The following is a 230,686-nucleotide window of genomic DNA, read 5'->3' on the forward strand; positions in this document are numbered from 1 at the left end:
TCCTGTTTACAGGTCGTGCCCTTTGTCTTTCTGCAATTCCTGATTTTCATAACCAGAAGTGGCCATGAACGAAATCACCGCTCCCGAGCAATACGATCTGCAAACCGCTGCCCTGAAGGTGCCTCCGCATTCCATCGAGGCCGAACAGGCCGTGCTCGGTGGCCTGATGCTGGACAACAACGCCTGGGAGCGTGTGCTCGATCAAGTCTCCGACGGCGATTTCTACCGGCATGACCACCGTCTGATTTTCCGTGCGATCGCCCGTCTGGCCGATCAGAACATGCCGATCGACGTCGTGACCCTGGCCGAGCAATTGGACAAGGAAGGGCAGACGTCTCAGGTCGGCGGCCTCGGTTACCTGGGTGAACTGGCGAAAAACACGCCGTCGGTCGCCAACATCAAGGCCTATGCCCAGATCGTGCGCGAGCGGGCGACCTTGCGCCAATTGATCGGCATCAGCACCGAAATCGCCGACAGCGCCTTCAACCCGGAAGGCCGCACCGCCGCCGAGATCCTTGACGAAGCCGAACGGCAGATCTTCCAGATCGCCGAGGCCCGCCCGAAAACCGGCGGCCCGGTCAGCGTCAACGACCTGCTGACCAAGGCCATCGATCGCATCGACACCTTGTTCAACACCGACAACGCCATCACCGGCCTGTCCACCGGTTACACCGACCTCGACGAGAAGACCAGCGGCCTGCAACCGTCCGACCTGGTCATCGTCGCCGGCCGTCCGTCCATGGGTAAGACCACCTTTGCGATGAACCTGGTGGAAAACGCCGTGCTGCGCAGCGACAAGGCGGTCCTGGTGTACTCCCTCGAGATGCCAGGCGAATCGCTGATCATGCGTATGCTTTCGTCCCTGGGGCGTATCGACCAGACCAAGGTCCGTTCCGGCCAGCTGGAAGACGACGACTGGCCGCGCCTGACGTCGGCGGTCAACCTGCTCAACGACCGCAAGCTGTTCATCGACGATACGGCCGGTATCAGCCCGTCGGAAATGCGCGCCCGGACCCGTCGCCTGGTGCGTGAGCACGGTGACATCGCGCTGATCATGATCGACTACCTGCAGTTGATGCAGATCCCTGGTTCCAGCGGCGACAACCGGACCAACGAGATTTCCGAAATCTCCCGTTCCCTCAAGGCCCTGGCCAAGGAATTCAACTGCCCGGTGGTGGCACTTTCCCAGTTGAACCGTTCCCTGGAACAGCGCCCCAACAAGCGCCCCGTGAACTCCGACTTGCGGGAATCCGGAGCGATCGAGCAGGACGCCGACGTCATCATGTTCGTGTACCGCGACGAGGTGTATCACCCCGAGACGGAGCACAAGGGCATCGCCGAAATCATCATCGGCAAGCAGCGGAACGGCCCGATCGGCTTCATCCGCCTGGCGTTCATCGGTAAATACACTCGGTTCGAGAACCTGGCGCCGGGTAGCTACAATTTTGACGACGATGAGTAAGCTCTTCATCGTCTGATCCGGCCTCATCGTCGGAACGCCGCCCGGAGCAGGCTCGCTCCCACCTTGGAATACATTCCTCTGTGGGAGCGAGCCTGCTCGCGAAAGGTGCGCCACCAATTTCCGACCATAGCCGTCGGAATTGGTTATTTTTTGTGCTATATTCCGCGCCCGCGATTTTTCATCTTTTATACCGGTTATCGACATGCAAGCAGCCAAGCCGTTATTTGACTATCCCAAGTACTGGGCCGAATGTTTCGGTCCGGCGCCATTCCTGCCCATGAGCAGGGAGGAGATGGATCAGCTCGGCTGGGATTCGTGCGACATCATCATCGTGACCGGTGATGCCTACGTCGATCACCCGTCGTTCGGCATGGCGATCATTGGCCGTTTGCTGGAAGCCCAGGGCTTTCGCGTCGGGATCATTGCCCAGCCGAACTGGCAGTCCAAAGACGACTTCATGAAGCTTGGCGAGCCCAACCTGTTTTTCGGTGTCGCGGCCGGCAACATGGATTCGATGATCAACCGCTACACCGCCGACAAGAAAATCCGCTCCGATGACGCCTACACCCCGGGCGGCATGGCGGGCAAACGGCCGGACCGTGCGAGCCTGGTCTACAGCCAGCGCTGCAAGGAAGCCTACAAGCATGTGCCGATCGTGCTGGGTGGTATCGAAGCGTCGCTGCGCCGTATCGCTCACTACGATTACTGGCAGGACCGGGTGCGCAACTCGATCCTGATCGACGCCTGCGCCGACATCCTGCTCTACGGCAACGCCGAGCGGGCGATTGTCGAAGTCGCCCAGCGCCTGTCCTACGGCCACAAGATCGAAGACATCACCGACGTGCGCGGCACGGCCTTCATCCGTCGTGACACGCCGCAAGGCTGGTACGAAGTCGACTCCACGCGCATCGACCGTCCGGGCAAGATCGACAAGATCATCAACCCGTACGTCAACACCCAGGACACTCAAGCTTGTGCCATCGAGCAGGAGAAGGGGCCGGTCGAGGACCCGAGCGAAGCCAAGGTCGTACAGATCCTGGCGAGCCCGAAAATGACCCGCGACAAGACCGTGATCCGTCTGCCATCGGTGGAAAAGGTTCGTGGCGACGCGGTGCTCTACGCTCACGCCAACCGCGTGCTTCACCTGGAAACCAACCCAGGCAATGCCCGCGCCCTGGTGCAGAAGCACGGCGAAGTCGATGTCTGGTTCAACCCGCCGCCCATTCCGATGACCACCGAAGAAATGGACTACGTGTTTGGCATGCCTTACGCACGTGTTCCCCATCCGGCGTACGGCAAGGAGAAGATCCCGGCCTACGAGATGATCCGTTTCTCGGTGAACATCATGCGTGGCTGCTTTGGCGGCTGCACGTTCTGCTCGATCACCGAGCACGAAGGCCGGATCATCCAGAACCGCTCCGAAGAGTCGATCATTCGCGAGATCGAAGAGATCCGCGACAAGGTCCCGGGTTTCACCGGGGTCATTTCCGACCTCGGCGGCCCGACCGCGAACATGTACCGCATCGCCTGCAAGAGCCCGGAAATCGAATCCGCGTGCCGCAAGCCGTCGTGCGTGTTCCCCGGCATCTGCCCGAACCTGAACACTGACCATTCTTCGCTGATCCAGCTGTACCGCAGCGCCCGGGCCTTGCCTGGCGTGAAGAAGATCCTGATTGCCTCCGGCCTGCGTTACGACCTGGCGGTCGAGTCGCCGGAATACGTCAAGGAACTGGTGACCCACCACGTCGGCGGTTACCTGAAGATCGCTCCGGAGCACACCGAGGAAGGCCCGCTCAACCAGATGATGAAGCCGGGCATCGGCAGCTATGACAAATTCAAGCGGATGTTCGAGAAGTACACCAAGGAAGCCGGAAAAGAGCAGTACCTGATTCCGTACTTCATCGCCGCCCACCCGGGCACCACCGACGAAGACATGATGAACCTGGCGCTCTGGCTCAAGGGCAATGGTTTCCGGGCCGACCAGGTGCAGGCGTTCTATCCGTCGCCGATGGCCACGGCCACGGCCATGTACCACTCGGGCAAGAACCCGCTGCGCAAGGTCACCTACAAGAGCGACGCGGTGACCATCGTCAAGAGCGAGGAACAGCGCCGCCTGCACAAGGCCTTCCTGCGCTATCACGACCCCAAGGGCTGGCCGATGCTGCGCGAAGCGCTGACCCGCATGGGCCGCGCCGACCTGATCGGGCCGGGCAAGAACCAACTGATTCCGTTGCACCAGCCGGCCACCGACAGCTACCAGAGCGCCCGTCGCAAGAACTCGACGCCAGCCGGCAGCCACAAGGTGGGCAAGGAAACCACCAAGATCCTGACCCAGCACACCGGCCTGCCACCGCGCGCCAGCGACGGCGGCAACCCGTGGGACAAGCGCGAGCAGGCCAAGGCCGCGGCATTCGCCCGCAACCAGCAGGCCGCCAAGGAACGCAAGGACGCCGCCAAGGGCAAAGGACCGAAACCGGCGCGCAAGCCTGTCGTGCCGCGCTGATCGCCTAGCCACCTCGTAAAACGCCAGCCTAAGTGCTGGCGTTTTGCTTTCTAGCGAGGGTGCTGGCCGTTTGTTATCGTGGCGCCCGCCTTACGGCACGATGGCGGATGCATAGCCTTTGTGGCGAGGGGATAAATCCCCTCGCCACAAGGTTCAGTGTGGACAAAGATTCACCCTCCGATTCTCAAGGACGATTCATATGAGCAGCGCTTCAACGGGCATCGGCATGGACCTGAGTTTCTCCCAGTTCATGGCCCGCAAACGCATCGAAAGCCAGATCAACCTGCCACGCCTGTTTGCTGCCATCGACGCCGATCCTGGCATCGCCGGTGCGGGTGTGGTGTATATCGATTCCGAATACAACGTCGTGACCCTGCGCGAATTCAAGCCGATTTGCAGCATCGCGCCCAAGCGCATCATTCTGCGCGAGGCGAAAAAATACATCGCACCGCAGCAATTCATCGATCAGGTAAAAAGCAGCCCGCGCGAGTCCAAGCTTGGGCTTGAAGCAACCAATGCCGGCTTGTCCTGTGTCGCCGCTGTGATTGGTTGGGTGGTGGTGTTCAGTGGAAGCGTCGCCGTGCCCTTTACGGCGGGGGCAAGTGCCTTTGTCGTTGCCCTGGGCGCCGCTGCCGCGACGGCCAGCACCGCGCAATGCGTCATTGGTGGGATGCGGGTGGCCAATGAGCTGACCAATCCGACCGGCAACGATGAGATGAATGACGCTGACTGGTACAACATCGTGTCGCCGATCCTTGACGGGGTTTCCCTGGTGGGTGTTGGTGGCTCGGCGCTGACGACTGTCCGGCTACTCAAGGCCAACAAAGCGGCCGGCACTGGAAAGAGTTGGTATCAGTTGCTCAAGGGCCTGAATCGGCAAGAGCGAAGCAAGCTGACCAAGGAACTGTTGACGCTCAAGGACCCGAGCCTGACGGCGAAGTTACTCAAGTTGCAGCAACGCGCGGGGGCCATGCCCAAACGTTATTCTTCAGCTGAAATCAGGCACGCGACGCTGACTCAGATAAAGGACTCCCTCGGAGGCGCGCTGGGGATCATTGGCAGTTATACCGGCGAGGGCGCCGTGAAAACGGTTGCCGTCGGCTTGTACGAGGAGTTCACGGAATGATCGGTGGCGGATCGCTGAAGCCATTCCTCGCCCGCTATTTTCCGGTTTTCATGGGGACGATCCTGCTGGGCTGCTTTTCCGGGTCCACGCTGCTTGTGTTGGCCGGGACCACTTATTGGCGTGCCCTGGAGCCGTCAGCCAGGACCGACTATGTCGGGCTCGGTACTTTGGCCCTGGTGATCGTTCTGGTCTCGGGCAACCTCTTGATCGCTCGCGGGCGCGCCTGGGCGGTCTGGTGGGTGGCGGGGTATTTCCTGGCCTGTCTGGCGGCGGTGCTGCCGACGTTCGCTTATCGACCGCATCAGGGCGTGTACCTATTCGCGGTGTTGTTGCCACTGCTGGGGCTCTTGCTGCTCAACAGCAAGCGCCATCGGGAGATGCGCAGCAAACTCGTCGACATCCGCCGCCAACGCGCGCTGATCATCCAGGCCGCCAAGGCATCACGCCCGCGTCGCTGAGTCGATTTGCGCTGCCGGCGCCGCATTTATGTGCATTGCTTTGCAGATGAATTCGGGCAGCGCGCGTTTTTAGTGCTCTACTGCCTTGAGTAGACAAAGAAAGTGTCCGGCCTGCCTGCATGGCATAAGTCTTGCGCCGCTTTCGATAACGCCCAGGCTCGCAGGAGGCACGTCGTGTCGATTCATGTCGCATTGCATCACGTCACGCATTACCGCTACGACCGCGCCGTCGAGCTCGGCCCGCAGATCGTTCGCCTGCGCCCGGCGGCCCACAGCCGCACGCGGATTCTTTCCTATTCGCTGAAGGTTTCCCCCGAGCAGCATTTCATCAACTGGCAGCAGGACCCCCAGGGCAACTACCTGGCGCGGCTGGTGTTTCCCGAGAAAACCCGGGAGATGCGCATCGAAGTCGATCTGCTGGCGGAAATGGCGGTGTTCAATCCGTTTGACTTCTTTCTCGAGCCCTACGCCGAAAAGATTCCGTTCGCCTACGCGGCCGACGAGCGCAAGGAGTTGGCGCCTTACCTGGAAACCCTGCCGCTGACGCCGAAATTCCAGGCCTATCTGGACGGCATCGACCGCACGCCGTTGCCTGCGGTGGATTTTTTGGTGGCGCTCAACCAGCGCCTGAGCGAAGACATCAACTACCTGATTCGCATGGAGCCGGGCGTGCAGACCCCGGAGCACACCCTTGAGCACGCATCCGGCTCTTGCCGCGACTCGGCCTGGCTGTTGGTGCAGCTGTTGCGCAACCTTGGCTTGGCCGCGCGTTTCGTTTCCGGTTACCTGATCCAGTTGACTGCCGATGTGAAAAGCCTTGATGGCCCGTCCGGCACCGACGTGGACTTCACCGACCTGCATGCCTGGTGCGAGGTCTACCTGCCCGGTGCTGGCTGGATCGGCCTGGATGCGACATCCGGGTTGTTCGCCGGTGAAGGCCACATCCCGTTGGCCTGTAGTCCCGATCCGTCCTCGGCGGCCCCGATCAGTGGCTTGGTGGAGCCTTGCGAGTGTGAGTTCAGCCACGAAATGTCCGTCGAGCGGGTCTGGGAAGCACCGCGGGTGACCAAGCCTTACACCGACGCACAGTGGCTGGCGATCCAGGCACTGGGGCGCCAGATTGATGCCGACCTGTTGGAAGGCGACGTGCGCCTGACCATGGGGGGCGAACCGACCTTTGTCTCCATCGATGACCCGGATGGCGCCGAGTGGAACACCGCGGCACTCGGGCCGGACAAGCGCCGGCTCTCCGCCGAGCTGTTCCAGCGCATGCGCAAGCACTATGCGCCCAAGGGGCTGGTGCATTTCGGCCAGGGCAAGTGGTACCCCGGCGAGCAATTGCCGCGCTGGTCGCTCAATTGCTATTGGCGGCGCGACGGGGTGCCGATCTGGCACAACAGCGCGTTGATCGCCGATGAGCAGGAGGACTACGGCGCCGATGGCGAACTGGCCGGACGTTTCCTGGCGAGCGTTGCCGAGCGTTTGAAAATTCCTGCGCGGTTCGTGTTTCCGGCCTACGAAGACAACTTCTATTACCTCTGGCGCGAAGGTGCATTGCCTTCGAATGTCACGGCCGAGGACCCACGCCTGGAGGACGCCCTGGAGCGTGCACGGTTGCGCAAGGTCTTCAACCAAGGGCTGGACAAGGTCATCGGCCAGGTCCTGCCGCTGGCCCGCACCGCCAAGGGCGATCAATGGCAAAGCGGTCGCTGGTACCTGCGTGACAGTCACTGCCGCCTGGTGCCGGGGGATTCGCCCCTGGGCTATCGCTTGCCACTGGCGTCCCAGCCTTGGGTGACGGCGGCCGAGTACCCGTTCATCCACCCCACCGACCCGAACCAGGACTTGCCCGAGCTGCCCGGCACCGAGCAACTGGCGCGTCACGGCGAGCCGGCGACCGAGCAGGAGCGTGTCCCGGAGATCGACAAATCCGCCGACTGGCTGACCCGCACGGCTTTCTGTGCCGAGGCCCGCGAAGGTCGGCTGTACCTGTTCATGCCGCCACTGGAGCGGGTCGAGGATTACCTGGAACTGGTCAGCGCCATCGAGGCGACGGCTGAGGAGCTGCACTGTCCGGTGCTGTTGGAGGGCTACGAGCCGCCGAGCGACCCGCGCCTGGGCAATTTCCGCATCACCCCCGACCCCGGTGTGATCGAGGTCAACGTGCAGCCTTCGGCGACCTGGGATGAGTTGGTCGAGCGCACTGAATTTTTATACGAAGAAGCGCGACAGACCCGACTGACCACCGAGAAATTCATGATTGATGGCCGGCACACAGGCACCGGCGGCGGTAACCATTTCGTACTGGGTGGCGCGACACCGGCTGACTCTCCGTTTCTGCGGCGTCCCGACCTGCTGCGCAGCCTGATCAGTTACTGGCATAACCATCCGTCGTTGTCCTACCTGTTTTCCGGATTGTTCATCGGCCCGACCTCCCAGGCACCTCGCGTGGACGAGGCGCGCAACGACGCGTTGTACGAGCTGGAAATCGCTTTCGCGCAAATGCCACAGCCCGGCGAGGAATGCCCGCCGTGGTTGGTCGATCGCCTGTTGCGCAACCTGTTGATCGACGTGACCGGCAATACCCACCGTGCCGAATTCTGCATCGACAAGCTCTATTCGCCGGACGGCGCCACCGGGCGTCTCGGCCTGTTGGAGTTGCGTGCTTTCGAGATGCCACCCCACGCCCGCATGAGCCTGGCCCAGCAATTACTGCTGCGGGCGCTGGTGGCGCGGTTCTGGCGCGAGCCTTATGCGCCGGCGAAACTGGCGCGCTGGGGCACCGAGCTGCATGACCGGTTCCTGTTGCCGCACTTTATCGAGCAGGATTTTGCCGACGTCATCCATGAGCTGAACGCCGCCGGCTACCCGCTGCGGGCCGAGTGGTTCGCTGCGCACCTGGAGTTCCGCTTCCCCAAGGTGGGCGATTACGCGGTCAGCGGTATCGAGCTGCAATTGCGCCAGGCCCTCGAACCTTGGCATGTGCTGGGGGAAGAGGGCGCGGTGGGCGGTACCGTGCGTTATGTGGATTCCTCCCTGGAGCGCTTGCAGGTCAAGCTCAGCGGCCTGGCGCCGCAACGCTACCTGCTGACCTGCAATGGTGTGCCGGTGCCGTTGCAACCCACCGGCCGGGTCGGCGAGTTCGTCGCCGGGGTGCGTTTCCGCGCCTGGCAACCGGCCAACTGCCTGCAACCGACCATCCCGGTGCATGCGCCACTGGTCTTCGATTTGCTCGACACTTGGATGCAACGTTCCGTGGGCGGCTGCCAGTATCACGTGGCCCATCCGGGCGGGCGTAACTACGACAGCCTGCCGGTGAATGCCAACGAGGCCGAAAGCCGGCGGATGGCGCGTTTCTTCCGTATCGGACACACGCCAGGGAAACTTCCGATACCCAGCCTGGCCATGGATGACGAGTTTCCGCTCACACTCGATCTGCGACGCTTTCCAGGGGCTTCAATGTAGGAGCTGTGTAGGAGCTGTCGAGTGCAACGAGGCTGCGATCTTTCCCCAGACACTTGAGTCCCAAGCGAAAGATCAAAAGATCGCAGCCTCCGGCAGCTCCTACAGGGCACGACCCAGCGTCTGGTCACACTCTTCCACCTATCCGGGCGTCATGCGCTTGCGCTAGTCTCACCTTTTATTGCCGTCTGCCGAGCTTTCCATGCCTGACCTGCTTGACCGTTACCCGCTGACGACGGGCACCTATCACGAACTGTTGGACGACAACGGTGCGGTGCGTCCGCACTGGCGGCGGTTGTTCGATCAGTTGCAGCGCAGCACGCCGGCTCACCTGATCCAGCGTCAGGCGCTGCTGGCTCGGCAGATCCAGGAAAACGGTGTCACCTATAACGTCTACGCCGATCCGAAGGGCGCCGACCGGCCGTGGGAGCTGGACCTGCTGCCCCACGTGATCGACCCGCAGGAATGGAAACATCTGTCGGCCGGGATCGCCCAGCGTGCGCGGCTGCTCAATGCGGTTCTGGCCGACCTGTATGGGCCACAGCGGCTGATCAGCGAAGGGCTGCTGCCGGCAGAGCTGGTATTCGGGCACAACAATTTCCTTTGGCCCTGCCAGGGCATTACCCCACCGGATGGCAGCTTCCTGCACTTGTATGCGGTGGATCTGGCGCGCACGCCCGATGGCCGATGGTGGGTCACGGCGGATCGGACCCAGGCGCCTTCGGGGGCCGGTTATGCGCTGGAAAATCGCATGATCGTTTCCCGCGCGTTCCCCGAGCTGTATCGCGACCTGAGGGTGCGCCACCTGTCCGGGTTCTTCCGCACCTTGCAGGAAACCCTGGCACGACAGGCACCCAGCGACGGTGAGTCGCCACTGGTGGTGCTGTTGACGCCGGGGCGGTTCAACGAAAGTTATTTCGAGCATCTTTATCTGGCACGCCAGCTTGGCTATCCGCTGGTGGAGGGGGGCGACCTGACCGTGCGGGACGCCACGGTCTACCTCAAGACCCTCAGTGGCCTGCGCCGGGTCCACGCCATCATGCGCCGGCTCGACGACGATTTCTGCGACCCCCTGGAGCTGCGTACCGATTCAGCCCTCGGCGTGCCGGGACTGCTGGAAGCGGTGCGCCAGGGCCGTGTGCTGGTGGCCAATGCCCTGGGCAGCGGCGTGCTGGAGTCACCGGGCCTGTTGGGGTTCCTGCCGAAGATCAACCAGTATCTGTTCGGCGAGGAATTGATACTGCCGTCCATCGCCACCTGGTGGTGCGGTGAGCCGCCGGTGCTGGCCCAGGCCCTGGAAAAGCTGCCGCAACTGTTGATCAAGCCGGCGTTTCCTTCCCAAAGCTTCACCCCGGTGTTCGGCCGGGACCTGAACGAGGCGCAGCGCGGCCAACTGGCGGCGCGCATGCAGGCTCGGCCCTATGCCTATGTCGCCCAGGAGCTGGCGCAACTGTCCCAGGCCCCGGTCTGGCAGGCCGAAGACGGGCACATCCAGCCTCGGGCCATTGGCATGCGCGTGTATGCCGTGTCCGGGAAGGATGATTATCGGGTGCTGTCGGGGGGCCTGACCCGCGTGGCCGCCGAGGCCGACGCCGAAGTGGTGTCGATGCAGCGCGGCGGCGCCAGCAAGGATACTTGGGTGTTGGGCGAGCAGGCCCCCGGTGGTGAACAATGGACGGCCCAGCGAACCGTAGGCGTCCACGACCTGGTTCGACGCGATCCGTACCTGCCGTCGCGGGTGGTGGAAAACCTGTTCTGGTTCGGCCGTTACTGCGAACGCTGCGACGACAGCGCGCGGCTGCTGCGGATCATGTTGGGGCGTTACGTCGATGGCGACGACCCGCAGGCCCTGCAGTCGGCGGTGTCCCTGGGCGAAAGCCTGATGCTGCTGCCTGAGGAGGGCGAGCTGCACGAGCGTTTGCTGGCGGCGCTGTTGGGAGACGATTGGTCGTTCAGCCTGCGCTCCAACCTGCAGCGCTTGCAGTGGGCGGCCTCGCAGGTTCGCGGCAAGCTGTCCCGGGAGAACTGGCAGGCGCTGGTGGAGTTGCAGCGCGAAGCGATGGAGCTGGAAACCGAGGAGCCGGATTTCGGTGAGTTGCTGGATTTCCTCAATCGGCTAGTGATGTCCCTGGCGGCGTTGTCCGGATTTGCCTTGGACGACATGACCCGCGACGAGGGCTGGCGCTTCTTGATGATTGGCCGGCGCCTGGAACGCTTGCAGTTCCTCAGCAGCAGCCTGGCGGCGTTTTTGCGCAGCGATGCAGTGTTCGACCAGGCTGGGCTTGAGTGGCTGCTGGAACTGGGCAACAGCAGCATCACCTACCGTTCGCGCTACCTGGCTGTGGCGCAACTGATCCCGGTGCTGGACCTGTTGTTGCTGGACGAACAGAACCCCCACGCGGTGCTTTTCCAGTTAAAGCTGGTGGCCCGCACGCTCAAACGCCTGAACGACGATTTTGGCGCACCGAAGGAAACGGCCTTGCCAGAGTTGGTGACGCGTCTTTCTCGCTTTGACTTGCGTTGCCTGGAAAACCCCCTGTTTGGTGAGGCCAGCCTGCGCGCAGCACTTGATGGGCTGGCCGACCTGTTGCAGGAAGTGGCCGATGTCGGTGGCCAGGTATCCGATCGCCTGGCCTTGCGTCATTTCGCCCACGTCGATGACGTCAGCCAACGTACGGTGTCCGTCTGATGAGCGCTCGTTACCAGATACTCCACGACACCCATTACCACTACGACAGCCCGGTGTCCCTGGCCCAGCAGCTTGCCCATCTGTGGCCGCGCGCCTGTGACTGGCAGCGTTGCACCGAACAGCAGTTGCTGATCAGCCCGGAGCCGACGACCCGTCGCGATGAGCAGGATGTGTTCGGCAATCCGCTGACGCGCCTGGCCTTCGAACGCCCCCACGACGAGCTGCTGGTCAATGCTCGCCTGGGCGTCGAGGTGCTGTCTCGCCCCGCGCTGGACTTCAACCTGTCCCCGGCCTGGGAGTCGACCTGCAACGCGCTGACTTACAGCGGCCGGCCACTGGCGGCGCCATTGCTGGAGGCGTGCCGTTTTCGTTTCGAGTCACCGTATGTGCACCTCAAGCGCAGCTTCGTCGAGTTTTCCGAAAGTTGCTTCCCGCCGGGGCGACCGTTGATGGTTGGCGTGCGGGCGCTGATGGAAAAGATTTTCGATGAGTTCACCTTCGATGCCGAAGCCACCCAGGTGGCCACGCCGCTGGTGGAGGTGCTGGAGCGGCGGCGGGGCGTGTGCCAGGACTTCGCCCACTTGATGCTGGCCTGCGTACGTTCTCGCGGGCTGGCGGCGCGTTACGTCAGTGGCTACCTGCTGACCCAGCCGCCACCCGGCCAACCAAGGCTGATTGGCGCCGATGCGTCCCATGCCTGGGTCTCGGTGTATTGCCCGGTATTGGGTTGGGTGGACTTCGACCCGACCAACAACGTCCAGCCGGCCTTGGAACACATCACCCTGGCCTGGGGCCGGGATTTTTCCGATGTGTCGCCGTTGCGGGGAGTGATCCTGGGCGGCGGCAATCATGACCCCGAGGTACGGGTGACGGTGATGCCGCTGGAGTCATGATCGCTGTGTGGAAAATGTGGGAGCAAGCTCGGCTCCCACAGGGTTAGGCTCCCACAGGTTGTGTGTCCTGTGGATGATGAGGTTTCACCATGTTCCCGGTTTCCATCAAAGGCGTGCTGCAATCTCCCGAAGGCCTGGTCGTGCTGATGCTCAACGAACGGGACGAATGGGAGCTGCCCGGTGGACGGATCGAGCTGGGCGAAACGGCGCCGCAGTGCCTGGCACGGGAGATCGATGAGGAGCTGGCGGTTGAGGTAAGCGTGGGGGAGCCGCTGGATTCGTACTTGTTCGAGGTCATTCCCGGCAAGCACGTCTTCATCTCCACGTACCGCTGCCAGTTGCTGGGCGGTTTCGTGCCGATGATCAGCCATGAGCACAAGCAGATCGGGTTGTTCGAGCCTGGCCAATTGCCGGCCAATCTACCTGCAGGCTATCGCCTGTCGATTATCAAGGCGCTGGGATTGTGAGGGCCGGCAGTGGGACTGCCGGCCCTGGACACAGAACCGGGGGGCCGGATCGAATCATCGGGCCCTGGGGGTATCAGGCGTCGGGAGCCTGATCTTTCGGTGCATCAACATCATCTTCTGCCGCCACTTCGCCTTCGGCATCCGGGGTCAGTGCGGCTTCTTCTTCAGCTGTGGCTTTCTTGCGCTGCAGCTTTTCCTCTTTCTTCTGCTCCTTGGCCAAGTCTCTCTGACGTTTGGCGAAGGAATAATTGGGTTTGGCCATGGGCGATCCTCTGGGGTCGAAGGTGAGGTTGAGCGGCGCATATTCTGCCCTGTATCGGGGCCGAGCCGTTAGCTGGGTTTTTGTTCGGCCCACTTTGGCTGCACTGACGGTTGCCATTCGTCCAGCGCATCGAGCAGGTTCTGCGCTGATTCGCTCACTTGCAGCATGTCACGATGGGGCGCGCGGACGAAGCCTTCGCCGACGATATGATCGAGAAAACCGGTGAGCTTGCTGTAGAAACCGTTCACTTCCAGCAACCCCAGCGGTTTGCCGTGGTAGCCGAGCTGGCCCCAGGTCCAGACTTCGAACAGCTCCTCCAGCGTGCCGAGGCCGCCGGGCAGGGCGATGAAGGCATCGCTGAGTTCGGCCATGCGTGCCTTGCGGGCGTGCATGCCGTCCACCACTTCCAGACGGGTCAGGCCGCTGTGGCCGATTTCCTTGTCCTTGAGGCTTTGCGGGATGATGCCGATGACCTCGCCGCCGGCCGCCAGGGCTGCGTCAGCGACGATCCCCATCAGGCCGACGGCACCGCCGCCGTAGACCAGGGTCAATTTTCGTTCCGCCAATGCCCGGCCCAGGGCCTGCGCCGCTTCACGATACGCTGGATCGGTGCCGGTGCTGGCGCCGCAAAATACACAAACAGACGCGATGGACATGCTTTACTCCATGATCAGTAACCGACCCAGAGTAAAGCCTGGCCTTGATCGCGCAAAGCGTTTAAACCTCGCGTTGAGGCTTTTCGTAGGTGCCACTGGCGCCGCAGGCGTAGGCGGCGAGCAAGCTGCATAACAGGCTGTTGACGTTCATGATGGGCGCTCCCGAGAGGTGGTGAGGCTGATCATAGAGCGGCGTCATCCCTCTGGCTGGTTGATTGTGTCCATCAGGCTGATAGCCTTAAGTTGTATACAATCTTTGATTCAGGTCATAGGAACTTGTCTGAAATTCAGGCAGTCTTCCCCTTTGACGGATTTTTGTTAACCATGCCTTGGAGATTCACGATGTTTGCCAAACTTGTTGCAGTATCCCTGTTGACGCTGGCCAGCAGCCAACTGATGGCAGCGGAGTGCAAGACCACCATCGACTCGACCGACCAGATGTCCTTCAACACCAAGGCCATCGAGATCGACAAGAGCTGCAAGACGTTCACCGTTGAGCTGACGCATTCGGGCAGCTTGCCGAAAAACGTCATGGGCCATAACTGGGTACTGAGCAAAGAGGCTGACATGCAGCCGATCGCCACCGATGGCCTGGGCGCTGGCATCGACAAGAATTACCTGAAAGAAGGTGATACTCGCATCATCGCCCACACCAAGGTCATCGGAGCCGGGGAAAAAGACTCGGTGACCTTCGACGTGTCTAAACTGGCTGCCGGTGAGGCATACGGTTTCTTCTGCTCGTTCCCGGGCCACATCTCGATGATGAAAGGCACCGTTACCCTGAAATAATCAGCTTCAGGCACAAAAAAGCGGCGCTTCTTTCAGAAATGGGAAGCGCCGTTTTTTTGGGTTTTTTTCGGTGGGTGTCTGGTTGTTTTGGGGTGTATATCCGTTTTTTGCGTAACGGATATACACACCAACCCACGCCCCTCAGCCATCGCGAGCAAGCCCGCTCCCACAGTGATTACCCGTTACGGAGCGTAAGGCATCACCCGCTTGTGCTCAGTCTTGCGATAAGTCTCGCAAATGATCCTGAACGCCTCGTCCCGCACAGGCTCGCCGTGCAGGAACGCATCGATCTCGGCGTAGGTCACGCCGTGGGAGGCTTCGTCCGGCTTGCCTGGGGACAGGTCCTCAAGGTCGGCCGTGGGGATTTTTTCCACCAGCGACTCCGGCGCACCAAAGTCACGGGCAATGGCCCGGACCTGGTTTTTCACCAAGCCACTCAACGGCGCCAGGTCGCAGGCGCCATCACCGAACTTGGTGAAGAAACCCATCACCGCTTCGGCGGCATGGTCGGTGCCGATCACCAGGCCGTGCTCGGTGCCCGCGATGGTGTATTGCGCCACCATGCGCATCCTCGCCTTGGTATTGCCCAGCACGAAATCCCGCGAGACCGCTGCCTTGCCTTCGAACGCCGCGACTTGATCGGCCAAGGCCTTGACCGCCGGGCCGATGTTGACGGTATGGCGCTCGTCCGGGTCGATGAAGTCCACACAGGCTTGGGCTTCATGCTCGTCGAACTGGGTTTCGTACGGCAGGCGCACGGCGATGAACTTGTAGGCGGCGTTACCGGTTTTCTCCCGCAGTTCGCGCATGGCACGTTGGGCCAGCAGCCCGGCGGTCAACGAGTCAACGCCACCGCTGATGCCCAGCACGAGGGACTTGAGTCCGGAGTTGACCAGGCAATCCTGAATAAAGCTCACCCGACGGGCGATTTCGGCCTTGAGGGCCGCGTCATCGGTGAACGGCGGCTGGACCTTGAGCTGTTCAGCAATCTCACGCTGTACGGCTTGCATGAATTCACTCCTTGCTTGATGTGTCAGAAAGGGCGGCAGGTACTTGGAAAACATGTCGCATGTAGGCGACGAAATTCGGGTCTTTGCAGTGGGTCTTGCCGGGCTCGTCTGAAATCTTGGCCACGGGTTGCCCGTCACAGCTGATCATTTTAAGCACGATGCTCATCGGCTCTACACCTGGAATGTCACACGTCAGGTTGGTGCCAATACCGAAGCTGACATTAATGCGACCACGCAATGCCCGAAAAATCTCCAGGCATTTGGGCAATGTCAGGCTATCGGAGAACACCAGGGTCTTGCTCATCGGGTCGATGCCGAGCTTGTGATAGTGGGCAATGGCTTTTTCGGCCCAGATCACCGGGTCGCCCGAGTCATGGCGCAAACCGTCGAACAGCTTGGCGAAGAACAGATCGAAATCCTTGAGGAAGGCGTCCATGGTGATGCAATCGGTCAGGGCGATCCCCAGCAGGCCCCGGTACTCGCGCACCCAGCAATCGAGGGCGGCGATCTGGCTGTCGATCAGTCGCGGGCCCAGTTGCTGGTGGGCCATGATCCACTCATGGGCCATGGTGCCCAGGGGCTTCATGTCCAGTTCCCGGGACAGGTGCACGTTACTGGTGCCGACGAAACGCCCGGGGAAATCGTGCTTGAGCACGTTGACCACTTCTTCCTGGACGCGGAAGGAAAAACGACGACGGGTGCCGAAGTCCGCGACTTGCAGTTCGGACAGTTCTTCGGCGCTGGCGTTGGCGCTCAGCCAGTCGAACTTGCGATAAAGCTGTTCCCGCGCCTGTTCCAGGACGATTTCACGATAGCGATAACGATTGCGTACCTCGCTGACGATGGCCAGCAGCGGCACTTCGAACAGAATGACGTGCAGCCACGGCCCGCGCAGGCGGATGAACAACTCGCCGTTTTCGATACCGGTGTGCACGTAGCGCAGGTTGAAGCGAAACAGGCCCAGGAAACGCAGGAAGTCCGGCTTCATAAAGCTGATGCGCTCCAGGAAACCCAACTGGTCGGCGCTCAGGCTCAACTCGGCCAGGCGCTCGATCTGAAAGCGGATCTCCGCCAGGTACGGGCGCAGGTCTTCGCTGTTGCGGCAGCGAAATTCCCATTCGACTTCGACGTTGGGGTAGTTGTGCAACACCGCCTGCATCATCGTCAGTTTGTAGAAGTCGGTGTCGAGCAGGTTCTGCACGATACGATCGGCAAATACGCTCTCGCTCATAGGGTTCTCCAGACAGGCCGCAGCCATGGGCAGCGAGGTTCGGCGGTTTGTAGTGAAAGGGCTAGTGGCGCATATCACTCATGATGATTGCCAGTTTTTTTTGGTCACTGGGTCTTTTTCGGCAAAGAGCGTTATCTTTGGCGAGGGGATTTAGCGAAACGTCGCACCGCCCCGCTGTGGGAGCAAGGCTTGCCCGCGATACAGGCGACTCGGTTTCCGGGAGGCTGTGGCGCGTTCTTCGCGGGCAAGCCTTGCTCCCACAGGTTCGCGTCGGGTTATGCCGGTATATCCGGGGTGTCGATCTGCTCCAGCATCCACTCCACAAAAAGCCGCACCTTGGGCACTTCCGCCGAATGTTCCGGATAGGCCAGGTAATAGGCGTTGGTGCTGGGCATCGCGTGTTGCCAGGGGATGACCAGTTTGCCGTCGGCCAGTTCTTCCTCCACCAGAAACCGCGGCAGCAGGGCGACGCCGCAGCCGACCTGGGCGGCGCGGATGCACATGTAGAAGGTTTCGAAACGCGGCCCGTGGTAGCTGTGTTCGGTGTGATAGCCCTGATTGTCGAACCAATCGTGCCAGGCCTGGGGCCGCGAGGCGTTTTGCAGCAGCACCAGCTCGGCCAGTTGGGTCGGGTCGGTGAAGGGCTGGTTAGGCAGGCTGCCGGGCGCACAGACCGGCACCAGTTCTTCGCCAAACAGCTTCAGGGATTCGGTGCCGGGGCGCGAGCCTTGGCCGAAATAGAACGCCAGGTCGCTGCGCCCTTGCAGCAAATCGTCGGCCTCCTGCTCGCTGCACAGATCCAGATGAATCTTCGGATGCCGCAATCGCCAGCCCTTCAAGCGTGGGACCAACCAGCGGGCGCCGAAGGTCGGGGGCGTGGAAACGCGCAGGACTTCGGTGTCGCCGCCGTAGGAGCGCAGGTAATGGGTAGACATCTCCACCTGCGTGAGGATTTTTCGCACTTCCCCCAGGTACAAATCACCGGCTGGCGTCAGTTGCAAGCGTCGGCGCACGCGTCGGAACAGCAAGTGCTGCAGCAACTCCTCCAGTTGCGCGACCTGTTTGCTGACGGCGCTCTGGGTCAGGTTCAGCTCTTCGGCGGCACGGGTAAAGCTCAGGTGGCGGGTCACCGCTTCGAAGCATTGCAGCGCCGTGATCGACGGCAAATAGCGTTTATTGAGCATGATGAGGCCTTATTTCTTGTGGCTCTGCTTATCCGGTCATGGCCAGCATGAATAAACGGAATGATATCTCGCTTAAAGGTCGTTTGTTGGCAAGTCTCGAGCCAGCTACAACTACAGGTCTGATCAGTCGCATTCGTCCGGCTGCCAATCCTTTGTCTTTCGTGTGAGGAAATTTTCCATGGTTGCTGCATTGCTTGATCGCTTGGGCGTTGACTCGGCCCTGTACCAGAACGGCACACAACCGGTGCATTCGCCCATCGATGGCAGCCGTATCGGCGCCGTGAACTGGGAAGGCGCGGCTGAAGTCGAGCAGCAGGTCAGCCGTGCCGAACACGCCTTCGACCTGTGGCGCCAGGTGCCGGCCCCGCGTCGCGGCGAGCTGGTGCGTCAATTTGGCGACCTGTTGCGTGAATACAAGGCCGACCTTGGCGAGCTGGTGTCGTGGGAAGCCGGCAAGATCACCCAGGAAGGCCTGGGTGAAGTGCAAGAGATGATCGACATCTGCGACTTCGCCGTCGGCCTGTCCCGCCAGCTGTACGGCCTGACCATCGCCTCCGAGCGTCCGGGCCACCACATGCGTGAGTCCTGGCATCCGCTGGGCGTGGTCGGGGTGATCAGTGCCTTCAACTTCCCCGTGGCTGTCTGGGCCTGGAACACCACGCTGGCCCTGGTGTGCGGCAACGCGGTGATCTGGAAACCGTCGGAAAAGACCCCGCTCACCGCCCTGGCGTGCCAGGCGCTGTTCGAGCGCGTGCTGAAGAACTTCAGCGATGCACCGCCGTACCTGAGCCAGGTGATCATCGGCGGTCGCGATGCCGGTGAAGCGCTGGTGGATGACCCGCGCGTGGCCTTGATCAGCGCCACCGGCAGCACCCGCATGGGCCGCGAAGTGGCGCCGAAAGTCGCCGCGCGTTTCGCCCGCAGCATTCTGGAACTGGGCGGCAACAACGCCATGATCCTGGCCCCGAGCGCCGATCTGGACATGGCCGTGCGCGCCATCCTGTTCAGCGCCGTCGGCACCGCCGGCCAGCGTTGCACCACCCTGCGCCGGCTGATTGCCCATGAATCGGTGAAGGATGAAATCGTCACCCGCCTCAAGGCCGCCTATTCGAAAGTGCGCATCGGCCATCCGCTGGAAGGCAACCTGGTCGGACCGCTGATCGACAAGCACAGCTTCGACAGCATGCAGGATGCGCTGGAGCAGGCCTTGAGCGAAGGCGGGCGAGTCTTCGGTGGCAAGCGCCAGCTTGAAGACCAGTTCCCGAATGCCTATTACGTCTCGCCGGCTATCGTCGAGATGCCCGAGCAGAGCGATGTGGTGCGCCACGAAACGTTCGCACCGATCCTGTACGTGGTCGGCTACAAGGACTTTGCCGAGGCCTTGCACCTGAACAACTCCGTGCCCCAGGGCCTGTCGTCCTGCATCTTCACCACCGACGTGCGTGAAGCCGAGCAATTCATGTCGGCCGTGGGCAGCGACTGCGGCATCGCCAACGTCAACATCGGCCCGAGCGGCGCGGAGATCGGCGGCGCATTCGGGGGCGAAAAAGAAACTGGCGGCGGTCGCGAATCCGGCTCCGACGCCTGGCGCGGCTACATGCGCCGCCAGACCAACACCGTGAACTACTCGCTGGAGTTGCCATTGGCGCAGGGGATTACCTTCGACTGAGGTCGAGTCAACAAAGTCCCCTGTGGGAGCGAGCTTGCTCGCGATAGCGGTCTGTCAGTCACATAGTTATTGAATGTGCCGCCGCCATCGCGAGCAAGCTCGCTCCCACAATGAATTTGTGTGTAGTGGTTAGGTTTCTTTTTCGGAGTCTGGCAATGCCGTTACGCGAAGAATGTCTGTGGGAAAAACTGACGCCGCAAAGGCCTGAAAACAGCGCGCTCACCGGCGAAGTCACGGCTGACGTCTGTGTGATCGGCGCGGGTTTTACCGGGCTGTCGGCGGCGGTGCATTTGCTCGAGCAAGGCAAACGCGTGGTTGTGCTGGAAGCTCATCGGGCCGGGCACGGCGGATCGGGGCGTAACGTCGGGTTAGTCAACGCCGGCCTGTGGATCCCGCCGGATGACATCGAGGCCGGGTTCGGCGAGGCGGTGGGCAGCCAGCTCAATCGCATGCTGGGGGCGGCGCCGGCCCTGGTGTTCAGCCTCATCGATAAATACAACATCGATTGCCAACTGCGCCGCGAAGGCACCCTGCACATGGCTCATAACGCCCGGGGCGAGGCCGACCTGCGCAGTCGCGAAGAGCAATGGAAGCGCCGTGGTGCGCCGGTGGAATTGCTCACCGGCCAGGCCTGTGTCGATGCCACCGGCACGTCGAAAATCGCCGCGGCACTGCTCGACCGCCGCGCCGGCACGCTCAACCCGATGGCCTACACCAGCGGGTTGGCCAAGGCGGCCACGGACCTTGGCGGCCAATTGTTCGACCACTCGCCGGTGACGCGCCTGGAACGCCAAGGCCAGCGCTGGTCGGTGCAGACTGCCCAGGGTTCGGTGCTGGCCGAGCAGGTGGTGATCGCCTCCAACGCCTATACCGAGGGCGACTGGACCGAACTGCGGCGCAATTTCTTCCCCGGTTATTACTATCAGGTCGCCTCGGTCCCGCTGACCGACGAGGCCGCCCGACGCATTCTGCCGGGCGGGCAGGGCTCGTGGGATACCCGCCAGGTGTTGAGCAGCATCCGCCGGGACAAGGACGGCCGTTTGCTGCTGGGCAGCCTGGGCAACGGCAACCGCAAGCCGACCTGGTTCCTCAAGGCCTGGGCCGACCGGGTGCAGCAGCATTACTTTCCTTACCTCAAGTCGGTGGAGTGGGAGTGCACCTGGACCGGTTGCATTGCCTTCACCCCCGATCACCTGATGCGTCTGTTCGAGCCCGCTCCCGGGCTGGTGGCCGTTACCGGCTACAACGGTCGGGGCGTGACCACCGGCACGGTGGTCGGCAAGGCGTTCGCCGATTACCTGTGTCACGGTAATGCCCAGGCCCTGCCGATCCCGTTCGCACCCATGCAGCCATTGGCCGGGGTGGGATTGCGCAGTTGCCTGTATGAGGCGGGCTTTTCCCTGTATCACGCGGGCCAGTGCCTGCGGATCGTCATTTGAGTGTTGAAAATTGTTGCTGGAAGCCGCGTTTTCCGGCGTAGCGTCTAGCCTGTTATGGTGCGGGTTGTAGCAATCGCGCACCGACAGTGTGCAGTTCGGTGACGTGGGTTGTTACACAGTGGTTGCACGCCGTTTCGTGCGATGGTTGCAATGATGGCTCACGGAGGGTTTCACCCATTTAAATAAAAGGTTGCACCTCGTGCGGTTTAGACGGTTGCACGCCCTATGAAAAAGGGCTCGAAACAGTCGAAATAACAATAAAGCAGCGACTTTTTTCAGAATAAAAAACCGATGGCACGGCCCTTGCTCTGAGCTTTTCAGTGAAATGAAGTCGCAGTGCCAACTAAAAAAAACCTTGGAGCACCACCTCATGTCCCAGACGTTTTACAAGAAAGGTTTCCTGGCCCTCGCAGTGGCAACTGCGTTGGGTGTTTCTGCGTTTGCTCAAGCTGATGTGAAATTTGGTGTGGCGGGGCCGATGACCGGCGCCAATGCTGCATTTGGCGAGCAGTACATGAAGGGTGCCCAGGCGGCAGCCGATGCCATCAACAAGGCAGGTGGCGTCAACGGTGAGAAGATCGTACTGGTCGCTGGCGACGACGCCTGCGAACCCAAGCAGGCCGTGGCCGTGGCCAACCGCCTGGTTGACCAGGACAAGGTGATCGGCGTGGTCGGGCACTTCTGCTCGTCCAACACCATCCCGGCCTCGGAGGTCTACGACGAAGCCGGCATCATCGCCATTACCCCGGGCTCCACCAACCCTGCAGTCACCGAGCGCGGCCTGAACGCCATGTTCCGCATGTGCGGTCGTGACGACCAGCAGGGCATCGTGGCGGGCGACTACATCGTCGACGTGCTCAAGGGCAAGAAAGTGGCCGTGCTGCACGACAAGGACACCTACGGCCAAGGCCTGGCGGATGCCACCAAGGCACAACTGGCCAAGCGTGGCGTGAAGGAGGTGCTGTACGAAGGCCTGACCCGCGGCGAGAAAGACTTCAGCGCCGTGGTGACCAAGATCCGTGCGGCGGGTGCCGACGTGGTCTACTTCGGTGGCCTGCACCCGGAAGCCGGCCCGCTGGTTCGCCAGTTGCGCGAGCAAGGCCTCAAGGACGTGAAGTTCATGTCTGACGATGGCATCGTCACCGACGAACTGGTCACCACCGCCGGCGGCGCGCAATACGTCGATGGCGTGTACATGACCTTTGGTGCCGACCCGCGCCTGCTGCCAGACAGCAAGGCCGTGGTTGAAGAGTTCCGCAAGAACGGCACCGAGCCTGAAGGCTACACCCTGTACGCCTACGCTTCGGTCCAGGCCCTGGCCGCCGGCTTCAATGGCGCCAAGTCCAATAAGGGCGAAGACGCGGCCAAGTGGCTCAAGGCCAACTCGGTCCAGACCGTGATGGGCAAGAAGGAATGGGACACCAAGGGCGACTTGAAAGTCTCCGACTACGTGGTTTACCAGTGGGACAAGGACGGCAAGTATCACCAGCTGGAAAAACAGAAGTAAGGGCCGAAGCGACCGTCCACGCCTTCTTTGGAACCGGGCACGCCCCGGTTTACAAGGGCCGCGCGTCGGTCGTGGCTGACATTGCTCCGACGTAAATCTGTATTTTCCTTAGAAGAACCGCACACCCCAGGGTGTGCAGGTTCTCACTGCGTGAGATTGCGTTATGGATGGTATTTTCCTGCAGCAACTGATCAATGGCCTGACCCTCGGGTCGGTCTATGGTCTGATCGCCATCGGCTACACAATGGTCTACGGCATCATCGGCATGATCAACTTCGCTCACGGCGAGGTTTACATGATTTCCGCTTACCTCGCGGCAATCAGTCTGGCTCTGCTGGCTTACTTCGGTATTGAATCCTTTCCGCTTATGATCCTCGGCACCCTCGTGTTCACGGTCGTGGTCACCGGGGTATATGGCTGGGTCATCGAACGCGTCGCCTATAAACCCCTGCGCAACTCGACCCGGCTGGCACCGCTGATCAGTGCCATCGGCATCTCGCTGATCCTGCAGAACTACGCGCAGATCAGCCAGGGCGCCCGCCAACAGGGTGTCCCGACACTGCTCGAAGGCGCCATGCGCGTCGATATCGGCAGCGGTTTCGTCCAGCTCACCTACACCAAGATTTTCATCCTGATTGCCGCGTTCGCCGGGATGGGCTTGCTGACCTACATCATCAAGTACACCAAGCTCGGACGCATGTGCCGCGCCACCCAGCAAGACCGCAAGATGGCCTCGATCCTGGGGATCAACACCGACCGGGTGATTTCCTACGTGTTCATCATCGGTGCGGCGATGGCGGCCCTGGCCGGCGTGCTGATCACCATGAACTACGGCACGTTCGACTTCTATGCCGGCTTCATCATCGGCATCAAGGCGTTCACCGCGGCGGTACTCGGCGGCATCGGCTCCCTGCCTGGGGCGATGCTCGGCGGGATCATCCTCGGCATTTCCGAGTCGCTGTTCTCCGGTCTGATCAACTCTGACTACAAAGACGTGTTCAGTTTCTCGCTGCTGGTGCTGATTCTGATTTTCCGTCCCCAAGGCCTGCTGGGTCGCCCACTCGTGGCGAAGGTATAAGTATGTCTGCTGCCAATAAATCGATTGATATCAAAAAGAGCGTCATCGACGCGATCCTGGCCGGCCTGATCTCGCTGATCGTGTTCGGGCCGATCGTCGGCGTGGTGCTCGACGGCTACAGCTTCAACCTGCAACCGGCCCGCGTCGGCTGGCTGGTGGCGATCGTGATGATCGGGCGCTTTGCCTTGAGCCTGTTCCTGCAAACTCCCAAGGGACTGAAGATTCTCCAGGGTTTCGAGAGTACCGGCTCCGGCGTGCATGTGCTGCCACCGGACTACAAGTCGCGCCTGCGCTGGGTCATCCCGGCGTTGATCGTGATTGCCATCGTGTTTCCGTTCTTCGCCAACAAATACGTACTCACTGTGGTCATCCTCGGGCTGATCTATGTGCTGTTGGGCCTGGGCCTGAACATCGTTGTCGGCCTGGCGGGGCTGCTCGACCTGGGTTACGTGGCGTTCTACGCCATCGGTGCCTATGGCCTGGCGCTGGGCTATCAATACCTGGGGCTGGGGTTCTGGACGGTACTGCCACTGGCGGCCATCGCGGCGGCGATGGCGGGGTGCATATTGGGCTTCCCGGTGTTGCGAATGCACGGTGACTACCTGGCCATCGTGACCCTGGGTTTTGGCGAGATCATTCGCCTGATACTCAACAACTGGCTGTCGTTCACCGGCGGGCCGAATGGCATGCCCGTGCCGTCGCCAACCTTTTTCGGCCTGGAGTTTGGTCGAAGGGCCAAGGATGGTGGGGTGCCGTTCCATGAGTTCTTCGGCATCGACTACAACCCCAATATCAAATTCCTGTTCATCTACATCGTGCTGTTCATCACGGTACTGCTGGTGCTCTATATCAAGCATCGCCTGACCCGCATGCCAGTCGGGCGTGCCTGGGAAGCCCTGCGCGAGGATGAAATCGCCTGCCGCTCCATGGGCCTGAACCATGTGCTGGTCAAGCTCTCGGCCTTCACCATTGGCGCCTCCACGGCGGGCCTGGCAGGGGTGTTCTTTGCCAGTTACCAGGGCTTCGTCAACCCGTCTTCGTTCACCTTCTTCGAGTCGGCGCTGATCCTGGCCATCGTGGTGCTGGGCGGCATGGGCTCGACGGTCGGCGTGGTGATTGCCGCCTTCGTACTCACTGTGGCGCCGGAGCTGCTGCGCAGTTTCTCCGAATACCGGGTGCTGCTGTTCGGCGTATTGATGGTGTTGATGATGATCTGGCGTCCGCGCGGCCTGATCCGTATCAGCCGTACCGGGGTGACGCCGCGCAAGGGGGTAGCGCCATGAGCGAAGTCGTACTCAAAGTTGAAAACCTGATGATGCAGTTCGGTGGCATCAGGGCCCTCAGCGACGTCAGCCTGCAAGTCAAACGCAACTCGATCTTTGCCCTGATCGGCCCCAATGGTGCGGGCAAGACCACGGTGTTCAACTGCCTGACCGGTTTCTACAAGGCCACGGGCGGGAAGATCGAACTCAACGTGCGTGGCGAGCAAACCAACGTCATCAAGCTGTTGGGCGAGGCGTTTCGCCCGACTGATTTCGTGTCGCCGAAGTCCTTCGCCAGCCGGCTGTACTACAAGATGTTTGGCGGCACCCACCTGGTGAACCGCGCCGGCCTGGCGCGCACCTTCCAGAACATTCGCCTGTTCAAGGAAATGTCGGTGCTGGAAAACCTGTTGGTGGCCCAGCACATGTGGGTCAACCGCAGCATGGTGGCGGGTATCCTCAACACCAAGGGCTACCGCAAGGCCGAAAGCGACGCCCTGGACCATGCCTTCTACTGGCTGGAAGTGGTGGACCTGGTGGATTGCGCCAACCGCCTGGCGGGCGAGCTTTCCTACGGTCAGCAACGGCGTCTGGAGATCGCCCGGGCCATGTGTACCCGCCCGCAGATCATCTGCCTCGACGAACCGGCCGCCGGCCTCAACCCTCAGGAAACCGAAGCGCTGAGCGCGATGATCCGGCTGCTGCGCGACGAGCATGATCTGACCGTGGTGCTGATCGAACACGACATGGGCATGGTAATGAGCATTTCCGACCACATCGTGGTGCTGGACCACGGCAACGTGATCGCCGAGGGCGGTCCGGAGGCGATTCGCAACGATCCGAAGGTGATCGCGGCCTACCTGGGTGCCGATGAAGAGGAACTGGTATGAGTGGACCTATCCTCGAGCTCAAGGAGCTGGACGTGTTCTACGGGCCGATCCAGGCCCTGAAAAAAGTCTCGATGCACATTGGCGAAGGTGAAACCGTGAGCCTGATCGGCTCCAACGGTGCCGGCAAGTCCACGTTGCTCATGTCGATCTTCGGCCAGCCGCGTGCAGCAGGCGGGCAGATCATCTACCAGGGTGTGGACATCACCCACAAGTCGTCCCATTACATCGCCTCCCATGGCATCGCGCAGTCGCCGGAAGGGCGGCGGGTATTCCCGGACATGACCGTCGAGGAAAACCTGCTGATGGGCACCATCCCCATCGGTGACAAGCATGCCAGTGAAGACATGCAGCGCATGTTCGAGCTGTTTCCACGGCTCAAGGAGCGCCGCAACCAGCGGGCCATGACCATGTCCGGCGGCGAGCAGCAGATGCTCGCCATTGCCCGGGCATTGATGAGCCGGCCAAAGTTGTTGCTGCTCGATGAGCCGAGCCTGGGGCTGGCGCCAATCGTGGTGAAGCAGATCTTCGCCACCCTGCGTGAGCTGGCGTCCACCGGGATGACCATCTTCCTGGTGGAGCAGAACGCCAACCATGCCCTCAAGCTGTCGGACCGGGCCTATGTGATGGTCAACGGCGAAATCCGCCTGACCGGCACGGGCAAGGAGCTGCTCGCCAACGAGGAAGTGCGCAACGCGTACCTGGGCGGGCATTGAGGCGGTTGTTGCAATGAAAATAACCGGCGAGTGATCGCCGGTTTTTTTATATCCCCAGAACACCACCAACCCCTGTGGGAGCGAGCTTGCTCGCGATAGCGGCGTGTCAGCCACTCTCCATGGCACTGACAGACAGCCATCGCGAGCAAGCTCGCTCCCACAGGGTTTTTATGCGTTTTTGCAATTGTGGACAACAATCCTGAACCCTTGCGAAACCGCGACATAAAGTCGCCGCAAACAGTTGTTTTGTCACGGTTTTGACTTGTCCCCGTTTGCTGTGGAGCTGGCTGTGGGTAACGTGGGAGTAGCTGGCTGCGAGCCTTTGAATACGTGGCTTCCAGGGCTGTGGTTGTTTTTTGATCAGGCGTTTTTGCTCAAGCGGGAGTGACGGTTGTCAACACTTTTATGAGCGCCGCAATGGACTCGAAAATCGGTGGGCAAGCCTGTGGATAAGTCTGTGATTAAACTCTGGAAAGACCGCGCTGAGCACCGTCGTTACTGGCTTGGAGCCATCGCCCATCTCGCGTTGGCTTATAGCAGATAACTTGCGCTGCACAACCTCACTTGCAGGGTCAAGCGAAAAAATTTTCCAAATACCCCGCAAAGCCTTATGCACAGCGGCTTGCAGGTTTTGCACTTGCCCCCGATTACTGTGGACGTGCCTGTGGATAAGGTGCGGGCAACCGGCTGCGGCCCTTGTTTGGCAAGGCCTGGCGTTGATTGGTTGTTTTATGAGCAGTCGTGGGGCAAAAGCCGTGTGCAAGTCTTGCTCCTACCGTGCCAGGGCGGGCATGCTGTGGGCCGATTTCCATTCAATGGCTGTTGAAGTTCAAACAAGGAGAACACGATGTCTGACACCCTGTTTATTACCGGCGCGACGTCCGGTTTTGGTGAAGCCTGTGCCCGTCGTTTTGCCGAGGCCGGTTGGAAACTGGTGCTGACCGGTCGTCGTGAAGAACGCCTCAATGCCCTCTGTGCCGAGCTGTCGAAGCAGACTGAAGTCCATGGCTTGGTTTTGGACGTGCGTGATCGCAAGGCCATGGAAGAGGCAATCGCCAACCTGCCGCCATCCTTCGCCAAATTGCGCGGGCTGATCAACAACGCCGGCCTGGCCCTGGGCGTCGACCCGGCACCCAAGTGCGACCTCGATGACTGGGACACCATGGTCGACACCAATGTAAAAGGGCTGATCTACAGCACTCGCCTGCTGTTGCCGCGCCTGATCGCCCACGGCCGTGGGGCCGGGATCGTCAACCTGGGCTCCATCGCCGGCAACTACCCGTACCCGGGCAGCCACGTGTATGGCGCGAGCAAGGCGTTCGTCAAACAGTTCTCCCTGAACCTGCGTTGCGACCTGCAAGGCACGGGCGTGCGGGTGAGCAATATTGAGCCGGGCCTGTGCGAGAGCGAGTTCTCCCTGGTGCGCTTCGGTGGCGACCAGGAGCGCTACAACGCGACCTACGCCGGCGCCGAGCCGATCCAGCCACAGGACATCGCCGATACGATTTTCTGGGTGCTCAATGCGCCAGCGCACATCAACATCAACAGCCTGGAGCTGATGCCGGTGAGCCAGACCTGGGCCGGGTTTGCCATTGAACGCAACAAAACATAAGAGCGCGTTATCGTTCATCGCGGGCAAGCCTTGCTCCCACAGGTTTGATTCATCTCTGAGAGCAGGGCTGCTCAAATCCCTGTGGGAGCAAGGCTTGCCCGCGATAGCGGTTTGCCAATCAGCCTAGATAATCGGCTAGCCCGCGATAGCAGGTCAGCAGGTGATACGGCGTGGTGGACGGCATGTCCCGGCGGCTGACGATGCCGTCGGCGTCCAGGCATTCGTTCCAGCCCTTGGCATGCAGGAAATGCTGCTGCAGCGCCTGCAATTGACGCAGCAGCAATCCTTGGCTGCCCGGGCGCAAGGTGAGTGCCCGCAAGTATTCCGCCTGGGCCCAGATGCGTTGGGTGGCATCGCGTGGGCCTGCCTGGGACCCCAAGGCCAGCATTGCACACACAGCGCCGGAGTCCGGGGCTACGCCGCGCTGTTCGGTATGGCCGAAGCTGTGCTCCAGGGCTGTGTGCAACTTGCCGTTGCGCAACAGGGGCGATGAGGCCAGCAAGTAATACCATTCGAACTGGTGTCCCGGTTCGAACCAGTTATCCACAGCCTTGAGCGGCTTCTCCATCATCACGCGTTGCTGCGGCTCGATGAACTGCTTGGACATCCCGTCGCAAAGGCTCAGCAACGCCTGGCGGACGTTGGCGTCTTCGCGAACCGACAGGGTGGCGAGGAACGCTTCGGCCAGGTGCATCAAGGGGTTTTGCAACGGGCCGGATCCGGTCGTCGACCAGTCGCGCTTGAGGCTGGCTTCGTAGAGCCCGTCTGCGCTGGCAAAGCGCTGGGCAATGACCTCCAGGCTCGCGTTGAGCACTGACTCCACCAGCGGTTCGCGGACCTTGCCCCAGTAATGGGCGCAGGCGAACAGGATAAAGGCGTGGGTGTAGAGGTCTTTGCCGGTGTCCAGCGGCGCGCCTTGCGGGTCGATGCTGTAGAACCAGCCGCCGTGTTCGGCATCGTGGAAATGACGCTGCAGCGAGCGGAACAGTGCACTGGCTCGCTCCTCGGCCTGGGGCACTTCGCCGATCAGGCTGGCGAACACATACAACTGCCGCGCACAGGCCATGGCGCGGTAACGCTGGGGTGGCAGCGGCACATGTTCTGCATCCAGGGATTCATAGGGCAACGCCAGTTCGGCATTCCAGCCCGGGCCTTGCCACATCGGCACGATCACGTCGTGAAAATGCTGACGCACCGTTGCGAACAGGGCGGTCAATTCAGGCTGGGGAGTGGGGCGGGAAGCATGAGGCATTGGCGGACGTCGTCACGGCTGGGGGCGATTGCGCGACATGGTAGCAGAGTGACCGACTTCAGAGAGATGGCGCCTGCAAGTCCGTCATCGCGAGCAAGCTCGCTCCCACAGGGTGCGGTGTACACCGATTAAAGTGTGGAAGCAGGCTGGCTCCCACAGGGGCTGGTGTACCCGATCAACTGTGGGAGCGAGCTTGCTCGCGATAGCGGCCTGGCAGGCGCTAAAGAATCAGCCCGCCAGCAACCAGACCCCAGCCGCCGCCGAAGCTGCCCCGGCCAATCGAACCAATGGAGCCGCCGCTCGTGGCAGCACCCGCACCAGGGCAAACCCGGCGCCATGCAGCGCCGCTGTCGCCGCGACGAACCCTGCCGCATAGGCCCACGGGCTCGACATGTCCGGCAGTTCCAAGCCATGGGCCACGCCATGGAACAGCGCAAACAGTGCCGTCGCACCGACTGCCAGGCTCAACGGCGGACGCACCGCCAGTGCCACCGCCAGGCCCAGGGCGAGTACCGAGGCGGCGATCCCGCTTTCCAACGCTGGCAGGTCCAGGCCTTCAAAGCCCAGCAGGCCGCCGAGCAGCATCGTACCGACGAAGGTGCATGGCAGCGCCCAGCGCGCGGCACCTTGTTGTTGTGCGGCCCACAAACCGACCGCCAGCATCGCCAGCAAGTGGTCGAGCCCGCCGATGGGGTGGCCGAGGCCGGCGATCAGGCCATTGTCGCCATGGCCGGGATGGGCGAAGGCCAGGGCTGGGGTCAGCAGCAGGGCGAGGGCGCCGAGAATGCGTTTGAAGGTCATGGATAAGCTTCCTTGTGGTCAGTCGGAAAAAATCAGGCGGCGGTCAGCAGGCCCTGGCGCTCGATGAACGCAATGATGTCGTCCAGGCCCTGGCCGGTCTTCTGGTTGCTGAACACGAAGGGCTTGCCGTTGCGCATCCGCCGGGTGTCGCTGTCCATCATTTCCAGGGACGCCCCCACCAGCGGTGCCAGGTCGATTTTATTGATCACCAGCAAGTCGGATTTGCAGATGCCCGGCCCGCCCTTGCGCGGCAGCTTGTCACCGGCCGAGACGTCGATCACATAGATGGTCAGGTCCGACAGCTCCGGGCTGAAGGTCGCCGACAGGTTGTCGCCGCCCGACTCCACCAGAATCAGGTCCAAGCCCGGGAAGCGCCGGTTCAACTGGTCCACCGCCTCCAGGTTGATCGACGCATCTTCGCGAATCGCCGTGTGCGGGCAGCCGCCGGTTTCCACGCCGATGATCCGCTCCGGCGCCAGGGCCTCGTTGCGCACCAGGAAGTCGGCGTCTTCGCGGGTATAGATGTCGTTGGTGACCACTGCCAGGTTGTAGCGTTCACGTAGCGCCAGGCACAGGGCCAGGGTCAGGGCGGTCTTGCCGGAACCTACCGGGCCGCCGATACCGACGCGCAGAGGTTGTGTATTCATGAGTGTCTCCTAGGAACGGAACAGACGGCTGTACTGGCGCTCATGGGCCATGCACGCCAGGGACAGGCCAAATGCGGCGCTGCCGTAATGGTCGGGGTCGATGTTCGAGGCGTTGTGCTGGGCCTGTTGCAGCAGCGGCAGCAGCTCGCTGGTCAGGCGTTGGGCGGCTTGCTGGCCCAGAGGCAGGGTTTTCATCAGCACCGCCAGTTGGTTTTCCAGCCAGCTCCACAGCCAGGCGGCGAGGGCGTCCTGGGGAGCGATGTGCCAGGCGCGCGCCGCCAGGGCCCAGCACAGCGCCAGGTGCGGCTCGCTGCGTTGTTGGAGACTGAGCTGTTCAAGAAAACCGCGCGCGGCACCGTCGAGTTCCGGCAGGCCGGCAAGCAGTTGCTGCAACGAGTAGCCCATCTGCCGGCTCTCCTGATACAGCTCACGGGTTTCCCGGCTGGCGCGATGTTCTTCGCAATGCAGCAGCAGGGCGTCCCAATCGTCAGCGGCGGCTGCGCTGCAGTGCGCCAGCAACAAGGGCGCTTCGAAACGCGCCAGGTTCAGCAGCAGTTGATCGCTGATCCAGCGACGGGCGTCGTCGGGATTCTTGACCTGGCCGTTGTCCACCGCCATCTCCAGTCCCTGGGAATAGCTGTAGCCGCCAATCGGCAGCTGCGGGCTGGCCAGACGCAGCAGCGCCCAGGCCGGGTTCATGTGCGCACGCCAAACTGATGCAGGCGCGGCGCGTAGTTGAAATCTTCGTCGCCGTGCCGGGAGTGATGGTGACCGCCGCCATAGGCGCCGTGTTCCGGCTGGAACGGGGCTTCGATGGATTCGGCGCGGGCGCCCAATTGTTCGAGCATCGCCTTGAGCACGTAGTCGTCCAGCAGGCGCAACCAGCCATCGCCCACTTGCAAGGCGACATGGCGATTGCCCAGGTGATAGGCGGCGCGGGTCAGTTCGAAGGCGTTGGCGCAGGTGACATGCAGCAGTTGTTCGGCGCGGGCGCAAACGCGTACGACGCGCCCATCTTCAGCTTGCAGGCATTCGCCGTCGTACAGCGGCGGTTGGCCTCGTTCCAGGAACAACCCCACATCTTCACCCTCGGCACTGAAACAGCGCAGGCGGCTTTTGCTGCGGGCGTCAAAGGTCAGGTGCAGCTCGGCGTCCCAGCGCGGTTGAGTGTCGATTCTGCGATGAATCACCAGCATCGGAGTGCTTCCAGCAATGAACAGTGCTGTGTTTAGAGCAAGGGGCTTGCCAACCGAATGATATGTAGGAAATAGCTGGGATTGCGTTTCAGGATGGGGCGGATTGCGTGCCATGTTGGTGCGTGACGGGCTGCCGCGCACCATTTTGCGTCTTGCACAAAAAACCTGTGGGAGCGATAGCGGTCTTTCAGCGGCATTGATGGTGGCTGACCCACCGCTATCGCGAGCAGGCTCGCTCCCACAGTGGGTACATCGGGGTTATTCGGTACTGCCCAGCCCTTGCCAATGCTTGAGGCCAATAAAGATGAACCGCAGTTGCTGGGTAATCTTCGCCTGGGGCGTGAGGTGTTCGGGGAGGGCTTGGGCGGGTGGGTCGATGATGTCCGGCAGGGTGGCGAACACGCTCTTGACGATGAGATCGGCCATCACGCCCAGGGCGGCCAGGTCCAGGTGCTGCAACTTGGGCATCAAGGCCAGGTCGGCTGCCAGGTCCGAACTGATGTCTTCGCGCAGTTGGGCGATGGCCTGGCGCACCGGCAGGGAGCCGCCGTATTGCTCGCGGGCCAGGAACAGGAACTGCGATCGGTTGGCCTGCACCACATCGAGAAAGATCCGCACTGACGCGTCGATAATACCGCCCATGACGAATTCGTTGTGGCGTACCAGGCGGATGGTTTCGCGGAAGGTCTGGCCGACTTCACTGACCAGTGCCAGGCCCAGTTGGTCCATGTCGTCGAAGTGCCGGTAGAACCCGGTGGGCACGATGCCTGCCGTCTTGGCGACTTCCCGCAGGCTCAGGCTGCCGAACCCCCGGCCGCACTCCATCAAATGGCGGGCTGCGTCCATCAGGGCAATTCGGGTCTGTTGTTTCTGTTCGGCGCGGGGCAGCATCGCAAGGCTGGCTTCTGATTCACGGGAGCGACGCACTCTAGCAAATCGGCTTTGCCGACGTCGAACGGTAGAGAGGGATCAGGCGGCGAAAACGAAGTGCTTGAAAAGTCAAAAGCCCGATTGCAGGAATCGGGCTTTTTTCAGGGCCGCCATGGGCTCAGCTCACTGCGCCGTTGCGTTCGATCACACGGTCACCACCGCCTTCGGCCACGGTATCGCCCATTTTAGTGCGGGAAGAACCGTCTTCGGCGAGGGTCTGGCCTGGAGTGCGGTCGGAACCGTCAGCTGCCAAGGTCTGGCCAGGAGTGCGGTCGGAACCGTCAGCTGCCAAGGTCTGGCCAGGAGTGCGGTCGGAACCGTCAGCTGCCAAGGTCTGGCCAGGAGTGCGGTCGGAACCGTCGGCTGCCAAGGTCTGGCCTGGAGTGCGGTCGGAACCATCAGCTGCAACGGTATCGCTTTGTTTGGTGCGGTCATAACCGTCCTCAGCGAGACCTTTTTCTTCCAGGCGATCACGGCCGCCTTCGGCAACAGTCTGGCTGTAGACAGAATGGCTGTCCTTGACCTGTGGCGTGGCTTGTTCGGAAGCTGGCAATGCAAAGGCAGTCGAGGCCAGCAGTGAAAGGGACAGGCTCATCAGTAATTGGCGTTTCATGATCGTTGCTCCTTGGGAGGGCGATAAAGTGGGTACGAGGGCAATGCTACTCTCGATAAGTCGATATAAAAGTTCATAAACGCAATGGTAATAATCAACGGAATTGATTGTTCTGGGCGAAGGCTCTAGAACGGGCGTTTCCGAGGTGTGGTTTTGCACCGAGGTGGGTATTTTGTACCCATCTCCGCCTCGCAAATGTGCGGGCGCGGTAACGGTTTGTTGGCTGATCGGTCAGGATTGTTGCTTTTTTTTGTGCCGTTCATCGGCACCTGTGGGCCGCTTTGCCAGTCCAACCCTTCATAACGAACCGACTGCAGGGTCGTGTTCCCAGTGGCGTCGCGGTTGCGGACGCTGACTTGTCATCAGGAGCCTTGTGCATGACGCGCACCTCGAAAATCCTCGCCTGGAGCTTTGCCAGCCTTGTTGTCCTGCTGGCCGTGCTGGTCCTGGTCATCGCCTTCTTCGACTGGAACCGCATCAAGCCCACGCTCAATGCCAAGGTTTCCGAGGAGTTGCATCGCCCCTTTGCCATTAACGGCAACCTGGCGGTGGCCTGGCAGCGTGAGCCGGAGGAAGGGGGCTGGCGAGCCTGGTTGCCGTGGCCCCATGTGGTGGCCGAGGACTTGAGCCTGGGCAACCCGGAGTGGTCGAAAACTCCGCAAATGGTCACGCTAAAACGTGTTGAGTTGCGCGTGTCGCCCTTGGCCTTGCTGGCCCGGCGGGTAGCGATTCCGCGCATCGACCTGACGGAGCCCGACGCCAACCTGCAACGTCTGGCTGATGGGCGCGCCAACTGGACCTTCCAGTTCGATCCGAAAGACCCGGACGCCGAGCCGTCCAGCTGGGTGGTGGACATCGGTGCCATCGGCTTCGACAAAGGCCACGTCACCCTTGACGACCAGACGCTCAAGACCCGGCTCGACCTGTTGATCGACCCGTTGGGCAAACCCATCCCGTTCAGCGATATCGTCGGTGACAAGGCTGCCAAAAAAGCCCAGGACCAGGGCGCGATACCGCAGGACTACGCGTTCGCCTTCAAGGTCGACGGGCAGTATCATGGGCAAGCCCTGGCCGGCTCCGGCAAGGTTGGTGGTTTGCTGGCATTGCAGGATGCGTCACGACCCTTTCCGCTCCAGGCCCAGGCGAAGATCGCCGAGACTCGCGTCGAACTGGCCGGCACCCTCACCGACCCGATGAACCTCGGGGCCCTGGACTTGCGCTTGAAACTGGCTGGCAACAGCCTGGCCCATCTCTACCCGCTGACAGGCGTGACCCTGCCGGATTCGCCGCCTTATGCCACCGATGGCCGCTTGATTGCCAAGCTGCATGAGCCGGGTGGGGCGCTGTTTCGCTATGAGGCGTTCAACGGCAAGATCGGCGACAGCGATATCCATGGCGACCTGGCCTATGTCGCCAGCCAGCCTCGGCCGAAACTCAGTGGCGCGCTGGTCTCCAATCAACTGCTGTTCAGTGATCTGGCGCCGCTGATCGGTGCTGACTCCAATACCGAGCAAAAAGCCCGGGGCGGCGCCAGCAAGCAGCCGACCGGCAAGGTCTTGCCCGTGGAAGAGTTTCGCACCGAGCGCTGGAGCGTGATGGACGCCGATGTGGAGTTCACCGGCAAGCGCATCGTCCATAGCGAGCAGTTGCCGTTCACCGACCTTTACACCCATCTGGTGCTCAACGATGGGCAGTTGAGCCTCGAGCCCCTGCGCTTCGGCGTAGCCGGTGGCCGCCTCGATGCGCAGATCCGCCTCAACGGCCATACCCAGCCCCTTGAGGGCCAGGCCAAGCTGACGGCGCGCGGTTTCAAGCTCAAGCAGCTGTTCCCCGGTTTTGAGCCGATGAAAACCAGCTTCGGCGAATTGAACGGCGATGCCGATATCACCGGGCGCGGCAATTCGGTGGCGGCGTTGCTGGGCACCTCCAATGGCACGTTGAAAATGCTCATCAACGATGGCGCCATCAGTCGTGAGCTGATGGAGCTGGCGGGGCTGAACGTCGGCAACTACGTGGTGGGAAAAATCTTTGGCGACAAGGAAGTGAAGATCAACTGCGCGGCGGCGGACTTCGACATCAAGACGGGCCTGGCGACCACGCGCCTGTTCGTGTTCGATACCGAGAACGCGATCATCTACATCGACGGCACGGCGAACATGGCAAATGAACAGCTGGACCTGACCATCACCCCCGAGTCCAAGGGCTGGCGCCTGATTTCCCTGCGCTCGCCGTTGTACGTCCGCGGCCCGTTCGCCAAGCCCGCCGCCGGGGTCAAGGCGGTGCCGCTGATGCTGCGCGGCGCCGGGATGGTGGCGTTGGGTGTGATCGCTGCACCGGCCGCCGGCCTGCTCGCGCTGGTAGCGCCAAGCGGCGGTGAGCCGAACCAGTGCGCGCCGCTGCTGGAGCAGATGAAGGCGGGCAAGGCGCCGGTGACGGTCAAGCCGACCCGGTAGCCGAGCCTTGCAATGATACTGCCGGCCCCATCGCGAGCAGGCTCGCGATGGCGGTACTAGAGATCAGCCAGGATATCGGCCATGTCATCGGCATGCTCTTCTTCCTGGGCCAGGATGTCTTCGAAGATGCGCCGGGTGGTTGGGTCTTTTTCGCCGATGTACTGGATGATTTCCCGATAGCTGTCGATGGCGATCCGTTCGGCCACCAGGTCCTCGTACACCATTTCCTTGAGGGTGTTGCCCGCCACGTACTGGGCGTGGGAATTGCGGGTCAACAGGTCGGGGTTGAACTCCGGCTCGCCGCCCAATTGCACGATGCGTTCGGCGAGTTTGTCGGCGTGTTCGGCTTCCTGGTTCGCGTGCTCGAGGAATTCACTGGCCGCCACGCTGGCCTTGAGGCCGGTGGCCATGAAGTAGTGGCGCTTGTAGCGCAGCACGCAGACCAGTTCGGTGGCCAGCGCTTCGTTGAGCAGGCGGACAACTTCCTGCCGATCGGCGCCGTAGCCTTCGGTCACTGCGCCGTTCTGCACGTTCTGCCGTGCACGTTCGCGCAGGGTGGTTACATCGGATAAGTGCATGTCGCTCATCTCGTTCTCCTGGAGGCTGATCCGGTGGGAGCGTCACGCTCTGATGGCGCGATCACTCTAAGTCTGAGTGACACGGTCCTGAAAAAGTTTTACCGAGTTTTTCAGCGCATAGCCGGACAGCCGGGCTTCCTCCCCTAGCCACTGGAAGAACGCCCGTACCGGCGGATGGCGTTCGCGGCCCGGGACGCACAGGGCGCTGTAGCCGGCGCCATTGACCTGGACGTCCGGGCGATAGCCCACCAGCAAGCCGCTGGCGATGCTTTCAGAGGCCAGGATATTGCTCGCCAGCACCAGGCCCTGCCCGGCAATCGCCGCTTGCAAGGCGTAATGCTCCTCGTCGTACTCGCGCATGCATGGCTGCCGGGTGAGCCAGTTCTCCCCGGCCTGGGCGCACCAGGCATCCCAGCCGTGGGCGTACAGCTTGGAGTTGTGCCAATGCACGCTGATCAGCGTCGGCACCTGCCGTGCCGCCAGGGCCACCTGTTCAGGCGAGCCATAGACCCCGAAGCTTTCATCGAACAGGCACATGCCGTACAGGTTCGGGTAGGCGTCCAGGCTGTAGCGCACCACCAGGTCGACGCTGGCGTCCTGGTGCAGGTCGATCACTTCGCAGTGGGTGTCCAGGCGCACGTTGATGTTCGGGTGACGCGCATAAAAACGTCCCAGGCGAGGCACCAGCCACAGGGCGGCAAACGCTGCGGTGGTGGACAGTGTCAGGTGGCTGTTGCTGCGTTGCGGGCGCAGGGTGTCGACGCTTTGCGCCACCTCCAGCAATGCCCCGTGCAGGCTGTGGAACAAGCGTTGCCCGCCGTCGGTGAGGCGTACCTGGCGTGGCAGGCGCTCGAACAGCACCAGCCCCAGCCAGGTCTCCAGGGATCGAATCTGATGGGAGACCGCCGTAGGCGTCACCGACAGCTCCGCCGCAGCCGCCTTGAAACTGAGCAGCCGCGCGGCTGCCTCGAAGGCACGCAGGGCGTTGAGCGGCAGGTTGGCGAACATTCTAATTCTCCTGAAATGCGATGGATGAAATTAACTCATCCAGATGAACTAACGCTCATTTGTCCGCCAGCGGCGACGAGCTTCAAGCTGCAAGGCACAAGCAGTGTTGATTGTAGCCGCATAAAAGGAGATTCAGATGAGTAAGATTCTTGTGGTACATGGCAGTCCCCGTGGCGAGCGCTCTCATTCCCGGCGCTTGGCCGAGGCCTTCGTTTCGGCGTGGCAGGCTGACCATCCGCAATCCCAATTGACCCGCCGCGAAGTCGGGCGGGCAGTGATTGCGCCGGTCAACGAAGCGTTCATCGCTGCGGCGTTCTACCCCGAGCCTCAGGCTCGACCGTTGATCATGCAAGCGGACCTGGCCCTGAGCGATGCCTTGGTCGAGGAGTTGCAAGCCCATGACCGATTGGTGATCTCCGCGCCGATGCACAACTTCAGCGTGCCCAGCGGCGTGAAGGCCTGGATCGACCAGATCGTGCGCATCGGGCTGACGTTCAACCACAGCCTGGATAACGGCGTGTCGCACTACGAGCCGCTGTTGCTGGGCAAGAAGGCGCTGATCGTGACCAGTCGCGGCGATTTCGGTTTCGGCCCCGGCGGCCAGCTGGAAAGCATGAACCACGCCGACACGCTGTTGCGCACCGTCCTGGGGTTTATCGGCATCACCGATGTGACGGTGGTGGCGGCCGAAGGCGAGGAGTCGGCCGAGCGCAGCTTTGCGTTGTCCTGCGCCGAGGCCGAGGAGCGTTTGCTGGCGCTGGCGCGGACTTTTTGAAAAAGGGCTGCTGCACAGCCTAACGGGAGCAAGCTCCCTCGCCACGGATTCATCTGGGTGTCATAGACTGGTCATCATCGGTACCGATGCTGAGCCCTCTTGATCACAAGGATGTCGCCATGTCGCAACGCTGCGCCACTCGTTATCCGCTGGTACTGGTCCCGGGCATGCTCGGGTTCATACGCCTGGTGTTGTATCCGTACTGGTATGGGATCGTCTCGGCGTTGCGTCGCGGCGGGGCCGTGGTCGTGGCGGTGAAGGTTTCGCCGCTGCATTCTTCCGAGGTGCGCGGCGAGCAATTGCTGGCGCGGATCGAGGAGGTCCTGCGACAAACCGGTGCGCAGAAAGTCAACCTGATCGGCCACAGCCAGGGCAGCCTCACCGCCCGCTATGCAGCCGCCAAACGCCCGGACCTGGTGGCGTCGGTCACGTCGGTGGCCGGCACCAACCACGGCTCCGAGCTGGCGGATTACCTGCAAGCCCATTACCCCGCCGACAGTGCCAAGGGGCGCGTGCTCAGTGCCGTGCTGCGCCTGATCAACGCCCTGATGAGCCTGCTGGAAACCGGTTATCGCGGGCCCAAGCTGCCGGTGGACATTCATGCGTCCCATGCCTCCCTGACCACCGCCGGGGTAGCGCTGTTCAACCAACGTTATCCACAGGGCTTGCCGCAAACCTGGGGCGGGAATGGACCGGAAGAGGTCAATGGCGTGCGTTATTACTCGTGGTCCGGCACCTTGCAGCCGGGCAAGACCGACAAGGGGCGCAACCTGTTCGACGGCACCAACCGCAGCTGCCGTTTATTTGCGCGTACGTTTGTGAGGGAAGCGGGGCAATGCGACGGCATGGTCGGACGGTACAGCTCGCACCTGGGCACCGTCATCGGCGATGACTATCCGCTGGACCACTTCGATATCGTCAACCAATCGCTGGGGTTGGTGGGCAAGGGGGCCGAGCCGATCCGGTTGTTTGTCGAGCATGCCGAGCGGTTGAAGGCTGCCGGGGTGTAACCCGCTGGACCGCGTTATCGTTCATCGCGAGCAAGCTCGCTCCCACATTGATGGTGTACACACTCCCCTGTGGGAGCGAGCTTGCTCGCGATGGCGGTAGCTCAGGCACAGAGGAGCAACCTGGTGAAGGTGTAACAGGCTTTGTCTACACTGCACCTCATCGCCACACCCTCGTGTGGCAGCCAGGAGAAACATCATGAAGATGCTGCGTGTCCCTTTGTTGATGATCGGTTTGCTACTGTGTTCCCAGGGCTTCGCCGCGACGGCGCAGCAGACCAAGATGACCACCTGCAACGCCGACGCCACCGCCAAGGCGCTCAAGGGCGACGAGCGCAAGGCCTTCATGAGCACCTGTCTCAAGGCTACCGCCGCACCGAGCACCCCGCAGGAGCGTATGAAAACCTGCAATGCCACGGCCACCACCCAGGCGTTGAAGGGCGATGCTCGCAAGGCGTTCATGAGTGAGTGCCTGAAGAAAAAATAAGCAGAGGATTTTCTGAAGCCTGTGCCGACGATAGGGTCGGCACAGCCACCGAAAAAAAACCCTGAACTGCGACCAAGGTCGGCCGATACAATCCTAGTGCTGCTAGTGGAAGGCTGGCAGACTGCCGATCCTTTCACGCCGTTTTGTCCTGAGGCTGTATGCCAACGTTTTCTCAGCGTCATGTATTGTTGGTGATCAGTTGGGTGATCATTTTTGGTGGGCTGTTGCTGGTGCTGCCGCTGCGCCTGTTGCCGAGCCTGCTGGCCGGGCTGCTGGTGTTCGAACTGGTCAACATGCTCACCCCGCAGCTGCAGCGACTGATCGAAGGCCGCCGCGCTCGCTGGTTGGCGGTAGCGTTGCTGGGCACGCTGGTGGTCAGTGTGCTGACGTTGATCTTCGCCGGCGCTTTCAGTTTCCTGCTGCATGAAGCGGAAAACCCGGGCGCGTCCCTGGACAAGTTCATGACCGTGGTCGACCGTGCCCGTGGGCAATTGCCGCCGTTCATCGACGCTTACCTGCCGGCCAGCGCTGCCGAGTTCCGGGTGGCGATCGGTGATTGGGTGAGCAAGCACCTGAGCGACCTGCAACTGGTGGGCAAGGACGCGGCCCATATGTTCGTGACGCTGCTGATCGGCATGGTGCTGGGGGCTATCGTTGCCCTGCAGCGCATCCCCGACCTGACCAAGCGCAAGCCCCTGGCCGCCGCGCTGTTCGATCGCCTGAACCTGCTGGTCAAGGCGTTTCGCAACATCGTCTTCGCCCAGATCAAGATTTCCCTGCTCAACACCTTTTTCACCGGGATTTTCCTGGCGGTGGTGCTGCCGCTGTTCGGCATCAAGCTACCGCTGACCAAGACCCTGATCGTGATGACCTTCCTGCTGGGGCTGCTACCGGTCATCGGCAACCTGATGTCCAACACACTGATCACCATTGTCGGCCTGTCGCTGTCGATCTGGGTGGCGGTGGCGGCGCTGGGTTACCTGATCGTGATCCACAAGCTCGAATACTTCCTCAACGCCCGCATCGTCGGCGGGCAGATCAGCGCCAAGTCCTGGGAATTGCTCATGGCGATGCTGGTGTTCGAAGCCGCATTCGGCCTGCCGGGGGTGGTGGCGGGGCCGATTTATTATGCGTATCTCAAGAGTGAGTTGAAGCAGGTGGGGATGGTCTGATCCGGTAGGCGTCGCCTGTTCTGACGTCATCGCGAGCCTGCTCGCGATGAACGCGCCGCAGAACTGGATCAGACCTGTGTGCCGTACCGCTTCATCGCCTCGATCGCCAACCCGCTGCCGATACTGCCGAAGATATTGCCTTCCACATGCTGCGCCTGGGGCAGCATCGCCGAGACGCTGTTGCGCAGCGCCGGGATGCCGCTGGAACCGCCGGTAAAGAACACCGTGTCCACCTGATCGACCCGCACGTTGGCATCGTTGAGCAACTGCGTGACGCTGCCGCGCACCCGCTCCAGCAAGCCGTCGATGGCCGATTCGAACAGTGCCCGGCTCAGGTCCACGCTCAGGCCCGGCTCGATCCGGTCCAGGAGCAAATGGCGCTGGTCGGCGTGGGTCAGCTCGATCTTGGTTTCTTCCACTTCCATCGCCAGCCAGTGCCCGGCGCGCTGTTCGATCAGTTTGAACAGCCGGTCGATGCCGCCAGTGTCTTCGATGTCGTAGCGCATGCTGCCCAGGGCGAGGGTGGATTTTTGCGAGTACACCGCGTTGATGGTGTGCCAGGTCGCCAGGTTCATGTGGTGACTGGTGGGCATGTAGGCGCCACTCTTCATGCGGCTGCCGTAGCCGAACAGCGGCATCAGGCCGGCCAGCGAGAGCTGCTTGTCGAAATCGGTCCCGCCGATGTGCACGCCACCGGTGGCGAGGATGTCGTCGTGGCGATTGTCGTGGGTGCGGCGCTCGGGGGACAGGCGCACCAGGGAGAAGTCCGAAGTACCGCCGCCGATGTCGACGATCAGCACCAGCTCTTCCTTCTCGATGGTCGATTCATAGTCGAATGCCGCCGCGATAGGTTCGTACTGGAACGAAACCTCCTTGAAACCGATGGCGCGGGCGACGTCGACCAAAGTGTTTTCCGCTTCCTGGTCGGCCATTTCATCGTCGTCGACGAAAAACACCGGGCGCCCCAGCACCACTTCTTCGAATTCCCGACCGGCGGTGGCTTCGGCGCGTTTCTTCAACTGGCCGATGAACAGCCCCAGCAGATCCTTGAACGGCATGGCCGTGCCCAACACGCTGGTGTCGTGCTTGATCAGCTTGGAGCCCAGCAGGCTCTTGAGCGAGCGCATCAGCCGGCCTTCGTAGCCTTCCAGGTATTCGTGCAGGGCCAGGCGGCCATACACCGGGCGACGTTCCTCGAGATTGAAAAAGACCACCGAAGGCAGGGTGATCTTGTCGTCCTCCAGCGCGATCAACGTTTCCATGCCGGGGCGCAGCCAGCCGACAGTGGAGTTGGACGTGCCAAAGTCGATGCCGCAGGCACGGGCCGGGGATGCGTTTTTCATGTCTTTCGGGTTCCAGTTGAAAAAACGGCCGCGCAGTGTATGTCAGTGTGGCGCGGATTCGAAGGCCGGTTATCTGCTAATTCGCAAACACCGGCCTTGAAAGACTGGCTTATACCCCCAAACTTGCTGGCATGGGCCTGGTAGCACACGGCGGTACAAGAACCGCCACCGGCTGCCGATAAACTTCTGACGCGCCGCCCGGTCACAAACCTTGAGATTGGTCAAACTCCGGGGCTTGTACCACGAGCATGCTGTGCATGGCGGTGCTATATCGATAACGGATGGTGATCCTTCAATGGACTTCAAAGACTATTACAAGATCCTGGGTGTCGAGCCGACGGCCGACGACGCCACGATCAAGGCCGCCTATCGCAAACTGGCGCGCAAGTACCACCCGGATGTGAGCAAGGAAAAGGACGCCGAGACCAAATTCAAGGACGTCTCCGAAGCCTATGAAGCGCTGAAAAGCGCCGACAAGCGCGCCGAATACGACGAACTGCGCCGCTACGGCCAGCACGGCCAGCCGTTCCAGGGACCACCGGGCTGGCAGAGCCGTGGTGGTTTTGGCGGCCAGGACACCGGGGACTTCTCGGACTTCTTCAGTTCGATCTTCGGCAATCGCGGGCCGGGTTTCGGTGGTGGGCAGTCAGGTCGCAGTGCCGGCCGTCGAGGACAAGACGTGGAAATGGAATTACCGATCTTCCTGGAAGAGACCCTGTCGAGCGAGTCGAAAAAGGTCAGCTTCCAGGTGCCGCAGTACAACGCGGCCGGCCAGCATGTGAGCAACACCAGTAAAAGCCTGAACGTGAAGATTCCGCTGGGGGTGACCGACGGCGAACGCATCCGCCTCAAGGGCCAGGGGGCGCCGGGTATCGGTGGCGGTGCCAATGGCGATTTGTACCTGACCATTCGTTTCGCGCCGCACCCCAAGTTCGACGTCGAAGGCCAGGACCTGATCATCACCTTGCCCCTGGCGCCGTGGGAACTGGCGCTGGGCACGGAAGTGGCGGTGCCGACCCTCACCGGCAAGATCAACCTCAAGGTCCCGGCCGGCAGCCAGAACGGCCAGCGCATGCGCGCCAAGGGCCACGGCCTGCGCAACAAGGCCGGCGAGCGCGGCTACCTGTTCGTGCAGCTCAAGGCCGTGATGCCAAAGACTGGCGATGAGGCGGTCAAGGCGTTGTGGGCGGAACTGGCGAAGAAAGCCGCGTTCGATCCGCGGGAGAACTTCTGAATACATCGCATGTGGGAGCAAGGCTTGCCCGCGATGAATGCAACTCGATCTCCAGGAGTTGAGGCGCCTCTGTCGCGAGCAAGCTTTGCTCCCACAGATTGGGTGTTCACAAGGGTAGACGGGGCTAGACTCGACAGTTAAAGCATTGGGAGAAGCAGACCATGAGCAACCCGATCATTGAACTGAACCTGAGGGAGTTCTGCGAGGCCGCTTCGTTGGCGGACATCCATGTCATCGAAATCGTCGAGCATGGGATCCTCGAGCCCGAAGGCACGGTGCCGACAGACTGGCGTTTCACCGATTACGAACTGCTCCTGGCCAAGCGTGCCGCCAAGCTGCATCACGACCTGGACCTGGAGTGGGAAGGCGTCGCCCTGGCCCTGGATTTGCTGGAAGAGGTCCAACAGTTGCGCACCGAGAATCGCCGGCTGCGACAGCAATTGAAACGCTGGGTGGGATAACGGCGGCGGGTCATATCCCGTCGAAAATAGATAGATAGCGATAACCATAAATAGTTACCGCATCCAGCGCTGTGGCACTGAGTAGGCTCGGGTTTTCCAACAACAAGGATGACCCGATATGCCAGAACCGATTCTTGGCCCTGTGCGCCCGGAAAGCCGCGGCATGCACTTGGACCTGCTCAAGACCCGAATTCCCGGCTGGTACAGCGGCGCTATCGTGCAACGCCAGCAGGAACTGAGCGACCATGTGCTGGACCTTCCAGATTGGTACGTGAAGGCCTCCCACGAAACCAGGGCCCGCCTCAAGCACAGTCACGCCCGCTACCGCGAAACCCTGAACCAGATCGACAATGTGCTGGGCAATGTCCAGGACATTCGCGCCTTTGCCGAGCCGTTGCTCAACCAGGCGATCCAGGATGAGTTCAAGCGCACGCAGAACGTCAATCAGGTTTATTTCGTCCGCAAGTACGGGCGCCAGGCGCGCGGTGATTTTTTTGGCGCGTTGGTGCTCGACAGCGAGGGCAGCCATTTCGATCGCTACGAATACCACGGCACTTCGTTGCTGGAGGCCGCGCTGGCCAATTTCGACGCCGACGAAGAGCGCAAGCCTGGCTGTGACGACTGCAGCCTCATTACTACGGTGCGGCCGTTTTATACGGGCGAGGTTGTTCCGGCCATCAACGCCTTTCGCGCCGGGGCGTTGCCGATCACGCCCGAGGCTTTTGCCAGGCTGTGCCGCAAGCTGGACCTGGGGCGCCGCTATCAGGAACACATCAACGCCATCGTACGGCCGATCGACCACCAGTTGGATCGCCAACTGCGCGCGCATCACCAAGAGGGATTGGCGCTTTGTGTCGAGGTCGCCTGGGCCAAGGGCGACATCAGCCTGGCCGCTTACCGAATGTTGCAGCAGGTGGTCAGCGATCAGCGCGAGGTCATGCTCGATGGGCGGGCGGTGACGTTCACCTCATTGAGCATTTTCGGCATCGGCTTGGTTGGCCCGGTACTGATCGGGCCCGACCGGGAGAGCAGTCGGCGGGTGGAACGGGTGGTGGCCTACCTGCCGGGCGATCCTGAGCAACCCCTCAAGGAATATGCGTCCAGCGGCGAATTCATGGTCGATCTGCGCCGGCGTTTGCATCGCGTCGCCTACCGGCGCTTCTTCAGTCGCTTTGTACCGTTGCGTCAATTGGGCGGATTTTTCCAGCGTTTCAACCGCCTCTATCAGCCTGGCGCGCCAGCGGATGATCAGGCCGATTACCCGCTCAAGTCGAAATTGCCGGCACTGCCCATGGAGACGTCCTCCCTGCCCGACCCCTTGTGGGAATCGCTGCGTCGCAGGCAGATCCAGAAGATCCAGGCCGATGCCCGGGCGGTGGCGGTGCCCACCGGCGATGAAGACAAAAAAGCCCGTCTGGCGCGGCTGGACAGTTACCTGGATGCCGTGATCGATGTCTTCAACCTGGCAGCGTTCGTGGTGCCAGGGCTTGGGCCGCTGATGCTGACGGTGGGCGCTGTGCAGATGTTCAACGAAGCGTTCGAGGGCATCGAAGCGTTCGAGCGCGGCGAGACCAGGGAAATGTGGGCGCATTTCTCCAGCGTGGCCCTCAACACGGCATTCGTCGCCACCGGTGCGGCGGTGCTGCCGCACATTCAGTGGTCGAGCACGGTGGAGCAGTTGGAACCGGTCCAATTGGCCAATGGCGAGTCACGCCTCTGGCGCCCCGACATGGTGCCTTACCGGAGTACGCTGGAGCCGCCGGCGACCTTGGTCCCGGATACTCTAGGGCTGTACCGGGTCGAGGGTCGAGACGTTGTGTCGTTGGACGACCAGAATTACCAGGTGCAACAGGACCCGACGACCCAGCGCTATCGCATTCGTCATCCTTCCCGCGGGCCGGACGCCTATCAGCCTGGGCTGACGGACAACGGTAGCGGTGCCTGGAGCCATGAACTGGAACGGCCGCGCAGCTGGGAAGGGGCTACGCTGATGCGCCGGCTCGGCCATCGCGTCAAGAGGTTCAGCGACGCAGAGCTGGAGCAGATCCGTACGGCCAGTGGCACCAGCGAGCAGGTGTTGCGGCGGCTGCATGTCGAGGGTGAACCGATGCCGGCCTTGCTGGCCGACACGATCAAGCGCTTCGACCTGTGCCGGCAAGTCGACGATTTCATCGGGCAACTGCAAAGCGAAGATCCGCTGCAGTATGAACACGCCGATCCGATGACCCAGTTGCATCTACTCACGGGCTACGGTCCGTGGCCAAAAGGGCTCAAGCTCAAAGTGGTCGACGGCGGGGGCAGGACGCTTTGGGAGTACGTTCGCCCATCGGAAGAAGGGGACCGGGTTCGCGACGTCATCATCCCCGAGAGGAAAGTCCGCACACCCTGGGTGTTGAAGAATCTGATCGAGACGGTGGACGCTGCGGGGGGCGATCTGTTGGCGGGCACGAGCCCGGCAATTGCGAAAACCAATATGGACGCTCGGATCCAGCAGCTGCGCAAGACACTCGCCGCCGTGGTGGTGCGGGAAAAAATGCACGTGTTCAACGATTACTACGCCAAGGAAGACGTGTCGAGCGAGCCGCGTGCAGCACTGATCAAGTCGCGGTTTCCCTCGGTTCCAGCGGCGGCCATCGAACAGGTGGTGGCGTTTGCCAACCCGGCCGAGCAACAGCAAATGGCCGCTTGGGACTTCGCGGATACGACCCAGACCAAACCCATTCCACTGCGTATCGCCGAAGAGCTGCGGGACTACCAGCGAGCGCTGCGTTTGAACCGGGCCTACGAAGGGCTCTATCGCGAGGCGTTGGTTGCGGCCGACACCCCCCGACTGGTGTTGGCGACCTTGAAGAGCTTGCCCGGATGGAACGACGCGGTGCGCATCGAGCTGCGCGACGAGGTGTTTTCAGGCGCCTTGATCGACAGCGTCGGCGCCCAGGACGCAATGCAGACCAAGGTCGTGGTCAAGGACGGTGAGCGCTACAAGGCCTTCGACGACAACGGCAATGAACTGAGCCACTGGGATAGCCTCTACGATGCCGTGCAGCATGCGCTCCCCGATGCGGAGCGGCGGGCCATGGGCCGCCCTTCGGTTCATCACGGCGCCCTCTTGCAGAAGGCTGTCGGTGCAACACCATTGAGCCGAGCTTCGCTGGCGAAGCACCTGCAGATGCAACCGCGCAAGTCATCCTTCAAATCACCGATGCGCCTGGCCTCGGGCAAGGTTGGTTACCCCATGAGTGGCGTGCGGGGGTTGTTGGGCCTGGGGCGGTCCCCCGAGCGTCGGGTGCTGGATTTGTACCCGGACTATACGAGTGAGCAAGTCCAGGCCCTGTTGCGGTCCCTGGGGGATCAAGCCGTTCCCGAACTCAAGCGGCGCAAAGTCGAGCTGGATACGCTGATCCGCGATCTGGACCGCTGGGCCACCACCCCCGTATGGCTTGATGCGGGTAATGATCGTCTCGAGCAACTGCTACCCGCGATCAAGCGGGGTGTGGCTAATCGAATTCAATGGTGCTGGCGGCGCCAAGTCCCGATCGTTGCGGCGGTGGATGGCAGCAGGGTTGGCTATGAGCTTAATCTGAGCGGGGTGGCGTTAGGGACGCTGCCAGGTCTGTCGGCCGACTTCAGCCATGTGGTCTCGCTGAAGCTGCGTAGCATGCGCTTGGCGGAACCCTCATGCGACAAGTTCCTCAAGAGCTTCTCCGCGCTCCGTTGGCTGGACATGTCGTTCAACCGCCTGAACGATCTTCCCCCTTCGGTGGAGTTGATGGAGGGGTTGACCCGGCTGCACTTGGCGATGAATGAAATCACCCTGTCCGCGCGCAGCATTCAGATCCTTGAAGGGCGTACCCAGCTGAAAATCCTCGACCTGAAATGGAACCCCCTGGGCCAATTACCGGATTTCAGCCGGTTGCCCGACCTGCGTGGGCTGAATCTGAACGGTACCGATATCAGCACTTGGCCGACTGGCCTGCGCGACCTGCCGCTGGAAGAACTCGATTTGCGCAACAACGAGCTGACCGAAGTACCGACCGAACTGACGGATCCACCGGCCGAGCGTGCTCACGCCACGGCACGGGTCAATGGCGTGACCTTCGTGCAGAACAATCCACTGAGCGAGGCGACCCAGCAGCGCTTGCGTGATTATTGGGCGAACCTCGCAACGTCGCATCCCGAATGGGTGACCTTTCGTTCGCCTGGCGCGTTTGAACATGTCCCAGGGGGAAGGCTATCGGATGTGGATCGATGGCTGCTAGACCTGCCCAGGGAGCAACAGCAGGACAAAAATACACTGTGGCGGAGCCTGGAGGCTGAAACGCAGTCCAGGGAGTTTTTTCAGCTGTTGAACCGATTGGCCGGCTCTTACCAGGACGTGGAAAATTATCCGGACCTCCAGGCGCGTGTCTGGCAGATGCTTGAAGCGATCAGGGACTCCACCGACTTGCGCCGTGAGCTGTTCGACCTGGCTGGCGCGCCGGCGTGTGAGGATCGCGCCGCGTTGTCCTTCAGCTACCTGGAAATCAAATTGATGATCCACAACGCCAAGGCCCTGACGGTGGGAGAACAGGAGGCTGTGGCGCTGATCCGGCTGGCCAAGGGGCTGTTTCGCCTCGATGAGGTGGAGCGTATTGCCCTGCAGGATATCCAGCAGCGGCGTGACACGATCAATGCTCGTGAGGATCTCACCGCCGCGCAAAAGAATCGGCTCATCAGGCAGATCGAAGAGGTGGAGGTGCGCCTGGCCTACCGTGTCGGTCTCAAGAGTCGACTGGAACTGCCGGGACAGCCCAAGGGTGGGCGCTTTATCCAGATGGCCGGCGTTACGGCAGAGATGCTCAATGCGGCGGCGGCCGAGATCCTGGCGCTGGATGATTCACCGAAGCAATTGCAGTCGCTGGTTGGCCGGGACTTCTGGATCGATTACGTGAAGCAAAAACGCGCGAGCCTTTTCCAGGCGATGAATGATGCCCTCATCGCCAATCAGCTTGCGCTGGATGAGGCGAAAGCGGCCGGAACCCTGGAGGAGCCTGACTATGTCAGCCAATCCGAGACACTGGGCTTGCAACACAAGGTCAAGGAAGCGGAACTCATCCAGTTATTGACCGAAGAGGAGCTGGACGCCCTGGTGGAAAGCACGGACCTGTAAGACGACCCCGAAAAAATGTGGGAGCGAGCTTGCTCGCGATAGCGGTGGTTCAGCTTGCATACGTGTTGAATGTGCCGCCGCCATCGCGAGCAAGCTCGCTCCCACAGGATCAAAACAGGAAATAGCGCTGCGCCATCGGCAGCACTTCAGCCGGTTCGCACCACAGCAACACGCCGTCGGCCTTGACCTGGTAGGTCTGTGGGTCAACGTCTATGCTCGGCAGGTAGTCGTTGTGGATCAGGTCGGTCTTCTGCACGTCGCGGCAGCCTTTGACCACGGCGATTTTCTTCTTCAGCCCAAGCTGTTCCGGCAACCCGGCCTCGGCGGCGGCCTGGCTGATGAAGGTCAGGCTGGTGGCATGCCGTGAGCCGCCGTAGCTTGCGAACATCGGCCGGTAGTGCACCGGTTGTGGCGTCGGGATCGAGGCGTTGGCGTCACCCATCAGGCTGGCGGCAATCGCCCCGCCCTTGAGGATCAACGTCGGCTTGACGCCGAAGAACGCCGGGCGCCACAGCACCAGGTCGGCCCACTTGCCCACTTCGATGGAACCCACTTCATGGCTGATGCCGTGGGTGATCGCCGGGTTGATGGTGTACTTGGCGATGTAGCGCTTGATGCGGAAGTTGTCGTTGCCTTCGCCGTCGCCGGGCAGGGCGCCGCGTTGCTTCTTCATCTTGTCGGCGGTCTGCCAGGTGCGCGTGATGACTTCGCCGACGCGGCCCATGGCCTGGCTGTCGGAGCTGATCATCGAGAACGCGCCGAGGTCGTGGAGAATGTCTTCGGCGGCGATGGTCTCGCGGCGGATGCGGCTTTCGGCGAAGGCCACGTCTTCGGCAATGCTCGGGTCCAGGTGATGGCAGACCATCAGCATGTCCAGGTGTTCGTCGATGGTGTTGCGGGTGAACGGCCGGGTCGGGTTGGTGGAACTGGGCAGCACGTTGGCGAAGCCACAGGCCTTGATGATGTCCGGCGCGTGACCACCACCGGCGCCTTCGGTGTGGTAGGTGTGGATGGTGCGGCCCTTGAAGGCGGCGAGGGTGGTTTCGACGAAGCCCGATTCGTTGAGGGTGTCGGTGTGGATCGCCACCTGCACGTCGTACTGGTCGGCCACGCTCAAGCAGTTGTCGATGGCTGCTGGTGTGGTGCCCCAGTCTTCGTGCAGCTTCAGGCCGATGGCGCCGGCCTTGACCTGCTCGATCAACGGCTCCGGCAGGCTGGCGTTGCCCTTGCCGGTGAAGCCGATGTTCATCGGGAAGGCGTCGGCGGCCTGGAGCATGCGCGCCAGGTGCCATGGGCCGGAGGTGCAGGTGGTGGCGTTGGTCCCGGTGGCGGGACCGGTGCCGCCGCCGATCATGGTGGTGACGCCGCTCATCAGCGCTTCTTCGATCTGCTGGGGGCAGATGAAATGGATGTGGGTGTCGATGCCGCCGGCAGTGAGGATCATGCCTTCGCCGGCGATCACTTCGGTGCTGGCGCCGATGGCGATGGTCACGTCGGGCTGGATGTCCGGGTTGCCGGCCTTGCCGATGGCCGCGATGCGTCCGTCCTTGAGGCCGACATCGGCCTTGACTATGCCCCAGTGGTCGATGATCAGCGCGTTGGTGATCAAGGTGTCGACGACCTCGGCGGCCAGCAGCTGGCTTTGGCCCATGCCGTCGCGAATCACCTTGCCGCCGCCGAATTTCACTTCTTCGCCGTAGGTGGTGAAGTCTTTTTCCACTTCGATCCACAACTCGGTGTCGGCCAGGCGGACCTTGTCACCGACGGTGGGGCCGAACATGTCGGCGTAGGCTTGTCTCGAAATCTTCATGTGCTCGCCTTGAAACTCAATTGATAGTAAGGCCGTTCGCTGCGCTCACTTTTCGCGAGCAGGCTCGCTCCCACAGTTGACCGCATTCCCCTGTGGGAGCGAGCCTGCTCGCGAAGGGGCCAACGCAAATGCCGTGACCTAAAGGTTGCCCATGACCCGCCCGGCAAACCCGAACACCCGGCGATGCCCGGCCAGGTCCACCAGTTCCACCTCGCGGCTCTGGCCCGGTTCGAAGCGCACCGCGGTGCCGGCCGGGATGTTCAGGCGCATGCCACGGCTGGCGGCGCGGTCGAAGGTCAGGGCGTCGTTGGTTTCGAAAAAGTGATAGTGCGAACCGACCTGGATCGGCCGGTCGCCGCTGTTGGCGACGTTCAGCGTGAGCGTGCGGCGGCCGACGTTGAGTTCGATGTCGCCAGGCTGGACCTGGTATTGCCCTGGAATCATTGCGGTTGCCCCAAAGTCTTGTAGTAAATGGCGGTCGGTGTGTAGGTCCCGTCCGGGCTCTGGCAGTAGTCGGGCAGTTCGCCGACGCGGGTGTAGCCCATGGCCCGGTAGAACGCCTCGGCCTCGGAGCCGGCCTCGGTGTCGAGGTACAGCAGGCCGCGCTTGTGCTGACGGGCGCCGAGTTCCAGGGCACTCATCAATTGCTGGCCCAGGCCACGACGGCGGGCCTCGCCGCGGACCAGCAGCTTCTGCACTTCGGCGCGATTGAGTCCGTTGGGCTTCTGGCACAGGGCAAGCTGGACGCTGGCCTGCACCTGTTCATCCTTGACCACCACCCACAGCAGCAGGTGGCCCTGGTTGAGGCTGGCCTGGACCTCGTCGAAATAGGCGCGGGCCTGGACGGCATCGAGATCGGCCATGAACCCCACGCTGGCGCCGTACCCGACGGCGTCGAGCAACAGATCGATCAGGCCCTGGCGATAATGCGCAAAGCTTTCAGCGTGGACTCGACGTAACTGGGCGGGGTTCATAGGCATCACTCCTTGTCGAAGACGGGCGGTTGCGCCCCGGGATTGAGGACCAACTGCATGAAAGTCAGATCCAGCCAGCGGCCGAACTTGGTACCCACCTGGGGCATCTGCCCGGTGGTGACGAAACCGGCGCGCTCGTGCAGGCGAATCGAGGCAACGTTGCCGCTCTCGATGGCGGCGACCATCACGTGTTTGCCGCAGGCCCTGGCGCGCTCGATCAGTGCGCTCATCAACAACGGGCCGAGGCCATTGCCGCGCTGGTCGCTACGTACGTAGACCGAATGCTCCACGGTGTGCCGGAAACCGTCGAAAGGCCGCCAGTCGCCGAATGAAGCGTAGCCGAGCACGTTCTCCTCGGCGTCGACCACCACCAGCACCGGATAGCCTTGGGATTGTCGTGTACTGAACCACGCCTGGCGATTGCCCAGGTCCACTGACTGTTCGTTCCAGATCGCGGTGGTGTTCAGTACCGCGTCGTTGTAGATATCGCGGATCGCTGGCAGGTCCGGGTGTTGGGCGTCACGAACGTGGTGAGTCATTGCGTGGCCTCAGGCGATGGGCTGGTGGACGGTGACCAGTTTGGTGCCGTCGGGAAACGTCGCCTCGACCTGGATCTCGGGGATCATTTCCGGGATGCCTTCCATCACCTGTTCGCGACTCAGCAGCGTGGTGCCGTAGTGCATCAGCTCGGCGACGGTCTGGCCGTCACGGGCGCCTTCGAGCAGGGCCGCGGAAATATAGGCCATGGCCTCCGGGTAGTTGAGCTTCAGGCCACGGGCCAACCGTCGTTCGGCGACGAGGCCGGCGGTGAAGATCAACAGCTTGTCTTTTTCGCGTGGGGTCAGGTCCATGTGCAATCCATAAAGGCAGATAAAAAGTTTTCGCGGTAAACCCATTCCACTGTGGGAGCGAGCCTGTGGGAGCAAACTCTGTGGGAGCAAAGCTTGCTCGCGATAGCAGCGCCTCGGTCGATCAGAAGGACCGCGTTATCGTTCATCGCGAGCAAGCTTTGCTCCCACAGAGTTTCATTGCTTCCTCTCCATTGCTCCCACAGAAAAACAGATTCATGTGCTCCAGATCCGGGGTGGCACGGCCTCTCTTCCAAGCAATGCTGGCCTGAGCAAGCGCCACAACTCAATCAACCACCCGCGCGCCAGCAACGCCTCGCTCGCCAGGCAGCGGGCCACGACCAGGCCGGGCAATTGGGTCAGGTCGCCACGTACGTCATGGCCCAGGGATCGGCACTGCTCCAACAGCTCGCTGTCGATCTCGCCGGTCACCAATAACGTGGCAAACACTGGATCGCCGCCCAGCCCGATGGGGGAGTCGAGCAACCCATCACCGCCCACAATGCGCTGGCGCTCGTGCCACAGCAACTGGCCGTCGCGGCGAATGTCCAACCGTGACTGGAAATGCCCCAGGTCGAACCGCTCGCCGCTGGCCGGTCGGCCGAGGGCAACCATGTCCCAGTAGAACAGGCGCCCGTCGCCCTGCAGGTCGATGCAGGTGTTGAGTTCGGCCTGGGCCGCGCTGAAGACGATGGTTTCCTGGGGCAGCCATTCCAGGGTCGCGCCGGGAGCCACGCTCAGGGTCAATTGCTGATACGCAGGACCCGCGGCGCGATACCACTTGGCCGCGCCGGGGCTGGTCAACTGCGCCCAGGCGCCCGGGCCGACGTGGGCCGAGATGTCCAGTCGGTCACCGCCGGCAATCCCGCCGGGCGGGTGGACAATGATGTGCTGGCACACCTCAGGGCCTTCGGCATACAAGTGCTTCTGCACCCGCAGCGGGCCTTTATGACGGCGCTGTACCGGACGCGTGCAATCGCCGAATCGGGCGTAACCCAGTTCCAGCTCGGCATGCCAGCTGGGGGTGAAGATGGCCGAAGGCGCCAATGAACAGACAGGTAGATTCATGATTTCTGATTATCTTCAGGACGCTACAGACTAGATCGTAACCAGCCCGCGCACACCCTCGGCTTCCATATTTTCTCCGCGCCCCTGCTGCACGATCTCGCCCCGGGACATCACCAGGTACTGATCTGCCAGCTCGGCGGCGAAGTCGTAGAACTGCTCCACCAGCAAAATCGCCATGTCGCCCCGGGCCGCCAGTTTCTTGATCACCGCTCCGATCTCCTTGATCACCGAGGGCTGGATGCCTTCGGTGGGCTCGTCGAGAATCAGCAGGCGTGGACGGCTGGCCAGGGCCCGGCCAATGGCGAGCTGCTGTTGCTGGCCGCCGGACAAATCACCGCCACGGCGTTGTTTCATCTGCAGCAGCACCGGGAACAATTCGTAGATGAATGCCGGCACTTCCTTGGCTTCGGAGCCGGGAAAGCGCGACAGGCCCATCAGCAGGTTTTCTTCCACCGTCAGCCGCCCGAAAATCTCCCGGCCCTGGGGCACGTAGGCGATGCCGGCATGCACTCGTTGGTGTGGCTTGAACGTGGTGATGGCTTTGCCTTCCCAATTCACCGCGCCTTCCTTGGCCGGCAACAGGCCCATCAGGCATTTGAGCAGGGTGGTCTTGCCCACGCCGTTACGCCCCAACAGGCAAGTCACCTCGCCGACCTTGGCGTCGAACGACAGGCCGCGCAGGATGTGGCTACCGCCGTAGTACTGGTGCAGTTTGTCGACTTGCAGCATGTCTTGAATTCCCCTCAAGTCCTCTGTGGGAGCAAAGCTTGCTCCCACAGGGAACAGTGTTTGCAGGTCTACCGACCGAGATACACCTCGATCACCCGCTCATTTTCCTGCACCTGTTCCAGCGACCCTTCGGCCAGCACGCTGCCCTGGTGCAACACGGTGACGTGGTCGGCAATCGCGCCGACGAAGCCCATGTCGTGTTCCACCACCATCAGCGAATGCTTGCCCGCCAAGGACTTGAACAGCTCGGCGGTGAACTCGGTCTCGGCGTCGGTCATGCCCGCCACCGGCTCGTCGAGCAGCAGCAATTGCGGGTCTTGTACCAGCAGCATGCCGATCTCCAGGAACTGCTTCTGCCCGTGGGACAGCAGCCCGGCAGCGCGGTTGACCGAGGTCGTGAGACGAATGGTCTCGAGTACTTCGCCGATGCGATCGTGCTGCTCGCCGCTCAGTTTCGCCCGCAGGCTGGCCCACACCGATTTGTCGGTCTTGAGCGCCAGCTCCAGGTTCTCGAACACGCTCAACGCTTCGAACACCGTGGGCTTCTGGAACTTGCGACCGATGCCGGCCTGGGCGATCGCCACTTCGCTCATGCTGGTCAGGTCCAGGGTTTCGCCGAACCAGGCCTTGCCATGGCTGGGGCGGGTCTTGCCGGTGATCACGTCCATCAGCGTGGTCTTGCCGGCGCCGTTGGGGCCGATGATGCAGCGCAATTCGCCGACGCCGATGTACAGGTTCAAATCGTTCAAGGCCTTGAAGCCGTCGAAACTGACGCTGATGTCTTCCAGGGTCAGGATGGTGCCGTGGCGGGTGTTCAGGCCCTGGCCGGCTGCTTGGCCGAGGCCGATGGCGTCGCGGCTGCTGCCGGCGTCCTGGCTGGGTTGCGGTGGAAAGAAGGCGGGTTCGAGCATGAATTCGGCACTCGCTGTGATTCTCATTGTTCACCTCTTTTCTTCAGCAGACCGATCACGCCCTTGGGCAGATACAGGGTCACGACGATGAACAGCGCACCGAGGAAAAACAGCCAGTACTCAGGAAACGCCACGGTGAACCAGCTCTTCATGCCGTTGACCACCCCGGCGCCCAGCAGCGGCCCGATCAGCGTGCCACGCCCGCCGAGGGCGACCCACACGGCGGCCTCAATGGAGTTGGTCGGCGACATTTCGCTGGGGTTGATGATGCCCACCTGCGGCACGTACAACGCCCCGGCCAGGCCGCACAACACCGCGCTCAACACCCAGACGAACAGCTTGAAACCACGGGGATCGTAGCCGCAGAACATCAGGCGGTTTTCCGCGTCACGCAGGGCGGTCAGCACCCGGCCAAACTTGCTGCGGGCCAGGCGCCAGCCGATGAACAGGCTTGCCACCAGCAACAACACCGTGGCGAAAAACAGCACCGCCCGGGTGCCCGGCTCGGTGATGCCAAAGCCCAGGATCGAGCGGAAATTGGTGAAGCCGTTGTTGCCGCCAAACCCGGTTTCGTTGCGGAAAAACAGCAGCATCCCGGCGAAGGTCAGGGCCTGGGTCATGATCGAGAAATACACGCCCTTGATCCGCGAACGGAAGGCAAAAAAGCCGAACACCAGCGCCAGCAAACCCGGCGCCAGCACCACCAGGCACATCGCCCAGAGGAAACTGTCGGTGCCGGCCCAGTACCAGGGCAACTCGGTCCACGACAAGAAGGTCATGAACGCCGGCAAGCCATCGCCGGCGGCCTGGCGCATCAGGTACATGCCCATGGCGTAGCCGCCCAGGGCGAAGAACAGGCCGTGGCCCAGGGAGAGCAAGCCGGCGTAGCCCCAGACCAGGTCCAGGGCCAGGGCGACGATGGCGTAGCAGAGAATCTTGCCCACCAGGGTCAGGGTATACGCCGAGACGTGCAGCGGATTGTCAGCCGCCAGCAGCGACAGTAGCGGCAGGCTCAGCAGCACGGCCAGGATCAGCATGCCGACGACGAGGGTGACTTTGGGACCGGCCTTTTGCGTGGCCGTGAGCATCAGGGGCTGGTTCATCAGTCGATTACCCGTCCTTTGAGCGCGAAGAGGCCTTGCGGACGCTTCTGGATGAACAGAATGATCAGCGCGAGGATCAGGATCTTGCCGAGCACGGCGCCGATCTGCGGTTCGAGGATCTTGTTGGCGATGCCGAGGCCGAACGCAGCGAACACGCTACCGGCCAACTGGCCGACGCCGCCGAGCACCACCACCAGGAACGAGTCGATGATGTAGCTCTGGCCCAGGTCCGGACCGACGTTGCCGATCTGGCTCAGGGCCACGCCACCGAGCCCGGCGATGCCCGAGCCGAGGCCGAAGGCGAGCATGTCCACCCGCCCGGTGGGCACGCCACAGCAGGCGGCCATGTTGCGGTTCTGGGTCACCGCGCGCACGTTCAGGCCCAGGCGTGTCTTGTTCAGCAGCAGCCAGGTCAGCACCACCACGAACAGTGCGAAGGCGATGATGACGATGCGGTTGTACGGCAGCACCAGGTTCGGCAATACCTGAATTCCGCCAGAGAGCCAGGCCGGGTTGGCAACTTCGACGTTCTGCGCGCCGAACACCAGGCGCACCAGTTGGATCAGCATCAGGCTGATGCCCCAGGTGGCGAGCAGGGTTTCCAGCGGCCGCCCGTAGAGGTGGCGAATCACCGTGCGCTCCAGGGCCATGCCGATGGCGGCGGTAATGAAAAATGCCACCGGCAGGGCGATCAGCGGATAGAACTCGATGGCGTTCGGGGCGAAGCGCTGGAACAGCATCTGCACCACATAAGTGGAGTAGGCACCCAGCATCAGCATCTCGCCGTGGGCCATGTTGATCACCCCCAGCAGGCCGAAGGTGATGGCCAGGCCGAGGGCGGCGAGCAGCAGGATCGAGCCCAGGGACATGCCGCTGAAGGCTTGGCCCAGCAATTCGCCCACCAGGAGTTTGCGTTTGACCTGGCTGAGGCTGGTTTCAGCCGCGGTGCGCACAGCGGCATCGGTTTCGACGCCGGGTTCGAGCAAACCTTCCAGGCGCGTGCGGGCCAGCGGATCGCCGGTTTCCCCCAGCAGCCGGACGGCGGCCAGGCGCACACTCGGGTTGGCATCCACCAGTTGCAGGTTCGCCAGGGCCAGACTCAGAGCAGCATGCACATCTTCGTCCTGCTCGCCGGCCAGTTGCCGATCGAGAAACGCCAGTTGCGCCGGGCGCGCGCTTTTTTGCAGTTGCTGCGCCGCGCCCAGGCGTACACGGGCATCGACGGCGAGCAGTTGATGACTGGCGAGGGCGGTTTCGATCAGCCCGCGCAAGCGGTTGTTCAGGCGCAGGGTCTTGGGTTGGCCGTCGACGGTCAACTGGCCCTGTTGCAGGGCATTGATCAGTTCGACGCGCTCAGGCTCCGGCTGCGCGGCCCAGCTTTCCAGGAGTTTGGCCTGCTGGGTCGGGTTGGCGGCGACGAAGTCTTCGGCGTCGCCGGCGTGGGCGGCCATTGGTAGCAGCAAACATGCTAGGAGGAACAAACGATAAAGGGACATAGCTACGTCCTGTAAGGCGACGACGGACCCTGTGGGAGCAAAGCTTGCTCGCGATGGCGGTGTGTCTGGATGACCGCGATCGCGAGCAAGCTTTGTTCCCACAGAGTTAGGGGCTTGTTCCCAGGCTCAGTTGCTCTTCACCGCATAGTCAGGCTTCTTGTCGTTGCCGGCGATGAACGGGCTCCACGGTTGCGCGCGGATCGGGCCTTCGGTCTGCCAGACCACGTTGAACTGACCGTCGGCCTGGATCTCGCCGATCATCACTGGCTTGTGCAGGTGATGGTTGGTCTTGTCCATGGTCAGGGTGTAGCCCGACGGTGCGGCGAAGGTCTGGCCGGCCAGGGCTTCGCGGACTTTGTCGACGTCGGTGGACTTGGCTTTTTCCACGGCTTGCGCCCACATGTGGATGCCGACGTAGGTGGCTTCCATCGGGTCGTTGGTCACTGCTTTGTCGGCGCCTGGCAGGTTCTTGGCCTTGGCGTAGGCTTTCCATGAATCAACGAATTTCTTGTTCGCCGGGTTATCCACGGATTCGAAGTAGTTCCACGCCGCCAGGTTGCCTACCAGTGGCTTGGTGTCGATGCCGCGCAGTTCCTCTTCGCCCACCGAGAACGCCACGACCGGTACGTCGGTGGCTTTCAGGCCCTGGTTCGCCAGTTCTTTATAGAACGGCACGTTGGAGTCGCCGTTGACCGTGGAAATGACTGCGGTCTTGCCACCGGCCGAGAACTTCTTGATGTTGGCCACGATGGTCTGGTAATCGCTGTGGCCGAACGGGGTGTAGACCTCTTCGATGTCCTTGTCCGCCACACCTTTGGAATGCAGGAACGAGCGCAGGATCTTGTTGGTGGTGCGCGGGTAGACGTAGTCGGTGCCCAGCAGGAAATAACGCTTGGCACTGCCGCCTTCTTCGCTCATCAGGTATTCCACCGCCGGAATCGCCTGCTGGTTCGGCGCTGCGCCGGTGTAGAACACGTTTGGCGACATCTCTTCGCCTTCGTACTGCACCGGGTAGAACAGCAGCCCATTGAGCTCTTCGAACACCGGCAGCACGGATTTACGCGACACCGACGTCCAGCAGCCGAACACCACGGCGACCTTGTCCTGGGTCAGCAACTGCCGACCCTTTTCGGCGAACAGCGGCCAGTTCGACGCCGGGTCCACGACCACCGCTTCAAGCTTCTTGCCGTTCACACCACCCTTGGCGTTGATCTCATCAATGGTCATCAGCGCCATGTCCTTGAGGGACGTCTCGGAGATCGCCATGGTGCCGGACAGCGAATGCAGGATGCCGACCTTGATGGTCTCGGCGGCCTGGACGGTCCAGGCCATGCCCATCGCGGCAATGCTTGCCGAGAGTGTAAAAACCTTGATCAAGCTACGACGCTTCATTGTGCGATCTCCATGGACTTATGAATTTTTTTTGAGGGCAGATGCAAACGCTGAAAGCGCTTTTGCAAGGGGTGTGCCCGGTCGGGGGAAGGCTTTGAAATGCGGGGTTGGCGTGGGAGGTGCACGAGCGGTTGCACCATGAGTGAGCGCGTTGCGGGGGCTGGTGCGAAGAGGTGCGCCACATTGGGGCGAGAGAATTGCGATGCCCCTGTGGGAGCGAGCTTGCTCGCGATAGGGGAGTGTCAGTCACCGCTAATTTGACTGATCCATCGCCATCGCGAGCAAGCTCGCTCCCACAGGTGATTTTTGTGATCAGGAAAAGACGCCGCTCAGCGACGCCGCATGAGTCCGATGAAAAACAATCCGCCGATAGCGGCTGTCGCGACCCCAATCGGCAAGTCTTCCGGCGCGATCAACGTCCGCGCCGCCACGTCCACCCACACCAGGAACAGGCTGCCGAGCAGCACGCAGGCCGGCAGCAACCGACGATGCTCGGCGCCCACCAGGCGCCGGGCAATGTGCGGGACCATCAGCCCGACAAAACCAATCGAACCGCTGATGGACACCAGCACGCCGGTCATCAGCGAGGCGATCAAGAATATCCACAATCGCACCTTCGCCGCGTTCAGGCCCAGGGTCACGGCGGTCTGTTCGCCGGCCATCAGCGCGTTCAGCGGCCGGGCCATGCCCAGCAGCAACACCAGTCCCAGCACCACACTGGCCGCCGGCACCGCCAGCAGTTCCCAGCGGGCCAGGCCCAGGCCGCCGAGCATCCAGAACATCACTGCCGAACTGGCGCGATGGTCACCGAGGAACAACAACAGATTGGCCGCCGCCATCATCACGAAGGACACCGCCACGCCGCACAACAACAGCCGATCACTTTCCAGGCGGCCCTGGCGGGCAGCGATGGTCAGCACCAGCAGCATGCTCAGCAGCGCACCGATGAACGCCGCCAGCGGCAGGGTCAGCAGGCCGACAATCTCGCCGACATGCAGCACCACGATGACCGCTCCCAGAGTCGCGCCAGAGGTGACGCCCAGCAGGTGCGGGTCAGCCAGCGGGTTGCGCGTGACTGCTTGCAGCACCGCACCGATCAACGCCAGCCCGGCGCCGACCAAGGCACCGAGCAGCAACCGCGGGACGCGGATCAGCCAGACGATATGCTCCTGGCCGGGCGTCCAATGGACGTCACCCACCCTGAAGGCCTTGTTCAGCAGGATGTCCCAGACCACGGCCACCGGCACCCGCGCCGGCCCGAAACCCAGGGACACCACACACGACACCAGCAGCAGTGCGCCGAGGACCATCAGCAGGGCGCCATAGCGACGACCGTTCATTGGCCGTGAAAACCCCGCGCCAGGGTTTGCACCGCCAGCACGTTATCGATGCCCGGCGTGGCCTGCACGTAAGGGATCACGATAAAGCGCCGTTGCTGGATCGCCTCCACCGATTGCAGGGCCGGGTTGTTCAACAGGAATTGCTGTTTCTGCTCGGCGCTGACTTCGCCGTAGTCGACGATCACGATGACCTGCGGGTTGCGCTCGACCACGTTCTCCCAGTTCACCCGGGTCCAACTGGTTTCCACGTCATCGAGGATGTTGCGCCCACCGGCTGCGTCGATCAGGGCCTGGGGCATGCCCAGGCGCCCGGAGGTCATGGCGCGGTCTTCGCCGCTGTCGTACAGGAACACCCGCGGTTGCTGGGTGGGCAGGTGCTTGCGCACTTCGGCCACCTGGGCCTGCATCGTGGCGATCAGCGCGTTGGCGCGATCCTGCACGTCGAAGATCTTCCCGAGGTTGCGCAGGTCGTTGTAGGTGTCCTCCAGCGAGGCCGCCGGACGCTTCATCACGAACGCGCAGGATTCGGTCAGTTCGTAGACATTGATGCCCAGCGGTTCCAGAGTCTGCGGGGTCAGGTCGCCGCCCACCCGCATGCCGTAGTCCCAACCGGCGAAGAAGAAATCGACGTTGGCATTGAGCAGGTTTTCCACCGAGGGATATTTGGCGGCCAGTTCCGGCAGGCCATCAAGGATCCTGGCCATCTCGGGCGTCACCGATTTCCAGCCGCTGATGCCGCTGTAGCCGACCATGCGCGGTTTGAGCCCCAGGGCAAGCATCATCTGGGTCATGTTGATGTCATGGCTGACAGCGTGCCGAGGTGCCTCGTTGAACACCACCTGGCGATTGCAGCTCTGGATCGTCAACGGGTAGTGGGTGGCTTCGGCCAAGGCGTGGGCACTGCCCAGCAGCAGGGGTAGCAACAGCAGGGAACGCAAGGTCATGGTTGGGTTATCCAGGTGATTCGTGGGTAGCCGGACAGCGGGTGTTCATCCACCAGGGCTTCGATGCCGAACACCTCGCGCAACAGCTCGACGCTGAGGACGTCCTTGGGCGTGCCGCTGGCGACGATGCGCCCGTGTTCGATCACGTACAGGCGGTCGCAGAAGGCGGCGGCCAGGTTCAGGTCGTGGAGGCTGGCGAGGGTGCCGATGCCCAGGCCCTTGATCAGTTGCAGCAATTGCAATTGATAGTGGGGGTCGAGGTGATTAGTCGGCTCGTCGAGGATCAGCAACTGCGGTTGCTGGGCCAGGGCCCGGGCGAGGATCACCCGTTGCTTCTCACCGCCCGAGAGGGTGGCGAATGCATGGTCGCCAAAGCCTGCGAGCCCGGCCGATTCCAGTGCCTGGCGCACCAGCCGGCGGTCGTCGTGATTGTCGCCGTCGAACAGACCTTTGTGGGGCGTGCGGCCCATGGCGACCACTTCCTCGACCGTCAGGCCGAAGGCGTCGGGAAACTCCTGCAGGACCACGGCGATGCGTTGGGCGCACCAGCGCGAGGACTGTTTCCAGACGTTGTGATGCTCGAGTTTCACCTCGCCATGTTCCGGCCGGCTGAAGCGATAGGCGCAGCGCAACAGGCTGGTCTTGCCACTGCCGTTGGGCCCGATCAACCCGACAAACTCCCCGGCCGCCACCTGCAACGTCACGTCACGCAGCTGGAACTGGTGATGACAGTGGCCATGGCCCAGGGGCGTCCAGGCGAGGTGGGAGAGGGTTAGGGAGGTCATGCAGCTACTCGGCATTTGGTGTGAAACACAGTCTCATTGTGGGAGCGGGCTTTGTGGGAGCAAGGCTTGCCCGCGATGAAAACGACGCGGTCTCTTGAGGACCGCAGCGCCTGGATCGCGAGCAAGCTTTGCTCCCACAAAGCCCGCTCCCACAGTTTGAACTGTGTTCGTGGTTTGGAAAGCGGTCGCGATTGTAGAGGTTTCGCACCGCCTTCCGTTAACGCACTGTCTTCAGCTTGAAGATGAAGCAATCTCAGGCTGGCGATTGAAACGGGTGACGAGGCGATCCAGCAACCACACCACCACCAGCGAAGCCCCCACCAACGGAAACACCACCGCCAGGGCCAGCATGATGAACACCCCGGCCTTCCAGGTCGGCAGGTCGTGACGCAGCGGCGGTACGCCGAACTTGCCCGCTGGCCGGCGCTTCCACCAAATCACCATGCCACTCACGGCGCTGAGCAGGATCATCAGGCAAATCAGCAGCACGATGATCTGGTTCAGCGGGCCGAACATCTTGCCTTCGTGCAGCATTACCCCGGTTTCGGTGGCGCGGGCCACGACGCCGTAGTGCTCCCAGCGCACATCGGCCAGGACCTTGCCGGTGTATTGGTCCACGTGCAGGGTGGCGTCGTTGCGCGGGTCGTCGGCAAACACGGCGACGGTGAACACGCCGGTGGACGTGGTCGGCAGGGTGATGCTGTAGCCGGGCGTGACCTGGCGTTCGGTGGCGATATCCTGCACCGCTTGCAGGCTGACGGTCGGGGCGGCGGGGCCTTCGTGCATGCCGCCGTGGCCCATGTGCTCGGCATGGTCGCCGGACATCGGCATCGGGGTATTTTCCACGGCCCAGGGCACGGTTTGACGATGGGCGTTGTTGAGGCTGCCGGCCTCGACGTCGGACTTGGGCACGTCATTCCACATCGCCGCCGGGAAGCGGTTCCAGAGGTTGGCGTATTGTTTGCCCCAGAAGCCGGTCCAGGTCATGCCGCTGAGCAGCATTACCAGCAGCAATGCCGCGCCCCAGAAACCGACGACGACATGCAAGTCACGCCAGAACAGCCGACCGCGCGCGCTCCAGCGCGGCCACAGCACTCCGGCTGATGATTGCCCGCGCGGCCACCACAGGTACAGCCCGGACACCACCAGCACCACGCCCCAACCAGCGGCCATTTCCACCAACCGGTCACCAACGGTGCCGATCAGCAGTTCGCCGTGAATGGCCCGGGCCATGGCTTGCAGGTTGTTCTTCGCATCCTGCTCGCCGAGGACATCGCCGTGGTACGGGTCGATGAACACATTCAGTTCCCGGCCCTGGTCGATCACCACGAATTGCGCGCTGCGCTCGGCATTGACCGGTGGCAGGTACTGTTTGACCTGGCCTTGGGGGTAGGCCTGGCGGACTTGCTTGAGCAGGTCGTCCGCCGCCAGGGTGTGATGCCCGGCCGGCACGTTCAGCAGGCTGCCATACATCAGTGGATCGAGTTGCGGCTTGAACAGGTAAATGATCCCGGTCAGGGCCAGCATCACCATGAACGGCGCCACGAACAGCCCGGCATAAAAATGCCAGCGCCAGGCCAAGTTGTAGAAATTGGGTTTCGGTTGGCTCATCGGAAAGCGCTCCGCAGGGCAAATTGGGTTGTTATGTTTTTGGCGGTTGCTGCGCAACCGATCGCGGGCAAGCCTTGCTCCCACAGGTATTCCCATTGCTGAGGGAGCACAATTTGTCCCGCAGCCATGACAAATACTGTGGGAGCAAGGCTTGCCCGCGATGCTTTTAGAAACTCATATCCACCTTGGTCCAGAGCGTGCGCCCCGGTTCGTTGATGGCTTGCGGGTCGCTCGCCGGATAGCCGAACCCGGCGTTGCCGGCCAGGTTCAAGTGCTCGGCGTAGGCTTTGCCGAACAGGTTGTCGACGCCGCTGCTGACCTTCCAGTGCTTGTTGATGCGGTAGGCACCGTTGAGCGAGAACACGCCGAAGCCGGAGCTTTTGCCGTAGTCCTTGCCGACCACGTTGCCCTTGTTCTCGTCGACCCGGTGCTGCGCCGCCACCACCCGCCACAGGGCGCCGGCGCTCCAGCGATCTTCGCTGTAGGTCAGGCCCAGGCGTGCGTCCAGCGGCGGCATTTGCGCCAGGGCGCTGCCGTCGCTGCTGTTCTTGCCCCAGGCATAGGCCAGGGTGGCGTCGGCTTTCCAGCGCTCGCTCAGCTTGTAGGCCGCACCCAATTCACCACCCATGATCCGTGCATCGATGTTCTCGGCCCGCGAGGTAGTGCCCATCATCCCAGGGGTGTAATCGAACAGGATGTAGTCGCGCACCTGCCCGACATAACCCGATGCCCAGGCTTCGAGGGTTTCGGTCTTGTACTGCAGGCCGAAGTCGAGCTGGGTGGTTTTCTCCGGCTTGATCGCGTCGAAGGCATTCAGTGAACCGCTGGGGCCGACGTTCGCCGAGAACAGCTCCCAGTAGTCCGGGAAGCGTTGTGCGTGACCCACGCCTGCATAGAGGGTGGTGGGGCTGTCGTCCAGGTCGTGTTCGTAGCGGACGAAACCGCTGGGCAGCGTGTCGGCACGGGTGTCATCGGCGGTGGGGTTGGGCCGGGCCGACATGCCGGAACCGATGCTCTGGCGGTAGTCCTTGGCCGAGGCACGGTCGAGCCGGGCGCCGGTGATCACTCTGTCGCGGTCGGCGGCGTACCAGGTCAGTTCGCCGAACACCCCGTAATTGTGGAAATCGGCGTCCTTGCTGTACGGCAGGTCCTTGTAGGTATCCACGCCCATGCTGCTGCGTTGGCGATGCTCGTTGGTCTGCGCGTCCAGGCCGCTGATCAACTGCACATCGGCCCAGCGCCAGGTGGCCTTGATGCGGGCGCCGAGGGTGCGGCGGTCGACGTTGGAGGCCATGGGCCCGGCCATCATCCCGGTGCCGGACGGCGTGCGCAGCGTGTAGTTGTCCATCACGTGGTCGGCGTAGTTGTAGTAGACCTGGGCCTCGACCTTGTCCAGCACCTCGCCGATGTTCGAGCGCTCGAAACGCAACCCGAGGCTTTCACGCTTGAACTGCGAGCCGTCCATGCCGCGCCCGGCGTAGCGTGCTTCACCGTCGCCCTTGCCGGCGGTCAGCTCCAGCAGGGTATCGGCGTCCGGCGTCCAGCCGAGGGTGACGTCGCCATTCCACTTGTCATAGCGCGACGGCACAGTGTCGTTATTGCCGTCGCGGTAATCGTCCGAATGCGCGGTGTTGCCGATTACCCGTACATACCCCAGCGGCCCACCGGCGGCAGCATCCACCACTTTGTCGAAACGGCCGTTGGAGCCGGCCAGCACACTGGCGTTGACCCGGGTGCCGAGTTCGCCGAACTGTTCCGGCTCGCGCTCGAACAGCACGGTCCCGGCCGATGCGCCGGGGCCCCAGAGCACTGTTTGTGGGCCTTTGATAACCGTGAGCTTGTCGTAGGTTTCTGGCGATATGTACGACGTCGGTGCGTCCATCCGACCCGGGCAAGCACCCAATAGCATGCTGCCGTTGGTGAGGATGTTCAGCCGCGAGCCGAACATGCCGCGCAACACCGGGTCGCCATTGGTGCCGCCGTTGCGTACCAGGGCGAAGCCCGGAATGGTCTTGAGGTAGTCGCCGCCGTCACTGGCCGGCACCGGTTGGCGCGGGTCCTTGGGGTTGGTGACGACGGTCAGGGGTGAGCTGGGGGCGATGGCGGTGATGACCGTCGGGCTCAGTTCTTCAACCTGATTGTCGTGATGCTCGTGCTCATCAGCGAGTACGTAGGGCGTGAGCAGCAGGCCGCACAGGGCGGCAATGGTTTGGCGTAAACGAACCCGTGGTTCGTTCAGGGAGCAGCGTACCTGGGCAGCGCCCAAAGCGATGTCAGCAGAAAACCTGGACATGATGATTCCATCGAACAGACGTAGACGACACGGTCGGGCAGCATGAAGCTGTCTTGTACGACCGGGGTGAGGTAAGTGTCGGGTTTACGCGTCGAGGGGCGGTGCGCGGGTGCGGGCACCCGGGAAGAACGCTGGCCGGGCATGGCCCAGGCGTGGGGAAAGGCTGGTGTAGGTGTTGGTCTGGGGTGTGTCGAAGACCGCGAAGGTGTGACCGCCAGGCAGTGCGGGGCAATTGAACAGCAGGCTGCAATAGCCGCATTTTTCCCACAACGCATGGTGCTCGCTCTGGGGCGGGCAGTGTTCGGCTGCCGGCGCTTCGTGCGCCGACATGTCCATGCTCATCTCCATGTTCATGTCCATGGACACAGGCATGGACATGCCCTGACCCATCGGCATCGACTGGGAAATCAGCGGGCCGATAAAGATCATCAGCATGGCGAACAGGCTGATCCAACTGCCGCGGGTCAGGCTCATGGGCTGACGGCGGGGCATGGACGGCCTGGCGCGAAGTGGTTGCACGGGCGGCTACGTCTACTGGGCGTGCATGTGTGTCTTGGTGCCGTCGGGGGCTTTTTTCTGCACCGCAACGTCGACCGTGACATTCCCGGCTTTTTCGAAATGCAGGGTCATGGCAAAGCGTTTGCCATCGCTGAGCAGGCTGCGGTCCTTCAGGTCCAGCAGCATCACGTGATACGCCATCGGCGCGAAGGTGACGGTCGCACCGGGGGCGATATCCACGACGGGCACCGGTTGCATCTTCATCAGGTCGTTTTGCATCACATGCTCATGGAGCTCGGCCTTGCCGGCAATCGGCGAGTAGACGCTGAGCAGCTTGTCGGCGGTCGTGCCGCCGTTGTGGATCACGAAATACGCGGCCACGGTCGGTGCGTTGGGCGGCAACTCCTGGGACCAAGGATGGGCGATCTCAAGCTCGCCCACCTTGTACTGGTGAGCCTGGGCGAAGCCGACGGGAAGCAATAGGGCAGCCAGCAGGATAAGTCTGTTCAACATGGCAATTCTCCGGAACGATTCAGGGCGCAGTTTTATGCGGGAAGAATCAGACCAGAGGCGAGGCGCGGGGATTGAGGCTGGGCCACTGCTGGCGTGGCGTGGGGCTGTCGAGCTTCGAATGGACTGCACTGCGATGGGCCAGCTGTGCATCCAGATACAACTGCGGAACATGCCCGGCGAGCGCCACCAAAGGCGCTGAGCCTGAGCAGCACCAGCAATGCTGCATCGTTGAGTGATTGTCTTTCTGTTGCGTGCTTTGTTCGAGTTTGCCCAGGGAAATCGCCAGCATCTTCGTGCCGCTGGAGGAGCAGAAACTGCCCCACAGCAGTTGCTCGGCTGGCGAATTGGCCTGCGCATTCGCCATCGTGCCACCGCTGCCGGAAAGCGGCATGGCAAGCATGTTGAACAGCACTGCGAAGCAGGCGATCCAGGCAAATGCAAGCCGTTGTCGGGACATGGGGCAATCCGCTCGATGGGCGATCAGGTGGCGGTATTTAGCCTGATCGGGGTTGAGAAGTAAAAAGGCCACGTGCGGTATAGGGTCGCAGGGCTGGTGTTAACAGTAGCAACAGATCTTCAAGTGAGTGCTTTTGTGGCGAGGGAGCTTGCTCCCGTTGGGGCGCGTAGGAGCTGTCGAGCGAAGCGAGGCTGCGATCTTTCCACAGGCGCTTGAGTCCCAAGTGGAAAGATCAAAAGATCAGCTCCTACAGAGCCCAGCGGGAGCAAGCTCCCTCGCCACAGGGCGGCGGCTGTGCGCAGGTTAGTCGACCGGGGAGTCCAGCATTACCTTCGCGCCCGAAGGCGCCCTGCGCACAACCACCATCAAGTGCAGGGATGAAATACCTGACTGACGAAGCTTGTGAACCCGCTGAAAACCTCGGGCGACTAAACCCGATCACTGAAGGGCAGTGACGGGAATCAAGTTACCGAGGGCCTCCAAGGCGCACAAGCCGGCGGATTCTGGCGTAGTTGTAGGCAGCGACGCAAGGTGATGTAGCCTGCTGACGTAGTTCTGACAGGACAGGCTTGTAGGACGGTGCAGTTTTCTGTCAGATCAACTGCCGCAGCCCCTGCAACACCTCATCCACCATCCCAAACTCCCGATCCACCCCTGCCAACACCGGCCGCTTCAACACCAACACCGGCACCCCCCGCTCCCGCGCCACCTCCAGTTTCGGCTCGGTGGCCGTGCTGCCGCTGTTCTTGCTCACCAGCACATCGATCTGTCGCCGTTCGAACAGCTCGCGCTCGCCCTCGATGTGAAACGGCCCACGAGCTCCAATGACTTCGCAGCGCTCATTACCGGGGTAAGCGTCCAGGGCACGCAAGGTCCAGAATTGCTCGGGCGGAATTTCATGCAGATGTTGCAGGGGTTCGCGACCTAGGGTGAAGAGGGGGCGGTGGAAGGGTTGCAGGGCCTGGATCAGTTCGGCCCAGTCGGCCACTTCGCGCCAGTCATCGCCGGCCTGGGGCTGCCATGCCGGGCGGCGCAGGGCCCAGCAGGGGATAGCGCAGGCGCGGGCTGCCTGGGCGGCGTTGTGGCTGATTTGTGCTGCGTAGGGGTGGGTGGCGTCCAGCAGCAGGTCGATGCCCTCGGCGCGGATGAATTGCGCCAGCCCTTCGGCGCCGCCGTAGCCGCCGACGCGCACCTGGCAGGTCAGGTCGATGGGAATGCGACCGATGCCGGCCAGGCTGTAGATGTGCTGGGGCCCGAGGGTGCGGGCGATGGCCAGGGCTTCGGTGACGCCGCCGAGCAGCAGGATGCGTTTCATTTCAAGGCTCTTCATGACAAGGCTCCCGCGTGGCCGACAATCCCGCCTTGGCGGTCGATGGCGAAGACTTCGACCTGGACCTGGGCCGGCACCACGCTGCGGGCGAAGGCCAACGCGTGCTCGCACACCGCGTCGCCGAGGGCGATGCCGGCGGCGCTGGCCATTGCCAGGGCTTGCTGGCTGGTGTTGGCCGCGCGGATGCCTTGCTGCAACGCCTCATCGGCACCGATGGCAGCGGCCCACTCGGCCAGTTGTGGCAGGTCGATGCTCGAGTGACGGCTGTGCAGGTCCATGTGGCCGGCGGCGAGTTTGCTGATTTTGCCAAAGCCGCCGCAAAGGCTGAGCTTTTCCACGGGGACCTTGCGCACATGTTTGAGCACGGCGCCGACGAAGTCGCCCATTTCGATCAGGGCGATTTCCGGCAGGTTGTAGACCCGGCGCATGGTGTCTTCACTGGCGTTGCCGGTGCAGGCGGCGATGTGCAGGTAACCGTTGGTTTTTGCCACGTCGATACCCTGGTGGATCGAGGCAATGTAGGCCGCGCAGGAGAACGGCCGGACGATACCGCTGGTGCCGAGGATCGACAGGCCGCCAAGAATTCCCAGGCGTGGATTCATGGTTTTCAGCGCCAGGGCTTCGCCGCCCTCGACGTTGACCGTGACTTCGAAACCACCGGCGTAACCGCTTTCCTCGGCCAGCCGACCCAGGTGGTCGTTGATCATTTTGCGCGGCACCGGGTTGATCGCCGGTTCACCGACGTTCAGCACCAACCCCGGTCGCGTCACCGTGCCGACGCCGCGACCCGCGACGAAACGTACACCGGGCTCGGCGATCAAGCGCACCTGGGAAAACAACAGGGCACCGTGGGTTACGTCCGGGTCATCGCCCGCGTCCTTGATTGTCCCGGCTTCGGCGCCTTGTTCGGTCAGCCGGCAGAACTCCAGGCGCATCTGCACTTGCTTGCCCTTGGGCAGTACGATTTCCACGGCATCGGCTTCGGTGCCGCGCAGCAGTAATCGAGCGGCCGCCAGGCTGGTGGCCGTGGCGCAACTGCCGGTGGTCAGGCCGCTGCGCAGGGGGGCGGGTTGTTCGGCGGTTTCGTCACGCATCGAGAGGCTTGACCAGGTCGAGCAAGGTGATCGGCAAGGCCTGGCGCCAGGTGTCGAACTCGCCCAAGGGCTGGGCCTGGGCGATGTGGATGCGGGTCAGTTCACCGCCGTGACGTTCGCGCCAGTGCATCAGGGCCGTTTCGCTTTGCAGGGTCACGGCGTTGGCGACGAGCCGGCCGCCGGGCTTGAGTTGGGCCCAGCAGGCCTCGAGCACGCCTTCGCGGGTGACGCCGCCGCCGATGAACACCGCGTCCGGCCGCTCCAGGTTCTCCAGCGCCTGGGGGGCTTTGCCGCGAATCAGTTGCAGGCCGGGCACGCCGAGGGTGTCGCGGTTGCGCTCGATCAAGCCTTGGCGGCCTTCGTCGGCTTCGATGGCCAGGGCCCGGCAACTGGGGTGGGCGCGCATCCATTCGATGCCGATGGAGCCGCTGCCGGCGCCGACATCCCAGAGCAGTTCGCCGGGCATCGGGGCGAGGCGTGCGAGGGTGATGGCGCGCACGTCGCGTTTGGTCAACTGGCCGTCATGCTCGAAAGCGGTGTCCGGCAAACCGGCCAGGCGTGACAAGCGCGGTGTCGACGGTTCGGCCCGGCATTCGATGGCGATCAGGTTCAGGTCGGCGACGGTGTCATCGGACCATTGCGCGGCGCAACCGTCGATCCGACGTTCTGCCGCACCGCCCAAATGCTCCAGCACGGTCATGGTGCTCGGGCCGAATCCCCGCTCGCGCAATAACGTCGCCACGGCGGCGGGACTGTGGCGATCGTTGCTCAGCAGCAACAGCCTGACACCGGTGGATAGGTGGACATTGAGCGCCGCCAGGGGCCGGGCCACCAACGACAGCGTGACCACATCTTGCAACGGCCAGCCCATGCGTGCCGCCGCCAGCGAACAGGAGGAGGGCGCGGGGATGACCAGCATCTGATCACTCGGCACCTGTTTCGCCAGGCTGGCACCCACGCCGTAGAACATCGGATCGCCGCTGGCCAGCACGCACACCGGCTCACCCTGCCGAGCAAGCAGCGGTTCCAGGGAGAACGGGCTGGGCCACAGCTCCCGTTGGCCGCGGATGCACAGCGGCAGCAGATCCAACTGACGCTGCGCGCCAACGATCCGCGAGGCACCGAGCAGCGCGCGGCGAGCAACCTTGCCCAGGCCCTTGAAGCCCTCTTCGCCGATGCCCACTACGGTCAGCCAGGGTGTCATCTCTGTTCCTCGAATAGATCTGTTTGATCGGCGGGCCTGTTTCCCCGCGAACCGGGTCGCCATCATACCGTGCCCCGGCGGATCAGGCGCCTGGCGCAACATCATCTTCACAGCCAGACCGCTATCGCGAGCAAGCTCGCTCCCACAGTTTGGAATGGGGGCGTTCGGAAATTGTGTGTCCGCCGTCAGCAATCCGACCGGCAAGCTTTTCATGACCCCCGGCAAAGCAGGCATAATGGCGGTCCTTCGCCGATGTGGCGTTTCTTATTTGTCGGTTTTCCCTTGAACGAACGTCCATCCTCCAGCGTCGTACGCCCCTCCGGTTGCCCGGGGTTGCTGCGTGTCGTCCAGGCGCTGGACGGTGGGATCTGTCGGATCAAGCTCGATGGCGGTGCCATCCAGGCGGATCAGGCCGAAGTCGTGGCGTCGGTGGCCGAGCGGTTCGCCGGGGGCGTGATCGAGGCGACCAACCGGGCCAACCTGCAAATCCGTGGGATCGGTCCCGGGCACGACGCGCTGATCCAGCCATTGCTGGCCGCCGGGCTTGGCCCGCGCAAGCCGGCCGGCGATGACGTGCGCAACCTGATGCTCAGCCCCGCGGCCGGGATCGATCGGCAGATGTTGTTCGACACCCGGCCGTTGGCGGCGCAGATCCTCTTCACCCTGCAAACCCACGAACGCTTCCCTGAGTTGTCGGCCAAGTTCGCCGTGCAACTGGACGGTGGCGAAGCGTTGGCGATGCTCGAACATCACCACGACCTGTGGCTGTCGGCCCTGGTCCGTGATGGCGAGCCTTGGCTGGCCTTCGGCTTGGCCGGTTCCCCATTGGATAAACCGGCGGGCAGGGTGCCCCTGGCCCAGGGGCATGCCTTGGTGGTGGCGGTGCTGGAGCTGTTCCTCGACCTGGCGCGCCCGGACCAGATCCGCATGCGCCACTTGCTGGCTGAAATTCCCACCGATGAATTCATGAGCCGATTGGCCCGCCGCGTGCCGCTGCAAGCTTGCCTGGATTGGCAGCGGGACGGCTCCATCGACGGACTGCACATCGGCGTTCATCCCCAGCACGACGACCGCGTCTACGTCGGCGCGGCGGCGCCTCTTGGTCGACTCGACGCCCGCATGCTGCGGGGGGCGGCGCAATTGGCGCGGGAGAAGGGCGACGCAAGCCTTCGTTTCACCCCTTGGCAAAGCCTGCTGCTGCCCAACGTGCGCAGCGAGGACGCCGACGAAGTGCTGGCGCGGCTTGAGGGGTTGGGCCTGTTGTGCTCTGTCGATCAGCCCCTGGCACAACTCATTGCCTGCACCGGCTCCAGTGGCTGCGGTAAAGCCCTGGCCGACACCAAGGCCGACGCCCACCAACTGGCCGAGCTGCTGCAACGCCAGGGCCAGACCCTGAAAGTCCATCTGTCGGGCTGCCCGCGTTCCTGCGCGGCAGCCCATATCGCGCCCGCCACCCTGCTGGCGGTCGCCCCCGGTCGTTACGACCTGTATTTCCGCGATGCCACGCTGCCGGGTTTCGGCGCGTTGCAGGCACACAATCTGACTATTGAAGCGCTCGGCCACTGGCTCGACGCTCGCCCCCGGAGCCCCCTTGATGCTTGATTACATCCGCGACGGTCAGGAGATCTATCGCAACTCCTTCGCGATCATCCGCGCCGAAGCCAACCTGGCGCGCATTCCGGCCGACCTGGAAAAACTCGCGGTGCGGGTGATCCACGCCTGCGGCATGGTCGAGGCCATCGATGGCTTGCAGTTTTCCGAGGGCGCGGGCACGGCCGGGCGCCAGGCGCTGGCCGCCGGGGCGCCGATCCTGTGCGATGCGCGGATGGTCTCCGAAGGCGTGACCCGGGCTCGCCTGCCAGCCAACAATCCGGTGATTTGCACCTTGCGCGACGAAAGCGTGCCGGCGTTGGCCCTGGAGCTGGGCAACACCCGTTCGGCGGCGGCGCTGGAGCTGTGGCGCCCGCACCTGGAAGGCAGCGTCGTGGTCATCGGCAACGCGCCGACCGCGCTGTTCTACCTGCTGGAGATGCTCGATGCCGGCGCGCCGAAACCGGCACTGATCCTCGGTTTCCCGGTGGGCTTCGTCGGTGCTGCCGAGTCCAAGGCGATGCTGGCGGCCAACAGCCGCGGCGTGCCGTTCGTGATCATGCAAGGCCGCCTGGGCGGTAGCGCCATGGCCGCCGCCGCCGTCAACGCCCTCGCTACGGAGATTGAATGATGCAGCAGCCTGGACGTCTGATCGGCCTCGGCGTGGGCCCCGGTGACCCGGAACTGATTACGGTCAAGGCCCTGCGCCTGCTGCGCGAATCGCCGGTGGTGGCGTACTTCGTGGCCAAGGGCAAGAAGGGCAACGCCTTCGGCATCATCGAGGCCCATTTGCAGGATGCGCAAACCTTACTGCCGCTGGTCTACCCGGTCACCACCGAAGCGCTGCCGGCGCCGCTTTCCTATGAACAGGTGATCGCCGACTTCTACGACACCGCCGCCGGACAGTTGGCCGTGCACCTGGATGCCGGTCGTGATGTGGCGGTGATCTGCGAGGGCGATCCGTTTTTCTACGGCTCCTACATGTACCTGCACGATCGCCTGGCCGAGCGCTATGAGGCCGAGGTCATTCCCGGGGTGTGCTCGATGCTGGGCGGGGCCTCGGTGCTCGGTGCGCCGCTGGTCTATCGCAACCAGAGCCTGTCGGTGCTCTCCGGCGTCTTGCCCCACGACGATCTCAAGCGTCGCCTGGCCGACGCCGATGCGGCGGTGATCATGAAGCTGGGGCGCAATTTCCCCAAGGTTCGCCAAGTGCTGCAGGAATTGGGCATGGACGCACGGGCGCTGTACGTCGAGCGGGCGACCATGGCCAACCAGAAAATCGTGCCATTGGATGAAGTCGAGCCGATGTCTTCGCCGTACTTTTCGCTGATCATCGTCCCGGGCGAACGGTGGCAGGGTTGATGACTTCTACCGCGCCGGCCATCGTCATCCTCGGCCCGGGCAGCCTCGCCACGGCCCGGCGGATCCAGCAACGCTATCCCGATGCCTTGATCCACGGCCTGGCCGCAAGGGTCGAGGGCGTGGATCGCCAATACCTCGAGTTCGGCGCGACGTTGCGCGAGCTCTACCAACTGAACACACCGATCATCGCCCTGTGCGCGGCCGGCATCGTCATCCGCACCCTGGCGCCGCTGTTGCTGGAAAAAGGCGCCGAGCCGCCGGTACTGGCGGTGGCCGAGGATGGCAGCGCCGTGGTGCCGCTGCTGGGCGGTCTGGGCGGGGTCAACGTCATGGCCCGGGACATCGCGGTAACGCTGCAAGTGGCGCCGGCGATCACCACCAGCGGCGAATTGCGTTTCGGCACCTGCCTGCTCAATCCGCCAAGCGGCTACAGCCTCGGCGACCTGGAGCAGGGCAAGCGCTTCGTCTCCGACCTGTTGGCCGGTGAACCGGTGCGCATCGAAGGCGCGGCGCCATGGCTGGATCAGGCGCAGTTGCCGCAAGACCCGCAGGCGCGGCGCACGATCCACGTCGGCCATGCGGAGCGTGACGCGAGCACTCACGAACTGTTGATTTATCCGCGCAGTGTCGCGGTGGTGGTGAGCGCCGAGGTGGCTGATCTGCCGGGTGCCATTCGTGCCGCTTTGCAGCAAGCGAAAGTAGCGCTTCAGAGCCTGGCGTGCCTGGTGGCGGCGGATACGCTGATGGCCAGTGTGGCCTTGCGTGAAGCGGCGCTGGAACTCGGGGTGGCGCTGCGCTTTGTGGTGATGACCGGCGATGCCGCCACCTTGGCGCGCAGTTCGGTGCCGGCGGTGAACATCCTTTCGGCGACTGACAACCTGGCCATCGCCGTTGCCGCGCAACCCTTGGAGGTGGCCCAAATCGGTCGCTCGCGCGGACGCCTGGCGGTGATCGGCCTGGGGCCGGGCGCGGCCGAACTGATGGTGCCGGCGGTGAAAGCCGAACTGGCGCGGGCCACCGATGTGCTCGGCTACGAAACCTATGTGCGCATGGCCGGCCCGTTTCGCGACGATCAAGTGCTGCACTGCACCGACAACCGCGAAGAAATGCAGCGTGCGCGACACGCCTTTGAATTGGCTGCGCAAGGCCGTTCGGTGATCGTGGTATCGTCCGGCGACCCGGGTGTATTCGCCATGGCGGCGGCGGTGCTTGAAGCGTTGCACGAGTCCAGCGATCCGGCCTGGCATCAGGTTGACCTGGAGATCCTGCCCGGTGTGTCCGCCTCCCTCGCCACCGCCGCCCAGGCCGGTGCGCCGTTGGGGCATGACTTCTGCGTGATGTCGCTGTCGGACAATCTCAAACCATGGTCGATCATCGAGAAGCGCCTGGATCTGGCGGCCGAAGCCGACCTGGCGTTGGCTTTCTACAACCCGATTTCCCGTGCGCGGCCGTGGCAATTGGGGCGTGCGCTGGAGATCGTCGGCCAGCACCGCACGCCGGAGACGCCGGTGGTGTTGGGGCGTGACATCGGTCGTCCGGGCCAGACCCTGCGTGTCACCACGTTGGGGCAACTCACGGCCGAGCAGGTGGATATGCGCACCATGGTCCTGATCGGCTCCTCCACGACCTGTGTGTTCCCGCGCGCATCGGGTGGAAACTGGGTGTATACGCCACGCTGGTATGGGCTCAAGCCGGCCTGAGTCGCAACACAGTTCCATTGTGGCGAGGGAGCTTGCTCCCGCTGGGCGTAGGAGCTGCCGAAGGCTGCGATCTTTTGATCTTTCGCTTGAGACTCAAGTGGCTGGGGAAAGATCGCAGCCTCGTTGCACTCGACAGCTCCTGCACAGCTCCTGCTCGCAGCCCAGCGAGAGCAATCTCTGGCCCCGTTTTCGTTTCTTTCGTCTTGTTTTTCGCCTGTTAAATGAAAGAGCAATTTGTTGTCTTGATCCTCCTTTGTAATGCATTGAAAGCCTTCCCGTTTGAACTGCCGGGTGCTAAGCGTTAGTTTGCGCGCCTGATAAGTTTCCGGTGTGCGCTTGTCAGTGCTTGGCATAGGCTTTAGTTGTCGCCAAGTTAAAAAATATCAATGGAATGAACGTTCGCCAGAGCACCTTCTGGCGACAATGCTTTTATATGCCTGTTCTTTTTCTAGCGGACAGGCCGGGAGTGTCTTTTTTATGCAGGAAGCAAACGTCCAGACGCGTGATGGTGCGCTCGGTTTCATCAGCCTTTTCAAACTGGCCGACCTCGAAAGGGCACTGCTGCCCTACAAAAACAATGAACAATATGACGCGGTCATCCGTTATTACTTTGCCTGTATCGGTATGCCGGATTCCCACAGGCTGCTCGAGCCGCTGGGGCTCTTGAAACAGACGCTCGCCCAGGTCCTGGGCAGCCGCAGGGTGAAGCGCAGCCTGGAGGGGCGTACGTCCGGCCCTGGCGAGACAGCGATGGATCTGCCGCGAATCTATGACAAAGTCGAACGTCATGAAGCACGCCTTCAGTTCAGCACCGAACAGATGAAGCGAGTGCCAACGGAGGTGCCCAAGACGTTGCACTTTGTCTGGCTCGGCGGCGGGCTTGGCAACATTCAGCGCGACTATCTAAATGTGTGGAAAGAAGTGTTGGCCAGGCAGGGTTATAGCCTGAATCTCTGGTATGACAGCGATGCGCTACTGGCCTGGCAAACCAACAGGTTGATTGTCGAAGCCGCCAAGACCGATGTTTTTCTACAAGGGGTTGATGAGCGTATCTCCGAAGTTGAATTGGGCGGCTTATACAACGAGCGGACCATTGTTCTGAAACAACAGATGCATGCACATATCAGTGCGGCAGTGGCGGGCGGAGGGTCAGCCGACGAGGCCCGAATGGATTTATTGTCCCGCGCCTACGGCCAGGATGTGCAAGTACTGCGCAAACAGTTGGAAGACAATCGTCGCAGTGTCTTGGATATGGACGGTTTCAAGTTGCGTGACATCGCGGCAGGGGACGTTTCGTTGCAGTTGCAGGATGTCTATGAGCGGGAGATGTGTTTGCGCGGCAATATGGCGGCGGCGTCTGATGTTGTGCGCGCCGAGGTCCTGTATGCCGAAGGCGGTAGCTATACCGATGTCGACCACCTTCCGCCGTTGTCGCAAACCCTCGGCGCTGTTGATATCAGCGGTTTTGACCGTAATGCCCGCCTTGGAGTCCTGCAACTGCTGCTGAACAACAACCCCGAATGGATGCCGGGTCGCCAAGCCTCTTCCAGCCATTACACACACATTGGCGCCGAGTATTTTCCAGCGCTGCAAGCCTTCGCGCAAAGCCGGCCAAGCCTGAGCGAGGTCTTCGCGCAACCGGCGGATCGGCTTGCGCGTCCCTTCGCGCTGCGGGCCTTGGCCATGCAGCAATCGTTATCCAATGCGTTTCTGATGGCCCATCCGGGCTGTGCGGTTCTCAACAGTGTGATCGAGCGTTTGCGCGCCAACTACGCGTTGATCGATGCTTCGACCCGGTTGGCCGCTCAGCGCGATATTGCGTTGAGTGATGTTGCTGGCATGTTGAGGCTGGTGGAGGAAGTGTTCGAAAAAACCAATGGACCGCTGACTGGACTGTCGATGGAAGACGTGCCGAGAGCGATAGCGCTGATTACGGCCATCGCGACCCACTTTGGCGATGGTATTCGGTTCGAAAGCGAGGGCACCATCTACCTGACGGGGCCCGGCGCCATGCGCGATGGCATGGTCGACTATGCGAAAGCGCACTTGGGCGCCGCCATTGCCGAGAGCCTGAGCAAAGAGGCGGCCATTGCGCCCAATGGGACGGTGAACGGTGCCACCGAAGAGGAGCAGGATCACTCCTGGAAAGAAAATGAGACCGATCACGAGAAATGGGTCAGCAACGAACAGACGAGTTGGCGTGAGGGGCTGTACTCCACGCGCTACAGCGGTGATATGGCGCAGTTGCTCAAGCACTCGACCATCGAGTTCCAACAGGGCTGGCCGCTGATCGAAGGGCGAGCGGTGCTGCTGACCGATGTGCTGGAGCAATTGGTCGAGGGGCTCGGCGAGCCGTTCATCGAGGCGATGAGCCAGGGGCATGACGGTGAAATCCGCTTCGAGAAACCACTGCCGCTGAGTTTCGATGATCGCCAGCGTATCCGGCATCAGGCTGCCGATGCGCTGGTTCCGGTATTCCTGAGCGATGCAAGGATGCAAAACCTGGGGATCGATGAAGTGCTGATCGATATCGCCAGTGGCGCCCGCCGTCTCATCGAAGCCAGCCCTTTGCAAAGGGTGTCGCTGGGCCTGCTGCTAGGCTTGGATGCGCTGGATAACCAGCGTTTCAACGCGGCCACCAGTGAGCTGGAGAACCTGGCCAACAGCGTTGCCGAGCAGGGCGTGTCCGGCCGTTATGCAGTCATCGAGCGGCAATTGTTCAAGCGCAAGGCGGCCGGATTCATGGACGGCCTGTCGAGCGATCCGGCGTATGCGCCGATGCCGTCCGACAGCACGCTGGACCTGAAGAAAGCGGCCTTGAAAGAGGCGCGAACGCTGTTCCAGTGGGGCCGCCATGTTGCACGGATCCAGAAAGCGGCGACCCTTGAACATCGTGTCCAGATCGTTGAACGCTCCGCGCAGGTGCTGGATGGCTTCGGTCACAACGGCGTCCAGATGGTCCCCCAGGATTTGCTGCTCGGCAGCGATGGCGAGACGATTGGTGGGCGTTGCTATCCGTTGGCGCTGGCGATGAGCGCGGCGCTGGCCCAGGGCGATGTAGCCTCCGGGCAGTTGCGCGAGCGTTTCTTCCTGACGGTGCTCGAACCCGGGCAAGCCGACTCCCAGGCCTTTCTGCAAACCCTGGAAGCCCTGCGAGACGTGTCGCTGGGTGACGTTGGCACGCGGCTTGGCCAGGCCGACCTGGATCAGGTCACGGCCGCACTCGAAAGACACGCCGCCCCCCGTACGCTGATGCTCAACTCGGACAACCATTCGATGCTGGTGGCCAAGACCGTCAGCGGGGAACGCGCCACCTATCATTTTTTCGACCCGAACTTTGGCCTGTGCAAATTCGACCATCCGGACGGGCTGCAACGTGCGCTGGAGCACTTTTTCCAGACCGAGGGCATGGCCCGCTATTACGCTGCCTATGGTTCTGAAGCGCGACCGCAATTCGATCTGATCGACCTGCACAGCGCCAAGATCTCGGCCTTGGAGCTTTCTGACGGATTCACGGTGGAGCACCTGCTCAAGCCCGATCCTTTGCCAGGAAAACCGGCACTTGCGATTCGCCAGCGCCTGAACCGTGCCTACGGAAGGTCCCTGGTCGACAATTCGCACCTGGGCAGTAGCTTGCTGGCGCTGGACAGCCATTGGTGGGGACAGCAGATCGCCCAGGCAACGGTCGATTTGCAGGCGCTGAATGACTCGCCGACGCCGCTGGTGCCCTTGTTCGATACGCTGGAGATCACGCCCGAAGGCCAATACCGAGTGAGCCTGATCGATCCCGCGCAACCGCAACAGCAGGTCTGGGTGCTCAGTGACGATCATCGCCTGTTACGCATCAAGAACTGGCTGTCGGAACAGTTTTCGACCCTGGCGCGCCAACCTGTGCAGAGCGGTGGTGTCGTGGATCCGACCGAGGCCGGCAGCGTCCATACCCTAAACGCTGGCTTCACCATCCAGGCCTTGATGAACGCCTTGCGCGGGCGCGAAGGGGATGACCGAACGTTGACCACCGCCGTGCGCCTGCATGCCTACGTCAACTATGCGCAGTTGGTGCACGGCAATGTCATGGACGTGACGGGGTTGGTGCAGTTGGCCCGCACCGCCCTGGCGGAAGAACGGCTCATTGCCCGCACGTGTGCGCCGGTCGTTGGCCAGGCGCTGGGGCATGCGGCTAACGAGGGCGTCGGCGCGGTGTTGGGGCTGGCCAATGTCGGCTTTGATATCTATCAACTGAAGACGGCGCAAACCGGCATCGAGAAAGCGCAGTTCGGTACCCAGCTGACATTCGACTCTGCCAGCCTGGCCTTGACGGCGGGCGGTGTTGGCGCGGGGTTGGCCGGGGCGTCGACCGCCGCGGCGGTGCTCGGCGGTGCGGGTGTGATTCTTGGTGGGGTGGCGGTCGGGGTGGCCGCCCTGGCCCAGGGATTCGCCAGCATCGCGCAGCAGGCGCGGGACGTCGGTCAGTTTTTCGATGAGCTGGAGCAGGCCTATCGTGGTGACGGCTACTGCTACGATCACACGCTGGCCGCGTGGGTGGCACGGCCTTCACTGATCGTCAGAAGCATTGACCTGGAGGAGGGGACGTTGCAGCTCGACAGTCCAAAGCTGTATCCCCTGCATGATCATTTCGGTGTGCCGGGCTTCGATCCCGATGAGGCGCGGGCGATCGACATCCGTCGAGAACTGGGGCTGCCTGGACGGATCGGATTCGTCCCGCCGGCAGGACAACCCATCGTGCTGCCCTGCACGCCGCAAACCACTTACGGCTATGAATACAAGGCGCTGCCCTTTGCCCGCTGGCGCCATGATCGCGGCTTCGACACGGCCCGGCGGCTGGAGAAAAGGCAAGCGGACGGGACCTGGCTGTTTTTGTTCTCGTTCTATTCGTTTCCGTCCGACTACATTCTCAATCGCCTGAGTCCGGTGTACGGCGAAACGGTCATCCGGGTGTACCTGGATGCAGTAGAGCGGACACTGGTGGTTCCCGTGATGCCGGAAGCCTGGCAAGGCAAGTTGTCCTATTGGCTCCGAGGGGCCGACTCGCGTTGTACCGTGACGCTCAATCCCGGGGTCGATATCAGCCTTGTCTCACCGAACCTCATGTATTGCCGCTGGGTGTTGCAGGCCTCCTGGGCCAATGACCGGGATATCCGGATCGAGCCTTCCGGCGAGCTGTACATCGGCACCGTTCATGTGAGCCGTGTCGGCCAGCAGGAGGTGCTGATTCGCACGGCCGACCAGCTGTTCAGAGTCCCCCAGGGTAAACGCCAGCTGGATATCCTCGAACAGACGGCGCCGGAAGGGCTCGATGAACAGGCGCTGCTTGACCACTACAAGGGCCTGGCGCGCGAGCATCGATTGGCGCTGCCGTATACGCCGGTCCATCACTATCTGATCCCGTTCGAGGATCCCCGGCAACCGCGCTACACCACGGCCTGGTATGACGCGGGCGAGGACCGCTTTCTCTACATTCGTGACGACCTGGCCGTGCTCGGTGAGCCGCAGCTGTCGGTCGTCATGGGTGAGTCCGCCTATTTCTACGATCCCGACGGGTTCCAGATCTGGCAGACGGATTGCGCCACGGGTTTGCTCAAGTGTCGCTACCTGTTACTGCTTCAAGAGGGGCAAAGCACGATTCGCAGCCTGGAAGCGGATGCGCAAGGGGTGATTCATGTCGTGCAGGAATACGTCCTCGACAACCAAACCGTCCGGCAATATCGCTACCTGATTCATGACAGCCAATTGCTGTTGAGTTCCGTCACCTACGACACGGCGCCGCAACTGCAGGCGCTGCTGTTGAGCAGCGATACCCTGGCCGGGTGGTCGTCCGTACTGGGCGACTTTCTGCGGCTGCCCCTCGGGCCTTCGCATAACGGGGCGACGACCGTCGATTGGCAGCCGGCTTCGTACGTTTCGATCTGCTGGACGATTGCGCCCGATTCCCGAGACCTGGCATGGGTACGCCGCAGCGATCGACGTCTGATCCTGGCGCCACCCGCCAGGCATCATTTCCGTGGCTGGGATGACTCGATCAAGAACCTGGACGGGCTGATGCTATTGCCCATGGCCGACGACAGCGAGGTGTTCTTCGTTTACCAGCGAGTCACCGCCAACCAGACGCTCTGCCGACTGCAACGCAACGTGAACGACGGCAAGGCGCAATGGACCCGGCAATGGGTGCAGCCGGAGGGGCTCAAGCAGATCCTGGCCGTCGACGGGGGGTATGTGGCGCTCGATGAAAACGGGCTGTTTTTCAACCTGGGCGCGCAAGAAACGTTGCAGTTTGCCGGCGTGAGCGAACAGTGGCTCAAGGGGCGTAGTCGGTGGTGGCAGGCGCTTGAGCCGTTGGCCAAGCGTTACCCGGGCAGGGATTTTGCCATTGCCGGTCTGCGCAATGTCGCTGGTGACGGCAACCTGTGTGCCTGGTACGTGAATAACCGCTTGCTGTTGTGCGATCCGGGACTCGACAAGGAAGTTCGCTTGCTCGGCATGACGCCCGATAATCAGTCGGTCTGGCTGTTCGATCGGTCGAGTGGTGAAGTATTGAGCCAGGCATTCTTCGACCCGCAGCGGCTTGACCAGGCTTTCGGCGCCGGCTCGCAATTGCTGGCGGGCGACAGCCTGCCGACGTATCAGCGGGAGTGGGCGAGCTGGCGCTTCGCCGATGTCACGCTCGAAGGCAGCGGCTTGCGCGGGATAAGCGTGGACGGCCTGTCGCTGGCGCTGCGTCATCAGGAAGCGGGGACCATCACTGGGGTCAATCACGACTGGGTGAGCGCCCAGGGCGAACACCTGATCGAAGCTCTCCAGCGGTTGCTGGAGCAAGCGCAGCATACCGAGTTCGTGTCGGTGGAATCCGAGCCTGGGAGCCTGCAATGGTATGACGTGCAAAGTGCCCGGCTGCTGCGGGTGACCGGCAAGAACCTGCCCAGGAACTTTACCCTGCTCGGCACTCAGGCTCAGGTCAACGTGCTGCTGCACAAGCATCAGGATGGGCGGGTGCTCATCTATCCCGACAAGCGCAGCATCGGGCCGTTCGATTATGTCCAGCGCAACGCCCAGGTGCTGGTCGTCGAAGGGGCGAAGGTCGGCCGCGATCTCCTGCCGCTGATCCCCGATGAGGTCAATACGTTGATTCTGCGCTTGGGCCAGGGCGCGGTGACGTGTCATTTGACGAAGAAGGAGTGGCTGAAACTGGACTCGGTCATTGTCGACTGTCGACATGCCCTGGATGAACCACCCGCCATGGCAAGCACATTGATCTGGGCATTCGATGAGCCTGGAAAACTCGTGTTCGAGATCGTCCAGGCGCATCTGGTCATTGTCGATCCGGACAGTGAACACTGCCTGATCCTGCGTGATGTGTGTTCCGCCGACCCGCTCTTGCGCGGTGAAATATGCCTGGGCTTCAACGCTGCGCATGCCCGCCCGGTGTCGACATTCGTGGCACGGCTACGGGACCTGGGTGGGGTTGGCAGTGCAACCCTGAAAGAGCTGCTGGCGCCGGCGCCGGTCGAAGGCCAGGTGGTCCCCCTTCAGGGCACCAGGTAGCCCTTCACCCCGGTAAAAATGATCTGCGCCGCCAAGGCGCAGACAAACAACCCCATCAGGCGGCTGACGATCTGCAAGCCCTGGTCGCCCAGGATCCGTTCGATACGGCTGGACAGGTAGAGCACGACGCCGACGGTGAAGCTCGCCAGGGCGATGCTGATGATGGCCATGAGTTTGTCGTCCCAGTGCGGCTGGCTCACGCCCATCACCAGCAGGGCACCGATGGTGCCGGGGCCGACGGTCAATGGAATGGTCAGCGGGACGATGGTCACGTCCTGCTGCACGTTGTCGGTCTGTACGGCCGACTTGCCCTGGGCCATGCCCAGTGCCGAAATGAACAGCACACTGCCGGCGCCGATACGGAAGGCGTCCACGGTGATGCCGAACACGCTGAAAATCACCCGCCCGAACAAATAGAGCAACACGCTGGAGACCAGCGTCGCGGTCGCGACTTTCCAGGCCAGGCGGCGTTGTTCCTTGCGCGAATAGCCGCGAGTCAGCCCGATAAAACACGACAGCACGAAGAAGGGGCTATAGAGCACCAGCATCTTGAGGTACACGCTGAATAGCACGTGGAGCATGGTTCAGACTCATTGCGAAAGACATCGCCGGAGTCTATCAGCCTCTGAATCGACTGTCGGCATTTGATTGGTTGAAGTGGAAAGGGTGGTGTTTTATTCGAGCGTTTTTTTGACTTTATTTGATGGCTGTTAATGGGCGGTTTTATTTTGAAGTTACAAGTAGAGAGTTGTTGAGTCTGGTTCGGTTGATTAATGTGGGGCTGCAAGTCATGGAGTGGCTTGCTTAATAATTTAAGGAGTAAGTGATGAGTTTTGAAATGTGTGATAGCGCTGTAGCCGCCTGTGTGGCGCGGTTGGAAAGTTATGATATTTACCCTGATGTCAGTCCTCGTTCGTTGTATGTGGGCGATGTTGAGCCACCGGCGAAGGGATCGGTTGTCGGTGAAGGCATCCTGGCGTTCGCCGGTGGTCTTTCTCCACAGCATCAAGAGGATGCGCAGCATGCTTTTCTCTTTGCTTCCCTGGTCGCCAACAGGCAATACCCTCTCGAATCCCAAGGACGAGAGTGGTACTACAAGTTTGTTGAAGTCATGACGAACGCCGGTTGGGTCGCTACGCAGCGCTTCTATGATGACCTGAGCGTCGGCGGTAACACCGTGCGGATGGACAAGCTGGTGTTGGACATCCTCGCCTCCGTAGTGTCGGGTATTGCCCTCGGAAGCGCGACTTCGGCGTTGCTGTTGAGGGTCGTCGACAGTGCAATCACTGCCTTGCAGAAGAAGGAAGAGACCCTGACCCTTTTTGAGCGAAACCTGCTGGAACATGGGGTAGGCGGAATGGCAGCGGGTACCTGTGTCGAAATTGACGGTGAAGTCAGCATGATGCTTGGCACCGTGCGCTTTATCCGGCGCAACAGCGCAACCCAGGTCTTGTTTGCGGATTGGAATAGCCGCGAAGTGAAGTTATATAAAGGCGAGTCGGTTTTTCGAAAAGTTCCAAGTGTTGTCGAGCGAACTCGAGATATCATTATTGGGCGGCTGGGTAATCATGCCGTAAGCAAGATCGAAGAGTACGAAATCTAAGTTCTGTTTCAATGAGGCAATCGACTATCGGTTGCCTTTTTTTAGAAGGAGTCAGGTATGGATAAGGAATATTCGGTTTTTGTTAACGCTGCGGCGATTGTTTTAGCGCCCTGCGCACTACGGCGCACGGAAGTTGACGACCTGATGAATTCGGTCTTGCTCGCACAACTGGTTGCTGATAAGAGTCTGCTGCGTGCACCAGCGGTTGATTGGTACGCCACTTATTTGGAGGTCTTGAGTGTCGCCTGGATATCAGCTGCCAAAAGGCGAAAGGATCTGCAGCCGCAAAAAGAAGATACCCATTCGCCATTGGAGTGGGTGGCGGCCATCCCCTTGGATGATCAGGTGGATCAGCAACAGCGGATCATGGCGGTGATGGAGCGTATCGCAGCGTTACCCGGCTCGCTGCCTGCGATGGGGATTGTGCGCAAGCATGTGCAAAAACAATACGAGCCTGACGCGGCACAGAGCCCGTCATCTTCCAGCCCCGTGCGCTTGCTGGTGATCGTGGCGCAAAGCCCTGTTTCGATGGCTGGTGTCTATTTGCAATTCAACACAGCGAAAGTGATCGAGGCCAATCCTTGGAGGCAGTGCTTTGATGGCAAAGACATCGACGGTTGTGTGACGGCACGTTATTTCCGCACGCAACTGAGCGAAACATTGTTCGCGCCTGCCCGTGAGGTTATCGCCCGTAAGGTCGCGGCTGCCGTGGGTGACAACATTGTCGATATCACCAAGGCTATCGATGATTCAGGTGTTCTTCCTGCCGAAGAGGTCTGCAGATGAGGGGGCCGATTCCATCTGCCGCAGTCGTTGGCGGCAGTGTCGTTTCGTTCGCCGCCGGTCTACCTGCGTCCCATCGGGAAGATGTGTACTTGAGCACGATGTATGCGCAACGGGCCACCTGGTCAGCCTATCGCGACGGGTTGTCCGGTCACTAGTTCGACTATTTCTGCAGCCAGCTCAGATTCCTGGGCTGGGACGTACCGCGCCCGCAGACGCTGTCGACCATTGAAGGTCCGATGGGGGTGGGAGCGACACAACATATCGAGGCTCGTCTTGGCGAAGCTTTTCACGCCCCGGCCAGTGGTGCGTTGGTGGCATTGGAGAGCAATCCCAAAGCGCTAGAGCTGTTCGAATCAACCAGCCTGTCGCGCGACACAGGCATTTTCCAGATGATGCCCTGTGTGCCGAACGGCACCCATCGAATTGAAATGGGCGTTTATCACTGCCAGTTCCAGCTGCGTCGACAGGCGTCTCGATTCTTGTTCATCGAGCGAGGCGACTGGGTGCGCAACAGCGTCGAGCAAATGACCGTCATCAACTTCAATACGCTGTACTACGCCACCTTCAGGGAAAAGGTAAAACGTTCAGTGCTGTCCCAAGCGTCCACCTACCTCAGTGCCCTGGAACTCTGAAGCGTGTTTGCTCGCAGGCTTGGATCGGTTCAAAAAGTCGATGCAGTCGGTTTTTGCTGATCGCGCTGGGCCACCCAGTGTTCGATCAGCTCACGCAGCTGCGACAGCTCCACCGGCTTGGCCATGTGACCGTCCATCCCGGCCTGGCGGGCGCGTTCCTTGTGCTCGGCCAGGATGTGCGCGGTGAGCGCCACCACGGGGGTGCGGGTGCGCTGGTTACCCATTTCCCAGGCACGCAATTGCTGGGTGGCGGAAAACCCATCGAGGATCGGCATTTCGCAGTCCATCAGGACCAGGTCGTAACGCTGCTCCTTCATGGCCTTGAGGGCTTCTTCGCCGTTGCTGGCGGTATCGGGTTGCAGGTTGAGCTTGCCGAGCATGCCGCGGATGACCTTGGTGGAGATGCTGTTGTCCTCGGCCACCAGGATGCGGAAATCGCTCGGCACCTTCACCGGAATGGGAGGGCCGGCGTTTACCTGCACATTCGTTGCCTGGCCCCGGTTGCGCTGGTTCAGCTCGTCCGCCAGGGTGGTCTTGAGGGTATAACCGGCCACCGGTTTGGCGAGGATGCGCTTGACCCCGCTGTTGCGCGCCACGATCTTGCTCGGCGCGTTGCTGATACCGGTGAGCATGATCAACAGGATGTCGTGGTTCAGGCTCGGGTCTTCCTTGATCTTGGCCGCCAGTTGCATGCCGGTCATGCCCGGCATGTTCTGGTCCAGCAACACCACGTCGAAATAATCGCGCAGGTGCGCCTTGGTGCGCAGCAGCGCCAGGGCTTCCTTGCCCGATGGCACCGCACTGACGTTCAGGCCCCAGGCGCTGCACTGTTGCACCAGTACTTTGCGGCAGGTGTCGTTGTCGTCGACGATCAATACCCGCGCCCCTTGCAGCGGGCCATCGAGGTCGGAAGTTGGATGTTCGAGGCGATCCGGGTCCAGCGGCAAGGTCAGCCACAAGGTACTACCCTGGTTGCTACCGCTTTTGATACCGAATTCTCCGTGCATCAGGATGATCAACTGACGGGCGATGACCAGGCCCAGGTTGCCCCCCAGGCGCGTGGCCGACAGGAAATTCTTGCTGTGCAGTTCGGCGTGCATCAGCGTGTCGCGCTCTTCGGCGTCCATCGGCGTCCCGCTGTCCTGCACGGCGATGCGCAGGCGCGGCTGATTGCTGCGCTCGTCGAGGGCGACGACGATCAGCACTTCGCCCTCGTCGGTTTTCTTCAGGGCGTTTTCCAGCAGGCTCAGCAGCGCCTGGCGCAGCCGCGTAGGGTCACCGCTGATCACGCGCGGCACCTGGGGCTGGATGAAGCTGATCAGCTCGACATTCTGCTGTTCGGCCTTGGCACGGAAGATACTCAGGCAATCCTCGATCAGGGCATTGAGGTCGAACTGCACGTCGTCCAGTTCGATCTGCCCGGATTCGAGCCGGGAGATGTCGAGGATCTCGTTGATCAGGGTCAGCAGCTCATTGCCGGCGCTGTGGATCGTCTGCACGTAGTCGCGTTGCTTGACCGACAGCGGCGTACCCAGCAGCAGCTCGGTCATGCCCAGCACGCCGTTCATCGGGGTGCGGATCTCGTGGCTGATCTTGGCCAGGAACTCGGCCTTGGCATTGATCTCGGCATTGCTCGCCGCCAGGTCGCGGCTGATGCTGAACCGGCTTTCGTTGATCGAGCGCTGGCGCTCGCCCAGGGCGACACTCATCAACAGGCCGCTGATGCAGATGAAGATCAGCAGGGTGATGATCAGGCCTTGGGGAGGAACCTCCGTGAGCCCTTGCAGTGCCGGAAGGATGATCAACGTGCCCAGGTTGAAGACCACCATGGCCGCGACGAACAGCCGGGCCGGGCGGTAGCCCTTTTGCCAGTGCCAGGCGCTGACGAGCAGCATGCTCAGGCCGGCCAGGGCCACGAGGGCGTAGGTCATGATATTGAGCGGCAGCGTGTTGACGAACAACAGCAACAGGCTGCACAGCATGACGAGCACGATGTCCCCCAGCAGCAGCCGATTCAACGGGTGCGGCCCCAGGGGCGCAAAGAAACGGTAGGCGAACATCAGGCCGCAGGGCGCCGTCAGCAGCAAGGCCAGGTAGGCCCCGGGCGTCTGGACGGCTGGCCAGTCGGGCAGCCAGGGCCCGGCCAGGTTCAGCAACAGCGCCAGGCTGAGCATCAGCAACCCTTCACAGGCTGCCAGCCACAGGCAACTGCGTGAACGGGTGTAGGCATAGCGGGTGAGGTTGTGCAGGACCAGCATGGCGATGCAGCCGAACAGCAACCCGTAGATCAGCGTCTGGTTCTGATCGGCCGCAGCCACGACTGCCGATTGCAAGGTGATGTAGGGGCGCAGTTCATGGCGCGAGGACAGTCGCAGGTAGACGTCCAGCGATTTGTCGCTGCGTGGAAGGGGCAGCATGAAATCGCTGCTGGGTACCACCGGTTCGGTATGCGGCGTGGCATTGCCGCTGATTTGTTGGTCAACCAGGGCATCGCCGTCCAGCACATAGAGGTTCAGGCGTGACAGGTCGGGGGCGAAGATGCGCAGGATCTGTTCATGCCGGTCGGGGGCCAGGCGGAAACGCAACCACAATGCCCCGCCGGGCTCGGCGGCCTTGAGGCGGTCCAGGTCGATGGGGCTGAATTGATTGGTGTAGCGGGCAGAACGGATGTCGCTCAGCGTGAGGTCGCCCTGTTCGTCGAGCAATACCGCCCAGCCACTGCCTGGCGCGGCCTGGGCCGGGAGCATGCAGAGCATCGTCAGCAGGGTGACGGTAAGGCCTATGGCAATCCTGAGCCAGCGCACGGCGAAATCCCTTCGTAGGTTGATGCCAGATTATAACTATGCGCGGCGCCGGAACAGTCAGGCAAGGGCCGTAGACCCTTGCCTGGCTGAATGGCTGGGTTATTCCAGATTTTCGCCACGCTCGCGGGCAATGGCGCGGTAGCCAATGTCCTTGCGGTAGAAGCAACCTTCCCAGTCGATCTCGGCGGCAAGCTTGTAGGCCTGCTGCTGAGCTTCGTCGACACTGGCGCCCATGGCGGTGGCGCACAGCACACGACCACCGGCGGTGACCACTTGCCCATCCTTCAACGCCGTGCCTGCATGGAAGACCTTGCCTTCCAGGCGGGCTGCGGCGTCCAGGCCCTGGATCGCGCTACCTTTGGCGTAGTCGCCTGGGTAACCGCCAGCCGCCAATACGACACCGACGCTTGGGCGCGGATCCCACTGGGCTTCGACCTTGTCCAGTGCCTGGGCCAGTGCGGCCTCGACCAGCAGGACCAGGCTCGATTGCAGGCGCAGCATTACCGGCTGAGTCTCAGGATCGCCGAAACGGCAGTTGAATTCGATGACTTTTGGGTTACCAGCCTTGTCGATCATCAGGCCGGCATAGAGGAAACCGGTGTAGACGTTGCCTTCTTCGGCCATGCCACGCACGGTCGGCCAGATCACCAGGTCCATGACGCGCTGGTGCACTTGGGCAGTCACCACCGGGGCCGGGGAGTAGGCGCCCATGCCGCCGGTGTTCGGGCCGCTGTCGCCGTCGCCGACACGCTTGTGGTCCTGGCTGGTGGCCATTGGCAGGACGTTCTTGCCATCGACCATGACGATGAAGCTGGCTTCCTCGCCGTCGAGGAACTCTTCGATCACCACGCGGGAACCGGCGTCACCGAAGGCATTGCCGGCGAGCATGTCGCGCACGGCGTCTTCGGCTTCGGCCAGGGTCATGGCAACGATTACGCCTTTACCGGCCGCGAGGCCGTCGGCCTTGATCACGATCGGTGCGCCTTTCTCGCGCAGGTACGCCAGGGCCGGTTCGATTTCGGTGAAGTTCTGGTAGTCGGCGGTCGGGATCTTGTGACGCGCCAGGAAATCCTTGGTGAACGCTTTCGAGCCTTCCAGCTGCGCGGCACCGGCAGTCGGGCCGAAGCAGTCCAGGCCACGGGCGCGGAACAGATCGACCACGCCGGCGACCAGCGGCACTTCCGGGCCGACGATGGTCAGCGAGACGTTCTTCTCGGCGAAGTCGGCCAGTTGCTCCAGGGCCAGCACGTCGATGGCGACGTTTTCGCATTTGGCTTCGATGGCGGTGCCGGCATTGCCCGGTGCCACGAAAACCTTCTGCACACGTGGATCCTGGGCTACTTTCCAGGCCAGGGCGTGTTCGCGGCCACCGCTGCCAATGATCAAAACATTCATTTCAAAAACCTCGGATGACGCTGATTCTGGATGCAGCGCTAAAGCTGCCTTTCTGTGGGAGCGAGCTTGTGTGGGAGCTGGGCTTGTGTGGGAGCAAGGCTTGCCCGCGATAGCATCACCTCGGTTTGCCTGATGGACCGAGTTGCCTGCATCGCGGGCAAGCCTTGCTCCCACACCAACCCAGCTCCCACAGTGGGTCGGTGTATCAGTGACGGAAGTGACGCATGCCCGTAAAGACCATTGCGATGCCGGCCTCATCGGCAGCCGCAATCACTTCATTGTCACGCATCGAACCACCCGGCTGGATCACGGCGGTGATGCCGACCTTCGCCGCGTTGTCGATGCCGTCGCGGAACGGGAAGAATGCATCGGAGGCCATGACCGCGCCCTGTACCTGCAAGCCGGCGTGTTCAGCCTTGATGGCGGCGATGCGGGCCGAGTTCACACGGCTCATCTGGCCTGCGCCGACACCGATGGTCTGGCGGTTCTTGGCGTAGACGATGGCGTTGGATTTTACGTACTTGGCGACTTTCCAGGCGAAGATCAGGTCGTTGATTTCCTGCTCGCTCGGGGCGCGCTTGGTCACCACTTTCAGGTCTTCGCTGCCGATCATGCCAATGTCGCGGCTCTGGACCAGCAGGCCGCCATTGACGCGCTTGTAGTCCCAGGCCGGCGCACGGTCGGCCGACCATTGGCCGCAGGCCAGCAGGCGGACGTTGGCCTTGGCGGCAACGATGGCGCGGGCTTCTTCGGTGACCGAAGGGGCGATGATCACTTCGACGAACTGACGCTCGACGATGGCCTTGGCGGTCGCGGCGTCCAGTTCACGGTTGAAGGCGATGATGCCGCCGAAAGCCGATTCGGTATCGGTGGCGTAGGCCAGTTCGTAGGCCTGGCGGATACCGCCCTCGGCGTCCGGGCTTACGGCCACGCCGCACGGGTTGGCGTGCTTGACGATCACGCAGGCGGGCTTGACGAAGCTCTTCACGCATTCCAGCGCGGCGTCGGTGTCGGCCACGTTGTTGAACGACAGCTCCTTGCCTTGCAGCTGGGTGGCGGTGGCAATGCCGACTTCGGCGGGCTTGGCTTCCACGTAGAACGCCGCGCTCTGGTGCGGGTTCTCGCCGTAGCGCATTTCCTGGGCCTTGACGAACTGGGTGTTGAAGGTGCGCGGGAATTCGCTGCGGCCTTCGGTCGACAGGGTTTCAGCGGCCTGGTTCACGGTGCCCATGTAGTTGGCGATCATGCCGTCGTAGGCGGCGGTGTGTTCGAAGGCCTTGAGCATCAGGTCGAAACGCTGGGCGTAGGTCAGGCCACCGGCCTTGAGGTTTTCCAATACGCTGGCGTAGTCGCTGGCGTTGACCACGATGGTCACGTCCTTGTGGTTCTTGGCCGCCGAGCGGACCATGGTCGGGCCGCCGATGTCGATGTTCTCGATGGCGGTCGGCAGGTCGCAGCCGGGCTTGTTGATGGTGGCTTCGAACGGGTAGAGGTTGACCGCTACCAGGTCGATCGGCTTGATGCCGTGTTCGTTCATGATGGCGTCGTCGATGCCGCGACGGCCCAGGATCCCGCCGTGGATTTTCGGGTGCAGGGTCTTGACCCGACCGTCCATCATTTCTGCAAAACCGGTGTAGTCCGCGACTTCCACTGCGGCGACGCCGTTGTCCTGCAGCAGCTTGAAGGTCCCGCCGGTGGAGAGAATCTCGACGCCCAGCTGTTGCAGCTCGCGGGCGAATTCGAGGATCCCGGTCTTGTCGGAGACGCTGATCAAGGCGCGGCGGATCGGCAGGCGGGTGGTCTGGTCGGTCATTTCAATTTCCATCAAAAGCAAGGGAAGTCAGCAAAAAAGGCGACCGTTTTTTACGCGGGCGCCTTTCTGGTTTGATTGAATGCTTACAGCAGATCGTACTGCTTGAGTTTCTTGCGCAGGGTGCCGCGGTTCAGGCCCAGCAGCTCACTGGCTTTGGTCTGGTTGCCCTTGACGTAGTTCATCACGCTTTCGAGCAGAGGCGCCTCGACTTCGGAAAGCACCAGGTTGTACACATCCGTGACGGCAGCGCCCTCAAGGTGGGCGAAATAATTGTGCAGCGCCTTCTCGACACTCCCGCGAAGGGTCTGGCCTTCTTCGCTGGGCGTATTGAGGTGCTGTTTCAAATTCACGTTGTCGCTCACGGGTGTTGTTCCACTCACTAAAGTCTCGGTCATCATCGTCATGCGGCCACCCCTTCGTCCCCTGTCAGGCTCTTGTAACGCTCAGCGAAGAACGCCTGAACGTCGGCGCATTGTGCTTGCGTACCATCCAAACGATTGAAACGGGCGCGAAACTCCCTGGCGCCCGGCAGGGTTGCGAGATACCAGCCCACATGCTTGCGAGCAATGCGTACACCCATGACTTCTCCGTAGAAGGCATGTAGCGCGGCCAGATGCTCTAGCAGAATACGTTCCACCTCGGACAACTGCGGCGGCGCGAGTTTTTCGCCCGTGCGCAGGAAGTGTTCGATCTCACGAAAAATCCATGGCCGCCCCTGTGCGGCCCGGCCAATCAACAGGCCATCGGCCCCGGTCGCGTCCAGCACGTACCGGGCCTTCTCGGGCGAATCGACGTCGCCATTGGCAAACACCGGAATCGACACCGCCTGCTTGATCGCGGCGATGGTGTCGTACTCGGCTTCGCCGGTGTACAGGTCGGCACGGGTGCGGCCATGGACCGCCAGCGCCGTGATGCCCGCCTGTTCGGCGATCTTCGCCACCACCAGGCCATTCTTGTTCTCCCGGTCCCAGCCGGTGCGTATCTTCAGGGTCACCGGCACATCCACTGCGGCGACGACCGCCTGCAGGATCTCGGTGACCAGCGCTTCATCTTTCAACAGCGCCGAGCCTGCGGCCTTGTTGCAGACCTTCTTCGCCGGGCAGCCCATGTTGATGTCGATGATCTGCGCCCCCAGCTCGACATTCGCCCGGGCCGCCTCCGCCAGCATCTGTGCGTCGCCACCGGCGATCTGTACCGAGCGGGGCTCGGGATCACCTTCGTGGATCATGCGCAGACGCGATTTGCGGGTGTTCCACAAACTCATGTCGCTGGTGACCATTTCCGAAACCACCAATCCTGCACCCAGTCGCTTGCACAACTGACGAAAGGGCTGGTCGGTGACCCCCGCCATAGGGGCGAGAATCAGGCCGTTCTGCAATGTATATGGGCCGATGCGTACCGCCGACATAGGACTTCCCTGAAGTGGGGCCGGATCATGAGACTTCGAAAAAGGGTTGGCATGATACCCGCTCTCGATGACTGGATAAAGATCGAATTGGATAAAATCTGAACAGCTATTTTGTTATCGCCAGCGGTTTGGTCTGGGTGGGGCCAGTCAGAAAGCTGCCGTCAATTGGCCGACCCTGGCCGGCTTCATTCGGGGGAATGGAAGCTCAGACTGTAGTTTACCGCTTTGGGGCCAGGGTCCAGGATATCCAGCGCGATGTGAATGGGCGTCTGGGGCGGCATTTCGCCGCGGTCCTCGAGGTCGCCACCCAGGTACTCGCCGGGCTTGAAGCGACGGCTGGCGATCAGGTGTCCGTTGAGGTCGGCAAAGCGCAACTCCAGCAACGGAAAAGGTTGGGAGAAGGGCGCACGGTTGTAGATGATCGCGTCCACCACCAGGGCTCCGCTGAACTCCGGATGGCTGCGCACCACCAGGTTGCTGCTCTTGATCTTGGCGATGTCGACCTTGGACGGTACTTCGCAGCCGATGGTCGGACAGATTTGCAGGAACCACGGCCGGTACTGGTCCTGGCGGGCCAGTTCTTCGAAATGGTAGGCGATGTACTGGCCGCCCAAGGCCGCGCTGGCGAGCAGTATCAACAGGCCCCACAACAAGCGTCGGCCCCAGGGCGAGCGGCGTTTGCGCCAGTCCAGTTGCAGCGGGTCGTCGTCCAGGTCGTGGAGGGCTTCGGCGCGTATCCCCGGCTCCTGGCGCTCCCGTGACTTGCGCAATGGCGCCAGTTGCTCGGGTTCGTCGTCGTGGTCGTCGGTGGCAGACAGGCGCTCGAGGTGTTCGTCGGGCTCGTCGTCCGGCGCCAGGTGGAGCGGGGCGACCGGTTCGTCGTCCGGTTCCAGTGGTTCAAGGGCCAGGGACAGGGACGGCTCGGTGCGCGGTGGCCGGGCCGGTTCGTGGGGTTCGAACGGTTCGATGGGGTCCTGGAGGACGGCTTCGACGCGCTCGCTGGAAGATTCGCTGTACAGGCTGTCGGGCCAGGCTTGCTGTTCGCTGGAGAGCGAGTCGCGTTGCGCGCTGAGGTTGTCTTCCCGGCGCCGGCCGGTATTGCCTGGCGCGCGATTGTCGCGTCGCTCCAGGCGCGCCAGCTCCTTGTCCAGGTCATCCAGATCCAGCTCGGCCGCGCTCCATTGTTTCTGGCTGATCGCCCGGGGCGGGGCTTCGACCGCAGGTTTGGCGGTCGGCGCGACGGCAGGCGCCGGTTGCTTGGCAGTGCGTTGTTCCAGCAACTGTCGTGCGGCATTGAACACTTGCAGGCACGAGCCGCAACGAACCACCCCGCGGGCCACGCTCAATTGAGCATGGCTGACGCGAAAACGGGTATGGCAATGCGGGCACTGGGTGACGAAACTGTCAGTCATGCGGCAATCCGGTGGATACAGGCGCTCATTCTAGCGCCGACGTCCGGTGATGCGCACCCAGCCATCGCGATTGGCGATCGGGTCCAGGTCAAAATCCGCGGCATAAGCGGCGGCGACTTCTTCACCCTGTTCGGCCAAGATGCCCGACAGCGCCAGGCGTCCGCCCGGCTTGACCAGGCTCGACAGTTGCGGCGCCAGGGACACCAGCGGGCCGGCGAGGATGTTGGCCACCAGCACGTCGGCCTGGACCTGTGGCAAGTCCTGCGGCAAGTACAGCGGGAACAGGGCTTCGGCAATGTTGTTGCGCCCGGCGTTGTCGCGGGAAGCTTCCAGGGCCTGGACGTCGATGTCGGTGCCGACGGCTTCCCGGGCGCCCAGCAGGAGCGCGGCAATCGCCAGGATCCCCGAGCCGCAGCCGAAGTCGAGTACGTTGCAGCCCTTCAGGTCCTGGGCGTCGAGCCATTCCAGGCACAGTGCGGTGGTCGGGTGGGTGCCGGTGCCGAACGCCAGGCCCGGGTCCAGCAGCAGGTTGACCGCGTCCGGCTCTGGCGCGGCGTGCCAGCTCGGGACAATCCACAGGCGCTGGCCGAAACGCATCGGCTGGAAATTGTCCATCCAGCTGCGTTCCCAGTCCTGGTCCTCGATCACTTCGCTGTGATGCTCGGGCAGCGGGCTGCCGGTCAGCAGCTCGAGATGGGCCAGTACGCTGGCCGCCTCGGTGCCGCCTTCGAACAGGGCCAGCAGGTGGGTATGGGACCACAGCGGGGTGGTGTTGAGCTCCGGCTCGAAGATCGGCTGGTCTTCGGCGTCCATGAAGGTTACCGATACGGCGCCTACTTCAAGAAACGCGTCTTCGTAGGTTTCGGCTTGTTCCGGGCTGATGGCCAGACGTACTTGCAGCCAAGGCATGGCGGGCACCTTTGGAAAAAAATCTACAGGGGGCAGCGCAGGGCTGCAAAGGCGCGCAGTGTACGCCAGGTCGCGGGCAAAGTGGATAAGCGAGTCTCGCGCCGTCCGGGTGGGTGTTTCGATATATATATGTATGCCATGGGCGTATCGCCGGGCGGATAAGGTGCCGGTCCACACAGCAGGGAGGAATGTGAATGGACATCACTGCCGAACGGCAAAGCAACATGGCGCGCACGGGGCCGGTCTCTTCCCCGCAGGCGGCGACTGCACAAATGACCCTGGAGAAATTGACGCGTTGGCAGGCGGCTATCGACGCGCGACTGCAAACCCAGATGAGTTTGCTGGAGGTGCTGGAAGAGTACCTGCTGGTCGAGCTGCGCACCCACTATCACCAAGGCAACATCGATCCGCACTTCATCGACACCCTGCTCGACACGGTGTTGCAGCGCATGATCGACCAGGCGCCTGTGGTTTATGACGAAGCGCAGGACGTGCCCTACCGTTGGCCCGAGGGGGTAGACCTGGGGTTTGCTCCCGAGCGCCGGGAGTGCGTTGCCCAGGCGGTGGAAAGCGCGGCGTCGAGGTTTGTCAGTCACTACGAGGATTATCTGCGGCGGCATTGGCGAATGGTGTCGCAGGATGTCTCGCTCGAAGCACTGGTCAGGCAAAAGCTTGACGAGCATCGGGTCGCGGTCGACGGGCTTTTTCAGCCTGACCATCTGGCCGGCCTGGACGTCGATCAGTTGCGAGAGCAGATCGAAGAACTCCAGGACGCCTGGCGCCAGACGAGTCGCTTGACGGCGTTGGCAACAACCCGTGAGCGGCGGGATCTTGGAGCGGTCGCGCGATTGCAGTTGCCGCATTGGCTGCGGGGGTTGAGCAATCCAGATCGTGAACGGCTGCGGGCTTTTGAAAACCAGACCGTGCTGGCGCAGGCACAAGTCGATGAACTGATCGATGGCCTGGGTTCGCTGCGGGCCTTCGCTCTGCAATTGGCCAGGGACTATGTCAGGGATGAATTGGACATGCTGGTCGAGCCTGACAGCATTCGCGTGCAGTTACAGTGGCGAACGGTGATGGGCCAGCCGGTGCACACCTACAGCCTGAGTGAGCTGGTGGCGGTAGGCCCGGTACGACCGGACGCGGTGTCGGTGTTCCTGGTGGAAAATGGCGGCATGCTGCGTAACCAGTCCCTTTCGCCAGCCTTCATCGGTCGATTGTTGGCAGACGTCGATGCGCCTGCCGGGTACCTGCAAGCACTGGCCGACCGATATGAACGAGCGGACCTTAAAGAGGCCATGTTCGATTGGTTTTTGGCGCGGCTGCAGCACAGTGCATTTATCGCGCGTTGCGCGGGCCAGTTGTCGGCGACCGGTCATGACTCGCTCAGTGCCCTATGGGAGAGCGACGTTGCGACGCCAACCGCCAGCGTGTGGCGTGTCGCCGACCTTGTGCTTCCCAATGGCTTGAAGTGTGCCGATCTTCTTCTGTTCTATCGCGAAGATGTGGGCGACGACGTCAGCGGTCTGCTGCTGTATGCCCCGGGCAAACCCGATGGCCATGAGTGGGTCGAATTGACCTCGCTTCGGGCGTTGAGCGGGGAGGTCGGTGCCTGGACCCAACATGAAGCTGGTCGCGAGTATCTGCTGCAGCAACTCTCTGTGATCGATCAAGGGCGGGCCCGGGAATACTTTGCCGGCGTGGCGCAGAAACCTGCCTCGTGGGACCTGGGCAGAGACCTCAGGGGAGCGGTCAGCGATTTCAGGGCTGGTCTTCGCAACGCGGTCTTGACCGGCCTGGCCAATAACCTGATGCAGGTGGAGCTGAACGAGTCGCCTCGCTGGTACTCGGCGCTGCCGCTTGAGTCTCGGCGCAACATCAGCGGCTTGAACCAGGAGTTTCTGGTTCAGCGGCAGGTGTTCGATGAGCAGATGGTCGACTATGAAGTCTTCATCGACTTCGCCAAGCGCACCTTCGCCCATTTGATTGCGCCGTACCTGCGCAGCAAGGGGGTGCTTGAAGCGGTCGATCCAGCCACTGTGCTCATCGACTACAGCACCGGGCTGGCAACCGAGAAAAAAACCGCCAGCCTGTTGGACCTGGCCATTTTTGGATACGAGCACAGCTCGGATATCGACGACCCCGCAAAAGGCGTGCGTTCTTCTGTCGGGCAGGACTTGAAGCAGGTTCGCAGCGCCGAATTGGCGTCGTACATTCGCGTGGCTTACCTGGGGGAACGATATGCCAAGCACATCCGCGCCACCTTTCTCGATGCCAAGGACCCTGAGTATCTGAAACGCCGCGAGGCATGCCGCTACATGCTGTTGGCCCGGATGGATCGCGACCTGCGTGTGGCCCATGGCAAGTCGATGTTGAACACCGACGAATTCCAGTGGCTCACCCGGCAAGTCACGCTGCTAAGCGATGGGAGGCCGGTGAGCAGCGCCACGCACCCCAGCGCCGCCGTGACGCGCGAAGGCGTGATCAAGTTGACCGTCGGCGGTCATGTCGTGCAAGGGGTCTACGTTTTCACCTACTTCGACCCTAAGGTTTTTTACTGGTTGTATACACCCGACGCTCCGGACGGGATCCTGTTTCGCAAGTACCTGGACTTCTCCGGAAGCATTGCGGCGCAACTGCATCATTACGTACTGGAGCGGATCGCACTGAGCGCGCGAGCCTCTGCAGGACGTTCGCTGGTGGCTTTGGCGAGCGGGAGCGCGCGGGTCGATACAGTGCGCGAATTCAATCGGGTCATGGACATCAGCGCTGAATTCGATGCCTGCATCGAGCGCGCTGTCACCGATGTGGAGGACATCACCACAAGCCGTGCCGAAATGATCAGGGATCAGGTGTTCAAAGGGTTGATCTTCGCGGCGGCTCCTGTGTGCATGGTCTACCCCCCGTTTGCCTTGTTGCTGGACATTGGCTTGGTGGCTGTCAGCGCCGGGCAGGCAGTCGAGGCGCATGGGCAGGGCGACACGGAAGGCGCGCTTGGCCACTGGCTGGCCGCGACCTGGGGGACGCTGTTCGCCACGCTCGGTGCCGCAAGCATGGCCAGGCTGCTAGGGCGTGCGGCCAGGAACCTGAAGCTCGCGGTGAAACCCCTGTCATTGTCCGCTCAACGCTTGAGGCGCGCGACATCGGGCATCGTCAAAGAAGCCGGGCCGGTGATCCCGCCCATACGCCTGAAGCCGCAGCAGGCGGTCAGCAGAGTACCGGAGCACTTGCAGCCGGTGACCGAAGAGGGGATTTTTTTTGGCACCTATCGCAGCCCACCCAGCGCAACGCAACCGCGAAGCGCCCACTACATACGGAGCAGGGGTCGGTACTACCAGGTGACGGAGGATCCCTACTTCGGCGGGTTGTGCCTGGTGGATGCCAGGCGTCCCGGCGCGTTGTACAAACTACCCATCCGCAGGCTGGCGAATGGCAAGTGGACCCATAACAAGGTCGGCTTGAGAGGCGGCAATGACCATGTGCGCAACCTTGGGAGAGTAGGGGATCTGCGGGAGGCGTTTCCCGGGCATGTCTTCCCGGACGCGACCAGGGGCGCGTTGCAGGGCGAGGCTGTGGTGGCAAGGTTCAGCGAGGCGGCGGACAACTATCTGTTCTCGCTGAATGCGCAAACGTGTGTGATCGCTTCGTTGTACAACCCTGCCACCAAGATGGGGGCGGTCATTCATTTCGATCACAACATCCGTGCGCTGATCGAGCGCAGCGTCCGGGATGTGATGCGGCGCCTGGGGGGATCGCCCAAGGATATTCGTGCCACGCTGGTGGGTGGGGATTGGCTGACGGGGGCTGACATTGGCGAGCCGGTCCGGTTGGTGATGAGGCGCCAGGGTCTGCAACCCACCTGGGATCACTGGTCGTATTCTTCCTGCTTCGGGAATAACTATGGTGTTGCGCTGGATCTGCGCAGTGGTATCACCTCTGTGTTCAAGACCTCGCAGAGTCAGGTCGAACGCTACTACGTACCCGTGCTGGCGAGGGCGAAGCGGGGTTCTGATCCGGTATCGGTACGTGCGCGCGGGTTCATGACGCGCTTGCGCAGCGAACCGTTGGTGGCCAATGCCAACGGTGCCGTTCGCACCCATCAGGGCCGGTCGGCGACTGCGGCGCAACTTGCCTTGCAGGAATTCTCTACGGTGATGCTGGGCTGATGCCGTTGCCCGCATCGTGAGCGACAGGCAAAAAAAGACCCCGGCCAATGGACCGGGGTCTTTTTACATCACTTGAAGCATCAGTGCTGGTTGCCCAGCTTGTGTTCCAGGTAATGGATGTTGACGCCACCTTTGCAGAAGCCTTCGTCACGTACGAGGTCGCGGTGCAGCGGGATGTTGGTCTTGATCCCGTCGACCACGATTTCGTCCAGCGCATTGCGCATGCGCGCCATGGCTTCGTCACGGGTCGCCCCGTAGGTGATCAGCTTGCCGATCAACGAATCGTAGTTCGGTGGAACGGCATAACCGCTGTACAGGTGCGAATCGACACGAACGCCATTGCCGCCCGGGGCATGGAAATGCTTGACCGTGCCTGGGCTTGGCATGAAGGTTTTCGGGTCTTCGGCGTTGATCCGGCATTCCAGCGCGTGACCGCGGATGACCACGTCATCCTGGGTGAACGACAGCTTGTTGCCTGCGGCGATGCTGAGCATCTCCTTGACGATGTCGATACCGGTGACCATTTCCGAAACCGGGTGCTCCACCTGAACACGGGTGTTCATTTCGATGAAGTAGAAACGACCGTTCTCGTACAGGAACTCGAAGGTACCGGCGCCGCGATAGCCGATGTCGATGCAGGCCTTGACGCAACGCGCCAGGACTTCCTCGCGAGCCTGCTCGTCGATGCCCGGTGCCGGCGCTTCTTCGAGGACCTTCTGGTGACGACGTTGCAGCGAGCAATCGCGGTCGCCCAGATGGATCGCGTGGCCCTGGCCGTCGGACAGTACCTGGACTTCGACGTGACGTGGGTTGGTCAGGAATTTTTCCAGGTAGACCATCGGGTTGCCGAACGCCGCGCCAGCTTCGGAGCGGGTCAGTTTCGCCGAGGAGATCAGGTCTTCTTCCTTGTGTACCACGCGCATGCCGCGACCACCGCCGCCGCCAGCGGCCTTGATGATCACCGGATAACCGACTTCGCGACCGATGCGCAAAGCGGTTTCTTCGTCTTCAGGCAGTGGGCCGTCGGAACCCGGAACGGTCGGCACACCCGCCGCGATCATGGCGTGCTTGGCCGAGACCTTGTCGCCCATCAGGCGGATGGTGTCGGCTTTCGGGCCAATGAAGGCAAAACCGGAATTTTCGACCTGTTCGGCGAAGTCGGCGTTTTCCGCCAGGAAGCCGTAGCCAGGGTGAATGGCGGTAGCGCCGGTCACTTCGGCAGCGGCGATGATCGCCGGGATGTGCAGGTAGGAGTGCGCAGCCGACGCCGGACCGATGCAGACGGATTCGTCCGCCAGGCCCAGGTGCATCAGTTCTTTGTCGGCCTTGGAGTAAACGGCGACGGTCTTGATGCCCATCTCTTTGCAGGCACGCAGAATCCGCAGGGCGATCTCACCGCGGTTAGCGATCAGAACTTTTTCCAACTTCGCAGTCATCAAAGGCTCTCCGCGGTTCAAACGATGGTGAACAGCGGTTGGTCGTACTCAACCGGCTGGCCGTCTTCGACGAGGATGGACTCGATCACACCGCTGGTTTCAGCTTCGATGTGGTTCATCATCTTCATGGCTTCGACGATGCACAGGGTGTCGCCTTTCTTCACGGTCTGGCCGACTTCAACGAAGGACGGCGAGGATGGCGAAGACTTGCGATAGAACGTGCCCACCATTGGCGAACGGGCGACAGTGCCGTTGAGCGCTGGCGCAGCCGGTGCGGCTGGCGCTGCTGCGGCAACCGGGGCTGCTGCTGGAGCAGGCGCGGCGGCTGGAGCGTGCATCGGTGCCGGCGCATAGAACTGCTGGGCCGGGGTCTTGCTGTGGCGGCTGATGCGTACGGACTCTTCGCCTTCCTTGATCTCAAGCTCGTCGATGCCGGACTCTTCCAGCAATTCGATCAATTTCTTAACTTTACGGATATCCATGAATCATCAACTCCCAAGGGTCGGTCAGGGGCGTTTAACGCTTGTTGTTCAAGCTGTTGCCTGTTTTTCAAGCTGCTCTAGGGCGGCCTCCAGGGCCAGCCGGTAACCGCTGGCGCCAAGGCCGCAGATCACTCCCACCGCTACATCCGAGAAGTAGGAGTGATGGCGGAAAGGTTCGCGTTTGTGCACGTTGGACAAATGCACTTCGATGAATGGGATGCTCACCGCCAGCAGCGCGTCACGTAATGCGACGCTTGTGTGTGTAAAAGCTGCTGGATTGATCAAAATGAAATCCACGCCTTCGCCACGTGCGGCATGGATACGGTCGATCAATTCATATTCGGCGTTGCTTTGCAGATAGAGCAAATGATGGCCGGCGGTGCGGGCCCGCTGCTCCAGGTCCTGGTTGATCTGCGCCAGTGTCACGGCGCCGTAGACGCCCGGCTCGCGGGTGCCCAGCAGGTTCAGGTTGGGTCCGTGCAGGACCAATAGGGTCGCCATCTGCTGTTCCTTGTTATCTGTGAGCAGGTATCAGAACCTGGCGACTATGCCGCAAAGCCTTTGTGACTGTCCAGTTCTCTGCAATAGCCAGCACGATGACCGATGTTTGCGCGAAATTTGTGACCCAGGTCCCTGATCCGGTCATACGGTTGGAGCCGAACCCCTGTGGGAGCGAGCCTGCTCGCGATGACGGCGGCCCATTCAACATCAATGCAAACTGACCCAGCGCTATCGCGAGCAGGCTCGCTCCCACACTGGATCTGAGGTCTAAACCCGAAACGCCTGTACTGCCGTATGCAACCGCCCGCCCAGTACCAACAGGTTGTCGCCTTGTTCGCGCCCCTGGCCGATGCGCAGCAGGTTGTCGCCGCCCAGTTGGTGAATCCGCTCGCTGTGATCGCGGATTTCGCTGACGGCGCCGCTTTGTTGGGCGGTGACGTCGGCGATGCGTACCGCCGTATCGGAGATGGTCTGGATGGCACCGACGATCTCATCCAGCGCGCCATCAGCCGCTTGCGCCTGGTTGGCGGTGGCTTCGGCGTGTTCGACCTGGGCGCGCATGCCGTCCACCGATTGGCGCGCGGCCTGTTGCAAGCGGGCGATCAGCGTCTGGATTTCGGCGGTGGCGCCGGCCGTGCGTTGGGCCAGGGAGCGGACTTCCTCGGCCACCACCGCGAAGCCCCGGCCCATTTCCCCGGCGCGGGCGGCTTCGATGGCAGCGTTGAGGGCCAGCAGGTTGGTCTGGTCGGCAATCGAGCGAATCACCGTCAACACGCCGCCGATGGTGGCGGACTCCTCGGCCAGTTGTTCGATCATCTGCGCGTTGCCTTGTACTTCTCCCACTAACGCATGCAAGCCTGTAAGGCTCAGGCCGATGACTTTCTGTCCTTGCTCCACCGCCTGCCCGGCGCTGCGGCTGGCGTCTGCGGCCTGGCTGGCATCGCCGGCCACTTGCTGGATCGTCGCTTCCAGTTCGCTGAGAGAGTCGCGGATCAGCGCCGTGTCGCCAGCCTGATGCTCGGCGCCACTGTGCAGCTCGCCGCTCAGTTCGGCCAGGGTTCGGCTGCTACCCGCGACCTGTTCGGCGTTTACTCGAATGGTGCCCACCAGGTCCACCAGGTAAGCGCGCAGGCGATTGAGCGAAGCCTCGATGTCTTGCAATTCGCGGTTGCTGGCGCCCACGTGGATATCACGGCTGAAGTCGCCCTCGGCCCAGGTCGACAGGGCTGGAGCCAGGTGCGTCAAGGTGCGGGCCAGGCGCCGCTGCAAGGTGTCGATGAGCAGCGCAATCAGCAGGATCAAGCCAATCATCACCCCCTGGATCAAGCGAACCTCTCCCTGGATCTGCCCATGCTGGGCACGTACCGCCGGCTCCATGGCATCGATCGCCTGTTGCACGTCGGCGATTTTCAGGTGCGTGGCGCTGCTCAGTTCAGTGCGTTTCTGGATAAGTTCACGGGTGCGGGCCAATTCTGCCGGGTAGCGGCCGAGCAGGCTGTTGAGTTCGCGCTTGAGGGCGATGCCAGCATCTTCGGCGGCGGTTTTTTCTTGGGTTTCCAAACCCATCAGCGCGGCGAAATCGTCGCTGCCTGATTCGCTGCTGGCGGTGACGCCCAGCAGGGGCAGGCTGTCGAGGCGTTCGGCCTCCACACGGATGCTCGCCAGTTCCCGCTCGACGTCGGCGGCCAATTCGCTACGGCCACTGCTGACCAGTTTGTCCCGGGTGAGGGATAGGCGGCCCAGGTGCTGTGACGCGGCAAACAGCGCGGGCAAGTAGGCCGGGGCGCCATTGGCGTATTGGGCCAGTTGGTCGAGGCTGGCACTCAGTTCACGCTCGGCCTGCAGCAGCAAGGCCTGCGGATCGCCGGCCAGTTTGCCGGCGGCCAGCAGATCGGTCTTGCTGAAGCCATCGAGGTTCGACAGGCTCGGGCGCAGGGGCTTGGCCAGTGCCGGGGGAAATTGATCGAGGTCTTTTTGCAGGGTCTCCAGGGCCTGGGTGGCAGCACTCAGGCGCAAGGCGTCGCCGCTGGCCAGGTAATCCTCGATATTGCGCGCTACTTCGCCCTGGAACTGCCGCGACAATCCCAGGTAGCGCTCCATCAGCAGATAGGGTCGCTCCAGGGCGATCTGCGACCACCACAGCGTGGCTCCAAGGCCCAGGCACACGGCTACTAAAAGAAGGGTGTTGAGATTGGTCAGCAGCTTCAGGCGCATTAAAGGTCTACCAGGGGCAGAATCGTAAGAGCCTGAAGTTATTGCGTTTGCGTTACAGGTTTATGACCGAATCGGTCGATTCCGATGAAAAGGTGGCACTTTGCTTTGATTGGCGGGCGCTCTGTACCCGGTTGCGCCCGGCGTGCTTGGCGCGGTACAGCGCTTCATCCGCCTGGCTGGCCATCATCAGGCTGTCGGAGTCATCGCTCATCTCCACCACGCCGGCGCTGAAGGTGCACCACAAGTCATGGGGCTGGGCCGGGTAGTGGATTTCGGCAAAGCGCTGGCGAATTTCATCCAGCACTTTGCAGGCTGCGTCGATGTCGGTGTCGGGCATGACGATGGCGAACTCTTCGCCGCCGTAACGGCCGATGAAGTCGGTCTTGCGCAGGCGCTGCTTGAGAAACAGCGCCAGGCTCTTGATCACCCGGTCCCCCATGGGGTGGCCGTGGCTGTCATTGACCCGTTTGAAATGGTCGATGTCGAGCATGGCGAAGCTCAGGGGCTTGCCTTCGCGACGAGCACGGAAGCTGCAATCCTCGAGCAGTTGCAGGATATGGGTGTGGTTGTAGAGTCCGGTGAGGCTGTCGCGCACCATCCGCGCCTTGAGGTTGCGCGCCCGGGCGGCACGGTTGCGCACCGTGGTGATCAGGTGCCGGGGCTTGATCGGTTTGGTCAGGAAGTCGTCGCCACCTTCGCTCATGGCGTCGAGTTGCTTGTCCAGGTCGTCTTCGGCGGACAGGTAGATGATCGGCACGCTGACGTAGCGGTCGTTGTGGCGTATCACCTTGGCCAGTTCCGTGCCGGTGCAGGCGGGCATATACATGTCGAGGATGATCAGGTCGGGCTGGAAGTCCGCCAGTTCGGCCATGGCCTGGATCGGCTCGATCAGTGTGCGGGTGATGATGCCGGCGCTGTTGAGCAGGCGTTCGGTGTGCATGGCCTGGGCACGGGAGTCATCGATGATCAGCACTTTGTACGGATCGTACTGGGCAACGCAGGTCAGCACTTCGATCTTTTCCAGCAGGCTCGAGGCTTCGAGGGTGCCGGTGAGAAATTCCTGCCCACCGGCGCGCACCGCGGCCAGGCGTGTCGGCGTGTCGGTTTCCATCAAACTGAAGAACAACAGTGGCAGCGGTTGCTCCAGGCCTTCCTGGGCTTCGGCGGCCAGTTTCAGGCCGGCGCCGGGGCCGCTGAAATCCACATCCATGACGATCGCCGCCGGCAGGCGCTCGACCATCGAGGCGCGGAACGCCACGACACTGTTCAGCGCCTGGGCGCTGAGGCCGAAGAACTCCAACTGCTTGGCCAGGCGCTCGGCGCGGTCATGGTCCTGCAGCAACACGTAGATGGGTTTGCGCAGCGGCGGCAGGAAGGTTTGTTCGAGCTGGTCGCCATGGCGCAGGCCAGTACGAGACAAGCGCTGCATCAGGCGGTTGATTTCGGTGATCAGGTGGCTGCTCAGGCGCCCGCGATTGGCGTCCACCGCTTGCAGCGACTGGCTGATGCCTTGGGCCAGTTGGGAGTGCTCGGGCTGTTCGAAGCGCTCGGCAAAGCGCAGCAGGCGCAGATTGGCTTCGCTGAGTTCCGACAGGTCGGTGCTTGTCCACTCACTGCGTTGCAGGCGCTGCCAAATCTCCAGGATCTGACGAGCCTGATGAATTACCCGCTGGGCAAAGTGGTGCTTGAGGCGCTCACGGCTGGGGTCTTCTGGCTCGGTCATATCCTGACTACTAGTTAGGGTGCATGCTGAGATCGACTGGTGGCTCTATGCTAGCACCTCTTTTCCTTCGCATGAGTGTCATACGTCAATATTCTGTCCAGTCGCGAAATTCAGTTTGTGACTGACCAGTCTCGTAGGCCGATGGCAACGCTTCCTTTATAGTGCTGTTCAATTACCCTGTCGCGCCCGGCATGATTGGCGCCGCATTATCGCGTTTCAAATCAGGCACGATGGCGTAGGGTTGTGGTCGAACCGAGAACTCAAGTGATTGAAGGGATATCACCATGCTGGACTGGAAAAATCGCGCGGGCAGCGCGCCTGAACGTGCCGCCGAGCCGAAATCGGACACCCGCAGCTACCTGGGTGGGCTTTTTTTCAGCCGCGCACTGGCGACGCTGATCGGCCTTTACCTGCTGGTGACCATTGCCGTCGGCTGGTATTGGAGCCAGGAGCCCGCGCTGTTCCCTGTGCAGCAGAACGCCCAGGCCGCAGCGGAGAAAGATGGCCGGCAGATGGTGGTGGGCTACACCACGGTCGAGACGCTCAAGACGGTGGCCGGAACCCTGCTGAGCAAGCCGGGTGGCTACATCTCCAACGACCGCTTCCCGCCTGGCCTGTGGATGGACAACATGCCGAGCTGGGAATACGGCGTGCTGGTGCAGGTCCGCGACCTGAGCCGCGCCCTGCGCAAGGACTTCGCCCGTTCCCAGTCGCAGTCCGCCGAGGACGCCGACCTGGCCAAGGCCGAGCCGCGCTTCAACTTCGACAACCGCAGTTGGGTGCTGCCCTCCAGCGAGTCTGAATACCAGGAGGGCATCAATTCCCTGAGTCGCTACCAGGCGCGCCTGTCCGACCCGAGCCAGAAAAGCGCACTGTTCTACGCCCGCGCCGACAACCTGAACAACTGGCTGGGGGATGTCGGCACTCGCCTGGGTTCGTTGTCCCAGCGCCTGTCGGCCAGCGTTGGCCGGGTCAAGCTCAATACCTCGCTGAAAACCGAAGTCCCGGCCCCGGGCCAGGTACCGCAGGTGGATGAAGAGGTAGTCGAGACCCCGTGGCTGCAAATCGATAACGTGTTCTATGAGGCCCGTGGCCAGGCGTGGGCGTTGTCGCATCTGCTGCGCGCCATCGAAGTGGACTTCGCCGATGTCCTGGCGAAAAAGAACGCCACGGTCAGCGTGCGGCAGATCATTCGTGAACTGGAAGCGTCCCAGGAACCGGTCTGGAGCCCGATGATCCTCAACGGCAGCGGCTTCGGTGTATTGGCGAACCACTCGCTGGTCATGGCCAACTACATTTCCCGAGCCAACGCAGCGGTCATCGACTTGCGGCAACTGCTGAACCAGGGTTGATTCATGAGCGAAAGCCCCCGGGAGGTCGCTCATCGAGTGGCCTCGGATGCCGAGCTGATTGCGTGGGTCGATGAGCACGACAATCTGCTCGGCAGCGTGGTGCGCTCAGAGCTGCGTGAGCGTGGCCTGATCGGACGCGGCACCTACATCATGCTGTTCAATTCGTCCGGTGAACTGTGTGTACATCGGCGCACCCTGAGCAAGGCCATCTACCCAGGTTTCTGGGACGTGGCGGCGGGGGCATGGTGCAGGCCGATGAGACCTACGCCGAATCGGCTGCCCGTGAGCTGGCGGAAGAGCTGGGCGTGAGCGGCGTGGAACTGACCGCCCACGACCATTTCTATTTCGAAGACCCTGGCAGTCGCCTGTGGTGCTCGGCGTTCTCGGCGGTATGGGACGGCCCGTTGGTCCTGCAGCCCGAAGAAGTCCTCGAGGCGCGTTTCCTGCCCCTCGAGCAGGTGCTCGATGAAATCCAGCGCAAGCCTTACTGCCCGGACTCCCTGGCAGCGCTTGAACGCTATTTGCGCGTCCATGGCAGCGGCGTCGCAAAGAAGCTATAAATTGGCGCTGATTGGCCCTTAGCAAGTCGGCTTTTTGCCGTTACACTGCGCGACTTTTCAAGCTGAACCGTGTCTGCGGTCCAGTAGCGCTGCCCCTGCCTGAGTGGGGTTTCGCGGTCGAGGCATGTTCCCCCTCGACCAGTCTTTGTCCTCCCGAGAGGATTGCCGGTGGCCAAAAAAGCCGCATCCTTCGCCGCCCTGGGCGGCCTGGTATTTTCTACCGACGCCGGTCGTCATTGTCCTGATTGCCGTCAGCCGGTGGATGCCTGCATCTGCAAACAGACCGCCATCCCTGCCGGTGACGGCATTGCGCGCGTGCGCCGTGAAAGCAAAGGTCGCGGCGGCAAGACGGTGACCACGATCACTGGCGTGCCGTTGGCCGAAGACGCGCTCAAGGAGCTGGCCACCACGTTGAAGAAGCGCTGTGGCACCGGTGGTGCGTTGAAAGACGGCATCATCGAGATCCAGGGCGATCACGTCGAGCTGCTGCTGGCGGAACTGGTCAAGCACGGCTTCAAGGCAAAGAAATCCGGCGGCTAGCAGCCTCTGTGAAAACCACCCTCGGCTTGACCCGAACTCAACGTTCGAGGTCGCCCGCATGGTTTTCACAGAGCCTGTTCTGAACGGGTTTCTAAACTCATCGCTGGGAGCAGGGTCTACCTTGCTAACAGGCAATTCGTCATTTTCACTCTCTAGACTGCCCCAGCCTCCGACCGGATGGTGCATTTTGACTTCTTTATAGGGGACTTCGATGTCCGTACGACGCACACGCAAAGACGATGGCAGCCAATGGACAGTTGCGGACAGCCGCAGTGTTTACGGGATTCGCCATTGGGGGGCCGGGTATTTCGCGATCAATGAAGCCGGTCGCGTCGAAGTCCGTCCGAACGGTCCCGACAGCTCGCCCATCGACCTGTTCGAGCAAGTCGACCAGTTGCGCCAGAGCGGCCTGTCGCTGCCCTTGCTGGTGCGCTTCCCCGATATCCTGCAAGACCGTGTGCGCCAGCTCACCGGCGCCTTCGACAGCAACATCGCGCGCCTGGAATACCAGAGCAAGTACACCGCGCTCTATCCGATCAAGGTCAACCAGCAGGAAGCGGTGATCGAGAACATCATCGCCACCCAGAACGTCTCCATCGGCCTGGAAGCCGGTTCCAAGCCGGAGCTGCTGGCGGTCCTGGCCCTGGCGCCGAAGGGCGGCACCATCGTCTGCAACGGCTACAAGGACCGCGAATTCATCCGTCTGGCGCTGATGGGCCAGAAGCTCGGTCACAACGTCTTCATCGTCATCGAGAAAGAGTCCGAAGTCGGCCTGGTGATCGAAGAGGCGGCAACGCTCAAGGTCAAGCCGCAGGTCGGCTTGCGTGTGCGCCTGTCGTCCCTGGCGTCGAGCAAGTGGGCCGATACCGGTGGCGAGAAGTCCAAGTTCGGCTTGTCGGCCGCGCAACTGCTGTCGGTGGTCGAGCGCTTCCGGGCTGCCGGCCTGGACCAGGGTATTCGCCTGCTGCACTTCCACATGGGCTCGCAGATCGCCAACCTGGCGGACTACCAGCACGGCTTCAAGGAAGCGATCCGTTACTACGGTGAGCTGCGCAACCTCGGCCTGCCGGTGGATCACATCGACGTCGGCGGTGGCTTGGGTGTGGACTACGACGGCACGCACTCGCGCAATGCCAGTTCGATCAACTACGACATGGACGATTACGCCGGTGTCGTGGTCGGCATGCTCAAGGAGTTCTGCGATGCCCAGAGCCTGCCGCATCCGAACATCTTCTCCGAAAGCGGCCGCTCGCTGACCGCTCACCACGCCATGCTGGTGGTGCAGGTGACCGACGTCGAGAAACACAACGACGACGTGCCGGCGATCGACAACAAGCAGGAACTGCCGGAAACCGTGCAATGGCTGGTCGACCTGCTGGGCCCGACCGATATCGAGATGGTCACCGAGACTTACTGGCGCGCCACCCACTACATGAGCGACGTGGCGACCCAATATGCCGACGGCAAGCTGACCCTGGCCGAAAAAGCCTTGGCCGAGCAGTGCTACTTTGCGGTGTGCCGTCGCCTGCACAACTCGTTGAAGGCGCGCCAGCGCTCGCACCGCCAGGTGCTGGATGAGCTCAACGACAAGTTGGCCGACAAATACATCTGCAACTTCTCGGTGTTCCAGAGCCTGCCGGACACCTGGGCCATCGGCCAGGTGTTGCCGATCCTGCCGCTGCATCGCCTGGACGAAGAGCCGCTGCGCCGCGCCGTGCTGCAAGACCTGACCTGTGACTCCGACGGCAAGATCAAGCAGTACGTCGACGAGCAGAGCATCGAGACCAGCCTGCCGGTTCACGCACTCAAGCCGGATGAAGACTATCTGCTGGGCATCTTCCTGGTGGGCGCCTACCAGGAAATCCTCGGTGACATGCACAACCTGTTCGGTGACACCGACTCGGTGAACATCTACCAGAACGCCGATGGCAGCGTGTACCACGCCGGTATCGAAACCCACGACACCATCGAGGACATGCTGCGCTACGTGCACCTGTCGCCGGAGGAGTTGATGACTCACTACCGCGACAAGTGCGCCAGCGCCCGCATCAGCGCCGCTGAACGTACCCAGTTCCTCGATGCCTTGCGCCTGGGGCTGACGCGTTCGTCCTACCTGTCTTCCTGATAGAACCCTGTGGCGGGAGCAAGCTCCCTCGCCACAGGTTTATTTAACTGATCGGCAATGCCCTCCCGGGCTGTCAGAAAATGCACCGCACGCTGCGGGTTTTTTCGGACAGTCCCGGAGGGCGTTTTAATTTGTGCCGTCGTTATTTCTGAACGTCGGTGCATTTAACTGGCGATGTCCTTATTTCGTGTAGTCCCTTTCCTAACTTGTACTTGGCCCCTCTACTCGGCCATGGCTCTCGGCGAGAATCCCCGACCGCCCCTCCTGTAGAGAAACGCCGATGTCCGATCCAGCCAGCGAACCAGCCTTTCGTCTGGAGATAGCCGGTCTGCCCGAGCCTGTTGACGTCGTGGCCTTCACGGGTAGCGAAGCGATCAGCGAACCCTTCGTCTATGAAGCACAACTGTTGTTGCGCGACGCGAACCTGGACCTGGCGGGCCTGTTGTACCGCAGCGTCTGGTTGAGTTTCGGGACCCCAGGCCGAGGCATTCATGGGCAGCTTCATGAGTTGGTCCAACACCGTCATGGCGCCGGCTGCCGGGTGCGTATCGGGCCGAAGCTGGCCTGTCTGGCGCAGCGTTTCAGCCAGCGGGTCTTCAGCGCCCGTTCGGTGCCGCAGATCATTCGCCAGGTGCTCAAGGCCCATGGCATCAGTGGCCGCAGCCTGTGCCTGGACTTGAGTGGCGATTATCCGCTGCAGGATTTCTGTACCCAGTATCGAGAGTCGGACCTGCAGTTCCTGCAGCGCCTATGCGCCCAGGCGGGTATCCACTTTCATTTCGAACACACTCGGGACGGGCATTGCCTGGTGTTCGCTGATAATCCGCACAGTTTTCCCCCTGCCGGTAAGACGGGTTATGCGGACGACGATCCGATTGCCGCGGTGCGCTCCTTCAGCGTGCAAACCGATGTGTCGGGGGAGCAGGTCGCCCAGGGCCACAGCGATTTGATGAACCTGCAGAGTGGTCAGGTGCTGACGCTGACGGCCCATCCGTTTGCCGGCTGGAACCGGCGCTGGCTGCTGACGAAGGTCGAGCACCGCGCACAGGCGGGGGTGTACGGCAATCATTTCAAGGCGATTCCCCGGGGCGTGCTGTTCGTGCCGGACGAGGTCCCTGCAAAACCACGCATGGTGAGCCGGCAACGTGGCTGGGTCGTGGCGGTGGATGAACCGCCGGAGCTGGGAGCGGGGCGCGTGGCGGTGCAGTTTGACTGGGTCTACCAGGGCGAAGGCTCCAGCCCCAGTCATTGCTGGCTGCCTTTGGCGCCCGAACTGGCCATGGGCGGGGCGGACGCCTTGAGTGACGGCACCGAGGTGCTGGTGAGCTTTATCGAAGGCGATCCGGATCGGCCATTGATCAGTGCATTTCTGAATGCGCCTGCCCCAGTAGAGGTTGTGGATGAATCATCCACAGGCGAAACATATGGGCCGTCGGTTGCCGATCCGCGCCTGTTGTCCGCAATCCGGGACGCCGAGCCGCTGATCTTGTTGTGCTTGTTACCCGAAGGCGGGCCTTTCAGCCCCTGCGCCCAGCCACTGTGCACCTGCCGTATGCTCATGCGGCGCGGTGCGGGCATTGCTCGATGAACGCCGCGGCCCTGCCTGGATCAACGCCGCAATGGCTGCTGCTTGACGTACCGAGTGCGCCTGGCGCTGGGCGGCTTGTGCGCGCGCAGTTCGCCAAGGCCCGGTGCTTTGCCTTGTTTGAAAACACCGAGCTGCATGGGCTGCGAGAGCACGGTCCGCTGTTGGTGGATTTGCGCCATTCGCCGGCGCTGGCCAGCCTCTGTCATCTGGACCCACGTTCCTGGCCGGGGCTGTTGTTGGTCAGCCCATCGCCCGCTGCGCAATTGCTGGCGCATCTGCGGCGCATGCTGACGGTGACCCTGGGCCTGCATCACAAAGCGTTGTTGAGCTATTACAACCCGCACATCGCCAGCTACTTCTTCGACGGTTGCGACCCTCGGGAGCTCAGTTGTTGGCTGGGGCCGATCAGTTTGTTGCGCTGGTTTGGCGGCACCTGGGCCGACCGGGCGATCGGCAGCCAGGGTTGGCAACAACTGTCCAACCCGGGGCTGTCGGTGGCGGCGCTGGAGAAGGAGCACGGCCTCAGCGACCGACAACAGGGCCAGTTGCAACGATGCCTGCTGGAGCGTCACGCCTGGCAATGGTCCCGTGCTACCGGGTGTGATTACCAGCGGCTCTGGGGGAATTTGCAGCAGGGCCTGGCGCTGGGGTTTACCGAGCGGGCGGTGCTCGATGACTGGCTGTGGCTGCGCCTGCAATACCCCGATGCGCGGCCAGTATCTGGCCTGGTGGGCGGTTCGCAGCGCGAGCGGTTCGAGCATCTGCGTCGGCGCTGGCAGGGCCGCCAGGATTGAGCGTTAGTGGGCAGATGCACCGAGCCAGCGATCGTGTCGCTGCAAGTGCCAGGCGAAAGCACCGAGGGTCAGGCTGCGCAGGGCCATGAACAGCAGGAAGGTGATCCACAGCCCATGGTTGCCCAACCCTTGCAGCGCCCAGGCGATGGGCTGCACCAGCAGCAGGGTCAGTAGCATGCCGTTGCGCATTTCCCGGGCACGGGTGGCGCCGATGAACAGCCCGTCGAGCAAGTAACTCCAGACCGCAATCAGTGGCAGGGCCGCCAGGTATGGCAGGTAGTGATAAGCGGTGGCGCGCACGTCGGGGATGTTGGTCTGCATGTCGATGAACAGGTGGCCGGCGAGCAGGAACAGCAGTGCAAAGCCCAGGCTGGCAATCAACGACCAGCCGCACGCCACCACCAGCGAGCGACGCAGGGCCAGGCGGTCGCGGGCGCCAATGGCATGGCCGCACAGCGCTTCGACGGCATGGGCCAGGCCGTCCAGGGCATGGGCTGTCAGCAACAGGCCGTTGAGCAGCAGGGCATTGGCCGCGACGGTCGCATCCCCCAGGCGTGCGCCTTGCACGGTGATCAGGAAAAACACCGCTTGCAGCGCCAGGCTGCGGATGAAAATGTCCCGGTTCACCGCCAGCAACGGGCGCCAGCTGTGCCACAGTCCCAGGGCGGCCCAGGCGATTTGCCCGGGCCAGGCGCGCAGTGTGTTGCGGGCCAGGGCCAGGCCGACCAGCGCGCCGGTCCACTCGGCGATTACCGACGCCCGGGCCGAGCCGGTCACGCCCCAGTCCAGGCCGATCACGAACCACAGGTTCAGGGCGATGTTGACCAGGTTGGTTACCAGCAGGATCGCCAGCGGGGCCCGGGCATTCTGGGCGCCGAGGAACCAGCCTACCAGCGCATAGCTGGCCAGCGCCGCCGGCAAGCCGAAGAGCCGGGTGTGGAAGAAGTCACGGGTCAACTGGTTGAGCTCGGCGGACGGCTGCATGAAGTGCAACGCCACGTCGCTCAATGGCACGCCGACGGCACCGAGCAGTACCGCCAACCCCATCGCCAACAGCAGTCCTTGCAACAACACTTGTCGCAACGCCGCCCCGTCACCACGTCCGGCGGCCTGGGCGGCGAACCCGGTGGTGCCCATGCGCAAGAAGCCCATGGCCCACGCCAGTACCGTATACAAACTCGCCCCGACCGCCACGGCGCCCAACTGATGAGCATGGGGCAAATGGCCGATGACGGTGCTGTCCACCAAGGCCACCAGCGGTACGGAAATGTTCGAGAGAATCATCGGCGCAGCCAGCGCCCAGACCCGGCGATGGGTAAGGCGGTCGCGCCAGTCGGTGGTCAGGTTGGACATGCGGGCTCCTTGATGGAGCGCGATTGTAGCGGGTTCTCGCATTGATCGTTCCCACGCTCCGCGTGTGAATGCCCCTAGGGACGCTCTGCGTTCGATCTCAAGAAAATCTGTGGGAGCAAGGCTTGCCCGCGATGAAGATGACGCGGTCTTTCAGGGAACCGAGGCGCCTGTATCGCGAGCAAGCTTTGCTCCCACCCAGTGCTCTGGGCCCTAGTGAATGATCCAACTCAACAACCACAACCCCAGCACCAGCCAGATGATGCCCATGACGATCGAGGCCCGCATGAACGCGCGGATCGCCGAGTAGAGCAGCATCAGCCCGAGGATCAGCGCGATGATGCTGATGATCGAGGTGTCCATGCCCAGGGTGCGTGATAGCCCATCGACGAAGTTGCCGCCAGCATTGGCCAGGGTGTTGAACAAGCCGCTGAGCAGGTCGACGATGAAACGGATTACCGAACCGAGCGCCTGGCCGAGCCATTCGAAAAAGCTTTCTACCTGCATATGTGCATCCTGATGGGAGGGGATCCGAGCTGAGCCGTTGGCTCCTGATTGTAGGAGCTGTGGCGGCCGAGTTGGTTCGATTATGGGGCAAACCGTCGCTTCGTACCGAGACTCTTGCCTTCGCTGGTCATCCCCCTGAAGCTATGCGCATTCAGGAGAACCCGATGAACCTTGTTGAACTGACCGAACGCCTGCATGCCATTCGTGACCGTAACGATTGGCGGCAATTCCACAGCCCGAAAAACCTCGCCATGGCCGCCAGTGTGGAAATGGCCGAACTGGTGGAGATTTTCCAGTGGCTGACCGAGGACCAGTCGCGCCAGTTGCCGGCGGACAAACTGGCCCACGCCGGGCAGGAGGTCGGTGACATCGTGTTGTACCTGTTGCTGCTTTGCAGCGAACTGGGCCTGGACATGGACGCCGTGGTGCGCAGCAAGCTCGCCGACAGCGAACGGCGGTTCGGCCAATGAGCGACCGTCATTTCGATCAGCTCGCCACGCGCTTTGCGGAAAAAATCTACGGCGGGGCCAAGGGGGCGATCCGCCTGGCGGTGCTTCAGGCCGATCTGCTGGAAAGCTTGCCACAGCGTCCGTTGCGCGTGCTGGACATCGGCGCGGGCCTGGGCCACATGTCGTTGTGGCTGGCCGAGCGCGGTCACCAGGTGACCCTGGCCGAGCCGGCCGAGCCCATGCTCGAAGGCGCCCGCCAGCGCTTTGCCGAGGCGGGCCAGAGCGCCACGTTCATCCAGGCACCGTGGCAGGACCTGCTCGGCCAGCTCACCGAGCCTTACGACCTGGTGTTGTGTCACGCGGTGCTGGAATGGCTGGCTGAGCCCTATGCGATCCTGCCGGTGCTGCATCAACTCACAGTCCCGGGCGGCTGGCTGTCCCTGGCGTTCTACAACCGCGACGCGCTGGTCTATCGCAACCTGCTCAAGGGGCATTTTCGCAAGTTGCGCAAAAACGACATGGCCGGCGAAAAACAGAGCCTGACGCCGCAACAACCCCTTGATCCGCGAGAATTGGCGGCGCAACTTGAAGGCCTGTGGCAGGTCGAAAACCAGAGTGGTGTGCGGGTTTTCCATGACTACATGCCGGTGGAGTTCCAGGGGCGCGTGGAGCTTGCGCAGTTGCTGGAAATGGAACTGGCCCACCGTCGCCATCCGGCGTTTGCCGGGTTGGGACGTTATCTGCACTGGATCTGCCGTCCAGTGTGACCGGAGAGCGAAATGAAAGGTCGTTCAGGGTTGTTGATGCTGTGTCTGGGACTGGCGGCTTGCCAGGGCAGCAACCCCTATGTCGCCACGTCCAATCCGCTGCCGCCGGCGCCGCCCGAGGCCGCCACGGTGTTTGACCGCAGTGCTTATCCTGCGCCGCCCCGTGACTACGGGCGCTACCGCAGTTGGGCCTGGCGCGACGGGCGCCTGCCGTCGGGTACCGCCTGGGCGGATTCGGCCCAGGTGGCCGAAGCGGTGAGCAATGCCCTGGACCAGCGTGGCCTGCGCCCGCTGCATGACAACCGTCCCGCCGACCTGTTCGTCAGCGCCGACCTGCGTCTGGAAACCCGCGTGCGCCAGGTCCGGGATGACTACGATGCCGGCTACTACGGCGGCTATAACCGTTATGACCGCTATGGTCCGGGTTATGGCATGTACCATCCGGTGCCGATGGTGCGCACGTATCAGGAGCAGGTCGTGGTGGTGCGGGTAGACCTGTTCGATGCCCGTACGGGGCAACCGGTGTGGAGCGCCAGCGCCGAGACCGGCCAGCGGGGCAGTCAGAGCGAGCGCACCGATGCCATTCGTGCGGCGGTGGAAAAAGCCATGTCGGCGTATCCTCCAAGTTGATTACGCAACGGAGAAAAACCATGTTTCGCCGTCTTGCTCTACTGGCCTTCACCCTGTTGCTGGGCGCTTGTGCCTCTAACCAGGTCAACCATGACTTCGACACCAGCCGCGATTTCGCGGCGTATCGCAGTTGGAGCTGGAAAGAGCCGGCGCTGCAATATCGCCCCGATGACCCTCGCATCAAGAGCGACCTGACCGAACAGCGGATCCGCCAGGCGGTTGCCGATCAACTCGACCAGCGCGGCCTGCGTCCGGCGGCTGGCGGGCATGGCGATGTACTGGTCCAGGCCTATTTGATCGTCGAGGACCGCCAGCAGCAGATCACCACCAACTACGGCGGCGGCGGTTGGGGCGGCCCTTGGAATGGCTATTGGGGCGGACCGATGTACAACGAAACCCGCAACATCAGCTACAAGGTCGCCACCGTGCAGATCGACCTGCTCGATGGCAAGGACGGCAAGCTGGTGTGGCGTGGCAGTGACGAACAACTGCTCAGCAACTCCCCCAACCCGACTGACCGCAACACGGCCGTGCGCGAGACGGTGGGACGGATCCTGTCCAACTACCCGCCGCGTTGACCACGACGTATTCAAGATGGATGTGAGCTGACCCACCGCCATCGCGAGCAAGCTCGCTCCCACAGGGATTTTGTGGCGGCCACCTGTTCTGTGAACACCCCGGAACAAACTGTGGGAGCGAGCTTGCTCGCGATGACGGCAATACATTCAACCTGGATGTAAGCAGACCCACCGCCTTCGCGAGCAGGCTCGCTCCCACAGGGGAAGGGTGTGGAGACCATCATGGTGCTCAGGCAACCGGCCGCCACTCTCCTACCATATGCTCCAAACCCCCAGCCCCTACCAGTTGCAGTTGCCCACTGGACCCCGCCGCGCTCGACAGCAGTATCACCTCACTGGGCAGGCGCACCGGTTTCTTGAAGGTCACATCGATCTCGATGTTGGCCTCGGGCAGGTGGTCATCCAGCGCCGCCAAGGTCCGGGCCTTGTTCCACAGGCCATGGGCGATGGCGGTGGGGAAGCCGAACAACCGGGCGCTGATGCCGCTCAGGTGAATCGGGTTGTAGTCGCCGGACACCTTGGCGTATTGCCGGCCGATGTCCGTTGGTGCGGTCCAGCGTGCGACTTCAATCAAGGACAGGCTGGCCTGCGGCGAGTCCTCCACGAGTGCCCCGTCGAGCTGGACGCCTTTGCACAGCATCTGGCTCTGGGCCTCCCATAGCGGCCCCAACTGATCATCGAGGCGGGTCACCAGGTCGAATACCGCGCCCTTGGGGTGGGCTTGAAGATTCTCGACATTGACGCTGGCCCGCACCTGGCCAACCCCGCCCATGGGCCGCAATACACGAATGCGGTTGCTCAAGTGGATCAGCCCCAGCAGTGGGAATGGAAAATTCCGTGCGGTGAGCAATTGCATTTGCAGGGCAAACGCCAAGACGTGGGGATAGGTCGACGGCAGCAGTCCGTTATCGACGAAACCGCAGACTTTGCGATAGGCCGCCAGGCGTTGCGGGTCGACTTGAAGCACTTGACGCAGTCCTTCCTCGGGCAGGGTCGTTCCGGTGACCTTGCGCCGTGTCACCGCTTTCCAGTAAAGCCCGGACATGGAGGACGGGCTGCTGACTTCCTGCCATTGGATCGTCATGGTCACGCTCCCAGAAGGCTTTGCCCGCATACCCGCAGCGCCTGCCCGGTCACGGCGCCCGTGCCCGGTTGCGCGAGCCAGGCCACGGCTTCGGCGACATCCTGGGGCAGGCCGCCCTGGCCCAGGGAGCTCATGCGCCGCCCGGCTTCGCGCAAGGCGAAGGGGATGTCGGCGGTCATGCGGGTTTCAATGAAGCCCGGCGCCACGGCGTTGATGCTGATACCGCGTGGCTGCAGCACCGGCGCCCAGGCCTGAGCCAGGCCGATCAGTCCGGCCTTGCTCGCCGCATAGTTGGTCTGCCCACGGTTGCCGGCAATGCCGCTGATGGACGCCAGCAGAATCACCCGGCCATTGTCGCGCAGGGTGCCGCTGTCGAGCAGGGCCTTGGTCAGCACTTGCGGGGCGTTGAGGTTGACGGCCAGTACCGCGTCCCAGAACTCCGGGGTCATGTTGGCGAGGGTCTTGTCCCGGGTGATGCCGGCGTTATGCACCACGATGTCGACGCCGTCGGGCAGGTGCCCGATCAACTGTGCGGCGGCGTCTTCGGCGCAGATATCCAGCGTGACGCTGCGTCCGCTCAGGCGTGCCGCCAGGGCGTCGAGGTCGGTCTTGGCTTGCGGGACGTCCAGGAGGATCACGTCGGCGCCATCGCGGGCCAGGGTTTCGGCGATGGAGGCGCCGATCCCGCGGGCTGCGCCAGTGACCAGCGCCTTGAGCCCCGTGAGCGGTCGGGTCCAGTCCTGGACCTGGGTGTCACAGGCGTTGAGACGAATGACCTGCCCGGAGATGAAGGCGCTCTTGGGCGACAGGAAAAACCGCAGCGCACCTTCCAGCTGGGCTTCGGCGCCGTCGCCGACGTACAGCAGTTGCAGCGTCCCGCCGTGGCGCAGCTCTTTGGCCAGGGAACGGCTGAAACCCTCCAGCGCTCGCTGGGCACTGGCGGCGAACGGGTCGGCAAGTTTTTCCGGCGCGCGACCGAGGATGACGACATGGGCGCTGTGGTCGAGGTTTTTCATCAGCGGCTGGAAAAATTCCCGCAGCTGCTTGAGCTGGTCGGCCTGCACCAAATGGCTGGCGTCGTACACCACCGCCTTGATTTTCGGGCCGTGGCCAGGGATCCACTCGGTGGCCAGGGTCGGCTCGCCGCCGTAGATGAAGATGGTATCGGTCAGGCGCTTGGCAAACGTACCGATCTGCTCGGTCAACGGCCCGCCGCCCAGTAGCAATGCGCCTTCGATCGGCCGCAGGCGCCCGGCCTGCCAGCGTTCCAGGCGTACCGGCGATGGCAGGCCGAGGGACCCGACCATGCGCCGGCCAATGGGCGAGTTGGCAAAGTCGATATAACGGTCAGACATGGAACACACTCCGGCTGATGAGGTTCCAAGTGTGGACCATGATTGGCAATCAGTCGTTCGATTGGCGAGATAAAGCCTAAGCTTGAGCGGGAGCGCTTTTTCCAGGGCACCGCCCCCCTGTGGGAGCAAAGTTTGCTCGCGATGCAGACACCGCGTTTTTCAGGTACGTCGCGTCATCGTTCATCGCGAGCAAGCTTTGCTCCCACAGGGTGCGGTTGAGTGTTCTTAGTGCATTAGACCTACAGGGGAGTTCTTCATGACACAACTACGCCGCGTCGCGATCATCGGTGGTAACCGCATTCCGTTCGCCCGCTCCAACGGGGCCTATGCCACCGCCAGCAACCAGGCGATGTTGACGGCAGCCCTCGAGGGGCTGATCGAACGCTACAACCTGCATGGCTTGCACATCGGTGAAGTGGCTGCCGGTGCGGTGCTCAAGCACTCCCGCGATATGAACATGACCCGCGAATGCGTGCTTGGCTCGCGGCTGTCACCGATGACGCCGGCCTATGACGTACAACAGGCCTGTGGCACCGGATTGGAGACAGTGCTGCTGGTGGCCAACAAGATTGCCCTGGGGCAGATCGACAGCGGCATTGCCGGCGGCGTCGACACCACCTCGGATGCGCCGATCGCGGTCAATGAAGGGCTGCGCAGGATCCTGCTGCAAGCCAATCGCGCCAAGACCACCGCGGACAAGATCAAGACCTTCCTGCAGCTGCGCCCCCAGCACCTGGTCCCCGACCTGCCGCGCATCAATGAACCGCGCACCGGCCTGAACATGGGTGAGCATTGCGAGTTGATGGCCCAGACCTGGCAGATCCCCCGGGAGGCGCAAGACCAACTGGCCCTGGAAAGCCATCAGAAAATGGCCGCGTCCTATGCCGAAGGTTGGCAGAACGACTTGATGACACCGTTCCTTGGCCTGACCCGGGACAACAACCTGCGCCCGGACCTGACCCCGGAAAAACTCGCCTCCCTCAAGCCGGCCTTCGAAAAAAGCGCCAAGGGCACGATGACCGCGGGTAATTCCACGCCATTGACCGATGGTGCTTCGTTGGTGCTGCTGGGCAGCGAAGAGTGGGCCAAGGCCCGAGGCCTGCCGATTCTGGCGTACCTGCGCGACGGTGAAACGGCGGCGGTGGATTTCGTCAATGGCGCCGAAGGGCTGTTGATGGCCCCGGTCTACGCCGTGCCGCGATTGCTGGCGCGCAACGGTTTGACCTTGCAGGACTTTGATTACTACGAGATCCATGAAGCGTTCGCCGCCCAGGTGTTGTGCACATTGAAGGCCTGGGAAGACCCGGACTACTGCAAGACCCGCCTGGGGCTCGACGCGCCGCTAGGGTCCATCGACCGCAGCCGGTTGAACGTCAAGGGCAGTTCCCTGGCCGCCGGGCACCCGTTTGCCGCCACGGGCGGGCGCATTGTCGCCAACCTCGCCAAGTTGCTCGATGCCGCCGGGCGAGGTCGCGGCTTGATTTCCATCTGCGCCGCAGCGGGCCAGGGGGTGACGGCGATTATCGAGCGCTGAGGACGGCGCCGTCCTGGCGGGACGCCAGTTCCCGGTGATGGCTGGCGTAGCGCTCGGCGAGGATCGAGCAGACGATCAACTGCAGCGGGTGATAGATCATGATCGGCAGCAGGATCAGCCCCAGGCCGGGATGGTTGCCAAAAATCAACGCCGCCATGGGCACCCCGGCGGCGAGGGATTTCTTGCTGGCACAGAACACCGCGGCAACTTCATCGGCGCTGCGCAATTGCAGGGCGCGGGCGGTACGGGTGGTCGCCCACAAGATGATCGCCAGCAGCACGGCACTACCAAGCACTGCGCTCAATAGCACGCCGTGGCCTTGCTGTTGCCAGATGCCGGACACCATCGAGTTGCAGAACGCGGCATAGACCAGCAGCAGGATCACCAGTTTGTCGATGATGCTGGTGTAGCGCTTGTACCTGCCGAAAAAGCCAGCCAACCAACGCCGCAGGAACTGCCCCAGCACCAGTGGCAGCAGCAACATCATGCACAGGTCGAGCAAGGTGGACCCCAGGTCGATGCCACCGGCGCCGCTGCCGACCACGAAACTGACCAGCAACGGTGTCAGGAAAATCCCCAGTACGCTGGACAGGCTCGCGTTGAGAATCGCCGCCGGCACGTTACCGCCGGCACTGCCGGTCAGCGCCACCGAGGAAGAAATGGTCGAGGGCAGGGCGCACAGGTAGAAGAACCCCAGCATCAACAGCGCCGGCACGTGGCTGCCGACTAGCCAGTGGCTGATCAGCCAGAGCAACGGAAACACGCCAAAGGTGAAACCCTGCACCATCACGTGCAGGCGGATGTTCTTCAAACCGTGGCGGATCTGTTCGCCGGACAGGTTGACCCCGTGCAGGAAGAACACCACGAAGATGCCGATGTTGACCACCCATTCGGCATGCATGGCACCGCCCGTGGCACCAAAGGTTGGAAAGAAGTACGCCAGCAGCGTGGCGAGCAACATGCCGCACAGGAACCAGTCGGTCACCATGCGTTTGAGGTGTCTGAGGATATGCATAGGGCACCGCAAGTTGTAAGAAAAGTCGACTTAGCCTAACGTCGTCCCTACCAGTCGTCTTGCGACATAAGGCCAATCAATGCCGCCTAACGGACACCAACAGCTCGAACGCCGCATCCCCGACCTGGCGCAATTGCCGAGGCCGCTGTACGCCCGTGCCGAAAGTTTGAGCGCCGGTTCCTGGACGCAAGCCCATCGTCATGACTGGGTGCAGTTTTCCTACGCCATCAGCGGCGTTCTCGGCGTACACACCGCAGCGGGTAGCTTCTTTGCCCCGCCACAACGGGGCATCTGGATCCCGGCCGATCTGGAACACCATGTGGTGACCTCCACCCGAGCGGAAATGCGCAGCTTGTATGTGCATCGTCACGCCTGCCCCTGGGCCGATGAACGCTGTCGGGTGCTGGAAGTCACGCCACTGGCCCGCGAGTTGATCAAGGTGTTCTGTCAACTTCCGGTCGATTACCCGCAAGGCGACACTCAGGAGCAACGGTTGGTGCAGGTGTTGCTGGACCAGTTGGCGACTTTGCCGGAGGTGGGATTCTCCCTGCCGCTGCCGCAACATGCCCGTCTGCTGGGGCTGTGTAACGAGTTGATCGAACAGCCTGAGCAGAGCGTTACCTTGCACGCCTGGGCTGAGCGCCTGGGCACGTCGGAAAAAACCCTGATGCGCCTGTTCCAGCGCGAGACTGGCCTGAGCTTTCGCGCCTGGCGCCAGCGCATGCGCTTGTTGTCGTCCCTGGGCTCGCTGGAGCAGGGCGACAGCGTCACCAGCGCTGCGTTGTCCTGCGGATATGATTCAACGTCCGCGTTCATTGCGGCGTTCAAGGGGATGTTCGGGTTTACGCCGGGGGAACTGTTCAAGCATTGAGTCGTCGCACTCTCCTACAGCCGACGGTAGACATGACTGTCAGCTCTTGTCGCAAATGCCCGGGCATTCAGTTACCAATGCCAGGTTCGGTCTCGGCTATGATTCGGCTCGGTCGATTGATCCGGCACATTGTGTGCATCACAGGTTCATAGGTCGGCAACCCCTCCCCGTAGAGGAAGGATTGCCGTATAACGACTGTCATTCGCGTGTTTGGTAATAAAGGACCCACAATAAAAGCTGATGAAGACTCCAAAACGCATTGAACCCCTGATCGAGGACGGTCTGGTCGACGAGGTGCTGCGCCCACTCATGAGTGGTAAAGAAGCAGCTGTTTATGTGGTGCGCTGCGGTAACGAGCTACGTTGCGCGAAGGTCTACAAGGAGGCGAACAAGCGAAGTTTTCGTCAGGCGGCCGAATATCAGGAAGGCCGCAAGGTCCGCAACAGCCGTCAGGCCCGGGCCATGGCCAAGGGCTCGAAGTTCGGGCGCAAGGAAACCGAGGACGCCTGGCAGAATGCCGAAGTGGCGGCGTTGTTTCGCTTGGCTGGCGCGGGTGTGCGCGTGCCCAAGCCGTACGACTTCCTTGAAGGCGTGCTGCTGATGGAACTGGTGGCCGACGAGTATGGCGATGCAGCGCCGCGTCTGAACGACGTGGTGCTGGAGCCGGACCAGGCCCGTGAATATCACGCCTATCTGATTTCCCAGATCGTGCTGATGCTGTGTACCGGTCTGGTGCACGGCGACCTGTCGGAGTTCAACGTCCTGCTCACGCCAACCGGGCCGGTGATCATCGACCTGCCGCAGGCCGTGGATGCTGCGGGTAACAACCATGCCTTCAGCATGCTGGAGCGGGACGTGGGCAACATGGCGTCCTACTTCGGCCGGTTCGCTCCGGAGCTCAAGCGCACCAAGTACGCGAAGGAAATGTGGGCGCTGTATGAAGCCGGCACCTTGCACCCGGCCAGCGTGCTGACCGGCGAGTTCGACGAGCCGGAAGAACTGGCGGATGTCGGCGGGATCATGCGCGAGATCGAAGCCGCGCGCCTGGACGAGGAGCGCCGCCAGGCCGTACGCGCCGCCGACGATGCCCCGCCCGGCAAGACCGAAGAACCACCACCGCCATGGATGCAATGATCGGTTGAACAGAAACCCGGCCAAGGCCGGGTTTTTTGTGGGCACTCCAAAATCCCATATCCATCGCTGACCCCTTGTGGGAGCGAGCCTGCTCGCGATAGCGGTGGGTCAGCTTGCATCGATGCTGAATGTACGGCCGTCATCGCGAGCAGGCTCGCTCCCACAGTTTTACTTCGGCTGGCAACACCCCGACGCCAGTTCCTTGAGGATCGGGCAGTCCGGGCGGTGGTCGCCGTGGCAGTGTTCCACCAGATCCTGGAGGGTGTCGCGAAGCTCGGCCAGTTCGCGGATTTTCTGGTTCAGTTCTTCGATGTGCTGGCGGGCCAGGGCCTTGACGTCGGCGCTGGCGCGTTGGCGGTCTTGCCAGAGGGTCAGCAGTTTGCCGACCTCTTCCAGGGAAAACCCCAAGTCGCGGGAGCGCTTGATAAAGGCCAGGGTATGCAGGTCATCGGCGCCGTAGATCCGGTAGCCGCTGTCAGTACGATGGGCGGCCTTGAGCAGGCCGATGGACTCGTAATAGCGGATCATCTTCGCGCTCAGGCCGCTCTGGCGGGCCGCTTGGCCGATGTTCATCGCTTGTCCTCCAGCTGCTTGGGTGTCCAGAACTTCAACAGTAACGCATTGCTCACCACGCTGACGCTCGATAGTGCCATGGCCGCGCCGGCCAGCACCGGGTTGAGAAAACCGAACGCCGCCAGGGGGATGCCGATCAAGTTATAGACGAACGCCCAGAACAGGTTCTGGCGGATCTTGGCGTAGGTCTTGCGGCTGATGTCCAGCGCCGCCGGCACCAGTCGCGGATCGCCGCGCATGAGGGTGATGCCCGCGGCATGCATCGCCACGTCGGTGCCGCCGCCCATGGCAATGCCGATATCGGCGGCGGCCAGGGCGGGGGCGTCGTTGATGCCGTCGCCCACCATCGCCACCACCGAATGGCGCTTCAACTGTTGGACGATGGCGGATTTATCCGCTGGCAATACCTCGGCATGGACATTGGAGATCCCCAGCGCCTGGGCCACCACTCGGGCGCTGCCTTGGTTGTCGCCGGTGAGCAAGTGGCTGGCGATGTGCTGTTCATTCAAGGCCTGTACGGCGGCGAGGGCGCCGGGCTTGAGCGTGTCACCGAAGGCGAACAGGCCCAGCACCCGAGGCGTCGCGCCTTGTTCGATCAGCCAGGACAACGTGCGGCCTTCGGTTTCCCAAGCCAGTGCCGACTCGGCCAGCGAATCGGGCTCCAGGCCCAGTTCGTCCAGCAGGCGTCGATTGCCCAGGGCCAGGCGGCGCCCGTCGAGGCTGCCGGCGATACCGCGTCCAGCCAGGGACTGGCTGTCGCTGACATCCGCCACGTCCAGGCCGCGCTCGGCGCAGGTGTCCAACACGGCTTTGGCAAGAGGGTGCTCACTGCCGCGTTGCAGGGCGCCGGCCATTTTCAGCAGCGCGTCTTCATCTCCCTCCAGAGCCGTCAAGTGGGCGATACGCGGCGTGCCGGAGGTCAGGGTGCCAGTCTTGTCGAACACCACGGTGTCGACTTCATGGGCGCGCTCCAGGGCCTCGGCGTCCTTGATCAGAATCCCATGGCGCGCGGCCACGCCGGTGCCGGCCATGATCGCCGTGGGCGTCGCCAGGCCCAGGGCGCAGGGACAGGCAATCACCAGCACGGCGACGGCGTTGATCAGCGCGGTTTCCAACGGCGCGCCGTACAACCACCAGCCGATCAACGTCGCCAGGGCCAGCACCAGCACCACCGGTACGAAGACCTGGCTGACTTTATCCACCAGTTTCTGGATCGGGGCCTTGGCGGCCTGGGCGTCTTCTACCAGGCGGATGATGCGCGCCAGGACGGTTTCGGTACCCAGGGCCAGCGTGCGTACCAGCAGCCGGCCTTCGCCGTTGATGGCGCCGCCAGTGACTTTGTCGCCGGGCTGCTTGGGCACCGGCAGGCTTTCGCCGCTGATCAGCGCTTCGTCGGCATGGCTCTGGCCTTCCAGTACTTCGCCGTCCACCGGGAAGCGTTCGCCGGGCTTGACCAGCACCAGGTCATTCAAGCGCAAGGCGCTGATGGCGACGTCCCGCTCCTGGCCATCGATTACCTGGATCGCCCGTTCCGGGCGCAAGGCTTCGAGGGCGCGGATGGCGCTGGCGGTTTGTCGCTTGGCGCGGCTTTCCAGGTATTTGCCGAGCAGTACCAGGGCAATCACTACGGCCGAGGCTTCGAAATACAGGTGCGGCATGCCGCCAGGGCGGGCGATCACCCATTCATAAAGGCTCAAGCCGTAGCCGGCGCTGGTGCCCAGGGCCACCAGCAGGTCCATGTTCCCGGCACCGGCACGCACGGCCTTGAAGGCGGCGACGTAGAACCGCGCACCGAAGATGAATTGCACCGGCGTGGCCAGGGCGAACTGCACCCAGGCCGGGAGCATCCAGTGCACGCCGAACGGCTGCAGCAGCATCGGCAGCACCAGCGGCACGGACAGCGCAATCGCCAGCACCAATATCAGGCGTTCACGGTTCAGACGGTTGGCCTGCGTGTCAGTGGGTTGTTCGGTCTGCCAGACTGTGGCGTCGTAGCCGGCGCGCTTGACCGCATCGATCAGGGATTGCGGATCCACCTGGCCGAGCAGTTCGAGGTGGGCCCGCTCATTGGCAAGGTTGACGCTGACGCTGTTCACACCGTCGACCTTGCCCAGGGCGCGTTCGACCCGGCCGACACAGGAGGCGCAGGTCATCCCTTCAATGTTCAGCTCCAGGGTTTGCACGGGGACGCTATAGCCGGCCTGTTCGACGGCCTGCATCAAGGCCGGCAGGCTGCCTTCGGGGGCCTGCACGCGCGCCAGTTCAGTCGCCAGGTTCACACTGACGGCGCGGGTGCCGGTGACTTTGCTCAAGGCCCGCTCAACCCGCCCGGCGCAGCTGGCGCAGGTCATGCCGGCAATCGGTAGATCGAACGTGGTGGATTCAGACATCGGTCAGGCTCCCTGTAGTGAATGACTACAGGATCAACCTTGCCATGTTGGCAAGGTCAAGCGCCAATCCAAAAAGCGATGTCGACTCCTAATATGGGATCTGGCTCTGTGGGAGCAAGGCTTGCCCGCGATGAAAGCACCGCAGCTTTCTGAATGACCGCGGCGCCTGGATCGCGAGCAAGCTTTGCTCCCACAAAGCTTGCCCACAGGGGCAAGAGGTGTGTCAGTAACCGAGCCCGGCCTGCTTGAGGTACATGCCTTGTTCATTCATGGCGATGCGGAACTTCAGAATGTCACCAGCCCTGAGCGTGATGTTCTGCGACCCTGGCGCGAGCATGCCCGGGTTGCACCCCGGTGCCTGGCCTGGCAGCAACTTCAGGCGCAAGGAAAACTGGCCCGGCGGCAGGTTGAACGAGGTGCTTTGCTCCTGGAACAGCCTGGCCGAGAGCTGATCCTGGATGTAGATGCCGATTTCGCAACTGGTCGCCACTTCCAGGCGCTCGCGAGAAATGATCAACACGCCGTAGTCTTCGCCGGCGGCCGATGCCTGGGGCGCCACCGCTGAAATACCGAGCATGCAAAACAGGCTGAACGCTGACCAGCGCATGGCTGAACCTCCGGTGTTAAATCCTTGATGTGTGCAGCTTGGCTGAGCGCGATGCCGATTGCCAGCCCGGCAGTTTTCGTCAGAACTTGACCTTGCCATGATGGCAAGCTTGAGACTGCTGGCAACCTCAATCCCAAGGAGTCATCTCATGCAAACTTTCAATGTACAGGGCATGTCCTGCGGTCACTGCGTCAAGGCCATCACCCAGGCTGTCCAGGCCAAGGACCCGGCGGCGGACGTGCAAGTCGACCTGGGTGCCAAGACTGTCCAGGTCCAGAGTTCGTTGCCGGCCGATGCCGTGCTCGCGGCCATCAAGGAGGAGGGCTATGAGGCCAGCCCTGCTTGAAGTTTTTTAATCGTTAGCGACCTACCGGAATGTTCAAGAGCGTCCGGCACGGCTAGACTGTCGGGCTGTCGAACGACGCCTGAGCTGGACGCCCGATGAACCTCCGTACGATTCTGATTCTTGGCGCCTTGAGCGCTTTCGGTCCCTTGGCGATCGATTTCTACCTGCCTGCCTTTCCGGCGATGGCCACGGCCTTCGGCACCGACGAAAAACACATCCAGCTGACCCTGGCGGCCTATTTCCTCGGCTTGTCCATCGGGCAACTGGCCTATGGGCCGGTGGCGGATCGCTTCGGACGGCGCATTCCATTGCTGACCGGCGTCGGTTTGTTCACGTTGGCGTCCCTGGCCTGCGCCTACGCGCCGAACCTCGAATGGCTGATCGGCGCCCGCTTCGTCCAGGCCCTGGGTGGATGCGCCGGGATGGTGATCTCGCGGGCGGTGGTCAGCGACAAATGCGACGCGGTGGGTTCGGCCAAGGTGTTTTCACAGTTGATGCTGGTGATGGGCCTGGCGCCGATTCTCGCGCCGATGCTGGGCGGGTTGCTGGTGAACCTGCATGGCTGGCAATCGATCTTCATTGCCCTGACCGTGTTCAGTGCATTGGCGTCAACGGCTGTGGCCTTGTGGCTGCCGGAAAGCTTGCCGGACTATGTGCCTCGGCAACCGTTGTCGGGGGCGTTGCGCCAATATGGCCGGTTGTTGACCGACGCTGTCTTCCTCGGCCATGCGCTGACGGGGGGCATCGCTATCGCTGGGATGTTTGCCTACATCGCCGGTTCGCCTTTTGTCTTCATCAAGCTCTACGGGGTACCGGCCGAACATTTCGGTTGGCTGTTCGGCACCAACGCGGCGGGCTTCATCCTGGTTGCCCAGGTCAACGCCCGGCTGCTGTCCAAGCGCGGCCCGGCATTCCTGCTGAGCCGCGCGGTATGGGTCTACCTGGGCGCTGGGCTGAGCCTGCTGGCCGTCAGTTCATTGCAACCTGCGCAGTTGTGGCCGCTGTTGGTTCCGCTGTTTGTCTGCATCGCCAGCCTGGGGTGCATCCTTCCCAACGCCTCGGCTTGCGCCATGAATGGGCAGGGTGCCCGGGCCGGCAGTGCTTCGGCGATGCTGGGATGCCTGCAGTTTTCCGTGGCCGCCGGGGCAGCCTCGTTGGTGGCGGCGCTGCATGACGGCACCGCCGTGCCAATGGCGATGGTCATCAGCCTTTGCGGGCTGTTGGTGGTGAGCGCAGCGATGCTGACCCGTCGCCTGCAAAATGCCCGGGCGCTGGCCCAGGCCAGTCGCGAGGGTTGACTCAGCCGGCCGCGCGCTGCTGTTGTTCGGGGAAATGATGGGGCGCGAGGATCCGCGCTTGCAGGGTGTTGGCGAAGGTCTGGGCTTCGGCCTCGGTACGGAAGGTGACGACGTGCTGGTCAAGACGCACTTGCCATTGGGATTTTGCCACTTCTTTTATCAGGATCTTCATTGCTGACCTCCTCACGAAAAGATTGCGTTGCAAAGGCCTCGAGTGTAGACCCGAATGCGATCGCAATTGTGACAAGGATCAATTCTCGGACTGACGGTGCAGTTCCAGATTGATGCAACACCTGTGGGAGCGAGCTTGCTCGCGATAGCAGTAGACCCGCCGACATCAATGTTGCCTGAACTGGCCCCATCGCGAGCAAGCTCGCTCCCACAGGATTGTTTGCAGGGCGACTGCCCAGTGCTGTCAGAAACCCTCGAGCACAATCTTGCCCTTGGACTTGCCGCTTTCCAGCAAAGCATGCGCCCGGCGCAGGTTCTCGGCATTGATGGTGCCGAAATGCTCGCCAACCGTGGTCTTCAGGGTGCCGGCGTCGATCAGGGCGGCCACGCGGTTGAGCAGTTTGTGCTGTTCAAGCATGTCGGCCGTCTCGAACAGCGAGCGGGTGTACATGAATTCCCAATGCAACGACAGGCTCTTGCGCTTGAGCTTGGTCACGTCCAGCGCCTTGGGATCGTCGATCAGCGCCAGTTTGCCTTGGGGCGCGAGCGCTTCGACCAACTGGTCCAGATGCTGGTCGGTCTGGGTCAGGCTGGCGACGTGAGTCACTTGGGGCTGGCCTGCTTCTTTCAACACTTCGCTCAATGGCTGGCTGTGGTCGATCACCAGGTCGGCTCCCAGGTTGCGCACCCAGTCCTGGGTCTGCGCACGGGACGCGGTGCCAATCACCTTCAGCCCGGTGAGCTGGCTGGCCAGTTGCGTCAGGATCGAACCCACGCCGCCCGCAGCGCCGACGATCAACAGGCTCTGGCCCAGGTCGCTTTGGCCTTCCTGGATTTGCAGGCGCTCGAACAACAATTCCCAGGCGGTAATGGCCGTCAGCGGCAGCGCCGCCGCTTCGGCGAAACCGAGGGTCTTGGGCATGTGACCGACGATGCGCTCATCCACCACGTGCAGCTCGCTGTTACCGCCGGCCCGGGCAATGGAGCCGGCATAAAACACCTTGTCCCCGGCCTTGAACAGCGTGACCTCGCTGCCCACTGCCTTGACCACGCCGGCCACGTCCCAGCCCAGCACCTTGGCTACGCCGTCTTCAGGCTGGACGTTCTGGCGGACCTTGGTGTCCACCGGGTTGACCGAGATGGCCTTGACCTCCACCAGCAGGTCCCTGGGGCCGGCGACCGGTTCCGGTAGCTCGATGTCCTGGAGCGATTGCGGGTCGGTGATGGGCAGCGAGTGGTAGTAGGCGATGGCTTTCATGAAGCGGATCCGTGAAGTGAGTTCGATGACGGCCATGGTTAGCTATTTATCGTCGAGATAAAACCGGCTAAAAGAACAGGCTCTTTCAATAATTCTTTGATAATGGAGTCGTCATGCTTCGCTTCGATGACTTGCAGTTGTTTGTCCGGGCGGCGGACCTGGGCAGTCTTTCGGCTGCGGCCAGGGGCATGGACCTGTCGGCGGCGGTGGCCAGTGCCGCGTTGAAACGGATCGAGCTGCACCTCGGCGCGCGGCTGTTGGCCCGCTCCACCCGTAGCTTGCGCCTGACAGCCGAAGGCGAGGGCTTTCTCGAATATGCCCGTGCCGCATTGAGCAGCCTTGACGAAGGCCGGCGGTTGTTGACCAGCGGCCAGGATCAGGTCAGTGGGGTGTTGCAGTTGTCCGCGCCGTCGGACCTGGGACGCAACCTGCTGCTGCCCTGGCTGGATGCGTTCCAGCGCGAGCACCCCGGGCTGACGGTGCGGCTGTTGCTGGGCGATCGCATGGCCGATCTGTTCAAGCAGCCGGTGGACATCGCCTTGCGTTATGGCGAGCCGGAAGATTCGAGCCTGGTCGCCCTGCCCATTGCCGCGGATAACCGCCGGGTGTTGTGCGCATCGCCGGACTATCTGGCTCGCCAGGGTGAACCCCAGCAGTTGGAACAACTGGCCCAGCACAACTGCCTGTTGTACATGCTTGGCAGTCGGGTCCATGACCGATGGGGTTTTCATGACGGTAAACGGGAAGTGAGCCTTACCGTCAGTGGCGACCGTTTCAGTGACGACGCCGATGTGGTGCGACGCTGGGTGGTGGCAGGTGCCGGGATTGCCTACAAATCGTGGCTGGATGTGTCCACCGACGTGCTGGCCGGGCGCTTGAAAATTCTCTTGCCGCACCTGCAATGCGAACGCGCGCCCCTCAATCTGCTGTGTGCCCATCGGATGCAATTGAGCAAACCCATCAACCTTTTGCGGGACATGCTCCAGGCCCGCTGCGGTGAGTTGACGGCTCGTTTTCCACTCTCGACGGGGGCCGGCCATTAGTCGCGGGCAAATAGAGAATTTTCCCTCAGGAACAATCGCCTCCAAAGGTTTCCGGAGGACAGGAAAGCTCGACCGCCCCGCTTATACTAGCGACCGCCTGCGCCAGAGCAGTAGACGAATGATTCAACAGGGAGTGAATACATGGAACATGCACCTTGCATCAGCCAGATCGCCGCGCTGCTGGCTGACCCCAAGCGCAGCGCAATGATGTGGGCCTTGATGGACGGCACGGCCCGCCAGGCCGAGGAGTTGGCGTTGCTCGCCGGGTTGTCGCCGTCCTCGGCCAACGCGCATCTGGGACGCCTGTCCTCCGGAGGCCTGTTGAAAGTCGAAGCCCGGGGCCGCAAGCGGTTTTTCCGCCTGGCAGCACCTGAAATCGGCGCTGCCGTCGAAGCGCTGGCCAGCGCGACGCTGGTCAGTACGCCGCGGCAGATCCCGGATATCTTCAAGCGCCGAGTCATGCCGACCAAAGCGCCGTCGGCTCCCGCGTCGTTGATGCGGGCCAGGCTTTGCGACGATCACCTGGGGGGCACCCTGGCGGCGGACCTGTATCAGCGCCTGCTGGACGCCGGGTGGATCGAGCAGTTCGAGCCGCGGGTGATCGTCACCCACAAAGGCGCCAATCAGTTGGCCGAACGTGGCCTGTTCATCCAGGCCCTGGCCCATCGCAACGCCCGCATTGCCTGTGCCTGCCCGGACTGGAGCGAGCGTCGTCCACACCTGGGGGGCGCGCTGGGGGCGGCCCTGCTGCAACTGTTCATGCAGTCGGGTTGGCTGAGCTTGCCCAACGATTCGCGAGCCCTGCAGGTGACGATGCTCGGCCAGCAGGAAATCCACCGGTTCGCCCGGCAGGACGCGGTGGAGATGGCAATCTAGGAAACGCTCCTGGCGCGTCGCTCTGGGCTGTCGGCAGGTCGTATTCAGCAATAGCCACCTGCAAGGTTCGCGCACACTCGGTCCGGGGAATTATCGGATTGGGGGAGGCAGCATGGACACTCACGGCTACAGCGCGGCGGAACGATTGGAACGGTTACCCATCAGCGGTTACCACCGGGTCATCTTCATCATCATCGCCCTGGCGTTTTTCTTTGACTCCATGGACCTGGCGATGATGACGTTCCTGTTGGGGTCGATCAAAGCCGAGTTTGGCCTGAGCACCGCCCAGGCCGGTTTGCTCGCCAGCTCGAGTTTCTTCGGCATGGTGGTGGGGGCGTCGCTGTCGGGCATGCTGGCCGATCGTTTCGGGCGCAAGCCGGTGTTCCAGTGGAGCATCGTGTTGTGGGGCATTGCCAGTTACTTGTGCTCCACGGCCCAGGACATCGAGACCTTGACGCTGTTTCGCATCCTGCTGGGCATCGGCATGGGCATGGAGTTTCCGATTGCCCAGTCGATGCTTTCGGAACTGATCCCGGCCAAACGTCGGGGCCGCTACATCGCCTTGATGGACGGCTTCTGGCCGCTGGGTTTCGTGGCGGCGGGGGTGCTGTCGTATTTCCTGCTGCCGGTGGTCGGCTGGCGCGACATCTTTTTGGTGCTGGCGGTGCCGGCAGTGTTTGTCCTGGCGATTCGTTTCTTCATTCCCGAGTCACCGCGCTGGCTGGAACAGGCCGGTCGGGGTGACGAAGCGGACGCGGTGCTCAAGCGAATCGAAGACAAGGTCCGGACCTCGCTGGGGCATCAGAACCTGCCGGAGCCGATCCGTTTGCCAAGGGTTGAGAGTACGCCGGGCAGTTTCTTTTCCGCCTTGGCGCAGATCTGGTCACCGCTGTATCGCCAGCGCACGATGATGATCTGGAGCGTCTGGTTCTTTGCCTTGCTCGGTTTCTACGGCCTGACCTCCTGGCTCAGCGCGTTGTTGCAGCAGTCGGGGTTCGCGGTGACCCAGTCGGTGTATTACACCGTGCTGATTTCCCTGGGCGGGATTCCCGGCTTCTTGATGGCGGCCTGGCTGGTGGAGCGCTGGGGGCGTAAACCGGTGTGCGTCATCACGCTGCTGGGTGGCGGGGCGATGGCATTTCTGTATGGGCAGAGCGCGGTGTTTGGCGGCAACGTCGGCCTGTTGATCGGCACCGGGTTGCTGATGCAGTTTTTCCTGTTCGGCATGTGGGCGGTGCTCTACACCTACACGCCGGAGCTGTACCCCACCTCGGCCCGGGCTACGGGCTCGGGCTTTGCTTCGGCGGTGGGACGCGTCGGTTCGTTGCTCGGCCCGCTGGTAACCGGGCTGGTATTCCCCATCACCGGCCAGGGTGGCGTGTTCGCCCTGGGCGCGCTGTGCTTCGCCGTGGCGGCAGGGGTGGTCTGGTTGTTCGGGATGGAGACGCGGGGCAAGACGTTGGAGGAGTTGAGCGAAGCGACCGTCACCGATTAACACCATCTCCCTTGTGGGAGCGAGCTTGCTCGCGATAGCGGTCCGACATTCAACATCGATGTTGACTGACACTCCGCCTTCGCGAGCAAGCTCGCTCCCACAGGGATTTCGGTGAGGCTTAAGGTTTTACCAGGCGCGCATCCAGGCTGTTCTGGGCCAGGCGCTTGGCCTGGTCCTGGGTCATGCCCAGATGGGTATACAGCGCGTGGAAGTTCTCGGTGACGTAGCCGCCGAAGTACGCCGGGTCATCGGAGTTCACCGTCACTTTCACGCCGCGCTCGAGCATGTCGAGGATGTTGTGCTGCGACATGTCGTCGAACACGCACAGCTTGGTGTTGGACAACGGGCACACGGTCAACGGAATCTGCTCGTCGATGATCCGCTGCATCAGGCGCTCATCTTCAATGGCTCGCACACCATGGTCGATGCGCTGGATCTTCAGCAGGTCCAGGGCTTCCCAGATGTACTCGGGCGGGCCTTCTTCACCGGCGTGGGCGACGGTCAGGAAGCCTTCGTTGCGCGCACGGTTGAATACGCGCTGGAACTTGCTCGGTGGATGGCCCATTTCCGAACTGTCCAGGCCCACGGCCACGAAGGCCTCGCGGAACGGCAGCGCCTGGTCGAGGGTTTTCTCGGCTTGTTCTTCGCTCAGGTGGCGCAGGAAACTCAGGATCAGGCCGCTGGTGATGCCCAGTTGCTGCTCACCGTCCTTGAGGGCGGCGGCGATGCCGTTGAGTACCACTTCGAACGGGATGCCACGGTCGGTGTGGGTCTGCGGGTCGAAGAACGGTTCGGTATGGATCACGTTCTGCGCCTTGCAACGCAACAGGTAGGCCCAGGTCAGGTCGTAGAAATCCTGGGAGGTGCGCAGCACATCGGCGCCCTGGTAATACAGGTCGAGGAATTCCTGCAGGTTGTTGAAGGCATAGGCCTTGCGCAGGGTGTCGACGTCGCTCCACGGCAGGGCAATTTTGTTGCGTTCGGCCAGGGCGAACAGCAGCTCGGGCTCCAGCGAGCCTTCCAGGTGCAGGTGCAGTTCAGCCTTGGGCAGGGCGTTCAGCCAGTCGTACATGGTCTTTTCTCATCAGCGAATCGATGGCGGGCATTCTACAGGCGCTGGCCGCCTTGTCGGGTAAAACCTGACCGGCTGATCCACTACACGGCGAGCGACTCACGCCGGTAAGCATAGGTGTCGGCGAAGCGCGACAGCAGGAATTCGGCGCAGGTAGTCGTTGGGTACTTTGGCGGGTGGGCGTCATCCTGGCAACCGGGCAGGCATTGGATCAGCGTGTCGGGGTGCGGCTCGGCAAAGAACGGCATCGAGTACCGGTCCACCCCCAGCGGGCTGATCACCCGATGCGGCGTGGACAGGTAACGGTCGTTGCTCCAGCGCGCCATCATGTCACCGAGGTTGACCACGAAGGTGCCGTCGATGGGCGGCGCGTCGACCCACTGGCCGTCGACGTTGCGCACTTGCAGGCCGCCGGCGGCGTCCTGATAGAGCAGGGTGATGCAACCATAATCGGTATGGGCGCCAGCACCTTGCTGCTCGGCGCTACTGGCGGTGTCGCGGGGCGGGTAGTGGATCAGGCGCAGTACGCTGACCGGCTCGTTGAAGCGCGTGTCGAAAAAGTCCCGTTCGATACCCAGGGCAAGGGTCATGGCCCGCAGCAGGGTTTGCGCAAGCGCTTGCATGTCTCGGTAATGCTGCTCCATCAAGCTTTCCCAGCCAATCAGGTCCGGGTGGCGGTTGGGGCCACGCAGGGGTTTTTCCGCCAGCACGTCGGGGTGATCGGCCGGCAAGTGCAGGCCCATGTCGAAGGTTTCTTTCAGGTCGCTGGGCTTGGTCGGGTCCAATTGTTCGGTGGCGACGGCGCCATAGCCGCGGTGATGGCGGGTCTGGGTGATGTCGATCTTGAGTTTTTCTTCGACGGGCAGGGCGAAGAAGCGGTGGGCGCTGTCCAGCACCTCGGCGATGCGCGCCGGGCTGATGGGATGACCCTTGATGTAGAAAAAGCCCCATTGACGGCAGGCGCGGTCGATCTGTTTGGCGACGGTTTGCCAGGCGCCGGGGTCATCGCCGTAGAGTGGGCTGATGTCGATGATGGGAAGGCTGTTCATACTGCTTTCCTGACTTGAGATAGGAACCCCATGTGGGAGCGAGCTTGCTCGCGATCGCGGTGGGTCAGCCAATATAGATATTGAAGGTCAGTCCGCAATCGCGAGCAAGCTCGCTCCCACAGGGGTTTGGGTTGGTCTTGGGTTATTTGGGAATCTCAGCCTTCATGCCTTCGACGTAATAATTCATCGACGCCAGTTCCGCGTTGGTGGCGCTCACGCCCGCCGGGATTTTCTCGACGCCGGCCTGGTCCTTGATCGGGCCGGTGAACGGGTGGAAGGCGCCGCTCTCGATGTCGGCGATGATCTGCTCGGCTTCGCCCTTGACCGCTGCCGGCACCAGGTCGCTGATCGGCAGTTTCACCGTGCCTTCCTTCAGGCCACCCCAGTAGTCCTGGGATTTCCAGCTGTGGTCGAGCACGCTTTGGGTCGCCTGGATGTAATGCGGGCCCCAGTCATTGACGATGGACGTCAGCACCGCCTTGGGACCGAAGTGGGCCATGTCCGAAGCGTAGCCCACCGCATAGACGCCGCGTCGCTCGGCGGCCTGGATCGGCGCCGGGCTGTCGGTGTGCTGGAACACCACGTCCACGCCCTGGTCGATCAGCGCGTTGGCGGCGTCGGCTTCCTTGCCCGGGTCGAACCAGGAGTTGACCCACACCACTTTGATCTCGCTGCCGGGGTTGTACTTGTTCAGGGCCAATTGGATGGCGTTAATGTCGCGGATGACTTCCGGGATCGGGAAGGAGGCGACGTAGCCGATCTTCTTGGTCTTGGTCATCTTGGCCGCGAGGAAACCACCGACGTAGCGACCTTCGTAGGTGCGAGCCAGGTACGTGCCCAGGTTCTTGTCCTGCTTGTAGCCGGTGGCGTGTTCGAAGATCACCTTGGGAAATTGCTTGGCGACCTTGAGCGTCGGGTTCATGTAGCCGAAGGAGGTGGTGAAGATCAGGTCGTACTTGTCCTTGGCCATGTTGCGGATCACCCGCTCGGCGTCGGCACCCTCCGGCACGTTTTCCACGTAGTTGGTGGTGATCTGCTCACCGAATTTCGCCGCCAGCTCCTTGCGCCCTTGCTCATGCTGATAGGTCCAGCCGTGGTCGCCGATCGGGCCGATGTAGACGAAGCCGACCTTCAGCGGGTCGGCGGCACTGGCATTCAGGCCTGCGCCCAGGCCGACGGCGGCGACGACGGCGCAAAGCAACTTCTTCAAGGGGCGTTTGTGCATGAACTCGAACTCCATTTTGTTGTGAGGTTGGCTGTGCAGCACCAATGCAAAATGCTGACCAACAAGACAACAAAATATGCGACACCTTGATGCCGTCATCGCGGGCAAGCCTTGCTCCCACAAGTGCAAGGCCAAACAATGTGGAATAAGGCCTTGCCCCAGCAGATGGGCAGCCCAACCTCATGGGAGGGCAAGCTCGCTTCACAAGTGCGACGCAATACCTGTGGGAGCAAGGCTTGCCCGCGATGAGGCTCATGAGAACAATAAAGGTGCACCCTGCCTGCAGACGCCACCCCCTGGTGCATCACACCGAACGAAACGTTCACCGCCTCCTATAGTCAGTAACTCATGACCCCGCCCACGGTGACAGGCCCGCGATGCTCACTTTGCTCAAGCAAGAAAAACTGCTGTTGCTGGCGCTGATCGCCGCGTGTATCGCCTATCCGCTGGAGCACTGGCTGCTGGGCAGCGGGCAAGTGGTGGCGTTGGCTGGCGGCCTGGTCCTGATCGGTTTCATCGTCGCGGCGTCCATGCGCGTGGCCCATCACGCCGAACTGCTGGCGGAAAAGGTCGGTGATCCTTACGGCACCATGATCCTGACGCTGTCGGCGGTACTGGTGGAGGTGGTGATCCTGGCGATCATGATGAGCAACGAGGCTTCGTCGACGTTGGTGCGGGACACGATCTACTCGGCGGTGATGCTCGACATCAACGGCATCCTCGGGCTCGCGGCGCTGATGGGCGGGATCAAGCATGGCGAGCAGGCTTACAACGACGATTCGGCGCGCACTTACAGCGTGATGATTCTCACCGCCATGGGGGTATCGATGGTGGTGCCGGAGTTCATTCCCCGCGAGAGCTGGAAAATGTATTCGGCCTTTACCATCGGCGCGATGATCGTGCTTTACACCTTGTTCCTGCGCATGCAGGTCGGGCCTCACAGTTACTTCTTCAGCTACAGCTATCCGGAAAAACGCCGCAAGAAAGAGCCGGTGGAAAACGAGCCGGAACCCATCAGCCTGACGCTTTCCATCGGCGCGCTGGTGTTTGGCGTGGTGGTGATCGGCGCCCTGGCCGAAGTCATGTCCAAGGCCCTCGACCTGGGATTGGAAGGCTCGGGTGCGCCGCCGGTGGTCACGGCAATCCTGGTGGCCGCCATCTCCGCCGCACCGGAAATCCTCACCGCCCTGCGCGCGGCCCTCGCCAATCGCATGCAGTCGGTGGTGAACATCGCGCTGGGCGCTTCGCTGTCCACCGTGATCCTGACCGTGCCGGTGATGGAGGCCATGGCCCTCTACACCGGCCAGCCGTTCCAGATGGCAATGACCCCGGTGCAGACGGTGATGATCTTCATCACCCTGATCGTCAGCGCGATCAACCTCAACGATGGCGAAACCAATGCCATCGAAGGCATGACCCATTTTGTGTTGTTTGCGACGTTCATCATGTTGTCCTTGCTGGGTCTCTAGAAGAGCATCGCGGGCAAGCCTTGCTCCCACAGTAAATGGTGGGTGTTTATGAGGGCAGCCTTGCCGCGAGACCTGTGGGAGCAAGGCTTGCCCGCGATGGCGTCCGATCAGATGCCGGCGATCAACTCCCGTGCCGCCTGGCTGTGGTCAGCAATCAAGCCCTTCAAGTCCAACCCCTCGACTTGCCCGTCGATGACCCGCCATTGCCCACCGATCATCACCCGATCCGCCCGATCCGCGCCGCACAGCAGCAGTGCGGAAATCGGATCGTGGCTGCCGGAGAAACGCAGTTCATCGAGCTTGAACAGCGCCAGGTCGGCCTGCTTGCCCTCCGCCAATTCACCGATATCGCTGCGCCCGAGCAGTTGCGCCGAGCCCCGGGTCGCCCAGCCCAGCACGCGTTCCGGCGTGATCGCTTGCGCGCCGTAGCGCAGGCGCTGGATGTACAGCGCCTGGCGGGTTTCGAGGATCATGTTCGAGGCATCGTTGGATGCCGAACCGTCTACCCCCAGGCCCACGGGAGCGCCGGCGGCGGTCAGGTCCAGGGTCGGGCAAATGCCCGAGGCCAGGCGCATGTTGGAACTCGGGCAGTGACAGATGCCGGTGCCGGCGGCGCCGAGACGGGCGATTTCATCCGGGTTGAAATGAATGCCGTGGGCCAGCCAGGTACGCGGGCCAAGCCAGCCGACGCTGTCCAGGTAATCCACGGTGCGCAGGCCGAAGCGTTGCAGGCAAAACGCTTCTTCATCGAGGGTTTCGGCCAGGTGCGTGTGCAGGCGTACGTCGAGTTTTTCCGCCAGCTCGGCGCTGGCGCTCATGATCTGCGGCGTGACCGAAAACGGTGAGCAGGGCGCCAGGGCAATCTGGATCTGCGCGCCGTCGCCGCGCTCGTGGTACTCGGCGATCAAGCGCTGGCTGTCGTCGAGAATCACTTGGCCCTGCTGCACGGTCTGCTGCGGCGGCAAGCCACCGTCGGCCTCGCCCAGGCTCATGGAACCACGGGTCAGCATCGCGCGCATGCCCAGTTCACGAACACTCTGCACTTGCACGTCGATGGCATTTTCCAGGCCTTCGGGAAACAGGTAATGGTGGTCGGCCGCGGTGGTGCAGCCCGACAGCAGCAACTCGGCCAAGGCCACTTTGCTGGCCAGGGCAAGTTTTTCCGGGGTCAGCCGCGCCCACACCGGGTAGAGGGTCGTCAACCAGGGAAACAACGGCTGGTTCACCACTGGCGCCCAGGCACGGGTCAGGGTCTGGTAGAAATGATGGTGGGTATTGATCAACCCCGGCAGGATCACATGCTCGCGCGCATCGAAGATGTCGTCACAGGGCTGGGCGGGTTGCTGGCCGGCGCTTAGCAGTTCGACGATCACACCGTCCTGCAGGACGAGGCCGCCACGGGCATCGAGGTCGTTGGCCGTGAAAATGGCGAGGGGATTTTTTAACCAGGTACGGGTCGCAGGCATGGTGGCCGGCTCCTCTGAAAGTGGGTTCAGGTTAGCCAGCTCAGTGATGCCCTGTCTGCTGATCCAGGGTCGCCGTGGGGGGCGAGGGTCGGAGTTTACTCAGGTTGCCGGACACATTTCCAGTGCCCAACTCAGGTTCCTATTAGGAGAGGGCTTGGTGGGAGTGAGCTTGCTCGCGATGGCAGTCTCACATCCAACATCGATGTCGACTGACCTGCCGCCATCGCGAGCAAGCTCGCTCCCACAGGGGATTAGCGGAGTTACCAAGGGATTGTTTCGCCCCGGTAGTTGACGAAATGATGCCCACCCTTGCCGGAAAAGGCATCGACCTGGTCGATCAGCCCGCGAGTGCTGGTCTCGACATCGATGTCCGCTCCTTCGCCGCCCATGTCGGTCTTCACCCAGCCCGGGTGCAGCGACAGCACGGTCAGTGACTGCTCGCCCAGTTGGCTGACAAAGCTATTGGTCATGGAGTTGAGCGCCGCCTTGCTGGCCTTGTACAGCGCCAGTTCCGGCGCGTCGGGCATGGTCACGCTGCCCAGCACCGAACTCATGAAGGCGAGCACGCCGCTGCCGTCGCGGATCTGGCCAACGAAGCGTTGGGCCAGGTTGATCGGCGCCACCGCGTTGGTGAAGAACAACTGGCCGACTTCGGCCAGCGTCGCACCGCCCGGGCTCTGGTTGTCCGGGCCCTTGACGCCGGCATTGACGAACAGCAGGTCGAAGGTCTCGCCCTTGAGCTGTTGGCTCAGGGCGATGACCGCTTGTTGATCGTCCATGTCGAGTTTTTCGATCCGCACCGGGCCCAGCGCCTTCAAAGCCTCTGCGTTCTGCGGGTTGCGCACGGTGGCGGTCACGTTCCAGCCATCGCTGAGCAGCGTCTTCACCAGACCGAGGCCCAGGCCCCGGGAGGCGCCGATGATCAATGCGTTTCTTGCCGAATTCATGAGAGGCATCCTTGAAAGAAAAAGGTCATGGATTTAATGGACAGCGTTGTCCGAGCCGTTGTTTCAGCTCGTGACGCAACGCGTCGAGTTCGGTGATGCGGGTTTCGATCAGGTTCAGTTTGTCTTGCAGCAATTGCGTCACGGCGCAGTCCGGGTCGGGGGCGTTCCACAGGGCGGCGACGCTGGCGCCGATCTCGCCCAGGGTAAAGCCCAGGCGCTGGGCTGTCTTGATATAGAGCACCAGTTGGACCACGTCGGCGGGGTAGTCGCGATAGCCATTGGCGCTGCGCGTCGCCGCGATCAGGCCCCGCTGCTCGTAGAAGCGCAGTGTGTCTCGACTGACGGCGCAGGCCTGGGCTAATTCACCGATGCGCATTGTGGAACTCCAGAGGACTTGACCTTGGAGCATACCCCAGGCTTTAGCCTTTTCGCTCCCCAATTATCTGGAGCAAAGTGTATGTGGACTTCGATGCAATACCGCCGGGTGGTGCTTGGCAGCGCCTGGTACGACCTGATCGTGTCGGCCGCGCTGGTCACGCCGTGGAGCTTTGCGGCACTGCATGGCGTGTTGGTGAGCATGACTCAGCTATTTGACCTGCCTGGGGACCTGCCGCCGTTTGCGCCGGCGCATGTGTTGATGGTGAATTTGATGGGCTCGATTGTCTGCGTGTGGGCGGTGCTGCGGATTCGGGATCCGCAGGCGCTGTACGGGCGTTATGACGCGACGGGGCGGTTTCTGTTTTCGGCCTGGATGCTGTATGCGCTGCTTCATGGGGCCAGTGCGGTGTTGTGGGTTTTCCTGTTTTTCGAGGTGGTGTGGGGCTTGGTTCAGGTGTTGCCTGTTCGGGACTCATCGCGGGCAAGCCTTGCTCCCACAGATCACTGAAAATCTGTAGGACTCTTGAAAATCTGTGGGAGCAAGGCTTGCCCGCAATAGGCGCGCCGCAGTCTATCTCAGTGCCCCGCCTGCCAAGGCTGCCCCAGGGACACCGGCGCATACAGCCGGGTGCGCACGGCGTCCCGGGACAACAGCACCAGCACCACAATGGTCGCGGCATACGGCAGCATCGCCAGCAGACTCGATGGAATCGCCAGGCCCAGCCCCTGGGCCACCAGGTGCAGGATGCTGGCGAGGCCGAACAGGTAGGCGCCCAGCAGCAGGCGCCACACCCGCCAACTGGCGAACACCACCAGCGCCAGGGCGATCCAGCCGCGTCCGGCGCTCATGTTCTCGGCCCACATCGGCGTGTAGGCCAGCGACAGATAGGCGCCGGCCAACCCGGCCATGGCGCCGCCAAACAGTACCGCCAGGGTCCTCACCCGCAACACCGGCAGGCCCATGGCACTGGCGGCATCGGGATTTTCCCCGACGGCCTGGATGATCAACCCGACGCGGCTTTTCACTATCATCCACGCCACCAGGGCAAACAGGGCGAAGGACAGGTAAACCAGCAGATCCTGGGCAAACAGCATCCGCCCGATCAGTGGAATGTCACTCAAGTAAGGAATCGCCAGCGGCTCGAATCCCGCCAGCGGTTTGCCGACCCAGGCCGCTCCGACAAAGCTCGACAGGCCCACACCGAAAATCGTCAGCGCCAGCCCGGTGGCCACCTGATTGGCGTTGAATACCAGCGCCACCAGCGCGAACAACGCCGACAACAGCATGCCGGCAGCCATCGCCAGCAGCACGCCGAGCCACAGGTTGCCGCTGTTGAATGCGACGATAAAACCGATCACCGCACCGAACAGCATCATGCCTTCCTGGCCCAGGTTGAGGACGCCGCTTTTTTCGCAGACCAATTCACCCAGGGCCACCAGCAGCAACGGCGTACCGCAGCGGACCATGGCGTAGAAAATATTGCTCAACAGGTCGATATCCATCACAGCGCTCCTGCCTGTACGGCGGTGGTTCGGGTGCGGCGGGCCCCGCGCAGGTTGAGGCGTGGCCGGTACAGAATCAGCACGTCGCAGGCCAACAGGAAAAACAGCATCATTCCCTGGAACAGTTGGGTGATTGCCTGGGGAAGGTTCAGCGACATCTGCGCGCTCTCGCCGCCGATGTACAGCAACGCCATCAACAGGCTGGAAAACAGAATGCCAATGGGATTGAGCCTCCCCAGGAACGCCACGGTAATTGCCGCATAGCCGTAGCCCGGCGACACCTGCGGCACCAGTTGACCGATCGGCCCGGTCACTTCGCAGACGCCGGCCAGCCCGGCCAGTGCCCCGCTGATCAGCAACGCCAGCCACACCAACGGTTTCTGGCGAAAACCGGCGAAACCGGCGGCGCGGGCATCGAGGCCCAGTACCTTGATCTGAAAGCCAACGAAGCTTTTCTGCAGCAAAACCCACACCGCCACCAGTGCCAGCAGGGCGAAATACAGCCCGGCGTGGACCCGGCCGTCCTCCAGCAGCAACGGCAGGCGACTGGCCTCGCCGAACATCGCCGACTCGGGGAAGTTGAAACCCGCCGGGTCTTTCAACGGTCCGTGAACGCAAAACAGCAACAGGTTCAGGGCGATGTAATTGAGCATGATGCTGGTGAGGATTTCATTGGCATTGAAGCGCGTGCGCAGCCACGCCGTGAGCCCGGCCCAGGCGGCACCGGCCAGGGTGCCGGTCAGCAGGATCAGCACCAGTGCCCAGCGGCTTTGCATGTCGATGATGTTCACCGCCAAGGCGCTGCCGGCCAGGGCGCCGAGCAGCAGTTGGCCTTCAGCGCCGATGTTCCAGATTCGCGCCTGATAGGCCACGGCCAGGCCGAGGGCACACAGCAGGATCGGCAGGGTCTTGACCAGCCACTCGGACACGCCGTACAGATCGCTGATCGGGGCGATCAACAGGGTGTACAGCGTTTGCAGCGGATCGTGCCCCAGGGCGATGAACAGCAGCGAGCCACAGGCCAGGGTCAACACGGCGGCCAGTAGCGGTGAGCACCAGAGCATCAGGCGCGATTGCTGGCCGCGAGGTTCGAGAGAAAGCAGCATGTAGAACTCCGTTTAAACCGGTGCGGGGGCAGGGGATTGAGGGGCGTCGAACTGGCCGGCCATCCAGCCACCGACGTCACTGAGCCGGGTCTCGACGGTGGGTCTCAAGGCCGACAGACGCCCGCCGCACAAGGCGCCGAGGCGGTCGCTGATCTGGAACAGTTCGTCGAGGTCTTCGGAGATCACCAGAATCGCCGCGCCTGCATCGCGCAGGGCAATCAGTGCGCGATGGATGGTCGCGGCCGCGCCGACGTCCACGCCCCAGGTCGGGTGAGCGGCCACCAGCAGCTTCGGCTGTTGCAGGATTTCCCGGCCGAGAATGAATTTCTGCAGGTTGCCTCCCGAGAGGCTGCGCGCCGGGGTTCTGGTGTCGGGGGTCTTCACGCCAAAGCGGCGGATGATCTCCTCGGCCAGGTGTTCGACCTTGCTGCGGCGAATCAGTCCGTGGCTGACCAGGCCCTGTTGGAACGCACTGAGCAAGGCGTTATCCGCCAGGCTCAATTGCGGCACGGCGCCGTGGCCCAGGCGCTCGGCGGGGACAAAGGCCAGCCCGAGCCGGCGACGGGCGTCGGGGCGTAGATGAGCCACGGGTTGCCCGTCGAATCGGATCGTTTCGCCTTGCTGGCGGGCAAGCGGCGTTTCTCCGCTGAGCAACGCCAGCCATTCGTCCTGACCGTTGCCCGCCACCCCGGCGATGCCGACGATTTCGCCGCTGCGCACCTCCAGGTCGATCTCCCGCAACGAGCAGCCGAACGGGTCCGGGTTGTGCCAGGACAGCTTGTTGATTTGCAGGAAGACTTTGTCTGCGCTGACCTTGGTGTAGTCCGTGATCAGTCCGGCCGCTTCGCCAACCATCAGTTGCGCCAGCTCCCGGTCCGAGCATTGCGCCGGCGTGCAATGCCCCGACACCCGTCCGCCGCGCAGCACCGTGGCGCTGTGGCACAACGCTCGCACTTCCCCGAGCTTGTGGCTGATAAACAGGATGCTGCAGCCCTCGCTCGCCAGTCGGCGCAGGGTCACGAACAGTTCTTCGGCTTCCACGGGCGTGAGCACCGAGGTCGGTTCGTCGAGAATCAGCAGGCGAATGTCCTGCATCAGGCAGCGAATGATCTCCACCCGCTGCCGCTCGCCAATCGACAGGCTGTGGACCAGCCGCTGCGGCTCCAGCGCCATGCCGTAACGCCGGGAAACCTCGCGGATCCGGGGTTCCAGCTGCGCCGGCGTACCGGCTGCCGCGCCCATTGCCAGGGCAATGTTCTGCGCAACGGTGAGGGTTTCGAACAGCGAGAAATGCTGGAACACCATGCCGATTCCCAGGCCGCGGGCCTGGGCCGGGTTGCGCAGGTTGATGCGCTGGCCTTGCCAGATCACCTCGCCCGAATCGGCAGGGGTGACGCCGTAGATAATCTTCATCAGGGTGCTTTTACCCGCACCGTTTTCCCCGAGCAGGGCGTGGATCTCCCCGGGTTGGATGCTCAGGTCGATGGCGTCGTTGGCCAGGCAACCGGGGTAGCGTTTGCTGATGTTGCGCAATTGCAGGCGCGCGATGGAATCGGGGTTGGACATGACAGGCTCGGGCCGATGGACAGGAATGCCTGTGGATAAAGCAATTTCCTGGCCATCAGGTCAGGAAATTACCTCGGCCCGCGTCGCCAAGGCCCTCTGCATGTAGCCAGGGCATCTGCCGCAGGAAAATTCTGCACCGGCTTGGAGCGTGCAAGTTTTGCGCAGGCATCGGTTTGCCCTGAAATGGGTGGTTAAAAATTGAGCAAGCGGCTGCGAGCCATGCCCTTCTTGGGGTGGCAGGAGCCATGAACGGGTTATCCACAGGTTGCTCCACAGTTATTGTGTGCAAGCGGGAAACTCGGGCATAAGCACTGCGGGGCTTTCTTCTAAAGGTGATAAACCGCCGCAAGCGTTTGTTTTATGGATGGATTTGTCGGTTCCACGGGACTTTGGCTGAAAAATGAGCAACTCTCTGAAACCCGCATGACAGAAGGGTTACAGAGGGATGTGCTCAGGTTATCCACAGTCGGGTACACAGTGGATGTGGGCAAGTTGAACGATTGCGAGGCGCCCTGAAAGGTCGCAGGCTGATCTCAACGTGCCAGCAGAATCCGGCCACGGCTCAGGTCCGCCAGATGCGTTTGCAATGTTTCGATCTGCGCTTCGTCCACGGCCAGTTGAAGGTCTACGCCGTTGGCTGTAAAGCGCTCTTCATTGACCAACCCGGCGCATTCGGCGACACGCAGTTTCACCAGGGCCAGCTCGGCGAATCCGCAGGAACAGCGCAGCGCCACGCGACTGAACAATTCGATTTTCTCGGCGTTTTGCAGGCATTTGTTCGCGCCGCCGCCATAAGCCCGGGCCAGCCCGCCCGTGCCCAGTTGAATCCCGCCGTACCAGCGAATCACCAGCACCGCGACCTGATCGCAGGCTTGTGCTTCGATCGCGGCCAGGATTGGCCGCCCGGCGGTGCCTCCCGGTTCGCCATCGTCGTTGCTGCGGTATTGGTCGCCGAGTTTCCAGGCCCAGCAATTGTGCGAGGCATTCAGGTCGCTGTGCTGGTCGATAAAGGCCTGGGCGTCGGCGGGGCTGGTGATGGGCGCGGCGAACGTGATGAAGCGGCTTTTGCGAATTTCTTCGCGGTGTTCGCAAAAGCCGGCAAGGGTAAAGGGCATGGCGATCTTAGAGGGCAGGTGTCAGGCCGCAGCCTTTGAGAATGATGCGGATCAGGTTGTCGCCAGCCTCGACCATGTCCTGCTTGGTCAACTTGCTGCGCCCGGTCACGCGACAGATCTGGGTGGCGAAGTCGGCGTAATGCTGGGTGCTGCCCCATAACAGGAAAATGAGGTGAACCGGGTCGATCGGGTCCATCTTGCCGGCATCGATCCAGGCCTGGAATACGGCCGCCCGACCATTGAACCAGGCGCGATAATCCTGGTTGAAATACTCGGTCAGGCATTCGCCACCGCTGATCACTTCCATGGCAAACAATCGCGATGCCTGGGGTTGGCGACGAGAGAACTCCATCTTGGCGCGGATATAGCGGGTCAGGGCTTCGGCCGGATCATCCTCGGCTGTGAGGGTATTGAAGGTGCTGTCCCACAATTCGATGATGTTGCTCAGCACCGCCACGTACAAGCCGAGTTTATTGGTGAAGTAATAATGCAGATTTGCCTTGGGCAGCCCGGCCTTCAGGGCGATGGCATTCATGCTGGTGCCTTTGAACCCGTGACGGGCGAATTCATCTTCGGCAGCCTTGAGAATCGTCTCTTCGTTCTTTTGACGAATGCGACTGGTGGGCTTGCCACCGTGGGCAGGGACTTCAAAGGTCATGGGCGTTTCCGGGCTGGGTCTGTGGGCAAGCAAGTGCGTTGATAGCGCACCGGCATCGATCCGACAAGTGCCATCACACTAAAAGCCTGACTAAACACCTGTGGGAGCGAGCAAGCTCGCTCCCACAAAGAGCAAAGGGTTAACGGGTGGCCGCCAGGCTTTCGAGAAAACTCTCCAGCACCAGGTGAGGCCGACGCCCCTTGCGCGTGACCGACGCCAGGCTCAGGTCATAGAAACGTGCGGAGGGCTTCAGGGCCCGCAGCCGACCTTGCTGGACCCAGAGGCTGGCGTAGTGATCGGGCAGGTAACCGATGTAGCGTCCGGTGAGGATCAGGAACGCCATGCCTTCGCGGTCCGATGCGCTCGCGGTGCAATTGAGCGCCTGGTAATGGGCCTGTATTTCGGCAGGCAGGCGGAAGGTTGGCGCGATGGCGTCCTGGCTGTTGAGGCGAGCGTCCTCAAGTTGCTGGTCATCGACATAAAACAGCGGATGCCCGACCGCGCAGTACAGCAGTGATCGTTCACTGTACAGCGGTTGATATTCCAGCCCGGACAGGGCACTGGCCTGGGGAACTACGCCGACGTGCAGGCGCCCGTCGAGCACGCCTTGCTCGACTTCGTTGGGGGCGATCATGCGGATCTGGATCTGCACGTCGGGCCCGCGTTCTTTCAATTGCGCCAAGGCGTGGGTGATGCGCATGTGGGGCAGGGTGACCAGGTTGTCGGTCAGGCCGATGGTCAATTCACCGCGCAAATGCTGGTGCAGGCCGTTGACCTCGGTGCGAAAGCTTTCCAGTGCGCTCAATAGCTGCAACGCCGATTGATACACCTCGCGACCTTCCTCGGTCAGGGAAAAGCCCGCGCGCCCACGCTGGCACAGGCGCAGGCCGAGGCGTTGCTCTAGATCGCTCATCTGCTGGCTGATGGCCGAGCGGCCGATGCCAAGCACGGTTTCAGCGGCGGAAAATCCACCACATTCCACTACGCTGCGGAAAATGCGCAGCAGGCGAATATCAAAGTCGCTGACCTGGGCCAGTGGATCGGGACGACGAGCGCTCATAGTTTAGTGATCCACAGACTGAAGGTTACAAAAGTTGGATTTCACCGACTTTATCGCCGTGGCAACTTAGCTGCAAGAACGCTTTCGATTCCCTGTCGCTTATGACCTGCGAGGTTTTGTCGATGAACATGCCCGAACACGCTGCCGGTTCCCTGGCCAGCCAGCTCAAGCTGGATGCCCACTGGATGCCTTACACCGCCAACCGCAATTTCCAGCGCGATCCGCGCCTGATCGTCGCTGCCGAAGGCAGTTGGCTGGTGGATGACAAGGGGCGCAAGGTGTACGACTCGCTGTCGGGCCTGTGGACATGTGGCGCCGGGCACACCCGCAAGGAAATCCAGGAAGCGGTCGCCAAGCAACTGGGCACCCTCGATTACTCGCCGGGGTTCCAGTACGGCCATCCGCTGTCGTTCCAACTGGCGGAAAAAATCACCAGTCTGACCCCGGGCAATCTCAATCATGTGTTCTTTACCGACTCCGGCTCCGAGTGCGCCGATACCGCGGTGAAGATGGTCCGCGCCTACTGGCGTCTCAAGGGCCAGGCGACCAAGACCAAGATGATTGGTCGTGCCCGTGGCTATCACGGCGTGAACATCGCCGGCACCAGCCTCGGCGGTGTCAACGGCAACCGCAAGCTGTTCGGCCAAGCCATGATGGACGTCGACCACTTGCCTCACACCTTGCTGGCCAGCAATGCCTATTCCCGTGGCATGCCGAAAGAGGGTGGCATCGCCTTGGCCGATGAACTGCTGAAGTTGATCGAGCTGCACGATGCTTCCAACATCGCTGCGGTATTCGTCGAACCGATGGCGGGGTCGGCTGGCGTGCTGGTGCCGCCAGAGGGTTACCTCAAGCGCCTGCGGGAAATCTGCGACCAGCACAGCATTCTCCTGGTGTTCGACGAAGTGATCACCGGTTTCGGCCGCACCGGTTCGATGTTCGGTGCCGGCAGCTTTGGCGTGACGCCGGACCTGATGTGCATCGCCAAACAAGTCACCAATGGCGCGATCCCCATGGGTGCGGTGATTGCCAGCTCCGAGATCTACCAGACGTTCATGAACCAGCCGACGCCCGAGTACGCGGTGGAGTTTCCCCACGGCTACACCTACTCGGCGCACCCGGTAGCCTGCGCGGCTGGCCTGGCTGCGCTGGACCTGCTGCAGAAGGAAAACCTGGTACAGAGCGTGGCCGAGATCGCCCCGCATTTCGAGAATGCACTGCACGGCTTGAAGGGCGCGAAAAACGTCATCGACATTCGCAACTATGGCCTGGCCGGCGCGATCCAGATCGCCGGGCGCGACGGCGACGCAATCGTGCGTCCATTCGAGGCCGGCATGGCGTTGTGGAAAGCCGGGTTCTATGTGCGGTTTGGCGGCGACACCCTGCAGTTCGGTCCAACGTTCAACAGCAAGCCGCAGGATCTGGATCGCCTGTTCGATGCGGTCGGTGAAGTGCTGAACAAGCTCGACTGATACGTCCTTCTATATAGCTTTCGATAACGGGCGTCCGGTCACGGGCGCCTGTGGATAAATTCTGGAGTCCCCATGAGCCTCATCCCGCATTTGATCAATGGCGAACTGCTGAGCGACAGCGCTCGCACCGCCGATGTGTTCAACCCGTCTACTGGCCAGGCCATCCATAAAGTGCCGTTGGCTGATCGCGCGACCATCCAGCAGGCCATCGACGCCGCGAAGGCGGCTTTCCCGGCCTGGCGCAATACACCGGCGGCCAAGCGCGCGCAGGTGATGTTTCGTTTCAAGCAATTGCTGGAGCAGAACGAGTCGCGCATCGCGCAGTTGATCAGTGAAGAACATGGCAAGACGTTGGAAGACGCGGCCGGTGAGCTCAAGCGCGGCATCGAAAACGTCGAGTTCGCCTGCGCGGCACCAGAAATTCTGAAAGGCGAATACAGCCGTAACGTAGGACCGAACATCGACGCATGGTCAGACTTCCAGCCTCTGGGTGTGGTGGCCGGTATCACACCGTTCAACTTTCCGGCGATGGTGCCGTTGTGGATGTATCCGTTGGCGATCGTCTGCGGTAACTGCTTCATCCTCAAGCCGTCCGAGCGTGACCCGAGTTCGACGCTGCTGATCGCACAGCTGTTGTTAGAAGCCGGTTTGCCCAAGGGCGTATTGAGCGTGGTGCACGGCGACAAGGCTGCGGTGGACGCGCTGATCGAAGCGCCGGAAGTGAAGGCGCTGAGTTTTGTCGGTTCTACGCCGATTGCCGAATACATCTATGCCGAGGGTACTCGGCGTGGCAAACGCGTCCAGGCACTGGGTGGGGCGAAGAACCATGCGGTGCTGATGCCGGACGCGGACCTGGACAATGCCGTCAGCGCACTGATGGGGGCGGCGTACGGTTCGTGCGGTGAACGCTGCATGGCGATTTCGGTAGCGGTGTGTGTCGGCGACCAGGTGGCGGATGCGCTGGTGGCCAAGCTGGTGCCGCAGATCAAGGCGCTGAAGATTGGCGCAGGTACGTCCTGTGGGCTGGACATGGGGCCGTTGGTGACGGGGCAGCATCGCGACAAGGTCAGCGGCTATATAGAAGACGGTGTGGCGGCGGGTGCTTCGCTGGTGGTCGATGGCCGTGGCTTGAGTGTGACCGGGCATGAGGAAGGTTTCTTCCTGGGTGGCTGCCTGTTTGATCGCGTGACACCTGATATGCGCATCTATAAGGAAGAGATCTTCGGGCCGGTGCTGTGCATCGTCCGGGTCAATAGCCTGGAAGAGGCGATGCAGTTGATCAACGATCACGAGTATGGCAACGGCACCTGCATCTTCACTCGTGATGGCGAGGCGGCGCGGTTGTTCTGCGATGAGATCGAAGTCGGCATGGTGGGCGTCAACGTTCCATTGCCGGTGCCGGTTGCCTATCACAGCTTTGGTGGCTGGAAGCGCTCGCTGTTCGGTGACCTGCACGCCTACGGCCCGGACGGCGTGCGTTTCTATACCCGTCGCAAGGCCATTACCCAGCGCTGGCCGCAGCGTGCCAGCCATGAGGCTTCGCAGTTCGCTTTCCCCAGCTTGTAACCGGTAAACACAGAGGCCGGCGCCCTTGGGCGCCGGCCTCTGTGTTTACGGGGCTTTTTGACTGATGTGACAGAATTATGAAAATAGGTGTTGACGGCAGATTCTGGAAGTCTATAATTCGCCCCACTTCCGGCGCAGTCGAAACGGAAAACTCCTTGAGATTCAATGAGTTAAGTAGGTTTCGAAGGTGCTGGGCTTCAGTTCATCGAAGCCCGGAAGGAGCAGGTAGAGCGGTGTTGTTTGGCTCTATCAGCGGTTCGATCTTCTCGGTCGAAAGCGGTGAAAAAGAGGTGTTGACAGCAGCGAGTAACGCTGTAGAATTCGCCTCCCGCTAACGAGAGATCGGAAGCGCAAGTGGTTGAAGTTGCAAAGGAAACTTTGAAAACTTCTGAAAATAACCGCTTGACAGATACACGGGGCGCTGTAGAATGCGCGCCTCGGTTGAGACGAAAGACTCAGCCAACCGCTCTTTAACAACTGAATCAAGCAATTCGTGTGGGTGCTTGTGGAGTCAGACTGCTAGTCAACAGATTATCAGCATCACAAGTTACTCCGCGAGAAATCAAAGATGTAACCAACGATTGCTGAGCCAAGTTTAGGGTTTTCTCAAAACCCAAAGATGTTTGAACTGAAGAGTTTGATCATGGCTCAGATTGAACGCTGGCGGCAGGCCTAACACATGCAAGTCGAGCGGTAGAGAGGTGCTTGCACCTCTTGAGAGCGGCGGACGGGTGAGTAATGCCTAGGAATCTGCCTGGTAGTGGGGGATAACGCTCGGAAACGGACGCTAATACCGCATACGTCCTACGGGAGAAAGCAGGGGACCTTCGGGCCTTGCGCTATCAGATGAGCCTAGGTCGGATTAGCTAGTTGGTGGGGTAATGGCTCACCAAGGCGACGATCCGTAACTGGTCTGAGAGGATGATCAGTCACACTGGAACTGAGACACGGTCCAGACTCCTACGGGAGGCAGCAGTGGGGAATATTGGACAATGGGCGAAAGCCTGATCCAGCCATGCCGCGTGTGTGAAGAAGGTCTTCGGATTGTAAAGCACTTTAAGTTGGGAGGAAGGGCATTAACCTAATACGTTAGTGTTTTGACGTTACCGACAGAATAAGCACCGGCTAACTCTGTGCCAGCAGCCGCGGTAATACAGAGGGTGCAAGCGTTAATCGGAATTACTGGGCGTAAAGCGCGCGTAGGTGGTTCGTTAAGTTGGATGTGAAATCCCCGGGCTCAACCTGGGAACTGCATTCAAAACTGTCGAGCTAGAGTATGGTAGAGGGTGGTGGAATTTCCTGTGTAGCGGTGAAATGCGTAGATATAGGAAGGAACACCAGTGGCGAAGGCGACCACCTGGACTGATACTGACACTGAGGTGCGAAAGCGTGGGGAGCAAACAGGATTAGATACCCTGGTAGTCCACGCCGTAAACGATGTCAACTAGCCGTTGGGAGCCTTGAGCTCTTAGTGGCGCAGCTAACGCATTAAGTTGACCGCCTGGGGAGTACGGCCGCAAGGTTAAAACTCAAATGAATTGACGGGGGCCCGCACAAGCGGTGGAGCATGTGGTTTAATTCGAAGCAACGCGAAGAACCTTACCAGGCCTTGACATCCAATGAACTTTCCAGAGATGGATTGGTGCCTTCGGGAACATTGAGACAGGTGCTGCATGGCTGTCGTCAGCTCGTGTCGTGAGATGTTGGGTTAAGTCCCGTAACGAGCGCAACCCTTGTCCTTAGTTACCAGCACGTAATGGTGGGCACTCTAAGGAGACTGCCGGTGACAAACCGGAGGAAGGTGGGGATGACGTCAAGTCATCATGGCCCTTACGGCCTGGGCTACACACGTGCTACAATGGTCGGTACAGAGGGTTGCCAAGCCGCGAGGTGGAGCTAATCCCACAAAACCGATCGTAGTCCGGATCGCAGTCTGCAACTCGACTGCGTGAAGTCGGAATCGCTAGTAATCGCGAATCAGAATGTCGCGGTGAATACGTTCCCGGGCCTTGTACACACCGCCCGTCACACCATGGGAGTGGGTTGCACCAGAAGTAGCTAGTCTAACCTTCGGGAGGACGGTTACCACGGTGTGATTCATGACTGGGGTGAAGTCGTAACAAGGTAGCCGTAGGGGAACCTGCGGCTGGATCACCTCCTTAATCGACGACCGCAGCTGCTTCATGAGCTCCCACACGAATTGCTTGATTCATTGAAGAAGACGATAGAAGCAGCTTTAAGCTCCAAGCTGATAGCTCATAGCTAACAGTTACAAGCTCGAAATTGGGTCTGTAGCTCAGTTGGTTAGAGCGCACCCCTGATAAGGGTGAGGTCGGCAGTTCGAATCTGCCCAGACCCACCAATTTTGTAATGGGGCCATAGCTCAGCTGGGAGAGCGCCTGCCTTGCACGCAGGAGGTCAGCGGTTCGATCCCGCTTGGCTCCACCATAAACTGCTTCTGAAAGCTTAGAAATGAGCATTCCATCAAAGTGATGGTGAATGTTGATTTCTAGTCTTTTGATTAGATCGTTCTTTAAAAATTTGGGTATGTGATAGAAAGATAGACTGAACGTTACTTTCACTGGTAACGGATCAGGCTAAGGTAAAATTTGTGAGTGGCTCTTAGAGCCAGATCGAATTTTCGGCGAATGTCGTCTTCACAGTATAACCAGATTGCTTGGGGTTATATGGTCAAGTGAAGAAGCGCATACGGTGGATGCCTTGGCAGTCAGAGGCGATGAAAGACGTGGTAGCCTGCGAAAAGCTTCGGGGAGTCGGCAAACAGACTTTGATCCGGAGATGTCTGAATGGGGGAACCCAGCCATCATAAGATGGTTATCTTGTACTGAATACATAGGTGCAAGAGGCGAACCAGGGGAACTGAAACATCTAAGTACCCTGAGGAAAAGAAATCAACCGAGATTCCCTTAGTAGTGGCGAGCGAACGGGGACTAGCCCTTAAGCTTCTTTGATTTTAGCGGAACGCTCTGGAAAGTGCGGCCATAGTGGGTGATAGCCCTGTACGCGAAAGGATCTTAGAAGTGAAATCGAGTAGGACGGAGCACGAGAAACTTTGTCTGAATATGGGGGGACCATCCTCCAAGGCTAAATACTACTGACTGACCGATAGTGAACTAGTACCGTGAGGGAAAGGCGAAAAGAACCCCGGAGAGGGGAGTGAAATAGATCCTGAAACCGTATGCGTACAAGCAGTGGGAGCCCACTTTGTTGGGTGACTGCGTACCTTTTGTATAATGGGTCAGCGACTTATTTTCAGTGGCGAGCTTAACCGAATAGGGGAGGCGTAGCGAAAGCGAGTCTTAATAGGGCGTCTAGTCGCTGGGAATAGACCCGAAACCGGGCGATCTATCCATGGGCAGGTTGAAGGTTGGGTAACACTAACTGGAGGACCGAACCGACTACCGTTGAAAAGTTAGCGGATGACCTGTGGATCGGAGTGAAAGGCTAATCAAGCTCGGAGATAGCTGGTTCTCCTCGAAAGCTATTTAGGTAGCGCCTCATGTATCACTGTAGGGGTAGAGCACTGTTTCGGCTAGGGGGTCATCCCGACTTACCAAACCGATGCAAACTCCGAATACCTACAAGTGCCGAGCATGGGAGACACACGGCGGGTGCTAACGTCCGTCGTGAAAAGGGAAACAACCCAGACCGTCAGCTAAGGTCCCAAAGTTATGGTTAAGTGGGAAACGATGTGGGAAGGCTTAGACAGCTAGGAGGTTGGCTTAGAAGCAGCCACCCTTTAAAGAAAGCGTAATAGCTCACTAGTCGAGTCGGCCTGCGCGGAAGATGTAACGGGGCTCAAACCATACACCGAAGCTACGGGTATCACGTAAGTGATGCGGTAGAGGAGCGTTCTGTAAGCCTGTGAAGGTGAGTTGAGAAGCTTGCTGGAGGTATCAGAAGTGCGAATGCTGACATGAGTAACGACAATGGGTGTGAAAAACACCCACGCCGAAAGACCAAGGTTTCCTGCGCAACGTTAATCGACGCAGGGTTAGTCGGTCCCTAAGGCGAGGCTGAAAAGCGTAGTCGATGGAAAACAGGTTAATATTCCTGTACTTCTGGTTATTGCGATGGAGGGACGGAGAAGGCTAGGCCAGCTTGGCGTTGGTTGTCCAAGTTTAAGGTGGTAGGCTGGAATCTTAGGTAAATCCGGGATTCTAAGGCCGAGAGCTGATGACGAGTTACCCTTTGGGTGACGAAGTGGTTGATGCCATGCTTCCAAGAAAAGCTTCTAAGCTTCAGGTAACCAGGAACCGTACCCCAAACCGACACAGGTGGTTGGGTAGAGAATACCAAGGCGCTTGAGAGAACTCGGGTGAAGGAACTAGGCAAAATGGCACCGTAACTTCGGGAGAAGGTGCGCCGGTGAGGGTGAAGCACTTGCTGCGTAAGCCCACGCCGGTCGAAGATACCAGGCCGCTGCGACTGTTTATTAAAAACACAGCACTCTGCAAACACGAAAGTGGACGTATAGGGTGTGACGCCTGCCCGGTGCCGGAAGGTTAATTGATGGGGTTAGCTAACGCGAAGCTCTTGATCGAAGCCCCGGTAAACGGCGGCCGTAACTATAACGGTCCTAAGGTAGCGAAATTCCTTGTCGGGTAAGTTCCGACCTGCACGAATGGCGTAACGATGGCGGCGCTGTCTCCACCCGAGACTCAGTGAAATTGAAATCGCTGTGAAGATGCAGTGTATCCGCGGCTAGACGGAAAGACCCCGTGAACCTTTACTATAGCTTTGCACTGGACTTTGAATTTGCTTGTGTAGGATAGGTGGGAGGCTTTGAAGCGTGGACGCCAGTTCGCGTGGAGCCATCCTTGAAATACCACCCTGGCAACTTTGAGGTTCTAACTCAGGTCCGTTATCCGGATCGAGGACAGTGTATGGTGGGTAGTTTGACTGGGGCGGTCTCCTCCTAAAGAGTAACGGAGGAGTACGAAGGTGCGCTCAGACCGGTCGGAAATCGGTCGTAGAGTATAAAGGCAAAAGCGCGCTTGACTGCGAGACAGACACGTCGAGCAGGTACGAAAGTAGGTCTTAGTGATCCGGTGGTTCTGTATGGAAGGGCCATCGCTCAACGGATAAAAGGTACTCCGGGGATAACAGGCTGATACCGCCCAAGAGTTCATATCGACGGCGGTGTTTGGCACCTCGATGTCGGCTCATCACATCCTGGGGCTGAAGCCGGTCCCAAGGGTATGGCTGTTCGCCATTTAAAGTGGTACGCGAGCTGGGTTTAGAACGTCGTGAGACAGTTCGGTCCCTATCTGCCGTGGACGTTTGAGATTTGAGAGGGGCTGCTCCTAGTACGAGAGGACCGGAGTGGACGAACCTCTGGTGTTCCGGTTGTCACGCCAGTGGCATTGCCGGGTAGCTATGTTCGGGAAAGATAACCGCTGAAAGCATCTAAGCGGGAAACTTGCCTCAAGATGAGATCTCACTGGGACCTTGAGTCCCCTGAAGGGCCGTCGAAGACTACGACGTTGATAGGCAGGGTGTGTAAGCGCTGTGAGGCGTTGAGCTAACCTGTACTAATTGCCCGTGAGGCTTGACCATATAACACCCAAGCAATTTGTATCCTCCGAGCTGAAAAGCGAACGAGACCAGATTGCGGTGTGTGAAGACGAAACGAACCGAAAGTTCGAATCTCACAAAACACCAAAGCTATCACATACCCAATTTGCTGAAGCGAGGCCGACTGGCCGCGACTCAGTACCCGAATTTCTTGACGACCATAGAGCATTGGAACCACCTGATCCCATCCCGAACTCAGCAGTGAAACGATGCATCGCCGATGGTAGTGTGGGGTTTCCCCATGTGAGAGTAGGTCATCGTCAAGATTAAATTCCGAAACCCCTATCTGCTGATGCAGGTAGGGGTTTTGTTTTGCCCGCGGGAAAGTTCTTACGACAAGCGCGGAAAGCTCCCGGCTGTCACAACCCCCCGACAGTGCTAAGGTTCTGCCCCTAGCTTTTGCAATTTCAAGGATGCCTTTCATGCCGGACGCAACGTCCCTTAGCCCAGCTTTCATGGTGGTTCACGGGAATCGCCTTGATGAATTGCGCAGCCTGGTGATCAGCTTGATGCGGCGCTATCCGCTGGCCCCCCTTGAAAATGAAATCGCCCTGGTACAGAGCAACGGCATTGCCCAATGGCTCAAGCTCGCACTGGCCGAAGACCCGGAAGACGATGATTCCGGTGGCTGCGGTATTGCGGCTGCCATTGATGTGCAACTGCCGGGCAGTTTCATGTGGCAACTTTATCGAACGGTCCTGGGACGCGACGAAATTCCGGCCAAGTCCCTGCTGGATAAGGCTCCGCTAACCTGGCGCCTGATGCGTCTGCTGCCGCAGTTGATTGAGCAGCCTCATTTTGAACCTCTGCGCCGATTCCTTACCCAAGACACCGACTTGCGCAAGCGCTATCAACTGTCCGAGCGTCTTGCCGATCTGTTCGACCAGTACCAGGTCTACCGGGCCGACTGGCTTGAGGATTGGGCGGAAGGTCGACACCAGACCAGAAATGTCCGAGGTGAAATCAAGCCGCTTGCACCGGCAAATTGCTGGCAAGCGGAGCTGTGGCGAGCCTTGCTGCTGGATGTGGGAGAGCAAGGCATGGCGCAAAGCCGTGCCGGCGTTCATCAGCGCTACATCGAGCGTATCAACAGTCTGGAAGTCGCTCCGAAAGGCCTGCCCGCACGGGTCATCGTGTTTGGTATTTCGTCGTTGCCTGCCCAGGTACTGGAGGCGCTCGCCGGCCTTTCCCGGTTCAGCCAGGTTCTGCTCTGCGTGCATAACCCGTGTCGCCATCATTGGGCGGACATCGTCGCCGACAAGGATTTGCTGCGTCACCAATACAAGCGCCAGGCACGCAAGGCTGGCATGCCCGTCGTCCTCGATCCGCAAACCCTGCATCAACATGCCCATCCGTTATTGGCCGCCTGGGGCAAGCAAGGGCGCGACTATATCAACCTGCTCGACAGCTACGATGACCCGAACAGCTATCGCTCGGTATTTCGCGATGGGCGAATCGACCTGTTCACCGATGGGACCCCCACGACCCTTCTCAGCCAGTTGCAGGATGACATCCTGGAGCTGCGCCCCCTGGACGAAACCCGGGAACACTGGCCTGTCGTCGATACAGAGCGAGACGGCTCGATTCGCTTTCATGTGGCCCATGGCGCCCAGCGTGAAGTCGAAATTCTCCACGACCAATTGCTGGCCCACTTCAGTGCGGATCCGACCCTGCGCCCACGGGATATCATCGTCATGGTCCCGGACATCGACAGTTATGCACCGCACATTCGCGCAGTGTTCGGCCAGCTCGACAGGAGCGACCCGCGGTTCATTCCCTTCACGCTGACCGACCAGGGCCAGCGTGGACGTGATCCACTGCTGATCGCCGTCGAGCATTTGCTCAAGCTGCCGGACAGTCGTTTCCCGGTCAGCGAAATCCTCGATCTGCTGGATGTCCCGGCGTTACGCGAACGGTTTGGCATCGATGAGGCCGACCTGCCGACACTGCACCGCTGGATCGAAGGAGCAGGCATTCGCTGGGGGATGAGCGCCGAACACCGTGCCGGGTTGGGCCTGCCTGCCGAGCTTGAGCAGAACAGTTGGCATTTCGGCTTGCGTCGCATGTTGCTGGGGTATGCCGTCGGCAGTTCGAGCGCTTATGAGGGCATTGAGCCCTATGACGAAATCGGGGGCCTGGATGCGGCGTTGATCGGTCCCCTGGTTGCTTTGCTGGATGCCCTGGAAGTTGCCCATCAGGAACTCACCCGGCCGGCATCGCCGCAGCAATGGGGTTCACGCCTGCAAGATCTGATGCAGCTGTTTTTCCAGGCAAGCAACGAGCATGACGACTATTTGCTGGCCCAACTCGAAGACTTGCGTGAAACCTGGCTGGAAACCTGTGAGTCGGTGGGACTGCACGATGAATTGCCGCTGACGGTGGTGCGAGAGGCGTGGTTGGCCGGACTGGATCAGGGGCGACTGTCCCAGCGTTTCCTGGCCGGCGCAGTCAACTTCTGTACCTTGATGCCGATGCGCGCGATCCCCTTCAAGCTGGTGTGCCTGCTGGGAATGAATGATGGTGATTACCCACGAGCCCAGCCGCCGTTGGACTTCGACCTGATGGGCGGCGATTATCGTCCGGGCGATCGTTCCCGCCGTGAGGACGACCGCTACCTGCTGTTGGAAGCGCTGCTTTCTGCTCGGGAAAAGCTGTACATCAGTTGGGTGGGGCGCAGTATTCGCGACAACAGCGAGCGCCCGGCATCGGTGTTGATCGGCCAACTGCGCGATCATCTCGCCAGTGGCTGGCGGTTGGCAGATGACGGCAAGCCTCTTCTCGATGCCCTGACCCAGGAGCATCCGTTGCAACCGTTCAGTGCACGTTATTTCCATCAAGGTGACGAGCTGTTCAGTTACGCCAGCGAATGGCGGATGCTCCATGACGCTTGTGATCAAACCGATAAAAACCGGATGCTGGAGCCCTATGTTCAGGAAGAGCCCTTGGGCCTCGGGCAGTTGCAGGACTTCCTGCGCAATCCTGTCCGCCATTTCTTCAGTCAGCGGTTGAAGGTGTTCTTCGAGGCCATCGAAGCGCCTTTGGCCGATGACGAACCTTTTGTGCTCGATGCGCTGCAACGCTACAGCCTGAGTGACAGTCTGCTCGAGGCCGCCCTGGTACGCCTGGACCAGCCGGATCTTGCCCTCACCGCCCACGCCAAAAGACTGCAGAACAGTGGTCTGTTACCCATGGCCGGTTTCGGTGAGTGCATGCAGCGTGAATTGATTGAACCCCTGCCGGATCTGCTCCAGCGTTACCAACAGCTTCTGGCGTTATGGCCGACACCGTCGGTCAGCGCTGTGCCAGTCAGCCTGCAATTGCAGGGAGTGAATGTCGAGGGCTGGCTCAGTGGTTTGCATCAGCGTTCCGACGGTGCGGTCCTCGCCATCACGGCCATACCCAACAGCATTGGCTCCACCAAGACCCGTAAGTGGCATCGCTTGATACGGCCTTGGGTCAACCATCTCGTGGCCTGCGCTAATGGCTTGTCGTTGACGACGGCGCTGGTGGCCAGTGATGACAGCTTGCTGCTGGCACCTTTTGACGAGCCTGTCGCACAAAGGCTACTGGGCGACATGCTGCTGGCTTGGCAGACCGGTATGCGCCAGCCGCTACCAATCGCGGTGAAGACGGCTTTCGCCTGGCTCGGCCAGACTGATCCGGACAAGGCCGAAGCGGCGGCTCGCAAAGCCTATGAGGGCGATGGACAGACGTTTGAAGGCGAACGGCGGGAAAGTCCGGCGTTGGCTCGACAGTTTCCTGATTTCGATGCCTTGATGGCTGACGAAACATTCCCCGATTGGTGCGATGCGCTTTACCGGCCGTTGCTCGAAGCCCCATGGCGTTCATTGGTCGGCGAGGAAGCCCGTTCATGAGTCGACAGACACCATTGGCCTTGGCTTTCCCGCTACATGGTAGCCAACTGATCGAGGCCAGCGCCGGTACCGGCAAGACCTTCACCATCTCGGCGTTGTACCTGCGTCTGGTGCTGGGGCATGGCGGTTCGGCGTCCGGCTTTGGCCGCGAGTTGCTTCCACCGCAAATCCTGGTAGTGACCTTCACGGACGCTGCCACCAAAGAGTTGCGTGAACGAATTCGCACCCGTCTGGCCGAAGCCGCACGCTTCTTCCGTGACGAAATTCCCGCCCCGGATTCGCTGATCGTTGCGTTGCGCGACGAGTTCAACGCCGACCAATGGCCTGGCTGCGCGAACCGGCTGGACATCGCTGCGCAGTGGATGGACGAAGCGGCCGTCTCGACCATCCACAGTTGGTGCCAGCGCATGTTGCGTGAGCACGCCTTCGACAGCGGTAGCTTGTTCACCCAGACCCTGGAAACCGACCACAGCGAATTGCTGGGCGAGGTGCTGCGCGATTATTGGCGGTTGTTCTGCTATTCGATGCAAGGCGAGGCGCTGAGCTGGGTGCGTACCCATTGGGGAGGGCCTGCTGCGCTGTTGCCGCGGGTACGAGGCTTGTTTTCCAGCGAGCGTGGCGATGGTGACGGGCTTGAGCCTGCCGAACTCATCGCCGCGGCCTTGCAGGAGCGCAGTGCCGCCTTGCTCGATCTCAAGGCGCCGTGGCGGCAATGGGCGGTGGAACTGTTGCAGATATGCCAGCAAGGCGTGGCCAGCAAGTCTGTCGACGGGCGCAAGATGCAGGCGCGTTACTTCGAACCGTGGTTTCAGAAAATCACTGCCTGGGTCGATGACGAAAGCCTTGAGCTGTTGGACATCGGCACCGGGTTCTCGCGGTTGACGCCCGAGGGCATGGCCGAAGCCTGGAAAGGTGACGTGCCCAACCATCCCGGGCTGGACGCCATGGCCAGTCTCAAGGCCAGCCTGGATGCGTTGCCCACGCCAGATGCCGCCGTATTGCAGCATGCCGCGCAATGGGTCGGGGCGCGCTTCGAGGCAGAGAAGCGTCGCCGCGCCGAGATGGGCTTCGATGACATGCTGCTGCGCCTCGACGCGGCCCTGCAGGCCGACGGAGGCGAGCGTCTGGCGAGCCTGATCCGCGAGCAGTTTCCGGTAGCGCTGATCGATGAGTTCCAGGACACCGACCCGGTTCAATACCGGATCTTCGAAAGCATCTACCGTATCGAAGATAACGACCCCGGGACCGGACTTTTCCTGATCGGCGATCCGAAGCAGGCGATCTACGCGTTTCGCGGTGCCGACATCTATACCTACCTGCGCGCTCGCGAAGCCACTGCTGGCAGGCTGCACACGCTGGGCACGAATTTCCGTTCCAGCCATGCCATGGTCGGTGCGGTAAACCATGTTTTCCAGAATGCCGAGTCCCGCCCGAAGGGGCGTGGGGCCTTTCTGTTCCGTGAACCTTCGGGCGAGAACCCGGTGCCGTTCCTGTCCGTTGAATCCCAGGGACGCAAGGAGTCCTTGCGGGTCGCAGGGCAGGTGGTCGCGGCGCTGAACATCTGGCACCTGTCGTCGGAGCAGCCGCTTTCCGGTGCGGTGTATCGACAATCCATGGCGGCCGCTTGCGCCAGTGAGATCACGGCGTTGCTCAACGGCGGCCAGTCAGGACGCGATGGCTTCACGGTCGATGGAAAAGTGCTGCGAGGCGTGCGCCCGGCAGATATCGCCATCCTGGTGCGCGATGGTAAAGAAGCGCAGGCGGTGCGAGACGCGTTGTCCGCGCGAGGCGTGCGCAGTGTCTATCTGTCCGACAAGGATTCGGTCTTTGCCTCGCAGGAAGCGCGTGATTTGCTTGTCTGGCTCAAGGCCTGTGCCGAGCCGGATGCCGAACGACCACTACGGGCGGCTCTGGCCAGCATCACGTTGAATCTGTCGCTGACGGAACTGGAGCGTCTCAATCAGGATGAGCTGGCCTGGGAAGCCCGGGTCATGCAATTCCGCGGTTATCGTACGGTCTGGCGCAGCCAGGGCGTGCTGCCGATGTTGCGGCGCCTGCTGCATGATTTCGAACTGCCCCAGGCCTTGATGGTGCGCAGCGATGGCGAGCGGGTGCTGACCAACTTGTTGCACCTTTGCGAACTGTTGCAGCAGGCAGCCGGTGAACTGGATGGCGAACAAGCCTTGATCCGGCATTTGTCCGAGCACCTGGCCTTGTCCGGGCAGGCGGGAGAAGAGCAGATCCTGCGCCTGGAAAGCGATGAGCAACTGGTCAAGGTGGTCACGATCCACAAGTCCAAGGGCCTCGAATATCCGTTGGTCTTCTTGCCCTTCATCTGCTCGACGAAACCGGTGGACGGCAGTCGACTGCCATTGCACTACCACGATGAGGCCAACAAGGCGCAGATCAGCCTCAAGCCCACTGCCGAATTGATCGCCAAGGCCGATGACGAGCGTCTGGCTGAGGATCTGCGGCTTCTCTACGTGGCTCTGACCCGTGCACAACATGCCTGCTGGCTAGGTGTCGCGGATCTCAAGCGGGGCAGCAACAATCGCTCGATCCTCCATGTGTCCGCGTTGGGGTATCTATTGGGCGGTGGTGCACCGCTGACCGAGTCGGTGGAGTTGAGGCGTTGGCTGGAAGACCTGCAACAAGGCAGCGACGCGGTGAGCTACCAGCCAATGCCCGAAGCCACCGACGAGCACTACCGGCCCCCGCGCAACGAAGCCGTGTTGCTTGAGCCCTTGGTGCCCTTGCGAAAAGCCAGCGAGAACTGGTGGATCGCGTCCTACAGTGCCTTACGCATCAGCGAAAGCCTGAGCGAAGGCAGCGATACCGCGCCAGAGAGTCCGCAGGCCCAGAAACTGTTCGACGATGAACGACTGGATCCGGACGCTCCCAGGGAGACTATCGCTATCGGTGGCGACATCCACCGCTTTCCCCGTGGCCCCAACCCCGGCACTTTCCTGCATGGTCTGCTGGAGTGGGCCGCAGGGGAGGGCTTTTCATCGGCGCCAGCGGATATCGAGGATGCCATTGCCCGACGCTGCAATCGCCGAGGCTGGAAAGGCTGGATCACCACGCTGAGCGATTGGCTGCAGCACCTGATCAAGATGCCCATGCACGTCGGCAACGACCAGGCGCCAGTGGTGCTCGAAGACCTGAGCCAATTCCAGGTCGAAATGGAGTTCTGGTTCGCCAGCCACAAGGTCGATGTGCAAAAGCTCGACCAGCTGGTTTGCCGGTTCACCCATGGCGGTGTGGCCCGAGTTGCAGCGGAGCCGGTGCTGCTCAATGGCATGTTCAAGGGCTTCATCGATTTGACGTTCGAGCACGACGGTCGGTACTACGTGGCCGATTACAAATCCAACTGGCTGGGTGTCGATGACATGGCCTACACCGTACCGGCCATGGAACAGTCGATCCTGGACCATCGCTACGACCTGCAATACGTGCTGTACCTGTTGGCCCTGCATCGCCAGCTCAAGGCACGGCTCCCCGATTACGACTACGACCGGCATGTCGGCGGCGCGTTGTATCTGTTCCTTCGCGGAACCCGCTCAGCCAGTCAGGGTGTGTATTTCGCCAAGCCGCCACGGGCATTGATCGAACAATTGGATCGTCTGTTCCAAGGGGCGCCCGAACCCAAGGCCGAGCCGGCGTGGGTACAGGGAGAATTGCTATGAGTCGTTCTTTTGCCGACCTGCTGCCCAAGTCGTCCGACGACGAAAGCCTGGTGGAGTTGGCGCCCTTGAGCCGTGCGCAGGACCTGCTGTTGTTACTGACGCGCTGGGTCGAGCGCGGCTGGTTGCGCGCCCTGGACAAGGCCTTCGTGGCGTTCCTCCATGAACTGGCACCCGACGATGATCCATTGGTCCTGCTCGCCGCTGCGTTGACCAGTCATCAACTGGGTCACGGGCATGTTTGCCTGGATGTGTTCGAGACCCTCAAGGAGCCGGATTTTGCTCTGTCCCTGCCTCCCGAGGGTGACCTGCAGACGGGTGTGATGCTGCTGCCATCGCAAATATTGGCGACACTGGACGGCGTCCATTGGTGCAAGGTCCTGGCGTCCAGTCGTCTGGTGGCCCTGGCCGTGGATGGGAGCGAAGAGGCGCAGCAACGTCCGTTGGTGCTGTCTGGCAAACGTCTTTATCTGCGCCGCTACTGGGGTTATGAACGGCGGATCGATGAAGCGTTGCGTCAACGGCTTATCGAGCATGAAGCGGCGCCCGGCGACCTGCGCGAGCGTTTGGACGGGTTGTTCGGGCCGGCCAATGCCAGCGGCCCGATCGATTGGCAGAAACTGGCCTGCGCGCTGGCAACCCGCGGGTCCTTCAGCATCGTGACCGGCGGCCCGGGCACCGGCAAGACCACGACCGTTGTGCGCCTGCTGGCCCTGCTCCAGGCACCGGCCGTCGAGGCCGGGAAGCCGCTGCGGATTCGCCTGGCCGCGCCCACTGGCAAGGCGGCGGCGCGCCTGACCGAGTCCATCAGCCAGCAGGTCCGGACCCTGGATGTGGACGACGCGGTGCGCGAACGGATTCCCTGCGACGTCACGACAGTCCATCGTTTGCTGGGCAGCCGCCCTGGCACCCGGCATTTTCGCCACCATGCAGGCAATCGCTTGCCACTGGATGTGTTGGTGGTCGATGAAGCGTCGATGATCGACCTGGAGATGATGGCCAATCTGCTGGATGCTCTGCCGGCCCATGCACGGTTGGTATTGCTGGGGGACAAGGACCAGTTGGCCTCTGTAGAAGCCGGTGCGGTGCTCGGGGATTTGTGTCGAGACGCCGAGGAGGGCTGGTACAGCCCCCGGACCCGAGCCTGGCTTGAGTCGGTCAGCGGTGAAAACCTGGCGGCCGGTGACCTGCAACAGGACCTCGACGGCACTCATCCCCTGGCACAGCAAGTGGTCATGCTCAGGCATTCCCGGCGCTTCGGCGAAGGCAGCGGGATCGGTCAGCTGGCTCGCTGGGTCAACCAGCAGCAGCCTGAAAAAGCCCGTCAGTTGCTGGAGCAAGGGCAGCATGCCGATCTGTCTTCCCTGAAGTTGGCGAATGAACACGACACGAAACTGGAGAAGCTGTTACTCGACGGCAAGCCAGATGGGTCCCAGGGGTATCGGCATTACCTGAACCTGCTACGGCAGCGACGCCCGGCCATTTCTCGCCCGCTGGAAGACCGTTGCTGGACCGATTGGGCCCGGGAAGTCCTGGCGGCCTTCGACGAATTCCAATTGCTTTGCGCGGTGCGCAAAGGTCCGTGGGGCGTCGAAGGACTGAACCTGCGAATCACCGCCGCCTTGCTCAAGGCACGCCTTATCGATAGCGATCATCAGTGGTACGAAGGACGCCCGGTGCTGATGACCCGCAACGACTATGGGCTGGGGCTGATGAACGGCGATATCGGTATCGCCCTCAAGTTGCCCGAGCGTGACGGGCCTGATGCTGGAAAACAGGTTCTGCGGGTCGCTTTCCCGCGCAACGACGGTCAGGGCGGTGTGCGTTTCGTCCTGCCCAGCCGCCTGAATGATGTGGAAACCGTGTATGCCATGACGGTGCACAAATCCCAGGGCTCGGAATTCACCCATACCGCGTTGATCCTCCCGGATGCGCTGAACCCGGTATTGACCAAGGAGTTGGTGTACACCGCCATTACCCGGGGCAAGCAATGGTTCAGCCTGATAGAGCCGCGAGCGGGGGTGTTTGAGGAGGCGGTGCGGCGCAAGGTCAAGCGCTTGAGCGGGCTGATGTTGGAACTGGAGGGTGATGACTGAATGATCAGCTTTCGTGATTCAATGCTGGAGTCACGATTTTGGCTGTTTTCTGTCAGATATGTCCGTAGGGCGCCGGCTCGCTGGCTTTTTGGCACTGTGCTATCGTTCCGACACTTATCGTATTACCTAGAGATTTTCCATGAAAGTGGCGGTTCGGGAGGCTGTGCGCAGCAAGGACTGGGGGCATTATCTGCTTGCCGGTCTTCTGTGGTTGCTGTCGCCTATGGTGCTTGCCGAAGACCCGTCCTCCACGAGTCGGGCTGAACAGCGGGCCGAATCGGTCACTCAAGTCGTCTTGGGCATTCTCAGCTACGCGCGCTGGCCAGTAGAGCCTGCGCAGTTGCAACTGTGCATCGTCGGCCCGACTCAATACACCGACGACCTGGTCAAGGGCACCACTCAGGCCACCGGTCGACCGGTGACCGTGCAGCGATTGCTGGCCGATCACCCCAACATCGCCACGGACTGCAACGCCGTCTACATCGGCAGGCTGACCAGCGACGAGCGTACTCGTCTGTTTGACTCCCTGATCGGCAAGCCCGTGTTGAGCATCAGCGAAGGCGGTGACCAGTGCACCGTGGGGAGCCTGTTCTGTCTGCGGGTCGGTGATGAGCAGGTATCGTTCGAGGTCAACCTCGACTCGGTAGCGCGCAGTGGCGTGCGTATCCATCCCAGCGTTCTGCAGCTTTCCCGTCGCAGGCCGGCAGTACCATGAGCCTGTCCAAATCGCGGGTCCGTCCCACCCTGGGCTCGGTCATCGGGCGCGGCCACCTGATTGTCGCGTTGGTGGCGATCACCATGGCCAGTGTTTCCCTGACGTTGCTGGGTGTGCTTGCGTTGCGGGTCTACGCCGATCACAACCTGCACCTGATCGCCCGCTCGATCAATTACACCGTGGAAGCGGCCGTGGTATTCGATGACGCGGCGGCGGCCACCGAGGCGCTGGCGTTGATTGCCTCCACCGAGGAGGTCGCCGATGCCCAAGTGTTCAATGAGCACGGCCGCCTGTTGGCGCGCTGGAAACGTCCGGATACCGGTTTATTGTCGGAACTGGAAATGCACATTGCCAAGGCGTTTTTGGAAAAGCCCATCAGTCTGCCGATCGTTCATCAAGGGCGGAACATCGGCAGCATTCTATTGGCAGGGCATGGTGGCAGCCTGTTGCGCTTTTTGCTCAGCGGTCTGGCGGGGATCATTTTGTGCACGGCGGTGAGTGCCTGGGTAGCGTTGTACCTGGCGCGACGTCAGCTGCGGGCGATCACCGGACCATTGCGCAGCCTGGCCGAAGTGGCCCACGCGGCACGCAGCGAGCGGGCCCTGGATCGGCGCGTGCCGCCGGCCGCCATCGCCGAACTGGATAACCTGGCCAATGACTTCAATGCACTGCTCGACGAACTGGAGTCCTGGCAGACTCACCTGCAAAGCGAAAACGAAACCCTGGCACACCAGGCCAGTCACGACAGCTTGACCGGCTTGCCGAACCGGGCGTTTTTCGAGGGCCGGCTGATCCGCGCCTTGCGCAACGCCAGCAAGCTCAACGAGCAAGTGGCCGTGTTGTACCTCGACAGCGACCGGTTCAAGGGCATCAACGACAATTTCGGTCATGCTGCCGGTGACGCGGTGCTGACGGCCGTGGCAACCCGGGTCCGGGCACAGTTGCGTGAAGACGACTTGGTCGCACGCCTGGGAGGCGATGAATTCGCCGTGCTGCTGGCACCTCTGCACAAGGCCGAGGACGCCGAGCGGATCGCTGAAAAAATCATCGCCAGCATGGAAATGCCGATTCAACTGCCTGGCAATGCTTCAGTGCTGACGTCCCTCAGTATCGGCATTGCCGTTTACCCCGATGATGGTGCGACACCGGGCACCCTTCTCCATGCCGCCGATGCGGCGATGTACCAAGCCAAACGCCTCGCCCGAGGCGGTCAACATACGGCGGAGTCGGATCACTCCGTCGCTGATCTTCAAACCAGGAGCTGACTCGTGCGTTCATATCCTTCATTTTCCCTGCGCTGGTTCGCGGCGTTTTTGTTGCTGGCCGTCCTGGCCATGAGCGGTTGCCAGACGGCACCGCAGAAGGGCCTGACCCCGGCGCAAATCGCCGTACTCAAGCAACAAGGGTTCGAATTGACTGACGATGGCTGGGCGTTCGGCCTGTCGGGCAAGGTCCTGTTCGGCAGCGACGTGGAAAACCTCAACCCGGCCAGCACCGAAATCGTCGAGCGTATCGGCAAGGCACTGCTGGGGGCGGGAATCCAGCGGGTACGCGTCGATGGTCATACCGACGCATCGGGCTCCCAGGCCTACAACGAACAACTGTCGATGCGGCGGGCCGCCAGCGTGAGCAAGGTGCTGACAGCCGTTGGCATGCGCGAAGAGAACGTCCAACTGCGCGGCCTGGGCAGCAGCAAACCAGTCGCCTCCAACGACACCGCCAGCGGCCGCACCGAAAACCGCCGTGTCGCCATTGTGGTCATCGCCGACTAGTCGGCGAACACCATCTCCCGGCTGTCACCCATCAGCAGTGGCTGGTTCTGTTCAGTCACTTCGCGAATGTAATCCCACAACAACGTAATCCTCTTCAGCTTCCTCAAGTCCTCCCGGCAGTACATCCAGAACTGCCGGGTGACGGTGATGTCCTCCGGCAGGACCGGCAACAGCCGTGGGTCCTGGGCGGCGAGGAAGCAGGGCAGGATTGCCAGCGAGCGTCCTTGCTGCGCTGCCACGAATTGCGCGATCACGCTGGTGCTGCGCAGGTGGGCATTGGCGCCGGGTAGTACGTTGGCCAGGTAGAGCAACTCGGAACTGAACGCCAGGTCATCCACGTAGCTGATGAACGAGTGCTTGCTCAAGTCGGCCGGGCGCCGGATGGGTGGGTGGTTGTCCAGGTATTGCTGGGTGGCATAGAGCTGCAGCCGGTAGTCGCACAATTTGCAGCATACATATGGGCCATGTTCGGGGCGTTCGAGGGCGATGACGATGTCGGCTTCGCGCTTGGAGAGGCTGATGAAGTGCGGCAGCGGGAGGATGTCTACCGAAATGGCCGGGTAGGCGTCGACGAAGTGGCTCAGTTGCGGGGTGATGAAGAAGCTGCCGAAGCCTTCGGTGCAGCCCATGCGCACGTGGCCGGACAGTGCGACGCCAGAGCCTGAAACCTGCTCGCAGGCCATGTGCAGGGTGCTTTCGATCGATTCGGCGTAACCCAGCAGGCGTTGGCCTTCGGCCGTCAGGACAAAACCGTTGGTCCGGGATTTCTCGAACAGCAGCGTGCCCAACGAGGCTTCCAGCGAGCTGATGCGTCGCGACACCGTGGTGTAGTCGACGGCCAGGCGCTTGGCGGCAGTGCTGGCCTTGCGGGTGCGGGCCACTTCTAGGAAAAACTTGAGGTCGTCCCAATTCAGCGACCCCAGGGAGGTGATGTTTTTTTGCATGTTGGACCGGCTTTTATGTGCATTCTTATTAGAAGTTTGCACATCTATACTCCAAAAACCGTCTCATCACCAAGGTGTCTATGTACCTTGGTCCCAGCGCTCTCTATAAGAACAATCCCGGAGGCCAGCATGAACGTTTCCCTTACGCCCAGCGACACCACCCTGCAAACCGTCAGACTGTTGATCGATGGCGAGTGGGTTGAATCCCAATCCAGCGAATGGCACGACATCGTCAACCCGGCCACCCAGCAGGTGTTGGCAAAGGTTCCGTTCGCCACGGCCTCGGAAGTCGATGCCGCCATCGCCGCTGCCCAGCGTGCTTTCCAGACCTGGAAACTGACGCCCATCGGCGCGCGGATGCGCATCATGCTCAAGCTCCAGGCATTGATCCGCGAGCACTCCAAGCGCATCGCCGCGGTGCTCAGCGCCGAACAGGGCAAGACCATCGCTGATGCCGAGGGCGATATTTTCCGTGGCCTGGAAGTGGTCGAGCACGCCTGTTCCATCGGCACCCTGCAGATGGGTGAATTTGCCGAGAACGTCGCCGGTGGCGTTGATACCTACACGCTGCGCCAGCCGATTGGTGTGTGCGCGGGCATTACCCCGTTCAACTTCCCGGCAATGATTCCGCTGTGGATGTTCCCGATGGCCATCGCCTGCGGCAATACCTTTGTGCTCAAGCCATCGGAACAGGATCCGCTTTCGACCATGCTTCTGGTGGAACTGGCTATCGAGGCCGGCGTGCCGGCGGGTGTGCTCAATGTGGTGCACGGCGGCAAGGACGTGGTGGACGCGCTCTGCACCCACAAGGACATCAAGGCGGTTTCGTTCGTCGGTTCGACGGCGGTCGGCACCCACGTGTATGACCTGGCGGGTCGTCACGGCAAGCGCGTGCAGTCGATGATGGGCGCCAAGAACCACGCGGTGGTGTTGCCCGATGCCAATCGTGAGCAAACCCTCAACGCCTTGGTCGGCGCCGGTTTCGGCGCGGCGGGCCAGCGTTGCATGGCCACCTCCGTGGTGGTGCTGGTGGGCGCGGCCAAGCAGTGGTTGCCGGAGCTAAAGGCCCTGGCACAGAAGCTCAAGGTCAATGCCGGCAGCGAGCCGGGTACTGACGTCGGCCCGGTGATTTCCAAGCGCGCCAAGGCGCGGATCCTCGAATTGATCGAGAGTGGCGTGCAGCAAGGGGCGAAGCTGGAGCTCGATGGTCGTGGCATCAGCGTGCCGGGCTTCGAGCAGGGCAATTTCGTCGGCCCGACCCTGTTTTCCGGCGTGACCACCGACATGCGTATCTACACCGAAGAAATTTTCGGGCCGGTGCTGGTGGTGCTGGAAGTCGACACCCTGGATCAGGCGATTGCCCTGGTCAACGCCAACCCATTCGGCAACGGCACTGGCCTGTTCACCCAGAGCGGTGCGGCGGCGCGCAAATTCCAGAGTGAAATCGACGTCGGCCAGGTGGGCATCAACATTCCGATCCCGGTGCCGGTGCCGTTCTTCAGCTTCACCGGTTCCCGCGGTTCGAAACTCGGCGACCTCGGTCCGTACGGCAAACAAGTGGTGCAGTTCTACACTCAGACCAAGACCGTGACCGCGCGCTGGTTCGATGATGACAGCGTCAATGACGGTGTGAACACCACCATCAATTTGCGTTAAGGAGCCGGACATGAACATCGCATTTATCGGCCTGGGCAACATGGGCGCCCCCATGGCGCGCAACCTGCTCAAGGCTGGCCATTCGCTGAACTTGTTCGACCTGAACCAGACGGTGCTGGCTGAACTGGCGGCGTTGGGCGGCACGATCAGCGCCTCGCCTCGCGACGCGGCCCAGGGCACTGCGCTGGTGATCACCATGCTGCCGGCCGCCGCTCATGTGCGCAGTGTCTGGCTGGGTGAAGACGGTGTGCTGGCTGGCATCGCCGCCGGCACGCCGGCGGTGGATTGCAGCACCATCGATCCACAAACCGCCCGCGACGTGGCGGCTGCCGCGGCGAAACAAGGGGTGGCGATGGCCGATGCGCCGGTCTCGGGCGGCACCGGCGGTGCGGCGGCGGGCACGTTGACCTTCATGGTTGGTGCCTCGGCCGAGTTGTTCGCCACCTTGCAACCGGTGTTGGCGCAAATGGGCCGTAACATCGTGCACTGTGGCGAAGTCGGCACCGGGCAGATCGCCAAGATCTGCAACAACCTGCTGCTGGGGATTTCCATGGTGGGCGTCAGCGAAGCCATGGCGTTGGGCGATGCCTTGGGGATCGACACCCAGGTGTTGGCCGGCATCATCAACAGTTCAACGGGCCGTTGCTGGAGTTCGGACACCTACAACCCATGGCCCGGCGTGATCGAAACGGCACCGGCGTCCCGTGGCTACACGGGGGGCTTTGGCGCCGACCTGATGCTCAAGGACCTGGGCCTGGCGACCGAAGCCGCGCGGCAGGCCCATCAGCCGGTGGTGCTGGGGGCGGTGGCGCAGCAGTTGTATCAGGCGATGAGCCAGCGGGGCGAGGGCGGCAAGGACTTTTCGGCGATTGTTAACAGCTATCGCAAGCCGCAGTAAGAGCGACGATATCGACGGGCTTTTGTGGCAAGGGCAATTATCTGTGGGAGCAAGGCTTGCTCCGTCGCCACAGAGGCTGCGCAATCTACAAAGTTGTTTTCCGAGAGACCACGTCGGGTGGTCTCTCGGTTTTTTGTTTCAGGCAAAGACGAAATATTTGCGCACGGTCTCGACCACTTCCCACGTGCCTTTCATGCCTGGCTCGACGACGAAGATGTCACCGGCGCGCAGATGGATCGGCGCCATGCCGTCCGGGGTGATGATGCAGTAGCCCTCCTGGAAATGGCAGTACTCCCACTTCACGTAATCCACACGCCATTTGCCGGGTGTGCAGATCCAGGTGCCCATGATCTTGCTGCCGTCTTCGCTGGTGTAGGCGTTGAGGTTGACGGTGTGCGGGTCGCCTTCGAGTTTTTCCCATTTGCAGGCGTCGAGTACGGGCAGCGGATGGGTGTCGCGCAGGACGGTGATGGGTGCGGTCATGTGAGCTCCGAAAGGGGCAGAAGAGAACAGGCACCCTAACGCGCGGCATGAGCGGGTAGATGTCTGTGGTCGACACCGGGCTATCCAGAAGCGCGCATCAATCGGCCAGATGCCGAGCCAGGGCCGTGGCGTAGGCCGGCAAACCGTCGAAGTTGCGGGCGCACAGCAGCAACGCCCGGTGCGCCCAGGCTTCTTGCAACGTGACACATTGATACGAAGGCTCGGGTGGGCGCCGGTCGATGGTAGCCTTCGGCACGATGGCAATGCCTGCACCATGGGCCACCATGCGAATCATCCCGTCGAAACCATCGGCACGAATGCGCACTTGCATGCGTGAGCCGATGTGCAGGGCCTGCTCTTCCAGGTGGATCGCCAAGGCGCTGGATGCGTTCAGGCCGACATAATCGTGGCTGAGGGTCTCGCTGAAACGTACGGCGCGACCGTCAGCCAGGGGGTGTCCGGTCGGTAGGATCAATACCAGTGGATCGTCGCGAAAAGGCCAGGTCTGAAGGCCCTCGGTGTCCACTGCGTCGGAAACGATCCCCAGGTCCGCCGCGCCTTGGCGCAGCGCATGGGTGATCCGTGAGCTGGGCAATTCCTGCAGGTCAATGTCGAGGTTGGGATGGGCCTGGAGAAAGCCGGCCAGCAGCTCGGGCAGGTATTCGGTCATGGCGCTGGTGTTGCACAGCAGCCGCACCCGGCCTTTGACGCCCTTGGCGTATTCGGCCAGGTCCTGTCGCAGGTGTTCGGCCTGTTGCAGCAGGACCCGGGCGTGCTCGGCCAGGGCTTTGCCCGCGGGAGTGGGCGTTACACCACGCCGCCCCCGTTCAAGCAGGTCGATGCCCAGGGACGCTTCCATGGCTCGCACTCGTGCGCTGGCCGCGGCCAGGGACAAATGGCTGCTAGCCGCACCGGCGGTGATGTTGCCGGTGTCGAGAATGTTCAGGTAGAGGCGCAGGTCGGTGAGGTCGAAGTGCATGGGCGGGGATCCTGTCTCAAGTGCTGTGGCGCCTGGTTTATCGTCATCGCGAGCAAGCTCGCTCCCACATGGGATTGCATTTCAACTGTGGGAGCGAGCTGGCTCGCGATGGCGTCGGCCGCATCAGCGAGTTCACAGCCTCTTGCCGCAAGAGAGGCAGTCTCAGTATATGACAGATTTTAAAGCCGAGGCCTCGGGTGCAGGATACCCCCATGGACACACTCATCGCTTTCTATCAAAACCTCGGCCTGGCCCTTTCCCTGCTGGTTATCGGCACCTTCCTGCTGGCCGGCACCATCAAGGGTGTGATCGGCCTCGGCCTGCCGACCATCTCCATGGGCTTGCTTGGGTTGGCTATGGCTCCGGCGCAGGCTGCGGCGCTGCTCATCATCCCAGCGACCCTGACCAATCTCTGGCAACTGGCTTTCGGCGGCCATCTGCAAGCCCTTCTCCGGCGTCTGTGGCCGCTGTTGCTGGCGATTTTCATTGGCACCGGGCTCGGTACGCTGTGGCTCGGCATGACGGGCGGGGCCTGGGTGGTGCGGGCTTTGGGCGCGGCGCTGGTGCTGTATGCGTTGAGCGGGCTGTTGCTGCCAACGCTGCGGGTCGGCGCCCATGTCGAGCCGTGGATCGCTCCGCTCTGCGGGTTGCTCACCGGCCTCATCACATCCGCCACTGGCGTATTCGTCATTCCGGCGGTGCCCTATCTGCAAGCGCTGGGCCTGAGCAAGGACGAACTGGTACAGGCCTTGGGCCTGTCATTCACCGTTTCTACCCTGGCCCTGGCCGCCGGCCTGTTGTGGCGCGGCGCACTGGGTGGGGGCGAATTGAGCGCTTCGCTGCTGGCGCTGGCACCGGCGCTGCTGGGGATGTGGCTGGGGCAATGGTTGCGCCAGCGGATCAGCGCCGTGTTGTTCAAGCGGGTGTTTTTTGTCGGCCTCGGCGTGCTCGGCGGCCATTTGCTGATCAGCGGCTAGCCGAGGACGGGCTGAGCATGTCGACGCGGCGGATTTCGAAGTCGCGCTCCAGATAATCCATGCGTTGTTCGAAGAACTGCTGCATGTGCGGCAGGTTCGAGTGCACCTCCAGGTGCGCCTGGGATGCCCAGATCTCATAGAAGATAAACAGCGTCGGATCCTGCTGGTCCCGCAGCATGTGATATTCGACGCAGCCGGGCTCGGCACGGCTTGGCTCGACGTAGGCGCGGAACAACGCTTCGAAGGCTTCGGCTTTTTCCGGACGGGTCTTGGCGTGCAGGATGAAACCGTGCAGTTCGCTCATCGAGGTGGCTCCTGAGATAAAAGAGGTCTCGAAGTCTAAGGCAATAATCGGCCGTTCATTTGTGCGTATAGGTCAAATCAGTTTTGCCGTCGGGTGGCTTATTCCCCATGAAGCTCATCGTTATTCTGCCGCCATCATTTTCAACCTTTCCATGCGGCGGCCTTTGCCGGCCCATGCCGTGGAACCCGATGAGATTCCCCATGAAAAAAGTCCTGTTGCTCAATGGCGGCAAACAATTCGCTCACTCCGACGGTCGCTACAACGCCACCCTCCACGACACGGCGCTCAGCGTGTTGGACCGTGGTGGTTTTGATGTGAAAACCACTTTCATCGACGGCGGCTACGACATCAAGGAAGAAGTCGCCAAGTTCCTGTGGGCCGACGTGATCATTTACCAGATGCCGGGTTGGTGGATGGGCGCACCCTGGACCGTGAAGAAATACATCGACGAAGTCTTCACCGAAGGCCACGGCAGCCTCTACGCCAGCGACGGCCGGACCCGTTCCGATGCCTCGCAGAAATACGGCAGCGGTGGCCTGGTCCAGGGCAAGCAGTACATGTTGTCGCTGACCTGGAACGCTCCGCAGCAAGCCTTCGACGACCCGACCGACTTCTTCGAGGCCAAGGGCGTGGACGCGGTGTACTTCCCGTTCCACAAGGCCAATCAGTTCCTCGGCATGACCGGCCTGCCGACCTTCCTGTGCGTGGACGTGATGAAGCGCCCGAACATCGAAGAAGATGTGGCGCGGTATGAGCGGCATTTGGTTGAGGTGTTCGGTCTGAAGGTGTGACCTTTCTTTTGCTGCGCATCCCGATACTATCCTGTGGCGGGTGGGTGAACCTGCACTGTGGGAGCAAAGCTTGCTCGCGAAACAGACACCTCGATTCCCGAAAGACCGCGGCGTCTTCATCGCGAGCAAGCTTTGCTCCCACATAGCGAGGATAAATCCCCTCGCCACAAGAGAGATCAGTCGACAGGGGGATACGTGAAAGCCAGATCCGACGAATTGCAGATTTTCGTCTGCGTGATCGAGTGCGGATCCATCTCCGCCGCCGCCGAGCAGGTCGGGCAGACGCCGTCGGCGGTCAGCCGCACGTTGTCGCGGCTGGAGGCCAAGCTCGATACCACGCTGATCAACCGCACCACGCGGCGCATGGACCTGACCGAGGAGGGCAAGTATTTCTTCGAGCAGGCCAAAGGCATCCTCGACCAGATGGATGAGCTGGAAGAGCGCCTGTCATCCCGCCAGAAAAATCCTGCAGGCCGGTTACGGATCAACGCGGCCTCGCCGTTCATGCTGCATGCCATCGTTCCACACATCGACGAGTTCCGCAGGCGTTACCCGGACATCCAGCTCGAACTCAACAGCAACGACCTGATCATCGACCTGCTGGAGCAAAGCACCGACATCGCCATCCGCATCGGCACCCTCACCGACTCGACGCTCCACGCTCGCTCCCTGGGTTGCAGCCCGTTGCACATCCTGGCCAGCCCCGCTTATCTGAAGCAGCACGGCACGCCGTCAAGCGTCGCCGAGCTGGCAGGCCATGCGCTGCTGGGGTTTGCCCAGAACGAGGGACTCAACCAGTGGCCGCTGCGCCACGTACACGGTGATCGTTGGCTGATCCAGCCAGCCATCAGCGCGTCCAGTGGCGAGACCGTGCGCCACTTGGCGCTGCAGGGGCAGGGCATTGCCTGCCTGTCGGACTTCATGACCCGCGAAGACATCCGTGCCGGTAGGCTGAAGGTGCTGCTGGCCGATGCCAACAGTGGATATCGCCAGCCGATCAATGCCGTGTACTACCGCAACTCGCAACTGGCCTTGCGGATCCAGTGCTTCCTGGACTTCATCCAGGACAAGCTCGCCGGCTATGCCTCGCGGGAGTTCAAGGACTGATTCGTGACTTCAAGGCAAGAGTGATTTGGGCAATGTGGCCTGTTTCGTCAGGGATGGGGCCTCGATACTTGCGCCATCACTGATCTGGCCAAGGAGTTTGTCCATGAACGTATTTGTCACCGGCGCTGCCGGTTTTATCGGCGGTTCCATCGCCACCGGCCTGGTACGCGCCGGGCATCGAGTCATCGGTCTGGTGCGCAGCGCCGAACAGGCGAACGAACTGACGGCGCTGGGCATCGAGCCGGTTATCGGCACCCTCGAAGACAGCACGCTGCTGACCGAGCAGGCCCGTGCCGCCGATGCGGTGATCAATGCCGCCAGCAGCGACCACCGCGGTGCGGTCCAAGCGTTGATCGAAGGGCTCAAGGGCTCGAACAAAGTGCTGCTGCACACCAGCGGTTCGAGCATCGTCGGCGATGCTTCGGGCGGTCGTTCCAGCGATGCGATCTACTACGAAAATGAGCTGCCGGCGCCCACCGCCGACAAGGCTGCCCGTGTCGCCATTGACAACCTGGTCCTGGATGCGGCGAAGCAAGGCGTGAACTCGGCGGTGATCTGCAACACCTTGATCTATGGCCACAGCCTGGGCGTCAAGCGTGACAGCGTGCAACTGCCGCGCCTGCTCAAGCAGGCCGGTAAAAGTGGCGTGGTGCGGCATGTCGGGCCGGGACAGAACATCTGGTCCAATGTGCACATCGAGGACGTGGTCGAGTTGTACAAACTGGCCCTGACCCGCAACCAGCCGGGCACCTTCTACTTCGTCGAAAGCGGCGAAGCCTCGTTCATCGACATGACCACCGCCATTGCCCGGGCGTTGAACCTTGGCGAACCGCAGGACTGGTCATTGGCCGATGCCGAAGCGGAGTGGGGTTACGAAATGGCCAACTATGGCCTGGGTTCCAACAGCCGTGTACGAGGCAAGAACGCCCGTGAGCTGCTGGGTTGGACGCCGAAGCGGACCTCGGTGCTAGAGTGGATTCTTGATGAGATGGTGTGAGATCCATCAGTAGAACATAGGACCTGTGGGAGCGGGCTTTGCTCCCACCAAGCCCGCTCCCACAGGGTTTGTGTTGGCATGTCGTCAGTCGTGGTGCACGCCCGCGCGCTTGAGCATTTGCTTGCAGCGCTCGGACAGGTGGAACACACGCAGGTGCTTGCCGGCTTTGCTGTAGCGTTCGCGCAGGGTCTTGAGTGCGGCGACGGCCGAGTAGTCGACGAAGCTCAAATGCCGGCAGTCCAGGGTGACCTGGGCCGGATCGTTGGCCGGGTCGAACTGGTTGAGGAACGGCGTCGTCGAGGCGAAGAACAGCGTGCCGTGCAGGCGATAGAGTTTGCTGCCGTCGGCTTCCTGGTGCGTGTCGGCGTACAGCTCCCGGGCCTGTTGCCAGGCGAAGTTGAGCGCCGCGATGACGATGCCGCAGAGCACGGCCACGGCCAGGTCGGTGAACACCGTAATGACGGTCACCGCGATGATCACCAACACATCATTCTTCGGCACCTTGTTGATCACCCGCAGCGAGGCCCAGGCGAAGGTCTGCTGTGCAACCACGAACATCACGCCCACCAGCGCAGCCAGCGGGATGCGCTCGATCAGCGGCGACAGGAACAACACGAACAGCAACACCATCACCCCGGCCACCACGCCCGATAAGCGTCCGCGCCCACCCGAGCTGAGGTTGATCACCGTCTGGCCGATCATGGCGCAACCGCCCATGCCGCCGAACAGCCCGGAGGCGATATTGGCTGCGCCCAGCGCCACGCATTCACGGTCCGGATAACCGCGGCTCTGGGTGATTTCATCCGTCAGGTTCAGGGTCAGCAGGGTTTCCAGCAAACCGACCATCGCCATGATCACCGCGTAGGGCACGACGATCTGCAGGGTCTCCAGGTTCCAGGGAAGATCGGGCCAGGCGAAAGCGGGCAAGCCGCCGGCGATATGGGCCATGTCGCCCAGCGTTCGGGTGGACAGGCCGAGCAGGTAGACCGCCAGGCCGACACCGAGGATCGCCACCAGGGCCGGCGGCACGCTGCGGGTCAGGCGTGGCAGCAGGTAGACGATGGCCATGGTCAGTGCCACCAGGCCGGCCATCAGATACAGCGGATCGCCGCTGAGCCAGGTTTCACCCTGCTTGAAATGCTCCAGTTGGGCCAGCGCAATGACAATCGCCAGGCCGTTGACGAAGCCGAGCATCACCGGGTGCGGGACCATGCGCACCAGCTTGCCCAACCGCAACAGCCCGAAGGCCATCATGATCAGCCCGCCCAGCAGCACGGTGGCCAACAGGTATTGCACGCCGTGCTGCACCACCAGCGCGATGATGACCACGGCCATCGACCCCGCCGCCCCCGACACCATGCCTGGTCGACCGCCGAACAACGCGGTCAGCGTGCAGATGATGAACGCGCCGTAGAGCCCCATCAGCGGGTTGAGGTGGGCCACCAGGGCGAAGGCGATGCATTCGGGGAGCAAGGCGAAAGAAGTGGTGAGGCCGGCGAGGGCGTCGGCGCGAAGACGTGCTGATTTCATGATTTACCTGACTGGGCGCCGGTGGAGAGTCGGCTGCCGGGGAGTGGTGCAAAAAACAGGTGCGGATGGTACGGAATTGAGTGCGGGGCGGCCAGCCGTTGGTCGGTTGTGTTGATCGTTCCCACGCGGGAGCGTGGGAGCGATCAACAAGTCAGGGCGATGAAAGTCTTGCGCTGAATTTTCATCAACGCCGTGTCGCGATGTCCGTCAGCGACAAATTTTATCTGTGTGCGAAAATTACTTTCAGTGGGTTTGAAGATTATTCGTCGAAATGATTTATGAGTTTCACAACACATCGACGTGACCCCATTCGAGGAGTAACGCATGGCCCCTGCTTTCGGTTATTGGCTACTGGTCTACGCGGCCATCGCGATCATTGCGCTGATCGTGCTGATCGCCCGTTATCGGCTCAATCCGTTCATTGTGATTACCCTGGTGTCCATTGGCCTGGCGCTGCTGGCCGGGATGCCGCCGTCGGGTGTGGTGGGGGCGTACGAGGCGGGTGTCGGCAAGACGCTGGGGCACATCGCGCTGGTGGTGGCCTTGGGCACGATGCTCGGCAAAATGATGGCCGAATCTGGCGGCGCCGAGCGGATGGCGCAGACGCTGATCGAACGCTTCGGCGAGCGCAACGCCCACTGGGCAATGGTGTGCATCGCCTTCCTGGTCGGGCTGCCGTTGTTCTTCGAAGTCGGTTTTGTGCTGCTGGTGCCCATCGCCTTCACCATCGCCCGGCGTGTGGGCGTGTCGATCCTGATGGTGGGGCTGCCGATGGTCGCCGGGCTGTCGGTGGTGCATGCGCTGGTGCCGCCGCATCCGGCGGCGATGCTGGCGGTGCAGGCGTTCCAGGCTTCGGTGGGGCAAACCTTGTTGTACGCGATCCTGATCGGCATTCCCACGGCGATCATCGCCGGCCCGCTGTACGCCAAATTCATCGTGCCGCGCATCCAGCTGCCGGCTGAAAACCCGTTGGAGCGACAATTCCTCGACCGTGAGCCGCGCGCAAACCTGCCGGGTTTCGGCGTGACCTTGGGGACGATTCTGCTGCCGGTGATCCTGATGCTGATCGGCGGCTGGGCAAACCTGATTTCCACGCCGGGCAGCGGTTTCAATCAATTCCTGCTGTTCATCGGCAACTCGGTGATTGCCCTGCTGCTGGCGACCATCCTCAGCTTCTGGACCCTTGGCCTGGCCCAGGGCTTCAACCGTGAGTCGATCCTCAAGTTCACCAACGAATGCCTGGCACCGACCGCCAGCATCACTTTGCTGGTGGGCGCTGGCGGCGGTTTGAACCGGATCCTGGTGGACGCCGGGGTCACGCAACAGATCGTCGGTCTGGCCCAGGAGTTCCAGCTGTCACCGCTGGTCATGGGCTGGCTGTTTGCCGCACTGATGCGCGTCGCCACGGGGTCGGCCACCGTGGCAATGACCACGGCATCCGGCATCGTCGCGCCTGTGGCGATTGGCCTGGGTTATCCCCACCCCGAACTGTTGGTGCTGGCGACCGGCGCCGGGTCGGTTATCTTTTCCCACGTCAACGACGGCGGCTTCTGGCTGATCAAGGAATACTTCAATATGACCGTCGCGCAAACCTTCAAGACCTGGACCGTGCTCGAAACGCTGATCTCCGTGGTCGCGTTCGCCTTGACCCTCGGGCTTTCACGCTTGCTTTGAGCGCAACGCCACCCAACAGGAGCCGCCATGGACATCCTCTACCAGATCCGCTCCCGCCAGGATTCCTTCAGCGCCGGCGAAGGCAGAATCGCCCGGCTGATGCTCGACGACGTAGGCTTTGCCGCCTCTGCCAGCCTCGAGGAACTGGCCCAACGGGCGGAAGTCAGCAGCGCTACGCTGTCGCGCTTCGCCCGCACCGTCGGGTGCCGCGACCTGCGGGACTTGCGCCTGCAACTGGCCCAGGCCAGCGGTGTCGGCAGCCGTTTCCTCGACCCGGCTGGCGCGCCTGAGCAATCGGCGTTTTATGGACAGATCGTTGGCGATATCGAGGCGACCCTGCGCCAGCATTTGTCGGCGTTCGAAGAGTCGCGGTTCGGCGATGCGGTGCGGATGATCGGCAAGGCGCGGATGATCCATGCGTTCGGCCTCGGTGGCTGGTCGGCGCTGTGCGGTGAGGAGTTGCAAGTACGGCTGGTGCGTTTTGGCTACCCGATTGCCGCCTGCCGCGACCCGGTGATGATGCGCATCACCGCCACCTCGTTGAGCGACCAACATCTGCTCATCGCCTGTTCACTGACCGGTATCACGCCGGAGCTGTTGGGTGCGGTGGAACTGGCCCGCAGCTACGGCGCGGCGATCCTGGCCATCACCCGCGCCGACTCGCCACTGGCCCAATTGGCCGACTGCGTGCTGCCCCTGCAAGGCGCCGAAACTTCGTTCATCTATAAACCCACGGCGGCACGCTACGGCATGCTGCTGGCCATCGACGTGCTCGCCACCGAGCTGGCGCTGGCCCACCCCGAAGACAATCAAGAGCGCCTGCGGCGGGTCAAACTCGCCCTGGACGATTACCGCGGCGGCGACGATCACTTGCCGCTGGGAGACTGACATGCTGTACGACACGCTTATCCGCAATGCGCTGGTCATCGATGGCAGCGACACGCCTGGCTACCGCGCCGACGTCGCCATTCGCGCCGGTCGCATCGAACGCATCGGCGACTTGCGCGATGCCCGCGCGGTTGAAGACATCGACGCCGCCGGCCGCGTGCTCGCGCCAGGCTTCATCGATGTGCATACCCACGACGACACGGTGGTCATTCGCCAACCGCAGATGCTGCCCAAGCTCAGCCAGGGCGTGACCACCGTCATCGTCGGCAACTGCGGCATCAGCGCTTCGCCGGTGAGCCTGCGGGGCGATCCACCGGACCCGATGAACCTGCTCGGCACGGCCCAGGCGTTCGCCTACCCGCGCTTTACGGATTATCGCGCAGCCGTAGAGGCCGCCACACCGGCGGTCAACGTGGCTGCGTTGGTCGGGCACACGGCGTTGCGCAGCAATCACATGGACGATTTGTTGCGCACGGCCTCGGTGGGAGAAATCGCCGCCATGCGTCGGCAATTGCGCGAAAGCCTGGAGGCCGGTGCGCTGGGTTTGTCCACCGGACTGGCCTACGCCAATGCGTTTTCGGCGTCCACCGACGAAGTCATGCAACTGACCGAAGAGTTGGCCGCGTTCGGTGCGGTCTACACCACCCACCTGCGCAGCGAATTCGAACCGGTGCTCGAAGCCATGGACGAGGCCTTCCAGATTGGCCGGCACGCCCAAAGCCCGGTGATCATTTCCCACCTCAAATGCGCGGGCGCCGGTAATTGGGGACGAAGCCCGCAGGTGCTCGCGGCGTTGGAAACCGCAGCGAAATCCCACCCGGTCGGCTGTGATTGCTACCCCTATGCGGCCAGCTCCTCGACCCTGGATCTCAAACAGGTGACCGATGCCCATCGCATCACCATCACCTGGTCGACAGCGCATCCGCACATGGGCGGTCGCGACCTGGCCGACATCGCCAACGAATGGAACTTGTCGCTGCTGGAGGCGGCCCGGCGCCTGCAACCGGCCGGCGCGGTGTACTACGGCATGGACGAGGGCGACGTACGACGGATCCTCGCCCATCCGTTGTCCATGGTCGGCTCCGACGGTTTGCCCGAAGACCCGTTTCCCCATCCACGCTTGTGGGGCGCTTTCCCACGGGTACTGGGACATTTCAGTCGTGACGTCGGGCTTTTTCCGTTGCACACCGCCGTGCACAAAATGACCGGCCTTTCTGCGGCGCGTTTTGGCTTGAAGCACCGGGGTGAAATTCGTGAAGGGCATTGGGCGGACCTGGTGTTGTTCAATCCCCAAACCATTCGCGACGTGGCTGATTTCAACGAACCCCAACGGGCTGCCGACGGTATTGATGGCGTGTGGGTCAATGGTGTCTTGAGCTATCGCGAAGGGCAGGCAAACGGGCGACGGGAAGGTCGATTCCTGGCGCGCGAAGGCGATCTGCGCCAGGGATTCAGTCCATCGGGCAGCGTTAGATGGCGTGTAAGCGGCTGAAATAACGTTAATTGGCGCCACAATAATGGCACTGCGACACTCAAGAAGCCGGGCTCAAGGCCGAAGCATTGGGATCAACCCATCTACACTGGGTCTTTTCAGCCAGGGAGCAACCCATGAGCTTCGGTAAAACCACCCCAATCCTGCGGATCTTCGATGAAGCCAAGGCGTTGGCGTTCTATGTCGACTTCCTGGGCTTTACCGTCGATTGGCAACATCGCTTCGGTGACGACTTCCCGCTGTACCTGCAAGTCTCCCGCGGCGACTGCGTGCTGCACCTGTCCGAGCACCATGGCGATTGCACACCGGGCTCGGCGTTGCGGATCGAGACCGATGAATTGGAAGCGTTCCAGCAGCAATTGCTGGCCAAGCAATACCGCTACGCCCACCCCCAGATCCAGGCCATGCCCTGGGGTAGCCAGGACATGGCGATCAGTGACCCGTTCGGGAATCGGTTGGTGTTTACCAATGCGATTAATGTCTAGAGCCAGATACCCATGTTCTTTCCGGGCCGTGCTCCAGGTTCAGGGCATGGCTTGTTTCAACGTCTCGGCTCATTATTTGATTTCCGATACATGAAAGTTGTACACCCCATAGTTCCTGGGGTTGCGGCCGGTCGAGATGCGGACGTTTTCGGGAATGATGCCGCTGCAGTTGAAGCAGGCAATAAATGGCTCCGGCTGGGTCAGCTGCCCCGTCAGCTTTTCGGTGAACAGCGTCGTATCCGAAAGCACCCGTTCAGCTTGGCCCGGATACAGCGCAACAACTGAGTTCAACACGCCAACTTCGCCATGGGCTCCCGGTCCTCCGGCTCGTATGGGAATGATTGCGTTGCAGGCATCGATATGCTTTTCGATGAGCTCGCGGGTCGGACCTTGGAGTTCATACAGGTTGTCGATTGTCCTGCTCAGCGTTGGGTCGAGCTTCAGCGCTTCAGGGTCGACTTGAAATTGATGGTTTGGGTCTTTTTTCCGGTCGCGGTAATTGTCGGCCAAGTGTTCGATGTAATCAGGCGTATTGCTGATCTTGTAGCTGCCGAAGTTCAAGTAGAACTTCTCGCTGGTGGCGGAGCCGTCGTAATCCTGGTCTACCCCGCGATATCCCGTTGGGCCGGATCTGGGCGCTGGCAGGTTGTAATGCTCGTTGAGGACCATATCGTTATCGCCCGTGCGGTCCTGAATAACGCCATAGGCGTGAACGACCAGTTCCTTGCGCTTTGTCTTGCTGAAGCTGGGGTTGCTATCGAAACCCTCTCCGTGCATTTGCGCAGATTGTTTCGTACGCTTTGTCGGCGGGGGCAACATCATTTTTTTCGAGCGTTCGTGACCATCACGCTGGGTCCATTCGAATGGGTCAATGTCCCGCCCTTGAGCGTCAACGAGCACCAGCCCTTGATGGTCGACGAATCGCAGCGGGTTATTCCCGACCATGCAATACAGGTTCAACCCGTCCACCGCTCCCGCCGGATCCGGGCTGATCCAGCGTTGCAGCCAGGGTGCGTAATACCGGTGTCCGTAGTAATACAAGCCGCTGGCATCGCGCTCCTTGCCGCAATAGCGAAGGGTCCGATAATCGGCTTCCACGGCCGAGCGGGAGGCTATCCAGGCAGTCCCTCCAAAGGGCAGGTAGCTTTCCTGGCTGATCAGAGCGGCCTGGTCGTCGAGTTCCAGTGAGCTGGAGCCCAGATGATCGTCCAGGCTGTAGCGCATCTGATTGGCGGCAATGCCAGAGGGGCGGCCTTCAGTCCAATGCAAGTAACGCACGTTGCAACGGCCGGCTTGCAGGGTGATGACTTCCAGGCGCTCGCCATGACGGGTGCGAATCTCGAGGCCCGGCAAGTAACGGACTTCTCGAGTCTGCGTCGCTGATGAGGCGTAGGTGGTTTGTATCTTGCGCACCCGCAGGCCGCTGCTGTCGTAGCCATAGCGTTCAATGTCAGGGAGACGGTCTTCGCGCTGGACCAGTAACACGCTGTCGAGTTGATTGCGGCTGTTCCATTGCAACACCCGACCAAGGTCCAGGCTCTGTTGGTTACCGTTGGCATCGAAGTCCATTGCTGTGGCGGGCATCGAGTGGCCTGTGCGCCAGGACAGGAGCCGATTGCTTGTGGCAGCGATGTTCAGTGTCCGGGTGTAGTGGTTGCCTTCGCGAGCATGGCGCAGTTTGGTCAGGTTGCCTCCGGCGTCGTATTCATAGTGCTCGGTAAAGTTGAACAGTTGCCCGGGGTCGACCGGTGTCTTGCTGAGCGCCGCAACGCTCAATCCCGCCGCTTCACGGCCCGTCGCGCGGATCAACTGGTAGAGGCTGTCGTAGGCGAATGTGCTGATGGCTTCGACCCGCTGATTATGGCCGAACCGCGCAGGTTGGACCTTGTCCTCGATTCGCGTCACGTTGCCCACCGCGTCGTAGCTGTAGTGCAGGTCTTGCAAGGTGCGGCCAGAGACCGATGCGCAGAGCGAGGTCAGTCGACCATTGGCTGGATCGAAAACGGCGCGGCTGATGACACCATTGCCGAGGGTCTGGGATTCAACTTGGCCAAGCGCGTTGTAGACGAAATCCTTTGCGATGGTTTTTTCAATGGCCGTGTTGTTTATTTTCAAACTCACGGACATCAGTTGGCCGGCAACATCAAACGCGTAGCGCTGTTGGTGCTGGGTTGCATCGGACTGTTGAATGGGCTGTGCGAGGGCGTCATAGCGCCAACTCGTCCTGTGGCCTTTTCCCTCTTCAAGCAGTGAGTCTCGGTCTTTCTCATCGGCAGGCCAGTCGGGTGGCGTGATGTCAGCCAGCAAGCGCCTGGTCTGGCTCAGCGGCTTGCCGCAAAGCGCATGTTCGTCGATGAGCAAGGTGCCGGCGCTGTCATCGTGACGGATGAGCGCACCGCAGAGGTTGCGCGTCGCCGCCTCTGGCGAACTGTCGCCGTAGCGCAGGCACTCGACTCTGCGCGGGGCTTGTCCTGCTGCTCGCTCCAGGACTGCCGTCGGCCTGAGTTGGTTGTCGTAGGTCGTTCGCCAATGCTGTTCGTTTTGCTCCCAGCGGTGCACGATCTGCCCGGCATCGCCAGGCAGGTTCAGTCGCCAGCCGGCGTCGACACTGTTCACCAGCAGTGCCTTGCCGGACAGACTGTAGACGGTGACCAGATTGGCGTCGGTTGCCGTGGCAAACAGGCGAGGGTCTCGCTGCGCAACCTGTCGTCCGGCCAGGTCATGGTCTCGCTGGGTGATACGCGCCTGGGCGGGCTCATCCATTTGGCATCGATGGTAAGCGACGTGCCGTACCGGCAGGCCTCGGCTGTCGATGGCGTTGACCGTGGGTGTCTTGCGATGGAGGCGTGCGTTCATGCCGCACCTCCTGCGGTCGAGGGATATTCGGTCATGACGTCTTCCAGCGTGTCGTTCTCGTCCTCGTCCACGCTGTACCAGGGGTGGCGGGTAAGTCGTCGCAGATAGCAAAGGCCGTCTCGTTTGGCGAGACGGGTGTGGGTCGCACGCCCCAGCGCGTCGTAGAACTGCTGGTCGTAGTGGCCGAACTGCCGCAAGGACGCATCGTTGATGTAGCGATGCTGATCGGCAAAGTAAGGGCGGTAGATGCGGATCGCCAAGCCCTTGCTGTTGTATTCCACTCGTTCGCTGATGCGCCAGCGGGTGGCTGCGATCTGCTCCTGCGGTTTGCCGTCCTTGAGCGTCAGTTCACCGTTGGCGTCCACGACGTAGGCCATGCCCGACTCCACCCATTGCTTGCTTTGCAAGGTGCGACCAAAGCCGTCGAAGCACGTCACGGTGACGCGGATTTGCTTCTGGTGATCATCGGGGTAACGATCGGCAACCAGCGTGGTGATGTGCATCGGCTCACGTACCGAGGCGTGAAGTTCACCTTTCAGTTTTTCATCGCCGACAGAAAGTACCAAGAGGTTCGACAGTCGGGTTCGAGCCGAAGCGCAGATATGCCCGGTGGGGAGCAGGTCACGGTTTGCCACACAGCGCGCGAGCCAGTCGGCGTCCATCAATGCCGCCTTCGATACGCGACCCATCCAACTGAAGGGGGCGTAATAGGTGGCCGTGGCGGCCTGCTGTAGAGCCTCCCTGCGCGATTGGATGGCTTCTGCCGGGTCTTTGAAGAGCGCTCGGTCGAACTGCTCGAGCGGTTTGAAACCCACACGGGTGGCGTTCTCGTCGCCATAAACGCTGGTGGCCAACACTTGGCCGAACGCGTCCGCGAGGCATTCCTGTACGTTACCGTTGGGGTCGGTAATGCTCACGGGCAAAAGTGAGCGGTAATCGTAGCGGGCCCGAGTGGTACAGCCATCGGGCAGCTGTAACGCGGTGACAAAGCAGTTGTACGTGTCATAGCTGATCTCGGTCACGCCGTGGCTGCTGCTCGGCTGTAACCCCTTGGCGTTATAGAAACCCTCCAGCCCGGCATAGGTCGTGAAGCCACTTTTGACTGACCAGAGGGTTCTCGATGGCGTGCTCGCGGGAAGAAAGTCGGCCATGCGATGGTAGCCACATCGTTCAAGCAGTCTTCCCTTGGGGCGAGAGCTCGGTGGCAATAGTTGAAAGGCTTGCAGGGAGACTTCGTCCAGCTCGGCGGTTTCCAGATGATCGACCAGGGCCTCGAAATGAGCGACGCCGTCCGGCAAGGTTTCTGCGCGGGTGCTGTCTTTGTAGCGTTGTACGCAAAGGCCGGTCAGGACGCCCTGGGTCATCCAGGCCGTTTCCTTGCTGAGCCCGATGAGTTTTTCATACGTCAGGTCTTGTGGGGTCAAGCCTTCGGCCTCGGGTGCCTTGGGTCGTTTCCAGGCGTTGGTGCGTTGACGATAGGGCAGGCCCAGTCGCCATCCTTGAGAGGCTTGCAGATGGATGAACTCGGCGCGGGTTTCGCTCAAGTAGTAGAACTGTTGCGCCGGATCATGAGCGTCTCGCCACCATTGTTGCTGGTCAACATCGCTGAAGGGCGGGGTATCGCTGGCGGTTTTGCGTCGAGCGTAATGGACGTTCACGCTGTGAGTCCGGGCGCCGTAGCGGTCATGCTGCAAGTTGAGGGTGTGCTGGCACTGTGGGTCGTCGCTCAGACCTTCGTACAGGAAACTGATGGCCTCAAGCAGCAAGGGCAGCAGGCGCGCATAACGCCGATCACCTTCGGGCGCTTGTAGCAGACGTACCCGGTAACGGTTTTCCTGGACCGAATACAACTGGCGGCGTTTATCCCTTGCGTAGGTCTCGCAGCGCAGTAAATGGCCACTCAGGGCGCGGCACATTTCAAGGGTGGTCGCTGCGTCTGGCGGATCAATCAGTACGTCGCTATTGCTGCCAGCATCGTATTGGCACAGCAACGCCTTGCCCAGCGCCACGGCTGCCCGGTCAGCGTCGTGATAGCCGGTTCGGGCCATGTCCACCGACTGTCCGGTATGAAACCAGCTTTTTTTCAAGCAGGGTGCGGTGAAGCCTGGTGAGTCAGCATCGTCGGGATGGGCTTCGTTGTCGGTTTGCAGCAGCAAGCCGAAGCCGCGAAATTCCCGTTCGATGCCATCGTAATAACCCTGGCGATAGGAGAATCTCTGGCTCAGGCGATTACCGCTGATCTCATCCATCTGGGTCTGGCGCGACACCAGGTGCAGAGGCAACGGCAGATGACAGGCAAGGGGGGCGCGGGCTTTTACTCTTGCCGCCTTTTCATCCAGCCATTCCTGGGCCGAGCTGCGGTAGGTGATGCTGTGGGCAGCGCCCATATTGTTGTGGGTGCCGGTCAGCAGATACGGTTTTTCACGAACAAAGTCGTAGCGCCAATGTTGCGCCGGGGTCAGGTACGGCACGCTCAGTATCAGGCTGGAGCAGCCGAGCCCTTGCAGGTCGGCGATGTTCACCTGGCATAAGCGGTCGTAGCGCAGGCCTTCCGGCCAGGGCAGCGCAACCGCAGGCGCGAAGCCGTTGCCACAGCGGTTCATGAAGACCAGTGCTTGATCCGCTTGCAGGTAGATCAGGTCGGTGGCACCGGAACCATCCAGGTCCGCAAAACGGATGCGCGAGGCATCGAAGGTCTGGTGGGCAAGGCCCGGAAAGTCCAACACGATGCCTTTGCCGAAACGTCCGCGACCCAGGTTTGGCCAACACTTCACTTCGTTGTGACGAATGCGCACCAGATGCTGTTGGCCGCTGCCGAGCAGATCACTGAACGCCACTAGCTCGGAGGGTGACGCGGTGAGTACCGGCAAGGCATCGTCATCGCCGTCGTGAGGGACTTCTCGGGCCGCGGCGAAGCCTTTTTCGCGCTGATTGGCATACAGGCGAATGCTGCGTGGGCCTATCAAGGCCAGGTCGCCGAGCCCTTCGCCCATCAGGTCGGCCAGTTGCCCTTGTGGATGGAAAAATTCTGCAGGGAACGCGTGAAACACAGCGAAATCCGACCAGCTTCGATCAGCACCGAGGGAAAAAAAACCGTTGAGCCCCGGTTGGGCAACGACCCAGTCCAGCCGACCATCGCCGGTGAGGTCGCCTAGCGTCTGGCGCAGCGGCTTTGCCGTATCGGCGACGGGGATGCCGGGCAGCGCTTGCCACTGGTCGTAAGCCACTTCATCCGTCTTGGTTTTGGCTCGAATGGGTTCGCGGTAATACCAGCCAGTGTCGCTTTGATAGAGCACACCGGGCAGACCTTCACCGTACAGATCCACCAGTTGAAAACCCAGGTCGCCGCTCAAGCCTGGCATGTCTTGGAAACGTTGCCAGGCGGGAGGATCTGGCAAGCGCTTGAACTCGCTGTAGCTGAACTCGAGGGGAGGGCGGTTCTGCGCCATTGCGCGATCGTCGAACGCCTGATCATGGGCTGTGCTCAGGAGGTGATATCCCAACGGCGTCTGGCGGTAATCAAGCAGCAGGCGACGAACGAGGGCGGGGGCGGCGCCCAGTTCCTCGGGAAAATAGTGGAACACCAACACCTGGCGACACAGGCGCTCGGTGCGTAGTTCAAAACCGTAGGCAAAGGTGGAAAAAGCATCGCTACGGGGTTGCCATCGCTGGCCTTCATAGCGCGGTCGCTGGTCGTACCCGGTGCTTCGTTCGCCATAGTCGAACACCAATTCGAAATGCCATTGCACAGCCGTGGGTTGACTCGCTTTCCACAGGTAGAGGTCGGCGTCGGCCTTGAAATTGCCATAGCGCACATGGCTCAAATAGCGTTGGGCCGACGTATCCCCCGTGTATTGATAAAGAATGTGCTCGCCGCGAGCGTTCAGGCTTTCCTCCAGCAGCCATTCACCGACACGGCTTGCTTGCTGGGGATCTGCCCGGCGCGACTGGGGATTCTTGCCGAACAGATGGAGGCTGCCATCGGCACCGTGCACGAGCCAGAAACCTGGTTTGTCGTTGTTCGACGACCAATGTTCAATCCGGTCGAAGCCGCTTTCGACCCTTGGAAAATGGCGCGTCACTGTGTAGGTCGTGCCCAGGGCCAGCGTGTTGTAGCGATCGATGAGGGTTGAACGGATGACGCCGTTTGCGTCGCGTTCGGGCAACCAGACCACACCGCTGGGGCCGATGATTTCGTCATCCTCGGCATAAGCCGGGACGCCCTTGTTGGTGCGTCGTGCCACGCAGGGTAACGACAGTCCCCAGCCGATACCGAACACGCTGTTGCCGACCGAGCTGTCGTAACGCAGAGACAAGGGCGGAGCAAAACCGCGCCCTGGCGAAATCGGCAACGCAATCTCGTAGGACGCGGTGCCGTGGGCGCCGACGTTTCCCCAACCTTTGCCGATGCTCTGGATGGCGCCGCCGCCCTTGGGCAGGGTCGGCGCGGTAACCGGCAATGCGGGTTGCTCGTTCATTGCGCACCCCCGGCGGCCCTGGCCGTATAGCTCACGTGCACGATGACGTCGCTCAGCGATTCCAACAGGTCTTTTTGTGCCTGAGGATTGGGGAAGGTCAGTTGCCACGTGGAGACAGCGCCGGTGTATTCGAACGGCAGGTAGCGTTCATCGTTGAAGTTCAGGGTGAACAAGCCGTTGTCGTCGACACCAGTGGAAAGGGCGATCTGTTGGTTGGCGCGCCGGTCCTCCATGACCTGTCGCGGGTCATCAGGGGCCATGAACACTTTGCTGGAGGTCTGGGTCAGCGTGGCCCGGATGTTTTCATAAGGAGCGACGACGACCGGCAGGGAAACGCTGATGGTTTTGATCCGCCGCAGGTAATGTTTCTGATCCTTGTAATCAGCGTCGAACAGTTCGTGGGGCAGCTCGAACGTGCATTGGCCTTTCTTCAGGTCGGCATGCATGTCCAGCCATGGCTTGTTGATCGTCGAGGTTGGGGTCTGGTCCTTCAATTGACGCAGTGAAATCGTCTTGCGGATCTCCAACTCTCGCTCGCTACAGCGCAGATAGCTGGCCTGCATGTTCAACAGGCTGAGTTTCAATTGCTCGCCTGCTCCTAGCCCTCGATAGGTGGTATTCCATGCGCCGGGTTGGATGAATCGCGTCGCGAACTCGGCAATTTCGTATTGCCAGCAGGTCTCGGCGGCGAGGCACAGGGCGAGCGTTGTGTCGTAGGCCTGGCGGTAGAACTGCGCGAACCGGCTGTTCAGCCATTGATACAGTTGCGTCTTTGTAAAGCGCTTGCTGAGAAAGTCGTAGTGGGACTTGGCTTGGCTCAGGCCGGTTTCAGCCAGGTGTAACTGAAGGCGGGTGGCGGTTTGCTGCTCGTTGAAGTGCGCCAGTTGGGCGTCGATCTGCGCAAGTTCGAGCTGCGCCTGATTGTGTCCCTGTATCCATTCATCCCGGCGGCGATTGAACGACTCCGTGCGGTCGATGTTTTCTGCGGCCATACGGCTGGTAATGGCGGCGCTGTGGGCTGATGCGCTGGCAGAGAGCATCGGACCTTCCCAGCGGCTGCCGCCAAAGGAGAAGCCGGCAATGTTCGGAATCACCATCAAGCCCCCTGCCGCGATCTGGCACGCCGTTGCCACGATCTCGGCCGTGCCACTGGCCAGTTGAAACTGGGTGGCCAGTCTCTCGTTTGGACTGACGTCCTTTTCCAGCAGCATTTTGTAGTGGTCGATTCGGCTTTGGACAATCGCCTGGCTGGCCAGCAGCGCCTGGTGTTGCTGACGGTCGATGTTCAAGGCCTGGCGTTGCAGGTCGACCGAGATTTTCGCCAGGTTCCATGCTTGCTGCTGCTGTAGCTCCTGCAACTGGGCCTGTTCTTTGTGCTCGATCAGCGACAACAGCGAAGCGCCAAATTGGCTGAGGCTTTCCACTGCACTCAACGCCTGGCTGTGCATGATCGAGAACCGATAGTGTGGGATCGATGCACTCGGCAGCCCTCGAACCGTATTGTCCGAAGTATTCAGTACAGGGCTACCGAGCAACGCGCGAGGGCCCAGCGGCACTGTAAATACCGGCAGATGCAGCGGCTTGCCGGCAATGTCGAGGTTGTGCCGCAAGTTGTACAGGCGGCTTTCAGCGATGTCCCAGCACTGGAGCAACTGCGGGTTGAACGGCAGACGCAAGTGCGGGCTGTCGATGGCTGGCCAGGACGCGTGCAGACTGCCCCCGCGAACGGGCAATGAGGGCAGGGAGCGGGCGAGTGATCGTTCAAATGTGCGTAAGTCGTCACTGGTGGTTTCGCCCAGCGTTTGCAGGCTGAGGCTTACCCAATGATCGACCGATTGAACGGTCGGGCGTGGCCCCAACAGATCCAGCACCCGCACGTACCACAGCTTTGCCTCGCTGAGGCCGTCCGGGGTCAGTTGGCGGTAGGCGGCGTCACCTCGATTGATCAGGATGTCCAGGTACAGGAAGTACAGCGCCTTGCGAAAGTGTGCCGGATGACTAAGCGCGATCTGATGAGGGTCGTGGGGCGCCTGGTCGGCATACGAAGGCGTGGTGCTATCGATTAAAGAAACGGCCCTCCAGCAATGTTTCTGGCCGCGACCTGGATCGAAGACACGGCGCAACCAGCGTTCGGCCTCCTCATAGCGCTGTTCGGCGTTCAAGCGCTGGGCGACCAGCCATGGCATGTAGAGGAACAGTTCGGTGAAGTAACGACCGTAAGGGCCGTGGAAGTCCATCCTGTCGTGAGTGCTGTCTGGTATGGCGGGTTCCGGCAGGCGTTGTGTGGTCCAGTCGAACAGCTCATCCAGACTGTTCTCGGTACGGCGGATCAGTTCTGCGGCGAAGGTGGTGTTCAACCTGATCGGTTGGCGGAGTTGGTCTCCGGCATCGCTGGTCTTGATGGCGCTATGGGTGAAATCGATAAATTGGGTGGTGCCTAGTCCGGCCGTCGATGAGGGGGTAATGCCTGGAGCTTGAAAGTGTGCAGGGATGCAGTTCAGCTTGATGGCTTTAAGGGCGGAATAGAGCTTCGTTTCCGGTTCATCGGGGTAGACAAAGGCAACCCCACACAAAAATGTATCGCCGTCTTGGCTGAGATCCTCGCTATGCCAAGTGAACTCGAAAAAATCCCTCAGGTCCGGTGCCGGGTTGGACTGCGCCACCACTGTCAGGTTTTCATACGACAGCGGTTGAGCCGCCGAGGCGGTTGGCTGACGGAAAATCACATATTGAATGTTTCGCGGCTCATCAAGAAAGACTAGTGCCTTACCAAAATTTAGCGCTGCGGAGTTGTTTGCTTGTATTGATAAGTTTTGTACCTGTCCGGAAGTGGTGCTGCCACTATTGCGTCTACTTTCGATAATCAGATGGCGCACTGCCTCTGTAGAAAGTAATTTCCCCTGAAGGTCTGTGTAGGCATGCAGCGTGATACCGCGCGAGTGTTCAGAGTCTCTGAGCACGTCGACCATGTGGTCGAACGATAATATGTGGCTCTGGTTAAGAGGTAACGGAGCGTGGCTGGTTACTTCCAGGTATGAACCTGCATCCAGTTCCACGTAGGGTGTTTCCGGCAGGCTTCGGGCGGGAAACACTAAGTGAATCTGGATTCTTGGGAACTGATCGTGTCTGGTTTCAAGCCTTAAGCGTCTTTTTTCAGGTGGTTCATAGAGGCTGGCGCGATTGTCGATGTCTGCAGTCATGTGTAGCTTGAGCGTGGAGGCGGTATGGTCATGGGTGGATCGGATTCTGATCCACTTCTGGCAACCGTCGAAGTTAGACATGGAATCGCTCATGCTAGTCGGGAGGGAAGCTTCAGCGAGAATGATTTTCGAGCGTGTTTTTGTTTGAATACGTTGCTCGACAGCGCCTGTGAGCACTTTCACGGCGGCCTCGTAGGGGAGAGATTTTTCTGTTGCCGTTTGCTCCGTGGTAGCTGAGTTATTCAACTCAGGGATGAGATTTTTATCGATACAAGCCGTTTTAATGAATCTGAAATTGTTGCCTGCCGAGTAGGGCGTGTCGGTTTTGAGTTCTCGTGCACACAAGGCTATAAACAGTGAGTCATGCGAGCCGTTGTTGTAGTGCACCGCAACAGAGCCTATCAATGCCCGGGTTGCATCAAGGTCCTTTCCGCAAAGCGCTTTGTCGTTGCAGTAACCCTGCAAGCCAACTCGCGGCGTACTCCAGTTTCCATCCTGTTTTTTGAAGCAAAAGCTCAAGCGCAATAGCGGATGACTGGTGCCTGATTGCCCGGCGGAGGTATGAGCGGTGTCAATGGTGAAGGCTCGCGGATCCTGTTGTATGCATTCTGCCCAGGCAACAAACAGACGATTGTTGAACCAGACAGGACGAATCGTGTGTTCGACCGCGCTTTCGGGAATGGGCACATCGGCTTTCTCCCAATCCGACCAGGCATACGGATCCGGCTGATCCCGTTTGGCGGCGATGGCTGGGGCCTCTGGTGGCGTACCGTCCAGTGGACGTTGCGCCATGTCCAGCGAGCGCCAGAAATAAGTATTCTCCGATCGTGATTTGGCAATGAAATAGTAAGTGCTGTTGGCAAAGTCTTCGCCGTCGATGTAGCCGTTGAGAATATTCAGGTTGGCGATTTCTTCGAATCGGGTCAGGTAGGCCATGACCGCCGATTGAACCGCATCGGCCTGGATCCGGCTCTGGTTGAGGTCGTTTTCCAATTGCTGGAAGTTGCCGCTCTTGTTATTCCTCAGGGCCGGGTCCAGGTAACTTGCGGGGAAATACAGCAGCTTTTGATGAGCCGCCCAGATGGGGTACTGATGTATCTCGTTGCGCCACGTCTGCAGGTGCTCGGGCGTGATGCTTGCCTGGTCGTAGCCGGGCTCCATATTCATCAGGATGCGATTGATGTATTGCTGAAGGCTGGCGATGGCGCACGCCACAGGCGTGGTGGGTACATCCTGGCTGACCAGCACGTCCAGTAGCCAATATTCATAGAGGTCCTGGGGGGTCTTGAGCCGCACCGTCCCGGTCGGGTCATTGTCGGGCGCGACCTTGTCCAGGTAGAGCGCCAACTGTGCATCGCGCAGGCTTTCATCCAGCTGCTTTTTCATGGCAACGGTCATATTCAATCCTTGAATAAAAAATGTACGCCTCAATGGCACGCAGCGATCAGCCCTTCACCGACGATTTTCCAGTCCTGTGTCAGGCTGTCGCTATTGAGTGCGGCGGCCTTGAGCAGATGGTTTGCCGACAGGCCTGTGCTCAAGCAACACGCCTGGCAACGCATGACCCAATCCACGGCTTGCATGGTGGTGGCGCGTTTGGGCGTCAGCAGCGCGGTCAGGCAACTCACTTGCTCGGTGCTCCAGCCCAGCAGGTGGGCCAGCAGGCCGTTGACTGTCTCTGCTGAATGTTGCGGTAGGTCTTGGTTGGCGAGTTGCAAGTAATGCAACAGGTTTTCTTCTGACTGCGCCTGATGGCGCGCGCAATGATTGAACCGTTCGAGCAAATACAGCGTTTGAGGTGTAAGCGTTCCTGAACTGTTCGAGGCTAACCACGTGGGATGATGCATTAACACCTGTAGCGTGCTGCTGCTCAGATGCAATTTCTGGCAGGCGTCAGCGGTGCGAAGCACGTGCGCCAGCAATGGCGGTGTTTTGCCGACAGTGGTCATGATGGCCTGGACTATTTCCGTGGCATTCGTGCCGGCCATTTTCATCACGCTGGGAAGATATTCGGCGGACACGTCGGCCTTGTCGTGCAGCAGTGTTTCTACCAGGCGTTGAGGGTCGTTGGTGGATTGTGTGTGCTCCCGAAGTGCGGCCAATCGCTTTTCCAGGTTCTGATCCAACGGCAAGTCATGCCTGGCACTCTCGAACAGGCGACACCACTGCAACACATCGAGATCGTTTTGCTTGAGCCAGTCCAGGGCCCAATCCATCGCCATCAGTACGTCGAGAATGTCAGGGCCGGTGGTGGTCAGCGCTCCGGTCACCAGCGCCCGACAGAACGTATCCCCTCCCAGTAACCGGGCCAGTTCCGTGCACGCCAGCGGCGACAGGCCAAACATCCGGGCGATACGGGCCTGGCGGTAGAGCGAGGAGACTGTAGGCAAATCCTTTTTTAGCGCCAGGTACTTCCCGGTCTGTTTCACCAGCAACAACAACGCGTCTTCCGTGAGGGCGAGTCCCAGGCCCGCGCCGAGATAGCTGAGGGTTTCAAGATCCGCGGGATCGAGGTCCGTCGCTTGTTTCTCCCATGCCGGGCTGTCGAGTAAACGGGTGCGATTGAATACTTGGTCGAACAACGGAACACGTTCTGCGCAAGCGCAGGTCGGCATTTCGTACAACAGCGAGGCAAACTCCTCAGGGGTGATGCCATGGCGCCGCTTCATGTACTGATAGACCCCAAGCGCGCGCAAGGTGTTGGCGCCGAGTGTCATTGCGGTGTTGCCTTCCGAATACAGGCTATTGACGATCAGCGTATCCAGTTCGGCAAAGGCAATACCGGTCCATCGTTGCAGTCGGACCATGCGCTGCATGCGGTCGAAACGTTCGTAGGACTTGTTGCCAAACCCTCGCTGGTTCGTTCTGGTTTCAAGCACCAACGCGGGGGCGGTGTCGGGGCCGTTGATGTAAGCGTCGCCCTGGAAGTTACGCGTCGGGGGCGGGTTATGGGGCGAGATGCAAGGGCTGTATCGGCCATGCGCCAATAGCTGCTCAACCTGTTCCGTCGTCAGCCCGGTGCACTCCTTGAAGAATGTGAAATCACCCAGGCGCTTCACATCTTCAGTGCCATAGGCTTTTTTCAAGGCCTCGAAATCGGAGCCCGAAGCGAGCGGTGCGAGCAAGAGTGCCTGTTGCGCCGGACTGAGCCCTGAAAGCAGTTTTTGCGCTTCGACAGGCGATTGCAAAACGTGTCCATACGTTGAGCCTTGCTGGCAAAACGGCAATTTCAGGCTGATCCGATAATTGACTTCACCCAGGGCGGGTTTACCTGCGCCCAAGCCAAGCAGGCATTGGTGGTGGTGAAGATCATAGGGCAGTGAAAAGGGATAGTGTGCGTCGGCCAAGGCCTGATGGACGGTTGTGCCGTCATCGAGACTGGCCTCGATATGGCTGCGCAACGTGTCGTTGACGATGTTGAGCATCGGGCGTGCAACCAAGGCACTGTGTGGGTCGAGCATCAGCGTGTTGAGGTCCGGTCGACGTTTCTCCAGGGGGATCTTGCGGGCGTGGGTGGAGCTGTTTTCCAACTGCCTGGCAAACAGGTACAGCGCACGCAGGTAGGCCACGGGCGAGTCGATCGCGGCGATGTCACCGTCCTTGCAAAACCGATCCCAGTTTTCCTGGAACAGTGCTTGATAGCTGATCGGCCCGGATGTCGGGTCTGAGTCCAGGCTGCGTCGCACACGGAGCTTGGTGTCGCTGGAGCAGAGTTGATGCTCCAGGTACAAGCGGCTGATCTGCCGGGCGTGGCTCGACGCATTGTCGTAGGCCTGCCCGGCATCTGCATCGCAGTGCTTGGCGAGCGCCTGGGCGAACTGCGTCTTGCCCAGGCGCAGGATGTCGAATACCGACGTCAGTCCCATTCGCTGCAGGGCGGTCTTGAAATCGGTTTTTGCAGCGTCCTCTCCGTCTGGGGAGGCAACGAGCTTGTGCAACAGCGAGTCGTTGCTTACGTCCATGTGTGGTCATCTCCTGTGCGGACGGAATGTGCTTGTTCAAGCGAAAACCGTACAGGAGCGTGCAGAGAAAGGCGGTAGGACCGGGGGCGGGAGATTTGTACGAAAGAGCGATTCGTGGGCTGCGCGGATGCAAGTCCTGTGGGAGCGGGCTTGCTCGCGAAGGCGTCGGATCAGCCAGCATTAAGTTGACTGACCCACCGCCATCGCGAGCAAGCTCGCTCCCACAGTCGGCGGACGTTAGACGCGGAAGTGGCTGACCAGCATCTGCAACTGATTACCCAACCGTGCCAGTTCCACGCTGGAAGCGGCGGTTTCTTCGCTGGCGGCGGCGGTCTGTTCGGACACGTCGCGCACGTTGATGATGCTGCGGCTGATCTCCTCGGCCACGGCGCTTTGCTGCTCGGCGGCCGCAGCGATCTGCTGGTTCATCGACTGGATGTTCGACACCGTGCGGGTGATGTTTTCCAGTGACACGCCGGCCTTGCGGGTCAGGGCCACGCTGCTGTCGGTGAGGCTGCGGCTGTTGTTCATCACGGCCGCTACTTGTTGCGTGCCGTTCTGCAGCCCGGCCACCAAGCCTTCGATTTCTTCGGTGGATTTCTGCGTGCGCTGGGCCAGGCCACGGACTTCGTCGGCCACCACGGCAAAACCACGTCCGGCTTCACCGGCGCGTGCCGCTTCGATGGCCGCGTTGAGCGCCAGCAGGTTGGTCTGCTCGGCCACGGCCTTGATCACGTCCATGACGCTGCCGATCTTGTCGCTTTCCTGTTGCAGCACGGTCATGGCGTCGGTGGAACGCACCACCTCGCTGGCCAGGCGTTCGATCTGGGCGATGGCTTCGCTGACCACCTTGTCACCGGCACGGGCTTCGCCGTCGGCGGCGGCCGCGGCCTGGGAGGCCTCTTCGGCGTTGCGGGCCACTTCCTGCACCGTGGCGGTCATTTCGTGCATGGCGGTCGCGACCTGATCGGTCTCGACTTTCTGGCTGTTGACCCCGGCGCTGGTCTGCTCGGTCACGGCGGACAGTTCTTCGGCGGCGCTGGCGATCTGGGTCACGCCATCGCGGATGCCGCTGATCAAGTCGCGCAGGGTCACGCCCATGCGCGCGATGCCTTGTTGCAGCACGCCCAGTTCATCGCGGCGAGTGACGATGACCGTGTGCGACAGGTCGCCACCGGCAATGCGCTCGACCACGGCCAGGGTGTCGCGCAGCGGGCCGGTGATCTGGCGAGTGATGATCACGGCTGCAATGACGCCAACCAGCAGCGCCAACAGGGTGCTGACCAGTTGCAGGGTGCGCGCCTGGGCACTTTCGGCGTCGCGGCGGTCGAGTTGGATCTGGTACAGCTGTTCGCTCAGCGTCACGATTGACGCGCCCTGGTCGGTCATTTCCTTGCGTGCCTGTACCGCGTTGGCGGTGGCCAGCTTGAAGGCCTGCACGGCGCTGCGGTATTGGGCCAGGGCGTTTTCCAGTTGGCGCAGTTCATCCTGGCGGGCACTGGAGAAATGCTCGTTCAGCGGCTTGAGCGAGGCGATGGCGGCGTCCAGCTGGGTGACGGCCTTGCGTTCGGTGTCGGCGTTGCTGTTGGCGGTGTAGCCGCGCACTTCATAGCGGGCCAGCATGAACTCCTGCTTGGCCTGGGTGATGGCCTGGAACTGGGCGAAACGCTCGTCGCCGATACCCATTTTCCGCACGTCCGAATCCAGGGTCTCGATCAGCTTATAGGCGATCTCGGCGTTAGCGCCCATGGCATCGCGGGCGGTGTTGCCCGTGCGGTAGGCGCTGCGCATTTTGTTCAGGGACACCTGGTAGGCGCTGATGACTGCGCTCTGCTCCTTGAGCAACTTGACGTTTTCCGGGCTCTTGAAGCTGCTGAGCAGGGCGTTCTGTTGTGCCACGAAACCATCGAGGGTGGTCTGCACGTTTTGGGCGGCGGTCTCGTCACCGTTGGTCAGCATGTATTGCAGGCGCGTGACTCGAAGCTTGGTCAGGCCGGCGTTGAGCTGGGTGATGTCGCTCATCCAGTTGCTGCGGTCGATCAGCCCGCCCAGGCTGGTCCAACTGGTCAGGGCCAGCAGGCAGGTCAGTACCAGCACCAGGCCGAAGCCCAGGCCCAGTTTCATGTTGACGCTAATGTTGCCAAACCAGCTGTTCATCAAATTCCTCCAGGAACGTTGTGCTGCTTGATCGTCGGTACGCTGGAAGATTGTTGTTGTTAAGAGCCAGCAAGAGCATGTAGCAGGGCTATATCGGCGGTGGGTTCAAGATCTGTAAGTTTTTTTCCGGCTATCTGTGGGAGCAAGGCTTGCCCGCGATGAAGGCGATGCGGTCTGCCACAGAATCGAGGTGTCTGTTTCGCGAGCAAGCTTTGCTCCCACGCTAAGCTTTTTTTCACATCTGTTTCACCGACTGCCTACGTCGGCCTCTCTACTGTCGCGCCAACGAATGACTGGGTGGATGCCGTTGGGGCGGCTTGATGTGGAACTGAGACTGAGCCTTTTCGGCCTGAGGCGCTCGATCAATACGCGCCGCTTTGCCCGTTACCGAAACGCTGTGGTCGTGCTGGCTTCGGCGCTGCTGGTCATCCCGTTGACCCTCTGGCTGCTCAGCCCGGCGGCGATACCGGACCTGGCCCACGGCAACGTCGCCGGCGCCCGGGCCTTGGCCGCTGGCTGGGCCAAGGGCGAGATGATCGTGCTGGTGCGTCACGTCGAGCGCTGCGATCACTCCAAGGCCGCGTGCCTGAATGATCGCGAAGGCATCACTGACCGGGCCCGGGCCGTTGCGGTGGAGTTGGGCGCGCGGTTCGAGCAACTGGGCCTGGGCAACGCCGACCTCTACAACAGCCCTCTGGTGCGTGCAGTCCAGACGGCGGGCTACATGTTCAACAAGGTGAGTGCTGGTGATGACTGGCTGAGCAATTGCCGCCACGACCTTCTGCGCAATGCCCTGGCCCACAAGGTCGCCGGGCGCAATCTGATCCTGGTCACCCACAGCGAATGCATGCAGGCATTGGAAACCACGCTCCAGCGGCCTACCTCGACGTTTGGCTACGGCGCTTCGCTGTTCGTCTCCACTGCCCAGCCACAAGCCCCGCAGTTGCTCGGTTTTATCGAAGCCTCTGACTGGCGCTCGGTGGCGTTTCAGTAATTTTTCCCACGATTAGGACCGCCCATGCTGACGTCTGCTCGCGCCCGTTTCTACGGGCTCAATCTTGGAATTCCCCTGGTCTGCGCCGCGGTGGTGTTCTTGCTGTTCGACTTGACCCGCATCGACATCGCCTTCAGCAATTTATTCTATGACCCAGTGCACCAGGTCTTTCCGTTGGAGCACGTGCGGCTGTTCGAGAAAATCACCCATAAATGGGCCAGGATCATCCCGAACTGGACCGGCGAGGCGGCGATCATCGGGGCGCTGCTGTCGTTTGTCTGGACGGTCTTCCAGCCGCAAAAGCGCCCGGGATTACTTCGCTTGTTGGAGAAAACCCGGTTGGCCACACCGTTGCGTTTTGCCCACAAACACCGTCGCGACTTCCTCTACGTGGTCGTCGCCTTTTCCCTCAGCACCGGGGTGATCCATTACCTCAAGGGCCACACCAGTGTGTACTGCCCGGTGGAAACCACCCAATACGCCGGCAAGATCGAGCACAAGGAATGGTTCCAGAATTTCGACCTGCTGAAAGTCGCCGGTGATGGTCGCTGCTGGCCCGGCGGTCATGCGTCCGGCGGCTTTACGATGCTGGCGCTGTATTTCGTCGCCCGCCGCTACCGCTGGCGTCATTCGAAAGCCTTGATGCACGGGGCGCTGGTCTTGGGGTTTGTCTACGGCACAACGCGGGTCCTGCAGGGCTGGCATTACATGTCACACACGTTCTGGGCGGGGATTTTTGTCTGGTTGAGTTGCTTGCTGATGGCGTTGCTGTTTTATGGGCGGGCGGCCTTGGAGCAGCCAGTGTTGAAACCACAGCGAGCGACGGCAACGGCTGCCTTGCCTGCGTCGGGCAGTGCACATTCGTCAGCCTGAATGCAGGGCAAAAAAAAGCCCGCTGGGAGAGCGGGCTAAAACCTTAGTTTCTTGAATGAGCGAGGCGACTGTACCCAATCACGCGGGGGCGTGGGGTGAAGAAAAGTTTATGAGGTCGCCTCCCTGCACGACCTCATGCCTGCGGACTCTTCTCACCGCAGATCAAACCGATCCAGATTCATCACCTTGACCCACGCCGCGATGAAGTCCTTGACGAATTGCTCCTGCGCATCCGGGCTGGCATAGACTTCGGCCAAGGCCCGTAGCTGGGCGTTGGAGCCGAAGACCAGGTCGACACGGGTGCCGGTCCATTTGTCCTCGCCGGTCTTGCGGTCGCGGGCCTCGAAGGTTTCCTGGGTGTCGGAAAGGGGTTTCCATTCCACGCCCATGTCGAGCAGATTGACGAAAAAGTCGTTGGTCAACGTCCCGGGCCGTTGGGTAAAGACACCGTGCGCAGTGTGGCCAGCGTTGGTGTCCAGTACCCGCAGACCGCCGATCAATGCCGTCATTTGCGGGGCGCTGAGGGTCAGCAGTTGGGCCTTGTCGATCAGCAACGCCTCGGCGGACACGCGGTACCGGCCCTTGAGGTAGTTGCGAAAGCCATCGGCGATAGGTTCGAGGAAACCGAACGACTCGACGTCCGTCTGCTCCTGGCTCGCGTCCATGCGTCCCGGCGAGAACGGTACCGTCACGCTGAGCCCGGCATTTTTCGCGGCTTGTTCAATACCGGCGCTGCCGGCCAGCACGATCAGGTCTGCCAGGGAGATTTTCTTGCCGTCGGATTGGGCGGCGTTGAACTCGCCCCGAACCTTGTCGAGGGTCGCCAGCACTTGGGCCAGTTGCTCTGGCTGGTTGGCCGGCCAATCTTTCTGCGGGGCCAGGCGCAGGCGGCCACCGTTGGCGCCGCCGCGTTTGTCGGAACCACGGAAGGTGGAAGCCGCGGCCCATGCTGTAGACACAAGCTGTGAAACCGTGAGGCCCGAGGCCAGTAGCTTGCCTTTGAGGGCGGCGATGTCACTGTCGTTGACCAGCGGATGGTCGACCGCCGGGATAGGGTCTTGCCACAGCAGTTCTTCGTTGGGCAGTTCCGGGCCGAGGTAGCGTGAGAGCGGGCCCATGTCGCGGTGGATCAGCTTGAACCAGGCGCGGGCAAAGGCGTCGGACAACTGGTCCGGGTTTTCCAGGAAGCGCCGGGAGATTTTTTCGTAGATCGGGTCGAAGCGCAGCGCCAGGTCGGTGGTCAGCATCGTTGGGTTACGCCGTTTGGACGGGTCATGGGCATCGGGGATGATGCCCGCGCCTGCCCCGTTTTTCGGCGTCCATTGGTGCGCGCCTGCCGGGCTCTTGGTCAGTTCCCACTCGAAGCCGAACAGGTTCTCCAGGTAGTTATTGCTCCAACGAGTGGGGGTGGTGGTCCAGGTGACTTCCAGGCCACTGGTGATGGTGTCGGGCCCCTTGCCGGTGCCGAAGGTGCTCTTCCAGCCCAGGCCTTGCAGCTCCAGGCCAGCGGCTTCGGGCTCGGCGCCGACATTGTCTGCAGGGCCTGCGCCGTGGGTCTTGCCGAAGGCGTGGCCACCGGCAATCAATGCCACGGTTTCTTCGTCGTTCATGGCCATGCGGGCGAAGGTTTCGCGGATGTCCACCCCGGCGGCGACCGGGTCCGGCTGACCCTCGGGGCCTTCCGGGTTGACGTAGATCAGCCCCATCTGCACGGCGGCCAGCGGGTTCTCCAGGTTGCGTCCATCGTCAGTGCGGCTTTCTTCGTTGCCAGGCTCGGCCACCAATTGGCCTTCGCCGGGGTCTTGCATGGCCGCTTTGTCGGGCTTGCCGTAGCGAACATCGCCCCCCAGCCATTTGTTTTCCGAACCCCAGTAGACGTCCTCATCCGGCTCCCAGACATCGGCGCGGCCACCGGAAAAACCGAAGGTCTTGAAGCCCATGGATTCCAGCGCGACGTTGCCGGTAAGGACGATCAGGTCGGCCCAGGAGATATTGCGACCATACTTCTGCTTGATCGGCCACAGCAGCCGACGTGCCTTGTCGAGGCTGACGTTGTCTGGCCAGCTGTTGAGCGGTGCAAACCGCTGCTGGCCGGAACCCGCGCCACCGCGCCCATCACCGGTGCGGTAGGTGCCTGCACTGTGCCAGGCCATGCGGACAAACAGCGGTCCATAGTGGCCGAAGTCTGCCGGCCACCAGTCTTGCGAGTCGGTCATCAGTGCATTCAGGTCTTGTTTCAGGGCCTGGAAGTCCAGGCGCTTGAACGCTTGGGCATAGTTGAAATCCTCGCCCATGGGGTCGGACAGCGAGGAGTGCTGGTGCAGGATCTTCAGATTCAGCTGGTTCGGCCACCAGTCGCGGTTTGTCGTACCACCGCCAGCGGCGTGATTGAACGGGCATTTCGATTCGTTTGCCATGAGAAGCTACCTTTGGTCGTATTCATCCAGCTATCCAGCCCGGCCGGGCTTCGAATAGCGACAGGCGAAATAGATGACACAGGGCGCAGGGCTCACAGTTCGCTCAACTGATCGTGTGCGGCCACACGGCAACGCGGGAGATGTCTGGTTACCCATTCGGTGGCCCACGGCAAGCCCAGTACGGTTCTGAACGCTTCGTATCTCTTTGTCAGGTTTCACGGGCCGGATTGCACCAGCCTGAATTCAGGCTAGTCCTCCTTTGCCAGATAGCTAATAGGCGCAGTATTAACGGTCGATAGGGATAATCTTTTATCGAAGCCAAGCGGCGAGGCAGATGATATGAATGGCGCCTGCCGTGACGGACCCAATAATGAACAAATGCCCGCGCAGCACGGCCTTCCACGAAGCCGGTCATGCCCTGGCTTTCTGGTGGAACGGCCAACCGATAAAACGCATCACCGTGCGTACCAAGGCTGAAGCCTGCACGGGTCCTCTGTTCGACCTGCGCGGCAACCCTCAATACGCAGAAGGGTGGGTGGAAGCGGACTACCTTGTCCCGTGCCCGGCATTCGACGCCCCGGGGATCGCTGAATTCCTGCCCTCGATGGTCGATGCCATTGAGCGTGACCTGCTCCATTGCTTCGCGGGGCCAGTGGCCGAAGCAGTCTACCGGCACCGTCGGTCCGACCGGTTGATCAGGGGCAGCGGCCGCGGAGACCTGGACCGGGGGCACGAATTGATCAGCCTGCTGCCACCGCGCAAATTGCTCGACGCCCAATCCCAGGCCATCTCCCGCTGCAGTTGCCTGGTGCACCGTTACTGGCCGGCTGTCAGCGCCGTGGCGGGCTTTCTGCAAGAGCACGGCACGGTTGAGGGGAGCGCCGTCACAGCGCTGTTGTGCGAGATGACCGGGGAGCGGCCGATGTTGCTTGGCCATCGAGTGGCAAGCCTCGATTCGTGATCAAGGCGTGCCACTGGCCCTATCCGACTCGGATGAAAGCCACTAATTGCTAGCGCTTCACTGTTTCCTCAAGAGAGAAGCGCCCCAGTGGGTTTTGTTGGAAGTGCTCGATGTTCTTGCGCGAAATATTGATGTACGGGCTGTAGTAGAGATCGATCCAGTTGACGTCCTGCTTGGCGATCACTTGAAGGTCGGTATACATCTGCTTGCGCTTGGTCGGGTCCACTTCTACCCGCGCGGCCGCGACCAGATCCTTGACCTTGTCGTTCTTGTAGCGGGTCATGTAATTCATGTTGGTGTCATGTCCCAGCACAAATGTGGTCTTCTGGTCCGGGTCGAGGATGTCGTTGGTCCAGTACATCACGGACAGATCGTAATCGCCGTCGATCAGCATTTGCCAACTCTGGGTTGGGTCGACTTTCTGCAAGGTGGCTGTCACGCCGACCGCTGCGAGCTGTTGCTGGACCAGCACGGCGATCTGCTCGTCGGCTTCATTGCCCGCATTGACTACATAGTTGAGCTTCAGGCCTGAGGCGCCTGCATCCGCCAGCATTTTCTTGGCTTTTTCCGGATCGTACGGGCGCTGCAGATTATCGGCATTGTGATAAAGCGCGCCTTTAGGAATGTAGGAATAAGCCACCTGGCCATGGCCGAATGTCACGGTATCGACCAGGGATTTTTTGTTGATCGCAAGGTCCAGGGCCTGGCGTACTTCAGGCTTGCCCAGCAGTCCGTGCGCATGGTTGATCAGCAGATGATCCTCACGGGTGGAGGGATCCATGTGTACGACCAGGTTGGGATCTTTCTTCAGGGTTTCGACGCGCGAGAAGGGCACGAAGATCGCCGAATCCAGTTCACCGGCCTGTACCTTCAACATCCGCGTATTGTCATCGGGGATGGAGATCCATTCCACGCCATCCAGGCTCACCTTGTCGGCCTGCCAGAAGTTGGGGTTCTTCTCCAGCACCACGCGATCGCCGCGTAGCCACTCCTTGACGATAAAGGCGCCAGAGGCGACGGGGTCCTGGGCATAGGCTTCCTCCCCCATTTTTTCCATGGCCTTTTGCGACAGGATGGAGACGTTGGGCAACGCCAGCTGCGCGAGGAAGGGCACTGAAGGGCTCGTGAGTGTCACCACCAGTGTCTGCGGGTCGGGTGCCTGGGCCTTGTCGATAATCTTGTAGGAGTCGCTCCACAGCGACCCTTTGTTGTCGCGAATGCGCAACAGACTGAACGCTGCATCGCTGGCGGTAATCGGTGAGCCGTCGGAGAACTTGGCCGAGCGAAGTTTGAAGGTATAGGTCAGGCCATCGTCGGAAACCTGCCAGCTTTCGGCCAGCCCCGGTACCAGCTTGGTGCCGGTGTTGTCGACGCGCACCAACACGTCGTAGACATTGGAGAACACCCAGTTATCACGGTTCTGCGCGCTTTTGATCGGGTCGAACGTCGTACTTTCTTCACGGCAACCGATGGTCAGCACGCCTGCTGCCTGGGCGACACCGGCCGCCAGTGTGCAAACGGTCAACGTTGCGGCGGTCAGTAACTTCAAATGTTTCGATCGCATGGTCAAACTCCCTATTGATGAATGTTTTTTAGAGCAATGGCTCTCCGAGCACACAGCTATAACGATGTCCATTGATGTCATGGCTGGGGGCGGCGTTTTCGCGCAGATGGGTTGTGCATACCGGCAGCGCGGGTGAAAAGCGCAGCCGGATGGAAGGTTCAGGGGGCTGGGTGGCTCGCCAGGCAGGGGTTCGCTCAGCAACGGTCGAGTCGGGTCGATGTGTGGAATGGACTGGATCAGCGCGACGGTATAAGGATGCCGAGGGCTGCTGAACACGGCCTCCGTGGGGCCTTGCTCGACGATCTCGCCGAGGTACATCACGGCGACCCGATCACATAACCGCCGAACGATCGCCAGGTCGTGAGCAATGAACAGAATCGCCAGGTTCATGCGCTGTCGCAGTTCCAGCAGCAGGTTGATGATCTGTCCCTGGATGGAAACGTCCAGCGCGGCCACGCATTCATCGGCGATGATCAACCGTGGCTCGATGGCCAGTGCCCGAGCGATCCCCACACGTTGGCATTGACCGCCACTCAATGAACCTGGCTTGCGGTGGGCCAGCTCCGGTCGCAGGCCGACCAGGTTCAGCAGTTCATCGACCCGCTGGCGAATCAGCGGTGCAGGAATCGCACAGCGCACTCGCAACACTTCAGCCAGGGTGTCGCCGATGCTCATTCGCGGATTGAGGGCGGTATAAGGATCCTGGAAAATCATCGCGGTTTCGTGGCGCAGTCGCTCGATGTCGATCCGCTTGCCTTGAGCCATATCCACGCCATCGAACAGGATTTGTCCGGCGCTGACCTCAGTGAGGCGCAAGATGGCCCGACCCAGGGTGCTCTTGCCGCTGCCCGACTCACCCACCAACCCAAGCACCTCCCCGGTGGCCAGACTCAGCGACACACCGTTGACGGCTTTCACCCATTGCCGGTTGATCCCGAACGGACCGCTGCCAGGGGCGGCGAAGCGCACCTGCAGATCTTTCACGTGCAACAGGGTCATGACGAAGCTCCCACCGGCAGCGGGTAATGGCAGGCGACTCGGTGTGCCTCGGCCATGTCTTGCATCTGTGGCAACAGCCGCGTGCACTGGCTGCCCTGCTGAAGACAGCGTGGATTGAAGCGACAACCGGTGGGCAGCGCATCCAGCAGAGGAGGCTGGCCGGCGATGGTCTTGAGCATGGCATGGCCGGCGCTGGTCGCCGGTTGGCAGTCGATCAGGGCCGCCGTATAGGGATGTCGTGGGTGAGCCAGCAGATCAAGCTTGGTGCCGTGCTCGCAGAGCCTACCGGCGTACATCACCGCGATGGAATCACAGGTCTGGGCGACGATCCCCAGGTCGTGGGTGATCATGATGATTGACAGCCCACGCTGGTCGCGCAAATCCAGGAGCAGGCGCAGGATCTGTGCCTGTACCGTGACATCCAGGGCGGTGGTCGGCTCATCGGCGATCAGCACCTGGGGGTTGCAACCCAACGCCACGGCGATCATGGCGCGTTGTCGCATGCCACCGGAAAACTCATGGGGATAACTGTCGACCCGCCTTAGCGGATCGGGAATGCCCACCTGGCGTAACACATCAATGGCCATCGCCCGTGCTTCACGCTTGGACGCCCCCTGATGCAGGCGTATGCCCTCGCCGATCTGTTCGCCGATACGCATCAACGGGTCAAGATGACTGCCGGGATTCTGAAAAATCATCCCCAGCCGCCGACCCCGTATGCCCCGCATGTCGGCTTCATCCAGCGACAGCAGGTCCTCGCCGGCAAGGCGCACGGCCTTGCCCTGGACGCGGAGGTTTGCAGAGGGCAGCAAGCGCATCAAGGCCCGGCAGGCCATCGTCTTGCCTGAGCCGCTTTCACCCACCAGACCGAGGATTTCGCCTTCGGCCAAGTCAAATGACACACGATCCACCAGCGTGACTTCGCCCTCACCGTGGCCGGCGATCACGCTGAGGTCCTCGACGTGCAACACCGGTGTGCTCATGGGCGCTCTCCGAGGTGCTCGGCGACACCGTCGGCCAGCAGACTGAAGCCCATGGCCAGGGTGACGATCGCCAGTCCCGGGAAGGTGCAGATCCACCAGGCGTTGGTGATAAAACTCTGGCCCTCGGCGACCATCGTGCCCCACTCGGCGGTGGGTGGCTGGACCCCCAGGCCGAGGTAGCTGACCGCCGCCCCATTGAGCAGTACCAGCACCGCGTCGGACATGGAAAACACGATCGAACCGAACATGGCATTGGGCAACAGGTGCCGAAACAGAATGCGTCCATGACCGAAGCCCAGGCTTTTCGCCGCCAAGGCGAAATCGCTTTCCTTGAGTACCAGAATCTGCGAACGGATCAGCCGTGCATAGGACACCCAACCCACCAAAGCCATCGCAATATAAAAGCTGCCCAGGCCGGGGCCGAGGATGGCCATGATTGCCAACATCAGCACCAGGAAGGGGAAGGCCAGAATAATATCGATCAGGCGCATGCAGATCGTGTCGAACCGGCCACCGATATAGCCGGCCAAGGCGCCGACGCAAGTGCCGATCAAGAACGGGAAAACCACCCCGATCACGGAAATCTGCAAGTCGATGCGCGCGCCCCAGATCACTCGGGAAAGAACGTCGCGGCCGAAGTTGTCCGTGCCGAACGGATGGGCCAGGCTCGGCCCCAGCAGGCGGATATCGGTGTTCTGGGCAATCGGATCGAAGGGCGCGACCCAGGGTGCGAAGAGTGCGAGCAACAGCCAGCCAAACAGAATCGCCAGGCCCAGCACGGTGGCCAGTCGCCGGTTGCGCAAGCCCAAACGCAGCGCAAGACGCCAGGTGGGACTGAGGGCCTGGCCGCTCATCGCATGTTCACCCGCGGATCGATCATCACAGTCAGCACATCGGCGAGGAAATTGACCGTGACGGTGGCGAGGGCCAGCACCATGGCCACGCCTTGGACCACCATGTAGTCGCGGGTAAAGATGCCGCGCACCAGCAATTGGCCGATGCCGGGAATGGCAAACAGACTTTCGATGACCACCGTGCCGCTGATCAACCAGCCGATGTTCACCGCCAGCAGGTTGACCGCCGGTACCAGGGAGTTGGGCAGCACATGCCGACGAAATATCGCCCGCTCGGACAAGCCCCGGGCCCGTGCGGCGGTGGCATGATCGGCTTGTAGCTCCATGAGCATGCTGGCGCGCAGATTGCGCACCAGAACGGCGGAGAGTGCCAAGGCAATGGTCAGGCACGGCAAGACCATGTGATGCAGTTTGTCCCACCCTGTACGTCCATAGCCTGAGACCGGGAACAGCCCCAACTGCACACTGAGCAGCAGGATCAACATGATGCCTAGCCAGAACGCCGGCATGCCGAGCCCTGCCGTGGTGAACAGGCGAATCAGGTGATCCTGCCAGCCGCCCTTGTTGCGCGCCGCCACCGTTGCCAGTGGCACGGCAATCAGCAGTGCCAGCAGTACGCTGCCGAGCACCAGGAACAGGGTAGGCTCAATGCGGGTACTGATCAGCTTCAAGGCATCGACTTTGTAGAGCAGCGATTGGCCGAGATCGCCTTTGAGCAGGTTCTTGAGAAAGTAGAAGTACTGCATCCACAAGGGCTGGTCGAGACCGTACTGGGCACGAATCCTGATCAGCGCCTCCGGCGTGCTGCGCGAGCCCAGCAGGGCCCGGGCGGGGTCGCCGGGGATGGAGCGCACGAGCACAAAGGTGATCATGCTGATGCCAAACAGCACCGGCAATAGCTGTAGCGGGCGCGACAGTATGAAACGGTAGCGCGCCAGGTTCATGGGCTAGTTCCGGTGGCGGTGCAGAAAATCCAGCAGGACTGGGAAATAGGCGTGGGGCTCTTCGTAGAACGGCATGTGGCTGCTGTTGGGGAACACATTCAGTTGTACATCCTTGAGCGCCATTTTCATGCGCATTGCACAGGCTGGCGTCAGTTCATCATGTTGACCGGTGGTGATCAGCACAGGCATTTCGAAGCTGGCCATCTGCTCGATGCGATTCCAGTCCTTGAGATTGCCGGTATAGAGAAATTCGTTGGGGCCCTGCATGGTCATGTAGGGCCCCATGTTCCAGTCGCCCAGGGAACGTGTCACCGGCGCTGGCCACTCGTCCAGACGGCAGACATGGCGATAGTTGAGCAGGGTGATGGCCGCCTGGTATTGCGGATGATCCAGGGTGCCCATGGCTTCATGGCGCTGCATCATCGCGACGGTCTCACTGCCCAGGGCGGCCCGCAGACGCTCCAGCTCCAGGGACAGGTGAGGGATATCGCCCGCGGTATTTTCCAGGATCAGGGTTTTCAGCGCTTGGGGATGATGAATGGCGTACTCGATCGCCAGCCAGCCACCCCAGGAGTGCCCCAGCAGGTGCACTTTGCCCAGGTCGAGGGCTTGGCGGACGGTCTCTACCTCCGCCACATAACGGGTGATGTCCCACAGGGATTCGTCAGTGGGCCTGGCCGAGGCGCCGGTTCCCAACTGATCGAAAGCGATGACCCGCAAGCCCTTTTCCTTGAGCCAGCCATGGCTGTCACGCAGATAATCGCAAGGCAATCCCGGGCCGCCATTGAGGCACAACAGCACCTCGTCGCCGTCGCCAAAGCCATAGGCCACCAGACGATGACCATCGACTTCCACGTCGTACCGCTGGTCTGGCTCGATCTCACGCCACATCATTGCTCTCCTGCTCAGGTACCGCCCGTTGGCTAAACCTTACCGAGGAAGCTACGCGCCCATAAGCTAGCAATTCTTATAGGTTTGATCTGGCATTCCCTCGCTCAGGCGTGGCATTCTACTTGCACGATTTCAGGATTGAAATTAATAAGGGAGCTGAATGGATGCAGGCCAAGCTGTCTGACTTCAATACCCGTCTTTTGTCTGGCAGGAGCCTGGACGAACAGATGGATAACACCCTGGGGATGGTCCAGGCGTTAGGCTTTGAAGCCTTGGTGTACGACTACAGTCCGGTGCCACTGGATCATGATGGGGCACTGATCACCCCGACTGTGCTGAAGTTGCGCAATACCCCCCGTGATTGGCACTCGCTCTGGTGTGAAGAAGGTTATTACCAGATCGACCCCGTCCAGCATCTGGCAATCAATGCCATATCTCCTTTTGTCTGGTCCTATCGACCGGAGGCCGACACGGTGCTGCAGCCGTTCATCGGCCAGAGTCATGCACCGGTCGTGAGCTACCTGCAGGATTCGCGCATGACCTGTGGCGTGACGGTGCCGATGCATTTGCCCAAAGGCGGCTTTGCGACATTGACCGGGCTGCGCGCCGATACGAAGGGGAGCACCCTGCAGGATGTCCGGCAAACGCTGGGCGACTTCAGCCTGATTTCCCATGCCCTGCAAGAGGCGGCTTTTCCGCTGCTCGGCAAGGAAGCCCGCGCATGCCCGGTTCGCCTGACCAAACGCGAGCGTGAGTGCTTGAGATTGGCCGCTGAAGGCTTGACGGCGGCGGACATCGCCAGGCAACTGAATCGTTCCTTGGCCACCATCACCCTCCACCTGACTTCTGCAATGCATAAGCTCGGCGCCAGGAACCGGGTCCAGGCCGTGGTCAGGGCAGTGCATTATCGGTTGCTCGATAGCTGAAATCGGGCAAAAACCTATCTGTTTCTCTAGTTATTCCGCCGGCTAGTCCCCGGTATCGTGTGCCGCAGGATTCCTAGGGAGCGGCACGAAATGGATCTTCCCGTAACGCACGAAGGCTTTGCGCCTTTTGGTCCGTATCAGACCTGGTATCGCATCACTGGCGATTTCAGCAGTGGCCGTACGCCGCTGCTGATCCTGCATGGCGGCCCGGGCTGCACACACGATTATGTCGATGCCTTCAAGGATATTGCCAACAGTGGCTATCCGGTGATTCATTACGATCAACTGGGCAATGGGCGTTCCACCCATCTTCCGGAAAAAGACCCCTCGTTCTGGAACGTGGCGCTCTTTCTCGATGAGTTGGAGAACCTGCTGGATCATCTGGGCATTGGCGACAATTACGCACTGTTGGGGCAATCCTGGGGCGGCATGTTGGCCAGCGAGCATGCGGTGCTCCAGCCCGCGGGCTTGCGCGGGTTGATCATCGCCAACTCCCCGGCGGACATGTCCACCTGGCTCCTTGAAGTCAATCGCTTGCGCCAGCTTCTACCCATTGAGGTGCAGCAAACACTGCTCAAGCACGAGCGGGCTGGAACCTTGACGTCTACCGAGTATTTTGAGGCCGCTCGGGTTTTCTACGACCGTCATGTCTGCCGTGTCACGCCCTGGCCCGATGAAGTCGCCCGTACCTTTGCCCAGATCGATGCCGATCCTACGGTTTATCACGCCATGAACGGCCCCACCGAATTCCATGTGATCGGCAGCATGAAGGACTGGTCCATCACCGATCGCTTGCCACGGATCAAGGTGCCGACCCTGCTGATTTCAGGCCGATACGATGAAGCGACGCCATTGGTGGTCAAACCCTATGTGGATCATGTTCCCGACATTCGCTGGGCGTTGTTCGAACACTCCAGCCATATGCCCCATATCGAGGAGCGGATGGCTTGCATGGGAACGGTGGTGAGTTTCCTGGATGAGTGTTTGTAGGCGTCTGCGCAATCTGAGCCGTCATTTTTGTTGTGTTTCTCGACGCGTCCTGTGAGACGCGTCTCTTTTTTGAGTGGAAAATTCCCGCTCTCTTGAACCGAAAGCGATATGCAGGGTCTGGTGTGCGCGCATTGCTGTGCATGCCTGCTGTCATTTCTGTATCGAGGGATCGAACATGTCCGTATTTGCCTTAGGGACGAGGCTAGTTGTTGCGTCGCTGTGTTTTCTGGCGATGAACATTGCTGTCGCCGCGCCAACCCCCGGCGACACGGACCTGATCCGTGAACGCCAGGACCGTCTGCTCGAAGAGCAGCGCCGACGCCTTGAAGAACTCAAGGACCTGCCCGGCAAGGAGGCGAAGCCGGCCCAGCCCACGGCCCCTGTCGATACCCGTTGTTTCCCGATCAAGACCATCGAGCTCAAGGGCGCCGATGCTTTGTCCGATGCGGAGCGCGAACGCCTGCTCAAGCCTTACATCGGCCAATGCCTGGGCGTGCCGCAGTTGAACGAGCTGCTCAAAGTCATTACTGACCATTATCTCGACAAAGGCCTGGTCACCAGTCGCGCCTACTTACCGCAACAGGACCTGTCCAGCGGTCACCTGCAAGTGCTGGTGGTCGAGGGTCGCCTGGAAGGCTTGAGAGGTGCCGAGAACAGCAAGCTGTCGGATCGCGAGTTGGCGATGGCGTTTCCCGGCAAGGCCGGCGACTTGGTCAACTTGCGGGAGATCGAGCAGATGGTCGATCAACTGAACCGGTTGCCGTCCAACCGTGCACAAATGGAACTGACCCCGGGGCAAAACATCGGCGGCAGTGAAGTGCGGGTCAATAACACCCCACAAAAACCTTGGCGCGCCGGCCTGTCACGGCATAACGATGGGCAGAAAAGCACGGGCGAGCAGCAATGGGGCGCCTCCCTGGACTGGGACAGCCCCCTGGGTCTGGCTGACCAATTGGCCTTGCGCGGCGGCCACGATGTCGTCAGCGATCACCAGAAAACCTCGCGCAACGGCATGCTCTATTACAACCTGCCGTTTGGCTGGTGGAACCTGAGCTACACCTACAGCCAGAGCGAGTACCGCGCGCTGGGCCAGGCCAACGGTTTCAATTTCAAGCAGAGCGGCGACAGCCAGAACCATCAGCTGCGCCTGGAGCGTGTGGTCCATCGCGACGCAGTGAGCAAGACCTCGCTCAACACCGGCCTTTCGTACCTGCGCACCAACAACTTCATCGAAGACAGCAAACTCGCCGAGAGCAGCAATCGCATCAGCGAGGCGCAGTTCGGCATCAACCATGGCCGGCGAGTGGGCAATGCCTTCGTCAACCTCGACCTGGGCCTGCAACAAGGTATCGGTGCCCTCGATGCCCAGGGCGATCATGAGCCGGGCCCTGGAGTGCCAGATGCGCGCTATCGCAAATACACCGCGACCCTCAGCTATTTGCAGCCCTTCATGCTGGGCGGCGAGTCCTTCAGCTTCAGCAGCCTGATGACCGGCCAGCGTAGCGAAGACGTGCTGTTCAGCCCCCAGCGCATGAGCCTGGGCGGCCTGTCGTCGATTCGTGGCTACAAGGACCAGACATTGTCCGGCGACAGCGGCGGCTACTGGCGCAACGACTTGCGTTGGAGCCGCCCGGTGACCCTGGAATGGCTGCGCCCGGTCTTCGCCGAATACGGCACCAGCCTCGGTTATGACCAGGGCGTGATCAGCGGTAATCGCTACAACGGCGATCAGCACGGGCGCATGTCGAGCAACTCGCTGGAGCTGTTCGCCCGCGGTGAGCACCTGAGCGCCAGCGTCACCTTCGCCCATTCCCTGGAACGTCCGGATGCCCTGACCGAGCGCGAAGCGCCGATCTACTTCCGCGTGGATGTATCCATCTAATTTCTGCTGCAACGAGACCTGATCATGGACGACCGCCAATACGCCTTCCTGGCCCGCCAGCCTTCTGCTGCCCTGAAAACCCGCGACGCCTTCTGGGGCATGCCCAAGCGTGGCCTGGCGTTCCTGCTGGCAAACGTCATGTTCTGGCAGCCAATGTGGGCCCAGGCGGACGGCATCGTGGTCAGCGCCCCGGGCACCAGCCTCGGCCAGGCCGGCAACGGCGTGCCCGTGGTCAACATCGCCAAGCCCAATGGCAGCGGGCTGTCTCACAACCAGTTCAAGGACTACAACGTCGGCAGCAACGGCGTGATCCTCAATAACGCCACCAACCCCGCCCAGGCGACGCAACTGGGCGGGATCATCCTCGGCAACCCGAACCTCCAGGCCACGGCCGCGAAAGTCATCCTCAACGAAGTCAACGGCGGCAACCCGAGCCAGTTGCGCGGCTACACCGAAGTGGCGGGGCAGTCGGCCCATGTGATCGTCGCCAACCCCTATGGCATCACCTGCAATGGCTGCGGGTTTATCAATACCCCGAAGGCGACCCTGACCACGGGCAAGCCGATCATCGAAAACGGCCAGGTGGGTCGCTACCAGGTGGACCAGGGCAGCGTCGCCATTGAAGGCGCGGGTCTGAACGCGAACAACGTCGACCGCTTCGAAATCATCACCCACAGCGCCAAGATCAACGCTGAGATCCAGGCTAAGAACCTGACCATCGTGGCTGGGCGCAATGACGTCAACGCCAATACCCTGAACGCCACTGCCCGTGCCGATGACGGCAGTGCGAAACCAGAGCTGGCCATCGACTCTTCGGCGTTGGGCGGTATGTACGCTGGCGCGATCAAGCTGGTGGGCACCGAGGCCGGGGTTGGGGTGAAGCTGGACGGCAAGATGGTTGCCAGTGGGGGGGATATTCAGCTGGATGCCAATGGGCATTTGAGTTTGGCGCAGACGGCTGCTGCCGGTGCCGTCGACATCAAGGCCAAAAGCCTGGAAACCCGAGGGCAGGTGTACGCCGGCAGCCGCTTGGACGTGAAGACCCAGGGCGACCTGACCAGCCAGAACAACCTGGTGGCGCGCGACAGCATTCACCTCGAGAGCGGTGGCACGCTGAGCAACAACGGCATTATCGAAGCCGGGGTCAACGCCGATAACAGCCGCAATGACACGGGTGATATCACCCTCATTGCCAAGCAACTGAACAATGGCGGCAAAACCGTCATCGCCAGTCGCGACCTGAATGTCACGACCACCGCAGCGCTGAACAACCAGGGCGGCACGCTCAGTGGGCAGGGCAAGACCACCGTCACCGGCAACGTTGTGGATAACCGCAATAAAGGCCGGATCCTGGGTAACACCGAACTGCACCTGAGCGCCGATCAAGTCCTCAATAGTCAGGGCGGCCTGATCAATAGCCAGGGCCTGCTGACGGCCAACCTGGGCCATTTGGAAAACAATGCAGGTGAACTCTCGAGCCTGAACAGCGCGACCCTGGTCCTCGGCAGCCTGGACAACCTGACCGGCCTGGTCATGGCCGGCAAGAACCTCGACATCACCAACGCGGGCGCGATCAATAACCGGGGCGGCGAGCTATCCAGCCAAGGCGTCATGACCGTGCGCACCGCCAGCCTGGACAACAGCAACAAAGGCACCGTCGCCGCCAATGGCAAGTTGCTGGTCAGCGCCACCGGCGCGGTCAACAACGCCGATAAAGGCCTGCTCGCCAGCCGTGCTGCCGAGGTCGAGCTCGATGCCGCCAGCCTGAATAACGCCAAGGGCACGCTGCAAGGCGAGGGCCTGGTCACCGTGGATGTATCCGGCGACATCGATAACCAGGGCGGCAGCATCATCGCCAAGGACGCCAAGCTGAGTGTCTTCGCCACCAACCTGGACAACCGTGGCGGCGTGCTGTCCAGCGTCAAGGCCGCGCTGGAGGCACGAACCACCGGTGTGCTGAAAAACGGCTATGACGTGAACCGCCAGGGCGGCACGATCCAGGCCCAAGGACTCAGCATCCGAGCCTTGGCTGGGCTGTTCAACGACGGCGGACGCATGGCTGCACAAGCTGGCGATGTCGTGGTCACCAACGCAGCTGCGGATATCAACAATCGCAACGGTGGGATATACGCCACGGGCAAGGTCTGGGTCACTGGCCGGGGCATGGACAACAGCGGCGGCGGGCAGGTCAGTGCCAGTCGCATCGACTTTGACCTTTCGGGGGCGCTGAACAACAACGCCGGCATCATCGAAAGCCAGGACAGCCTGGATATTCTGGCCGCCAGCCTGAGCAACCAGAAAGGCCAACTGCGCACCCTGGGCCAGAACAGCACCACGGTGTTCAACATCGGTGGCCTGTTCGATAACAACGACGGCACCCTGGAAACCGCCAGCCAGAATGTGGGCCTGGACACCGGCAGCATTCAGAACGTGGGTGGCAAGCTGTTGCACACTGGCCTGGGATTGTTCGGCATCAGCCAAGCCAACCTGGGGCAGGCCGGCGGACAGCTGGTGACCTACGGCAACCTGACGGTGACGGCTGATCGCTGGACCAACAGCACGGCGATCCAGGCCGGGCACCTGGTCGTGAATGTCGATCAGTTGACCCAGACCGCCACGGGCCAGTTGCTCAGCACCGACAGCATGGTAGGCCGTGGCAGCAACTGGCGGGTTGACGGCCTGATCGGCGGCGACGGGGCCATCGACCTGCAACTGACCGGCGCCTATACAGGCAACGGTCGCTTGAGCAGTCTCGGCACCTTGGGCCTCAAGGCCGCGCTGATCAGTCTGGAGCAAAACGGCAGTATCGCTGGCGGCGGCAACACAACCGTCGTGGTCGATGGCGTCCTCAACAGCTACGGTCGCCTGACCTCGGCGGCGGACCTGAGCGTCACGGCCGCCACGATCAACAACTACGGCACGCTGGGCAGTGCCGGCGCGCTCGGCGTATCGACCGGCGACCTGCTCAACGAGCACGGATTGATCTTCAGCGGCGGCAATACCAGCCTGCGCGTCAATAGCCTGACCAACCGCTATGCCGATATCTACAGCCTGGGTGATCTGAGCATTGATCGCGATGGCCTAGGCACACGTGCCACCCGCATTCTCAACAGCTCCGGCTCGTTGCAGAGCGACGGCAACATGCGCCTGGCGGCCAGCACGATCGACAACGTCCGCGAGGTCTTGACCACCCACGATGCAGGCATCTACACCGCCTCGATCAGGGAAGTGGCCTGCATCGAAGGGGTCAACGCCGGTGATTGCAGCGGTGGCAAGGAAAACCACGTCTGGCAGATCGTCCAGCGCGACAAGTTCGAAGTCACTGCGGCCAGCGCCGCCTCCAGCATCACCACCGGCGGCAACCTGAATATCCAGGGCGACACCCTGACCAACCGGAGCAGCAGCATCGGCGTCGGCGGCGCATTGACCGCCAATCTCGTCAGCCTGAACAACATCGGCATCGAGACTGGCGAGACCGAAACGTCGCGCACCTTCATGTCCGAACGCACGCGCAGCCCGGGTGGCTGGCGCGCCGCCGCGAATGACTTCACCAACAAATACTGGTTGCAGAGCCCGGGTTACAACGCCAATGACCTGGGTGGCCTCGAAGCAGCGATGAGCCGCTTCATCGGCATGACCGAGCGTGAATTGCCGCAGTTTCGCACCCAAACCAATACCACCGATAACCAGACCTATGCCGCGATTATCCAGGCCGGCGGCGCGGTCGACGTCCGCATCCAGGGCAACGCCGACAACAGCGTCGTGCGTGGCGGCTACCACTACGTCGGCGCTGGCCCGCGCACCGACACCCAGGCCGACAACGCCTTCTCGACCCGTATCAGCGTCAATCGGCAGCTACCCCCGAGCCTGACCCAGCAACAAGTCGATCCGCTGTCCTTGCCGGGTTTTGACTTGCCCACCGGGCAAAACGGCCTGTTCCGCATGAGCGGCGACGGCTCCACCACGCCGACCCAGAGCACGGGCCTGACGCAAGTGCGTGGCCTGCCGGACCGTTCGTTCCAGGCCAACCCGCAAAAGTACCTGATCGAGACCAACCCGGCGCTGACCGACATGCGCCGGTTCATGAGCTCCGATTACCTGCTGACAAACCTGGGCTACGACCCGGATACCGCCGCCAAGCGCCTGGGCGACGGTTTCTACGAACAACGCCTGATCCAACAGGCGGTGATCGCCCGCACCGGCCAACGCTTCCTCGACGGCCAGAACTCCGACGACGGCATGTTCAAGTACCTGATGAACAACGCCATCGCCAGCAAGGACAGTCTCAACCTGTCCCTGGGCGTCAGCCTGACCGCCGAACAGGTTGCGGCCCTGACCCATGACATCGTCTGGATGGAAAACCGGACGGTGAATAATCAACAGGTGTTGGTGCCGGTGCTTTATCTGGCCCAGGCCAATCATCGTCTGGCGGCAAATGGTGCGCTGATTCAGGGTTCAGACGTCAGCCTGATTGCGGGTAAGAACCTGAACAATGCGGGCACCTTGCGTGCGTCCAGCAACCTGAGGGCGACGGCGGGCGACAGCTTGGTCAACAGTGGGTTGATGGAAGCGGGTGGTCGGCTGGATGCGTTGGCGAGTAATAACCTGACTAACAGGGCGGGTGGGGTTATTGCTGGACGGGATGTCAGTGTTGTTGCCGTGGCGGGTGATTTGACCAATGAGCGAACCATTACCCGGCATGCCAGCGGCACTGGTTACAAGACTGAGCAACGCGAATTTGCTGACAGCGCGGCGCGGATTGAGGCGAGTCATGACCTGAGCGCGGGCGCTGGGCGGGATATCGCCAATGTTGGTGGTGTGCTCAAGAGTGGTAACGACACTACATTGCGCGCAGCCCGAAATATGAACATCACCGCCGCCGAGCAGGTGGACAGCCATACGCAGGGCAGCAAACATCGAGACCAGACCATTACCCAGAATGGTTCTAGCGTTACGGTTGGGCGGGATCTTCAGGCCGCTGCGGGCGTTGACCTCAACGTGATCGCCAGCCAGGTCGAAGCCAAGCGGAACTTGGCCATTGTCGCTACCAAGAACTTGACCTTGGGGCCCGCGGCGAATGAACAGCATTCGTATGGCCAGAGCAAGAAGGTCAAGAGCATCGAGGATCATGTCCAGCAGGTGTCCACCGCGCTCAAGGCGGGCGGGGATGCGACGCTGAGCGCGGGGCAGGATCTCACGCTGGTAGCGAGTACGGTCAACGCGGGGAATGAGGCGTACCTGGTGGCGGGTAACAACCTCGCCCTGAAGGCTGCTGCGGATCAGGACTACAGCTTCTACAGCAAGACCAAGAAGTCTTCTTCCGGGAAGAAATTCCGGCTGAATGAAACGGACAGTACCACCCAGGTGGGCAGCCTGGTCAGTTCCGGTGGCGACAGTACGCTGGTGGCGGGTGAAAACCTGCTGTTGGCAGGTAGCGCCGTGACTTCCGAGAAAGGCGCGACGAAATTGGTCGCAAGCAAGGACGTACAGATTCTTGCCGTGACCGACTCCGACAGCGCCCGCCATGAGCGCAAGGAGAGCAAAAGCAGTTGGGGCGGGTTCAAGTCGAGCAAAGTCCAGGACAAGGTCGATGAGAAGCGCACGACTGCCGTGGGCAGCATGGTCTCAGGCGAGACGGTCACCGTCGCGGGCGGCCAAGATGTGAAAGTGACGGGCTCGTCCCTGGTCAGTACCGGTGATTTGGCGGTCCAGGCCGGGCGCGACCTGACCATCGATGCGGCGCAGAACACCTTTTCGCGCACCGATATGCACAAGGAAAAGAATCGCGACCTGACAGGTGTGCTGACCGGTAACAAGCTGGGCCTGGATGACATGACGGGCAATCAGCATCTGTTTATCAACAGTCAGAAGCACAACGGCACGGCTACAGAGACCACGCTTACCGGCAGCACAGTTGGCTCCAGTGCCGGCAATGTAACGCTTACGGCTGGGCGTGAGTTGAGTGTGGTGGCCAGTGATTTGGTCAGTACCAAGGACACCAACCTCTCGGGTTCCAACGTCACCTTGGCTGCCGGTATGGAAAGTGCCAGCCAGAGCAGCACGGACAAATCCAGCGGTCTCGCCGTAGGGCGCGTGGTGGGTGGGGCGATTGTCGATACGGTGAAGAGCATCCGGGACAACGCGAAGGCTGCGCGGAACGCCGATGATGGTCGTCTGAAAGCCGTGAAGGGGGCACAAGCCCTGATGGCGCTCAACGGCATGGGCGATCGGGTTGACGATCTTGCTGCGGCCGCCAGTGGCAGCCCAAATAGTAGTGGTGCCGTGTTCAAGATCGGGACGGAGCTGGCCAGCACCCACAGCAAGAGCACTATGCAATACGACAGCACCACCGCCAAGCAGACCACCGTCAACAGCGGCGGCAGCCTGCTGATCGTTGCGTCGGGCCAGGCTGCTGGGACCGCCGGGGATATCCATGTTCTCGGCAGTAAGCTGAAGGCGGCCGATACGCTGCTGCTGGCCAAGAACGACATCACGTTCGAGAGTGCACAAAACACCGAAGATCGTGAGAACCATAGCAGCAACAACAAGACCGCCATTGGGGCCAGCTTCAACATCGGCTCGCAGAACGGTTTCACCCTCGACCTGGGTGCCCAGCTCGCCAAAGGCAAGGGGAGCGGTCACGACGTCACGCAGGTCAACAGCACCCTGGATACGGGCTCGCTGAAACTGCAGAGCGGAAATGACACGACCCTGGCTGGCGCACAGATCCATGCCGACAGCATCCAGGCATTGGTTGGCGGTGACCTGAACATCGCTTCGCGGCAAGACACGTCCGAGCACAAGAACAAGCAAACCAGCGGCGGCTTTGGCGCCAGCATCTGTGTACCGCCGTTCTGTTACGGCGAAACGGTGACGGCGACCGCCAACATCGCCGCTAGCAACATGAACAGCAAGTACGAGGCGGTGACTGATCAAAGCGGTCTGTTCGCCGGCAAGGACGGCTACAACATCACCGTGGGCAAGAACACCGTGCTGCAAGGCTCGGTGATTGCCAGCGAGGCCACGGCCGATAAGAACAGCTTGAGCACGGACAGGCTGATCGTCAGTGACATCAAGAACGTCAGTGAGATCAAGAGCCAGTCTGCGGGCTTCAACGTCTCTTATGGCAGTGGTTATGGCGACTTGAAGCCAGGTACCACCTTTGGTGGCAGCGTTCCGCTGTCGCTCAAGGATTCCGACCACAGCACCACGCGCAGTGCTGTCAGCGAAGGCACGATCACGGTCCGCAATGCGGCAGGGGCCAATGATCTTGTGGGGCTGAGCCGGGACACCGACAACGCCAATTCGCGGTTGGACCGTCCAGATGAAAAGGCAATGGAGGAGCGGATCGAGCTGATCCAAAGCACCGTTGCCTTATCCAAGACGGTCATCTCCGAAGTCGCCAGTACGCAGCAACAGGCTGCTAGTGAAAGAGCTCGAAACGCTTCGACCGAGCAAGAACGCAATGCTGCGATCGCGGATGCCAAGAGCTGGGACGTGGGCGGTGACAAACGTTTCATGGCTGATATTGCCGCGGGCTTGATTGCGGCGGGTCTGGGCAGCGTTGGGGGCACCACGGCGGTGGGGCTGGTGGCGAACACCACGGCCGCCGACACATACAAGAAAATTGGCGATTACGCCGACCAACAGTTGGCAGAGGCGACGCGCCAGAAAGACAAAACGCTTCAGGCCGCATGGGGCGAGGGCGGTGCTGCGCGCGTCTTGCTCCACAGCCTGGCCGGCGCTGCGCAAGGCTTATCCAGCGGCACGGCCGCCGGGGGGCGCTGAGCGCGGGAGCCTCGGCGACAATCATGCCGGCCATGGACAAAGTGCTTAAAGACGGCGGTATCGGTATCGACAGCCGGGATGCCTTTAATGCCTTGCTGGCAGCAGGTCTGGGGGCGGCGGTAGGCAAAGGTGGCATCGCACAGGCGAGCGGCGCGACCATTGCGAGCAACGTAGAAAAATACAACCGCCAGGCCCACCCCACCGAAGCTCGCTTGATTGAGCAGCAAGCACCGATGCTGGCTACCCGCCTGGGCATCACCCAGGCCGAGGCCGAGCAGCAGATGGCGCGGGCGTTTGCGTTTTATACCGATGCAGATTGGAACAAGAAGATTGGTGGGACTGATAGTCAGTTTGATGACGTGACATTGGAATATCTGGGGGCGGCGTTAGCACCGTTGGCTGGACGGTATGCTATCAACGACGCATCTGGGGATGTACCTAAGTTTGCCGATGATACAAAAACTTATACGGCTGATGAAACAAAGGAGCTGCTTCAGAATTATCGTAATAATCATCCTGGCTCATTCAATGATCCCTTGGAGAATGGCGAATATCTAGTTAACGGGAACCTGTTTGGATATCCGAACCCAGATGTCAATGCGCAAACTAGGTACTATGATAAAAACTTAAATCTTGGCGGACCGACCTTGGGTCAGGCCGGCTCGGGTTTGATTGCCTTTGGCGCCGGAGTTGGGGCAGGCTTCTACGACGCTGGAAAAGGTCTACTCGTGCTCGGGAACGGGCTTTGGAACGACTTCCCCGGAACCAGCTCTCAAGTTGCAAATGGAACGCTTGGGTTTTTGGCTGGGGCTGATTGGGACAGTTCACGAGAAAAAAGTAATCAGACAAAGCTACTTGGCTATCTCGCCGGCTTGCAAGGAGGATCGACAGCCTATGACGAGCTGCTAGGGAAGCAGGCTGCGGAAGATTCGCTTCTGTTGATTCCGGCGGGGCGGATTGGTGCCCTTAGCCAAGATCTGGTTCTCGTGTATCGAGGTACTGCGAAAGGGGCGGAAAATTTCGTCTACAAAGAGTCAGGACATCTCCTCAGTGATGCCGCGTTGCGAGCGTATTATGAAACTGGCTCCATTGAGGGCGCTTATGCATCGTCAAAGGCGTCACATCAAGAGTGGTTAAAAATTTGGGGGACTGAAAATCAGTATGCTCAAGCTCACGGTGCTTTTGGGCTGGAACTGCCAGCGTCGTTTAATCTGGAGAGAACTCTTATCTCGGTTACGACTAACCCTGAAATGGCCAAATTTTTTGCTGGCACTGGTGAGGTTTATAGTGGATATGTACCCCGTTCGTGGCTGATTGAGCAGAGTTTGTCAGGTGCCGGAGAGAGCGAACTTTTGCTAAAGCATGGCTCTGATCTTCTGAAACCAATAGCTCCAACTGGAAAATAAATTTCTGAAGAGGTCTATGTGAAAGAGTATACAGAGTTGGTGGTTGATGGTCAGCTTGTAATTGCTCCCAGTGTCAGTGAATGGGAGGAGATCTTGAAAATAGGCAAATATAAAGATGGAACTATTTTCAATGGCAATCTTGAAATTATTGTGCGCAATATGCTTGATTTTGTATCTGGGCGCGACGGTGAATTCTGTTTGGGGCTACATTTAACTAAATCGTTGAAACCTTGGGTGCCATTACATTTATATCGTATGGGTGAACGATGGCAGCGAGTGCTCATTGAAAGGGTGGCTTGCGATCAATGTAACTGGGTTGGGAAAGTTGCTAATCCCTCAGATCCAACTTTATATTTCGGAGTCGATGGTGAGTTGGGAGTTGCTTATAAGGCATTATCGCTTCCTCGCTGTAATTGCCCGAAGTGTGGAATGGCGCTACCTCGGATAGCTGTGTGGGTCGAAGATATTGAAACAGGGCAGGAGTAATTTTGTTGCAGGTACAGAGGATCGAAAGGGGACGGATTTATTTTATGAGGTGAGCAGGCCTGTTGGTTTGTACGTTGATAAATAAATCTGTCCCCTTTTTTCCTTGTTTGGCGTTGTTTTGTTTGCCAGTCGGGAAGTGTGAGGCGTTGAGATCGGATACTCTGCAAAAGTCTTAGATTCGGTCATCAAAATTATGTCTTCTGAGTCGACTGGGTCAGTACTCCCCTGATCCAATAAGCTGAGTTTATTTATCGTGCTGATGCATAAGAATTTTTTCTATTTAAGCGTCAATGACGCGTTTGGAGCATTCATGAAGAAAACAACACTGCTAATTTTTGGCTTGATTCTGACGTTATCCGGCTGCAAATCCAACGTCCGGGACTCTTCTCCTAACCTGCTTCGCGACGGTATCCAATTCCAGCAGAAAAAGGTTGTCGTCGACGCCCAGCACGCCAAGGTGATCATGAAAGCGACGGGCAATGTCGTCCCTGTGGAATTTGCAATCAGGCGAGCGACGGACCCAGACCGGCGTATGGATGTGCAGGGGACAGTGGTGGATTCCGGTCGCGGCAAAGTGTTCGGCTGGATTGCCAAGCTCAACGAAACGGCCCACAGCGCGACCTTGAAGCATTTCCCTCAGTTGGAAGTGCAAGCTGATCCCGATCAGCCATTTGAGGTATCGGGTTACGCCACTGGCGAAAGTATCAACCGCGGTTATCGTTGCGGTCCGATCAGCACCATTTTCACGCCGGAGAAAGGCAAGGTTTATCTGGCGGAACTCCAGTTTGTGGGTGGAGGCTGTGAACTGCATACCTATGACATTACGCAGCCTCAGGAGCGTATTCCTGTCGTAGGTAGCGCGCAAAACGGTGGCTTCGCCAACGCAGTCCCGGGTTGCAAGTCGGCAACGGCCTCGGTGAATAATCAGCCGGTCACAACACAGTTTTGCATCAAATCCATCATGCTCCAGCCTTCGCAGTATCGCGTTAGCGTCAACGATCAGACTGTTTTCAGCGGTACCGATTACGAGCGCGTTGCTTTTGTAAAAACTGTTAAGGAAGGGGCCGTAACCGGTGGTTGCAATGAAATGATCGAGGCGCAGTCGGGCACTACTCAAAAGCCTGTCGCCTTTAAAGACCTGCCGGCTGATTTAGTAGCGGGCTGCCACATTACTGCGGACGCTGAGGGCAGAGCCCAACCGTTTAGTAAAGATGAAGCCTGTGACAAGGTGTTCTACAAGGCCATGATGCCGGTTTTAGGCAAGGTAGTACCCGTCGAGGTGGCACGGCAATGTGTCGTCAGAATAGGGGGGCAGACAGTATTTGAGGACCGTTTCAGTTTCTGACTTAAGATTTGAGATGCGTTTATATGAGGATGTGGTCCTCCATAATATTTTCATTTGTTTTCGTTGCTAATTCTGTATCTATATACCTAAGTAGTAGTAATTCATGTGGAAAAAAGGGGGCGGATTTATTTGATTGCTCAGTTATTAAATAAATCCGTCCCCTTTTTCTGCGGTCAGGAGGTAGTCATGGCGAATATGAGCTACTTGAAAAAAGCGTCGGCAGTTTCGATCCACTTTGTTCGCGCTGAGGAGATTAAAGATGAGTTGGACTCTCTAGGGGATATGGTAATTGCGAGGTCAGTAGCGAACGTAAGGTCAGATAAGGATTTGTTTGCAGTTGTCGCGTCGGCGATGCAGTTTCCAGATTATTTTGGAAACAACTGGGACGCTCTTGACGAGTGTTTGGGTGATATGGATTGGTTGCCTGCTGATGGTTATTGTCTTGTTCTACGCGATGCAGCTAAAGGATGGTCTCAGGCCCCATATGCGTTGGGGTGTTTTGTAACGGCTTGGCTGGAAGCTGCTGAGTATTGGGCGGAAAGCAGAACGCCATTCCATTTAGTGTTCGTTATGTAATAGGTTCAAAAGCAACCGGTGCAGCTGTAGAGAAAAGGGCAGACTTGTTTTTTGTAAGCACAGAGGGAGCCAGTTTTTTGTTTTTGCTCGGTTTATAAATAAGTCTGTCCCCTTTTTTCTGCGGTTTATAAATAAGTCTGTCCCCTTTTTTCGTTTTACCGCCTATGCATCCGCATACGCGGACAAAGAATGGTTTAGCAGTGCGGAGAACTCCAGCACGACCACTCAAGGCGTCGAGCCTTCGACGGGTTCGGCAGGTTCGGCATCGAGCGCGAGTAATTCCTCCAAGGATATCTTCCGTTGGAACACCGCGACTGACACTGCAATCCGCACAACCGGGCAAGCAGTGATCTCCAGCAGTATCTCCACCGCGATCGGTGGTGGCAGCTTTGGCAGCAATTTCAATGCTGCCCTGCTGGGAGAGGCCGGCAATGTGGCGATGGCGACCGGCTTCAACTGGGTGGGCGATACCATCAAGTTCCCCGATGGCGGCCCACAGAAAATTGTTGCCCACGCGATCATGGGTGGCCTGCTGGCTGAGCTGACGGGCAGCGACTTCAAGACCGGTGCGGTTGCCGCCGGTTTGAATGAAGCGCTGATTCCCGGCATGGCCAAGGTGGCGGGTGAAAACAAAGATCTGCAACTGATGCTGTCGCAGCTAACGGGGCTTCTGGCAGCGGCTGCGGTCGATGGCGACCTGAATACAGGTTCGACGATCGCCAAGAAAGCGACGGAATTCAACTATCTGTTCCATGCCGAACTGGTCGAAAGAGAACAGAAGCTCAATACGTGCGCCTCCCCGGCGGATTGCCAATCCGTCAGGGACTATTACAACAACCTCGATACGGCTCGGAACAAAGAGTTCGGACAGTACTGCCGGAATAACCCGGCGAGCTGTTTGCAA

At 61.3% G+C, this 230,686-nt stretch carries 172 protein-coding genes, 2 tRNA genes, 3 rRNA genes and 2 pseudogenes (1 of these 179 cut by a window edge); 89 read left to right on the top strand and 90 right to left on the bottom strand.

The annotated features are described in order from the left end of the window. The first annotated feature begins 64 nt into the window (after nucleotides 1-64). The 8 genes from dnaB to KI235_RS03005 all read left to right on the top strand — a co-directional run bounded on the left by dnaB (nucleotide 65) and on the right by KI235_RS03005 (nucleotide 13,060). A complete protein-coding gene (dnaB, locus tag KI235_RS02970) occupies nucleotides 65-1,462 on the top strand; it encodes a replicative DNA helicase (RefSeq protein ID WP_003197253.1) in 1,398 nt (465 codons plus the stop codon). A gap of 202 nt (nucleotides 1,463-1,664) precedes the next feature. Then, nucleotides 1,665-3,965 (top strand): YgiQ family radical SAM protein, encoded by a 2,301-nt coding sequence (locus KI235_RS02975; RefSeq protein ID WP_013692135.1) that lies wholly within the window; start codon nucleotides 1,665-1,667, stop codon nucleotides 3,963-3,965. A 199-nt stretch (nucleotides 3,966-4,164) separates the two neighbouring features. After that, nucleotides 4,165-5,091, top strand: coding sequence for a hypothetical protein (locus KI235_RS02980; protein WP_003197263.1), 927 nt, complete (start codon nucleotides 4,165-4,167; stop codon nucleotides 5,089-5,091). Further along, nucleotides 5,088-5,549, top strand: a complete 462-nt coding sequence (locus tag KI235_RS02985) for a hypothetical protein (protein WP_003197265.1) — start codon at nucleotides 5,088-5,090, stop codon at nucleotides 5,547-5,549. The genes KI235_RS02980 and KI235_RS02985 overlap by 4 nt, the downstream gene beginning before the upstream one ends. Before the next feature lie 174 nt (nucleotides 5,550-5,723). Next, complete coding sequence (locus tag KI235_RS02990) at nucleotides 5,724-9,014, top strand: transglutaminase family protein (RefSeq protein ID WP_013692136.1); 3,291 nt, start codon at nucleotides 5,724-5,726, stop codon at nucleotides 9,012-9,014. Between the two features lie 199 nt (nucleotides 9,015-9,213). Beyond that, the gene (locus KI235_RS02995) at nucleotides 9,214-11,700 is read left to right on the top strand and encodes a circularly permuted type 2 ATP-grasp protein (RefSeq protein ID WP_003197269.1); all 2,487 of its coding nucleotides are present in this window, start codon (nucleotides 9,214-9,216) and stop codon (nucleotides 11,698-11,700) included. Beyond that, nucleotides 11,700-12,593 carry a transglutaminase family protein gene (locus KI235_RS03000; RefSeq protein ID WP_003197271.1) on the top strand — a complete coding sequence of 298 codons (894 nt, stop codon included), beginning with the start codon at nucleotides 11,700-11,702 and terminating at the stop codon, nucleotides 12,591-12,593. Before KI235_RS02995 ends, KI235_RS03000 begins: the two co-directional genes overlap by 1 nt. Nucleotides 12,594-12,682: 89 nt before the next feature. Continuing rightward, nucleotides 12,683-13,060: an NUDIX domain-containing protein gene (locus tag KI235_RS03005; protein WP_003197272.1), complete on the top strand. Its 378-nt coding sequence runs from the start codon at nucleotides 12,683-12,685 to the stop codon at nucleotides 13,058-13,060. Between the two features lie 73 nt (nucleotides 13,061-13,133). Here the strand turns inward: KI235_RS03005 and KI235_RS03010 are convergent, their stop codons facing one another. Continuing rightward, a complete protein-coding gene (locus KI235_RS03010) occupies nucleotides 13,134-13,322 on the bottom strand; it encodes a hypothetical protein (RefSeq protein WP_003197274.1) in 189 nt (62 codons plus the stop codon). A gap of 68 nt (nucleotides 13,323-13,390) precedes the next feature. Beyond that, nucleotides 13,391-13,978, bottom strand: a complete 588-nt coding sequence (locus tag KI235_RS03015; protein WP_003197276.1) for a TIGR00730 family Rossman fold protein — start codon at nucleotides 13,976-13,978, stop codon at nucleotides 13,391-13,393. Between the two features lie 342 nt (nucleotides 13,979-14,320). On the opposite strand from KI235_RS03015, the gene azu reads away from it, so the two are divergent. Continuing rightward, nucleotides 14,321-14,767 (top strand): azurin, encoded by a 447-nt coding sequence (azu, locus tag KI235_RS03020; RefSeq protein WP_003197280.1) that lies wholly within the window; start codon nucleotides 14,321-14,323, stop codon nucleotides 14,765-14,767. A 182-nt stretch (nucleotides 14,768-14,949) separates the two neighbouring features. On the opposite strand, the gene nadE is transcribed toward azu, so the two are convergent. The 3 genes from nadE to gcvA all read right to left on the bottom strand — a co-directional run bounded on the left by nadE (nucleotide 14,950) and on the right by gcvA (nucleotide 18,192). Then, nucleotides 14,950-15,777 (bottom strand): ammonia-dependent NAD(+) synthetase, encoded by an 828-nt coding sequence (gene nadE, locus KI235_RS03025; RefSeq protein WP_003197282.1) that lies wholly within the window; start codon nucleotides 15,775-15,777, stop codon nucleotides 14,950-14,952. Nucleotides 15,778-15,781: 4 nt separating this feature from the next. Further along, the gene (gene pncB, locus KI235_RS03030) at nucleotides 15,782-17,008 is read right to left on the bottom strand and encodes a nicotinate phosphoribosyltransferase (RefSeq protein ID WP_003197284.1); all 1,227 of its coding nucleotides are present in this window, start codon (nucleotides 17,006-17,008) and stop codon (nucleotides 15,782-15,784) included. A gap of 275 nt (nucleotides 17,009-17,283) precedes the next feature. After that, nucleotides 17,284-18,192, bottom strand: coding sequence for a LysR family transcriptional regulator (gene gcvA / locus KI235_RS03035; protein ID WP_212795483.1), 909 nt, complete (start codon nucleotides 18,190-18,192; stop codon nucleotides 17,284-17,286). Nucleotides 18,193-18,370: 178 nt separating this feature from the next. On the opposite strand from gcvA, the gene KI235_RS03040 reads away from it, so the two are divergent. The 8 genes from KI235_RS03040 to KI235_RS03075 all read left to right on the top strand — a co-directional run bounded on the left by KI235_RS03040 (nucleotide 18,371) and on the right by KI235_RS03075 (nucleotide 28,362). Continuing rightward, nucleotides 18,371-19,861 carry an aldehyde dehydrogenase family protein gene (locus KI235_RS03040; protein WP_038857759.1) on the top strand — a complete coding sequence of 497 codons (1,491 nt, stop codon included), beginning with the start codon at nucleotides 18,371-18,373 and terminating at the stop codon, nucleotides 19,859-19,861. Nucleotides 19,862-20,016: 155 nt separating this feature from the next. Further along, complete coding sequence (locus tag KI235_RS03045) at nucleotides 20,017-21,300, top strand: FAD-binding oxidoreductase (RefSeq protein ID WP_003197290.1); 1,284 nt, start codon at nucleotides 20,017-20,019, stop codon at nucleotides 21,298-21,300. Nucleotides 21,301-21,670: 370 nt separating this feature from the next. Continuing rightward, nucleotides 21,671-22,807 (top strand): ABC transporter substrate-binding protein, encoded by a 1,137-nt coding sequence (locus KI235_RS03050; protein ID WP_003197293.1) that lies wholly within the window; start codon nucleotides 21,671-21,673, stop codon nucleotides 22,805-22,807. A gap of 163 nt (nucleotides 22,808-22,970) precedes the next feature. Continuing rightward, entirely contained in the window at nucleotides 22,971-23,885 is a 915-nt protein-coding gene (locus tag KI235_RS03055; RefSeq protein WP_003197295.1) for a branched-chain amino acid ABC transporter permease, read from the top strand. Nucleotides 23,886-23,887: 2 nt separating this feature from the next. Then, nucleotides 23,888-25,168 carry a high-affinity branched-chain amino acid ABC transporter permease LivM gene (gene livM, locus KI235_RS03060; protein WP_003197297.1) on the top strand — a complete coding sequence of 427 codons (1,281 nt, stop codon included), beginning with the start codon at nucleotides 23,888-23,890 and terminating at the stop codon, nucleotides 25,166-25,168. After that, on the top strand, nucleotides 25,165-26,037 hold the full coding sequence (locus tag KI235_RS03065; RefSeq protein WP_003197298.1) for an ATP-binding cassette domain-containing protein: 873 nt from the start codon (nucleotides 25,165-25,167) through the stop codon (nucleotides 26,035-26,037). The genes livM and KI235_RS03065 overlap by 4 nt, the downstream gene beginning before the upstream one ends. Beyond that, on the top strand, nucleotides 26,034-26,750 hold the full coding sequence (locus KI235_RS03070; protein ID WP_003197300.1) for an ABC transporter ATP-binding protein: 717 nt from the start codon (nucleotides 26,034-26,036) through the stop codon (nucleotides 26,748-26,750). Before KI235_RS03065 ends, KI235_RS03070 begins: the two co-directional genes overlap by 4 nt. A gap of 847 nt (nucleotides 26,751-27,597) precedes the next feature. Next, nucleotides 27,598-28,362 (top strand): SDR family oxidoreductase, encoded by a 765-nt coding sequence (locus KI235_RS03075; protein ID WP_003197302.1) that lies wholly within the window; start codon nucleotides 27,598-27,600, stop codon nucleotides 28,360-28,362. A 118-nt stretch (nucleotides 28,363-28,480) separates the two neighbouring features. Here KI235_RS03075 and KI235_RS03080 read toward each other — a convergent pair whose 3' ends face one another. From KI235_RS03080 to KI235_RS03110, 7 genes are all read right to left on the bottom strand, one after another. After that, the gene (locus KI235_RS03080) at nucleotides 28,481-29,614 is read right to left on the bottom strand and encodes an AGE family epimerase/isomerase (protein ID WP_003197305.1); all 1,134 of its coding nucleotides are present in this window, start codon (nucleotides 29,612-29,614) and stop codon (nucleotides 28,481-28,483) included. A 228-nt stretch (nucleotides 29,615-29,842) separates the two neighbouring features. Beyond that, nucleotides 29,843-30,415 (bottom strand): HupE/UreJ family protein, encoded by a 573-nt coding sequence (locus KI235_RS03085; protein ID WP_003197307.1) that lies wholly within the window; start codon nucleotides 30,413-30,415, stop codon nucleotides 29,843-29,845. Nucleotides 30,416-30,447: 32 nt separating this feature from the next. Further along, on the bottom strand, nucleotides 30,448-31,062 hold the full coding sequence (gene ureG / locus KI235_RS03090) for an urease accessory protein UreG (RefSeq protein ID WP_003197309.1): 615 nt from the start codon (nucleotides 31,060-31,062) through the stop codon (nucleotides 30,448-30,450). 9 nt (nucleotides 31,063-31,071) lie between these two features. Next, a complete protein-coding gene (locus KI235_RS03095) occupies nucleotides 31,072-31,761 on the bottom strand; it encodes an urease accessory protein UreF (RefSeq protein WP_003197311.1) in 690 nt (229 codons plus the stop codon). After that, on the bottom strand, nucleotides 31,758-32,258 hold the full coding sequence (ureE, locus tag KI235_RS03100; protein WP_003197313.1) for an urease accessory protein UreE: 501 nt from the start codon (nucleotides 32,256-32,258) through the stop codon (nucleotides 31,758-31,760). The genes KI235_RS03095 and ureE overlap by 4 nt, the downstream gene beginning before the upstream one ends. 258 nt (nucleotides 32,259-32,516) lie before the next feature. Beyond that, nucleotides 32,517-33,149, bottom strand: a complete 633-nt coding sequence (locus KI235_RS03105) for a TetR family transcriptional regulator (protein WP_013692139.1) — start codon at nucleotides 33,147-33,149, stop codon at nucleotides 32,517-32,519. 157 nt (nucleotides 33,150-33,306) lie between these two features. Then, the gene (locus tag KI235_RS03110) at nucleotides 33,307-33,801 is read right to left on the bottom strand and encodes a hypothetical protein (protein ID WP_013692140.1); all 495 of its coding nucleotides are present in this window, start codon (nucleotides 33,799-33,801) and stop codon (nucleotides 33,307-33,309) included. A gap of 377 nt (nucleotides 33,802-34,178) precedes the next feature. On the opposite strand from KI235_RS03110, the gene KI235_RS03115 reads away from it, so the two are divergent. Then, a complete protein-coding gene (locus KI235_RS03115) occupies nucleotides 34,179-36,254 on the top strand; it encodes an AsmA family protein (protein WP_013692141.1) in 2,076 nt (691 codons plus the stop codon). A 56-nt stretch (nucleotides 36,255-36,310) separates the two neighbouring features. Here the strand turns inward: KI235_RS03115 and KI235_RS03120 are convergent, their stop codons facing one another. Beyond that, complete coding sequence (locus KI235_RS03120; protein WP_003197320.1) at nucleotides 36,311-36,841, bottom strand: ferritin-like domain-containing protein; 531 nt, start codon at nucleotides 36,839-36,841, stop codon at nucleotides 36,311-36,313. Between the two features lie 57 nt (nucleotides 36,842-36,898). Further along, the gene (locus KI235_RS03125) at nucleotides 36,899-37,840 is read right to left on the bottom strand and encodes a LysR substrate-binding domain-containing protein (protein WP_013692142.1); all 942 of its coding nucleotides are present in this window, start codon (nucleotides 37,838-37,840) and stop codon (nucleotides 36,899-36,901) included. A gap of 136 nt (nucleotides 37,841-37,976) precedes the next feature. Between KI235_RS03125 and KI235_RS03130 the strand changes: the two genes are divergently transcribed. From KI235_RS03130 to KI235_RS03145, 4 genes are all read left to right on the top strand, one after another. Then, nucleotides 37,977-38,615: an NAD(P)H-dependent oxidoreductase gene (locus KI235_RS03130; protein WP_013692143.1), complete on the top strand. Its 639-nt coding sequence runs from the start codon at nucleotides 37,977-37,979 to the stop codon at nucleotides 38,613-38,615. Nucleotides 38,616-38,734: 119 nt separating this feature from the next. Further along, nucleotides 38,735-39,625, top strand: coding sequence for a triacylglycerol lipase (locus KI235_RS03135; protein ID WP_003197326.1), 891 nt, complete (start codon nucleotides 38,735-38,737; stop codon nucleotides 39,623-39,625). Between the two features lie 196 nt (nucleotides 39,626-39,821). Then, the gene (locus KI235_RS03140; protein ID WP_003197329.1) at nucleotides 39,822-40,109 is read left to right on the top strand and encodes a PsiF family protein; all 288 of its coding nucleotides are present in this window, start codon (nucleotides 39,822-39,824) and stop codon (nucleotides 40,107-40,109) included. A 158-nt stretch (nucleotides 40,110-40,267) separates the two neighbouring features. Further along, nucleotides 40,268-41,281, top strand: coding sequence for an AI-2E family transporter (locus KI235_RS03145; protein ID WP_003197331.1), 1,014 nt, complete (start codon nucleotides 40,268-40,270; stop codon nucleotides 41,279-41,281). Nucleotides 41,282-41,349: 68 nt separating this feature from the next. On the opposite strand, the gene KI235_RS03150 is transcribed toward KI235_RS03145, so the two are convergent. Next, nucleotides 41,350-42,624 carry an Hsp70 family protein gene (locus tag KI235_RS03150; RefSeq protein ID WP_003197332.1) on the bottom strand — a complete coding sequence of 425 codons (1,275 nt, stop codon included), beginning with the start codon at nucleotides 42,622-42,624 and terminating at the stop codon, nucleotides 41,350-41,352. Between the two features lie 295 nt (nucleotides 42,625-42,919). On the opposite strand from KI235_RS03150, the gene KI235_RS03155 reads away from it, so the two are divergent. From KI235_RS03155 to KI235_RS03165, 3 genes are all read left to right on the top strand, one after another. Further along, entirely contained in the window at nucleotides 42,920-43,858 is a 939-nt protein-coding gene (locus KI235_RS03155; RefSeq protein ID WP_003197335.1) for a DnaJ C-terminal domain-containing protein, read from the top strand. 161 nt (nucleotides 43,859-44,019) lie between these two features. Further along, nucleotides 44,020-44,319 (top strand): chaperone modulator CbpM, encoded by a 300-nt coding sequence (locus KI235_RS03160; RefSeq protein WP_003197337.1) that lies wholly within the window; start codon nucleotides 44,020-44,022, stop codon nucleotides 44,317-44,319. Nucleotides 44,320-44,437: 118 nt separating this feature from the next. Continuing rightward, nucleotides 44,438-49,468, top strand: a complete 5,031-nt coding sequence (locus KI235_RS03165; RefSeq protein WP_212795484.1) for a DUF6543 domain-containing protein — start codon at nucleotides 44,438-44,440, stop codon at nucleotides 49,466-49,468. Nucleotides 49,469-49,577: 109 nt separating this feature from the next. On the opposite strand, the gene ureC is transcribed toward KI235_RS03165, so the two are convergent. From ureC to KI235_RS03275, 22 genes are all read right to left on the bottom strand, one after another. Next, a complete protein-coding gene (ureC, locus tag KI235_RS03170) occupies nucleotides 49,578-51,278 on the bottom strand; it encodes an urease subunit alpha (protein WP_003197341.1) in 1,701 nt (566 codons plus the stop codon). Nucleotides 51,279-51,416: 138 nt separating this feature from the next. Continuing rightward, nucleotides 51,417-51,722, bottom strand: coding sequence for an urease subunit beta (locus KI235_RS03175; protein ID WP_003197343.1), 306 nt, complete (start codon nucleotides 51,720-51,722; stop codon nucleotides 51,417-51,419). Next, on the bottom strand, nucleotides 51,719-52,252 hold the full coding sequence (locus tag KI235_RS03180; RefSeq protein WP_003197345.1) for a GNAT family N-acetyltransferase: 534 nt from the start codon (nucleotides 52,250-52,252) through the stop codon (nucleotides 51,719-51,721). The genes KI235_RS03175 and KI235_RS03180 overlap by 4 nt, the downstream gene beginning before the upstream one ends. A 5-nt stretch (nucleotides 52,253-52,257) precedes the next feature. Then, nucleotides 52,258-52,791, bottom strand: a complete 534-nt coding sequence (locus tag KI235_RS03185) for a GNAT family N-acetyltransferase (protein WP_003197348.1) — start codon at nucleotides 52,789-52,791, stop codon at nucleotides 52,258-52,260. A gap of 9 nt (nucleotides 52,792-52,800) precedes the next feature. Continuing rightward, nucleotides 52,801-53,103: an urease subunit gamma gene (ureA, locus tag KI235_RS03190; RefSeq protein WP_003197350.1), complete on the bottom strand. Its 303-nt coding sequence runs from the start codon at nucleotides 53,101-53,103 to the stop codon at nucleotides 52,801-52,803. A 213-nt stretch (nucleotides 53,104-53,316) separates the two neighbouring features. After that, nucleotides 53,317-54,168: an urease accessory protein UreD gene (locus KI235_RS03195; RefSeq protein WP_003197352.1), complete on the bottom strand. Its 852-nt coding sequence runs from the start codon at nucleotides 54,166-54,168 to the stop codon at nucleotides 53,317-53,319. A gap of 30 nt (nucleotides 54,169-54,198) precedes the next feature. Then, a complete protein-coding gene (gene urtE, locus KI235_RS03200; RefSeq protein WP_003197354.1) occupies nucleotides 54,199-54,897 on the bottom strand; it encodes an urea ABC transporter ATP-binding subunit UrtE in 699 nt (232 codons plus the stop codon). Between the two features lie 68 nt (nucleotides 54,898-54,965). Beyond that, nucleotides 54,966-55,835 carry an urea ABC transporter ATP-binding protein UrtD gene (urtD, locus tag KI235_RS03205; RefSeq protein ID WP_003197356.1) on the bottom strand — a complete coding sequence of 290 codons (870 nt, stop codon included), beginning with the start codon at nucleotides 55,833-55,835 and terminating at the stop codon, nucleotides 54,966-54,968. Beyond that, the gene (gene urtC / locus KI235_RS03210) at nucleotides 55,832-56,911 is read right to left on the bottom strand and encodes an urea ABC transporter permease subunit UrtC (protein ID WP_003197358.1); all 1,080 of its coding nucleotides are present in this window, start codon (nucleotides 56,909-56,911) and stop codon (nucleotides 55,832-55,834) included. The genes urtD and urtC overlap by 4 nt, the downstream gene beginning before the upstream one ends. Then, complete coding sequence (gene urtB, locus KI235_RS03215; protein WP_028237495.1) at nucleotides 56,911-58,407, bottom strand: urea ABC transporter permease subunit UrtB; 1,497 nt, start codon at nucleotides 58,405-58,407, stop codon at nucleotides 56,911-56,913. Before urtB ends, urtC begins: the two co-directional genes overlap by 1 nt. Nucleotides 58,408-58,533: 126 nt before the next feature. Next, nucleotides 58,534-59,799 (bottom strand): urea ABC transporter substrate-binding protein, encoded by a 1,266-nt coding sequence (gene urtA / locus KI235_RS03220; RefSeq protein WP_003197362.1) that lies wholly within the window; start codon nucleotides 59,797-59,799, stop codon nucleotides 58,534-58,536. A gap of 329 nt (nucleotides 59,800-60,128) precedes the next feature. Next, nucleotides 60,129-61,139, bottom strand: a complete 1,011-nt coding sequence (locus tag KI235_RS03225; RefSeq protein ID WP_027911808.1) for an iron ABC transporter permease — start codon at nucleotides 61,137-61,139, stop codon at nucleotides 60,129-60,131. Then, on the bottom strand, nucleotides 61,136-62,083 hold the full coding sequence (locus KI235_RS03230; protein WP_038856202.1) for an ABC transporter substrate-binding protein: 948 nt from the start codon (nucleotides 62,081-62,083) through the stop codon (nucleotides 61,136-61,138). The genes KI235_RS03225 and KI235_RS03230 overlap by 4 nt, the downstream gene beginning before the upstream one ends. After that, a complete protein-coding gene (locus tag KI235_RS03235; RefSeq protein WP_003197369.1) occupies nucleotides 62,080-62,868 on the bottom strand; it encodes an ABC transporter ATP-binding protein in 789 nt (262 codons plus the stop codon). Before KI235_RS03235 ends, KI235_RS03230 begins: the two co-directional genes overlap by 4 nt. Before the next feature lie 231 nt (nucleotides 62,869-63,099). Next, nucleotides 63,100-64,479 carry a PepSY domain-containing protein gene (locus tag KI235_RS03240; RefSeq protein ID WP_003197371.1) on the bottom strand — a complete coding sequence of 460 codons (1,380 nt, stop codon included), beginning with the start codon at nucleotides 64,477-64,479 and terminating at the stop codon, nucleotides 63,100-63,102. A gap of 166 nt (nucleotides 64,480-64,645) precedes the next feature. Then, nucleotides 64,646-66,772 (bottom strand): TonB-dependent copper receptor, encoded by a 2,127-nt coding sequence (locus KI235_RS03245; protein ID WP_003197373.1) that lies wholly within the window; start codon nucleotides 66,770-66,772, stop codon nucleotides 64,646-64,648. 84 nt (nucleotides 66,773-66,856) lie between these two features. Next, on the bottom strand, nucleotides 66,857-67,246 hold the full coding sequence (locus KI235_RS03250; RefSeq protein ID WP_212795849.1) for a DUF2946 domain-containing protein: 390 nt from the start codon (nucleotides 67,244-67,246) through the stop codon (nucleotides 66,857-66,859). Nucleotides 67,247-67,303: 57 nt separating this feature from the next. After that, entirely contained in the window at nucleotides 67,304-67,783 is a 480-nt protein-coding gene (locus KI235_RS03255; RefSeq protein ID WP_212795485.1) for a copper chaperone PCu(A)C, read from the bottom strand. Between the two features lie 46 nt (nucleotides 67,784-67,829). Then, nucleotides 67,830-68,240: a DUF2946 domain-containing protein gene (locus tag KI235_RS03260; protein WP_003197380.1), complete on the bottom strand. Its 411-nt coding sequence runs from the start codon at nucleotides 68,238-68,240 to the stop codon at nucleotides 67,830-67,832. Between the two features lie 592 nt (nucleotides 68,241-68,832). Beyond that, nucleotides 68,833-69,555 (bottom strand): cobalt-precorrin-6A reductase, encoded by a 723-nt coding sequence (locus KI235_RS03265; protein WP_028237498.1) that lies wholly within the window; start codon nucleotides 69,553-69,555, stop codon nucleotides 68,833-68,835. Between the two features lie 11 nt (nucleotides 69,556-69,566). After that, nucleotides 69,567-70,664, bottom strand: coding sequence for a cobalt-precorrin-5B (C(1))-methyltransferase (locus KI235_RS03270; protein WP_003197385.1), 1,098 nt, complete (start codon nucleotides 70,662-70,664; stop codon nucleotides 69,567-69,569). After that, nucleotides 70,657-71,868 (bottom strand): bifunctional cobalt-precorrin-7 (C(5))-methyltransferase/cobalt-precorrin-6B (C(15))-methyltransferase, encoded by a 1,212-nt coding sequence (locus KI235_RS03275; protein ID WP_003197386.1) that lies wholly within the window; start codon nucleotides 71,866-71,868, stop codon nucleotides 70,657-70,659. The genes KI235_RS03270 and KI235_RS03275 overlap by 8 nt, the downstream gene beginning before the upstream one ends. 252 nt (nucleotides 71,869-72,120) lie before the next feature. Here KI235_RS03275 and cobG point away from each other — a divergent pair, with 252 nt between their 5' ends. The 5 genes from cobG to KI235_RS03300 all read left to right on the top strand — a co-directional run bounded on the left by cobG (nucleotide 72,121) and on the right by KI235_RS03300 (nucleotide 84,080). Beyond that, nucleotides 72,121-73,470: a precorrin-3B synthase gene (gene cobG, locus KI235_RS03280; protein ID WP_050516662.1), complete on the top strand. Its 1,350-nt coding sequence runs from the start codon at nucleotides 72,121-72,123 to the stop codon at nucleotides 73,468-73,470. After that, entirely contained in the window at nucleotides 73,463-74,089 is a 627-nt protein-coding gene (locus KI235_RS03285) for a precorrin-8X methylmutase (protein WP_003197389.1), read from the top strand. Before cobG ends, KI235_RS03285 begins: the two co-directional genes overlap by 8 nt. Then, nucleotides 74,089-74,820: a precorrin-2 C(20)-methyltransferase gene (locus KI235_RS03290; protein ID WP_003197391.1), complete on the top strand. Its 732-nt coding sequence runs from the start codon at nucleotides 74,089-74,091 to the stop codon at nucleotides 74,818-74,820. Before KI235_RS03285 ends, KI235_RS03290 begins: the two co-directional genes overlap by 1 nt. Next, nucleotides 74,820-76,520, top strand: coding sequence for a precorrin-3B C(17)-methyltransferase (gene cobJ, locus KI235_RS03295; RefSeq protein WP_003197393.1), 1,701 nt, complete (start codon nucleotides 74,820-74,822; stop codon nucleotides 76,518-76,520). The genes KI235_RS03290 and cobJ overlap by 1 nt, the downstream gene beginning before the upstream one ends. A 477-nt stretch (nucleotides 76,521-76,997) precedes the next feature. After that, the gene (locus tag KI235_RS03300; protein ID WP_212795486.1) at nucleotides 76,998-84,080 is read left to right on the top strand and encodes a TcdA/TcdB catalytic glycosyltransferase domain-containing protein; all 7,083 of its coding nucleotides are present in this window, start codon (nucleotides 76,998-77,000) and stop codon (nucleotides 84,078-84,080) included. On the opposite strand, the gene KI235_RS03305 is transcribed toward KI235_RS03300, so the two are convergent. Then, nucleotides 84,065-84,661, bottom strand: a complete 597-nt coding sequence (locus tag KI235_RS03305) for a MarC family protein (protein WP_003186248.1) — start codon at nucleotides 84,659-84,661, stop codon at nucleotides 84,065-84,067. The two genes, KI235_RS03300 and KI235_RS03305, sit on opposite strands and share 16 nt — an antisense overlap. 245 nt (nucleotides 84,662-84,906) lie before the next feature. Here KI235_RS03305 and KI235_RS03310 point away from each other — a divergent pair, with 245 nt between their 5' ends. The 3 genes from KI235_RS03310 (at nucleotide 84,907) to KI235_RS03320 (ending at nucleotide 87,101) form a co-directional block, all read left to right on the top strand. Then, a complete protein-coding gene (locus KI235_RS03310) occupies nucleotides 84,907-85,683 on the top strand; it encodes a hypothetical protein (RefSeq protein ID WP_003197396.1) in 777 nt (258 codons plus the stop codon). Nucleotides 85,684-85,740: 57 nt separating this feature from the next. Further along, nucleotides 85,741-86,469, top strand: a complete 729-nt coding sequence (locus KI235_RS03315; RefSeq protein WP_013692158.1) for a hypothetical protein — start codon at nucleotides 85,741-85,743, stop codon at nucleotides 86,467-86,469. A 242-nt stretch (nucleotides 86,470-86,711) separates the two neighbouring features. Next, nucleotides 86,712-87,101: a hypothetical protein gene (locus KI235_RS03320; protein ID WP_244864275.1), complete on the top strand. Its 390-nt coding sequence runs from the start codon at nucleotides 86,712-86,714 to the stop codon at nucleotides 87,099-87,101. 29 nt (nucleotides 87,102-87,130) lie between these two features. Here the strand turns inward: KI235_RS03320 and KI235_RS03325 are convergent, their stop codons facing one another. From KI235_RS03325 to prmA, 7 genes are all read right to left on the bottom strand, one after another. Then, nucleotides 87,131-89,905, bottom strand: a complete 2,775-nt coding sequence (locus tag KI235_RS03325) for a hybrid sensor histidine kinase/response regulator (RefSeq protein ID WP_212795487.1) — start codon at nucleotides 89,903-89,905, stop codon at nucleotides 87,131-87,133. Between the two features lie 99 nt (nucleotides 89,906-90,004). Next, complete coding sequence (purD, locus tag KI235_RS03330) at nucleotides 90,005-91,300, bottom strand: phosphoribosylamine--glycine ligase (RefSeq protein ID WP_003197406.1); 1,296 nt, start codon at nucleotides 91,298-91,300, stop codon at nucleotides 90,005-90,007. A 205-nt stretch (nucleotides 91,301-91,505) separates the two neighbouring features. Next, nucleotides 91,506-93,113: a bifunctional phosphoribosylaminoimidazolecarboxamide formyltransferase/IMP cyclohydrolase gene (gene purH, locus KI235_RS03335; RefSeq protein WP_028237504.1), complete on the bottom strand. Its 1,608-nt coding sequence runs from the start codon at nucleotides 93,111-93,113 to the stop codon at nucleotides 91,506-91,508. Nucleotides 93,114-93,196: 83 nt separating this feature from the next. Next, complete coding sequence (gene fis / locus KI235_RS03340; RefSeq protein WP_003186237.1) at nucleotides 93,197-93,517, bottom strand: DNA-binding transcriptional regulator Fis; 321 nt, start codon at nucleotides 93,515-93,517, stop codon at nucleotides 93,197-93,199. Continuing rightward, nucleotides 93,514-94,521 (bottom strand): tRNA dihydrouridine synthase DusB, encoded by a 1,008-nt coding sequence (dusB, locus tag KI235_RS03345; RefSeq protein ID WP_003197413.1) that lies wholly within the window; start codon nucleotides 94,519-94,521, stop codon nucleotides 93,514-93,516. The genes fis and dusB overlap by 4 nt, the downstream gene beginning before the upstream one ends. Before the next feature lie 185 nt (nucleotides 94,522-94,706). Next, nucleotides 94,707-95,933 carry a DUF3426 domain-containing protein gene (locus KI235_RS03350; protein ID WP_003197414.1) on the bottom strand — a complete coding sequence of 409 codons (1,227 nt, stop codon included), beginning with the start codon at nucleotides 95,931-95,933 and terminating at the stop codon, nucleotides 94,707-94,709. A gap of 30 nt (nucleotides 95,934-95,963) precedes the next feature. Then, the gene (gene prmA / locus KI235_RS03355; protein WP_003197416.1) at nucleotides 95,964-96,842 is read right to left on the bottom strand and encodes a 50S ribosomal protein L11 methyltransferase; all 879 of its coding nucleotides are present in this window, start codon (nucleotides 96,840-96,842) and stop codon (nucleotides 95,964-95,966) included. 194 nt (nucleotides 96,843-97,036) lie between these two features. Between prmA and KI235_RS03360 the strand changes: the two genes are divergently transcribed. After that, nucleotides 97,037-101,008 (top strand): type III effector 1, encoded by a 3,972-nt coding sequence (locus KI235_RS03360; RefSeq protein ID WP_185047008.1) that lies wholly within the window; start codon nucleotides 97,037-97,039, stop codon nucleotides 101,006-101,008. Nucleotides 101,009-101,088: 80 nt separating this feature from the next. Here KI235_RS03360 and accC read toward each other — a convergent pair whose 3' ends face one another. The 5 genes from accC to KI235_RS03385 all read right to left on the bottom strand — a co-directional run bounded on the left by accC (nucleotide 101,089) and on the right by KI235_RS03385 (nucleotide 107,364). Next, on the bottom strand, nucleotides 101,089-102,444 hold the full coding sequence (gene accC, locus KI235_RS03365; RefSeq protein WP_003197421.1) for an acetyl-CoA carboxylase biotin carboxylase subunit: 1,356 nt from the start codon (nucleotides 102,442-102,444) through the stop codon (nucleotides 101,089-101,091). A 17-nt stretch (nucleotides 102,445-102,461) separates the two neighbouring features. Further along, nucleotides 102,462-102,926 (bottom strand): acetyl-CoA carboxylase biotin carboxyl carrier protein, encoded by a 465-nt coding sequence (gene accB, locus KI235_RS03370; protein WP_003197423.1) that lies wholly within the window; start codon nucleotides 102,924-102,926, stop codon nucleotides 102,462-102,464. A gap of 48 nt (nucleotides 102,927-102,974) precedes the next feature. After that, entirely contained in the window at nucleotides 102,975-103,427 is a 453-nt protein-coding gene (gene aroQ / locus KI235_RS03375; RefSeq protein ID WP_003197425.1) for a type II 3-dehydroquinate dehydratase, read from the bottom strand. 267 nt (nucleotides 103,428-103,694) lie between these two features. Next, on the bottom strand, nucleotides 103,695-105,641 hold the full coding sequence (locus tag KI235_RS03380; protein ID WP_003197427.1) for a methyl-accepting chemotaxis protein: 1,947 nt from the start codon (nucleotides 105,639-105,641) through the stop codon (nucleotides 103,695-103,697). A 52-nt stretch (nucleotides 105,642-105,693) separates the two neighbouring features. Further along, on the bottom strand, nucleotides 105,694-107,364 hold the full coding sequence (locus KI235_RS03385) for a PleD family two-component system response regulator (protein ID WP_013692163.1): 1,671 nt from the start codon (nucleotides 107,362-107,364) through the stop codon (nucleotides 105,694-105,696). A gap of 284 nt (nucleotides 107,365-107,648) precedes the next feature. Between KI235_RS03385 and KI235_RS03390 the strand changes: the two genes are divergently transcribed. The 6 genes and pseudogenes from KI235_RS03390 (at nucleotide 107,649) to KI235_RS03415 (ending at nucleotide 114,323) form a co-directional block, all read left to right on the top strand. Continuing rightward, nucleotides 107,649-108,716 (top strand): DUF2333 family protein, encoded by a 1,068-nt coding sequence (locus KI235_RS03390; protein ID WP_003197431.1) that lies wholly within the window; start codon nucleotides 107,649-107,651, stop codon nucleotides 108,714-108,716. A 3-nt stretch (nucleotides 108,717-108,719) separates the two neighbouring features. After that, nucleotides 108,720-109,276, top strand: a pseudogene (locus KI235_RS03395) (NUDIX hydrolase). Nucleotides 109,277-109,444: 168 nt separating this feature from the next. Continuing rightward, on the top strand, nucleotides 109,445-109,816 hold the full coding sequence (locus tag KI235_RS03400) for a translation initiation factor Sui1 (RefSeq protein ID WP_003197435.1): 372 nt from the start codon (nucleotides 109,445-109,447) through the stop codon (nucleotides 109,814-109,816). Between the two features lie 211 nt (nucleotides 109,817-110,027). Next, nucleotides 110,028-111,941: an arginine decarboxylase gene (speA, locus tag KI235_RS03405; RefSeq protein ID WP_003197437.1), complete on the top strand. Its 1,914-nt coding sequence runs from the start codon at nucleotides 110,028-110,030 to the stop codon at nucleotides 111,939-111,941. Nucleotides 111,942-112,221: 280 nt separating this feature from the next. Then, nucleotides 112,222-113,529, top strand: a complete 1,308-nt coding sequence (locus KI235_RS03410; RefSeq protein WP_027911817.1) for a contractile injection system protein, VgrG/Pvc8 family — start codon at nucleotides 112,222-112,224, stop codon at nucleotides 113,527-113,529. Beyond that, the gene (locus tag KI235_RS03415) at nucleotides 113,526-114,323 is read left to right on the top strand and encodes a DUF4123 domain-containing protein (RefSeq protein ID WP_013692165.1); all 798 of its coding nucleotides are present in this window, start codon (nucleotides 113,526-113,528) and stop codon (nucleotides 114,321-114,323) included. The genes KI235_RS03410 and KI235_RS03415 overlap by 4 nt, the downstream gene beginning before the upstream one ends. Before the next feature lie 3 nt (nucleotides 114,324-114,326). Here KI235_RS03415 and KI235_RS03420 read toward each other — a convergent pair whose 3' ends face one another. Then, on the bottom strand, nucleotides 114,327-115,676 hold the full coding sequence (locus KI235_RS03420) for an MATE family efflux transporter (RefSeq protein WP_060613229.1): 1,350 nt from the start codon (nucleotides 115,674-115,676) through the stop codon (nucleotides 114,327-114,329). A 210-nt stretch (nucleotides 115,677-115,886) separates the two neighbouring features. Continuing rightward, nucleotides 115,887-116,180, bottom strand: a complete 294-nt coding sequence (locus KI235_RS03425; RefSeq protein ID WP_003197447.1) for a hypothetical protein — start codon at nucleotides 116,178-116,180, stop codon at nucleotides 115,887-115,889. A gap of 164 nt (nucleotides 116,181-116,344) precedes the next feature. Between KI235_RS03425 and KI235_RS03430 the strand changes: the two genes are divergently transcribed. The 4 genes from KI235_RS03430 to KI235_RS03445 are packed head-to-tail and all read left to right on the top strand — an operon-like array spanning nucleotide 116,345 to nucleotide 118,604. After that, nucleotides 116,345-116,650: a MazG-like family protein gene (locus KI235_RS03430; protein ID WP_003186192.1), complete on the top strand. Its 306-nt coding sequence runs from the start codon at nucleotides 116,345-116,347 to the stop codon at nucleotides 116,648-116,650. Then, complete coding sequence (locus KI235_RS03435) at nucleotides 116,647-117,396, top strand: methyltransferase domain-containing protein (protein WP_003197449.1); 750 nt, start codon at nucleotides 116,647-116,649, stop codon at nucleotides 117,394-117,396. The genes KI235_RS03430 and KI235_RS03435 overlap by 4 nt, the downstream gene beginning before the upstream one ends. 12 nt (nucleotides 117,397-117,408) lie before the next feature. Continuing rightward, nucleotides 117,409-118,026, top strand: coding sequence for a DUF4136 domain-containing protein (locus KI235_RS03440; RefSeq protein ID WP_014336399.1), 618 nt, complete (start codon nucleotides 117,409-117,411; stop codon nucleotides 118,024-118,026). Nucleotides 118,027-118,046: 20 nt separating this feature from the next. Further along, a complete protein-coding gene (locus KI235_RS03445) occupies nucleotides 118,047-118,604 on the top strand; it encodes a DUF4136 domain-containing protein (protein WP_003197453.1) in 558 nt (185 codons plus the stop codon). Between the two features lie 229 nt (nucleotides 118,605-118,833). On the opposite strand, the gene KI235_RS03450 is transcribed toward KI235_RS03445, so the two are convergent. Both KI235_RS03450 and KI235_RS03455 read right to left on the bottom strand, forming a co-directional pair. After that, nucleotides 118,834-119,688, bottom strand: coding sequence for a MaoC/PaaZ C-terminal domain-containing protein (locus tag KI235_RS03450; protein ID WP_013692167.1), 855 nt, complete (start codon nucleotides 119,686-119,688; stop codon nucleotides 118,834-118,836). A gap of 2 nt (nucleotides 119,689-119,690) precedes the next feature. Beyond that, a complete protein-coding gene (locus KI235_RS03455; protein WP_013692168.1) occupies nucleotides 119,691-121,043 on the bottom strand; it encodes a 3-oxoacyl-ACP reductase in 1,353 nt (450 codons plus the stop codon). 256 nt (nucleotides 121,044-121,299) lie between these two features. Between KI235_RS03455 and KI235_RS03460 the strand changes: the two genes are divergently transcribed. Continuing rightward, nucleotides 121,300-122,577: an acetyl-CoA C-acetyltransferase gene (locus tag KI235_RS03460; protein ID WP_003197458.1), complete on the top strand. Its 1,278-nt coding sequence runs from the start codon at nucleotides 121,300-121,302 to the stop codon at nucleotides 122,575-122,577. Here KI235_RS03460 and KI235_RS03465 read toward each other — a convergent pair. Further along, nucleotides 122,564-123,592 (bottom strand): bile acid:sodium symporter family protein, encoded by a 1,029-nt coding sequence (locus KI235_RS03465; protein WP_003197460.1) that lies wholly within the window; start codon nucleotides 123,590-123,592, stop codon nucleotides 122,564-122,566. The genes KI235_RS03460 and KI235_RS03465 overlap by 14 nt on opposite strands. A gap of 79 nt (nucleotides 123,593-123,671) precedes the next feature. On the opposite strand from KI235_RS03465, the gene KI235_RS03470 reads away from it, so the two are divergent. Together KI235_RS03470 and KI235_RS03475 are read left to right on the top strand one after the other, a co-directional pair. Then, nucleotides 123,672-124,463 carry a helix-turn-helix transcriptional regulator gene (locus tag KI235_RS03470; protein WP_039010391.1) on the top strand — a complete coding sequence of 264 codons (792 nt, stop codon included), beginning with the start codon at nucleotides 123,672-123,674 and terminating at the stop codon, nucleotides 124,461-124,463. Between the two features lie 240 nt (nucleotides 124,464-124,703). Next, nucleotides 124,704-125,597 (top strand): PA4780 family RIO1-like protein kinase, encoded by an 894-nt coding sequence (locus tag KI235_RS03475; RefSeq protein ID WP_003197464.1) that lies wholly within the window; start codon nucleotides 124,704-124,706, stop codon nucleotides 125,595-125,597. Nucleotides 125,598-125,765: 168 nt separating this feature from the next. Here KI235_RS03475 and cueR read toward each other — a convergent pair whose 3' ends face one another. The 3 genes from cueR to KI235_RS03490 form a co-directional block, all read right to left on the bottom strand. Next, on the bottom strand, nucleotides 125,766-126,170 hold the full coding sequence (cueR, locus tag KI235_RS03480; protein ID WP_003197466.1) for a Cu(I)-responsive transcriptional regulator: 405 nt from the start codon (nucleotides 126,168-126,170) through the stop codon (nucleotides 125,766-125,768). Then, nucleotides 126,167-128,560, bottom strand: a complete 2,394-nt coding sequence (locus KI235_RS03485) for a heavy metal translocating P-type ATPase (protein WP_013692169.1) — start codon at nucleotides 128,558-128,560, stop codon at nucleotides 126,167-126,169. The genes cueR and KI235_RS03485 overlap by 4 nt, the downstream gene beginning before the upstream one ends. 223 nt (nucleotides 128,561-128,783) lie before the next feature. Further along, on the bottom strand, nucleotides 128,784-129,167 hold the full coding sequence (locus KI235_RS03490) for a hypothetical protein (protein WP_003197470.1): 384 nt from the start codon (nucleotides 129,165-129,167) through the stop codon (nucleotides 128,784-128,786). Between the two features lie 148 nt (nucleotides 129,168-129,315). On the opposite strand from KI235_RS03490, the gene KI235_RS03495 reads away from it, so the two are divergent. Both KI235_RS03495 and KI235_RS03500 read left to right on the top strand, forming a co-directional pair. Further along, the gene (locus KI235_RS03495; protein WP_003197472.1) at nucleotides 129,316-129,513 is read left to right on the top strand and encodes a cation transporter; all 198 of its coding nucleotides are present in this window, start codon (nucleotides 129,316-129,318) and stop codon (nucleotides 129,511-129,513) included. Between the two features lie 95 nt (nucleotides 129,514-129,608). Further along, the gene (locus KI235_RS03500) at nucleotides 129,609-130,811 is read left to right on the top strand and encodes a multidrug effflux MFS transporter (RefSeq protein WP_212795488.1); all 1,203 of its coding nucleotides are present in this window, start codon (nucleotides 129,609-129,611) and stop codon (nucleotides 130,809-130,811) included. 1 nt (nucleotide 130,812) lies between these two features. Here KI235_RS03500 and KI235_RS03505 read toward each other — a convergent pair whose 3' ends face one another. After that, nucleotides 130,813-130,983 carry a hypothetical protein gene (locus KI235_RS03505; RefSeq protein WP_003197476.1) on the bottom strand — a complete coding sequence of 57 codons (171 nt, stop codon included), beginning with the start codon at nucleotides 130,981-130,983 and terminating at the stop codon, nucleotides 130,813-130,815. 243 nt (nucleotides 130,984-131,226) lie between these two features. Beyond that, the gene (locus KI235_RS03510; protein WP_013692171.1) at nucleotides 131,227-132,240 is read right to left on the bottom strand and encodes a zinc-binding alcohol dehydrogenase family protein; all 1,014 of its coding nucleotides are present in this window, start codon (nucleotides 132,238-132,240) and stop codon (nucleotides 131,227-131,229) included. 113 nt (nucleotides 132,241-132,353) lie between these two features. Between KI235_RS03510 and KI235_RS03515 the strand changes: the two genes are divergently transcribed. From KI235_RS03515 to KI235_RS03525, 3 genes are all read left to right on the top strand, one after another. Further along, entirely contained in the window at nucleotides 132,354-133,283 is a 930-nt protein-coding gene (locus tag KI235_RS03515; RefSeq protein ID WP_003197480.1) for a LysR family transcriptional regulator, read from the top strand. Between the two features lie 141 nt (nucleotides 133,284-133,424). Beyond that, on the top strand, nucleotides 133,425-134,159 hold the full coding sequence (locus KI235_RS03520) for a helix-turn-helix transcriptional regulator (protein WP_039010400.1): 735 nt from the start codon (nucleotides 133,425-133,427) through the stop codon (nucleotides 134,157-134,159). A gap of 112 nt (nucleotides 134,160-134,271) precedes the next feature. Further along, nucleotides 134,272-135,654: an MFS transporter gene (locus tag KI235_RS03525; RefSeq protein WP_013692173.1), complete on the top strand. Its 1,383-nt coding sequence runs from the start codon at nucleotides 134,272-134,274 to the stop codon at nucleotides 135,652-135,654. Between the two features lie 118 nt (nucleotides 135,655-135,772). Here KI235_RS03525 and KI235_RS03530 read toward each other — a convergent pair whose 3' ends face one another. From KI235_RS03530 to KI235_RS03540, 3 genes are all read right to left on the bottom strand, one after another. Continuing rightward, entirely contained in the window at nucleotides 135,773-136,726 is a 954-nt protein-coding gene (locus KI235_RS03530; protein ID WP_212795489.1) for an adenosine deaminase, read from the bottom strand. Nucleotides 136,727-136,809: 83 nt separating this feature from the next. Beyond that, complete coding sequence (locus KI235_RS03535; RefSeq protein ID WP_027911820.1) at nucleotides 136,810-137,775, bottom strand: 2-oxoglutarate and iron-dependent oxygenase domain-containing protein; 966 nt, start codon at nucleotides 137,773-137,775, stop codon at nucleotides 136,810-136,812. A 142-nt stretch (nucleotides 137,776-137,917) separates the two neighbouring features. Beyond that, entirely contained in the window at nucleotides 137,918-139,000 is a 1,083-nt protein-coding gene (locus KI235_RS03540; RefSeq protein WP_003197490.1) for a BMP family ABC transporter substrate-binding protein, read from the bottom strand. Nucleotides 139,001-139,377: 377 nt separating this feature from the next. Here KI235_RS03540 and KI235_RS03545 point away from each other — a divergent pair, with 377 nt between their 5' ends. Further along, nucleotides 139,378-140,469: a calcium:proton antiporter gene (locus KI235_RS03545; protein WP_003197491.1), complete on the top strand. Its 1,092-nt coding sequence runs from the start codon at nucleotides 139,378-139,380 to the stop codon at nucleotides 140,467-140,469. A 107-nt stretch (nucleotides 140,470-140,576) separates the two neighbouring features. Here the strand turns inward: KI235_RS03545 and KI235_RS03550 are convergent, their stop codons facing one another. From KI235_RS03550 to KI235_RS03560, 3 genes are all read right to left on the bottom strand, one after another. After that, entirely contained in the window at nucleotides 140,577-141,935 is a 1,359-nt protein-coding gene (locus KI235_RS03550) for an 8-oxoguanine deaminase (protein ID WP_003197493.1), read from the bottom strand. Nucleotides 141,936-142,195: 260 nt separating this feature from the next. Next, a complete protein-coding gene (locus KI235_RS03555; protein WP_003197496.1) occupies nucleotides 142,196-142,882 on the bottom strand; it encodes an SDR family oxidoreductase in 687 nt (228 codons plus the stop codon). A gap of 25 nt (nucleotides 142,883-142,907) precedes the next feature. Beyond that, entirely contained in the window at nucleotides 142,908-143,258 is a 351-nt protein-coding gene (locus KI235_RS03560) for a MerR family transcriptional regulator (RefSeq protein ID WP_003197497.1), read from the bottom strand. An 81-nt stretch (nucleotides 143,259-143,339) separates the two neighbouring features. On the opposite strand from KI235_RS03560, the gene KI235_RS03565 reads away from it, so the two are divergent. After that, nucleotides 143,340-143,768: a hypothetical protein gene (locus KI235_RS03565; protein WP_027911822.1), complete on the top strand. Its 429-nt coding sequence runs from the start codon at nucleotides 143,340-143,342 to the stop codon at nucleotides 143,766-143,768. Between the two features lie 68 nt (nucleotides 143,769-143,836). Here the strand turns inward: KI235_RS03565 and KI235_RS03570 are convergent, their stop codons facing one another. The 6 genes from KI235_RS03570 to KI235_RS03595 all read right to left on the bottom strand — a co-directional run bounded on the left by KI235_RS03570 (nucleotide 143,837) and on the right by KI235_RS03595 (nucleotide 150,268). After that, nucleotides 143,837-144,763 carry an ABC transporter permease gene (locus tag KI235_RS03570; RefSeq protein WP_013692177.1) on the bottom strand — a complete coding sequence of 309 codons (927 nt, stop codon included), beginning with the start codon at nucleotides 144,761-144,763 and terminating at the stop codon, nucleotides 143,837-143,839. After that, the gene (locus tag KI235_RS03575) at nucleotides 144,763-145,869 is read right to left on the bottom strand and encodes an ABC transporter permease (protein WP_069971185.1); all 1,107 of its coding nucleotides are present in this window, start codon (nucleotides 145,867-145,869) and stop codon (nucleotides 144,763-144,765) included. The genes KI235_RS03570 and KI235_RS03575 overlap by 1 nt, the downstream gene beginning before the upstream one ends. A 12-nt stretch (nucleotides 145,870-145,881) precedes the next feature. After that, nucleotides 145,882-147,435 (bottom strand): ABC transporter ATP-binding protein, encoded by a 1,554-nt coding sequence (locus tag KI235_RS03580; RefSeq protein ID WP_003197506.1) that lies wholly within the window; start codon nucleotides 147,433-147,435, stop codon nucleotides 145,882-145,884. Nucleotides 147,436-147,968: 533 nt separating this feature from the next. Continuing rightward, the gene (locus KI235_RS03585; RefSeq protein WP_039010410.1) at nucleotides 147,969-148,550 is read right to left on the bottom strand and encodes a YigZ family protein; all 582 of its coding nucleotides are present in this window, start codon (nucleotides 148,548-148,550) and stop codon (nucleotides 147,969-147,971) included. A gap of 7 nt (nucleotides 148,551-148,557) precedes the next feature. After that, nucleotides 148,558-149,208 (bottom strand): TetR/AcrR family transcriptional regulator, encoded by a 651-nt coding sequence (locus KI235_RS03590; protein ID WP_003197514.1) that lies wholly within the window; start codon nucleotides 149,206-149,208, stop codon nucleotides 148,558-148,560. 139 nt (nucleotides 149,209-149,347) lie between these two features. Then, nucleotides 149,348-150,268, bottom strand: coding sequence for a LysR family transcriptional regulator (locus tag KI235_RS03595; protein ID WP_003197516.1), 921 nt, complete (start codon nucleotides 150,266-150,268; stop codon nucleotides 149,348-149,350). Nucleotides 150,269-150,390: 122 nt separating this feature from the next. Here KI235_RS03595 and KI235_RS03600 point away from each other — a divergent pair, with 122 nt between their 5' ends. The 13 genes from KI235_RS03600 (at nucleotide 150,391) to KI235_RS03660 (ending at nucleotide 171,045) form a co-directional block, all read left to right on the top strand. Further along, on the top strand, nucleotides 150,391-151,740 hold the full coding sequence (locus tag KI235_RS03600) for an aspartate aminotransferase family protein (RefSeq protein ID WP_212795490.1): 1,350 nt from the start codon (nucleotides 150,391-150,393) through the stop codon (nucleotides 151,738-151,740). A 72-nt stretch (nucleotides 151,741-151,812) separates the two neighbouring features. Continuing rightward, the gene (locus tag KI235_RS03605) at nucleotides 151,813-153,306 is read left to right on the top strand and encodes a CoA-acylating methylmalonate-semialdehyde dehydrogenase (RefSeq protein WP_027911826.1); all 1,494 of its coding nucleotides are present in this window, start codon (nucleotides 151,813-151,815) and stop codon (nucleotides 153,304-153,306) included. A gap of 625 nt (nucleotides 153,307-153,931) precedes the next feature. Beyond that, nucleotides 153,932-155,468 (top strand): 16S ribosomal RNA (locus KI235_RS03610). A 123-nt stretch (nucleotides 155,469-155,591) separates the two neighbouring features. Further along, nucleotides 155,592-155,668: transfer RNA gene (locus KI235_RS03615), tRNA-Ile, on the top strand. A gap of 10 nt (nucleotides 155,669-155,678) precedes the next feature. Next, nucleotides 155,679-155,754 (top strand) — tRNA-Ala (locus KI235_RS03620). Nucleotides 155,755-155,995: 241 nt separating this feature from the next. Next, a 23S ribosomal RNA gene (locus KI235_RS03625) occupies nucleotides 155,996-158,886 on the top strand. A 168-nt stretch (nucleotides 158,887-159,054) separates the two neighbouring features. Continuing rightward, a 5S ribosomal RNA gene (gene rrf / locus KI235_RS03630) occupies nucleotides 159,055-159,170 on the top strand. The 16S, 23S and 5S rRNA genes sit together here with 2 tRNA genes alongside, the layout of an rRNA operon. Before the next feature lie 156 nt (nucleotides 159,171-159,326). After that, nucleotides 159,327-162,779: an exodeoxyribonuclease V subunit gamma gene (gene recC / locus KI235_RS03635; protein ID WP_003197523.1), complete on the top strand. Its 3,453-nt coding sequence runs from the start codon at nucleotides 159,327-159,329 to the stop codon at nucleotides 162,777-162,779. Continuing rightward, complete coding sequence (gene recB, locus KI235_RS03640; RefSeq protein ID WP_003197524.1) at nucleotides 162,776-166,465, top strand: exodeoxyribonuclease V subunit beta; 3,690 nt, start codon at nucleotides 162,776-162,778, stop codon at nucleotides 166,463-166,465. Before recC ends, recB begins: the two co-directional genes overlap by 4 nt. Continuing rightward, a complete protein-coding gene (gene recD, locus KI235_RS03645; RefSeq protein ID WP_003197526.1) occupies nucleotides 166,462-168,558 on the top strand; it encodes an exodeoxyribonuclease V subunit alpha in 2,097 nt (698 codons plus the stop codon). Before recB ends, recD begins: the two co-directional genes overlap by 4 nt. Before the next feature lie 139 nt (nucleotides 168,559-168,697). Continuing rightward, nucleotides 168,698-169,273, top strand: coding sequence for a YfiR family protein (locus KI235_RS03650; RefSeq protein WP_013692183.1), 576 nt, complete (start codon nucleotides 168,698-168,700; stop codon nucleotides 169,271-169,273). Then, nucleotides 169,270-170,538, top strand: a complete 1,269-nt coding sequence (locus tag KI235_RS03655) for a diguanylate cyclase (protein ID WP_003197529.1) — start codon at nucleotides 169,270-169,272, stop codon at nucleotides 170,536-170,538. The genes KI235_RS03650 and KI235_RS03655 overlap by 4 nt, the downstream gene beginning before the upstream one ends. 69 nt (nucleotides 170,539-170,607) lie before the next feature. Then, nucleotides 170,608-171,045: an OmpA family protein gene (locus KI235_RS03660; RefSeq protein WP_223470346.1), complete on the top strand. Its 438-nt coding sequence runs from the start codon at nucleotides 170,608-170,610 to the stop codon at nucleotides 171,043-171,045. Here KI235_RS03660 and KI235_RS03665 read toward each other — a convergent pair. Then, nucleotides 171,042-171,989 carry a LysR family transcriptional regulator gene (locus KI235_RS03665; RefSeq protein ID WP_003197534.1) on the bottom strand — a complete coding sequence of 316 codons (948 nt, stop codon included), beginning with the start codon at nucleotides 171,987-171,989 and terminating at the stop codon, nucleotides 171,042-171,044. The two genes, KI235_RS03660 and KI235_RS03665, sit on opposite strands and share 4 nt — an antisense overlap. Nucleotides 171,990-172,118: 129 nt before the next feature. On the opposite strand from KI235_RS03665, the gene KI235_RS03670 reads away from it, so the two are divergent. Continuing rightward, entirely contained in the window at nucleotides 172,119-173,645 is a 1,527-nt protein-coding gene (locus tag KI235_RS03670) for a CoA-acylating methylmalonate-semialdehyde dehydrogenase (protein WP_003197536.1), read from the top strand. Between the two features lie 10 nt (nucleotides 173,646-173,655). Next, nucleotides 173,656-174,543, top strand: a complete 888-nt coding sequence (gene mmsB, locus KI235_RS03675; RefSeq protein ID WP_003197538.1) for a 3-hydroxyisobutyrate dehydrogenase — start codon at nucleotides 173,656-173,658, stop codon at nucleotides 174,541-174,543. Between the two features lie 138 nt (nucleotides 174,544-174,681). Here the strand turns inward: mmsB and KI235_RS03680 are convergent, their stop codons facing one another. Both KI235_RS03680 and KI235_RS03685 read right to left on the bottom strand, forming a co-directional pair. After that, nucleotides 174,682-175,026 (bottom strand): cupin domain-containing protein, encoded by a 345-nt coding sequence (locus KI235_RS03680; RefSeq protein ID WP_003197542.1) that lies wholly within the window; start codon nucleotides 175,024-175,026, stop codon nucleotides 174,682-174,684. 97 nt (nucleotides 175,027-175,123) lie between these two features. Next, nucleotides 175,124-176,005 carry a LysR substrate-binding domain-containing protein gene (locus KI235_RS03685; protein WP_027912109.1) on the bottom strand — a complete coding sequence of 294 codons (882 nt, stop codon included), beginning with the start codon at nucleotides 176,003-176,005 and terminating at the stop codon, nucleotides 175,124-175,126. Nucleotides 176,006-176,217: 212 nt separating this feature from the next. On the opposite strand from KI235_RS03685, the gene KI235_RS03690 reads away from it, so the two are divergent. Then, entirely contained in the window at nucleotides 176,218-176,982 is a 765-nt protein-coding gene (locus tag KI235_RS03690; protein WP_003197546.1) for a sulfite exporter TauE/SafE family protein, read from the top strand. Here the strand turns inward: KI235_RS03690 and KI235_RS03695 are convergent. Further along, entirely contained in the window at nucleotides 176,972-177,286 is a 315-nt protein-coding gene (locus tag KI235_RS03695; RefSeq protein WP_003197548.1) for a putative quinol monooxygenase, read from the bottom strand. The two genes, KI235_RS03690 and KI235_RS03695, sit on opposite strands and share 11 nt — an antisense overlap. A gap of 55 nt (nucleotides 177,287-177,341) precedes the next feature. Next, entirely contained in the window at nucleotides 177,342-177,488 is a 147-nt protein-coding gene (locus KI235_RS03700) for a hypothetical protein (RefSeq protein WP_155252634.1), read from the bottom strand. Here KI235_RS03700 and KI235_RS03705 point away from each other — a divergent pair. The 3 genes from KI235_RS03705 (at nucleotide 177,487) to KI235_RS03715 (ending at nucleotide 180,181) form a co-directional block, all read left to right on the top strand. After that, nucleotides 177,487-178,077: an NAD(P)H-dependent oxidoreductase gene (locus tag KI235_RS03705; RefSeq protein ID WP_003197550.1), complete on the top strand. Its 591-nt coding sequence runs from the start codon at nucleotides 177,487-177,489 to the stop codon at nucleotides 178,075-178,077. The genes KI235_RS03700 and KI235_RS03705 overlap by 2 nt on opposite strands. 195 nt (nucleotides 178,078-178,272) lie before the next feature. Beyond that, nucleotides 178,273-179,184 (top strand): LysR family transcriptional regulator, encoded by a 912-nt coding sequence (locus KI235_RS03710; protein ID WP_003197551.1) that lies wholly within the window; start codon nucleotides 178,273-178,275, stop codon nucleotides 179,182-179,184. A 103-nt stretch (nucleotides 179,185-179,287) separates the two neighbouring features. After that, entirely contained in the window at nucleotides 179,288-180,181 is an 894-nt protein-coding gene (locus KI235_RS03715) for an NAD-dependent epimerase/dehydratase family protein (protein ID WP_053161836.1), read from the top strand. 84 nt (nucleotides 180,182-180,265) lie between these two features. Here KI235_RS03715 and KI235_RS03720 read toward each other — a convergent pair whose 3' ends face one another. Beyond that, entirely contained in the window at nucleotides 180,266-181,711 is a 1,446-nt protein-coding gene (locus KI235_RS03720; RefSeq protein ID WP_027912112.1) for a SulP family inorganic anion transporter, read from the bottom strand. A gap of 324 nt (nucleotides 181,712-182,035) precedes the next feature. Here KI235_RS03720 and KI235_RS03725 point away from each other — a divergent pair, with 324 nt between their 5' ends. The 4 genes from KI235_RS03725 to KI235_RS03740 all read left to right on the top strand — a co-directional run bounded on the left by KI235_RS03725 (nucleotide 182,036) and on the right by KI235_RS03740 (nucleotide 186,250). After that, entirely contained in the window at nucleotides 182,036-183,385 is a 1,350-nt protein-coding gene (locus tag KI235_RS03725) for a gluconate:H+ symporter (protein WP_013692187.1), read from the top strand. Nucleotides 183,386-183,412: 27 nt separating this feature from the next. Beyond that, on the top strand, nucleotides 183,413-184,273 hold the full coding sequence (locus tag KI235_RS03730; RefSeq protein ID WP_013692188.1) for a MurR/RpiR family transcriptional regulator: 861 nt from the start codon (nucleotides 183,413-183,415) through the stop codon (nucleotides 184,271-184,273). 1 nt (nucleotide 184,274) lies between these two features. Continuing rightward, a complete protein-coding gene (locus tag KI235_RS03735; protein WP_212795491.1) occupies nucleotides 184,275-185,765 on the top strand; it encodes a D-aminoacylase in 1,491 nt (496 codons plus the stop codon). Between the two features lie 116 nt (nucleotides 185,766-185,881). Continuing rightward, nucleotides 185,882-186,250, top strand: coding sequence for a glyoxalase superfamily protein (locus KI235_RS03740; RefSeq protein WP_003197565.1), 369 nt, complete (start codon nucleotides 185,882-185,884; stop codon nucleotides 186,248-186,250). Nucleotides 186,251-186,322: 72 nt separating this feature from the next. Here the strand turns inward: KI235_RS03740 and KI235_RS03745 are convergent, their stop codons facing one another. The 5 genes from KI235_RS03745 to KI235_RS03765 form a co-directional block, all read right to left on the bottom strand. Then, the gene (locus KI235_RS03745; protein ID WP_069971180.1) at nucleotides 186,323-189,106 is read right to left on the bottom strand and encodes an RHS repeat-associated core domain-containing protein; all 2,784 of its coding nucleotides are present in this window, start codon (nucleotides 189,104-189,106) and stop codon (nucleotides 186,323-186,325) included. Beyond that, complete coding sequence (locus tag KI235_RS03750) at nucleotides 189,103-193,584, bottom strand: SpvB/TcaC N-terminal domain-containing protein (RefSeq protein ID WP_212795492.1); 4,482 nt, start codon at nucleotides 193,582-193,584, stop codon at nucleotides 189,103-189,105. Before KI235_RS03750 ends, KI235_RS03745 begins: the two co-directional genes overlap by 4 nt. Continuing rightward, nucleotides 193,581-198,182, bottom strand: a complete 4,602-nt coding sequence (locus KI235_RS03755) for a neuraminidase-like domain-containing protein (protein ID WP_212795493.1) — start codon at nucleotides 198,180-198,182, stop codon at nucleotides 193,581-193,583. The genes KI235_RS03750 and KI235_RS03755 overlap by 4 nt, the downstream gene beginning before the upstream one ends. A gap of 29 nt (nucleotides 198,183-198,211) precedes the next feature. Beyond that, a complete protein-coding gene (locus KI235_RS03760; protein WP_212795494.1) occupies nucleotides 198,212-200,746 on the bottom strand; it encodes a Tc toxin subunit A in 2,535 nt (844 codons plus the stop codon). 237 nt (nucleotides 200,747-200,983) lie between these two features. Further along, nucleotides 200,984-202,903: a methyl-accepting chemotaxis protein gene (locus KI235_RS03765; RefSeq protein ID WP_028237583.1), complete on the bottom strand. Its 1,920-nt coding sequence runs from the start codon at nucleotides 202,901-202,903 to the stop codon at nucleotides 200,984-200,986. 322 nt (nucleotides 202,904-203,225) lie between these two features. On the opposite strand from KI235_RS03765, the gene KI235_RS03770 reads away from it, so the two are divergent. Together KI235_RS03770 and KI235_RS03775 are read left to right on the top strand one after the other, a co-directional pair. Then, nucleotides 203,226-203,897, top strand: coding sequence for a histidine phosphatase family protein (locus tag KI235_RS03770; RefSeq protein WP_027912118.1), 672 nt, complete (start codon nucleotides 203,226-203,228; stop codon nucleotides 203,895-203,897). A 24-nt stretch (nucleotides 203,898-203,921) separates the two neighbouring features. Continuing rightward, the gene (locus KI235_RS03775; protein ID WP_003197580.1) at nucleotides 203,922-204,770 is read left to right on the top strand and encodes a phosphatase PAP2 family protein; all 849 of its coding nucleotides are present in this window, start codon (nucleotides 203,922-203,924) and stop codon (nucleotides 204,768-204,770) included. Nucleotides 204,771-204,922: 152 nt separating this feature from the next. Here KI235_RS03775 and katG read toward each other — a convergent pair whose 3' ends face one another. Beyond that, nucleotides 204,923-207,187, bottom strand: coding sequence for a catalase/peroxidase HPI (gene katG / locus KI235_RS03780; protein WP_212795495.1), 2,265 nt, complete (start codon nucleotides 207,185-207,187; stop codon nucleotides 204,923-204,925). A 370-nt stretch (nucleotides 207,188-207,557) separates the two neighbouring features. Between katG and KI235_RS03785 the strand changes: the two genes are divergently transcribed. Then, nucleotides 207,558-208,148, top strand: a complete 591-nt coding sequence (locus KI235_RS03785; RefSeq protein WP_212795496.1) for a hypothetical protein — start codon at nucleotides 207,558-207,560, stop codon at nucleotides 208,146-208,148. 49 nt (nucleotides 208,149-208,197) lie between these two features. On the opposite strand, the gene KI235_RS03790 is transcribed toward KI235_RS03785, so the two are convergent. From KI235_RS03790 to KI235_RS03815, 6 genes and pseudogenes are all read right to left on the bottom strand, one after another. Then, nucleotides 208,198-209,712, bottom strand: coding sequence for an ABC transporter substrate-binding protein (locus KI235_RS03790; protein ID WP_027912120.1), 1,515 nt, complete (start codon nucleotides 209,710-209,712; stop codon nucleotides 208,198-208,200). Between the two features lie 120 nt (nucleotides 209,713-209,832). Then, a pseudogene (locus KI235_RS03795) lies at nucleotides 209,833-210,711 on the bottom strand (oligopeptide/dipeptide ABC transporter ATP-binding protein); the annotation flags it as partial. Continuing rightward, on the bottom strand, nucleotides 210,708-211,694 hold the full coding sequence (locus tag KI235_RS03800) for an ABC transporter ATP-binding protein (protein WP_212795497.1): 987 nt from the start codon (nucleotides 211,692-211,694) through the stop codon (nucleotides 210,708-210,710). The pseudogene KI235_RS03795 and the gene KI235_RS03800, both read right to left, overlap by 4 nt. Further along, complete coding sequence (locus tag KI235_RS03805) at nucleotides 211,691-212,548, bottom strand: ABC transporter permease (protein ID WP_003197590.1); 858 nt, start codon at nucleotides 212,546-212,548, stop codon at nucleotides 211,691-211,693. The genes KI235_RS03800 and KI235_RS03805 overlap by 4 nt, the downstream gene beginning before the upstream one ends. Next, nucleotides 212,545-213,492, bottom strand: a complete 948-nt coding sequence (locus tag KI235_RS03810; RefSeq protein WP_003197591.1) for an ABC transporter permease — start codon at nucleotides 213,490-213,492, stop codon at nucleotides 212,545-212,547. Before KI235_RS03810 ends, KI235_RS03805 begins: the two co-directional genes overlap by 4 nt. A gap of 3 nt (nucleotides 213,493-213,495) precedes the next feature. Then, complete coding sequence (locus KI235_RS03815; protein WP_003197593.1) at nucleotides 213,496-214,383, bottom strand: proline iminopeptidase-family hydrolase; 888 nt, start codon at nucleotides 214,381-214,383, stop codon at nucleotides 213,496-213,498. Nucleotides 214,384-214,547: 164 nt separating this feature from the next. Between KI235_RS03815 and KI235_RS03820 the strand changes: the two genes are divergently transcribed. The 9 genes from KI235_RS03820 to KI235_RS30315 form a co-directional block, all read left to right on the top strand. Then, on the top strand, nucleotides 214,548-215,309 hold the full coding sequence (locus KI235_RS03820; RefSeq protein ID WP_003197595.1) for a LuxR family transcriptional regulator: 762 nt from the start codon (nucleotides 214,548-214,550) through the stop codon (nucleotides 215,307-215,309). A gap of 90 nt (nucleotides 215,310-215,399) precedes the next feature. Continuing rightward, nucleotides 215,400-216,299: a proline iminopeptidase-family hydrolase gene (locus tag KI235_RS03825; protein ID WP_038858331.1), complete on the top strand. Its 900-nt coding sequence runs from the start codon at nucleotides 215,400-215,402 to the stop codon at nucleotides 216,297-216,299. A gap of 175 nt (nucleotides 216,300-216,474) precedes the next feature. After that, nucleotides 216,475-218,181, top strand: a complete 1,707-nt coding sequence (locus tag KI235_RS03830) for a ShlB/FhaC/HecB family hemolysin secretion/activation protein (protein ID WP_212795498.1) — start codon at nucleotides 216,475-216,477, stop codon at nucleotides 218,179-218,181. 24 nt (nucleotides 218,182-218,205) lie between these two features. Next, nucleotides 218,206-225,969 (top strand): hemagglutinin repeat-containing protein, encoded by a 7,764-nt coding sequence (locus KI235_RS03835; protein ID WP_244864277.1) that lies wholly within the window; start codon nucleotides 218,206-218,208, stop codon nucleotides 225,967-225,969. Nucleotides 225,970-225,992: 23 nt separating this feature from the next. Beyond that, the gene (locus KI235_RS03840) at nucleotides 225,993-227,375 is read left to right on the top strand and encodes a hypothetical protein (protein WP_212795499.1); all 1,383 of its coding nucleotides are present in this window, start codon (nucleotides 225,993-225,995) and stop codon (nucleotides 227,373-227,375) included. An 18-nt stretch (nucleotides 227,376-227,393) separates the two neighbouring features. After that, nucleotides 227,394-227,861, top strand: coding sequence for a hypothetical protein (locus KI235_RS03845; protein WP_147282109.1), 468 nt, complete (start codon nucleotides 227,394-227,396; stop codon nucleotides 227,859-227,861). A gap of 259 nt (nucleotides 227,862-228,120) precedes the next feature. Further along, a complete protein-coding gene (locus KI235_RS03850) occupies nucleotides 228,121-229,206 on the top strand; it encodes a hypothetical protein (RefSeq protein WP_244864310.1) in 1,086 nt (361 codons plus the stop codon). 186 nt (nucleotides 229,207-229,392) lie between these two features. Then, a complete protein-coding gene (locus KI235_RS03855; protein ID WP_039010458.1) occupies nucleotides 229,393-229,782 on the top strand; it encodes a barstar family protein in 390 nt (129 codons plus the stop codon). 292 nt (nucleotides 229,783-230,074) lie between these two features. Next, nucleotides 230,075-230,686, top strand: partial view of a DUF637 domain-containing protein gene (locus KI235_RS30315; RefSeq protein ID WP_258559837.1) — the 5' end (the start) only. The gene runs 627 nt beyond the window's last position; the window shows 612 of its 1,239 coding nt (coding positions 1-612); it begins with the start codon at nucleotides 230,075-230,077; its stop codon lies off the right edge, out of view.

The sequence above is a fragment of the Pseudomonas sp. St386 genome (assembly GCF_018325865.1).
GTDB classification, from domain to species: Bacteria; Pseudomonadota; Gammaproteobacteria; order Pseudomonadales; family Pseudomonadaceae; genus Aquipseudomonas; species Aquipseudomonas brassicacearum.

Bases quoted from the DNA above. Each gene is read 5' to 3' on its own strand.
- KI235_RS03300 (WP_212795486.1), top strand. From the start codon at position 76,998: ATGCAGGAAGCAAACGTCCAGACGCGTGATGGTGCGCTCGGTTTCATC.
- KI235_RS03850 (WP_244864310.1), top strand. From the start codon at position 228,121: ATGCATAAGAATTTTTTCTATTTAAGCGTCAATGACGCGTTTGGAGCA.
- KI235_RS03525 (WP_013692173.1), top strand. From the start codon at position 134,272: ATGGACACTCACGGCTACAGCGCGGCGGAACGATTGGAACGGTTACCC.
- KI235_RS03490 (WP_003197470.1), bottom strand. From the start codon at position 129,167: ATGCGCTGGTCAGCGTTCAGCCTGTTTTGCATGCTCGGTATTTCAGCG.
- KI235_RS03815 (WP_003197593.1), bottom strand. From the start codon at position 214,383: ATGTGGCGTGAGATCGAGCCAGACCAGCGGTACGACGTGGAAGTCGAT.
- KI235_RS03700 (WP_155252634.1), bottom strand. From the start codon at position 177,488: ATGGGGAATCTCATCGGGTTCCACGGCATGGGCCGGCAAAGGCCGCCG.
- KI235_RS03390 (WP_003197431.1), top strand. From the start codon at position 107,649: ATGCTGGACTGGAAAAATCGCGCGGGCAGCGCGCCTGAACGTGCCGCC.
- KI235_RS03380 (WP_003197427.1), bottom strand. From the start codon at position 105,641: ATGCGCCTGAAGCTGCTGACCAATCTCAACACCCTTCTTTTAGTAGCC.
- KI235_RS03270 (WP_003197385.1), bottom strand. From the start codon at position 70,664: ATGCGTGACGAAACCGCCGAACAACCCGCCCCCCTGCGCAGCGGCCTG.
- KI235_RS03185 (WP_003197348.1), bottom strand. From the start codon at position 52,791: ATGACTCACCACGTTCGTGACGCCCAACACCCGGACCTGCCAGCGATC.
- fis (WP_003186237.1), bottom strand. From the start codon at position 93,517: ATGACGATGATGACCGAGACTTTAGTGAGTGGAACAACACCCGTGAGC.
- KI235_RS03050 (WP_003197293.1), top strand. From the start codon at position 21,671: ATGTCCCAGACGTTTTACAAGAAAGGTTTCCTGGCCCTCGCAGTGGCA.
- KI235_RS03095 (WP_003197311.1), bottom strand. From the start codon at position 31,761: ATGAACCCGGCCTGGGCGCTGCTGCGTCTGGCCAGCCCGCAGCTGCCG.
- KI235_RS03410 (WP_027911817.1), top strand. From the start codon at position 112,222: ATGTCCGATCCAGCCAGCGAACCAGCCTTTCGTCTGGAGATAGCCGGT.
- KI235_RS03595 (WP_003197516.1), bottom strand. From the start codon at position 150,268: ATGAGCGCTCGTCGTCCCGATCCACTGGCCCAGGTCAGCGACTTTGAT.
- KI235_RS03580 (WP_003197506.1), bottom strand. From the start codon at position 147,435: ATGTCCAACCCCGATTCCATCGCGCGCCTGCAATTGCGCAACATCAGC.
- KI235_RS03465 (WP_003197460.1), bottom strand. From the start codon at position 123,592: ATGCATATCCTCAGACACCTCAAACGCATGGTGACCGACTGGTTCCTG.
- KI235_RS03175 (WP_003197343.1), bottom strand. From the start codon at position 51,722: ATGATTCCAGGGCAATACCAGGTCCAGCCTGGCGACATCGAACTCAAC.
- KI235_RS03125 (WP_013692142.1), bottom strand. From the start codon at position 37,840: ATGTTCGCCAACCTGCCGCTCAACGCCCTGCGTGCCTTCGAGGCAGCC.
- KI235_RS03590 (WP_003197514.1), bottom strand. From the start codon at position 149,208: ATGACCTTTGAAGTCCCTGCCCACGGTGGCAAGCCCACCAGTCGCATT.
- KI235_RS03685 (WP_027912109.1), bottom strand. From the start codon at position 176,005: ATGCACTTCGACCTCACCGACCTGCGCCTCTACCTGAACATTCTCGAC.
- KI235_RS03785 (WP_212795496.1), top strand. From the start codon at position 207,558: ATGAACAAATGCCCGCGCAGCACGGCCTTCCACGAAGCCGGTCATGCC.
- KI235_RS03520 (WP_039010400.1), top strand. From the start codon at position 133,425: ATGGAACATGCACCTTGCATCAGCCAGATCGCCGCGCTGCTGGCTGAC.
- KI235_RS03105 (WP_013692139.1), bottom strand. From the start codon at position 33,149: ATGCTGCCCCGCGCCGAACAGAAACAACAGACCCGAATTGCCCTGATG.
- KI235_RS03150 (WP_003197332.1), bottom strand. From the start codon at position 42,624: ATGAAAAACGCATCCCCGGCCCGTGCCTGCGGCATCGACTTTGGCACG.
- KI235_RS03415 (WP_013692165.1), top strand. From the start codon at position 113,526: ATGAACGCCGCGGCCCTGCCTGGATCAACGCCGCAATGGCTGCTGCTT.
- KI235_RS03250 (WP_212795849.1), bottom strand. From the start codon at position 67,246: ATGAGCCTGACCCGCGGCAGTTGGATCAGCCTGTTCGCCATGCTGATG.
- gcvA (WP_212795483.1), bottom strand. From the start codon at position 18,192: ATGCTCAATAAACGCTATTTGCCGTCGATCACGGCGCTGCAATGCTTC.
- KI235_RS03755 (WP_212795493.1), bottom strand. From the start codon at position 198,182: ATGACCGTTGCCATGAAAAAGCAGCTGGATGAAAGCCTGCGCGATGCA.
- KI235_RS03145 (WP_003197331.1), top strand. From the start codon at position 40,268: ATGCCAACGTTTTCTCAGCGTCATGTATTGTTGGTGATCAGTTGGGTG.
- katG (WP_212795495.1), bottom strand. From the start codon at position 207,187: ATGGCAAACGAATCGAAATGCCCGTTCAATCACGCCGCTGGCGGTGGT.
- KI235_RS03655 (WP_003197529.1), top strand. From the start codon at position 169,270: ATGAGCCTGTCCAAATCGCGGGTCCGTCCCACCCTGGGCTCGGTCATC.
- KI235_RS03435 (WP_003197449.1), top strand. From the start codon at position 116,647: ATGAGCGACCGTCATTTCGATCAGCTCGCCACGCGCTTTGCGGAAAAA.
- KI235_RS03740 (WP_003197565.1), top strand. From the start codon at position 185,882: ATGAGCTTCGGTAAAACCACCCCAATCCTGCGGATCTTCGATGAAGCC.
- KI235_RS03665 (WP_003197534.1), bottom strand. From the start codon at position 171,989: ATGCAAAAAAACATCACCTCCCTGGGGTCGCTGAATTGGGACGACCTC.
- KI235_RS03055 (WP_003197295.1), top strand. From the start codon at position 22,971: ATGGATGGTATTTTCCTGCAGCAACTGATCAATGGCCTGACCCTCGGG.
- KI235_RS03765 (WP_028237583.1), bottom strand. From the start codon at position 202,903: ATGAACAGCTGGTTTGGCAACATTAGCGTCAACATGAAACTGGGCCTG.
- KI235_RS03705 (WP_003197550.1), top strand. From the start codon at position 177,487: ATGAAAAAAGTCCTGTTGCTCAATGGCGGCAAACAATTCGCTCACTCC.
- KI235_RS03155 (WP_003197335.1), top strand. From the start codon at position 42,920: ATGGACTTCAAAGACTATTACAAGATCCTGGGTGTCGAGCCGACGGCC.
- KI235_RS03425 (WP_003197447.1), bottom strand. From the start codon at position 116,180: ATGCAGGTAGAAAGCTTTTTCGAATGGCTCGGCCAGGCGCTCGGTTCG.
- KI235_RS03005 (WP_003197272.1), top strand. From the start codon at position 12,683: ATGTTCCCGGTTTCCATCAAAGGCGTGCTGCAATCTCCCGAAGGCCTG.
- KI235_RS03750 (WP_212795492.1), bottom strand. From the start codon at position 193,584: ATGAACGAGCAACCCGCATTGCCGGTTACCGCGCCGACCCTGCCCAAG.
- urtC (WP_003197358.1), bottom strand. From the start codon at position 56,911: ATGAACCAGCCCCTGATGCTCACGGCCACGCAAAAGGCCGGTCCCAAA.
- pncB (WP_003197284.1), bottom strand. From the start codon at position 17,008: ATGAGCGAGAGCGTATTTGCCGATCGTATCGTGCAGAACCTGCTCGAC.
- KI235_RS03775 (WP_003197580.1), top strand. From the start codon at position 203,922: ATGCTGACGTCTGCTCGCGCCCGTTTCTACGGGCTCAATCTTGGAATT.
- urtA (WP_003197362.1), bottom strand. From the start codon at position 59,799: ATGAAGCGTCGTAGCTTGATCAAGGTTTTTACACTCTCGGCAAGCATT.
- KI235_RS03725 (WP_013692187.1), top strand. From the start codon at position 182,036: ATGGCCCCTGCTTTCGGTTATTGGCTACTGGTCTACGCGGCCATCGCG.
- KI235_RS03255 (WP_212795485.1), bottom strand. From the start codon at position 67,783: ATGTTGAACAGACTTATCCTGCTGGCTGCCCTATTGCTTCCCGTCGGC.
- purD (WP_003197406.1), bottom strand. From the start codon at position 91,300: ATGAATGTTTTGATCATTGGCAGCGGTGGCCGCGAACACGCCCTGGCC.
- KI235_RS03500 (WP_212795488.1), top strand. From the start codon at position 129,609: ATGAACCTCCGTACGATTCTGATTCTTGGCGCCTTGAGCGCTTTCGGT.
- KI235_RS03445 (WP_003197453.1), top strand. From the start codon at position 118,047: ATGTTTCGCCGTCTTGCTCTACTGGCCTTCACCCTGTTGCTGGGCGCT.
- recB (WP_003197524.1), top strand. From the start codon at position 162,776: ATGAGTCGACAGACACCATTGGCCTTGGCTTTCCCGCTACATGGTAGC.
- KI235_RS03420 (WP_060613229.1), bottom strand. From the start codon at position 115,676: ATGTCCAACCTGACCACCGACTGGCGCGACCGCCTTACCCATCGCCGG.
- KI235_RS03735 (WP_212795491.1), top strand. From the start codon at position 184,275: ATGCTGTACGACACGCTTATCCGCAATGCGCTGGTCATCGATGGCAGC.
- recC (WP_003197523.1), top strand. From the start codon at position 159,327: ATGCCGGACGCAACGTCCCTTAGCCCAGCTTTCATGGTGGTTCACGGG.
- ureG (WP_003197309.1), bottom strand. From the start codon at position 31,062: ATGAATACACAACCTCTGCGCGTCGGTATCGGCGGCCCGGTAGGTTCC.
- KI235_RS03265 (WP_028237498.1), bottom strand. From the start codon at position 69,555: ATGAAACGCATCCTGCTGCTCGGCGGCGTCACCGAAGCCCTGGCCATC.
- urtB (WP_028237495.1), bottom strand. From the start codon at position 58,407: ATGTCCCTTTATCGTTTGTTCCTCCTAGCATGTTTGCTGCTACCAATG.
- KI235_RS03130 (WP_013692143.1), top strand. From the start codon at position 37,977: ATGAGTAAGATTCTTGTGGTACATGGCAGTCCCCGTGGCGAGCGCTCT.
- cobG (WP_050516662.1), top strand. From the start codon at position 72,121: ATGTGGCGTTTCTTATTTGTCGGTTTTCCCTTGAACGAACGTCCATCC.
- KI235_RS03835 (WP_244864277.1), top strand. From the start codon at position 218,206: ATGGACGACCGCCAATACGCCTTCCTGGCCCGCCAGCCTTCTGCTGCC.
- KI235_RS03680 (WP_003197542.1), bottom strand. From the start codon at position 175,026: ATGACCGCACCCATCACCGTCCTGCGCGACACCCATCCGCTGCCCGTA.
- KI235_RS02975 (WP_013692135.1), top strand. From the start codon at position 1,665: ATGCAAGCAGCCAAGCCGTTATTTGACTATCCCAAGTACTGGGCCGAA.
- dnaB (WP_003197253.1), top strand. From the start codon at position 65: ATGAACGAAATCACCGCTCCCGAGCAATACGATCTGCAAACCGCTGCC.
- nadE (WP_003197282.1), bottom strand. From the start codon at position 15,777: ATGCAAGCCGTACAGCGTGAGATTGCTGAACAGCTCAAGGTCCAGCCG.
- cobJ (WP_003197393.1), top strand. From the start codon at position 74,820: ATGACTTCTACCGCGCCGGCCATCGTCATCCTCGGCCCGGGCAGCCTC.
- KI235_RS03810 (WP_003197591.1), bottom strand. From the start codon at position 213,492: ATGAACCTGGCGCGCTACCGTTTCATACTGTCGCGCCCGCTACAGCTA.
- KI235_RS03310 (WP_003197396.1), top strand. From the start codon at position 84,907: ATGAGTTTTGAAATGTGTGATAGCGCTGTAGCCGCCTGTGTGGCGCGG.
- KI235_RS03545 (WP_003197491.1), top strand. From the start codon at position 139,378: ATGCTCACTTTGCTCAAGCAAGAAAAACTGCTGTTGCTGGCGCTGATC.
- KI235_RS03550 (WP_003197493.1), bottom strand. From the start codon at position 141,935: ATGCCTGCGACCCGTACCTGGTTAAAAAATCCCCTCGCCATTTTCACG.
- KI235_RS03455 (WP_013692168.1), bottom strand. From the start codon at position 121,043: ATGTCTGACCGTTATATCGACTTTGCCAACTCGCCCATTGGCCGGCGC.
- KI235_RS03560 (WP_003197497.1), bottom strand. From the start codon at position 143,258: ATGCGCATCGGTGAATTAGCCCAGGCCTGCGCCGTCAGTCGAGACACA.
- KI235_RS03075 (WP_003197302.1), top strand. From the start codon at position 27,598: ATGTCTGACACCCTGTTTATTACCGGCGCGACGTCCGGTTTTGGTGAA.
- recD (WP_003197526.1), top strand. From the start codon at position 166,462: ATGAGTCGTTCTTTTGCCGACCTGCTGCCCAAGTCGTCCGACGACGAA.
- KI235_RS03115 (WP_013692141.1), top strand. From the start codon at position 34,179: ATGACGCGCACCTCGAAAATCCTCGCCTGGAGCTTTGCCAGCCTTGTT.
- KI235_RS02995 (WP_003197269.1), top strand. From the start codon at position 9,214: ATGCCTGACCTGCTTGACCGTTACCCGCTGACGACGGGCACCTATCAC.
- KI235_RS03510 (WP_013692171.1), bottom strand. From the start codon at position 132,240: ATGAAAGCCATCGCCTACTACCACTCGCTGCCCATCACCGACCCGCAA.
- KI235_RS03760 (WP_212795494.1), bottom strand. From the start codon at position 200,746: ATGGACGTAAGCAACGACTCGCTGTTGCACAAGCTCGTTGCCTCCCCA.
- KI235_RS03290 (WP_003197391.1), top strand. From the start codon at position 74,089: ATGCAGCAGCCTGGACGTCTGATCGGCCTCGGCGTGGGCCCCGGTGAC.
- KI235_RS03830 (WP_212795498.1), top strand. From the start codon at position 216,475: ATGTCCGTATTTGCCTTAGGGACGAGGCTAGTTGTTGCGTCGCTGTGT.
- KI235_RS03285 (WP_003197389.1), top strand. From the start codon at position 73,463: ATGCTTGATTACATCCGCGACGGTCAGGAGATCTATCGCAACTCCTTC.
- KI235_RS03315 (WP_013692158.1), top strand. From the start codon at position 85,741: ATGGATAAGGAATATTCGGTTTTTGTTAACGCTGCGGCGATTGTTTTA.
- KI235_RS03530 (WP_212795489.1), bottom strand. From the start codon at position 136,726: ATGTACGACTGGCTGAACGCCCTGCCCAAGGCTGAACTGCACCTGCAC.
- KI235_RS03040 (WP_038857759.1), top strand. From the start codon at position 18,371: ATGGTTGCTGCATTGCTTGATCGCTTGGGCGTTGACTCGGCCCTGTAC.
- KI235_RS03720 (WP_027912112.1), bottom strand. From the start codon at position 181,711: ATGAAATCAGCACGTCTTCGCGCCGACGCCCTCGCCGGCCTCACCACT.
- KI235_RS03235 (WP_003197369.1), bottom strand. From the start codon at position 62,868: ATGACCTCCCTAACCCTCTCCCACCTCGCCTGGACGCCCCTGGGCCAT.
- KI235_RS03585 (WP_039010410.1), bottom strand. From the start codon at position 148,550: ATGCCCTTTACCCTTGCCGGCTTTTGCGAACACCGCGAAGAAATTCGC.
- KI235_RS03695 (WP_003197548.1), bottom strand. From the start codon at position 177,286: ATGAGCGAACTGCACGGTTTCATCCTGCACGCCAAGACCCGTCCGGAA.
- KI235_RS03230 (WP_038856202.1), bottom strand. From the start codon at position 62,083: ATGACCTTGCGTTCCCTGCTGTTGCTACCCCTGCTGCTGGGCAGTGCC.
- KI235_RS03800 (WP_212795497.1), bottom strand. From the start codon at position 211,694: ATGAGCACACCGGTGTTGCACGTCGAGGACCTCAGCGTGATCGCCGGC.
- KI235_RS02985 (WP_003197265.1), top strand. From the start codon at position 5,088: ATGATCGGTGGCGGATCGCTGAAGCCATTCCTCGCCCGCTATTTTCCG.
- KI235_RS03570 (WP_013692177.1), bottom strand. From the start codon at position 144,763: ATGGATATCGACCTGTTGAGCAATATTTTCTACGCCATGGTCCGCTGC.
- purH (WP_028237504.1), bottom strand. From the start codon at position 93,113: ATGACCGACCAGACCACCCGCCTGCCGATCCGCCGCGCCTTGATCAGC.
- KI235_RS03555 (WP_003197496.1), bottom strand. From the start codon at position 142,882: ATGAATTCGGCAAGAAACGCATTGATCATCGGCGCCTCCCGGGGCCTG.
- KI235_RS03565 (WP_027911822.1), top strand. From the start codon at position 143,340: ATGTGGACTTCGATGCAATACCGCCGGGTGGTGCTTGGCAGCGCCTGG.
- KI235_RS03045 (WP_003197290.1), top strand. From the start codon at position 20,017: ATGCCGTTACGCGAAGAATGTCTGTGGGAAAAACTGACGCCGCAAAGG.
- KI235_RS03080 (WP_003197305.1), bottom strand. From the start codon at position 29,614: ATGCCTCATGCTTCCCGCCCCACTCCCCAGCCTGAATTGACCGCCCTG.
- KI235_RS03790 (WP_027912120.1), bottom strand. From the start codon at position 209,712: ATGCGATCGAAACATTTGAAGTTACTGACCGCCGCAACGTTGACCGTT.
- KI235_RS02980 (WP_003197263.1), top strand. From the start codon at position 4,165: ATGAGCAGCGCTTCAACGGGCATCGGCATGGACCTGAGTTTCTCCCAG.
- KI235_RS03085 (WP_003197307.1), bottom strand. From the start codon at position 30,415: ATGACCTTCAAACGCATTCTCGGCGCCCTCGCCCTGCTGCTGACCCCA.
- KI235_RS03070 (WP_003197300.1), top strand. From the start codon at position 26,034: ATGAGTGGACCTATCCTCGAGCTCAAGGAGCTGGACGTGTTCTACGGG.
- urtE (WP_003197354.1), bottom strand. From the start codon at position 54,897: ATGCTGCAAGTCGACAAACTGCACCAGTACTACGGCGGTAGCCACATC.
- ureA (WP_003197350.1), bottom strand. From the start codon at position 53,103: ATGGACCTGACCCCACGCGAAAAAGACAAGCTGTTGATCTTCACCGCC.
- KI235_RS03515 (WP_003197480.1), top strand. From the start codon at position 132,354: ATGCTTCGCTTCGATGACTTGCAGTTGTTTGTCCGGGCGGCGGACCTG.
- KI235_RS03430 (WP_003186192.1), top strand. From the start codon at position 116,345: ATGAACCTTGTTGAACTGACCGAACGCCTGCATGCCATTCGTGACCGT.
- KI235_RS03575 (WP_069971185.1), bottom strand. From the start codon at position 145,869: ATGCTGCTTTCTCTCGAACCTCGCGGCCAGCAATCGCGCCTGATGCTC.
- ureE (WP_003197313.1), bottom strand. From the start codon at position 32,258: ATGCTGGTGATTCATCGCAGAATCGACACTCAACCGCGCTGGGACGCC.
- KI235_RS03015 (WP_003197276.1), bottom strand. From the start codon at position 13,978: ATGTCCATCGCGTCTGTTTGTGTATTTTGCGGCGCCAGCACCGGCACC.
- KI235_RS03840 (WP_212795499.1), top strand. From the start codon at position 225,993: ATGCCGGCCATGGACAAAGTGCTTAAAGACGGCGGTATCGGTATCGAC.
- KI235_RS03195 (WP_003197352.1), bottom strand. From the start codon at position 54,168: ATGAATCTACCTGTCTGTTCATTGGCGCCTTCGGCCATCTTCACCCCC.
- KI235_RS03540 (WP_003197490.1), bottom strand. From the start codon at position 139,000: ATGCACAAACGCCCCTTGAAGAAGTTGCTTTGCGCCGTCGTCGCCGCC.
- KI235_RS03715 (WP_053161836.1), top strand. From the start codon at position 179,288: ATGAACGTATTTGTCACCGGCGCTGCCGGTTTTATCGGCGGTTCCATC.
- KI235_RS03820 (WP_003197595.1), top strand. From the start codon at position 214,548: ATGCAGGCCAAGCTGTCTGACTTCAATACCCGTCTTTTGTCTGGCAGG.
- KI235_RS03110 (WP_013692140.1), bottom strand. From the start codon at position 33,801: ATGAAACGCCAATTACTGATGAGCCTGTCCCTTTCACTGCTGGCCTCG.
- KI235_RS03855 (WP_039010458.1), top strand. From the start codon at position 229,393: ATGGCGAATATGAGCTACTTGAAAAAAGCGTCGGCAGTTTCGATCCAC.
- KI235_RS03000 (WP_003197271.1), top strand. From the start codon at position 11,700: ATGAGCGCTCGTTACCAGATACTCCACGACACCCATTACCACTACGAC.
- accC (WP_003197421.1), bottom strand. From the start codon at position 102,444: ATGACTGCGAAGTTGGAAAAAGTTCTGATCGCTAACCGCGGTGAGATC.
- KI235_RS03165 (WP_212795484.1), top strand. From the start codon at position 44,438: ATGCCAGAACCGATTCTTGGCCCTGTGCGCCCGGAAAGCCGCGGCATG.
- livM (WP_003197297.1), top strand. From the start codon at position 23,888: ATGTCTGCTGCCAATAAATCGATTGATATCAAAAAGAGCGTCATCGAC.
- dusB (WP_003197413.1), bottom strand. From the start codon at position 94,521: ATGTCGGCGGTACGCATCGGCCCATATACATTGCAGAACGGCCTGATT.
- KI235_RS03805 (WP_003197590.1), bottom strand. From the start codon at position 212,548: ATGAGCGGCCAGGCCCTCAGTCCCACCTGGCGTCTTGCGCTGCGTTTG.
- KI235_RS03730 (WP_013692188.1), top strand. From the start codon at position 183,413: ATGGACATCCTCTACCAGATCCGCTCCCGCCAGGATTCCTTCAGCGCC.
- ureC (WP_003197341.1), bottom strand. From the start codon at position 51,278: ATGAAGATTTCGAGACAAGCCTACGCCGACATGTTCGGCCCCACCGTC.
- KI235_RS03660 (WP_223470346.1), top strand. From the start codon at position 170,608: ATGAGCGGTTGCCAGACGGCACCGCAGAAGGGCCTGACCCCGGCGCAA.
- KI235_RS03135 (WP_003197326.1), top strand. From the start codon at position 38,735: ATGTCGCAACGCTGCGCCACTCGTTATCCGCTGGTACTGGTCCCGGGC.
- KI235_RS03245 (WP_003197373.1), bottom strand. From the start codon at position 66,772: ATGTCCAGGTTTTCTGCTGACATCGCTTTGGGCGCTGCCCAGGTACGC.
- KI235_RS03825 (WP_038858331.1), top strand. From the start codon at position 215,400: ATGGATCTTCCCGTAACGCACGAAGGCTTTGCGCCTTTTGGTCCGTAT.
- accB (WP_003197423.1), bottom strand. From the start codon at position 102,926: ATGGATATCCGTAAAGTTAAGAAATTGATCGAATTGCTGGAAGAGTCC.
- KI235_RS03470 (WP_039010391.1), top strand. From the start codon at position 123,672: ATGCCGCCTAACGGACACCAACAGCTCGAACGCCGCATCCCCGACCTG.
- urtD (WP_003197356.1), bottom strand. From the start codon at position 55,835: ATGAGAATCACAGCGAGTGCCGAATTCATGCTCGAACCCGCCTTCTTT.
- KI235_RS03605 (WP_027911826.1), top strand. From the start codon at position 151,813: ATGAGCCTCATCCCGCATTTGATCAATGGCGAACTGCTGAGCGACAGC.
- KI235_RS03275 (WP_003197386.1), bottom strand. From the start codon at position 71,868: ATGACACCCTGGCTGACCGTAGTGGGCATCGGCGAAGAGGGCTTCAAG.
- KI235_RS03350 (WP_003197414.1), bottom strand. From the start codon at position 95,933: ATGACTGACAGTTTCGTCACCCAGTGCCCGCATTGCCATACCCGTTTT.
- KI235_RS03600 (WP_212795490.1), top strand. From the start codon at position 150,391: ATGAACATGCCCGAACACGCTGCCGGTTCCCTGGCCAGCCAGCTCAAG.
- KI235_RS03225 (WP_027911808.1), bottom strand. From the start codon at position 61,139: ATGAACGGTCGTCGCTATGGCGCCCTGCTGATGGTCCTCGGCGCACTG.
- KI235_RS03475 (WP_003197464.1), top strand. From the start codon at position 124,704: ATGAAGACTCCAAAACGCATTGAACCCCTGATCGAGGACGGTCTGGTC.
- KI235_RS03120 (WP_003197320.1), bottom strand. From the start codon at position 36,841: ATGAGCGACATGCACTTATCCGATGTAACCACCCTGCGCGAACGTGCA.
- KI235_RS03065 (WP_003197298.1), top strand. From the start codon at position 25,165: ATGAGCGAAGTCGTACTCAAAGTTGAAAACCTGATGATGCAGTTCGGT.
- cueR (WP_003197466.1), bottom strand. From the start codon at position 126,170: ATGAACATCGGCCAAGCGGCCCGCCAGAGCGGCCTGAGCGCGAAGATG.
- KI235_RS03745 (WP_069971180.1), bottom strand. From the start codon at position 189,106: ATGAACGCACGCCTCCATCGCAAGACACCCACGGTCAACGCCATCGAC.
- KI235_RS03360 (WP_185047008.1), top strand. From the start codon at position 97,037: ATGGACATCACTGCCGAACGGCAAAGCAACATGGCGCGCACGGGGCCG.
- prmA (WP_003197416.1), bottom strand. From the start codon at position 96,842: ATGCCTTGGCTGCAAGTACGTCTGGCCATCAGCCCGGAACAAGCCGAA.
- KI235_RS03160 (WP_003197337.1), top strand. From the start codon at position 44,020: ATGAGCAACCCGATCATTGAACTGAACCTGAGGGAGTTCTGCGAGGCC.
- KI235_RS03240 (WP_003197371.1), bottom strand. From the start codon at position 64,479: ATGAGCCAACCGAAACCCAATTTCTACAACTTGGCCTGGCGCTGGCAT.
- KI235_RS03505 (WP_003197476.1), bottom strand. From the start codon at position 130,983: ATGAAGATCCTGATAAAAGAAGTGGCAAAATCCCAATGGCAAGTGCGT.
- KI235_RS03495 (WP_003197472.1), top strand. From the start codon at position 129,316: ATGCAAACTTTCAATGTACAGGGCATGTCCTGCGGTCACTGCGTCAAG.
- KI235_RS03305 (WP_003186248.1), bottom strand. From the start codon at position 84,661: ATGCTCCACGTGCTATTCAGCGTGTACCTCAAGATGCTGGTGCTCTAT.
- KI235_RS03450 (WP_013692167.1), bottom strand. From the start codon at position 119,688: ATGACGATCCAATGGCAGGAAGTCAGCAGCCCGTCCTCCATGTCCGGG.
- KI235_RS03535 (WP_027911820.1), bottom strand. From the start codon at position 137,775: ATGAACAGCCTTCCCATCATCGACATCAGCCCACTCTACGGCGATGAC.
- speA (WP_003197437.1), top strand. From the start codon at position 110,028: ATGTCCGTACGACGCACACGCAAAGACGATGGCAGCCAATGGACAGTT.
- azu (WP_003197280.1), top strand. From the start codon at position 14,321: ATGTTTGCCAAACTTGTTGCAGTATCCCTGTTGACGCTGGCCAGCAGC.
- KI235_RS03650 (WP_013692183.1), top strand. From the start codon at position 168,698: ATGAAAGTGGCGGTTCGGGAGGCTGTGCGCAGCAAGGACTGGGGGCAT.
- KI235_RS03670 (WP_003197536.1), top strand. From the start codon at position 172,119: ATGAACGTTTCCCTTACGCCCAGCGACACCACCCTGCAAACCGTCAGA.
- KI235_RS03460 (WP_003197458.1), top strand. From the start codon at position 121,300: ATGACACAACTACGCCGCGTCGCGATCATCGGTGGTAACCGCATTCCG.
- KI235_RS03260 (WP_003197380.1), bottom strand. From the start codon at position 68,240: ATGTCCCGACAACGGCTTGCATTTGCCTGGATCGCCTGCTTCGCAGTG.
- KI235_RS03140 (WP_003197329.1), top strand. From the start codon at position 39,822: ATGAAGATGCTGCGTGTCCCTTTGTTGATGATCGGTTTGCTACTGTGT.
- KI235_RS03440 (WP_014336399.1), top strand. From the start codon at position 117,409: ATGAAAGGTCGTTCAGGGTTGTTGATGCTGTGTCTGGGACTGGCGGCT.
- KI235_RS03385 (WP_013692163.1), bottom strand. From the start codon at position 107,364: ATGACCGAGCCAGAAGACCCCAGCCGTGAGCGCCTCAAGCACCACTTT.
- aroQ (WP_003197425.1), bottom strand. From the start codon at position 103,427: ATGGCGACCCTATTGGTCCTGCACGGACCCAACCTGAACCTGCTGGGC.
- mmsB (WP_003197538.1), top strand. From the start codon at position 173,656: ATGAACATCGCATTTATCGGCCTGGGCAACATGGGCGCCCCCATGGCG.
- KI235_RS03180 (WP_003197345.1), bottom strand. From the start codon at position 52,252: ATGAACCCCGCCCAGTTACGTCGAGTCCACGCTGAAAGCTTTGCGCAT.
- KI235_RS03485 (WP_013692169.1), bottom strand. From the start codon at position 128,560: ATGTCTGAATCCACCACGTTCGATCTACCGATTGCCGGCATGACCTGC.
- KI235_RS03690 (WP_003197546.1), top strand. From the start codon at position 176,218: ATGGACACACTCATCGCTTTCTATCAAAACCTCGGCCTGGCCCTTTCC.
- KI235_RS03010 (WP_003197274.1), bottom strand. From the start codon at position 13,322: ATGGCCAAACCCAATTATTCCTTCGCCAAACGTCAGAGAGACTTGGCC.